General features: G+C 39.5%; 151 protein-coding genes, 6 tRNA genes and 1 other annotated feature. Of the genes, 79 read left to right on the top strand and 78 right to left on the bottom strand.

The genetic code is table 11. The features are described 5' to 3' along the window. Window positions 1–473: 473 nt before the first annotated feature. Window positions 474–1,124: a hypothetical protein gene (locus tag BUA02_RS15960; protein WP_072704342.1), complete on the bottom strand. Its 651-nt coding sequence runs from the start codon at window positions 1,122–1,124 to the stop codon at window positions 474–476. Between the two features lie 52 nt (window positions 1,125–1,176). Next, window positions 1,177–2,085 carry a hypothetical protein gene (locus BUA02_RS11745; protein WP_072704339.1) on the bottom strand — a complete coding sequence of 303 codons (909 nt, stop codon included), beginning with the start codon at window positions 2,083–2,085 and terminating at the stop codon, window positions 1,177–1,179. A gap of 136 nt (window positions 2,086–2,221) precedes the next feature. On the opposite strand from BUA02_RS11745, the gene BUA02_RS11740 reads away from it, so the two are divergent. The 7 genes from BUA02_RS11740 (at window position 2,222) to BUA02_RS11710 (ending at window position 7,544) form a co-directional block, all read left to right on the top strand. Beyond that, window positions 2,222–2,812, top strand: coding sequence for a hypothetical protein (locus BUA02_RS11740; protein WP_072704336.1), 591 nt, complete (start codon window positions 2,222–2,224; stop codon window positions 2,810–2,812). Further along, window positions 2,809–3,612 (top strand): P-loop NTPase family protein, encoded by an 804-nt coding sequence (locus tag BUA02_RS11735; protein WP_143147423.1) that lies wholly within the window; start codon window positions 2,809–2,811, stop codon window positions 3,610–3,612. The genes BUA02_RS11740 and BUA02_RS11735 overlap by 4 nt, the downstream gene beginning before the upstream one ends. Window positions 3,613–3,985: 373 nt before the next feature. Continuing rightward, window positions 3,986–4,345, top strand: a complete 360-nt coding sequence (locus BUA02_RS11730) for a hypothetical protein (RefSeq protein WP_072704330.1) — start codon at window positions 3,986–3,988, stop codon at window positions 4,343–4,345. A gap of 76 nt (window positions 4,346–4,421) precedes the next feature. Beyond that, window positions 4,422–5,570, top strand: a complete 1,149-nt coding sequence (locus BUA02_RS11725; RefSeq protein ID WP_072704327.1) for a hypothetical protein — start codon at window positions 4,422–4,424, stop codon at window positions 5,568–5,570. Further along, window positions 5,557–5,805, top strand: coding sequence for a hypothetical protein (locus BUA02_RS11720; protein WP_072704324.1), 249 nt, complete (start codon window positions 5,557–5,559; stop codon window positions 5,803–5,805). Before BUA02_RS11725 ends, BUA02_RS11720 begins: the two co-directional genes overlap by 14 nt. A 13-nt stretch (window positions 5,806–5,818) precedes the next feature. Beyond that, window positions 5,819–6,181: a hypothetical protein gene (locus BUA02_RS11715; protein ID WP_072704321.1), complete on the top strand. Its 363-nt coding sequence runs from the start codon at window positions 5,819–5,821 to the stop codon at window positions 6,179–6,181. A gap of 85 nt (window positions 6,182–6,266) precedes the next feature. Beyond that, window positions 6,267–7,544: a tyrosine-type recombinase/integrase gene (locus BUA02_RS11710; RefSeq protein ID WP_072704318.1), complete on the top strand. Its 1,278-nt coding sequence runs from the start codon at window positions 6,267–6,269 to the stop codon at window positions 7,542–7,544. Window positions 7,545–7,622: 78 nt separating this feature from the next. Here BUA02_RS11710 and BUA02_RS11705 read toward each other — a convergent pair. The 24 genes from BUA02_RS11705 to BUA02_RS11590 all read right to left on the bottom strand — a co-directional run bounded on the left by BUA02_RS11705 (window position 7,623) and on the right by BUA02_RS11590 (window position 32,641). After that, window positions 7,623–7,710, bottom strand: a tRNA-Ser gene (locus tag BUA02_RS11705). Window positions 7,711–7,817: 107 nt separating this feature from the next. Next, a complete protein-coding gene (locus tag BUA02_RS11700; protein WP_072704315.1) occupies window positions 7,818–8,375 on the bottom strand; it encodes a Fe-S-containing hydro-lyase in 558 nt (185 codons plus the stop codon). Window positions 8,376–8,386: 11 nt separating this feature from the next. Then, complete coding sequence (locus BUA02_RS11695; protein ID WP_071174927.1) at window positions 8,387–9,229, bottom strand: fumarate hydratase; 843 nt, start codon at window positions 9,227–9,229, stop codon at window positions 8,387–8,389. Between the two features lie 10 nt (window positions 9,230–9,239). Further along, complete coding sequence (locus BUA02_RS11690) at window positions 9,240–9,650, bottom strand: HIT family protein (RefSeq protein ID WP_071174926.1); 411 nt, start codon at window positions 9,648–9,650, stop codon at window positions 9,240–9,242. Then, a complete protein-coding gene (locus BUA02_RS11685) occupies window positions 9,650–10,312 on the bottom strand; it encodes a rhomboid family intramembrane serine protease (protein WP_072704312.1) in 663 nt (220 codons plus the stop codon). The genes BUA02_RS11690 and BUA02_RS11685 overlap by 1 nt, the downstream gene beginning before the upstream one ends. 12 nt (window positions 10,313–10,324) lie before the next feature. Then, window positions 10,325–11,335, bottom strand: a complete 1,011-nt coding sequence (locus BUA02_RS11680; RefSeq protein ID WP_071174924.1) for an SCP2 sterol-binding domain-containing protein — start codon at window positions 11,333–11,335, stop codon at window positions 10,325–10,327. 38 nt (window positions 11,336–11,373) lie between these two features. Next, a complete protein-coding gene (locus BUA02_RS11675) occupies window positions 11,374–12,684 on the bottom strand; it encodes a DUF6382 domain-containing protein (protein ID WP_072704309.1) in 1,311 nt (436 codons plus the stop codon). Continuing rightward, the gene (locus BUA02_RS11670; RefSeq protein WP_143147422.1) at window positions 12,684–13,139 is read right to left on the bottom strand and encodes a hypothetical protein; all 456 of its coding nucleotides are present in this window, start codon (window positions 13,137–13,139) and stop codon (window positions 12,684–12,686) included. Before BUA02_RS11670 ends, BUA02_RS11675 begins: the two co-directional genes overlap by 1 nt. Next, window positions 13,126–13,557 (bottom strand): prepilin peptidase, encoded by a 432-nt coding sequence (locus BUA02_RS11665; RefSeq protein ID WP_072704303.1) that lies wholly within the window; start codon window positions 13,555–13,557, stop codon window positions 13,126–13,128. The genes BUA02_RS11670 and BUA02_RS11665 overlap by 14 nt, the downstream gene beginning before the upstream one ends. A gap of 13 nt (window positions 13,558–13,570) precedes the next feature. After that, window positions 13,571–14,464, bottom strand: coding sequence for a hypothetical protein (locus BUA02_RS11660; protein ID WP_072704300.1), 894 nt, complete (start codon window positions 14,462–14,464; stop codon window positions 13,571–13,573). Further along, window positions 14,461–15,789, bottom strand: a complete 1,329-nt coding sequence (locus BUA02_RS11655; protein ID WP_143147421.1) for a DUF5702 domain-containing protein — start codon at window positions 15,787–15,789, stop codon at window positions 14,461–14,463. Before BUA02_RS11655 ends, BUA02_RS11660 begins: the two co-directional genes overlap by 4 nt. Before the next feature lie 94 nt (window positions 15,790–15,883). Then, window positions 15,884–16,102 (bottom strand): Flp1 family type IVb pilin, encoded by a 219-nt coding sequence (locus BUA02_RS11650; protein ID WP_236845941.1) that lies wholly within the window; start codon window positions 16,100–16,102, stop codon window positions 15,884–15,886. Between the two features lie 57 nt (window positions 16,103–16,159). Next, on the bottom strand, window positions 16,160–17,617 hold the full coding sequence (locus BUA02_RS11645) for a type II secretion system F family protein (RefSeq protein WP_072704294.1): 1,458 nt from the start codon (window positions 17,615–17,617) through the stop codon (window positions 16,160–16,162). Window positions 17,618–17,631: 14 nt separating this feature from the next. Beyond that, window positions 17,632–18,396: a type II secretion system F family protein gene (locus tag BUA02_RS11640; protein ID WP_083385598.1), complete on the bottom strand. Its 765-nt coding sequence runs from the start codon at window positions 18,394–18,396 to the stop codon at window positions 17,632–17,634. Continuing rightward, a complete protein-coding gene (locus BUA02_RS11635) occupies window positions 18,335–19,579 on the bottom strand; it encodes a TadA family conjugal transfer-associated ATPase (RefSeq protein ID WP_071174917.1) in 1,245 nt (414 codons plus the stop codon). The genes BUA02_RS11640 and BUA02_RS11635 overlap by 62 nt, the downstream gene beginning before the upstream one ends. After that, a complete protein-coding gene (locus BUA02_RS11630) occupies window positions 19,563–20,570 on the bottom strand; it encodes a P-loop NTPase family protein (protein ID WP_072704291.1) in 1,008 nt (335 codons plus the stop codon). Before BUA02_RS11630 ends, BUA02_RS11635 begins: the two co-directional genes overlap by 17 nt. Further along, a complete protein-coding gene (locus BUA02_RS11625; protein WP_071174915.1) occupies window positions 20,567–20,986 on the bottom strand; it encodes an A24 family peptidase in 420 nt (139 codons plus the stop codon). The genes BUA02_RS11630 and BUA02_RS11625 overlap by 4 nt, the downstream gene beginning before the upstream one ends. Before the next feature lie 103 nt (window positions 20,987–21,089). Beyond that, window positions 21,090–21,566: a flagellar protein FliS gene (locus tag BUA02_RS11620; RefSeq protein WP_071174914.1), complete on the bottom strand. Its 477-nt coding sequence runs from the start codon at window positions 21,564–21,566 to the stop codon at window positions 21,090–21,092. A gap of 18 nt (window positions 21,567–21,584) precedes the next feature. After that, on the bottom strand, window positions 21,585–22,748 hold the full coding sequence (locus BUA02_RS11615; protein ID WP_072704288.1) for a flagellin N-terminal helical domain-containing protein: 1,164 nt from the start codon (window positions 22,746–22,748) through the stop codon (window positions 21,585–21,587). Window positions 22,749–22,780: 32 nt separating this feature from the next. Beyond that, window positions 22,781–25,903, bottom strand: a complete 3,123-nt coding sequence (locus BUA02_RS11610; protein ID WP_072704285.1) for a DUF6240 domain-containing protein — start codon at window positions 25,901–25,903, stop codon at window positions 22,781–22,783. 90 nt (window positions 25,904–25,993) lie between these two features. Then, entirely contained in the window at window positions 25,994–27,997 is a 2,004-nt protein-coding gene (glgB, locus tag BUA02_RS11605) for a 1,4-alpha-glucan branching protein GlgB (protein WP_083572750.1), read from the bottom strand. A 31-nt stretch (window positions 27,998–28,028) separates the two neighbouring features. Next, on the bottom strand, window positions 28,029–30,944 hold the full coding sequence (locus tag BUA02_RS11600; protein WP_072704282.1) for a tetratricopeptide repeat protein: 2,916 nt from the start codon (window positions 30,942–30,944) through the stop codon (window positions 28,029–28,031). Between the two features lie 59 nt (window positions 30,945–31,003). Beyond that, window positions 31,004–31,864, bottom strand: coding sequence for a 16S rRNA (adenine(1518)-N(6)/adenine(1519)-N(6))-dimethyltransferase RsmA (gene rsmA / locus BUA02_RS11595; RefSeq protein ID WP_072704279.1), 861 nt, complete (start codon window positions 31,862–31,864; stop codon window positions 31,004–31,006). After that, the gene (locus tag BUA02_RS11590) at window positions 31,865–32,641 is read right to left on the bottom strand and encodes a TatD family hydrolase (RefSeq protein ID WP_072704276.1); all 777 of its coding nucleotides are present in this window, start codon (window positions 32,639–32,641) and stop codon (window positions 31,865–31,867) included. 184 nt (window positions 32,642–32,825) lie between these two features. Here BUA02_RS11590 and BUA02_RS11585 point away from each other — a divergent pair. After that, window positions 32,826–32,898, top strand: a tRNA-Lys gene (locus BUA02_RS11585). Window positions 32,899–33,207: 309 nt separating this feature from the next. Here the strand turns inward: BUA02_RS11585 and sufU are convergent. From sufU to sufC, 5 genes are read right to left on the bottom strand one after another with little or no spacing between them, the layout of a single operon-like run. Next, window positions 33,208–33,651 (bottom strand): Fe-S cluster assembly sulfur transfer protein SufU, encoded by a 444-nt coding sequence (gene sufU / locus BUA02_RS11580; protein WP_071174908.1) that lies wholly within the window; start codon window positions 33,649–33,651, stop codon window positions 33,208–33,210. Continuing rightward, window positions 33,641–34,861 carry an aminotransferase class V-fold PLP-dependent enzyme gene (locus BUA02_RS11575; protein ID WP_071174907.1) on the bottom strand — a complete coding sequence of 407 codons (1,221 nt, stop codon included), beginning with the start codon at window positions 34,859–34,861 and terminating at the stop codon, window positions 33,641–33,643. The genes sufU and BUA02_RS11575 overlap by 11 nt, the downstream gene beginning before the upstream one ends. A 19-nt stretch (window positions 34,862–34,880) precedes the next feature. Beyond that, entirely contained in the window at window positions 34,881–36,050 is a 1,170-nt protein-coding gene (locus BUA02_RS11570) for a SufB/SufD family protein (RefSeq protein WP_072704273.1), read from the bottom strand. A 12-nt stretch (window positions 36,051–36,062) separates the two neighbouring features. Then, window positions 36,063–37,481, bottom strand: a complete 1,419-nt coding sequence (sufB, locus tag BUA02_RS11565) for a Fe-S cluster assembly protein SufB (RefSeq protein ID WP_072704270.1) — start codon at window positions 37,479–37,481, stop codon at window positions 36,063–36,065. Window positions 37,482–37,495: 14 nt separating this feature from the next. Further along, the gene (sufC, locus tag BUA02_RS11560; RefSeq protein WP_072704267.1) at window positions 37,496–38,257 is read right to left on the bottom strand and encodes a Fe-S cluster assembly ATPase SufC; all 762 of its coding nucleotides are present in this window, start codon (window positions 38,255–38,257) and stop codon (window positions 37,496–37,498) included. Between the two features lie 155 nt (window positions 38,258–38,412). Here sufC and BUA02_RS11555 point away from each other — a divergent pair. The 3 genes from BUA02_RS11555 (at window position 38,413) to BUA02_RS11545 (ending at window position 39,918) form a co-directional block, all read left to right on the top strand. Then, a tRNA-Gly gene (locus tag BUA02_RS11555) sits at window positions 38,413–38,483 on the top strand. 69 nt (window positions 38,484–38,552) lie between these two features. After that, window positions 38,553–39,449: a putative manganese transporter gene (locus tag BUA02_RS11550; protein WP_178297666.1), complete on the top strand. Its 897-nt coding sequence runs from the start codon at window positions 38,553–38,555 to the stop codon at window positions 39,447–39,449. A 13-nt stretch (window positions 39,450–39,462) separates the two neighbouring features. Beyond that, a complete protein-coding gene (locus tag BUA02_RS11545) occupies window positions 39,463–39,918 on the top strand; it encodes a Fur family transcriptional regulator (protein WP_072704266.1) in 456 nt (151 codons plus the stop codon). Between the two features lie 98 nt (window positions 39,919–40,016). On the opposite strand, the gene BUA02_RS11540 is transcribed toward BUA02_RS11545, so the two are convergent. From BUA02_RS11540 to BUA02_RS11530, 3 genes are all read right to left on the bottom strand, one after another. Beyond that, window positions 40,017–40,310, bottom strand: coding sequence for a hypothetical protein (locus BUA02_RS11540; RefSeq protein WP_072704264.1), 294 nt, complete (start codon window positions 40,308–40,310; stop codon window positions 40,017–40,019). A gap of 195 nt (window positions 40,311–40,505) precedes the next feature. Further along, window positions 40,506–41,264, bottom strand: a complete 759-nt coding sequence (locus BUA02_RS11535) for a hypothetical protein (RefSeq protein WP_072704261.1) — start codon at window positions 41,262–41,264, stop codon at window positions 40,506–40,508. Window positions 41,265–41,294: 30 nt separating this feature from the next. Further along, on the bottom strand, window positions 41,295–42,461 hold the full coding sequence (locus BUA02_RS11530) for a DUF3810 domain-containing protein (RefSeq protein ID WP_072704259.1): 1,167 nt from the start codon (window positions 42,459–42,461) through the stop codon (window positions 41,295–41,297). A 165-nt stretch (window positions 42,462–42,626) separates the two neighbouring features. Here BUA02_RS11530 and BUA02_RS11525 point away from each other — a divergent pair, with 165 nt between their 5' ends. The 3 genes from BUA02_RS11525 (at window position 42,627) to BUA02_RS11515 (ending at window position 45,184) form a co-directional block, all read left to right on the top strand. After that, window positions 42,627–43,304, top strand: a complete 678-nt coding sequence (locus BUA02_RS11525) for a response regulator transcription factor (RefSeq protein ID WP_072704257.1) — start codon at window positions 42,627–42,629, stop codon at window positions 43,302–43,304. Window position 43,305: 1 nt separating this feature from the next. Then, window positions 43,306–44,610 carry a sensor histidine kinase gene (locus BUA02_RS11520; protein ID WP_072704256.1) on the top strand — a complete coding sequence of 435 codons (1,305 nt, stop codon included), beginning with the start codon at window positions 43,306–43,308 and terminating at the stop codon, window positions 44,608–44,610. A gap of 88 nt (window positions 44,611–44,698) precedes the next feature. Continuing rightward, window positions 44,699–45,184: a hypothetical protein gene (locus BUA02_RS11515; RefSeq protein ID WP_072704253.1), complete on the top strand. Its 486-nt coding sequence runs from the start codon at window positions 44,699–44,701 to the stop codon at window positions 45,182–45,184. Here the strand turns inward: BUA02_RS11515 and BUA02_RS11510 are convergent. Then, a complete protein-coding gene (locus BUA02_RS11510) occupies window positions 45,159–46,271 on the bottom strand; it encodes a hypothetical protein (RefSeq protein WP_207647719.1) in 1,113 nt (370 codons plus the stop codon). The two genes, BUA02_RS11515 and BUA02_RS11510, sit on opposite strands and share 26 nt — an antisense overlap. On the opposite strand from BUA02_RS11510, the gene BUA02_RS15715 reads away from it, so the two are divergent. After that, the gene (locus BUA02_RS15715) at window positions 46,231–46,536 is read left to right on the top strand and encodes a hypothetical protein (RefSeq protein ID WP_178297664.1); all 306 of its coding nucleotides are present in this window, start codon (window positions 46,231–46,233) and stop codon (window positions 46,534–46,536) included. The genes BUA02_RS11510 and BUA02_RS15715 overlap by 41 nt on opposite strands. 112 nt (window positions 46,537–46,648) lie before the next feature. Here BUA02_RS15715 and BUA02_RS11505 read toward each other — a convergent pair whose 3' ends face one another. The 4 genes from BUA02_RS11505 to BUA02_RS11490 form a co-directional block, all read right to left on the bottom strand. Then, entirely contained in the window at window positions 46,649–47,338 is a 690-nt protein-coding gene (locus BUA02_RS11505; RefSeq protein ID WP_072704247.1) for an RluA family pseudouridine synthase, read from the bottom strand. Between the two features lie 115 nt (window positions 47,339–47,453). Beyond that, entirely contained in the window at window positions 47,454–48,143 is a 690-nt protein-coding gene (locus BUA02_RS11500; protein WP_071174894.1) for a response regulator transcription factor, read from the bottom strand. 22 nt (window positions 48,144–48,165) lie between these two features. Next, on the bottom strand, window positions 48,166–49,677 hold the full coding sequence (locus tag BUA02_RS11495; protein WP_072704244.1) for a sensor histidine kinase: 1,512 nt from the start codon (window positions 49,675–49,677) through the stop codon (window positions 48,166–48,168). Window positions 49,678–49,765: 88 nt separating this feature from the next. After that, window positions 49,766–50,704 (bottom strand): glycoside hydrolase family 43 protein, encoded by a 939-nt coding sequence (locus BUA02_RS11490; protein ID WP_071174892.1) that lies wholly within the window; start codon window positions 50,702–50,704, stop codon window positions 49,766–49,768. A gap of 164 nt (window positions 50,705–50,868) precedes the next feature. Between BUA02_RS11490 and BUA02_RS11485 the strand changes: the two genes are divergently transcribed. Then, window positions 50,869–52,449, top strand: a complete 1,581-nt coding sequence (locus tag BUA02_RS11485; RefSeq protein WP_072704241.1) for a glucose-6-phosphate isomerase — start codon at window positions 50,869–50,871, stop codon at window positions 52,447–52,449. Window positions 52,450–52,516: 67 nt separating this feature from the next. Here BUA02_RS11485 and BUA02_RS11480 read toward each other — a convergent pair whose 3' ends face one another. From BUA02_RS11480 to BUA02_RS11465, 4 genes are all read right to left on the bottom strand, one after another. Continuing rightward, entirely contained in the window at window positions 52,517–54,769 is a 2,253-nt protein-coding gene (locus BUA02_RS11480; RefSeq protein WP_072704238.1) for a TraX family protein, read from the bottom strand. Continuing rightward, a complete protein-coding gene (locus BUA02_RS11475; protein WP_071174889.1) occupies window positions 54,766–55,461 on the bottom strand; it encodes a 5'-methylthioadenosine/adenosylhomocysteine nucleosidase in 696 nt (231 codons plus the stop codon). The genes BUA02_RS11480 and BUA02_RS11475 overlap by 4 nt, the downstream gene beginning before the upstream one ends. Window positions 55,462–55,596: 135 nt before the next feature. Further along, window positions 55,597–56,136, bottom strand: a complete 540-nt coding sequence (locus BUA02_RS11470) for an NADH peroxidase (protein WP_071174888.1) — start codon at window positions 56,134–56,136, stop codon at window positions 55,597–55,599. 54 nt (window positions 56,137–56,190) lie between these two features. After that, window positions 56,191–56,586 (bottom strand): Fur family transcriptional regulator, encoded by a 396-nt coding sequence (locus BUA02_RS11465; RefSeq protein ID WP_242946505.1) that lies wholly within the window; start codon window positions 56,584–56,586, stop codon window positions 56,191–56,193. 178 nt (window positions 56,587–56,764) lie between these two features. On the opposite strand from BUA02_RS11465, the gene BUA02_RS11460 reads away from it, so the two are divergent. After that, the gene (locus tag BUA02_RS11460) at window positions 56,765–57,631 is read left to right on the top strand and encodes a MurR/RpiR family transcriptional regulator (protein WP_072704234.1); all 867 of its coding nucleotides are present in this window, start codon (window positions 56,765–56,767) and stop codon (window positions 57,629–57,631) included. 8 nt (window positions 57,632–57,639) lie between these two features. Next, window positions 57,640–58,119, top strand: coding sequence for an S-ribosylhomocysteine lyase (locus BUA02_RS11455; protein ID WP_071174886.1), 480 nt, complete (start codon window positions 57,640–57,642; stop codon window positions 58,117–58,119). 62 nt (window positions 58,120–58,181) lie between these two features. Here BUA02_RS11455 and BUA02_RS11450 read toward each other — a convergent pair whose 3' ends face one another. The 11 genes from BUA02_RS11450 to BUA02_RS11400 all read right to left on the bottom strand — a co-directional run bounded on the left by BUA02_RS11450 (window position 58,182) and on the right by BUA02_RS11400 (window position 68,739). Next, on the bottom strand, window positions 58,182–59,264 hold the full coding sequence (locus BUA02_RS11450; RefSeq protein WP_071174885.1) for an undecaprenyldiphospho-muramoylpentapeptide beta-N-acetylglucosaminyltransferase: 1,083 nt from the start codon (window positions 59,262–59,264) through the stop codon (window positions 58,182–58,184). Between the two features lie 24 nt (window positions 59,265–59,288). Next, the gene (locus BUA02_RS11445) at window positions 59,289–59,537 is read right to left on the bottom strand and encodes a TIGR03905 family TSCPD domain-containing protein (RefSeq protein ID WP_071174884.1); all 249 of its coding nucleotides are present in this window, start codon (window positions 59,535–59,537) and stop codon (window positions 59,289–59,291) included. A 65-nt stretch (window positions 59,538–59,602) separates the two neighbouring features. Further along, window positions 59,603–60,697 carry a hypothetical protein gene (locus BUA02_RS11440; RefSeq protein WP_072704231.1) on the bottom strand — a complete coding sequence of 365 codons (1,095 nt, stop codon included), beginning with the start codon at window positions 60,695–60,697 and terminating at the stop codon, window positions 59,603–59,605. 9 nt (window positions 60,698–60,706) lie between these two features. Continuing rightward, window positions 60,707–62,218: an MBOAT family O-acyltransferase gene (locus tag BUA02_RS11435; RefSeq protein WP_072704228.1), complete on the bottom strand. Its 1,512-nt coding sequence runs from the start codon at window positions 62,216–62,218 to the stop codon at window positions 60,707–60,709. Between the two features lie 36 nt (window positions 62,219–62,254). Next, window positions 62,255–62,920 carry a zinc dependent phospholipase C family protein gene (locus BUA02_RS11430; RefSeq protein WP_072704225.1) on the bottom strand — a complete coding sequence of 222 codons (666 nt, stop codon included), beginning with the start codon at window positions 62,918–62,920 and terminating at the stop codon, window positions 62,255–62,257. An 11-nt stretch (window positions 62,921–62,931) separates the two neighbouring features. Then, window positions 62,932–63,537 carry an MBL fold metallo-hydrolase gene (locus BUA02_RS11425; protein WP_072704223.1) on the bottom strand — a complete coding sequence of 202 codons (606 nt, stop codon included), beginning with the start codon at window positions 63,535–63,537 and terminating at the stop codon, window positions 62,932–62,934. A 23-nt stretch (window positions 63,538–63,560) separates the two neighbouring features. Continuing rightward, window positions 63,561–64,028, bottom strand: coding sequence for a GNAT family N-acetyltransferase (locus tag BUA02_RS11420; protein ID WP_072704220.1), 468 nt, complete (start codon window positions 64,026–64,028; stop codon window positions 63,561–63,563). A gap of 256 nt (window positions 64,029–64,284) precedes the next feature. Beyond that, entirely contained in the window at window positions 64,285–65,313 is a 1,029-nt protein-coding gene (locus BUA02_RS11415; protein ID WP_072704218.1) for a helix-turn-helix domain-containing protein, read from the bottom strand. Window positions 65,314–65,481: 168 nt separating this feature from the next. After that, on the bottom strand, window positions 65,482–66,201 hold the full coding sequence (gene surE, locus BUA02_RS11410; protein WP_072704215.1) for a 5'/3'-nucleotidase SurE: 720 nt from the start codon (window positions 66,199–66,201) through the stop codon (window positions 65,482–65,484). A gap of 33 nt (window positions 66,202–66,234) precedes the next feature. Continuing rightward, window positions 66,235–67,353 carry an SLC13 family permease gene (locus BUA02_RS11405; RefSeq protein ID WP_072704212.1) on the bottom strand — a complete coding sequence of 373 codons (1,119 nt, stop codon included), beginning with the start codon at window positions 67,351–67,353 and terminating at the stop codon, window positions 66,235–66,237. Between the two features lie 36 nt (window positions 67,354–67,389). Continuing rightward, the gene (locus BUA02_RS11400) at window positions 67,390–68,739 is read right to left on the bottom strand and encodes an MATE family efflux transporter (RefSeq protein WP_072704209.1); all 1,350 of its coding nucleotides are present in this window, start codon (window positions 68,737–68,739) and stop codon (window positions 67,390–67,392) included. A 351-nt stretch (window positions 68,740–69,090) separates the two neighbouring features. On the opposite strand from BUA02_RS11400, the gene BUA02_RS11395 reads away from it, so the two are divergent. Then, window positions 69,091–69,858 carry a nucleoside phosphorylase gene (locus BUA02_RS11395; RefSeq protein WP_072704206.1) on the top strand — a complete coding sequence of 256 codons (768 nt, stop codon included), beginning with the start codon at window positions 69,091–69,093 and terminating at the stop codon, window positions 69,856–69,858. Between the two features lie 12 nt (window positions 69,859–69,870). Further along, window positions 69,871–70,398 (top strand): GNAT family N-acetyltransferase, encoded by a 528-nt coding sequence (locus BUA02_RS11390; protein ID WP_072704203.1) that lies wholly within the window; start codon window positions 69,871–69,873, stop codon window positions 70,396–70,398. A 50-nt stretch (window positions 70,399–70,448) separates the two neighbouring features. Here BUA02_RS11390 and arfA read toward each other — a convergent pair whose 3' ends face one another. Further along, window positions 70,449–71,963, bottom strand: coding sequence for an arabinosylfuranosidase ArfA (gene arfA, locus BUA02_RS11385; protein WP_072704200.1), 1,515 nt, complete (start codon window positions 71,961–71,963; stop codon window positions 70,449–70,451). Window positions 71,964–72,119: 156 nt separating this feature from the next. Between arfA and BUA02_RS11380 the strand changes: the two genes are divergently transcribed. Next, a complete protein-coding gene (locus BUA02_RS11380) occupies window positions 72,120–73,046 on the top strand; it encodes an alpha/beta hydrolase (protein ID WP_072704197.1) in 927 nt (308 codons plus the stop codon). Window positions 73,047–73,104: 58 nt separating this feature from the next. Here BUA02_RS11380 and BUA02_RS11375 read toward each other — a convergent pair whose 3' ends face one another. From BUA02_RS11375 to dnaA, 8 genes are all read right to left on the bottom strand, one after another. After that, window positions 73,105–73,866 carry an exodeoxyribonuclease III gene (locus BUA02_RS11375; RefSeq protein ID WP_072704195.1) on the bottom strand — a complete coding sequence of 254 codons (762 nt, stop codon included), beginning with the start codon at window positions 73,864–73,866 and terminating at the stop codon, window positions 73,105–73,107. Then, a complete protein-coding gene (locus BUA02_RS11370; protein WP_072704192.1) occupies window positions 73,866–75,299 on the bottom strand; it encodes a GGDEF domain-containing protein in 1,434 nt (477 codons plus the stop codon). The genes BUA02_RS11375 and BUA02_RS11370 overlap by 1 nt, the downstream gene beginning before the upstream one ends. Before the next feature lie 7 nt (window positions 75,300–75,306). After that, the gene (gene gyrA, locus BUA02_RS11365) at window positions 75,307–77,763 is read right to left on the bottom strand and encodes a DNA gyrase subunit A (RefSeq protein WP_242946507.1); all 2,457 of its coding nucleotides are present in this window, start codon (window positions 77,761–77,763) and stop codon (window positions 75,307–75,309) included. Between the two features lie 120 nt (window positions 77,764–77,883). After that, complete coding sequence (gyrB, locus tag BUA02_RS11360) at window positions 77,884–79,821, bottom strand: DNA topoisomerase (ATP-hydrolyzing) subunit B (protein ID WP_071174866.1); 1,938 nt, start codon at window positions 79,819–79,821, stop codon at window positions 77,884–77,886. A gap of 15 nt (window positions 79,822–79,836) precedes the next feature. Next, window positions 79,837–80,940, bottom strand: a complete 1,104-nt coding sequence (gene recF / locus BUA02_RS11355) for a DNA replication/repair protein RecF (protein ID WP_071174865.1) — start codon at window positions 80,938–80,940, stop codon at window positions 79,837–79,839. Further along, window positions 80,937–81,152, bottom strand: coding sequence for an RNA-binding S4 domain-containing protein (locus BUA02_RS11350; protein WP_071174864.1), 216 nt, complete (start codon window positions 81,150–81,152; stop codon window positions 80,937–80,939). The genes recF and BUA02_RS11350 overlap by 4 nt, the downstream gene beginning before the upstream one ends. Window positions 81,153–81,175: 23 nt before the next feature. Further along, the gene (gene dnaN, locus BUA02_RS11345) at window positions 81,176–82,285 is read right to left on the bottom strand and encodes a DNA polymerase III subunit beta (protein ID WP_071174863.1); all 1,110 of its coding nucleotides are present in this window, start codon (window positions 82,283–82,285) and stop codon (window positions 81,176–81,178) included. 291 nt (window positions 82,286–82,576) lie between these two features. Further along, on the bottom strand, window positions 82,577–83,977 hold the full coding sequence (gene dnaA / locus BUA02_RS11340; protein WP_083572747.1) for a chromosomal replication initiator protein DnaA: 1,401 nt from the start codon (window positions 83,975–83,977) through the stop codon (window positions 82,577–82,579). 541 nt (window positions 83,978–84,518) lie between these two features. Here dnaA and rpmH point away from each other — a divergent pair. From rpmH to BUA02_RS11250, 18 genes are all read left to right on the top strand, one after another. Further along, window positions 84,519–84,653, top strand: coding sequence for a 50S ribosomal protein L34 (gene rpmH, locus BUA02_RS11335; protein ID WP_013282343.1), 135 nt, complete (start codon window positions 84,519–84,521; stop codon window positions 84,651–84,653). 56 nt (window positions 84,654–84,709) lie between these two features. Then, window positions 84,710–85,057, top strand: coding sequence for a ribonuclease P protein component (gene rnpA, locus BUA02_RS11330; protein WP_071177367.1), 348 nt, complete (start codon window positions 84,710–84,712; stop codon window positions 85,055–85,057). Next, a complete protein-coding gene (yidD, locus tag BUA02_RS11325; RefSeq protein WP_071177366.1) occupies window positions 85,057–85,266 on the top strand; it encodes a membrane protein insertion efficiency factor YidD in 210 nt (69 codons plus the stop codon). The genes rnpA and yidD overlap by 1 nt, the downstream gene beginning before the upstream one ends. Window positions 85,267–85,286: 20 nt before the next feature. Next, window positions 85,287–86,591 (top strand): YidC/Oxa1 family membrane protein insertase, encoded by a 1,305-nt coding sequence (locus BUA02_RS11320; protein WP_072704186.1) that lies wholly within the window; start codon window positions 85,287–85,289, stop codon window positions 86,589–86,591. A gap of 23 nt (window positions 86,592–86,614) precedes the next feature. Next, window positions 86,615–87,340 carry an RNA-binding cell elongation regulator Jag/EloR gene (gene jag, locus BUA02_RS11315; protein WP_072704183.1) on the top strand — a complete coding sequence of 242 codons (726 nt, stop codon included), beginning with the start codon at window positions 86,615–86,617 and terminating at the stop codon, window positions 87,338–87,340. A gap of 71 nt (window positions 87,341–87,411) precedes the next feature. After that, window positions 87,412–88,833, top strand: a complete 1,422-nt coding sequence (gene mnmE / locus BUA02_RS11310) for a tRNA uridine-5-carboxymethylaminomethyl(34) synthesis GTPase MnmE (RefSeq protein ID WP_072704180.1) — start codon at window positions 87,412–87,414, stop codon at window positions 88,831–88,833. Between the two features lies 1 nt (window position 88,834). Continuing rightward, window positions 88,835–90,751, top strand: a complete 1,917-nt coding sequence (mnmG, locus tag BUA02_RS11305; RefSeq protein ID WP_072704178.1) for a tRNA uridine-5-carboxymethylaminomethyl(34) synthesis enzyme MnmG — start codon at window positions 88,835–88,837, stop codon at window positions 90,749–90,751. Continuing rightward, window positions 90,741–91,478: a 16S rRNA (guanine(527)-N(7))-methyltransferase RsmG gene (rsmG, locus tag BUA02_RS11300; protein WP_072704175.1), complete on the top strand. Its 738-nt coding sequence runs from the start codon at window positions 90,741–90,743 to the stop codon at window positions 91,476–91,478. The genes mnmG and rsmG overlap by 11 nt, the downstream gene beginning before the upstream one ends. A gap of 292 nt (window positions 91,479–91,770) precedes the next feature. Then, window positions 91,771–92,547 (top strand): ParA family protein, encoded by a 777-nt coding sequence (locus BUA02_RS11295; RefSeq protein WP_071177360.1) that lies wholly within the window; start codon window positions 91,771–91,773, stop codon window positions 92,545–92,547. 13 nt (window positions 92,548–92,560) lie between these two features. Continuing rightward, a complete protein-coding gene (locus BUA02_RS11290; protein WP_072704172.1) occupies window positions 92,561–93,463 on the top strand; it encodes a ParB/RepB/Spo0J family partition protein in 903 nt (300 codons plus the stop codon). A gap of 13 nt (window positions 93,464–93,476) precedes the next feature. Next, the gene (locus BUA02_RS11285) at window positions 93,477–93,998 is read left to right on the top strand and encodes a DUF4446 family protein (protein WP_072704169.1); all 522 of its coding nucleotides are present in this window, start codon (window positions 93,477–93,479) and stop codon (window positions 93,996–93,998) included. A 64-nt stretch (window positions 93,999–94,062) separates the two neighbouring features. After that, window positions 94,063–95,349 (top strand): serine--tRNA ligase, encoded by a 1,287-nt coding sequence (gene serS / locus BUA02_RS11280; RefSeq protein WP_071177357.1) that lies wholly within the window; start codon window positions 94,063–94,065, stop codon window positions 95,347–95,349. 37 nt (window positions 95,350–95,386) lie between these two features. Then, window positions 95,387–96,274: a DUF3881 family protein gene (locus BUA02_RS11275; RefSeq protein ID WP_071177356.1), complete on the top strand. Its 888-nt coding sequence runs from the start codon at window positions 95,387–95,389 to the stop codon at window positions 96,272–96,274. A gap of 17 nt (window positions 96,275–96,291) precedes the next feature. Continuing rightward, window positions 96,292–96,999, top strand: a complete 708-nt coding sequence (deoD, locus tag BUA02_RS11270; protein WP_072704166.1) for a purine-nucleoside phosphorylase — start codon at window positions 96,292–96,294, stop codon at window positions 96,997–96,999. A gap of 66 nt (window positions 97,000–97,065) precedes the next feature. Beyond that, window positions 97,066–97,773 carry a response regulator transcription factor gene (locus tag BUA02_RS11265; RefSeq protein WP_072704163.1) on the top strand — a complete coding sequence of 236 codons (708 nt, stop codon included), beginning with the start codon at window positions 97,066–97,068 and terminating at the stop codon, window positions 97,771–97,773. A 29-nt stretch (window positions 97,774–97,802) separates the two neighbouring features. Then, on the top strand, window positions 97,803–98,801 hold the full coding sequence (locus tag BUA02_RS11260; protein ID WP_072704160.1) for a sensor histidine kinase: 999 nt from the start codon (window positions 97,803–97,805) through the stop codon (window positions 98,799–98,801). Between the two features lie 105 nt (window positions 98,802–98,906). After that, a complete protein-coding gene (locus BUA02_RS11255) occupies window positions 98,907–99,599 on the top strand; it encodes an ABC transporter ATP-binding protein (RefSeq protein WP_072704157.1) in 693 nt (230 codons plus the stop codon). Beyond that, window positions 99,599–102,169 (top strand): ABC transporter permease, encoded by a 2,571-nt coding sequence (locus tag BUA02_RS11250; protein WP_072704154.1) that lies wholly within the window; start codon window positions 99,599–99,601, stop codon window positions 102,167–102,169. Before BUA02_RS11255 ends, BUA02_RS11250 begins: the two co-directional genes overlap by 1 nt. A gap of 3 nt (window positions 102,170–102,172) precedes the next feature. Here BUA02_RS11250 and BUA02_RS11245 read toward each other — a convergent pair whose 3' ends face one another. The 5 genes from BUA02_RS11245 to BUA02_RS11225 all read right to left on the bottom strand — a co-directional run bounded on the left by BUA02_RS11245 (window position 102,173) and on the right by BUA02_RS11225 (window position 106,596). Beyond that, window positions 102,173–103,750: a SpoIIE family protein phosphatase gene (locus BUA02_RS11245; protein WP_072704151.1), complete on the bottom strand. Its 1,578-nt coding sequence runs from the start codon at window positions 103,748–103,750 to the stop codon at window positions 102,173–102,175. Between the two features lie 132 nt (window positions 103,751–103,882). Beyond that, the gene (locus tag BUA02_RS11240; protein WP_072704147.1) at window positions 103,883–105,007 is read right to left on the bottom strand and encodes a DUF362 domain-containing protein; all 1,125 of its coding nucleotides are present in this window, start codon (window positions 105,005–105,007) and stop codon (window positions 103,883–103,885) included. Between the two features lie 480 nt (window positions 105,008–105,487). Continuing rightward, on the bottom strand, window positions 105,488–105,754 hold the full coding sequence (locus BUA02_RS11235; RefSeq protein ID WP_072704145.1) for a hypothetical protein: 267 nt from the start codon (window positions 105,752–105,754) through the stop codon (window positions 105,488–105,490). 51 nt (window positions 105,755–105,805) lie between these two features. Next, the gene (locus tag BUA02_RS11230) at window positions 105,806–106,465 is read right to left on the bottom strand and encodes a hypothetical protein (protein ID WP_072704142.1); all 660 of its coding nucleotides are present in this window, start codon (window positions 106,463–106,465) and stop codon (window positions 105,806–105,808) included. A gap of 57 nt (window positions 106,466–106,522) precedes the next feature. Continuing rightward, window positions 106,523–106,596, bottom strand: a tRNA-Arg gene (locus BUA02_RS11225). A gap of 154 nt (window positions 106,597–106,750) precedes the next feature. Between BUA02_RS11225 and BUA02_RS11220 the strand changes: the two genes are divergently transcribed. From BUA02_RS11220 to BUA02_RS11190, 7 genes are all read left to right on the top strand, one after another. After that, window positions 106,751–107,095 carry a phenylpyruvate tautomerase MIF-related protein gene (locus tag BUA02_RS11220; protein WP_072704139.1) on the top strand — a complete coding sequence of 115 codons (345 nt, stop codon included), beginning with the start codon at window positions 106,751–106,753 and terminating at the stop codon, window positions 107,093–107,095. Between the two features lie 38 nt (window positions 107,096–107,133). Then, window positions 107,134–108,141 carry an extracellular solute-binding protein gene (locus BUA02_RS11215; RefSeq protein ID WP_242946503.1) on the top strand — a complete coding sequence of 336 codons (1,008 nt, stop codon included), beginning with the start codon at window positions 107,134–107,136 and terminating at the stop codon, window positions 108,139–108,141. Window positions 108,142–108,143: 2 nt separating this feature from the next. After that, the gene (locus BUA02_RS11210; RefSeq protein ID WP_072704133.1) at window positions 108,144–109,871 is read left to right on the top strand and encodes a sensor histidine kinase; all 1,728 of its coding nucleotides are present in this window, start codon (window positions 108,144–108,146) and stop codon (window positions 109,869–109,871) included. Then, the gene (locus BUA02_RS11205; protein WP_071177344.1) at window positions 109,868–110,632 is read left to right on the top strand and encodes a response regulator transcription factor; all 765 of its coding nucleotides are present in this window, start codon (window positions 109,868–109,870) and stop codon (window positions 110,630–110,632) included. Before BUA02_RS11210 ends, BUA02_RS11205 begins: the two co-directional genes overlap by 4 nt. 151 nt (window positions 110,633–110,783) lie before the next feature. Next, a complete protein-coding gene (locus tag BUA02_RS11200) occupies window positions 110,784–112,199 on the top strand; it encodes a hypothetical protein (RefSeq protein ID WP_072704130.1) in 1,416 nt (471 codons plus the stop codon). Window positions 112,200–112,260: 61 nt separating this feature from the next. Next, window positions 112,261–114,087, top strand: a complete 1,827-nt coding sequence (locus BUA02_RS11195) for an ABC transporter permease (protein WP_072704127.1) — start codon at window positions 112,261–112,263, stop codon at window positions 114,085–114,087. A 2-nt stretch (window positions 114,088–114,089) separates the two neighbouring features. Beyond that, complete coding sequence (locus BUA02_RS11190) at window positions 114,090–115,739, top strand: ABC transporter ATP-binding protein (RefSeq protein WP_072704123.1); 1,650 nt, start codon at window positions 114,090–114,092, stop codon at window positions 115,737–115,739. A gap of 33 nt (window positions 115,740–115,772) precedes the next feature. On the opposite strand, the gene BUA02_RS11185 is transcribed toward BUA02_RS11190, so the two are convergent. Then, a complete protein-coding gene (locus BUA02_RS11185; RefSeq protein ID WP_072704120.1) occupies window positions 115,773–116,645 on the bottom strand; it encodes a sensor domain-containing diguanylate cyclase in 873 nt (290 codons plus the stop codon). Window positions 116,646–116,848: 203 nt separating this feature from the next. Between BUA02_RS11185 and BUA02_RS11180 the strand changes: the two genes are divergently transcribed. Genes BUA02_RS11180 through BUA02_RS15595 form a run of 4 tightly spaced genes read left to right on the top strand, consistent with a single transcriptional unit; the run spans window position 116,849 to window position 122,585 of the window. Continuing rightward, a complete protein-coding gene (locus tag BUA02_RS11180) occupies window positions 116,849–117,976 on the top strand; it encodes an aldo/keto reductase (protein WP_072704117.1) in 1,128 nt (375 codons plus the stop codon). Between the two features lie 19 nt (window positions 117,977–117,995). Next, complete coding sequence (locus BUA02_RS11175; protein ID WP_072704113.1) at window positions 117,996–119,027, top strand: glycoside hydrolase family 43 protein; 1,032 nt, start codon at window positions 117,996–117,998, stop codon at window positions 119,025–119,027. A 7-nt stretch (window positions 119,028–119,034) separates the two neighbouring features. Then, on the top strand, window positions 119,035–120,792 hold the full coding sequence (locus tag BUA02_RS11170; protein WP_072704110.1) for a glycoside hydrolase: 1,758 nt from the start codon (window positions 119,035–119,037) through the stop codon (window positions 120,790–120,792). A 47-nt stretch (window positions 120,793–120,839) separates the two neighbouring features. Continuing rightward, complete coding sequence (locus BUA02_RS15595; protein WP_083572745.1) at window positions 120,840–122,585, top strand: HD-GYP domain-containing protein; 1,746 nt, start codon at window positions 120,840–120,842, stop codon at window positions 122,583–122,585. A gap of 66 nt (window positions 122,586–122,651) precedes the next feature. Here BUA02_RS15595 and BUA02_RS11160 read toward each other — a convergent pair whose 3' ends face one another. After that, window positions 122,652–122,900, bottom strand: a complete 249-nt coding sequence (locus BUA02_RS11160; RefSeq protein WP_242946502.1) for a GlsB/YeaQ/YmgE family stress response membrane protein — start codon at window positions 122,898–122,900, stop codon at window positions 122,652–122,654. 60 nt (window positions 122,901–122,960) lie between these two features. Next, a complete protein-coding gene (locus tag BUA02_RS11155) occupies window positions 122,961–125,402 on the bottom strand; it encodes a clostripain-related cysteine peptidase (protein WP_072704107.1) in 2,442 nt (813 codons plus the stop codon). 130 nt (window positions 125,403–125,532) lie between these two features. Between BUA02_RS11155 and BUA02_RS11150 the strand changes: the two genes are divergently transcribed. Next, the gene (locus BUA02_RS11150) at window positions 125,533–126,048 is read left to right on the top strand and encodes an NUDIX hydrolase (RefSeq protein ID WP_072704104.1); all 516 of its coding nucleotides are present in this window, start codon (window positions 125,533–125,535) and stop codon (window positions 126,046–126,048) included. A 1-nt stretch (window position 126,049) separates the two neighbouring features. Further along, the gene (locus tag BUA02_RS11145) at window positions 126,050–126,859 is read left to right on the top strand and encodes a YlmH/Sll1252 family protein (protein WP_072704101.1); all 810 of its coding nucleotides are present in this window, start codon (window positions 126,050–126,052) and stop codon (window positions 126,857–126,859) included. A gap of 6 nt (window positions 126,860–126,865) precedes the next feature. On the opposite strand, the gene BUA02_RS11140 is transcribed toward BUA02_RS11145, so the two are convergent. Continuing rightward, the gene (locus BUA02_RS11140; protein WP_072704098.1) at window positions 126,866–127,408 is read right to left on the bottom strand and encodes a glutathione peroxidase; all 543 of its coding nucleotides are present in this window, start codon (window positions 127,406–127,408) and stop codon (window positions 126,866–126,868) included. A gap of 155 nt (window positions 127,409–127,563) precedes the next feature. Between BUA02_RS11140 and BUA02_RS11135 the strand changes: the two genes are divergently transcribed. After that, window positions 127,564–128,391 carry an alpha/beta hydrolase gene (locus BUA02_RS11135; protein ID WP_072704096.1) on the top strand — a complete coding sequence of 276 codons (828 nt, stop codon included), beginning with the start codon at window positions 127,564–127,566 and terminating at the stop codon, window positions 128,389–128,391. A gap of 15 nt (window positions 128,392–128,406) precedes the next feature. Further along, entirely contained in the window at window positions 128,407–129,345 is a 939-nt protein-coding gene (locus BUA02_RS11130; RefSeq protein ID WP_072704093.1) for a 3'-5' exonuclease, read from the top strand. A gap of 15 nt (window positions 129,346–129,360) precedes the next feature. Here BUA02_RS11130 and BUA02_RS11125 read toward each other — a convergent pair whose 3' ends face one another. After that, entirely contained in the window at window positions 129,361–130,812 is a 1,452-nt protein-coding gene (locus BUA02_RS11125) for a D-alanyl-D-alanine carboxypeptidase family protein (protein WP_143147418.1), read from the bottom strand. A 92-nt stretch (window positions 130,813–130,904) separates the two neighbouring features. Between BUA02_RS11125 and trmB the strand changes: the two genes are divergently transcribed. Genes trmB through BUA02_RS11110 form a run of 3 tightly spaced genes read left to right on the top strand, consistent with a single transcriptional unit; the run spans window position 130,905 to window position 132,596 of the window. Next, window positions 130,905–131,558: a tRNA (guanosine(46)-N7)-methyltransferase TrmB gene (trmB, locus tag BUA02_RS11120; RefSeq protein ID WP_071177324.1), complete on the top strand. Its 654-nt coding sequence runs from the start codon at window positions 130,905–130,907 to the stop codon at window positions 131,556–131,558. Continuing rightward, window positions 131,558–131,878, top strand: coding sequence for a thioredoxin (trxA, locus tag BUA02_RS11115; RefSeq protein WP_071177323.1), 321 nt, complete (start codon window positions 131,558–131,560; stop codon window positions 131,876–131,878). The genes trmB and trxA overlap by 1 nt, the downstream gene beginning before the upstream one ends. A gap of 43 nt (window positions 131,879–131,921) precedes the next feature. After that, a complete protein-coding gene (locus BUA02_RS11110) occupies window positions 131,922–132,596 on the top strand; it encodes an SH3 domain-containing protein (protein ID WP_072704087.1) in 675 nt (224 codons plus the stop codon). A gap of 1 nt (window position 132,597) precedes the next feature. Here the strand turns inward: BUA02_RS11110 and BUA02_RS11105 are convergent, their stop codons facing one another. After that, window positions 132,598–133,047 carry a hypothetical protein gene (locus BUA02_RS11105; protein WP_143147417.1) on the bottom strand — a complete coding sequence of 150 codons (450 nt, stop codon included), beginning with the start codon at window positions 133,045–133,047 and terminating at the stop codon, window positions 132,598–132,600. A gap of 30 nt (window positions 133,048–133,077) precedes the next feature. Here BUA02_RS11105 and murI point away from each other — a divergent pair, with 30 nt between their 5' ends. From murI to proS, 4 genes are all read left to right on the top strand, one after another. Then, window positions 133,078–133,896 carry a glutamate racemase gene (gene murI / locus BUA02_RS11100; protein ID WP_072704081.1) on the top strand — a complete coding sequence of 273 codons (819 nt, stop codon included), beginning with the start codon at window positions 133,078–133,080 and terminating at the stop codon, window positions 133,894–133,896. Window positions 133,897–134,015: 119 nt separating this feature from the next. Next, window positions 134,016–136,247, top strand: coding sequence for an anaerobic ribonucleoside-triphosphate reductase (gene nrdD, locus BUA02_RS11095; protein ID WP_072704078.1), 2,232 nt, complete (start codon window positions 134,016–134,018; stop codon window positions 136,245–136,247). 88 nt (window positions 136,248–136,335) lie between these two features. Further along, window positions 136,336–136,887 carry an anaerobic ribonucleoside-triphosphate reductase activating protein gene (nrdG, locus tag BUA02_RS11090; protein WP_072704075.1) on the top strand — a complete coding sequence of 184 codons (552 nt, stop codon included), beginning with the start codon at window positions 136,336–136,338 and terminating at the stop codon, window positions 136,885–136,887. A 296-nt stretch (window positions 136,888–137,183) separates the two neighbouring features. Then, window positions 137,184–137,407, top strand: a binding site (T-box leader). Window positions 137,408–137,481: 74 nt separating this feature from the next. Beyond that, window positions 137,482–138,915: a proline--tRNA ligase gene (proS, locus tag BUA02_RS11085; RefSeq protein ID WP_072704072.1), complete on the top strand. Its 1,434-nt coding sequence runs from the start codon at window positions 137,482–137,484 to the stop codon at window positions 138,913–138,915. Here the strand turns inward: proS and BUA02_RS11080 are convergent. Together BUA02_RS11080 and BUA02_RS11075 are read right to left on the bottom strand one after the other, a co-directional pair. Further along, window positions 138,912–140,606, bottom strand: a complete 1,695-nt coding sequence (locus tag BUA02_RS11080; RefSeq protein ID WP_072704069.1) for a GGDEF domain-containing protein — start codon at window positions 140,604–140,606, stop codon at window positions 138,912–138,914. The genes proS and BUA02_RS11080 overlap by 4 nt on opposite strands. Then, the gene (locus BUA02_RS11075) at window positions 140,599–142,317 is read right to left on the bottom strand and encodes a GGDEF domain-containing protein (protein ID WP_083572744.1); all 1,719 of its coding nucleotides are present in this window, start codon (window positions 142,315–142,317) and stop codon (window positions 140,599–140,601) included. Before BUA02_RS11075 ends, BUA02_RS11080 begins: the two co-directional genes overlap by 8 nt. Window positions 142,318–142,395: 78 nt before the next feature. Here BUA02_RS11075 and BUA02_RS11070 point away from each other — a divergent pair, with 78 nt between their 5' ends. The 16 genes from BUA02_RS11070 to BUA02_RS10995 all read left to right on the top strand — a co-directional run bounded on the left by BUA02_RS11070 (window position 142,396) and on the right by BUA02_RS10995 (window position 162,939). Next, window positions 142,396–143,754 carry a CCA tRNA nucleotidyltransferase gene (locus BUA02_RS11070; RefSeq protein ID WP_072704063.1) on the top strand — a complete coding sequence of 453 codons (1,359 nt, stop codon included), beginning with the start codon at window positions 142,396–142,398 and terminating at the stop codon, window positions 143,752–143,754. A gap of 3 nt (window positions 143,755–143,757) precedes the next feature. Continuing rightward, the gene (locus tag BUA02_RS11065; RefSeq protein WP_072704060.1) at window positions 143,758–145,464 is read left to right on the top strand and encodes a PEGA domain-containing protein; all 1,707 of its coding nucleotides are present in this window, start codon (window positions 143,758–143,760) and stop codon (window positions 145,462–145,464) included. Next, complete coding sequence (locus BUA02_RS11060; protein WP_072704056.1) at window positions 145,465–145,704, top strand: RNA-binding S4 domain-containing protein; 240 nt, start codon at window positions 145,465–145,467, stop codon at window positions 145,702–145,704. 68 nt (window positions 145,705–145,772) lie between these two features. Beyond that, a complete protein-coding gene (locus BUA02_RS11055; RefSeq protein WP_072704053.1) occupies window positions 145,773–146,084 on the top strand; it encodes an FtsB family cell division protein in 312 nt (103 codons plus the stop codon). 109 nt (window positions 146,085–146,193) lie between these two features. Then, on the top strand, window positions 146,194–147,558 hold the full coding sequence (tilS, locus tag BUA02_RS11050; RefSeq protein WP_207647717.1) for a tRNA lysidine(34) synthetase TilS: 1,365 nt from the start codon (window positions 146,194–146,196) through the stop codon (window positions 147,556–147,558). A gap of 4 nt (window positions 147,559–147,562) precedes the next feature. Continuing rightward, on the top strand, window positions 147,563–148,087 hold the full coding sequence (hpt, locus tag BUA02_RS11045; protein ID WP_071177309.1) for a hypoxanthine phosphoribosyltransferase: 525 nt from the start codon (window positions 147,563–147,565) through the stop codon (window positions 148,085–148,087). 24 nt (window positions 148,088–148,111) lie between these two features. Beyond that, entirely contained in the window at window positions 148,112–149,971 is a 1,860-nt protein-coding gene (gene ftsH / locus BUA02_RS11040; RefSeq protein WP_072704047.1) for an ATP-dependent zinc metalloprotease FtsH, read from the top strand. Window positions 149,972–150,171: 200 nt separating this feature from the next. Continuing rightward, entirely contained in the window at window positions 150,172–152,265 is a 2,094-nt protein-coding gene (locus tag BUA02_RS11035; RefSeq protein ID WP_072704044.1) for an alpha-glycosidase, read from the top strand. 87 nt (window positions 152,266–152,352) lie between these two features. Further along, window positions 152,353–153,216, top strand: coding sequence for a class II fructose-1,6-bisphosphate aldolase (gene fba, locus BUA02_RS11030; RefSeq protein ID WP_071177306.1), 864 nt, complete (start codon window positions 152,353–152,355; stop codon window positions 153,214–153,216). 72 nt (window positions 153,217–153,288) lie between these two features. Continuing rightward, window positions 153,289–153,792 carry a transcription elongation factor GreA gene (greA, locus tag BUA02_RS11025; RefSeq protein ID WP_071177305.1) on the top strand — a complete coding sequence of 168 codons (504 nt, stop codon included), beginning with the start codon at window positions 153,289–153,291 and terminating at the stop codon, window positions 153,790–153,792. Between the two features lie 10 nt (window positions 153,793–153,802). Continuing rightward, window positions 153,803–154,318 carry a flavin reductase family protein gene (locus tag BUA02_RS11020; protein WP_072704042.1) on the top strand — a complete coding sequence of 172 codons (516 nt, stop codon included), beginning with the start codon at window positions 153,803–153,805 and terminating at the stop codon, window positions 154,316–154,318. A 28-nt stretch (window positions 154,319–154,346) separates the two neighbouring features. After that, window positions 154,347–155,717, top strand: a complete 1,371-nt coding sequence (locus BUA02_RS11015) for an ABC transporter substrate-binding protein (RefSeq protein WP_072704040.1) — start codon at window positions 154,347–154,349, stop codon at window positions 155,715–155,717. 20 nt (window positions 155,718–155,737) lie between these two features. Next, window positions 155,738–158,836, top strand: coding sequence for an ATP-binding protein (locus BUA02_RS11010; RefSeq protein WP_072704039.1), 3,099 nt, complete (start codon window positions 155,738–155,740; stop codon window positions 158,834–158,836). Window positions 158,837–158,855: 19 nt separating this feature from the next. Further along, a complete protein-coding gene (locus tag BUA02_RS11005; RefSeq protein WP_083572743.1) occupies window positions 158,856–160,052 on the top strand; it encodes an FprA family A-type flavoprotein in 1,197 nt (398 codons plus the stop codon). A gap of 59 nt (window positions 160,053–160,111) precedes the next feature. After that, window positions 160,112–161,770 (top strand): DUF5722 domain-containing protein, encoded by a 1,659-nt coding sequence (locus BUA02_RS11000; protein WP_072704035.1) that lies wholly within the window; start codon window positions 160,112–160,114, stop codon window positions 161,768–161,770. Window positions 161,771–161,847: 77 nt separating this feature from the next. Further along, window positions 161,848–162,939, top strand: coding sequence for an AAA family ATPase (locus BUA02_RS10995; protein ID WP_242946501.1), 1,092 nt, complete (start codon window positions 161,848–161,850; stop codon window positions 162,937–162,939). A 5-nt stretch (window positions 162,940–162,944) separates the two neighbouring features. On the opposite strand, the gene BUA02_RS10990 is transcribed toward BUA02_RS10995, so the two are convergent. Then, window positions 162,945–163,018: transfer RNA gene (locus tag BUA02_RS10990), tRNA-Pro, on the bottom strand. An 81-nt stretch (window positions 163,019–163,099) separates the two neighbouring features. On the opposite strand from BUA02_RS10990, the gene BUA02_RS10985 reads away from it, so the two are divergent. After that, window positions 163,100–164,161, top strand: coding sequence for a bifunctional glycosyltransferase family 2/GtrA family protein (locus BUA02_RS10985; RefSeq protein WP_072704033.1), 1,062 nt, complete (start codon window positions 163,100–163,102; stop codon window positions 164,159–164,161). 213 nt (window positions 164,162–164,374) lie between these two features. Further along, window positions 164,375–167,860 carry a sensor domain-containing diguanylate cyclase gene (locus tag BUA02_RS10980; protein WP_072704031.1) on the top strand — a complete coding sequence of 1,162 codons (3,486 nt, stop codon included), beginning with the start codon at window positions 164,375–164,377 and terminating at the stop codon, window positions 167,858–167,860. A 119-nt stretch (window positions 167,861–167,979) separates the two neighbouring features. Here BUA02_RS10980 and BUA02_RS10975 read toward each other — a convergent pair. Further along, window positions 167,980–168,052 (bottom strand) — tRNA-Gly (locus BUA02_RS10975). Window positions 168,053–168,281: the final 229 nt, after the last annotated feature.

Raw genomic sequence — 168,281 nt, 5'->3', positions numbered from 1 at the left:
TTCGCACACGAACATTCCGCACTTAGTGCTCCATGTTCTTACGACCGGCAAATGAATTTGTATGCAAGCATCCATTCGCTTGCCGGTCTTGTGCATCAAAAAAGCATGTCACTTACGACATGCTGGTTCCTGGTGATGTTTCATAGGATATTCGAAGTACTATCCTATTGAATAAAAAAAGATGGCTCATATAAGCCATCTTCTAATGTACTAAACGGAGAAAGCGGGATTTGAACGCGTTTTTTATTTTTCACAACAACATACAAAGAAAGGAGTCTCGAGCATTCTCTATAATTTACTTAACCAAATCTTAACCACTTATTATTTGAAGCAACTCTACATATTAAATACATTAGCAAGTATAGCACCTCCAAAGTTTTATTTCATATACGATAGTGTAACTCTTCGTGCCGTTGGTGCCAATTAAAAAAGTCATGCGGGATTATCACCCACATGACTTTATATTATTAAAATTACTCACCTTGAATTCCACCAGTAGGTGTATTATCTAAATCTTCAGTAGTAGGACTACTACCACCACCAAATCCCCATGCAGCAGCACCAGCAGATGTATCATTTGATGGTGTTTCGTTACTTACATTATTCTGCGATTGTCCAGAATTACCACTTGGTTTCTGAGATGACGAACCACCACCGCTATTTCCTGAACCACCACCTGATTGCTGTTCTTTCTTCTTGGACTCTTCCTGTTTCTTCTTGGTTTCTTCTTCTTTCTTCTTCTGCTCTTCCTCTGCCTTCTTCTTTTCTTCGGACAATTCACCGCATCGTTCGCAGATACCATCAATGTAAGAATGGCCTAATGGGGCTATTGCTTCTGTATAGACGTCACCACAGTTATTACATGTAAATGTATCAACACCTTCCTCTGTACATGTTGGCTCCACAGTTATTTCTTCTTGATAATCATGTCCAATCGCTTCTAATACTTCCTTGGACTCTGTGCCGCACCAGCATCTATAGTTATTATATCCATCTTCAGTACAAGTAGGTTCTTTAGTATCAAAAAGGACATAGTCATGAGGGTGGAATTTGTAAAACATTGCCCCACCTGCAATTAGCAATATAGCTATGCCAAGTAATATCTTTACTTTATTATTTGCCATTAGAATGCTCCTTAATAATAGTGCTTTAATAATACTATATTTTGTCTATTACTTACCAAGCTTTTCCATCAATGTCTTTTTCCTGGTCTAACCCCCATATATAAATATTCTTAATGAGATTTTCAACAAGAACTAATTGTTCACAACTTAATACATCAGCAAAATATAATAAGTATCCTGGTTCAAAAATCATATATCTATCTTTTTCTATTATTAGTTTTTCCGCATTTATTTTCGTGATTTTTGATAATTGGTCTGCCAATAATAAATCGCTAAGAAATATAATCTTACATAGTCGCTCAATAATATTATCGATTTCATCTTCAGAAGAATTTGGTTCATAATAGCCACTAATTTCATCATGTATATTTTTCTTTACTTGCTCATATATATTTTTTTCAGAACCAACATACTTTTTTAATATATTCCAATTTAGCTTGTATTCTTTTCCATATCCTTCAGTAATTACTTCCGGCGAGACAGAAAAGTAATCAGCTAAATCCATCAAATAGGCGTTTTCTATTCGGCTACCATCTTTCGCTATTTTGCCTGAGGTATTTATAGTCTTTTGCTCAAACATTTTCTTAATAGAATTTATTATTTGCTTCCTTTTATTGTGTTTCTGACATTTTTCATCATATGTTAAATCATCTTCATCATCTTCGAAGTAAAGATAGTTTCGAATAATATAAATATCTTCAGCCACTTCTGAAATCATATCATCTATAACTTTTGCACCATCGCTTTCATCGTAGTTGTCATAAATGCCAATTTGCTCTTTTAATAGTTCTCTTTTTTCCATCAGCTTAGTCAAATGAAGACCAACTTCTCCCCTGTTCTTATTTGGGAGAAGGTCAGATATTACATTATATACAATCGGTTTAAGCTTATTAGGTAAAGCATCATATCTATAGCTAATCCTTGCTAATCTTGCATTATCACTTGCTTCTAAGTTTTTCACAAAATTTTTCCTCATCTATTTAGTTTGTATCTTTTTTAGTTCAGTCATAAAGATGCAATATTTAGATAGATTTATATTAATTAGATACCTATTTTATGATAGCACAATTATTTTTCTTAAGAATGGAGGAATTCACATGATTAAATTGTTAGCATTATTGTTTCTGGTTGCGAGCTCTTATTTTATTACAATTGCAGTGGTTAAATATTATAAACATACAAATACTACTACTGCAAAAGCCACGGTAGATACATTTTTAAGGGAATGTGTAACACCTGCCCAAATGCCTGAGATATTTCCTGTATTTATTGGTATTGATTGTAACGGATTAGCACACGCGAATATTATTGAGGAAATATTCAAAGACCTGAAGAAAGTTTTTATCAATGTTATATTTGACCACTACGTCCGTTATCCCAACAGAATTATCTATTACTTTCACGTTGGAGCCCCTTTGGTTGAAATGGAGAATAATCAACTAATCGGGTATGCCACTTCAATCTGTGACAGTATTGTTCATCAGTTCCTGCATCAAGTTAATCCTGCATATGGATATATTCCTTATTTGGTAACGGTTGCTTATAGACCTGGTGAATTAGCTGTTTGTATTTCTACCAACAGGACAGGTCTTAACGAAAATTATCAATACATGTATTATCAGCATTCCAAACAGCAATTTAAACAACTTAATAACGATTTGATGTCCGAAGACTGGGAGGATAAATGATGATATATGGATACTTATATGATTTATGGTATTCTGCCAAAATGAAAGTACCAATAAAACATAACTTATCTTCTCATTGCCATGTATTGTTGACTGGTTCAAGTGGCTCTGGAAAAAGTTATGCACTTCTTTATATTCTTGGCAGACTAATGCAGACTTGTCCGAACATAACTGTATATTTCTGTGATTTTAAAAACAGCGATGATTTCAGCTTTTTAGACGGCTATAAGCATTACTATTCTGGAGATGAATGCTATAACGGAATTATTGCTTATTATAAAAGTTTTACTTCCGCGCGTAAAAATAGATCAAAGCGCAGAGCGCTCCTTATTTTTGATGAGTACCCTGCTTTCATCTCTTATCTAAGCGGGTTAGACAAGACCAATAAGACAAAGCGTGCATCGGAATGTCAGAACGCTGTAGCAGAAATACTAATGCTAGGAAGAGGCATCAATCATGGGATATGGCTTGTGACCCAAAGAGCAGACGCGAGTCTGTTCCAAGGAAGTAGCGGAGGAAGTCGTGATAACTTCATGATTGTTATTGGATTAGGACGAATGTCGCGCGAACAAAAAGGAATGCTGTTTTCGGGTGAGGATTTACCTAACGACAGAATTTACAAACCTGGTGAAGGCATCATTTATGCCGACGGCTCAGCAATTCAAGAAATAAAGATACCAATCATCAATAATCTTGACAGCTGGAAACATCATATTATTTCGATTATGTTCGCATCATTAGATAGCTCACCGTCAATTCAAGAACCCCCGTCTTGTGAGACAAGCATTCGAGAAGCGTAGTCTGCGACCCTAGTCGCCAAGACGAAGCTTTGAGAAATGCTATGCCCCGCCTGCGGGGCCTCTCGGAGTTAATATTACCTCCGAGAGTATGTATGCGTAGCAACATTATATATTATATAGCTTACGTTCTCATACAATACCATGTATGTGTGTATGTATTATTTTCGTTATTATCCCCCAAAATTAAGTATTTATGCGCAGTAACTCAATTTCAATTTTCAGTTACCTTATAAAAAGACATGATTAGTTATAGTAGTATTATCCGAACGGGCTAGGACCCAGCTAATCCGACATAGCTCATTCGAATTATTCAGCTAGCTGATGTAACTATTGATAGCCAATATGGCGTTTCAAATACGATGGAGGAATAGTAATGTCGCTTTCATTAAATGGGTATGAATTCCCATTAGATACTGTACTACAAGGTGCCGAATTAGTACTTAGAGGTGCAGATAAGTTATATGAGTACCGAGATGGAGTTAGAACTGACAACCAATTAGGGATGAAATTCACATTAGTCGAACAGTTTGATTTCGAAAAATTCGTTGTTAAGGTTCCCGGATTATTGGATAGTCCAATTCCACTTGAAAAAATTCAAGATAAAAGCAAAAAGATATATGTTTCGCTAAAAGACGCAAAAATTAAACAATATTACGACGTCGTAACCAAAAGACCCGAGACAACTGTTACAGCTTCAGCCATTCAAGAGGTTAAACAAAGCCCCAGAGCATAGGGCTTAATTACAACTAAATATAGAGGTGGGGGCAATTTCATTAAGCCCCCACAACACTTAATAATCGAGGTGGATTATGGCAATAAAACAAGCACGTAAATTCCTAATAACTCAGAACAATCCTCAGGAATACGGCATAAAATCACTAGAAGATATGATTGATAGAGCAAAAAAGCTAAAAGGATTGCTATATGCTATTGTGTGCTTTGAACTCGGCAAGCAAAACAGTACTCCTCATTTTCATTTATTTGTAATTTTTAAAAATCCGAAATCTTGGCAAACAATGAAAAACATATTTCCATATGCAGATATCGAAGGAGCACTAGGAACCAATATTCAGTGTCGTGACTATGTGCTTAAGCGCGGGAAATGGGAGAATACCGAAAAAGAAGATACTAGAGTTGATGGACAACAACTTGAATACGGTGAAATGCCATCTGATAGAGACTCTGTTGACCCCAAGGCAGAACTTCTTTTAAAACTCATCGAGGACGGACATACAGATTATGAAATTATGACTGATTATCCAGAATTTCTATATGACTTATCACATATACAACGAATTCGTCTTACATTAAGGCAGGCCGAATATCAAGATATTTGGCGCAATGTTCAGGTATTCTATATTTATGGTGCTCCTGGTCTTGGTAAGACTAGAATGATAATGGATGGCTTTGGCTACAAAAATGTATTTCGAGTCACCGATACCAACCATCCATGGGACACCTACCAAGGTGAAGATGTTGTTATTTTCGAAGAATTTGCTTCTACATTTAAAATTCAGGATATGAATAACTACCTTGATAGTTATCCCCTTAAGTTAACGGCGCGCTATTCTGACCGCATAGCCTGCTACACAAAAGTGTTTGTCATTAGCAATCAATCTATAAAAAAACAGTATCCAAATATTCAAAATGATTGGGAACAATCATCCAAAGATACTTATCGAGCTTTTTTAAGAAGATTTACTGGGATAATCAAATTTTTGGATAATCACAATCTTGAATATTATGAAATGGATAAGGAACAACATCCAAAGTACATTGGTTTGTTCTCACATCAAGATTTTTTAAATAAGCTCAAAGCATATCTTACTGAGGGTTCGACAATTGCGATGTCCCCACTATCATCTGAGTCAATAGTCACAGCGGAAGAGTTAATACAAATTCCGCAATTGCCTCAAACAAATAGAAACAAAAATGGAGGTCAAAATGGGAATAATTAGAATACCGTACACAAACGAAGATACATATGAACTGATGTCAAGAATAGATGAGGAATTAAGTATACTAATCACTAATCTATATCACATTCGAGAAAGTCAGGAAATTTCATTTGGACTAAATAATTATATAGCGAAACAGATGGATGACATTTTAATTACATTAAAAGGGATGAATGCTATATTTTTCTTTGCTGAAGAATATAAGACAGGTCCAGATGAATTGCCATTCGATTAAGGAGGTAGCGTCCATGGATAGCATAAAAGATAATCCAATACCTATACCTCCACCTCTTCCTATAAAAGAAGTGGGAGATAATTCATATAAATCCACGGACTATCGGACTAAAGACCTTGCTTTATTAGGCTATTGTCGTCCTGAGCCGTTAAAAGAACGAGTATCTTCTGCACGTGTATTAAAGCTTTGCAAACTTTTATATCGTGATTACGATTTTATAAAACTAGGTGGATACAAAGCTTACAGACGGTATCCGTTCTATGTAGAATATCAAGTCATCGATAAACGCACAGATAAAGTAATAATTCCACGAGCTACGGCAAATACCCTTTTAGAACTTGTTCGTGATGAATACTATGATTATATCAACTATTGAGAGGAGTTAGAGAAAATGACAAACGTCAATAATTAAAAATACCTTAATACAGGATTGATGTATAAATTATTTTCGAAACAAGAAAATGAATGCAATATTGAATAATTCTGCTGCTATTACACCCACTATGGAGGTAAAATCAGCAATAGAGAATGCTCGAAAAGAGTATATGAAAAAAGAAAAAGAAATGATAGTTGGCAAGTACACCTTGCCAACTACCCCTGGCAAAGATGGTTATTATCGCATTTATGTATGCGATAAACAATCCTCAAAAGGAAGGAGGCAGTTAGCTTCAAAAAGTTTAGAAGAGCTTGCAGATAAAATATATCACCATGAACGCTGCATTAATGGCACAGCCAGAAAGACTTTTGCTGAAATATTTACATTGGTTCAAGAAGAACGAATAAAGTATATAAAAGACCCCGATAAGCTTCTTTCAGCAGAAAACACGATAAGTAAGCATCAATTTGATTATAATAGATTTTTTAAAGATACCCTATTAGAGCAAATATATATTGATGAAATCTCAAAGAAGGATATAGAGGATGTTATTTTACTAAATCTTCAACGATATAACCTGAACAAAAAAGCTTTCGACGGAATGCTATATATTATTAGAAATATATTTAAATTGGCTTTTTATGAGTATTGGATTTCAGATAATACATTTGAAAGAGTAAATTTAAAAAAGTACAGTGGTATGCTCGTTGAGACAATGCCATCCTCTGAAAGAGCTTATACAGAAAAAGAACTATGTAAAATTCTGAATTATATCAGAAATTATCAAATCCAAAATCCGAACTACATTCCAGCATATGCTCTTGAATTACAAATTCTTATGGGACTGCGTAGAGGCGAGATACCGCCGTTGATGTGGAACGATATAAAAAATGGCTATATAAGTATAAATAAAGAGCAAATTACTGTTAAGAAAAGCAATAAACATGGGCAATATGACAGAATAGTGCAACATACTAAGACATTTAAGAATAGATTATTTCCTATCAGCCAAGATATTAGTGATTTCTTGAAAAAACTTAAACATATTCATTCAGTCTTTTGCCTAGACAGTATTTATCTATTTCCATTTAACACATCTAATGGCGTAATATCCAACAGTATAGTATATGATTTCTATGAAAGGGTTATTAACTCCCTTAATCTCAAGAAAAAAGACATTATCATGGGGCCTCATTCCTTTAGGCGAAATGCCATCACGGATGTTGTCAATGCCACTAATGGTAATCTCACTCTCGCCTCTCAATTATTTGGCAACAGCCCTCTTGTAGCTGAAAATAACTACTACACTGGCGTTGATATGGATACTGCATTATCTGTATTAAACAAGCGAAAGCTTTCTTAACCAAAAATTAACCAAATTTCTGTGAAATAAAAAAACGGAAGTCTAGTATTTTCCTAGACTTCCATCTTCTTTTCTAAACGGAGAAAGCGGGATTTGAACCCGCGCACCGCGCGAACGGTCTACACCCTTAGCAGGGGCGCCTCTTCAGCCACTTGAGTATTTCTCCATGCCTGAATCCTCCTACCAATATGTGGTTGTGAATTCTTGTATCTCAGCTATTAGCCAAGACGCAAATGTAATTATACAAAGACCTAAGTGCTTTGTCAAATCTTTTTATTTCTTTTCTCTATTATATAGCGTCCCAGCCTCTTCATAGAGGTTGTTTCCCTTTGGATCGATTACTACTATTACAGGGAAGTTCTCTACTTTAAGCTTCCTTATTGCCTCTGTTCCAAGATCATCGTAGGCAACCACCTCTGAATCGACTATTGCCTTAGATAAAAGGGCTCCAGCACCGCCTATTGCAGCAAAGTAAATAGCACCATTTCTTACAATAGCCTCAGATACTTCCTTTGACCTCTTTCCTTTGCCAATCATTCCGCCAAGGCCCAGATCCAGCAAATCCGGGGCATACTTGTCCATTCTACTAGCTGTAGTAGGCCCTGCAGACCCAATAGCTCTTCCTTCCCTAGCAGGAGAAGGTCCCATGTAGTATATGAGATTATCATTAAGATCTATAGGGAGCTTATCCCCTTTAGCCAGTGCCTCTGCCATTCGCTTATGGGCTGCATCCCTGGCAGTATAGATCGTACCAGAAATATAGACCATGTCGCCAATCTTCAGTTCTTTTATCTTGTTCTTATCTATAGGAGCGTTTAACTGAATATCCATTATTCACCTTATTATATAGTAGCTTTAATATGCCTGTTTACGTGACAACATATATTGACTGCCACCGGAAGTCCCGCTATATGAGTCGCGTATGTATTGATATTTACTGCAAGAGCTGTTACTCTTCCTCCAAGACCAGCAGGTCCAATACCAGTATCATTTATACGCTCAAGAATCTCTTCTTCCATATCTTTAACGTATCCAATATCAGAATGCTGACCAACAGGCCTTGTAAGAGCCTCTTTTGCCATTTCCGCACACTTCTCAAAGGTACCGCCAATACCAACGCCCACAACCATAGGTGGGCATGCATTTGGTCCTGCGTCCTTTACAGCTTGAACAACCGCTGCCTTAACACCCTCTTCACCATCTGCAGGCTTAAGCATAAATACTCTACTCATATTCTCGCTGCCAAAGCCCTTTGGCGCACAGGTAATGACCACCTTATCTCCAGGCACTATCTCATAATGGATAACTGCCGGCGTGTTATCTCCTGTATTTTTTCTAATAAGAGGATCTCCAACTACAGATTTTCTAAGATAGCCTTCTGTATAGCCGCGGCGTACTCCTTCATTGATAGCTTCTGTAATATCGCCACCAACAAAGTGCACTTCTTGACCCACTTTAACAAAGAACACTGCCATTCCTGTATCCTGACATATCGGTATCTTATCCGCCTTGGCTATATCAAGATTCTGCTGCAGCTGTTTAAAAATCTGCTTACCCAACTCTGATTCTTCTTTTGAGCATGCTTCATTAAAAGCTTCTTTCATATCCGGAGACAGCTCATGGTTTACGTCAATGCACATATCCCTTACTGTCTGAGTAACTAGTGAAACATCGATGTCTCGCATGTATATCCCCTTAAACTGTTCCTACAATCTTATTCTTGATGTCTACAAGTTCCTCTGCTGAAGGACTGGTTGGATTCCAAAGAATCTTTTGTCCATCGTTCTCATATCTAGGAATAACATGAAGATGGAAATGCATAACTGTCTGTCCTGCAGTCTCTCCATTGTTCTGAACCAAATTGAGTCCATCGCAGTTAAGCTTAGTCTTTATAAGAGAAGCCACCTTCTTAGCAACCTTCATAGCATCCGCTGCTGCCTCTTCAGGCATCTCAAAAAGATCACTATAGTGAGCCTTTGGTAATACAAGGGCATGTCCCTTTGTAGCAGGGCCATTATCAAGGATTACCCTAAAAGCATCATCTTCATATATTGTATTTGAAGGTATCTCTCCATTTGCTATCTTACAAAAAATACATCCGTCCATTATGCTAGTCCCTCCATCATCTTATCATTCTTGAATACTACTATATTTAATAATCCAAGCACAAAGCCTGTTATAAAACCACCTAAATGCGCTACTGTATTGGCCCCTTCTTGAAAGAAACAAGACTGGATGACAAAGATCAGTAGCAATGCTACTCTTATCACTGTTCCCTTGGATCTGAGAAATACGCGTCTGTTCAAGATAAGCCATGAAATAAGAAAACCTACTATCCCCATCACAGCTCCGCTCGCTCCCAGCGAAATCCATTTCAAGCCATTTTTTAGCTCATAAGCCATTGAAAGTATGTTTCCAAAAAAGCCTGAAAAAAAGTATACAATCACATAATAAATGTGTCCCGTGTAATTCTCTACAACAGCACCAACCAAAAACAGTATTATCATGTTGTTAAACAGGTGCTTGATATCCGCATGCAAAAAGATCGCAGTGGCAATACGATAAAACTCGCCATCATTTAAGATTCTTTCTGTAACCAGAACCCCTTCATTGTATACGGTAGGATAAGCCACAAATGTGCTGATCAAAAAGACTACTATATTAATAGTAAGAAGCCCTATTGTTATGAACGCTTTTTTGTAGATCTTTTCCTGTCTATCCCAGAACTGATCTGTTATTTCAGAGGATTCACGCTCTATATTATCCATAAACAACACCTATCATTCTGACATTAGTTCAAAAAGCTGATCCATGCTCCTTAGCAGCTTGAAGTCACCCTTCATCTTGACGCTTCCGCCCATAAATGCTCTCTGAAATGTCATGTGACCATCAAGGATTTCCTCAAATACCTTCTGGTCTGCAGTGATCACCACATCACATCCATCTTCATCCTGACATCTTAGATCGCACTTGCTATTATCAACATCTATCACTATAGGTTTAAGCCTTGAGTTGTCCTGGAACACGATCTTATACTTAGCTCTAACGCCTGCAACAGGTGTGAATTTCTTTTTGAGCACCTTGGCATATTCATCAGAACTGCCTGCAGCAGACTCTTCCTGTCCCATCTTGTCTCTAAATATGCTTGCAAGCTCCTGAAGGTCTTCCTTCTGAGTGCGTACATATTTATCATCAGATGCATACTCAGAAAGCTGCTCTGATTCCTGTGGAGTCAGATCTATGCTATTAGCTACAGCAACCTTATTTATGACAGCCTGATTACTTGCAGGGAATACCGGCATCTTCTGGCTGATAGTTCTATACATGTTCTCAGCCTTTTTATCTATGATCTTGCTATACTCAGAGCTATTCTCAAGCTTCGTTGTATCAGCAATATATCCGCATATTCCTTCGCAAGGAAGTCCTCCAAGCATCTCCCAGGCAGCTGCCAGATTTGTCATACCCTCTCTTTCACCATGAGTAGTAGACATTACAACAGGAGCCATATAAATCTGCTTAATCTTTTCTTTATCGCCATAAAGCCAGCACGCATCAAGAAACTGCATCATATAGCCGCCAACTCCAAACCACTCAACGGTAGATGCCAGAATGATTCCATCTGCATCCTTGAGAGTGTTAGGAAGCGCAGTTATGCCATTCCTCTGCTCGTATAGATTGTACTGCTGAACTTTAACATTCAATTCCTGTAAAACTGCTGTAATTTGCGAGATAACGCTTAAGGTAGGATCATCGATGATCCCTCTTCCTCCATAATAGATGTTTATCTTCATGAATACCCCTCCAACCAGTTACAGATAGTATATCACATTTATCGGATATCAAAGCATATTCTACCTAATTTTACTTCATCTCCTTCTTCTATATAATTCTTTTCCTGAGGAATGAGTTTAAGACCGTTTCTAAAGCTTCCATTGGTTGACCCCAGATCCACAAGAGCTACACCATTCTCGTCACGAAGAAACTTACAATGAATACGTGATACACTGGCATCAGAGAGCACCCTGTCCACGCAGCCCTCCATTTTCCCGATAGTTATCGGCAATTTGTCCAGACTGATCCTTATAGTCTTATCGGTATTTCTGCTGTATAAAGTCATATGCTCTGCCTCTTCAGCGTCCAAAACCACTGTTTCCTCGCACTCACCAAGATCTAACTTCTTAACCTCCTTTGTGGAAGCTGTCACATGAATCGGGATGTCGTATGACACATCATCATCAAAGTCATCATAATTGTCGTATTCTTCTATATCTTCTTCGTAATCATTATTCTTTTTCTCCTGCTTTGGGCCATTCATTGTCTTTATTCCTGACAAAAAAGCTATGACTCCGGTTACGCCAGATACGAGCATGATTGCAATAGATAAGAGGTTCTCTTCTTTTGTAAGAACATAATTGACCCTGATGTACATAAGCCCAATGATAACCGCCACGAATAAAAGTGAAAAGAAAAGCTCTGCCTTGCCTCCAAGGCGCCTCTTTGCCCTTTCCATGCCAGTTTCTTCTGGCTCTTCCATCTCTTCTTCCTCTTCGAAATATACTTCCGGCTCTTTTATCAGCTCTATCTTCTCTTCTACAGGCTCTTTTAACAGATCATCAAGAACATCTATCAAAAGAACATCTGAAAGCTGCGCTTTGTCACATAGTCCATAAATGAGCTCGACCGCCTTCTCATCGTCGTGATCTGTAATACATAAAACAGATTCAAAAAACGCCTCAGCTGATCCACTCTCGCTATAATTGGGATAGTACATGAATTGATATTCACCTGAAGACAAGTTACAGAATACACTCTTGCAATCAAGGACAATACCTTCATTTCCAAGAAGATGCTCAGAAAGGCCTTCAATCATAATCTTCATATCTGAAAAGAGCTGCATAAGCTCGTCATATCCCATCCCTCTGGAAGAGTACCGGTCTTCAAGGCTCATCATGGAGCTAATATCGTAATAAATAAAGTTCTCCTGGTTGATCTTTCGAAGAGAGCACTTCAAAAGCTTCGGTATTCTTCCGCTTTCCATTATCTTTAACTGATAACGGGTATCCTTCTTTTCCATTATGTCTGCGCCACAGCTGCAGACAGCATAACTATGTTTTAGATCTCTATAAAATTTCTGTTCCATTATCCTACGCTCCTTTGCGCAATATCCTTTAGTCGTTTAACTCTTCTCATATGCTTTATCTGATCTAGCTTTTTGGCTTTACCAGCAGCTATATAATCCCATCCTGTCTTTGGTTTTAAGAAATATCTGCCCATAGCCCTGGTTCTGACAGTATTGCTGCCTGTAACTATTATTTCTTTGCCGTTTACTCTCGTATGTACAGTAGGTTTTTCGCTTCCAAAGTACTTATTTCCCAGCACCTGATCCATTTTAGCTGCAACATACCCTTCCGGATCTTCCTTGAATTCTGCCGTTTTATTTATACTGGCTCTAAAGGCCAAAATATAGCTATCTTGAGAAAGTACGCATCTTCCATATAAGTAATATGTAAAGAAGATCAATACCGCAAATACACAGATCACCATAGGAACGATCAGGGATGCTTCCAATGTCATATATCCCTTAAATTTTCGCAAAACAACTCACCACCATTCCAATTGTCATAAAAGGCACAAAGGGAAAACTGTACCTCTTTCCTACCTTTTTAAAGATCATCAATATAATAGAAAGAACTCCGCCTGCAAAAAAAGCTATTACAAGCCCCATCACAATTCCCCTTAGGCCAATCACCGGCCCCATTGCAATAAGTAGTAGTCCGTCTCCATAGCCAATCCCCTCTCTGGTGATCCATGCCAGCAGTATCACAACTGCTCCTGGCAAAAGAGACATCGCTACGTCAGAAAAAGTACTTTGCCCTCTATAGACTGAAAGCACACTGCATACCAAGGACACTCCCGCTAAGCCAAGCAGCACCGTTCCTGATATTTCTCTTTTCCTGATATCCTCAATTGAGGCAATCACAAGTAAAACTAAAACCAAAACAACCTGAATCATAAATCCTCCTAAATTAGTCACATCCACTACAAGGCCTTCTGTCACCAACTTCAGATATAGGTATCGTATAGATCTTCCTTTTTAGACCAGCGCAGTTAACACTGCTGTGATATCTGATACCGTAATCAGTAATAAACACGTTCCCTCCACTGATACCATCTCCACAGTATTCACAGGGGTAGTACTTAGAACCATCCATACTTCTTTCCTCACCGATCTGATCCAAACTTACGCTGCGGATACTGAGCTTAAGATGATTACAGTTAATGTCTCTGTGATAAACTTCGCCATGCTCTGTCACATAGACCATCTCCTCTTCATTTTCATCTGCTGCCGCACCCTCGCTTATATCGTAGCCAGTCCAGGCATGCCCGTAATATCTGGCTTCCACAGGAAAATCTTCAAACCCTATAAGAGAAATGAGCGGATGAACTTTATAATCGATCACGATATCGATGATGTCATTTCCAAGCATTATCCTGGATGGCAAGTAGCTAAGGCCCGCCTTTCCATCAGTTACACAACTATTCTCAAGTTCTTGGCCAAGATAACTTTCTACTTTTCCCTTTACGTAAAAAATCGAAAGTGCCCCTGCGACTGTACTAACGCCATCTTCTTCAATGCCAAGAACACCCTCCGCGCATCTTTCGTCAAAAGCTAAAAGCGCAAGTTCATTTCCAGTCTGATGCAGCGCAGCTTCCATATCGCACTGCATTTTGATGATATTAAAAGCCATCATTATGTTTGTAAAAAAGAAAATAAAAAGAGGTAAGACTATAGATGCTTCTACTGTTATAGAAGCAGATAAAGACACTCCTTTTTGAGCCACCTGGAGAAGTGTTCTTTTTATATTTTTATATTCTTTATAAGAAGTGCCTTTAACTACTTCTATTTGTCCGCACTTCATTCCTCGTACCCATATACCCTTTCAATTTTTACGTCATAACCAAACATTGATGCCACCTCTATCTCTCCACAAAATGTATCTAGACAATGATCGATCTTAAACTGCGCATTACCACTTGTTCTCCTGATATCCATCTCCATTATGTCCATGAGCCTTAAGGTCTTTTTCTCAAGATCAGTCATTAAAAGGCGCATTCTAAGATAATCTTCATAAAGAAGCCCTTCACCTTCTCCTCCATCACCTAAGTGGTCTCTAAAAGAAAACATGTTGGTAAGGCTAAGCTTCCAGGTACTATCGCTCTTAAATAGAGGTACCCTTCCGCCAGAAAAAAGCGCATGCAGATCGGCGATACTTTCCGCAAAAGTCCATGCAAAGAGAATAGAATACTTCACAAGATCTTTTAACTCTGGAACAAGCATTATTGCAGTCAGCGCTAAAGCTATAAGCTCCGCTTCTTCAACCTTTGCACTACAGTTAAATAGATAGAGCATATTTGAAGCCTCTCTCCAAAACAGTAGCGTCTCTGCCATCTTTTCAAGATTCCCATAATCGCTGCTTTGTCCAAATGCCAGATACTCAAGCTGGTATTTCAAAAGAGCTTTGTCCATCTCCTCGCCATATCTACTGCATTTTTCGTAATAATACTGCTCAAGAAGGAGCTTTTCAGAAGCTGATATTTCCTCATAATCTCTAAGCCCCGTGCCCTTATTAAGTTCTCGATGTGAAGCATACTGAGAAAGATCAACTGCGGCTTTTGAAATAACAGACTTATCTTTGATGGCAAGGTTTAGCGCGCCTATGCCCTTTTGAGAATTAACGATATCTGCGGGATTTCCAAGAGTTATCTGCTCTTCTTCACCCTTGTCGTTAATAATTGTTGGAAGCTCTATAGCATCTATCTGCGCCTGATTTTCACTTGCCATTGCTTCAACATCTGTCGTATCAAATCCAGCATCCTGAAGTGTCTGTGTATTACTTACCACATCTGTCATAAGGGCCCCTACAGGTTCTCCCGCCATGTATGCTAATATCTGCCTGTTTAATACCGTTCCCTTGTTGTCTGCTGCAAAAGATGTTCCGGTTATCTTTGCTTCTTTGCAGTATGCACCAAGCATCGTTGTCTTTCCCGTAAGCTTACCAACTGTGCTTCTTTCAAAGTTCTTTTGAACATATCTTCTTAAGTGCTCTTCAGTATTTGTAATACTATGCTTTCCTGTCCCGTAAGATGTGTCGACCATAAATAGACCGTACTGCTCGTACAGCTCCCTGTTATACTCGGCCAATATTGAATTCATGGAGATGTCTGCCACGCATTCAGTCTTCATCTTTATTGCTCCAATCCTGGCTCCCTGATAGAGAGCCAAGATCAGAGACATGATTATCATTATTGATAGGGATAAAAAGACAGTTAGATAACCCTTAGTTTGTGATCGCACGGGTATCTGCCCTTATTGTTTTAAAGACATCTTCAACGATTCCAGAAATTTCTTTTTTAAAGACGATTACTAATCCAATCAAAACAACGATGATGAGAATTACTTCTACTGTACCCATTCCAGACTCATCATTCCAGAAATCCATTACTCCTTTCCTGATCTTTCCTCCGATTTTTTTCATGTTTTGTGTTACTAAATTCATTTTTCCTCCTTTTGGCTTTTCGCCTAATATATGTAAAAGCAGCATTGCTGCGATTACTCAAAACGCCATATATGCCGGAATCATTATGATAACCATAACTATCACAAGCATAAGTATCATTGGTAAAAGAAGCTTTGTTCCCGCTTCTTCTCCAAGCTTTCTTGCCGTATCCATTCTCTCATTAAAGGCTTTCGTTGCTTCCTCATTCAAAACATTCAAAAGGCTACTGTTTCCTTTTCTAAGATTCTGAGAAAGAAGAGTTGATAACCTGGTATATTGCTGACTTACGCAGCGCATTCCAAAGCGCTCATATACATCTGCTTCTGACGCTCCACTTGATAATTCTCTGGTGGCTCTTACAAGCTCCTCATAAACAAAGTGCTTTTGGCCGCCCTGTTCTAGCTTTTTTAAATAGGTTCGTCCAAGCTTTTCAAAAACATTTCTCACAGTCATGCCTGCACCAAGATACAAAACAAGCTTTGAAACCAGCTGCGGATAATCACTTAGCATCTGCTCTGTTCTTTCTTCCATGGTTCTTTTTAGCTCTTTATCTTTAAAAATGTAGGCTGCCGCTCCGCCTATGACCGTAAGGATCAGTATGAGAAGACTGTTATCCTCATTCTTAACCTTCCAGACAATAGGCTGTCCCTCATATGTTTGAGGCAAATTTATCTGCTCATCATAGATAGATTCTTCGTCAGCGCTTTTGATAAGCTTTTGTATACCAGCTATCATTCTTTCCTTAGGACTCAAGCTTTTTTGAATGAGGTTAACAGGAATGACCTGCTGCCAGCTCAGATCCCCATACTTGTAAGTCGCAGTCAAAGTAACCACCGCTCCTGTGCTGGGGATTTTGTCTGTCTCAAGGCTTCCGTCATAATGCATAAGCTCGTAGTCATCAATCTTCCAATACACAGAAAACGGATAACCAGGAACGCTCTCTACAAGATCAAGGTCGGTCCTGACCTCATCAAGCTCCTCGTTTTCAGCAAGAATGAGCCTTTCCATCTCAGTACTGGCTTCTTCAAAAAGCTTGTCAGCCTCCTCCTTGGTGTAGCTTCGCTCATTTACAAGGACATCAAATTCTCCGATCTCCTCACCATCTTCCTTTGAAGCAACAAGCTCAGTTTCAAAAGAGCCTTCTCCATAGCTTTTTCTGCTTACCGCGCCTCCATCTACAATATGGGCTCCTCGCATTCCAGAAAGCGCCATCATAAGCGCAAGTAAACTTCCTGCCAAAGTCATCACCAAGAAGATACAGATCTTTCTAATGAAATACTCAGTCTCCATTTGTTCAATATCTTTTCTATTGCTCAAAACCGTCAGATACCCTCTGACTGACTCAAGTTTTACTGGATTTCTTTTTCTAAATAGCTTGTTATAGATGAAAAGAGATACTTTCAAAAGTTCCCTTCCTATTCCATCCTCCGTGATCCCTGGCGGTAACTCCAGGTTACGAGCCATGATCCATATAACAAATACTGCAATTAAGATGATCAAATACAAAAAAACCATTTTTAACCCTCTGGCTAAACTGAAATATTGACTATCTTTTCAGATAGAAGATAGGCTGCCACATAGACAACCATGCAGATCGTCATTAAGACTATTCCGAAAACATTGTGATATAGAGGCTCAAAGAAACCTCTGCTAGTTAATTCGATGTAGAAGATGATGAAAAATGGCACAAAATTCATTATTCTGGCTTCCATTCTTTTAGCACTGATCAAAACCTCGATCTCTTTTTCAACTTCTATCTTCTGAGAAATGACCCCTATGGTCCTTCCTATAATGTCTGTCATATTGCCGCCGCTTCTTTTAGCTACAGCAAATACCCCTGCAAACTCCTGAATATCAGGGTTTTCACTTTCATTTCCAAATGTAAAAAGGAGCTTCTCTAGCGGAATATTATTTTTAAGTCCTTTGCATATCTTATTCAAGTGACCGCCGATCAGACTCTTCTTGCCATACAGTAGTTCCATGTCTTTCCTGGCTTCTCTAAAGGCATTCTCTATGGAATAGCCTGCTTTCAGATTCGTAAGAACCGACGCAATAGCATCCTTAAACTGTATCCCCACTATCCTGCAATCACGCTGCCTTGCAAGTTTCCTCTGATGTATCATCCACGGAATCATTATTGGTAAAAGAACTACTACCGCAATCCACGAGTCATAGAATATCCTTCCAAAAAGAACTGCTATGCCTGCCCCTTGAAGAAGAAGCGGAATATCTTTAACCTTCGGCGGGTAATCGCAAACCTGCCGATAAAAGTTTTTCAGTATTTTTAAGTTCACCAACTCTCCTCCATTCGCCTATTATCTTGCCCTTTGCGTCTGTACCGGTCTCTTCAAATCTAAATAGCGGATTGGTATTTATCTTTCCTGTGGTTCCATCCAGACTCTTCTCTAGTTCACAGATTTCAAGAAGTTTTCTTGATCTATCCCTTAATCTTCCAAGGTGGATCACTATATCTATTCCTGAAGCTATCTGTCCCCTTACCGCAGACAAAGGGATCTCAACACCCATGAGCACCATGGTCTCTAATCTTGAAAGCATGTCTTTGGCACTATTCGAATGGCCCGTAGACATAGCCATATGACCTGTATTCATCGCTTGTAACATATCAACGCATTCACCACCTCGGACCTCACCAACAATAAGCCAGTCAGGCCTCATTCGAAGAGATGACTTTATAAGATCTCTTATGGTTATCTCTACGCACCCTTCCACGTTGGCATTTCTGGCTTCAAGCTTAACCAGATTTGGAACCTCCAGTATCTGAAGCTCTGCATTATCTTCGATGGTGATAACTCTTGAATCTTTGGGAATATAATTGGACAATGCATTTAAGAATGTTGTTTTACCGGAGCCCGTACCTCCTGAAATAAAGATGTTATAGCCAGACCTGACTAAAACTGACAGATAATCTTTGAGATACTCTGAAAGAGCTCCTAGCTGTATTAAGTTTTCCATAGTAAAAGGCTTTTCTGGAAATCGCCTTATGGTAACAATAGGCCCATTTAGTGCAATAGGCGGCAAGACCACATTTACTCTTGATCCGTTATCAAGTCTTGCATCAACTATGGGAGATGCTTCATTTACTACTCTGTTACATGAAGCAACGATCTGCTGGACCACATCCTCAAGTTTTTCTTTGGACTCAAAGCTTGTCTTACTCTTTATGATGGAGCCAGCTCTTTCAATGAAGATATTGTCCGTTCCGTTTATCATCACCTCCGTGATTGTCGGGTCATCTACAAGCTCCTGAAGAACATCCAGTTTTCTTAAGGAATGAAAGACATTTGTCTTTATCTTTCTTCTGACCTCTATCGGAACAGCCATTTTCTTGATCTCCTCTGATAGAACTGCATCGATGATCTCCATGAGTTCGTCATCAGAAGTATCTTTTGAAAGATCAAGGTTGCTTACAACCTTTGCCCTGACTCGCCGCCTGATATCCTCAAATCTCCCGCTCATTTATAAGCTCCCTGACAATTCTTGTTAGACCAGATGTATCCTTAACATCTGTCATGTTGACCTTTCTTGTCATCGCGATCACATCTTCATAGCCATTCTCTCTAAGAGTATCTTCATATATCTCAACTCTGTAAGCATCCGTACTTCCTGCTTTAGTGACTGTATAGACCACATCGCACAATCTCAAGATATCAAAGAAACCATCCGGATAATCAGTAAGATCAAGGATCACATACTCATACCCACTGGTCATTAGTAAATCCAAAAGATGTTTAAGATTATTACTGTTGATCTCTTTAAGCTGCATTGCTGTTCTGACCGGAGATATCACATCCAAAGAACCTTTCTCATTCTTGACCTTTTCTAGATACAGGCAAAACTTATTGCTATCCCCCTCTGCATAATACAAGAGGTCTGAAATATCTCCATCTTCTTTTAGGCCAAGGACTCTGGTAAGAGAGGAGTATCTTTCAAAGCTCAAAAATATTGTCTTTCCCTTTTCAGAAAGCTCCTCTCCCATCTTAAGGGCAAGGTTTGTCTGTCCACATTTTGAGATTGGTGAATAAAATCCAAGGACTTTTCCACAAGAGCTTACATTTTTTACGTTGATACCCACAAAATCCTCTGACTTTTTTACACAAAAATCTATTATGTTACCCACAACATCTCCTGCTGCCTGATATTTACTGGTGTGCTCAATGTTACTAAAGCCGTAGCTCTCCTCATCTTCGCACACGCCCGGCATATCCTCATCAAGAACTAGGATGTTACTGATGCTGCCATCAGGAGCTTTTTCCTTAAGTTCGGCATATGCATTTTCAGATATCACCAGAAGTGAGATCTGAGTATGTTTCATAAATTCTCTGAATATCTCAAGTGCCGTAAAAGAGACAATGTCAAAAGATAGTTTTAAGTTTTCCCTTAAATACTCATCCAGCCTGCTTATATAAATCTCATCTGTGTCACACAGCGCAAGCAAAGGCCTATTCATAGTGCACCTCCTATTACAAACAATGCACTTATAAGTACTGGTACTGCAAAGTGGATTGTCTTTTTCTTATTACGTTTTACGATCATTATTACTAGTGAAATAAGTCCCGCTATCAAGAAAGATAGTAGGATGCAGGAAAAGGTGTCCTGCAATGACATGAATGCCGCTGTAGCCATGAATAGCTTAACATCACCTGCGGCAATTCCTTTTAAAAGATAAACCGGAAGTAAAATTATAAATGTAATACCTACTGCTGAAATGGATGCTGTGAATGATTGAAAGCCTCCGAAGGCGGCAGATATGATACCAATTAGTAGTCCCGGTATCACCCAGAAATTGTAGATCTTGTCTTTATATAGGTCAGTAAAAACTGCGCCCGACAAGAAGGTAAATAGAACCGCTTGAATAAAGCTCACTCCTTCCTTAGAAATTATTCGAGCTCGCGATTAAAGAATTTACCAAAATATTTTTTGGTTGTAAAGTCCCCAAAAAATAAAATAGCATAATGCACAAAGTGCATTATGCCATTAATCCTCGATTCATTGAAATCGACGAAATGTCTTCATTTAAGCTGTGTCTACCGTATGTGAGTCCAGCGTAGACTTTCTGCGTGTTTCCCATGATGGGGAGACTGTTATCTGCCTTCTCAAGCTCCTTGTAAGCCTCATGTAATAGCTTAAAGTTCTTCTTTACTCGCCAAATGCGGTGAAGGCTATGTGTAACACCAGCTGCCATCAGCTCTTTCTTGGAGAAGATATATATCTGATGCAGTGTTCTTCCTAGTTCAACGCTAAGATTAATAGAAGTGATGAGCTGATCTATGCAGTTCTGTGCATATAAAAGGTTCTTTTCAGCCTCTTCTTTCTTGCCAACACTGAGCTGATCCATTGCTTCATCAAGATAATCGATAACGATCTCATATGTGATTGTAGTCAGCTGTGTCTGATTTGCCTGAGAAATCTTAAGAGTATATTCCTGTTTCTTTTCCTGAGTCATAGCATGCCTCTCTTTCAATTACTGTAATAACTGCAGTATCTGTGAAGGTCTCTGATTGGCCTGTGCCATCATTGATGTTCCAGCCTGTGATAGAACCTGCTGTGTTGAATATGTTGTCATCTCTTCCGCCATATCAACATCCATGATTCTTGAGTAAGCTGCTGTCATGTTTTCTACAGTAATATCAAGTCCGCTGACTGTATGCTCAAGTCTGTTCTGATAAGCACCTAGTCTGCTTCGGATAGAGCTTATTGTTGTGATAGCATTCTTGGTGCTCTCGATTGCTTCCTGTGCACCCTGAAGATTTGCCATGTCAAGGTTATAAAGAGAAAGTGTTCTAAGTGACACTTCTGGAATTCTGACGTCAAGTGTCTGGCCTTCGTTGGCACCAACCTGCATGGTCATTGCTCCCTGAGCAGTAAGCTCAACATACATGTCGCCCTTATAGGCCTGATCGATCTGAATGCTAATTGACTTACCTGTGCTGTCTTTAAGTGTCAGTACATCCTCTTCTACAGTTGCTGTCATGTGGTTTGTCATGTACTGTTCGCCATTTTCTTTGTAGATCTTGATATTTGCTGCAACAGCATCATCAATGAAAATAGCTTTTTTATCTACACCTGTTGAACCAATAAGATTTGCAAATTCAACATCGATTCCTTCAATCTTATATTTTCCAGCTTCTACTGAGTCTGAATAGCTACAGAGCTTGACGTTAGGGTTGGTCTGACCATACTTATCTGTTACATAGCCCTTAAGATCAAAGGATCCGTCAAGGATACTCTGTCCATTGAACTGTGTAGTATTAGCCATTCTCTCGATCTCTTCTTTGAGAAGTGTTACCTCTTCCTGAATGATCTCTCTGTCTGAATCTGTAAGAGTACCGTTACTAGCCTGAATAGCAAGCTGTCCCATTCTCTGTAAGACCGAATGAATCTCAGACAGGGTGCCGTCTGCAACCTGTACGATAGAAATTGCATCGTTTGATGAGTTGTTAGCAACTCCAAGTCCTTCGATCTGAGAATTCATACGACGTGACATTGCAAGGCCTGAAGGATTATCCTTGGCATTTGCAATCTTTAGACCACTTGATAATCTCTCAAGTGATTCAGATAGTCTTTTATCAGTCTTCTGTAATGCATTGTTAGCGATCATTGCTGATACATTATAATTAACTTTCATTTCAACCTCGTTTCTGCACGTATCTGCCACCCTTAAAGGGCTTCGATAAATGCTTTTGCCATTTTTAGCAAAGTAGTTGTATCTGTATTGTTGTTCTGTCCGCCATCCATGGCTCTGGCAATTCCCGTGCCTACTCCTGTAGGTTTACTCTGTGCGTGATAGAGGATACTGATCATATTCTGGTCTACACCTATATCCTTTATCATATTCGCAAGATTATCACACATTTTCTGCCTGATTCCTTCAAGATATTCAGATTCTTCGGCGTTTTCTGCACTTGTTGTAGTGAGCATTCCGTTTATCACGCCTCCCTTTTCGTAAAGACTTGCTGTAATAAGTCCATACTCATAGGTCTGAATACTTGCGTCCATCCTTGTGATATTGCTGTTGTCGCTTCGCAAAGTGACATGCATTGAAACCTTGGTTCCTTCTACTTCTACTGGAATCTCAAAGCTTCCTCTTTCAGCATTTCCGCTCATTACGGATAACTGCTTCTGCATGAGTTTTATTGCCCTTACATCAATGAAGCTGTTTTCCGGATTAAGTATTTCTTCGGAAAGCTGATCTCTCAGAGAAAGTACCTGTTTCTGATACTCTTCTTCATAGCCTTCTTCTCCAAGAAGTGAAGTGAGTTTATCCTGGATCTCGTCAGCCTTTTCATGGTAACTAGCTGTCTTTTCCCAGATACTGCCGCTCTTTCTGTCTCGCCTGTTAGCGATCATGGCTTCAAGATTGTTGTAGGTGAGCTCCATATCAAGTGCATCCATCTCATCAAGAGTACTTTCTGTAAGCCTGGATGCTACTGTCTCTCTGATATCTTTTAGCTGCTCATCGCTATACTTTCTTTCAAGCTCTTTATCAATCTCAGCCTGACTGAGCGCATTTGCAAGGTCTGGTAAAAGAGTCTCATTCTTTGGTGCTGCCTTGGCTAACTTTTCAGGTTCAAGGTTCTCATATACTATATCGGCTTGTGCACTATAAAACCTGAAGGCTGAATTTATCTGTTCATCAATTTTTATTCCAGATCGTCCTGCTGATAAACCACCGAAATCGTCATCAACAGTGAAGTCCAAGCCTCTTTTTGAAGTCTTCTGAGTTCTTGTTGCCTTCAAAAGATTTTCCAAAGTCATATCCTGATCTGTCTTAAGAAGTGATCCAATAGCCTGATAATCTGTTGCTTTGATGGTATGAAAAAGTCTGTATATGCCGATAAATGACTGCTTTTCTGCCTCTGTTATATTACCTTTTTTCTCAAGCTTATAAAGGAACTTTGCATACTTCTCATCAGATTTATTATTTCCACCAGAAGAATCCTTGTTCCCTCCCATGAGATTCTCATCAAGACTTTTTCCAAGTTCTTCTATAGTCATTCCAAGAGGATTCTTGCCATCTCTTATAAGATCAAGAACTGCTCCCGGTTTTAGTCTCTCTATTGTGGACTTAAGCTTCTGATCCCAGGATCTTACCTTTTCAAAGTTCTCTTCGTTTATTTCCATGATGTTATATCCAAGGATCCTGACTGCTCTTCTGTTCTCATCATTTAACTCTTTGCCCAGATCCTGCAATATATCATCAACATTTCTAAAGGCTTTTTTGATGCTGTCTCCAAGGTCGGCTCGTGGGGCTGTCATAAGCTCTTCATATCCTTGGCTTGCTGCCTTGAACTTCATTGTGAGCTTTGCTGCTTCTTCACTTATCTTTCCAAGTGTTGCAGTCTCAAAATCAGAAGACATCTTACCAACCAGATCTGCTGGAGCTGTTCTGATTATAGAAATTCTAGAAAGAGACATCTCAAAGATAGCTTTTGAGCTGGTTGCTGAAACATGAGTATGCTCATCAACTGCCTGTCCTGCTGCTTCATCAGCCTGCTGCCCAAGAAGGCTTTTTAGTCTTTCAATGAGCTGCTCCATAGGCGCTGTGTCTATAGAAAAGCCGCTGTCTAAGAGCTGCTTATTTGCTTCTACTGTCATCTTAAGCCTTACTTCTTCAAGTTGGAGCCTTGCTGTCTGGGATGCAGCACTATCATAGTACGCTGCATTTACAGAAACTGAAGAATACTCAGCTTCAAATAAATTCTTAAGATTAACTTCTTTTCCCTGTGAAAGAACCTTGTCTACTGACGTATCTGAAAGCTTTGCTGTTTTATCTGCAATCTCAATAGCTCTGCTCATATTACTTGTAGGATCTATGATATTGCCTTCTACAGCGCTCTTTCCATCTGCAATTGCGGATGTGATAACGTTTGCAAGTTTTTCATCTTTTATAGGAAAAGAAATATCTTTAAGCTCGATCACACGATCTAAATTCTCAGCTGTAAGTGGAATGCCCTGCATTACTGTCCACTTAGCCATATCAATAACATGGTCATCCTCTGCTGAAAGCCCAGCTTCCTGCGCTACCTTTTCAAGCTGAGGGCGAAGCTGCTCCCAATCATAGCTATCAGACTTCTGAGCATAGTATCCGCCCATATCCTGAGCATAGAAGCCTCTTCCAGATGCGTTCTGTCCATTTGTACTATGCTGAGCCAGATATACATTGCCAATTGTGGCTGACTTATTATTCAGCACCAGGTATTTGACAGCACTATCATCAAGGCTCTCCATCTGAGAGACTTCCTCATAGGCAACCTTGGCATCTGTTATGTTTTCTTCTGTTAATGGAATGTCATTTTCAGAAAAACTGCTTTTGAGCGCAGAAGCAAAACCTTTGTTTCCAAAGATCTTGGTAAGCTTATCAAGACTCATGTCATCATTGTAGCCCACAACCTCAACGCCAGCCTGCAGGAGGGCGCTCTTGATCCTGTCTACTATGGTGACTGTCTCTGCACTATTTAGATTTTTAAGATCAAATCCATCCTCAAGGGCCTTTGCATAGTCCTCCCCTGACATGGTATTTGATAAAAGAGCCATAAAATTATGTCTATTCAAAACATCCGTGTTTTCTGCCATGTTGCTGATGTCATCAATGCTCTTTGCATTTTTTGCATATGCGTCGTCACTAAAAAGACTTGAATCTAACTGTACTGCATATGCGCTTCCACCAGTCTTTTCTGTTCTTCCAGCACTTAAACCTGTTCTATTTTCTGCTTCCATGCCGTTTATGAACGGTTTCTTTTCAGCGCGCTGGTCTGTAATGTTTTGAAAAGTTATATTCATCTGCGCCTCGCTAAAGAAATCTACACGAAAAAAGGTGACGGTTTATTCCGTCACCTTCTATTTCGGCACATGGTCATAAATTCTTAAGACTTATTTTTTCTTAGTTGTCTTTGCAGCTTTTGTGATAGTCTTTGTCGTAGTTTTCCTTACTACTTTCTTGGCTGGTGCCTTTTTTACAGGCTCCAGTTCTGGATTTTGGAATACAAACACCTCTGCTCCATAAGGAGGAAGATCAAGAGTTATGCTGTAATCCTTGTAATCGCAAAGGCCAGGTACTGCTTCTATCTTGGTCTCCACATTACTGCCGACTCCGCCGTATTTCTTTTCAGCGCTATCAAGAATCTTGGTATATGTTCCGGCAAAAGGAACACCCACCATAAAGCCCTTTCTTTCAACAGGAGTCATATTGAGCACAAAAAGAATGTTGTCTCTGCCATCAATAGCTCTTCGATAGAAGCTATAGGTACTTCGCTCCTTGTCATCAGCGTTTATCCACTCAAATCCACCCCAGTCGTCATCCACTTCATAAAGGGCAGGATATTTTCTGTAGATCTTAAGGAGCTCTCCTACGTAGTCCTTCATTCCTCTGTTTAGTTCATTTTCCAGAAGGAACCAGTCAAGCTCTCTCTTCTCGCTCCATTCTCTCTCCTGGCCAAAGTCCTGTCCCATGAACAAGAGCTTTTTTCCTGAATGACCAAACATGTATGTATAACCAACTCTTAGGTTTGCGTACTTATCAACCTTATAACCTGGCATTTTCTCAACCATTGAGCATTTAAGATGAACTACTTCATCATGAGACAGCGGCAGAATATACTTTTCTGAGCTGTTATAGCTCATAGCAAAGGTCATCATGTAGTGCGCGCCCTGTCTAAAATATGGATCCAGCTTCATGTACTCGCAAAAATCATGCATCCAGCCCATATTCCACTTGTAGGCAAAGCCAAGTCCTCCTTCTTCTGGAGGAGCTGTAACCTTTGGCCACGCTGTAGACTCTTCGGCAATAGTCAGAACTTCCGGATATGTTCCTCTGACTACTGAATTTAAATGTTTAAAGAACTCGATAGCTTCAAGGTTCTTATTCTCACCATACTTATTTGGTATCCACTGGCCGTCCTTCTTGCCATAATCAAGGTAGAGCATCGATGCCACAGCATCTACTCTAAGTCCGTCCACATGGAACTTTCTGATCCAGAAAAGAGCATTTGCAATTAGGAAGTTCTTGACCTCTGGCTTTTCCAAATTGAAGATCTTGGTTCCCCAGTCAGGATGCTCTCCCTTCCTTGGGTCTGGATGCTCGTATATGCACTGGCCATCAAAACATGCAAGGCCAAATTCATCTGTAGCAAAGTGGGCTGGTACCCAGTCAAGGATAACACCAATATTGTTCTTGTGAAGCTTGTTCACAAGATACATAAAATCAGAAGGCTCTCCATATCTTGCAGTTGGAGCATAGTACCCTGTAACCTGATAGCCCCATGAACCATCAAAAGGATGCTCTGCAATTCCTATAAGCTCAACATGGGTGTACTTCATTTCTTTGAGGTACTCGACTATCCTGTCAGCAAACTGCCTGTAGGTATAGAATCCGTCCTCTGTTCCATCCGGATGTTTCATCCAGGAACCAATATGACATTCGTAGATAGCAAGTGGCTGACGAGTAATCTCTTTTCCCTTGATGCTCTCATACCACTTGGAGTCAGTCCACTTAAAGCCTGAAAGGTCAGTTGTTCTTGACGCATTTCCAGGTCGAAGTTCTGCAAAGTTTGCATAAGGGTCAGCTTTGTAAAGCTTTTTACCCTCTGGTGTAGTAATGAGATATTTATATAGCTGCCCTATTCCAACTCCAGGAACAAAGCCAGTCCATATATTTCCCGTCTTAGTTCTTTTGAGCTGGTGAGCAGTCTCATCCCAGTTGTTAAAAGAGCCAATAACATGGACATCAGCAGCATTTGGCGCCCATACCGCAAAGAAATAGCCTTTTTTGCCGTTCTCTTCAGAAGGGTGTGCTCCTAATTTTTCGTAGATCTCGTAATGTGTTCCTTGTCCGAATAGGTACTCATCTGCTTCAGATATAAATACTTTTTGCCCCATACTACAAAGCCCCCTCGCTTATAATTTGTAATCAGTGCATAAAATCTTTTTCTCTGAGGATAACCATATCGTTCTCGTCGTATCTCTTGTTAACGATAACATCAATAAAATGAGCTACTGTGCGCTTCTCTGCATAATAGATCGCATCGTCTATGATATCCTTGACCTCTGAAACAGTCACTTCATGATCTAGTGTCTGTCTTTCTGAAATTCTGGTATGCAATGCCAAGATACCTAAGTTATCTATAGCATATTCTTTTTCTAATGCGTACTGCTTGGCGTAAGCAACAAGTGAATCATCATCAAGAGCCTCAATATCTACTCTTACATTAAAGCTCTGCTTAAGAGATGGATTCTTATCAAGGAATCTGTTCATATCTTCCTTGGTATCTTCCATAACGATGATAAGTCCCTTATTCTCCTCCTGAAGGATCTTAAGGAGTTCTCCAACTGTTTCTGGAGTAAGATCTGCTGCCCTCTGAATGATAAGAGCGCCATTTGCAAGCTTCTCAAAAATTGTAGATGTGCTCTTCTTGTTAAGAGTATTGGCTGTGATCTTAGCTACTTTACCGCTGAAGTTCGAATCAGATGCCTGAACAGCCTTGATAAGGCCTTTAGCAAGGTTTACTGTTCCAGCGCCTTCCTCTCCAGTTACGATAGCGTTTCCACTAAATGCGTCCATACTAAGATTATCAATTGCGTTGATGATCTGCCTTCTGGACTTTTTGTGGTGGATGTATGGTCCAAAGAGCTGCTTCTCCTCTGGAGTCATAGTTCTTACGCGCTCTTCGATCTCTCTGTTTCCAATATGTCTCTTGCCCTTGTCATGCTTCTTCTCAGGCTTTTTATCTGCTTTTTTGCCTGTCTTCTTGTCGTAAGCTTCTTTCTTTTCAGGCTCTTTCTTTTCCTCAGCCTTAGAAGAACCTTCTTTAGCCTTGTCTTCTGAAACTTCTTCATCAGACTCGTCGGCTTCCTCTGAGTCTTCATCTTCATCAGACTCTACTGTAGTTTCTTCTTTTTCTTCAGCTGTCTCTTCTGATTCTTTTCCTTCCTCAGAAGACTCTTCAGCCTCTTCGCTAGAAGCTTCTGCTACTTCCTCAGTTGAAGCCACAGCTTCCTTAGTCTCTTCAACATCGGTTTCTTCTGGCTCTTCCTCTGAAGTTTCTGGAACTACTGTTGTATCTATATCTTCATTCTTGATGACTCCGTCAACTGCTTCATCAATAACATCTTCGTTATTCTTGGACCAGTCACCTCTTCCTGAAGCTTTGTCGTGTCTTTCCTTCTTGAGGGCCTCTGAGATTGCTTTCTCAAGCTTCTCCTGAAGACCAGCCTTAGTCTTTTCATCATAATCAGCAAAAAGATCTCCAGTCTCCTCAGCAACCAGCATCTTCACGCGCTGAAGCTGTTTCTCCTGCTGGTTCTTTTTGAAGTCTTCCCAGTTCTGCATGTACTCTGAAATGCTGATCTGACCAGTTATCTGTTTCTCAACTTCTGGCTCAGGCTCCACAGCCATACTGATCTGTCCGTCGTATTCCTGAGAAAGATAATTATCAAAATGGCTAGGCATCTGATATGCAGCATTTGGATGAATGACTGCTCCAGGAACCTCATCCTCTAATGGCTTTTCTTCATAAACCGGCTGATGGAGGGATGTCTTTTCCTCACCAAGAATAGGGCCGTTGCCACCATACTTGATATCTATTCCAAGCTCCGGCTCAGCTTCCTCTTCTTCATCTTCTGGAAGATCATCTATGACTTCTTCTACGGCCTCTTTCTTATCTACATCATCTGTCTTTTCCTGATCTGCTGATACATTCGTCTGTGTGTCAAAGAACAGCTCCTCCATTCCAGTTGATGTCTGCTCAAAGTCATCCTGATCTGCCTCTGCAGGAATATCCTGATCATCCTCAAATATCTCCGCAGTAATAGGCTGTACAGGGCTTGATGGACTTGTCTCCTGTCCTGTAACAGGCTCATATGATCTAAGATCACCTTCTGTATCGTCGCCTATTACAGCTTTTAAGTTCTCTGCAAGGGCTTTCTGAAGGTTCATTGTGTTGTAATCACTTACGTCTACTGATGGCTCTTTTATCTCGCTAATATGTGGATAAACGATCCTGTCCATTTCGCGGGTAGGCTGATCCGTAGGAAGTGTATCATAAGCAGGCTCCTGCTCTGGCTGATATGTGCCATTATTGTACTCCTGGATCACCTCATCAGTTACAGGAGGCATCTCCTTGGTAGGCTGCTTGATCTCTACTGTTCTAGGCTCATCGGTTCCAACTTCATCCTTGTCTACGATGATGCTCTTATCTATGAATCCGCCATGGTTCTGCTTGTATCTGATATATCTGTCCTGCTGCTCAGGAGAAAGAGGTTCGTGAAGAGCCTTGAGTTCAAGAGCCTTCATAACATAATTGCCGTCACCAAGCCACAAGAAAAGCTCATCGCAAGTTTCAATACACTCAGTAGTGAGACCTACGCGATGATACAAGTAAGCTAGTTCATATACCCATTTTTCTTTGTAATCATGCTTTTTGAACTCCTCCAGAACTGCTATACGCTCTTCAAGACTAACTTCCTGAGCCTCATACAGTTTGTACTGAAGGATATATCTTGCTGTGTCGCGTGGCGCAATCCTTACAAACTCTTTGTAATACTCAACTGCCTGAACGAACTCCCCCATTTTGATAGCAAGTTCACACAGTGAATAGACAATCTTCCTTCCTGTAGGGAATCTGTCATATGCCATAAGGAGAATGTCTCTACTCTCCTCGTAACGTCTGTTGATCTTGTATAAGTCACTTATCATACAGAGCATCTGCACGCTCTTAACACGTTTCCAATCAATTGTATCAGCGATCTTGACCGCTTCGGCAAAACTGCCTTCCCCCACCAGAGCTTTTATCTCGTCCGCTCTGATCTTGTACTCAACTTTATCCAAAATATCTACCTCTTTGATACTAAAACTACAATATCTAGTGTTAGTATAACACTAGGCTATTATCTTTGTAAAATATCGGAAAGCTCTGCAAACTGTGAAAGTGCAAGCACTTCTCCTCTTGCTTTCTCATCAATCCCCATCTTAACTAGTGCTTCTTGAACCTGCTCCCTTGAAACCTTCAAATTTGGATTATTTGAAAGTGAATTCGATAAAGTTTTGCGTCTCTGATTAAACGCTGTCCTGATGATCTCAAAAAGATACTTTTCATCCTTTACCTGTACAGGCTTGTTCTCATACTTTTTAAGATGAACAACAGCTGATCCAACTCCTGGCTGCGGTATGAAGCTGCTAGGTGGAACATCCATAACGTTCTCAGCAGAAGCATAGAATCCTACTGCAAGAGAAAGAGCTCCATAATCCTTGTTACCTGGTCCCATGACCATTCTGTCCGCAACTTCCTTCTGAACCATTACTGTAACACTCTCAATAGGAGCTCCGCTTTCAAAAAGCTTCATGATGATAGGTGTAGTAATGTAGTAAGGAAGGTTGGCAACTACCTTAATTGGCTTGTTGTCATTGTATTCCTTGATGATAGATTCTATATCTACCTTCAAAACGTCTTCGTTTATTACTGTAACATTGTCATATTCTGAAAGTGTATCTGCAAGGACCGGCATAAGTGTCTTGTCGATCTCAACTGCAATAACTCTTTTTGCTGACTCAGCAAGATACTGTGTAAGAGTTCCAATACCTGGTCCAATCTCAAGTACGCAGGTATCCTTGGTCACTCCTGAAGCTTCTACTATTCCTTCTAAAACGCCATTATCTATCAAAAAGTTCTGTCCGAACTTCTTCTTGGCACTCATATTGTATTTAGCAAGCACTTCCTTAGTACGTGCACTATTTCCAAGATATGCCATTTAACCCTCCATCAAAAGACCATACATACGCTTTGCATTATCTTCTGTAATCTTGATCACCTCTTCTGCGCTAATGCCCTTAATAGCCGCTATAGCATCTACCACCAGTGGAAGATTAAGAGATGAATTACGTCTTCCTCTATTTGGTTCCGGCGAGAGGTAAGGAGAATCCGTCTCCAAAAGAATACGCTCCATAGGAGTCTGCTCCACAACTTCCTTCATCTTCTTGCCGTTCTTAAAAGTAACTACGCCGCCGATACCAATATAAAATCCCATGTCGACGCAGATCTTAGCAATCTCTTTTGAATATGAGAAACAGTGAACTACTCCTCCGATCTCTTCTGCATGATTTTCTTTCATAACTTCGAGAGTATCTGATGCAGCATCTCTAGAATGAATGATCACAGGAAGCCTCTGCTGCCTTGCTAACTGAAGCTGTCTTGCAAACCATTTCTTTTGAAGCTCTGGAGAAGGCTCTGGCCAATGATAATCAAGGCCGATCTCTCCTATGGCTACACATCTGCCATCCTGACTCCATTCTCTAAGAAGTTCAAATTTATCTTCATCCAGTTCTGCTACTTCGCTTGGATGAACGCCAACTGCAGCATGGATAAAATCATATTTATGTGCGAGTTCCAAAGTCTTTCTTGTAGTCTCTAAACTTGCTCCAACATTTACTATATTTGTAATTCCAGCGCCCTCCATAGACGCAAGAAGTTCTTCTCTATCTTCATCAAACTGCTCATCATCATAATGAGCATGTGTATCAAAAATCATTTTTTTCTCCTAATTACTGTATTACCTATCTAATTTACCATAAAAAAAGAGCCGTGAAAACCGCACAAATACAGAAGATTTTAATTTTTTTAAAAAAAATTAAAAAAAGTGCTTGCATTTCTGTTTTAGCCGTAGTAATATATCACTTGTCGTTAAGACACGGAGACAACCGAACAACACAAATGCGCTGCTAGCTCAGTTGGTAGAGCACCTGACTCTTAATCAGGTTGTCCAGGGTTCGAGACCCTGGCAGCGCACGCCGAGTACTGTTTTCGAAGGTATATCCTTTGGGGATGGTACTTTTTCTTTGCGCGTAAAGTGAACCATGCAAAAAAATAGACATATTGTTCGTGGGTGTTTACACACATAAGAACAATTATGTCTATTTTTTTATACGGCGAACGCCGCGACAATGAGGAACAAGCGAAGCGGTTCCGAATCTGTCGGCATGGTTCACCTTTTTACCTGCGAACGCCGCGTAAACGAGGAATCTGCCCTGCAAATTTCGAATCTTGCATGACCACAGCGTATCTTACTTGTCATTTCGAGTAGCGCAACTCATTTTCTCATCCCTGTGCTTTTTCAGGGTGTTCTAACATTTCCTGCATTGTATGCCATCCAAGGACCGCACATTTAACTCTCGCCGGCATATGAGCCACATCCTGGAGTGCCACAGCCTCATCAAGAGCCTCTAAGCTCTCCTCATCTGTTACTTCTCCCTTGATCATACCCATAAATGTTCCAGCAAGCTTAATTGCATCCTCTTTGGACTTACCAACGATCTGATCTACCATCATATCAACAGAAGCCTGTGAAATAGCACATCCGCTTCCATCATATAGCCCTTCTACAATAACTCCATCTTTAATCTTAAGCTGAAGTGTAATATCATCACCGCAACTTGGATTAACGCCCCTTAAAACAAGATCTGGATTCTCCATCTTGCCCTTGTGAACTGGATGAAGGTTATGTTCATTAACAATCTCTCTATATAACTGTTTAAGCTCCATATCCCATGACCTCTCTTACCTTTGAAAGCTTGTCTAAAAATCTTTCAACTTCACTCTCTGTATTATAAAAGTATACACTAGCCCTTGCTGTTGAACCAGCCCCTATAAATTGCATAAGTGGCTGAGCGCAGTGATGTCCTGCTCTAACACAGATGTGATCGTCATTAAGGATTGAAGCCATATCATGAGGATGAACACCATCCATTGTAAATGTAACTATTCCGCAGTGCTTTTTTGGATCTTTTGATCCATATACTTTAATATATGGAAGCTTAGCCAGTCCTTCCATTAACATTGTTGTAAGTTTCTGTTCCTGAGCCTCTATAGCATCAAATCCAACGTTTTGGATATATTTGATAGCTTCTGCAAGACCAACAGCGTCACCAGCATTTACTGTACCAGCTTCAAATTTGTGAGGAATTTCAGCGTATGTAGCATCTTCTCTTGTTACATACTCGATCATCTCACCGCCTCTTAAAAATGGCTGCATTTGCTCCAAAAGCTCATATCTGCCATACAGGGCACCTATTCCCATAGGAGCAAGCATCTTGTGTCCAGAAAGGGCAAAAAAGTCTGCTCCAAGGTCCTTAACATCAACTTTCATATGAGGTGCTGACTGGGCACCATCTACTACAACAATCGCGCCCTTTGAGTGAGCGTACTCAGCAATCTCTTTTACCGGATTAGTAACACCCATTACATTAGATACATGACCTATAGCCACAATCTTAGTCTTGTCTGTTATCTTGGACTTATACTCCTGCTCTGTGATAGTGCCATCTTCCAAAGGCTCCATAAACACAAGCTTTGCATTGTTCTTTTTGGCAACCATCTGCCATGGAAGCATATTGCTGTGATGTTCCATAACCGAGATAACGATCTCATCTCCCTCATGAACATTTTCAAGGCCATAGCTATATGCCACAAGATTTAATGACTCTGTAGTATTTCTTGTAAAGATTATCTCTTCAGCTCTGGATGCTCCGATAAAATCAGCCACCACTGCTCTTGAATTCTCATATGCGTCTGTAGCTGCCATACTCCAGTCATACAAGCCTCTTAATGGATTTGCATTAGCTGTCTTGTAAAAATTGCTTACCGCCTCTAAAACCTGCCTAGGTCTCTGTGAAGTTGCCGCATTATCAAAATATACATAGTCGCCAGAATTTAATTGATCAAAATCCTTGCGGAAATCTCCTAAATTACTCATTTGCCACCTCAATGTAAGATCATACTATATTCTGAATATAATACTGAACTTTCTGCATGATTTCTGGGTTAGGTATCATCCTAGCCACGCTCTCAAGTCTAGCCTTTATCATGATCTTCTTTGCCTCTTCTTCATCTATACCTCTAGCCTGCATATAGAATAGAAGCTCTTCGCCAAGCTGACCGATAGTAGCACCATGTCTACCATCAACGTCTTCCTCCTGGCACAAAATAACAGGCATTGTCTTGTTCACAACGCCAGGGCTAAGAAGGAGTGTATCTTCCTGCTCATCTCCAGCAGAACCTGCACTTCCGTTCTTAAAATCTATAGTTCCTCTAAAGGTCTTTTGAGCTGTATCCATCAAAACACCCTTAAACTGCATATCTGCGTTTGTCTTCTTGCCTCTGTGATCAGAAACATAGTTGATATCAAGGTTATGATCTTGCCTGCAAAGATATCCCATATTGCTGTTAAATACAGCTTCACCTTCAACAAGGTTGATATAGCATCCAGCCCAGGATTTCTTGGCGCCAAGCTCTAATGAGACAACATCGATCTGGCCCTTTGCAAAACATGCGCCACCAATATCATCAAGATGCATGAAGCCATCTCCAAGAAGCTGTACCTTTACTACGTTGATTTTGGCTCCTTCTTCAGCAAGAAGCCTTGTGCTGACACCGTGGAAACCAGAAGCTTCTTTATCAGAAATGTAAGTCATGATAACCGTGACTTCAGAATTCCTTCCAGCATGCACTACCTGACCAGAAAGACTTCCCTGGCCGTCCTTCATTTCATATCTAAGAACGATAGGTTCAGCTACTTTGGTTCCTTCTGCAACAGTGTATACGTCTACTGTAGCCCCTGTGCTGATCATAAGCTGATCTACATCGATACCCATACCAGTTCTGATGGCCTGGTCCTTATCTCTGTATGACATATCTGCATTTGGCGCACCCGGAACACCAGTAGTAACCAATATTCTATCTTTGTTGGCTCTAAAGATGTCTCCTGCCTTGTCAAAAGATACTGCTCTATCTAATGATACTCCAGCTGGAACTGTTCCTACCTCAGGGCACTCCAAAGAATCAATTGTTATATCTGAGCCTGTGATCCTGCTGTCATTGACATGCAAAAAGTTGTAAGTCAGGACAGGGAGCACATTTACTCTCATGTCTAAATCTTTTTTCATTGTAGACCTCTCTTACGCATTTGAATGTCCACTCATCTCAAGCTTGATGAGGTTATTCATCTCTACAGCATATTCTAATGGAAGTTCCTTAGAAACAGGATTCGCAAATCCGCTTACTATCATTGTCTTGGCATCTTCTTCACTAATGCCACGAGACATAAGATAAAATACCGCTTCATCACTGATTCTTCCAATCTTTGCTTCGTGTCCTACATCTGCATCATCTGTTCTGATGTCCATTCCAGGAATTGTATCTGCTCTTGAAATGCTATCAAGCATAAGTGAATCGCAAGAAACAGATGCCTTTGCCTTCTTGGCTGTGTTCTGGATAACTACGCTACTTCTGTAGGTTCCGATTCCGCCGTCCTTGGAAATAGACTTTGTTGAAATAGAAGATGATGTGTATTTGCCCTGATGAACAATCTTGGCACCTGTATCAAGGTTCTGTCCCTGACCAGCAAAAGTGATACCAGTAAACTCTGTCTTGGAGTGGTCACCCTTAAGGATTGTCATAGGATAAAGGTATGATGTGTGTGAACCAAAAGAACCTGATACCCATTCCATGATACCGTTCTCCTCAACAAGCGCTCTTTTTGTGTTGAGGTTGTACATGTTTTTGGACCAGTTCTCAATAGTTGAGTAACGAAGTCTTGCTCCCTTGCCAACGTAAAGCTCTACGCAACCAGCGTGAAGATTCGCTACATTATATTTAGGTGCAGAACATCCTTCTATGAAATGAAGATCTGCTCCTTCGTCTACTATAATAAGTGTGTGCTCAAACTGTCCTGCTCCGGCAGCATTCAATCTAAAGTATGACTGAAGTGGGATATCTACCTTAACTCCCTTTGGAACGTACACAAATGAACCACCTGACCATACTGCTCCATGAAGAGCCGCAAACTTGTGGTCTGTAGGTGGAACCAGTTTCATAAAATGATCTTTGATCATATCAGCATATTCGCCGCGAAGAGCTGACTCTAAGTCTGTATAGATTACGCCCTGAGCTGCAACTTCATCTTTGACGTTGTGATATACAAGCTCTGAATCATACTGTGCACCAACACCCGCCAGAGATTCTCTCTCCGCCTGTGGGATTCCGAGTTTTTCGAAAGTATTCTTGATATCTTCAGGAACATCTTCCCACTTGCCCTTCATATCTGACTTGTGTCTTACATAAGAAGAGATCTTGTCCATATCAAGGCCATCTATATCTGGCCCCCAGTCAGGGAACTTGATCTCGTTATAAAGCTTTAGACATTTTAATCTAAATTCTCTCATCCAGTCAGGATCGTTCTTTTCCTCAGAAACCTTTAATACTGTTTCCTCAGTTAGTCCCTCTTCCAGACGATAGAAATCTTTTTCATTTTCTACATCTTTAAAGTCGTATATGCTGCGGTTGATATCCGCAACAACCTGCTTGTTATCGCTCATATCTATCCTCTTAATCAGTTACCTAATTCTGAAACAAATCTCTCAAATCCGTGTTCATTGATCTCATCAACAAGAGTTCCATCACCTGTATGAACAATATTTCCCTTAACTAATACATGGGTATAGTCTACATGAAGTGATTCTAAGATCTTTGTGCTATGAGTGATGATGAGAAGTGCTCCATCCTTCTTTTTCTGGTACTCTTCAATACCCTTTGATACGGTACGAACAGCATCTACATCAAGACCAGAGTCTGTCTCATCAAGGATTGCGAGCTTAGGGTTAAGCATAAGAAGCTGAAGAATCTCCGCCTTCTTTTTCTCACCACCAGAAAATCCTACATTAAGGTCTCTGTCTGCATATGACTCATCCATAGAAAGAAGCTCCATAGCAGCCTTAAGTGACTTCTGGAAAGCTAAAAGCTTAACTGGTGCGCCTGTCTGAGCATGGTATGCATTTCTAATAAAGCTTCCAAGTGAAATTCCCGGAACCTCTAATGGGTTCTGGAATGAAAGGAACATTCCTGCCTTAGCTCTTTTATCAGCTGAAGCATGAGTTATGTCCTCTCCTTCAAATAATATACTTCCATCTGTAACCTGATAATGTGGGTTACCCATAAGTGTATAACCGAGTGTTGACTTACCAGCACCGTTAGGTCCCATAAGTACATGAGTCTCCCCTGGCTTAATATCCAAGTTAATTTTATGTAATATAGGAAGCTCATTATCTATTGATACTGATAAATCCTTTACTTGTAATAAAGACTGATCTGACATAATGATATATTTCCTTTCTAATTCCTACTAACTTAGTAGGATTCATCTTAACACTCCAAAAATGCCCTGTCAAATGACAAACAAAGTAAAGTTTATCACAAAACCACTTGACATACCATACAAACTTAAGTACAATACATCCTTGTCAGCACCATGCGGGTGTAGTTCAATGGTAGAACACTAGCCTTCCAAGCTAGATACGTGGGTTCGATTCCCATCACCCGCTTACTGATATTTTTTTTGTCCATTTTTCAAATGCTAATGATTTGCATTTGCATTTCTGAAAGGAGTTTTTATGAACATGATAATTGATATAGTAGCGGACGCTCTTTTGGACTCCGTTAAGATACTTCCATTTCTTTTCTTTACTTATTTAGTTATGGAATATCTCGAACACAAGACTGAGGAATACACTTCTAATATAGTACAAAAGACTGAGCACTTTGGTCCTCTTTGGGGCGGACTCATCGGTGCGTTCCCACAGTGCGGATTCTCTGCTGCAGCTTCTAACCTCTACGCAGGAAGAGTCATTACATTAGGTACACTTATTGCAATCTATCTTTCCACTTCAGATGAGATGATACCTCTTTTCATCTCAAATCAGGTTCCAGTAGGACTTATGGTCAAGATTCTCGTACTCAAGGCTGTGATCGGTATTGTGTATGGATTTATCATTGATGCAATAGTTCACTGGCATCACAGAACTCACGGAAAGAGCCTTAACGATCCTGTAAAGATCGAAGAACTCTGCGAAAAAGAGCGTTGCCACTGCGAGGAAGAAGAAAACACAGGTTTTATCGGAATAGTAAAATCAGCACTTGTTCACACCATCCACATTTTTGTATTTGTACTGATACTTACTCTTGTTCTTAACTTTGTTATCGAGATCGTTGGTAAAGATAACCTTTCAATGCTCCTTAAGACAAGCCCAGTTATAAGCCACATCCTTGCCGGAATTGTAGGACTTATCCCTAACTGTGCTCCATCTGTTATCATCACAGAGCTTTATCTGGATCAGATGATCACTCTTGGAACTATGATGTCAGGTCTTTTAGTTGGCGCTGGTATCGGTCTTCTTGTTCTTTTTAGAGTTAACTCTGATAAGAAGGAAAATATTAACGTAGCTTTTATCTTATTTATTATTGGAACTGTAACTGGTCTTTTGATCGATATGCTTGGTATAAGCCTTTAATTGGAGATAAAAAATGAGTTGTAAGATCCATGCAGAAAATAGTGATTCTATTATAGAAAGATGCTGGCCTTCCGGCGTCAAGAAAACACATCAGAGAATAGATATATTTCTGATCTTGTACCATTCAGATGAGCCGCTGTCTGCCGCTGATATATTTGATAAGCTAAATCAGACAGCTCCCAAGGAAAAATACGCATTCTCTACTGTATATAGAAATCTGTTAGCTTTTGAAAAAGTAGGTATTGTTACAAAGACAACATTATCTACAGAAGACAACGCAGTATATGAGCTAAAAAAGAGTTCTCACAAGCATTATGCTGTATGCACCAAATGTCACAGAAAGATACCTATTAAGACCTGTCCCCTTCATGACATATCAGCTGCTGTTAAAGATTCTCTTCCCGGTTTCGAGATAACCGGTCATCAGCTTGAAATACTTGGCATATGCAATGAATGTAAGAATAAATGAAAAAAGGACCTTCATATCACCAGGATATGAAGGTCTTTTTTTATGTACTGACTAAAGCAATTGATTAACTATATATAACTTATACTAATCTAATTGAATTAGTTGTTTGATGAAGCTTCTGAAGCAGCCTCAACAGCCTCTTCTGATGAAGCGTCTGCTGCAGCGTCCTCTGATGATGCGTCAGCTGCTGCATCCTCTGATGAAGCGTCTGCTGCTGCGTCCTCTGATGATGCCTCTGAAGCAGCCTCAACAGCCTCTACAGTTGCCTCTACAGTTGCCTCTACTGATGTCTCTTCTACAGCTGTCTCCTCTGTAGCTGCCTCACCGCAACCTGCAAGAACTGCTGCTGAAAGTGTTAAAACTGAAAGTAATGTAACGATATTCTTCTTCATAATATATATTCTCCTCTTCTGTACTAATAATGTATTTTTGCATTTGCCATTGGCGAAATGCTATCTAGCAATTGCTTCAGTACAAAGTAAGATTATATACTGTGAATTTCAGAATGTCACCGACATATGTGAGAATAAAATCTTAAGATTTCCTTAATATTTTGTGCATAATTAACAAAAAACAGCACATTTTCCTCAATTTGACACTTCGCTTGAGGCATTTGTTGCATCATCGCCATTTTCCGCTGTTTCTGGCTCTTTTAACACTGTATAACTACCAAGGCTTGCAGAGCCTGTCTTGTCACTATCACTGTATTTCAAGGTAATTGATATTCCTGCTTCATCAGCACCAGCTAAGCTATCACATGCCAAAGTATAGGATGTATTGTTGTCATTTTTAACAATGAACTCCCAATCTGCGCTGCTCTTGTTAATATCAAGAACAACTCCCATCAGGGTATATCCTGCTTCAAGCACTACTCCATCTCCAAGAAGATTATCTGTATAGGTATCTTCTGACAGATCATGGAGAACAACTTCTGTCAAGTTCATACCTGTTTTGTTGACAAGGTATGCTCCAACGTTGCTATACTTGTCCTTCTCAGCTTTTTTCTTGGTCTCAGCGGCTAAGGTTTCGTCAAACTCAGAATTGAGACTCTGATACTCTTGTGTTAACTCCGTGATCTTTGGTAGAACGCCGTCGATCTTTTTGTCACTCATCTTGGTAAAATCCAGAGCTTCGATCTCGGCAACTTCCTTGGACAATTCTTCCAGTTCACTCTTTTTAGAAGAATCTGTTATATCAAGATATGTTGCTTCTGCGCTTTCTTTTGCTTCTAATAAAACTCCTCTTGCTGTCTCAGCTTCGTTTAGTTTCTCATCTGAAGGCTTACAAGCACACAGAGCAAGCATCATTGAAAGTACTAGTGTGAATACGGTTATTTTCTTTTTCATAGTTAATATCTCCCTTTAAAGGCTATTGTATCACACACCTTCCGGGAAATTGTAGTAATAATCCATAATAAGTGCGACAACATGTGTATAGCTGCATTTACCTGAGCTAACGCCATTAACCTTAAGATTTGTGTCTATGAATGTTTCAGCAGCTTTCTTAACTGTTTCAGTCTTAACTACTGCCTTTTCTTCTACCTTTACCCATGCTTCATCAGTCATGAACTTGTTGTCATACTTGACTCTGGCCGAGATCTTGACGTGGGAGTTGTACTCTTCCTTGCTGACAGCTCTGTAATAGTCATTATTAATATAGTTAAGAACTCCAAGATATCCGCTGTACTGGAACACTACATCTTCAGAATTGATGCAGGCAAGGAAGCCAAAGAAATTCGCTTCATCCTCAAAGATATATCCATGAGTGTGAGCAAGCTCATGACACATAGTAAATGGCTTATTCATGATAGACATCGTATCGTTATAATTTGCTTCCATAGAAAATGGGAAGTAATAACCCTGCATATACTGCTGGCTCATGAAATCAGAAAAATACAGCGCCTTTGGAGTTACATAATATCCACCAAGTCTTGGATAGCGATCTTCAAGACTCTTCATAGCCTCGATAGCTGTCTTTCGCATGTCACCTTCATAAATAACATTACCATTTTCATCATGAGGGACCTTAGTCGAAAGCTCGTTGCATTTTTTTACCACATAATCTCTAAGCTCAGCCAGCTGAGCGATATCACACTCAGATCCTGTGTTCTCACCATAAAGGCCTATCTTAGATGTGTGATAAAGGGCAAAACAGTTAAGAGACATTACTGTGCAGATGATCGCCATAAGAACTGGGGAAACTCTGTAAAGAGCATTAGAGATCTTATTAAAGATCTTTTCAGCCCTGAAATATCTTGCTCCAAGTGCATTAGCTCTTTTGCCATATATCATGAAACATGTGTGAGCAATAATGAAAAAAACTGATAAAGCCACAAACAGCACTATGAACACAAGCATCACTTCACCAATAGAAAATGGCACGAGGCTTGTGAGTCTTCCATATGCGCTTGAAATGACTGGGAAAATGTTTGCTGCATAGAAGTCAGAAAAAGCCGCACTATTCCATGCGACCAGATTAAAAATCATGCATACGGCGATTACTGAAAAAAAGACCAGGTAATGAGAATCACGCTTTTTCTTCATTAATTGCTCCCCCGAAAGTTTATAAGAGTATTCTACAAGACAAATATGTACTCAAAATGACTAAACGCAGGTTTTATGTTCATATTTTGTACACATATTTCTTCTTTCGTAATCTTTCATTATGTTAAAATTAAGGTAGTAGTTATTTAATATAGGAGAAAACATATGCGACTTCTATTAGCTGATGACGAAAAAGAGCTTTCAAATGCTCTTGTTGCAATCCTAAAACACAACAATTACACAGTAGACGCTGTTTATAACGGCACAGATGCCTTGGACTATGCTCTGACCGGAGATTATGACGGCATTATCCTGGACATCATGATGCCAGGACTTGATGGAATGGATGTACTTAAAAAGCTAAGAGATAAAGGCCTTTCTACACCAGTTCTTTTCCTGACCGCCAAATCCGAGATCGATGACAGAATAAAAGGCCTTGACCTTGGAGCAGATGACTATCTTCCAAAACCTTTTGATATGGGTGAGCTCCTGGCAAGGGTAAGAGCAATGCTCCGCAGAAAAGCAGACTTTTCACCAACTAATCTAAGCTGCGGAAATCTAACTCTTGATCGTTCCGATTATGATCTGAGCACTCCTGATCACGACAAGATCCATCTTGCCAGCAGAGAATTCCAGATGATGGAACTACTTATGACTTCTCCGGGAAGGATCATCTCCGTTGACACCTTTATGGACAGGATCTGGCCTGACGGCGAAGCTGACGTTAACATTGTGTGGGTATATATCTCTAACCTTCGTAAAAAACTGTCTTCACTGGAAGCAAACTGTGAGATCAAGGCTTCAAGAGGCGTAGGATATTCAATTATAGTAAACGAGGCTTAATATGGTTAATAAGCTTAGAAAAAAATTTGTCGTTACTGCAATGCTCTCACTCCTGACTATTCTTCTTGTAATGATAGGTGTGATCAATGCAATCAATATCAGCCGGACCATCAGGCAAGCTGACAATCTTTTGTTTATGCTTGCCGACAACAACGGCTATTTCCCCGGGATGTTAGATGATCCAAATGGGCCTGTCCCTGGAAACATCAATCCTCCAGACCGTCCACGCAATCCCAGCATTCCTTTCCAATTCGAAATGCTAAATAATAACAGAGATGCTGAAGTTCCTTATCAGGCAAGATATTTCTGGGTTAAATTCTCTTCTGACAAAAGCATCACTGAAGTCAACATCCAGCACACTGCTACAGTCACAGAGGATGTTGCCAAGGATTACGCAACCAGTGCTCTGTCTAGCGCAAGCCAAAAAGGCTTTTATCACACCTACAGATATAGCGTAGTTCAAAAGGAAGATGGTTCCTACCTTGTTCTGTTTTTAAATATCAGTTCAGAAGTTTTAAATGCTCTTACACTGCTCTTGCAATCTGTTTTAGTTGGAGTCTGCGCCCTTCTTGCCATGTTCATACTGGTATTTCTTTTCTCAGGGAAGGCTGTCGCTCCAGTTGTGGAATCTTTAGAGAAGCAAAAGAGATTTATCACCGACGCAGGTCACGAACTCAAGACACCTCTTGCTGTGATTTCTGCAAACATCGACGTTTTGGAGATAGAATCCGGCAAAAGTGAATGGACAGAAAGCATCAGAAATCAGGTTAAAAGAATGACTGAGCTCGTTAAAAATCTCCTGACGCTTTCAAGAATGGATGAAGAAAAACCCAACATTGCGTTTAATAATATCAACCTTAGTCAGATCGTAAAAGATGTCTCGAGTAGCTTCGAGCCTGTGGCTTCCTCAAATAGCAAGACCTATAGAGTAAACATTGAAGATGATATCCATATCTTAGGAGATAAAAACACCTTAACCCAACTGACATCTCTTCTTTTGGACAATGCCATTAAGTACTCCTCTGATAATGGCAGTATTAGTGTCAACCTGACCAAAGAAAAGGCCATAACTCTTAAGGTTTCTAACACCTGTGACACCATTCCTTCCGGCAATCTGGACAGACTCTTTGACAGATTCTACAGAGCTGATTCTTCAAGGGCCCGCGAGACTGGAGGATATGGCATTGGCCTCTCTGTCGCAAGAGCAATTGCAGCTTCTCACAAGGGCACAATAGAGGCTGTTAGAGAGGGAAATGACACTATTTGCTTTGTTGTTAACTTTCCTGTACAATCGGTCAAAAAATAAAAAATCGTCAAAGATTATATGATATAATATATGTATGTACCACCATATTGCATCTATAGTTGATTCTCAATGATTTGGGGAGGTGTCTATGTACAAAAAGGGTGATAAAGTTATAATGCTTGATTACAACGGAAAACCCCTGATACCAAAGTTAGTTGCTGAGATCGAAGAGGTTTATGGGGAAGACAGAGTACGCCTGCATTTACCAGATAATGCATGTTGTCTCGAATTTGTCGATCATTTTGAGAAGATCGATGACAAGACTTATAACGAAGTCCTAAACGCAGTTCTCGAAAGAGAAAAAGAACTGCCTGTTGATCTTCAGCTGGATATCAGGAAGTTTGCTTCCAAGCATCCTCGCAGAAGAAAAGATGAGATTCTCAAGATGTTTGACCAGGATAAGCGCTATGTATCTGTACTAAACGCTTATCGCGGAAGAGTTAATATGTATGGCAAAGAGAACATCAATGAACATTTCCTCTTTGAATACAATGAAGCTCTTTACGGAATCATAGAAACCAGAACATTCTTCCATGAGCTGGATGATTCTATTCCCGTTCCTGTGCTCGACTGACAAAAAGAGCTATGCCAAGCAGGATAAATAAGTAAGGCGTAGATGTAACAGTCGAAAAGGACACACTACAATTGAATAAGTAAGAAGTTATAGGGAGTGCGCAGATCATCGCTGCGTGCTCCTTTTTTGATGAATCACTAGTGTCAAAAGTTTTGATAAGGCCATGAATGACCGATATTATCAGCACTCCGTAGGTCAAAATACCTATCATACCTCTTTCTATCAAGATAGTAAGAAGCTCGCAGTGCGCATTTGTAAGCCTGTTGCCATTTAATACATTAAGAAGAGATTCCGCCCACACCGAATGATTGTAGGCATAAACATAAAAGCAGTCCTGCCCAACTCCAAAGAGCTTCTGCCAGGAAGATAGTCCCTTAAATATGTCCACTGATATCTGCCAGATGATACCTCTTCCATTTCCAAAATATCCATCTGCCATTATGACTATTATTATAGAAGAAACTGCTGCAACTATTCCCAGTACTACCAGCGCTCTTCTGTAGAATTTACCTATAAAAGAAACATTTATCTCTTCAAATAACCTTGATACTCTGTAAACAAAAAATGCTGCCGCCATAACAATAAGACCAATGTGCATGTCGCACACCATAAGAATGATCCCTTCTTCATAATTATAGCTTCTTCCAAACAACTCCATGAGTATCTTGGTTAGTTCCATAGAAAAACCAAGTAATGCCGCCTGTGCCATAAACCTTTGAAAACTTTTTCTTTTGCCAAAGGACATATAGAGCATGATTCCATAGGTTCCAATGACTACGAGAGCTGCACTATCTGACCCCTGCAGGAAAAGAGCCACCAGCCCTGTGACTACATACAGGTTAGTCAATGATCCTTTTAGCGAAAAGAACTTTTTTCCATAGGAAAGACCTATTCCAAGCGGCACAAAGATACCCAAAAATCCCACGTACCAGTTGATATTACCAAGGGTCGCCAAAAAGCTTGGGTTGGCGCCATACACATAAAAAGGATAAATTCCAAATCTATTTAATATGCCTAAAACAAATGTAGAAAAAGGAATGATCAGAATGAGTGAAAGAACAAGAGCATTAAGCTTTACGCCCTGCATGAACAACACACAAAAAGATATCATTAAAAAGACCGATAAAAATCCGCATCTCCATCCCTCCTGCCCCAGGAATGCAGTCCTTTTATCACATGAAAAAAACAATGTAATTGCATTTGAAAAAACAAATGCACCTATGATCATGGCTTTTTGTGGATCACAAAAAAGCTTTTTAGGTTCTTCAAGGATTTTTAATATAAAAAGAAGTGCAAAAAAGAAGGCAGAAACGCCAAGATATAATACCCCCTTTGCCTCTCCCAGCATATAGTACCCTTGCTTCATATAAAGCGGGAGGGCGCTACACATGATGATCAGATATATTATCTTAACTATTTCCGTTATTTTCGCACTTTTGTTTTTCATCTTAGTTTCAGTTCCAATTATTCATCAAAAGATTTTAAGAATTCCGGTTCAACTTCATAGGATACTTTCTTTTTGGTCACCGGATGTTTAAATCCAAATTTGTAGCAGCAAAGGCATACATTTGATAGGCCTAATTCCTTGGATACGCCCATAGATTCTGCATTTCCGTACTTTTGGTCTCCAACTATAGGAAATCCCATATGCGCCATCTGAACTCTTATCTGGTGAAAACGCCCTGTTAAAAGCTTGATCCTAAGAAGTGTACATCCTTTTTTACGCCATAGGACTTCGTAGTCAAGCTCTGCCTTCTTGGCATCGGCAGTATTCTCAGTTACTTCAGCAAGGCCAGTATCTAAGTTTCTGATCAGATAGTCTGATAAATGGCCCTTTTCTTCAGGAACAGCCCCATAGCAAACAGCATAGTAATACTTATCTGTTTTGTGTTCCTTTATCTGCCTTGCTAGATCTGAAGCTGCTTGTTTTGTCTTGCATACTACCACAACGCCTTCTACGGGCTGATCAAGCCGGTAAACCGTACCTACATAGGGCGGCTTTGAGCTCTTTGATCCATCTTTCCTTGCAAGATAATTTCTCACACTGCTGACAAGGTCCATCTGTCCTGCTCTTGCACCTTCTGTGGCCATTCCAGCAGGCTTGTGGCAAACTATTATATCCTTGTCTTCAAAAATGTATTCCAAACGCTTCAAATCAATACTCCTATAAATTCCACATTAGAAAAAATTACGGCAGGAATAATTACGCCTGACAAAAGCCAGCCATAATGCCTCCTGCCGATAATAATAAAATTAAAATGTTAAATAATCAAACCTTAAATCTGTAGCCAACGCCCCAGATTGTCTCAATGTACTGTGGGTTTGATGTATCATATTCGATCTTTTCACGGATCTTTTTGATATGTACTGTTACAGTAGCGATATCGCCGATTGAATCCATGTTCCAGATCTTGCGGAAGAGCTCTTCCTTTGTAAATACATGATTAGGATTCTCAGCAAGGAATGTAAGAAGATCGAATTCCTTTGTTGTGAAGCTCTTTTCATCTCCGTCTACGTATACTCTTCTAGCAGTCTTGTCAATCTTGAGTCCTCTGATTTCTACGAAATCATTAGATTCATGTCCTGATCCAACAAGTCTTGAGTATCTTGCCATGTGTGCCTTAACACGGGCAACAAGCTCAGATGGGCTAAATGGCTTGGTGATATAATCATCTGCTCCAAGTCCAAGACCTCTTATCTTGTCGATGTCATCCTTCTTGGCTGAAACCATGAGAATTGGCACATCTTTCTTTTCTCTGATGTGCTTACAAACCTCAAATCCGTCCATTCCTGGAAGCATGAGATCCAAGATGATAAGGTCAAAATCCTCTGCAAGTGCTGTCTGAAGACCTGCATCACCTGTGTTTTCTATTGAGACCTCAAAGTCACTCAGTTCAAGATAGTCCTTCTCAAGGTCTGCAATAGCCTCTTCATCCTCAACAATAAGTATTCTGCTCATACACTTTTCGCCTTTCTTTGTGTTATAGGTTTTCATTGTCAACAGTAACGGTTTCAGCACCAGATGAGAATTCAATGTACTTTCTCAACACAAAGTGCATGCATGTTCCTTCACCTTCATGGCTGGTAGCCCAGATATAACCGCCATGATCTTCAATGATCTTTTTAACAATGGATAATCCGATTCCGCTTCCTCCCTGCTTGGAATTCCTTGAAGCATCTGTGCGATAGAACCTGTCGAATATGTTCGGGATGTCTTTTTGGGCGATTCCTTTACCATTATCCTCAAGTTCGATCCTTATGGAATCTACTTCATCCAAAATCCTGATGTCAATCTGGCCGCTGCCATCGTCTCTATCAAGATATTTAACACTATTATTCACAACATTATTTATAACTCGTTTAATCTGTTCTGGATCAGCAACGATCTGCGTATCCGGCGTAGTTAGATTAGAATAATTAAGCTTGACTGATTTGCTCTCTAGATCCGCTCCTATCTCTTCGATGCAGTCGCCAAAGTACTCTGCGACGTTGATCTTAACAAAATTGTATGGAATGCGGTTGTTATCAATACTGGAGTACAATGTAAGTTCATTTATAAGGTTGTTCATGTCGTTGGCCTTATTGTTAATGATCTTGATGTACTTCATCTGTTTCTCAGGGCTATCTGCAACTCCTTCCAAAAGGCCTTGTGAATAGCCTTTTATAGCAGTGATAGGAGTTTTCAGATCGTGAGAGATATTACTGATAAGCTCTTTGTTTTGCCTCTCTCTGTCTATCTTTTCATCTGCTGACTCTTTTAGCCTCAGCCTCATGTCCTCATAGTTACGATACATGGCCCCTATCTCGCCCTTTTCCTTGACGTCCGTGGGAAGCATATAATCAAAATTTCCATCTTTGATATGCTGCATGGCTATGTTCAGTTCATCTATAGGTCTAAAGAAACTTCGTCCTATCCAGGTAGTTAAAAGAATACTTGTAACCAGAAGGATCAGAATTATGGCAATTGCCATATATACCACCAGCGATGTTGTAAGTCCTGTCCTGATACCAGATATGATATAAAGACTTCCTTCATCACCATCTGAGAAATAAAAATCCATCTGTCTTACGAGATGCTTGGACGACGTAAAATACACACCTTTGATATCTGTTCCGAAGCCTGGAAGCTCGTATATAACTTCCTGGGCCATTTCCGGATTAGCTACATAATAGATCGAGTAGCCTTTCTTTACGATAATATATGCATATTTTGATGCTATCTTTTGGTCTATCTCACTAAGATACTCTTCGTTTTCTAAAACGAAAGGATCAACCAGCATGGTTACTAGAATCTCTTTTACCAATTGATCTGTCATCTCAGAGAAAGTTCCACCCGGATCGGATACCATTCCGTAATCCACAACCCTGCCATTATCGATATTCTGTTCATGCACCAAATATCGTCCAACAGCGAGATAAGCACCAAGTGCTAGAATCATCGGTATAATCACTATTGCAAGTGAGGTTATTAAGAGTTTAGTACGAAAACGCATAAGTCCCCCTATACACTTTTTAGTATACCATAATTCTAAATTCTAAAAAATATATATATCAAAGATAAACGACTACTTTCTAAATTTTTTAACGGTTTGGATAGTGCTTTTTGATCCTGTCGTACTCTTCGTCTGTGATCTCCATGACTGTTCCGTGCTTAAATCCATAAGGGAAGCTAAATTCCTTATCTGAACGTACAAAGCGGCCTGTAGAAATATCCTTGGCAACAAATGGTACATAACCCTGTTTTTCCTTCTCACAACCGTAGAAATCAAGCATTACACACCAGCTGCCATCAGGAAGCTTATAGCAAGTTGGAGCTTCGTACTGTCCCTGCTCTAATTTGTCCATCTCTTCATCAAATGCAGGCATTCTCTCGTACTTTCCTGTAAGAGATGTTCCTCTCTCAAGGATAATGTGCTCTGGATTGAAATCACTCTTTAAGAATCTGTAGTAGTAACCATTTTCATAAACAATGTTAGAATCAATGATTCCTGTATCACATTTATTACAAAGCTGCTTTGGCTCTGTGTATGTCTTGAAATCCTTGGTCTTAGCATAATAGATAGCCATAAAGTTATCAGAATCCCCAGGATATCTTGAAGACCAATGAACCATATAATCTCCGGCCTCTTCATCAAAAATGATGTCTGGAGCCCAGGCACAGCCGTAGTTATCGTCAACTACTTTGACCAGTTCCTGCTCAGACCAGTTTACAAGGTCCTTTGACTCCCATTTTGAAAGATATTTACTACCTTCTCTATTTACCTTGTTCCAGTTATTTTCGTATTTATCTTTGAAGTTACGTGCTATAGCAAGGTCTGTAGCGAGAATTACAAATGTGTTATCCTTTTTTCTTGTAATTGTGAAGTCTCTTACGCCCTGCTCTCCAAGGTGACTTTCAAGGATAGGATCTCCATTATTTACCTTCTCCCAGTTAAATCCGTCCTTAGAAACGCCAAAGTATAATTGTTCTCCATCTGGTGTTGTTTTTTCTTTGAAGTGTGCAAACAAATACGCTCCCATACTGCCCTCCGCTTGGTTTATTAGTTTTATCTAAAATATTATACCTATCACAAAACATTATCAATATTTTATAGTCTTCTTCTTGATATGAACCTGGTTCTTTGCTAAACTTTAACTTGGTAAAGGAATACGTTTTCCTTGTTACCTGATAGGAGGATTATATAATGGTTGATTGGAAAAATCTTGACACACTTAAAGCTTACGACGATCTTAAAAATGTTAAGCATGTAGATCTCGTATCTGCTATGACAGGTGAAAGCGGCGCCAAAAGAGTAAAGAACTACTCAGTAAAAATGGCGGCTGGTCTTTCTTACAATTACGCTGCAAAGGAAGTTGATGATAACGTTCTTTCTGCTCTCAAGGCTCTTGCTGATGAGGCTCAGCTTTCTGACAAATATGCAGCTCTTTACAATGGAGAAGTTATCAATACTGGTGAGAAGAGAATGGTTCTTCACCAGCTTACCAGAGGCCAGCTTGGTGACAACGTTATGGCTGATGGAGTAAATAAAAGAGACTTTTACTTAAATGAACAGAAGCGAATCGCAGAGTTCGCAAACAAAGTTCACTCAGGTGAGATCACAAATGCCAAGGGTGAGAAGTTTACAACAGTTGTTCAGATCGGTATCGGTGGTTCAGACCTCGGTCCAAGAGCTATGTACCTTGCTCTTGAGAACTGGGCACACAGAACTGGCAACTTCAAGATGGAAGCCAAGTTCATCAGTAATGTAGATCCTGATGATGCTTCAGCAGTTCTTAATTCTATCGATGTAGCTCATTCAATCTTTATCCTTGTTTCAAAATCAGGAACAACACTTGAGACATTAACAAATGAGTCTTTCGTAATAGATGCACTCAAGAAGGCAGGCCTTGATTCATCCAAGCACATGATCGCTGTTACTTCTGAGACATCACCCCTTGCCAAGAGTGATAATTACCTTGAAGCATTCTTCATGGATGACTATATTGGTGGACGTTATTCATCAACATCAGGCGTTGGCGGAGCAGTTCTTTCACTTGCATTTGGTCCTGACGTATTTGCTCAGTTCCTCGATGGTGCTGCAGAAGAGGACAAACTTGCAGCTAATCCTAATATGCTTGAGAACCCAGCAATGCTCGATGCTATGATCGGTGTTTACGAGAGAAATATCTTAGGATATGGTAGCACAGCTGTACTTCCTTATTCACAGGGACTTAGCCGTTTCCCTGCTCACTTACAGCAGCTTGACATGGAGTCAAATGGTAAGAGCGTTAACCGTTTTGGCGAGCCAATCAACTATGTAACTGGTCCTATCATCTTTGGTGAACCTGGTACAAATGGACAGCATTCATTCTATCAGCTCCTTCATCAGGGAACAGATATTATTCCTCTTCAGTTCATTGGATTCAAGAACAGCCAGCTCCAGAATGACGTTAACATTCAGGACAGCACAAGCCAGCAGAAGCTCTGCGCAAACGTAGCAGCTCAGATCGTTGCATTTGCTTGTGGTAAAAAAGATGAGAACCTCAACAAGAACTTCAAGGGTGGACGTCCTTCAAGCATCATCATTGGTGAAGAGCTTAATCCTAAGTCTCTTGGTGCTCTCCTTGCTCACTTTGAGAATAAGGTTATGTTCCAGGGATTTGTATGGAATATCAACAGCTTCGACCAGGAAGGTGTTCAGCTTGGTAAGGTTCTTGCCAAGAAGGTACTTGCTCACGAGACAGATGGAGCTCTTGCAGAATACAGCAAGCTCTTAAACATCTGAATTTAGAATATAAATAATAAAGGCGTGAAAAGAATGATTCTTTTCACGCCTCTTTTTTGCTAATGATTTAAATATCTAAAAATTCGTAAGTCTTTTTTCCGTGCTCTTTAGCCAGATACAATGCCTTATCTGCGCTAGTATACAGCTTTTCATAATTCAGTTCCTTATCCTTGTAACTATCACCGGTCACCTGAACGATTCCAAGAGATATTGATGTAATACCTTTGTAGCTCATCTTAACAAGTTCTTCATCATAGGAACTGATCTGTTTTTTTGCAAAGTCCTGAAGCCATTTCCTGTCTGTACTGCCCTCTATGAACATACAGAACTCATCTCCACCTATTCGTCCTGAATAAATCCTGTATCTCATAGTGCTCTTCTCTGCAGCCTTCATGACTGAAGCAAGAGCTACTAAAGCCGCGTCACCTGTCTTGTGACCATATTTATCATTTACATTCTTGAAATTATCAAGATCTAACATGATAAATGCGCCCTGTCTCTTTTCTGAAAGGATACGATCAACGTTTTCTTCAAACCATCCTCTGTTATAAATTCCTGTAAGTGAATCCTTGCTGGCACTTTCTTCCACCATATTCAGGTAATTGTAGTGCTCTGTAAGATCAAGTATCCACAGGATCTGGCCTGTGACATGGGACTGTTCAATAAGTGGCTCAATACGTGTCTCATAGGTATGACCACCTATCTCAATAGACTTTTTCTTTTCTAAAAATATGTCTTTTAACATAGGAACGGCGTAGGCGTCATCATATTTATAAAACTCTCCAAAAATTGTATTCACCCACTTGTTGTGGTAAAGGATCCTGTGAGAGGAATCTACTACAATAACACCCTCTTTTCCCTTATTAAGAGCATTGCCAAAATCAAGGCTTATAGAATCGAGGTAACTATACTTGCCGAGAGATATTGAGACAAATATTGCTGCAAAAGGAATTCCAAGAGCCGGAATCTCATAACCATTGGTAAGATTCAATACCTTGATCAGATATGGCAGCCACATAACGATCATAGCGTACAAAAGAAATCTAAGTCTCTTTTTATGAAGGCTATTAGCATGTTTCGCGCTCTTAACACCTATTATTACGCACATAAGGCAAACTGCAAAACTATATACCACAAAGATCTTGAATGCAATTCCATATCCTACAACCTGCATTCTAGGAAAGCTTCCTGCTTCGTAATTGATTGTGATAGCCTTGTACATAAGGCCGTTATCTTCATATGTAAACAGACTATACATTACAAAGAATGAAACAACGATTTCTAAAGAATAGATGAAACCTGATATTCGTGTATGACATAGTTCCTGCATGCAGTACGTCAGGGAGATAAAGAGCATACATTCAGCAAAAAACTGTAATTTAGTTCCGGTATAAACACCCGCTACTTCTCTTGTAGTGATCTCTTGCAAAAATCCGAAGATATACATTATTGCGAAGATCATAAAGCAGGTAACTGCATTTTGCGCTCTAGACGGGTTAATTGTAAGAACATATCCCAGCATTATCAATGCGATAACAAGGGCAATTATGTGCGCCATTATATATATATCCTGATCAACCACATTTCCAACTAAATATTTGATTGCCGATAATATAAGAAAATGGCCGGGATAGAAGCAATAAAAGAAATATTTATTAAATAAATTTTTCTTTTCCCCAAGCTGTCCATTATAAAAATACAATGGTATAAGTCCAAACACAAAACCTAAAAGATACAGTCTCTCAGCTACATTCCAGTCATATTTTGAAAAATGATACTTCTGATTAAGCAATATCATTGCTATCAGCGATATTTCCATTACAACAGTAGCAAAAACAAACCACTTAGCCTTAGTTTTAAAGTCTTTTCCATAATAAAAGATAAGCACATAAATGATAGGCATTATCACCCATCCGCCAATGTTCCAGGAAATAACAAACAGCACTCCTATGAGAACTGCTTTGGTTCCCTTTGGCAATATCTTATTATCCGCAATTGTCAGGGCTAAAAGAGCCAAAAGCAGATCAAAGATTATATTTTGTCTGTAATCATACTCTTCATGGAAAAAAATATAGAAAGGAAATATCGAAAAAACAGCAAAAGTTGCCATCCTGTTAATGTAACTCTTTAAATCACTGGTATGGCGATAGCCCTCTGCAACGAAAAAGCACATGATCGGAATAGTAAGCCTTCCGAAAATGTGCATAATCTGACCAAGCGGCGACATGAAATCAACAAATCCCCACGCTGTATGGTCAACGACCATTGCTATGATAGCTAAGATCTTTAATTCTCTTCTACTAAGTCCCTTGGTATTCATAAGCTCCTTAACAGTTCAAGTGTTGCTGCTGCGCAATCCTTAGCTGCTTTTGCCTCAAAAACAGGATAATCAACAATATCACTTCCATCAGCCTTGTCAGAAATGGCTCTGATGATAAGGAATGGAATATTGTTAAGATAGGCAGCCTGTGCAATAGCAGCGCCTTCCATCTCTGTGCACTTTCCGTTAAATTCAGCCTTGATAGCATCCTTAACTTCATTGCTGCTGATAAACTGATCGCCGCTGCATACTCTTCCTTCGAAGATTCCAAGATCAGGTGCAGCCTTCTTGATAGCGTCTTTTGCTTTGTTACGAAGAGTCTCATCCGCAGTAAAAGATGCTACGCCAAGCTGAGGAACTTCTCCCTTTTTATATCCAAAAATTGTGGCATCAACATCGTGGTAGCATACATCTGTAGAAAGAACTATATCCCCGATATTGATCTGGGCATCAAGGGAACCTGCTGCTCCTGTGTTGATAACGTGAGTAACGCCAAAAACATCTACAAGGATCTGAACACAGATACCAGCGTTAACCTTGCAGATACCACTGCGAACTACAACTACGTCAACTCCGCCAAGTGTTCCCTCAAAGAACTCCATAGAAGCCTTTTTGATGGTATTCTTAAGCTCCATCTTCTCTTTTAGAGTTTCGACCTCTACTTCCATCGCTCCAATGATTCCAATTTTCATATATTTATATCTCCTATTAAATAAAATTCCTCTAATACTATAATATAATATCGTCCTGTTTTCTAATATAAAATTAGTATAAAAAGAGCCGGTGGATTATTGCATTCCACCGGCCCTAAAACTTTATTATCCTTATTATCCAAAGTATCTCTTTAAGAGACCTTCAAATGCCTTGCCATGTCTAGCCTCGTCACGGCCAATCTCATGAACAGCATCATGAATTGCATCAAGATTGAGCTCTTTTGCCTTCTTAGCAAGATCTGCTCTTCCCTGTGTTGCACCGTACTCTGCATCAGCACGAAGCTCAAGGTTCTTCTTGGTTGAGTTTGTAAGAACTTCACCAAGCATCTCTGCAAAATGAGCTGCATGCTCAGCCTCTTCCCAAGCAGCCTTCTCATAGAACGCACCAATCTCAGGATATCCTTCTCTAATAGCAACTCTGGACATCGCAAGATACATTCCAACTTCTGAACACTCACCGTTAAACATCTCACGAAGACCATTCTTTATCTCTTCAGGAGCTTCACTTGCAACACCAAGAACATGCTCACATGCCCAAACCTTCTCACCTTCCTGCTTCTGGAACTTAGAAGCTGGAGCCTTACATACTGGACAAGCCTCTGGTGGCTGATCTCCCTCATGTACATATCCACAAACCTGACATACCCATTTCATAGTTCTAGTCTCCTTTCCTGCGCTTTGCGCAAAGTGCATCTACTGCACAACAATTTAATCATCACTATTTTCTTTTAGACAATCCTCGCAGATGCCATAAAAATAGATCTTGTGCCCATCTATTTTCCCAGGAAAATTCCTGGCTGCTACCTTATCTATAGAACCGATATCATCCATCTCCAGATCAATGACTCTTCCGCACTTGCTACAGACAAAATGATTATGCTCACTTGTATCTGCATCGAAGTGCTCGTATCCATCTCCAACTCGCAATCTGGCTATTTCTCCTATATCAGATAAAAGAACCAGATTCCTGTAGACGGTACCAAGACTTATCTTTGGATAAATCTCCCTGATGTTGTTATATACGACCTCAGCCGTTGGATGATCCTTTCTTCCTTGCAGGAAATCCTTGATCATAGCTCTTTGCTTACTATACTTAAGCGCCACGTCTTCCTCCTGAAAGTTTTTAAAAATAGTAATCATTACTAATTTTAAGTATAACATAGACAAGACCTGTTTCAAGTACTTTTATAAAACTTTTATATATTAATTTTCAATTGCTTTGAAAATTAATTTCTATTTGGGGGTCAAAATACGATATACTTATTCTATGGAGGTTTAGTATATGAATATTGTTAGCGAAAGAATAAAAAGCTGTTACAATTCACTTCCTGCATCCGAACGACTAGTAGCGGATTATGTCTTAGAAAACAGTGACGATCTTTTCCAGTACCCTATCAAAGATCTTGCTGCAAAATCAGGCACTACCCAGGCCGCTTGGACAAGGTTTGCCCAAGCTATTGGTTACGAAGGGTTAAAAGACCTTAAGGGAGCCTATTATACAGAGGCAAACAATTCCTTAAGACAAAATGACAGTAGTCCTAAGGTTGCCTTCAAGGATGTTAATGAATATACATCACTCCAGTCAATTGCTGATAATATCTGTGCCACCAGTGTTCAGGCCATTCAGACCACTTATAGATTATTTGATGCCGGAACCTTCAAGGATGTTGTTACCAAAATAGTTTCAGCCAAGCAGATTCAGATCTTTGGCATCGGTGCTGCCGGCATCGCTGCTTATGATCTATATTGTAAATTGCTAAGAATTCATTATAATGTTATATTTAATCAGGACTATCACATGAACCTAATGAGCTTGTCTCAGATCAAGCCTTATGACGTAGCTATCTTCTTTTGTGATAATCCAAAGGATAAGGAAGTAATGCAGCTTTATAACCTTGCCAAGAGCAAAGGCGCAACAACTGTTGCAATTACCAAGCTGGGCAATAATCCACTTACTACAAGCTGCGATTATATCTTGTTTGCCACATCTCCAGAAATAGACAAAAAGAGCGGCGTGACAAGTTCAAGATTTGCTCACCTGTTCCTTGTAGACACATTATATACAGCGATCGCTAACCGCGATTACGAAAATATCAGAGAATACCTGAAGGATTCCTTCGAAGTATTCAACGAAGTACAAAAGGACTAAGAATAAAAATGGAAAAAATTGCTAGCTTTACAGTTAATCACCTGGATCTTGAGCCAGGTATCTACGTATCAAGAAAGGATAAGGTTGGACAGGAGACTATTACAACTTTCGACCTTAGAATGACAGCTCCAAACAAAGAGCCTGTTATGAACACTGCAGAAGTTCACACAATGGAGCACCTTGGAGCAACATTTTTAAGAAATGATGCTGAATACAAGGACAAGACAATCTACTTTGGACCAATGGGATGCAGAACAGGATTTTATGTAGTTCTTGCTGGAGACCTTGATTCAAAGACAATCGTTCCACTTATCACTAGAATGTTCGAGTTCATGCGCGACTTTGAGGGAGAAGTTCCTGGAGCAAGCGCAAGAGACTGCGGCAACTACCTTGATATGAACCTTGGAATGGCTAAATTCCTTGCAAAGAGATACTTAGACAACACTCTTTACAACATCACAGACAAACACCTTGTTTATCCAGAATAATTTATAAACTAAAAGATCTGCCCTTAGATATCTAAAGGCAGATCTTATTTTTTGTTCAAATATTATTTCTGGATCTCTTCTTCAATAAGTTTAACTATTGTATTAGTTGCGCTGTGAAGATTACTCTTACTCATGTTATCAATAAATATATCTCTTCTCTCAAAGAGATCTTCGATAGTCTCTACCAAGATATCTTCATCAAGATCATCATTGTCGATAACAAGTGAAAATCCCTGTTGCTCAAAAGATCTTGCATTGAGCATCTGATCTCCTCTACTTGACTTGGTAGAAAGAGGGATCAGGATATTTGGCTTTTTGAGTGCAAGAAGCTCACAGATTGAGTTTGCTCCCGCTCTTGAAACTACTATATCAGCCATAGCAAAGATGTCCTTAAGCTCAGCCTTAACGTACTCAAACTGCTTGTAGCCTGGTACTGTGAGTTTTAAGTTGTCCATCTTCTCTTTGCCGCAGATGTGAACTATGTTGAAATTAGGAAGGAGTCTTGGAAGTGCGTATCTAACAGTCTCATTAACTGACTGTGCACCAAGGCTTCCGCCAATTACCATGAGAACAGGCTTGTCATCTGTAAATCCGCAAAGCTTCTTACCTTCCTCCGCTGATCCCATACCAAGCTCTTCTCTTATTGGTGTACCTGTAAGAATAGCTTTTTCAGCTGGTAAAAGACGCATTGTCTCAGGGAAGTTACAGCAGATCTTCTTGGCACCACTCATGCTAAGCTTATTGGCAAGACCTGGTGTCATATCTGACTCATGTACGATATAAGGAATCTTAAGAATTCCTGCAGCTCTGACAACAGGAACACTTACAAATCCGCCCTTAGAAAACACGATATCTGGCTTGATCTTCTTTAGAAGCTTAACTGCCTCAGTAAATCCCTTTAAAACTCTGAAGGGATCTGAGAAATTCTTTGGATCAAAATATCTACGAAGCTTACCAGTAGCAATTCCAAAATATGGAATGTTGTAGTCCTCAATAAGCTTTTTCTCAATTCCTGTATATGAACCGATGTAGTAGATCTCGTATCCAGCTTTCTTAAGTGCTGGAATAAGCGCTATATTTGGAGTAACATGACCTGCACTTCCTCCACCTGTTAATACTATTTTCTTAGTAGCATTCTCGCTCACTTCTTTGTCCTTCTTCCAATATTATTACTGTGCCTGCTTCATAGCCTCTTCAATAGCGTATGAAAGCTGATCCGGGCAAGATGTATTCTTGGCGCCGCACTTGATACCACGAAGCTTAGCGATAGCATCTTCGCACTTCATACCTTCTACAAGTCTTGATACACCCTGAAGGTTACCATTACATCCATTTGTAAAGCTAACTGCCTTTATTATTCCGCCCTCAACTTCTATATCTATCTGAGTTGAGCATGTACCCTTTGTTTTGTAAATCATAATAATCTCCTATTTACTCAAATATCTGAATTTTTAGCCACTTTATTATATCACACAATGCAAATTTATCTTATCTCATATGTTAACTTATCCTGCTCTTCGTAAGAAATTATAAGCTCATTAACAACTGAATCCGAAAACTCTTTTACCCCATCAAGGATCTCTTCGTAGTTATCAAGAGTCATCTCGTACTCGCCAGCTATCATCTGATCAAGCATGAGTCTGTTGATCTCAGGACTAAAGTGAATTGAATCCATGTAGTTCTCAAGGTTTGTTGTCACATCCGGCTCGTTCTGGAAGCAGAAGATTCTGACATTGTCATATTGCAAAAGAGCCTTTGTCATCTCTTTTTCACAGTAAATATAGGCATCTCGCTGACCAGTTCTGTATACTCCATCCCACCACAGCATAGAGTATGCTGGATAGAAGAACATAAACTGTGTCTCAGGATGGGCCTCGACCTCTTTTGTTAAAAGAGCTATGTTATCCGCAAGAACATCGTCATAAACGTGCTCATCCATCATATCCACAACATCGATAGGCCTGTAGTAAAGGCCAAGAGCCATTTCGCTACTAAAGGTCTTCCACTTAGCCCAGTTGTAGGAAAGACCTTCGTTGTAATCGCCAAGATAAGAGTTTGCGATCTGATAAGGGATCTTCTCAAGCAAAACATCCTTGTTAAAGAGATACTGCACTTCATTGAGTGGATTGTGATCGTAGAGATACATAGGGCAGCCCGTAGATTCATAGGTTGTGACTGCATCTGCGTTTAGCGCCGATGGATCAATATTGTAAAAGACGTACTTAATGTCATGATTCTTGTAGGCTTCGTCCATTAGATAGCAAAGGTCTGCTGTAGCGCCGTAGGAACGGATAGCCTTTATTGACTTAACGCCGTAGGCTTCGTCGTACCAGGCGTTGTCGTTATTTTCCATAACAGAAGAACCAACAAGGAGCGTATCGTAATCAAAGTGCCTAAGGGTTCCAATACACTGATATTCCTTGTCATTAAGGATTGCCTTAAGGCCAAGCCAAGGCCCATGATAGTGATAAAATGGGTCAAAAACAAAGACCACGCCCCCAACAAATACCACAAGAGCAAGGACTGTTATAAGCAGCCTTTTTATGAAGTTTTTTGATGTCATGTTTTCTTTTTTCATTTGCTTTTCTCAAAACTGGAAGTAGATAAAGGTGCTGACATTTGATAAAGAAATGAAGGACCATACGAATAATACTGCAAGTCCCAGCACTGTCTTTTTGTTAAACTCAGCTTTTTTAACTATTTCCTGCGTGTTTTTCCTGGTCATTACAAAGGCTGAAATAGCTATGTAAATGATGATTGTAATAAGGTATATCTGGTTATCAAGCTGCATTCCAAGCTGTGAAAAGAGCTGTCTAAATACGTAGTTCTCTGCAATCTCAAGGTTTGCTGCTGTTCTATAGAGGAACCCTGGATAGGTCCAGAAAAAGAGCCTTCTAAACATGCCCATTGCATAAGCAAGGTCCTGGGATCTAAAGAATACGAGGGATACCACAAACATAAAGAATGTAAGCGCATTTCCAAGGGCTCTTGGAATGGTGATAAGTGGCTTTTCTCTTAGAAGATATTTCTTTTTCTTGCCATCATCATCGCTTCTAACTGCTACGATTCCAATATCATCCCATACTACAAGGAGACCCTGCATAAGTCCCCAGCAAATATAGGTCCAGCCTGCGCCGTGCCATAGTCCACTAAGTACAAAGACAATGAGAACATTGATCACTGTTCTGAGCTTGCCTTTTCTGCTACCTCCAAGAGGAATGTAAACGTACTTTATAAAGAAACGGGAAAGAGTCATGTGCCATCTCTGCCACAGCTCTTTGGCTGAAGAAGCCTTGTATGGTGAGTTGAAGTTCACAGGAAGCTCGTAGCCAAGCATCATACTGACGCCGTTTGCCATGTCGCAGTAGCCTGAAAAATCAAGGTAGATCTGGAATGTATAAGCCAGCATCACCACAATAACAGTTAATGTGTCGAGGTAGTAAGTATACTTAAAGCCGTAGTTAACTGCTCCTGCCAAGGTATCTGCAAGGATCACCTTCTTGGAAAGGCCGATGATAAAGGACATGAGGCCCTTGGCAAACCTGTCTGAATCATATTTGCGAAGAGATGCGTCGTTAAACTGATCGATCATTTCCTTGTGGAATGCGATAGGTCCCTGAATGAGCTTAGGGAAATACACTGTGTACATGACGTATTTAAGGAACGGATAGTGAGGAGCCTCACCATTTGCCCTGTCTACAATAAAAGATATCTGACCAAAGGTAAAAAAGCTGATTCCTATAGGCATCAGTATTTCTTTTGCTGTAAGAGCTGCACCAGTTAAGGCGTTTACGTTGTCGATGAAAAATCCAAGATACTTAAAATAGAATAGAAGCGCTAGGTTAAAGAGAACGCCAACTATCTTGATAAGCTTTGGCTGATGCCAATGTTCAAGTAACATACTAAGACCATAATTCACGGCAATGCTTACCAGCAAGATCACAAGAAACATGGCGCCAAAAGAGTAATAGAAATACAGTGACATCAATATTAAAAATATGTCTGCCACTGTATGTTTTTCGAATCTATTTAGTGCATACCAGCCAAGAAGTAATATTGGCAGGAACACCAGTATAAATGTAAATGAATTAAATCCCATTCATGCTCTCCATTTGTTTATATCATGAAGAGTATATCATAAATACTTTTGGGTTAAAATCTTTTGAACAGTTCTATCTACGAAGTCCGCCGACTGCTCTGGAGTCAGATAAGTATACTTTCTATGAAGGTCACCGTGGTTGTCACTTCTATAGAAGCCGCAAATGTACTGCCTGCGGTTCTCAAAGGCGTCCTTACTGAAGATATCCATAAATTCATTATCGTAATCTACAGCGCTTTCGTAAATGTGAAATGCCCTGAAATCAGGATGCTCTTCTAAGTACAAAAAGTCTATGTCGTACCAATCACCCTTGGCAGTCCAAACAAGCTTATTCTTGTCCTGTGCTGCTTCCTTTGGATATGCCTTTAAAAGGCCGCAATACACATCATTTGTCCAGTCAATATCAGTTAAAAGATGTACGTAATAGCCCAGGAAAAATGAGTATTCCTTCTTGCTATAACTCCCAATTAGCTCTTCGTTAAAATATTTGTCGCAGAACTCTTCCACGTCAAAAAATGTTTCATCATCTGCCTTAGTCTTAAAATGAGAAACCACCTTTGGAGGATGAAACTCTGTCCAGTTCTCGTTTGGAACGCCACTATCCGGCGCAATGTTTCCCATAACGAATGCTGTCTCATCCAGGTCTTTGATCCTATCAAGGAGCTTGTCTGCAATTCTTAAGTGTACCATCCATGATGCCATGTGCTATTCTCCTATCTTTTGTTTATTGGAACTAGTATCTCAGAGCTATTCTTATCTCTGTTGCCATAGATATCATATAGCTCGTTTAAAACATCTATCTTATCCCTTACTAATCTTGGATAATGGCTTACTAAAAGATATGGAGATTTGAGATGCTCTATAACCTCTATCTCTGCTTTTACTAGCTGCGAATTATATATATAGTATCCATCTTTCACTTTACTATATAGCGCATCACCTAGAAAAGCATACATATTATCAACTTCTAACCCTAGGCATCCTTTAGCATGACTTGATGGAATTGGGAAAATATGCATATTTCCTATATATGTATCTGACTCGATAATAGTTCCTCTTCCAACGTGTTTATACGTTTCTTTTGAAACATACAGCTCATCGCAATTCACATTATCTATATTCCCAATATGATCAGCATGAAAATGAGAAAGGACTACGTTACACTTACAATCAGGAATACTAGACAAACTCTGCTCTCCATTTCCAACATCATAAAGCCAGGTTTTTTCTCCATCCTTAATAACCCCAATGTCCGCAGATAAGGGATTATCTGATGCTTCTATGTAACTGATTTTGTCATTTATCCTGCTAATACTCATTGATTCGTTATTCTTTCTGGCTCTTAATTGATTAAATCCTTTTTCAATACAACCTTGTCTTCTGTTCTATATTCTTCATAAAAACCATGTTTTATAAAAAGCGTAATTGCTGTATTATCAATCGCTATATCATCATACAGGGCAGCTATCCCGTTTTCTCTTGCCGCTTGGCAAAGTAATTCTAGTCCCTGAGCTCCATATCCTTTTCCTCTATCTTTTGAGAACACTATAACATTCGCAACATAGCCATCATACTCAGAGTCATAATGATAAGCTATTTCTCCTACAAATCCAGTTTCATCTTTCAGATATCTATAGTATCTTTTGTTCTCATGATTACTTACCCATTTGTCATACCATCCATCCCATTTCTCTTTTGGAAATTGGATAGTCCCGCCCCACGCGTGATTGTACGACATTGTTTCTTTATCAGCCAAAAGTTTTTCTCTGAACCACATATCTTCAAGTGATGGCGTAACTAATTTGAGCATTATTCTAAATCCCCCCATATTAATAATTCTATAAATATGATCCGTTTATCCAAAATATTTATGAATAAAAATATCCGTTTTACCAAAATTTTTCTTTGAAATACTATCCGTTACTGCTTAAGCGAAAGATATAGTGCTCACTGTCTTATCTTCTGATATTACCATATTCTCTTGTAATATTATTGTCTATTTCTGACATTTTTCTTGTCCAAAGCGGACAAAATGTGCTCCTTACCCGCTTTGGACACATTGATGTTTATAAATCCCTTGATAATTCCTCAATCTGCTCATCTATCTCATCAAGCGCATAACCATATCTTGCGCCCCAATCGTCTTTGATGAGCTGCTTTTTCTTTTTGTAATACCCAATAGCTGAAGCTTTATCGCCAAGTCTAATGTAGCACTGCGCTATTGCATCATACATGTCGGTGTAGCGAGGCTTTTCCATTGCTTCAAAGCTCATAAGCCAGTATTCGATTGCTTCCTCATAGTGCTCGTTTTGAGCAAACTGGTTTGCAACATGGAAAAGAACTCTCCAATCCTTAGGATATTTATCTGCTAATGCTTTGTACTTATCAATCACTGATGCAAAGCCATGCTCAATCTCTTCTATCTGAACTTCATATGTGTCATAAAGTGTATCTTTTGATACAGTCCTAGCTTCAGCTAATATCTCTTTTGCTTCAGATAATCGGCCTGCGTCCATGAGATCGTCTAAGAGATAGAGATATGCGCTTACGTTCTTTGGCTCTGCCTTTAAGATCTTTTTCCAGAAATCGATGGAGTCCTTATGACTTCCTATGTTCCAGTCATGATTCTTTCCGTGAAGAGCGTGGAATATAAGTGTCATATTGTCTTTTGAATTTGGCTTTAGTTCAAGAGCTCTTTTAGCATAGTCAAAGCTTTTTTTCTCAAGGATTTCAACCCAAACGCTATACATATCAGCAAGGAGATTTATTGGCTTGTAGTTATCAGGCTTTAAATCTATCTCTGACTTTAAGAAGCTTTCCATATCGAGAAATTCCTTAGCAGTTATGTCTCTGTTGAATTCTAGTGTGTTTGAGATCTTTTCGTATTTCTTTTCTTTAGAGTACTCAAAGAGATCATCTATTGCTACTCCAAAGCACGCTGCGATATTTGGAAGTGTCTGAATATCTGGTTGTGAGATATCCTTTTCCCATTTGCTGATTGCCTGACTTGTAACTCCTAGTTTTTCCGCTAGTTCACTCTGTGACATTCCTTTGTCGCGCCTTAATTTCTTTATCTTTTCACCTATTGTTGTCATATTTTCTTCCTCGTTTTGATTAGTCTTAGTGTTCTCTATATCAATATCCGGATTTGATAATATGATTGTAGTATTAGCGAAATCAACTGTAAATCGAATATATAGCTATTTTTTACAACTGTTGGTTTAAAAAAGGCAATCCTCACATCTGTAAGGATTGCCTTTCAATTAACACAAATTCTCTACAAGTCCTATAGACACGTAATTATCTAATATCGCACCTATGTCTGTTCCTTCTTCAGAGACGGGAGCGAAGGTTCCATCAACCATGTAGCTGATGCCGCCATTGTCTAACTTCTTAACTTCTTTATAACTATCTATGTAGAAGGCTCTCCTAGAAACTGTTCTGTCTCTTAGGATTCCCTTGCACTTTTCTAATTTGCAGCCGGGGAAATTTACGTTGTAGATAAATCCTGGCTTGTACTCTTTTTCTACAAGTTCCGTCATTATTTCTTTTAAATACTTATCAGTTGTTTCGTGGATTCCGTTAAGGCCTTCTGAGAAGGCTATTGAGTGATATCCTTGGAATTCGCCTTCTAGAGCTGCTCCAACAGTTGCTGAATACTGAATATCTGATGCTACGTTGTAGCCAAAGTTAATGCCTGTCATCACGATGTCTGGTTTTTCTGGCATTACGCTTAGACTTCCAACTCTTATGCAGTCTGCAGGTGTTCCTGAACATGAATATGCATGAACTCCGCTTACCGGGAAGTCATATGGATACACATCTATTGGATTTCTAAGGGAGATGCTGTGTGACGCTGCGCTTCTTTGACCATCTGGCGCTACTACCCAGACTTCTCCGAAGTCTTTTGCTTCCTGCACAAGCCTTATGAGTCCGTCTGCGTCGATTCCATCATCATTTGTTATCAGAATTCTTTTTGTCATCCGAAAGTTCTCCACATTTCTAGATTAAAAATCTTAAATTATCCACCATAACAAAAGTAATCCACAAAGAAATGCAAGGTTAAATATTGTGAATACACCTATATATTTAGCGCTATTTTCCTGATATTCCTTGGTGTAAGCTTTGTAAGAAATAAGACTCGCCATTGATGCGATGAGAGTTCCAAGTCCGCCTACATTTACGCCTACCAGCAGTTCTTTATAATTGGTGGTAAATCCTGAAAGAAGGAGCGTAGCTGGAACGTTACTGATAACCTGACTTGCAAGAACAGATATTAGTAGCTCTTTGCCCTCCATGATACCTCTTAGGAAATCGCTGATAAATCCTATTTTACCCATGTTTCCTGTGAAGATGAAAAATCCAATGAATGTCAAAAGCAGGATATAGTCTGCCCTAAAGAGGATCTTGTAATCCATTCCGCCTACTATAATGAGGACAACACCTGCAAACACGTACCATGGCAGTACTCTCATTACTGTCAAAAGAGCTACTGCAAAGAGCACTATGTATATGATGATCTGAACTTTACTGCCAAATTTACTTGTTATGAGGCTATCTTTATTTGTATCTAAAGAACTATTTTTTCCTGGAACAATCAAAAGGCAAAGCGCTAAAAACACTGCAGATACGAGGCTATATGGTAGCATTGTCATTATAAATTCTACAAGGCTCATTCCTGTTAAGCCGTACATATAGAGGTTCTGAGGATTTCCTATTGGAGTCAGCATACTTCCAAGGTTTGCTGCTATGGTCTGAAGAACGATCACAGGGATCATCATTTCTTCTTTATGGCAGCTGTGAAGGATCATGATTGCAAAGGGTACGAAAGTTATGAGTGCTACGTCATTTGTGATGAGCATGCTTCCTACAAAGCACATGAATACTAATACTGCAGCCAGCTGCCAGCCTTTTTTTACCTTGGATAAAAGAGCTCCAGCAATCTTCTCAAATACTGAGTTTTCCTTAAATCCTTGGATGATGACCATGAGTCCCCATAAGATGCCAAGGGACCTAAAGTCGATATATCCGATGTACTCTTTGTCTGGATGAACAAAGAATGCGGATATTATCGCCAGAATCCATGCTATTGTCAGAACTACATCTAATTTCTTTAACTTTTTTAATGCATTCATTTCTAAGTTACTGCCTTGAGGCTTCTCCTTCTTTACTCATCTCGTAAGGTCTTTTACCCATTTATATTTCCTGAATCTGTACATAACCCACGGAATCTTGCCAACTTCATCAAGACAGGTACAGGCATACACTGCAAGCGGCGACCAGTGAAATACAAAGGCTCCGGCAAGAGCCAGCGGAATTGCTATCATCCACATGCAGACGATGAGGCTATACATGTCAAAGAGTGTATCTCCGCCGCCATCAAGGACGCCATTTATGGTAACTGTATTGACACATCTTCCGATCATATAAATTGACATTATGATCATCATACCAATGAGGTATTTTCTTGCGGAGTCTGTAAGGATTACTCCGTGGACTACTGCTGGTGTAACTGCAAGCACGATTGCTGTTGAGATAAATCCGATCACGTAAGAAATATTCTTTAGCTTGATACCATATTTTTTTCCAAGTTCCAGATTACCTGCTCCGAGCTCGTTACCTACCATGATTCCTGCGGCGCTTCCTATGCCGTTACATGCGCAGCACACGAGATCACGCACGACAGCAGCTATTGAGTTTGCTGCGGCTGCGTCAACTCCCATGTGTCCCATAATCGCCGTGTATGATGTAAATCCAATTCCCCAACAAAGTGATCCTCCCATAAGTGGAAGGCACTGCTTGGCAAAGTCGCCGATGAGGACTTTTGGTACTGACAAGAATCTTGATAATGCTGGTCTGATATAGTCTTTGCCTGTTGACAGGATAATGCAAAGGGCAAGTTCTATGATTCTTGCTATTGTTGTTGCAAGGGCTGCGCCGTTTGCTTCCATTCTAGGCGCTCCAAATAATCCAAAAATGAATATTGAATTGAATATGATATTCGTGATAACAGCCATACTACTGATAAATGCACCGGCTTTAACCTGCTCTGTGACTTTCATGATTGCAAGATAGCACTGAGATACACCTGTTATGAGGTATGACCAGCCTGCAATCCTCAGATAGCTACTTCCAATGTCATTTAGCTGAGCTTCATTTGTGAATATCCCCATCAGAACCTGAGGGCACAGCTCACACGCTGCAAAGAACAGGATTGATACTATACCGCAGAACCAGAGCATGAGATTAAAGATGTTTTCAAGTGTCTTTTTATCTCCCTTGCCCCAATACTGGGCTCCAAGGATTGCTCCTGCGCTGGTTGCTGAGAATATGAACATGTTCTGGACAAATTGAATCTGCGTAGCAAGAGACACTGCTGTCATCTGCTCCTGTGCTACACGTCCAAGCATCAATGCATCTGCCGCAGCCACCATGGCCAGCATCAGACTCTGAAGTGCTATAGGAAGTGATATTCTTGTTAAGTTCCTGTAAAAGAGCTTGTTATCTATAGTTGTTTCCATTTATTTTAATGCCTTTCTATCATCCATCTCTCATTAAACCATCAATAAATACTTTTGCATAGAGATATTTTTAAGTATAAATTTTTGCTTGACGTATCTTTTTTATTAGAGTATTGTATTAACAATTATTCAGAAAGGGAGCTATTTTATGATATTTATATCTGCCAAGAATTTTAATACAGATAATTATCCTATGGTTAAAGATAATAATAATCTTAATCATGGTTTATTTGTGTATTTGAATCCAGGCGGAGATGAATAAGTGTAGCTATATATAAATCTATTTTGGAATTTAGCACTTATCACTCACATGGTAAGTGCTTTTTTATTATCATTTTTAGGAGGAGTTTTATGTTACTTGAAGAATTTGATTTTTGTAAGAAGGCTATTATTAACCCGGATATGATCCACGACAAGATTGGTGGCTTTCCTGAGACTGTAATTGGAATCTTTTCTCATCATCTTTTTGACAGGATTGTGAAGTTTCTTGGTGGTGAAAAGATTGCTGAATACAGCGACGTTGATGGTATCTTCAATATTTACAAGGTCTCATATAAAGGAAGAGAGTTTGGTCTTGTAAAGGCTCGTCTTGGCGGTCCTTCATGCGTTGGCGCTTTTGAAGATATTATCGCTATGGGCGGTAAGAGAATCATACTCCTTGGTAACTGCGGCGTTCTAGATAAGTCTATCGATGATTGCGGTATAATTATCCCAACAAAGGCTATTCGTGATGAGGGCACAAGTTATCATTATGCTCCACCTTCTGATTACATTGATGTAAATAAAAAATATATTTCTGATTTTAAGGCTGTCTGTGATGAGCTTGGATACCCTTATGTTGAAGGCATCACCTGGACTACAGATGCTTTCTATAGAGAGACTCCTGACAGGATTGCCAAAAGAAAAGAGATGGGCGCTATCTGCGTTGAAATGGAATGTGCTCCAATGCAGGCTCTATGCGACTTTAGAGGAATTGAATATTTCCAGTTCCTTTATGCCGGTGACAACCTTGATCATTCAAACTGGGATCCAAGGAGCCTTTCTGGAACAGATAGGTTAGATGACAAAGAAAAGATTGCACTTCTGGCATTTGAACTTGCCTTGAAGATAGAAAAGTAATAGGAGGATGTTATGGAAGAATTGTATTTAATGGAACCAACAGAAGAATATCTTGAGCAGATTACTGAGTACCGCGATGAGTTTTTAAAGGCTGACAGCTCAATGGACGGAACAAGTGCTCTTAGACTTTTTGAGGACGCAAAAGAATGGCTTGATCACTTAAAAGAATATAGTGATGAAAAGACTATTCCTGAAGGAAAGGTTCCTTCTACATTATTTCTTTTCATGAGAAGATCAGATAATAGAATCCTTGGTATGATTGATATCCGCCACAGACTTAATGATTATCTTCTCAACTATGGAGGAAACATCGGTTATTCAATTCGTCCTAGCGAGCGACAGAAGGGATACGCTAAGGAGATGCTTCGTCAGGCTTTACCTTTCTGTAAGTCTCTTGGTCTCGACAAAGTTCTGATTACTTGTAACGACTACAACGAAGGTAGTCGCAGAACTATCCTAGCTAATGGTGGTGTTTTTGAGAATACGAGCTACGAACCTGATGAAAAAATGACCCTTGAAAGATATTGGATAAAACTCTGATAATAGAAATCACCCTCTTTACTGAATAACAATAAAGAGGGTGATAATTTTTACTTTGCAAGTCTGATTACGTTCCAGCTCTTTGCAGGAAGTGTACTTGTGAGAATACCTTTTTCTACCTTTGATGCTTTTGTGAAATCTACTGGCTTAACGTTATCAGGTTTTTTCTCTGTATTTACTGCCTTGAGGTCTTTGTGTGTGAGCATGCTATGCTCTACAACCTTGTACCCAGCAAACTGTCTGAGGTCGCAGGTAAGTTCATAATCACCTTCTAAGTCTTTGTTTACAGCAAAGATTGTGAGTGTCTCATTTTCCTCATCGCAAAGAACTACGCTGTCTACGTATGGAGCATCACCGTGCTTGGATTCATAGGTAGGAACCTTAACAACAGTGTTGAGAACTTCTCCTCTTCCGTATACACTTGCCTGCATGTATGGATAGAAGATTGTCTGTCTCCATGCTCCTGTATCTGATGTCATGATAGGTGCAATAACATTTACAAGCTGAGCAAGACATGCAATCTTAACTCTGTCTGCATGTCTAAGGAGTGTGATGAGCATTGAACCAACAAGAAGTGCATCTTCAAAGTTGTAGATATCCTCAAGCTGATGAGGGTGCTCGCTCCATTTCTCAACCTTCTGATCATTTGAATGATACCAAACATTCCATTCATCAAATGAGAGATTTATTGTCTTCTTGGAACGCTTAACTGCCTTAACATAATCGCAGATGCTGATAACCTGACCAATGAACTGGTCCATAGCTACGCTGCTTGCAAGGAAATTAGGAGTATCGTCCTCAGCATTGCCATAATATGTATGAAGTGAGAGATAATCTGTTGTATCGTAGCTGTTCTCAAGTACAATTCTCTCCCAGTTTCCAAATGTATCCATGTAAAGAGATGATGATCCGCAAGCTACTGTCTCGATTGTTGGATCAACGAGCTTCATTATATGACCTGCTCTTCCAGCCTTTAAGCCGTACTCCTCAGCAGTTAAATGTCCCATCTGCCATGGTCCATCCATCTCATTTCCAAGACACCACAGCTTAATGTTGTAAGGATCTTTGGCACCGTTCTTAATTCTCATATCACTGTACTTGGTACCGCTTTTGATATTGCAATATTCTACTACGTTTCTAGCGTCATCTATTCCTCTTGTGCCGAGATTGATAGCGTACATTGGCTTTGTACCAACCTTTTTACACCAGTCCATGAACTCGTCAAGGCCAAACTGATTAGTCTCTACTACGCCCCAAGCAAGCTCTAATCTTCTTGGTCTGTCTTTCTTTGGTCCTACGCTGTCTTCCCAGTTAAAGGCTGATACGAAGTTTCCGCCTGGATATCTTACGATAGGGACGCCTATCTCTTTGATGAGCTTCATGACGTCCTTACGATAGCCATTTTTGTCTGCAAATTTATTGCCTGGCTGATAGATTCCTTCATAGACAGCTCTTCCAAGATGCTCGATAAAAGAGCCATAGATACGCTCGTCTACTTTACTGATAGTAAAGTCACGATCAATACATAACTGAACTTTGTTTACTTTTTTACTGTTTTTCGCCATTTTTATTTACCCCTAAAATACTTTATTATACTATGAACTATGATAAAACATAATGATAAAAAAGAATACCGTTTTCTTGCTTATTTTAACAAAAAAAATGCTATTATATATATAGCTTTATATATACCGGTGTGTTTCCGGTGGATTGGAGACTTAATGAGTAAGAAAAACGCTTTTGTAAAGCTAGGCATCTTTTCAGCCTTATTTGGAGGCGCTTTTGCTTTTAGCAATTACATCTACAAGATTTCTACAGTTCCTCATCAGCACACAGATGATGACAAGGACTTTGATGAACAGATCACTGAGGGACGTCACTTTGTAAGAAATCATCCAGACAGACAGGATATGTTTATCGATAGTATCGACCAGCTTAAGCTTCATGCTTCATATATTCCTGCTTCTACAAACTCTCACAAATATGCCATTATTATCCATGGCATTTGGGACAATCACGAGAGTAATGGAATTTATGCAAAGCATTATCTTGAAAAAGGTATTAACTGCTTACTTCCAGACCTTAGAGGTTTTGGTAAGAGTGAAGGCAAGTACATTGGATATGGTCTTGATGACAGGCTTGATATCTTGGAGTGGATCTACTGGATCATCAAGAGAGACCCTGAAGCTAAGATTCTTTTACATGGTATGTCCATGGGAGCTGCTACAACTCTTATGACTACAGGTGAGCATCTTCCAGAAAATGTTAAGGCTGCTATTGCAGACAGCGCATACGCAACTCTTCGCGAGCAGTTTGCTGCAACCTACAAGAGTTTCAAGGGCTCCTTTATACCAACGCCTATTGCCCTTGCTCTTTCTAGAATTATCATCTACTTGAGAGCTGGCTATGACATAAATGATGCGAGCCCTATCAAGGCTGTTGCTAAGTCTGAAACTCCTACATTATTCATTCACGGAGATGATGATTCATTTATCGATCCTCACATGTGCTCAAGACTCTATGAAGCAGCTAGCTGTCCAAAGCAGTACTGCATGATCCTTGGTGCTGGACACATTGAGGGAGTTGTAAAAGACCCTGATAATTACTGGGGTAAGATTGCAAGCTTCCTTGCAAAGACAGATTTTTGATCTAGTTTATGAGATTAAGAAAGCTCTGATTCGTATGAATCAGAGCTTTTATTGTGCTTTATTTTAATATAAGTCCTACTGGACAATGGTCTGAACCAAGGGCTTCGCTATAGATCTTGGCATCTTCTACCTTTGGCATGAGGCTTTCTGAAACTACAAAGTAGTCAATACGCCAGCCTGCGTTCTTGGCTCTTGAGTTAAATCTATAGGACCACCAAGAATATGCTCCTTCAAGGTCAGGATAGAAATGTCTGAAGGTATCTACAAGTCCTGAATTTACTACGTTATCAAACTTAGCTCTTTCTTCATCAGTAAATCCGGCGTGTCCTCTGTTTGGCTTAGGATTTTTGAGGTCTATCTCTTTGTGAGCTACGTTTAAGTCACCGCAGTAGATCACTGGCTTTTTCTCTTCAAGCTTTTTGATGTATGCAAGAAAATCATCTTCCCAAACCTGTCTATATTCAAGTCTTGATAAATCTTCTTTTGCATTTGGAACATATACTGTTACAAGATAGTAATCTTCATATTCTGCTGTTATCACACGTCCTTCGTGGTCATGCTCTTCAATTCCAAGGCCATAGGTTACAGATATTGGTTCTTCTTTTGTGAAGATTGCAGTTCCTGAATAGCCTTTCTTCTCGGCATAATTCCAATACTCTTTGTACCCAGGAAGATCCATCTCTATCTGACCTTCTTGAAGCTTGGTCTCCTGAAGGCAGATCACATCAGGATTTTCTTTTTCCATGAATTCCTGAAAGCAGCCTTTTGACACACAGGCTCTGAGTCCGTTTACATTCCATGATACTAACTTAAGTCCCATTATGATATATTTCCTTTTATTCTCTGTAAGTTTTCGTCTGTCTCTTTTAACATCTCACGAAGTGAGAGATTGTCGTCATAGCTAAATTCGCAGATAGCATACTGAAGATGGTTGATATATCTTGGCGAATCGGCAAGGAGTTTTCCATTTTGCATAGACATCTCCTGGATGATTGCCTCTGATTTGCCCTCTTCATCAGTGATTTCAATCACAGCAAATTCGTCGCCGCGGATTCTACCGCATAGGCTATCTCCAAATACATCCTGAAGTACCTTGGCTACTTTCTTGACGGCTCTGTCACCTTCGTCATGTCCGTAAATATCGTTGATTCCTTTGAGTGATTCCATGTGAATGTAGGAAACTACTGCAAATTTTCCTGGTTTAAATTCTTCTTTTAAGAGGTCATAAGCCTTTGCAAAGAATCCTCTTCTATTGAGTCCGCCGGTGAGATAGTCCTGATCTCCGATGTGATCAAGAACTGAATCGTCTCTTGCGAGCTCTTCCTGAACTTCATAGAGCTCTTCTGTGGTTTTAAGGAGTTCTTTTTCCAAATATGAAAGTCTGGAAATTGCTGTTACAAATCCCTGGAAGCTCTCAAAGTAATGGTCTATGAGCATTCTTGGATTATACTCTGTAATCAGGATTCCCAGCTGGTAATCTCCTACAAATATTGCACCGGTTAAAAGAACTGTTGTCTTTTTTTGTGTATAACTAGAGAAGATTTTGTCTGTCTCTGTGGATAACTTTCCATCTGAAAAAGTAGCACAGCTTCCATCAACTACTGTACTTTTAACAGAAATTGTCTCTGGAATATTCCATGGATACTTTGTGGTATTCTTTACCTTCTTGTCATACAGATAGATACCAAAATTATTGATACCTATATTTACTGCCGCTTTTGCAAGTATCTCGTGCGCTTTTTCTGTTTCATATTTTTTGTGGAACAGGTTAAATCCTAGTTCAGAAATAATAGATAGAGCATCGGAATCTGGCTGTTCTACGAATGTGAAATTCTTTGCAGTTTCTGCTGGAGGAATAACTCCATTTTTTGCAAAGAATATTGCATCGCAAACAGCCTCATATCCTAACTGCTCAAATTGATCATGATCTGTTTCAACTGCGTTTACTGCTTGGAATCCTTCTGTCTCAGTAAGTGTTAAAACAGGTACTTTGTCGAATTTTTTAAGAAAAGCTTCTTTCCTAAGAATCGATGTTTCTTTTCCTATCCTCTCGATGTCTACAATAATGGCGTCGAAATCGGACGTGTTGGCATAGTCAAACAGAGCACTATACTGATGTTTGTCTGAATCAATATATTTACCAGGCATAATGACAAGGGATACACCCTTGTCATTTGCAGCCTGGCTTGCTCCTACACAAATTCTTTTTACTTCTTTGTCTTCTAACTCAGATATTAACAGTCCGATGTTCATAGGCCCCTCATTCCTCAGGAATATCTTCTGTAACGTCTTCTATGTTGTCGATTTCTTTATCTCCGTCAGATATTTTTTCTCTGACTTTAGCAATCTTGGCTACTGTAACACCCTTATCAAGATTGATCATCTTAACGCCTGATGTTACTCTTCCATGAACTGTTATTTCATCCATTCTCAGCTGAATGATGATACCTGCATTTGTGATCATCATGATCTCGTTATCATCATTAACAGCTTTAACACCGACTACATTTCCTGTCTTTTCAGTGATCTTGTAGCACTTAACACCTTTACCACCTCTGAACTGACTGTGGAATTCGTCGAGTGTTGTTCTCTTACCAAATCCTTTTTCTGAAACGATGAGAAGTGAATCGCCCTGTGTATTGAGCTGCATACCAACGATCTCATCAGTATCATCAAGCATCATACCTCTAACACCCATTGATGACCTTCCAGTAAATCTTACGTCTGATTCATCAAAGTGGATGCACATACCATTCTTGGTTACGAGGAAAATCTCAGCATTCTTCTTAACAGTCTTAACTTCGATAAGCTCATCGTCATCTCTTAAGTTGATTGCTGCAAGTCCAGTCTTTCTAACATTTGAGAAGTCTGTGATTGGTGTCTTCTTTACTGTACCTTTCTTGGTAACCATGAAGAGACTCTTGTCTTCATCCTCAAATCCGCTAACTGGGATCATAGCTGAAATCTTCTCACCAGGAGCGAGCTGCAGAAGGTTAACTATTGCCATTCCTCTTGAAGTTCTTGATGCTTCTGGAATCTGATATGCTTTGAGCCTGTAAACTCTACCTGTATTGGTAAAGAACATTACGTAGTTATGTGTTGTTGTCATAAGGATATCTTCAACGAAATCATTGTCGATTGTTGTAATACCCTTGATTCCTTTACCACCACGGTTCTGTGACTTGAAGTTATCGATTGACATTCTCTTGATATAACCAAGGTTTGTCATTGCAATAACTGTATTCACATTTGGAATAAGGTCTTCCATGTCGATATCTGAATCGTCATGTCCGATCTGTGATTTTCTGTCATCTCCGAATTTATCAGATATCTCCTGAATCTCAGTCTTGATTACTCCAAGAAGTACCTTTCTATCAGCAAGGATTGCCTTTAATTCTTCAATTCTCTTTAAGAGTTCTGCGTGCTCCTGCTCAAGCTTGTCTCTTTCCAAACCTGTGAGAGTACGAAGTCTCATATCAACAATTGCCTGAGCCTGAGCATCTGAAAGTCCGAAGCGGGACATCAACTGCTCTTTTGCAATAGCAACTGTCTCACTGCCTCTGATGATCTTGATTACTTCATCAATGTTATCAAGGGCAATCAGTAATCCTTCTAAGATGTGATTTCTTTCTTCTGCCTTGTTGAGGTCGAACTCTGTTCTACGTCTAACAACATCTTCCTGATGCTTGATGTAGTGTGTGAGCATCTCTGTAAGGCTCATGATCTTTGGCTGGTTGTTAACCAATGCCAGCATGATGATACCAAAAGAATCCTGCATCTGTGTATGCTTGTAGAGCTTGTTGAGCATGATGTTAGGATTAACATCGCTTCTAAGCTCGATAACTACACGCATACCTTCTCTATCAGACTCATCTCTAAGAGCTGTGATTCCATCAAGCTTTTTGAGCTTAACAAGTTCAGCAATCTTTGAAATCATGTTTGCTTTATTTACAAGATATGGAAGCTCTGTTACAACGATTCTGTTCTTACCATTCTGCATTGGCTCGATATTTGTAACGGCTCTTACGATAACTTTACCGCGTCCTGTTCTATAAGCTTCCTCTGCTCCTCTTGTTCCAAGAATAATACCACCAGTTGGGAAGTCAGGAGCTTTTACGATATCGAGAAGTTCCTCAATCTCTGTCTCTCTATCCTCAAGAATTCTGTTATCGATCATCTTGGTAACAGCATTTATTACTTCTCTTAAATTGTGAGGAGGTATGTTTGTTGCCATACCTACAGCGATACCTGTTGTACCATTTACGAGAAGGTTAGGATATCTACTTGGGAGTACTGTAGGCTCTTTTTCTGTCTCATCAAAGTTTGGAATGAAATCAACTGTGTTCTTGTTGATATCAGCTGTCATCTCCATTGAGATCTTAGTAAGTCTAGCCTCTGTGTATCGCATAGCAGCAGCGCCATCGCCGTCCACAGAACCGAAGTTACCATGTCCATCTACAAGACAATATCTCATAGACCACGGCTGAGCCATGTTTACCAATGCTCCGTAAATAGAACTATCACCGTGTGGGTGATATTTACCCATTGTATCACCGACGATACGCGCACACTTACGGTGTGGCTTGTCGGGACCATTATTGAGTTCTATCATAGAATAAAGAATTCTTCTCTGAACTGGCTTAAGACCATCTCTTACGTCTGGAAGTGCTCTAGAAGCAATAACGCTCATGGCATAATCGATATAGTCTGCTTCCATTGTCTTCTGAAGGTCGACTTCTTTTATTCTATCAGTAGTGACTTTCTCAAATACGTCATCTGATAAGTCATTGTTATTATTATTGTTAATATTATCAGCCATTTTTTATACTCTTCCTCTTTAAATATCAAGGTTTTTAACGAACTTAGCGTTTTTCTCGATGAATTCTCTTCTAGGTTCAACCTTATCACCCATGAGAGTTGTGAATGTTACGTCAATATCTGACTCAGATTCTTCGTCCATATTAACTCGTAAAAGAACTCTTCTCTCAGGATCCATTGTTGTTTCCCAGAGCTGCTCAGGATCCATCTCACCAAGTCCCTTGTAACGCTGGATCTTGTTGTTCTGGTCTCTTCCAACATCAGTCAGAATCTGATTGAGCTCTTCATCGCTGTATGCATACCAAACCTTTTTATTCTTTTCAAGCTTGTAAAGAGGTGGCTGTGCAAGATAAACGTGACCTTCTTTGATAAGTTCAGGCATGAATCTATAAAGGAAAGTCAGCATAAGTGTTGCAATATGCGCACCATCTACATCGGCATCGGTCATGATAATGATCTTATTGTATCTGAGTTTGCTGATATCAAAATCATCATGAATACCAGTACCGAATGCTGTGATCATTGCCTTGATCTCTGCATTTCCATAAATTCTATCAACTCTGGCTTTTTCTACATTAAGAATCTTACCTCTAAGTGGAAGAATAGCCTGAGTAGCACGGCTTCTAGCTGTCTTAGCTGATCCACCCGCAGAATCTCCCTCTACGATGAAGATTTCGCAGTTCTTTGGATCTTTATCTGAACAGTCAGCAAGTTTACCAGGAAGTCCAAGTCCATCAAGAGCTGACTTACGTCTTGTAAGATCTCTTGCCTTTCTTGCTGCATCTCTTGCTCTCTGTGCAAGGATAGCTTTTTCAAGAATCTGCTTTGCAACGTTTGGATTCTGCTCAAGGAAATATGTAAGCTGCTCACCAACGATACTTGCAACAGCACCTCTAGCCTCTGAGTTACCGAGCTTTTGCTTAGTCTGACCTTCGAACTGAGGATCTTCGATCTTTACACTGATGATAGCTGTAAGACCTTCTCTGATATCTTCACCAGTAAGATTTTCCTCACTGTCTTTTAACATCTTATTAGCTCTAGCGTAGTCATTGAATGTCTTGGTAAGAGCTGCCTTAAATCCTTCAAGGTGTGTACCACCTTCTGGAGTATTGATGTTGTTAACGAATGTATAAATGCTCTCTGTGAAGGAATCATTGTGCTGAAGTGAAACTTCAACCTGAACGTTGTTCTTGTTTCCTTCGAAATACATGATTTCTTCGTAAAGAGATGTCTTGCTCTTGTTGAGGTACGCTACGAATTCCTTGATACCACCTTCATAATGGAAAGTCTGTACCTGTGGCTCTTCACCTTCCTCAACTCTCTTATCAGTAAGTGAAATTCTAAGTCCCTTTGTAAGGAAGGCCATCTCACGAAGTCTCTGTTTTAAAATGTTGTAATCGTAAACAGTTGTCTCTTTGAAAATAAGAGCATCTGGCTTGAAATATACTCTTGTTCCTGTAATTCCTTCTGGAGCTTCACCAACAACCTTAAGAGGATAGCAAACTTTTCCTCTCTCGTAGCGCTGCTGATAAATCTTGCCATCTCTTGTAACCTGAACCTCTAACCATTCTGAAAGAGCGTTAACTACAGATGCACCAACGCCATGAAGTCCACCAGATACCTTGTACCCTCCACCGCCGAACTTTCCGCCTGCGTGAAGAATGGTAAATACTACTTCTACACCGGTAAGTCCTGACTTATGGTTAACATCTACAGGAATACCTCTACCATTATCTTTGACAATGATGGTGTTATCTTCGTTTATTGTTACTTCGATATGATCACAAAAACCAGCAAGTGCCTCATCTACTGAGTTATCAACAATCTCATAAACGAGGTGGTGAAGACCTCTGCTTGCTGTTGTTCCGATATACATACCTGGTCTTTTTCTAACCGCTTCAAGTCCTTCTAGAATTTGAATTTGGTCAGCGCCATACTGTACTTCTTCGTTACTCATTCTTTGCTCCATTTCTTAGTTTTCACTACTTACTGTTCCATCTGTTACCTTGAACAGTTTATCTATTTCAAATCTGTTATTAACAAATTCATCAAGACCAGTACATGTGATGATAGTCTGTATATTTCCGATAGTATTGAGCAGGTAATTCTGTCTGTTACTATCAAGCTCCGACAATACATCATCCAAAAGAAGTACTGGATTTTCTTTCTTAGCTTTTTTTACAATCTCAATCTCAGAAAGCTTCAGAGAAAGCGATGCAGTTCTCTGCTGTCCTTGAGATCCGTATTTTCTGATGTCTATTCCATCTTCAGATTCATTTTTCTGAATGATAAAAGAAAAATCATCTTTATGAGGTCCAACTGTTGTCTGCTTAGCATATATATCTTTTTGCCTTGAAGCTCTTAATTTCTTCTCGAGATCTTCTGCTGAAACATTTGGCTCATAGTAAACTGACAGGATTTCTTTTTCTCCCGTCAATTTCTTGTGTATAGGTCTTATTATTTCATTGAGCTCTGCGATGAATTTTTCTCTAGTTTTGATTATGACGGATCCATACTCGCATAACTGCTTATCTTGAACATCCAAAAGTACTGAATTTTCAGGGTGTTCAAAAAGATCCTTTAGAACTTTATTTCTTTCGACAACTAACTTGTTGTATTTAGATAGACTATTTAAATATATCTGATCTAGCTGACACAGCTCCATATCCATGAATCTGCGTCTCTCTGAAGGACCATTTTTAATAATACTAAGATCTTCTGGTGAGAAAAAAACTACATTTAACCTTCCAATCAGATCAGAAGCCTTTTTAATCTTCTGACCATCTATGGCAATACCTTTTGTCTTGCTTTTCCTAAGGTGCATATCAACGCGATATTCTGCGTTGTCTTTTTCAAGAATAGTTCTGATATGAGCTTCTTCTTTACCAAAGCTTATGATTTCTTTGTCTTTGCTCCCCTTATGGGATTTAGTAGTAGCAGAAACAAATATTGCTTCAAGAATGTTAGTCTTTCCCTGAGCATTATCACCATAGAGTATATTTGTTCCGCTACTGAAATCAATTTTTAAGTTTTCGTAATTTCTAAAATCAGATAATTCCAGTGATTTTATTATCATTTTTCTATTTTTACCTGTGTGTTGTTGTACTCAAAGATGTCTCCATCATAGAGCTTTCGGCCACGTCTTTCTTCAACTTCGCCATTAACTTTTACAAGACCTGCCTGAATGTCCATCTTGGCATCAACACCAGAACCTTCAAGACCAGCTTTTTTGAGGGCCTGACCTAATTTTATAAAATCATCCTGTGGTCTTAACTTAACTATTTCCATGATAAATCCTTTGTTAACAATGATTAGTCAACAGTTGTAAAGTTGACTGGAAGAACAAGATAGATATAAGCGCCATCTTTATCTCTGATAAAGCAAGGAGCCTTAGGATTAACTAAGTAAATATCTACTGTCTCATCCTCAATTACTCTAAGAGCATCAATGAGGAACTTGGGATTGAATCCAATCATCAGATCCTTACCCTGTTTCTCAATGTCGATTTCTTCATCCATGCTACCAATTGCAGAATTGATCTTAAGTTCCATCTTTCCATCTGTAACAGAGATGATGACTGGCTTTTTATCACCTTCTTTAACAAGAAGAGTTGCTCTGTCGATACACTCAAGGAACTCTTTTCTGTTAATTGTCATCTTAGTCTCATAGTCACTTGAGAGCATTTGATCAATGCTGAAATATTCACCTTCAATAAGTCTTGATACTACGATTGTCTTATCAAACTCAAATAGAACATGCTTGTCAGTAAAGTAGATATTGACCATCTTCTCAGTGCTGTCACCAAGAATTTTACTGATTTCACCAAGTGTCTTACCTGGAACTATAACCTTTTTGTTTGAATAAGTTCCGCCAAGCTTTACTTTTCTGATAGAAATTCTGTGTCCATCAAGAGAAACTAACTTAAGGTTTTCTCCTTCAACCTCAAAAAGTTCTCCGCTCATCATCTTATTAGCATCTGTCTCTGAAATTGAGAAGATAGTCTGCTGAATTACATTACGAAGTGTAAACTGAGAAACTGTTATTCCATCAATTTTTTCAATAGATGGGAGATAAGTGAAGTCATCACCTTTTCTTCCTATAAGGTTAAACTTTGCTTTCTCGCAGCTGATAGTTACTTTATTAGTTGAATCAGATTCAATAGTTACATCATTATCTGGAAGCTTTCTGACTATGTCTACAAAAATCTTAGCATCAAGAGCTATAAATCCTCTCTCAACTATATCTCCATCTACTATAGTCTGAATTCCAAGTTCCATATCGTTAGCAATGAATTTAATTACTCCTTCTGTTGCATCTACTAAGATACATTCCAGAATTGACATTGTTGTTTTAGAAGGAACTGCTTTAGAAACAATCTGTAAACTACTTACAAGATTAGATTTAGAGCATACAAATTTCATTTAAGTCCTTACTCCCTTCGCGTACGTATATAAAATAATTATTAATAAATCATAAAAGAATTAATAATAGCTGTTGATAAGTGTAAAACCTATTCTATTATACAATTTATGCGGCTTTTTTACAAATTTTTGATTGTTGAAAACAAAAAAAATGGTGTTGAAAATTTAATAGTTATAAACAAGCCAAATTTTAACAAATGAGGCCTAATTTTTTTATCCACCCCTAAATAACAGATTATCCTCTTTTAAATCACAAGTTATCAGGATAGTTATCCACAATTAATTAACAAGTTATAAAGAAGGGTTGAGTTTCTTCATTATAATATCGATGTTTTTGTTGAGTTCTTCATCAAAAGCCATCTTTTGTTTGATTTTGTTGATACCGCTCATAACTGTTGTGTGATCTTTTTTACCAAGAGTTCTACCGATTTCTTCTAATGAAGCATCTGTATGTTCTCTGCAGAGATACATAATGATCTGTCTTGGAAGTACTATCTCAGAATTTCTCTTCTTGGAGATAATGTCGTCCTTCTTGGTTCCATACTGTTCACAGACTGTATCAATGATAAGCTGAGGAGTAATGACCTTTGACTTATCTGGATAGATGATGTCTTTGAGAGCTTCCATAGCATTTTCAAGAGTAACATCTACATTATTAAGTCGTGAATAAGCGATAATCTTGTTATAAGCACCTTCAAGTTCTCTGATGTTTGATTTGATATTAGTAGCAATGTAATCAATGACTTCATCATCAATGTTCTTGCCGTAGTTTTCTGCGTTCTTACGAAGAATTGCCATTCTTGTTTCGTAGTCAGGAGACTGAATATCTGCAATAAGTCCCATTTCGAAACGTGATCTGAATCTTTCTTCAAGTGTTTCCATTTCTTTTGGTGGTTTATCAGAGGAAAGAATGATCTGCTTTCCAGCCTGATGGAGTTCATTGAATGTGTGGAAAAATTCTTCCTGTGTTGATTCTTTACCTATAATAAACTGAACGTCATCGACCATCAGTACATCAACTCTTCGATATTTCTCACGAAGCTTAGACATGCTCTCAGTCTTACCACTTCTGATGGATTCAATAACTTCATTAGTGAACTGCTCTGATGTTACATATAAAACCTTTGCTTTGTGATCATGTTCCATAATGAAGTGACCAATCGAATGCATAAGGTGAGTCTTTCCAAGTCCTGGTCCTCCATATAGGAAAAGAGGGTTATAGGAAATTCCTGGAGATTCAGCAACAGCAAGGGATGCTGAATGAGCAAACTTGTTGTTACTTCCTACTACGAAAGTATCGAATCTATATTTTGGATTAAGATTTGACTGCTCATAGTTGATTGTGCCTTTGTAGCTGCCTTCGCGTGACTCTTCAAAATTATCTTCTTGAGTTTCTTCATTATTAATAGTGTCTTTTTTCAAAATAAAAGTAACGTCTACCATTGTTTCTAAAAACTCTGAAATGGTAACCTTAATAAAATCCATGTAGTGATTAATAATGTACTGAAGTGCCATGGAATTATCTGATGGTATAAGGATCTTTACATTATTGTCCTGTACGCTATATACAGTAAGAGGGTCTATCCAGGTACGATAAGAAATCTCTGTAATACCAGATTCTATCTTGATAGTGTGCTTGATAGACTCCCAATTATTTTTTAATTTCTCTGTGATTTCTGATGATGATTGCATGAAAAAACTCCCCAAAAATGCATATTTTTAGACTTTTACTATTTTATATTAAAAGAAAACAAATATCAAACGACAGTAATTTGTGGATAACTTTTTAAAAATATGGAAAATAAAATGAAAAAAAAATTGTTTGTGGAAAAAGCTCATTTTTTCCACGTTTGTTAATCTACCATTATAAAAGGCATAATCTTCGGTGTTTAATTAATTTTTCCTCAGATTATGTACAATGTTTTCCACAAAAATGGAAAACATTGTGGATAAAAGTGGGTATAAATGATTAATCAACAGGTTATCCACAAAATCAACATTTTGTTGTGGATAACTTTTTTTAGTACAAAATGTTGTTACTATTTTTTTGAAAAAAATTTTAATGTTTTATTATAAGAATTAATGCCTATTAATGGCTTGACTGCTAGATTTTTATTTATTATAATTATAAAGATTTTTTCCACACAGGATAATTATGACTTGATTTATTTCTGATCAAAGTCATTTAACAGACCTTTATGGTTAGTTTGGTTAAGAAGGAGGTGTTTCCAATATGAAGATGACATTCCAGCCTCATAAGCTTCAGAGAGCCAGAGTACACGGCTTCAGAGCAAGAATGGCTACTAAGGGCGGTAGAAAAGTACTCGCTGCTAGAAGAGCAAAAGGAAGAAAGAGATTATCTGCATGATATTAAAGGCCGCAATTAATGTGGCCTTTTTTCTTCTTATATAAAAAGGACAGAATATGCTTTTTTCGGAATCAATGAAAAAGACAACTGATTTTCGAAGATGTTATGAGAACGGTAAGAGCTATGCAAATAAATATATAGTTCTTTATGTGTGGGAAAATGGTAGTTCGATTAACAGACTTGGAATCTCATGTAGTAAAAAAATTGGGAACAGTATTGTAAGGCACAGATTTGCAAGACTTGTTCGAGAATCATACCGACTACACGAAGATATGTTCAATAGTGGTTTGGACATAGTAGTCGTAGCCAGAGCCTGTGCAAGAGATGCTAGATACATTAATATAGAAGAATCTCTATTAAGCCTGGCAGGGAAGGCCCGCATAAAGAAAAATGGCGGTAATTGATGAAAAGAATACTTATTTTTTTGATCAAATTTTATAGGAAGTATTTGTCTCCATTAAAAAGAACAAAGTGCCCATATATTCCAACTTGTTCGGAGTATGGGTTAGAAGCAATAGAAAAATACGGGGCTCTTAAAGGGGGACTTTTGGCTGCATGGAGAATTCTTAGGTGTAATCCTTTCTCCAGCGGTGGATATGATCCAGTTCCGTAAGTTTTCAGAGGAGGTACATTTTGACGGGAGTTATTTTAACCCCTTATCAGGGTAAGATTGTTGGACCAGTAGCGTGGCTTCTTGGTCATATCATGAACGGAATCTTCAATGTTCTTAATGCTATTGGAATTCCTAATATCGGTCTTGCAATCATTATTTTCACAATTGTAATTTATCTTTTACTTTTACCACTTACATACAAGCAGCAGAAATTCTCTAAGCTTCAGGCTAAGATGAGCCCAGAACTTAAGGCTATTCAGGCTAAGTACAAGGGCAAAAAAGACAACGATTCTATGCTTGCTATGCAGCAGGAAACTAAAGAGCTTTACGCTAAGTATGGCGTATCACAGACAGGTAGCTGCTTACAGCTTGTTATTCAGATGCCTATTCTTTTTGCTCTTTATCGTGTTATCTATTCAATTCCAGCTTATGTAACAATAGTTAGAAATGCTTTTTATCCTTTAGTTGAGCAGCTTCGCACTACTGATGGTGCTTTGGCTTTCATCCAGGAGAATCTTTCATGTGCTAAGTCTTTCTCTGGTCAGTTCAAGAACGAACTTTTTACAGCAGGAGATGCTTCTTATGTAGAGAACACTCTTATCGATGTTCTTAATAAGGCTTCATCAGCTGATTGGGATTCACTTACATCTAACTTTGGAAATTTAGCTAGTTCAATTGATAGCACACATGCTTTATTAAACAAGTTCAATTTCTTCTTAGGACTTAACATTGGTGATAGTCCTAGATATATGGTACAGACTGCATTTGCTAACAAGAACTTCATCCTTCTTATTGGAGGTATCATAGTTCCTGTTCTTGCAGCATTTACTCAGTGGATCAACACAAAGCTTATGCCTCAGCAGGTAGACAGCAATGCTAAGCCAGATCCAGATGATCCAGCAGCTCAGATGCAGCAGTCTATGAAGACTATGAACATTATGATGCCACTTATGTCAGCATTCTTCTGCTTCAGTCTTCCTGCAGGTATGGGTCTTTACTGGATTGCAGGTGCTGTTATCAGATCAATCCAGCAGATCGTTATCAACAAGCACATTGATAAGATCGATATCGACGCTGAGATTGCCAAGAATACTGAGAAGTACAAGGCAAAGATGGAGAAGATGAAGGCAACTCCTCAGATGAATAGATATGCTAATATGTCTACTCGTAACATTCAGTCAACACCTTCTAAGGTTGTTAATACTGACAATGAGGCAGAACTTCAGAATGTTAGAACTAAGCTTAACGGCAAAGAAATCCGTAAAGATTCACTTTTAGCTAAGGCTAATATGGTTAAAGAATTCAACGAAAAAAATAATAAATAATTGCCTTATATGGGGAGGTCACAATGGAATATAAAGAGTTCACAGCAAAGAATGTTGATGAAGCAATCACAGAAGCTTGTGAAAGTCTACTTGTTACTAGTGATAAACTTGATTACGAAGTTGTTTCTGCTGGATCTGCTGGTCTTTTAGGAATCGGTGCTAAGCCAGCTGTTATCAAAGCAAGAATTAAAGAAGAAAAAGAAGAGACAGTTGAGACAAAAGTAGAAGTTAAAGAAGAGAAGAAGCCAGAAGTTAAAGCTGAAAAGAAAGCCGCTTCTTCTGATATAAATGGCGATGAGCTTTGCAAGAAAGCAAATGATTTCCTTAAGGAAGTATTCGGAGCCATGAATATGGAAGTTACTGTTGATACTAAGTTTAATTCAAATGATAGCATTTTAGATGTTGAACTTAGTGGAGCAGAGATGGGTGTTCTCATTGGTAAGAGAGGACAGACACTTGATTCTCTTCAGTATCTTATTTCTTTAGTAGTAAACAGAGATATTTCAGAGTATGTTCACGTTAAAGTTGATACAGAAAACTACCGTGAGAGAAGAAAAGCTACTCTTGAAAATCTTGCAAAGAATATTTCTTATAAGGTTAGAAAGTCAAGACAGTCAGTTGCTCTTGAGCCAATGAATCCTTATGAGAGAAGAATCATTCATTCAGCACTTCAGAATGATAGATATGTTACAACACACAGTGAAGGTGAGGAACCATTTAGAAGAGTTGTTGTTACATTAAAGAAATAATGTTAACCAAATACCCCTAGGTTTTCTTCCTAGGGGTATTATTTAAGTAGAATATTAGTGAGGTTTCATATATGTCTACTGTTTTGAATAATCTAAACAACGATACAATCTGTGCAATCGCAACTGCTATGTCTGATGCTGGAATCGGAATCATCAGAGTTAGTGGTAAAGATGCTGTTTCTATTTGTAATGAAATCTATATTTCTGGTTCTCATAAACATGACCTATTTGATCATGAAGCGAATACCATTAAATATGGATTTATTTGTGACGGCGAAAATATCGTTGATGAAGTTATGATCTCATATATGAAAGCCCCTCATAGTTACACCAAGGAAGATGTTATTGAGATTAATTCTCATGGCGGAATGCTGATCATGAATCAGATATTACAGCTTTTACTCGATCATGGCTGTAGACTTGCTGAACCAGGTGAATTTACAAAAAGAGCTTTTTTAAATGGTAGGATAGACCTTACAAAAGCAGAAGCTATCATGGATATCATCAGTGCTCAGAATAATTTTGCACTTGAGAGTTCCAGAAGACAGCTTCAAGGAAAGATTTCTACTAAGATAAAAGAGATAAGAGAAAAGATTCTTTATCAGATGGCATTTATTGAATCTGCTCTTGATGATCCTGAAAATTATGACCTTGATGGTTTTCCTGATAGATTAAAAGAAATAATAAAACCTATTATTTCAGATATTGATAGATTAGTTAGTACAGCGGATGAAGGTAAGATCAGAAAAGATGGAATCAAAACCGTTATTGTTGGTAAGCCTAATGCTGGTAAATCATCTCTTTTAAATGCACTTACTGGAGATGAGAGGGCGATAGTTACTGATATTGCTGGTACTACAAGAGATATTATTGAAGAGACTGTTAGACTGGGAGATATTGTTCTTCATGTTATTGATACTGCTGGTATTCGCAACACAGATGATGTGATTGAGAAGATCGGAGTTGATAAAGCCAAAAGCAAAGTTGAAGAAGCAGATCTTGTTTTATATATTATGGATTCTACTTCTGATACAGATGATGAAGATAAAGAAATCATTAACCTTTGTAAGGATAAGAAGACCATTGTTCTTCTTAATAAGAATGATCTTTCTGATGATATAAAAATAACAGAAGATATTGTTCGTATGCTTTTTTCATGTTCATCAGATGAGTATTTACCTGTTATTAGTACTTCAATGCTTAAAGGACAGGGAATCGATGAACTAAAAGATGCTGTGTCTAAACTTTTCCTTAATGGTGATATTGTTCCAAAGCAGGAAATATATATTACTAATTTAAGACACAAAGATCTTTTAAGACAAGCCTATGATAGTTTAAATCTAGTGATTGATAGTATTGATAAAAATCTTTCAGAAGATTTTTTTACTGTCGATCTCATAAATGCTTATGCTTCTTTAGGTGAAATAATTGGTGAAGAAGTTGGAGATGATCTTGTAGAAGAAATCTTCTCTAAGTTCTGTATGGGTAAATAAGATGATAGATATTAAAGAAAAATTTGATGTAATAGTTGTTGGTGCTGGTCATGCTGGATGTGAAGCTGCTCTTGCTTGTAGCAGACTTGGACTTGAAACTATTATTTTTACAATGAGTGCTGATAATATAGCATTCATGCCTTGTAATCCTCATATTGGTGGATCTTCTAAGGGACATCTTGTTAGAGAAATTGATGCCCTTGGTGGAGAAATGGGTAAAAATATAGATAAGACTTTTTTACAGTCTAAGATGCTCAATACTTCTAAGGGTCCTGCTGTTCATTCTCTTAGATGTCAGGCTGATAAGATGGAATACTCTAAAGAAATGAAAAAAGTTTTAGAGCATCAGGATCATCTTACTATTAAACAGGCAGAAGTTTCTGAGATTCTTTTTGATGATACTACTGAAGATGGATATATTCATAAGATCACAGGTGTAAAGATTTTTTCAGGAATCACTTATGAGGCAAAGGCTGTAATTCTTTGTACTGGAACATATCTTAAAAGTAGATGTCTTACAGGTGAAGCTATTACTTACAGTGGTCCTAATGGACTTCAGCCTTCAAATCTTTTATCTGACTCACTTATGAAAGCAGGCATTGAACTCAGAAGATTTAAGACTGGTACACCTGCTCGAATGGATGGTAATACAATTGATTATTCCAAGATGTCTGAGCAGTTTGGTGATACTCCTGTTGTTCCATTTTCTTTTGATACAGATCCAGATAGTGTTCAGAGACCGCAGGTTTCTTGCTGGTTGACATACACCAACGAAAAGACACATGAAATAATACGAAATAACATTGATAGATCGCCTATCTATGCTGGTATCATCGAAGGTGTTGGCCCTAGATATTGCCCTTCTATTGAAGATAAGGTTGTTAAGTTTCCTGATCATGAGAGACATCAGGTTTTTGTAGAACCTGAAGGAACTTTTACTAATGAGATGTATATAGATGGAATGTCTTCTTCTTTACCTGAAGATGTTCAGATTGCAATGTATAGAACTGTTCCTGGTTTAGAGAATTGTCGTATTGTAAAAAATGCTTATGCTATCGAGTATGATTGTCTTTGTCCTGGACAGCTCCATCCTACACTTGAGATAAAAAATATTAAGGGCTTATTCAGTGCTGGACAGTTTAATGGAAGTAGTGGATATGAAGAAGCTGCAGCTCAAGGACTTTATGCTGGAATTAATGCAGCAATGCAAATTCTTGGAAAACCATATATTTCTATTGATAGATCAGAAGGATATATCGGTGTTTTAGTTGATGATCTGGTAACTAAAGAAAACTTAGAACCATATAGAATGATGACTTCAAGAGCTGAGTATAGACTTTTACTTAGACAGGATAATGCTGATATCAGACTTCGTAAACTTGGTTATGAAGTTGGCCTTATTGATGAAGAAAGATATCAAAAACTTCTTACTAAGATTGATCTTATTGAAAAGGAAGTTGCTCGTTTAAAGAAAACTGTTGTTGGAGCAAATGCTAAGATTCAGGACTTTATGGAGAGACATAATAGTTCTACTCTTAAGACAGCAACATCATTAGCTGAACTTATCTGTAGACCAGAATTTGATTATGAATCTTTAAGTGAGATTGATAGTGAGAGAGTAGAACTTCCAGCTGATGTTATTGAACAGGTTGAGATTACTATCAGATACGAAGGTTATATTGATAGACAGCAGAGACAGGTGGAACAGTTCAAGAAACTTGAAAAGAAATTAATACCGGCTGATATTGATTATGATGATGTTAGTAGTCTTAGACTTGAAGCGAGACAGAAGCTTAAAAAGTTCAGACCAGTTAATATAGGACAGGCATCTAGAATTGGCGGTGTTAATCCTGCAGATGTAAGTGTACTTTTAATTTACCTTGATTCTCTATATAGAGGAAATGCTGATGAGAAATAAATACGAACTAATGCTAAAAGATTTTTCTGATCTTGGAATCGAACTATCTGATAAGCAGCTTGATCAATTTAATAAATACTATGAACTTCTCATTAAGTGGAATGAAGTAATGAATCTTACAGCTATCACAGAGTTTCAAGATGTATGTAAGCTTCACTTTGTTGATAGTGTTTCATCATGTAAGTATTTTGATTTTAACAAATCCGATTTTAGTCTTATTGATGTTGGTACCGGAGCAGGATTTCCTAGTGTACCACTTAAGATTGTTTTTCCTCATTTGAATATGACATTACTTGATTCATTAAATAAGAGACTTAATTTTTTGAATGAAGTAATTGATGAACTTGGTCTTAATTCAGAGGGAAGTATCAAGACACTTCATGGAAGAGCAGAAGATTATTCCTCTGCTAAGTCAGATTCTCTCCGCGAAACATTTGACATCTCAGTTTCCAGGGCAGTAGCCAATATGTCTACTTTATCTGAGTATTGTTTACCTTATGTAAAAGTAGGTGGAACATTTATTGCATATAAGAGTGAAAAAGCAGCCGATGAACTAAATGCAGCTAAGGGTGCAATTCATCTTTTAGGAGGCAAACTTCTTTCAGCAAATGAGTTCATGCTTCCTAATTCAGATATTAGTAGGACTATCTGTTTGGTTGAAAAGAAAGAAAACACATCAAAGAAGTATCCTCGTAAAGCAGGAGTTCCTTCTAAACAACCACTTTAATATATCTAGTGTTCAGATGTTGCAGTTAATCTGAATGTTTCACGTGAAACATTCAAATTTAATAAAATTCATAATACAAATAATTGTTTCACGTGAAACATTAATGCCCAAGATATTGTAAAAATAATCGTGAAACATTAATAATACGCAGAAATTGTATTGTGAAACCGAACAATTTAGGTATACAAGATATTGTAATAAAGAAAAAGTCTTTGAAAATACACTCAGGTATGAGTCTATATAAGAATAATTATGATATAATCACATTAGTGTGTTAGATTTAGGAGGAATGATGGGAAGAGTTATTGCTATTGCAAACCAGAAGGGCGGAGTTGGTAAGACTACAACGTCCATCAACTTATCAGCTGCTCTTGCTGAAAAAGGGAAAAAGGTATTGGTCATCGATACAGATCCACAGGGTAATACAACTAGCGGATTTGGATTAGACAAGAATGAATTAGAGAACACAATCTACGAACTCATGATAGGCGAGTGTTCAACAGAAGAAGCTATTAAAGAAAATGTAGTTGAGGGATTAGATGGAGTAGATATCATTCCATCTAATGTAAATCTTGCAGCTGTAGAAATCGAATTGATTGATGCAGATCAGAAAGAATATATTCTTAGAGAAGCAATCAGTAATGTGAAAGATAACTATGATTTTATAATTATTGATTGTCCACCATCACTTAGTATGTTAACAGTTAATGCTATGACAACTGCTAACACAGTATTAGTTCCAATTCAGTGTGAGTATTACGCACTTGAAGGACTTAGTCAGTTAGTACATACAGTTAACCTTGTAAAAGACAGACTTAATCCTGAACTCGAGATGGAAGGTGTAGTATTTACAATGTTTGATTCAAGAACAAACCTTTCACTTCAGGTAGTAGAGAATGTAAAAGAGCACATTCAGGAAAATGTTTATAAGACAATTATTCCTAGAAATATTAGGCTAGCAGAAGCTCCAAGTTATGGACTTCCTATTAATGTGTATGAACCAAAATCTGCTGGTGCTGAAGCGTACAGATTATTAGCAGATGAAGTAATAGATAGAATATTTGAGTAAGTTGGAGGGGAAAATGGCAGTACCAAAGAACGCAAAGAGGGGACTCGGTAAAGGACTCGATTCAATAATTCCAGCAAAGGTTGCTACTACAGCAAAAAAGCCAGAAGCTGTAACACCACCTGTTGATGGACAGGTAGTTAAACTTAACATTACAAAGATTGAGCCAAACAGAAGTCAGCCAAGAAAGACTTTTGATGAGGATACATTGATTGAACTTGCAGATTCAATCAAACAGTTCGGAATCATCAATCCTCTTATTGTTACAGATAAGAAAGACCACTATGAAATAGTTGGTGGTGAGAGAAGATGGAGAGCCGCAAAGAAAGCCGGCCTCAAAGAAGTACCAGTAATAATCAAAGACCTTACTGAGCAGGAAATTGCAGAGATTGGTCTAATTGATAATATTCAGAGAGAAGACATCAATCCAATTGAAGAAGCTCTTGCTTATAAAAAGCTCATAGATGACTTCGGATATACACAGGACGTTGTAGCTGATAAGGTATCAAAGAGTAGAGTAACTATTACAAATTCTCTCAGATTATTAAAGCTCTGTGATCATGTTAGACAGATGGTCATCGAGGGCAAGATATCAACAGGACACGCAAGAGCACTTATTTCAATTGAAAATGAAGAAGAGCAGATCACACTTGCACAAAAAGTTTTTGATGAGAAGCTAAGTGTCCGCGAAACAGAAAAATTAGTTAAAAATCTTGGAAAGACATCAAAGCCAAAGAAGACAGTTGCTAACAAGGCAAGCCTCGATGCAGTTTATTCTAGTCTTTCAGAAAAATGCAAACAGGCAATTGGTACCAAGGTAGAAATTATCTCCAAAGGTGATGGAACAGGAAAGATCGAAATAGAATTCTATAGTAATGACGATCTTGAAAAAATCACTGATAGACTTTGCAAAGGATGAATGGAGATAAAAAATGAACAGCGAATTATTTAACTTACTTGGAATTGGAAATCTTGACCCAGCTTATTTATTTATCGCAGCATTTGTACTTATTCTGGTATTACTTGTTTTTCTTATTGTAACAAGAGTGAAGTTCAAAAAGCTTGAAAGAAAATATAATAAGTTCATGCAGGGTAAAGAAGCTCAGTCACTTGAAGATGAGATTGTTGGACTTTTCCATGATAACAGACTGATCAGAAGTGAAAATGAGAAAAACAGAAAAGACATCATCGATATCAATAAGCGAATGGCTAGAACATTCCAGAAGATAGGTCTTGAGAAATACGACGCTTTCAATCAGAGCGGAGGAAAACTAAGTTTTGCACTTTGTCTTTTAGATGAAAATGATAACGGATTCCTTCTTAACTCAGTTCATGGAACAGACGGAATTAACTATTCATATTCAAAAGAGGTCAATGCCGGGATGGCAGATGTCGAATTAAGCGGCGAGGAGAAAAAAGCTCTTGACCTGGCACTCGACAGCACAAACAGATAAGCTATAAATAGCAATAAATTAAATTGCTTAAAATATATTAATATATAACTTGGAGGAGATCGAAATGATCGACATTAAATTTTTACGTGAAAATCCAGATGTGGTAAGAGAAAACATCAAGAAAAAATTCCAGGATGAGAAGCTTCCTCTCGTAGATGAAGTAATCAAGTTGGATGAAGAAAGAAGAACAAACCAGCAGAAAGCAGACGAAATCCGTGCTCACAGAAACAAGATTTCTAAGGAAATCGGTGGACTTATGGCTCAGGGCAAAAAAGATGAGGCCATGGCCCTTAAGGATGAAGTAGCTAAAGAAGCTGCAGAGCTTGAAAATCTTGAAGCTAAGCAGAAAGAACTTGATGAGCAGGTTACAAATAAGATGATGATCATTCCACAGATCATCGATGATACAGTACCTATCGGAAAAGACGATTCTCAGAACGTTGAGATCCAGAAGTATGGTGATCCAGTAGTTCCTGATTTTGAGATTCCATATCACACAGATATCATGGAGAGATTCGATGGTATTGATCTTGACGCAGCTAGAAGAGTAGCAGGTAATGGATTCTATTATCTCATGGGTGACATCGCAAGACTTCACTCAGCAGTTATCTCATATGCAAGAGATTTCATGATTGACAGAGGATTTACATACTGCGTACCACCTTTCATGATTCATGGAAACGTAGTAGCAGGTGTTATGAGCTTCCCAGAAATGGAAGCAATGATGTATAAGATCGAAGGCGAAGACCTTTACCTTATTGGAACAAGTGAGCATTCAATGATCGGTAAGTTCATCGACCAGATCATTCCAGAAGAAGATGTACCAAAGGCACTTACAAGTTATTCTCCATGCTTTAGAAAAGAGAAGGGTGCTCACGGTATTGAAGAGAGAGGTGTTTACAGAATTCATCAGTTCGAAAAGCAGGAGATGGTAGTAATCTGTAAGCCAGAAGAATCAAAGGAATGGTATGACAAGCTTTGGAAGAATACAGTAGATCTTTTCAGATCTATGGATATTCCTGTTCGTACACTTGAGTGCTGCTCAGGAGACCTTGCAGATCTTAAGTGCAAGTCTTGTGACGTAGAAGCTTGGTCACCAAGACAGAAGAAGTACTTCGAAGTAGGTAGCTGCTCAAATCTTGGAGATGCTCAGGCTAGAAGACTTAAAATCAGAATTAAGGGCAAGGATGGAAACTATCTTGCTCACACACTTAATAATACTGTTGTTGCTCCACCAAGAATGCTCATCGCATTCCTTGAGAACAACCTTCAGGCAGATGGAAGCGTTAGAATTCCTGAAGTACTTCGTCCATATATGGGTGGAAAAGAAGTGCTTGTTCCAACAAAGTAATTAAGTAATACGGTACTAGAAAAGAGGTGAAATCTCATTGCACAAATTCTTGCGAGCAGTTGGATTTTCCAATCTTAAGGATAGAAAAGAATTAACAAAACTTATAACAGACACAATCCAGGAAGCAAGAAAGCGTTCATATGTCACAAAAGATGAGAATATGATATTAGCTGAGTTTGCAAGAGATTACGCTGATGGAATAGGACTAGCAGTCTGCGGTGAATTTGATGAGGAAGATAAATTCGTTTACGAATATTATTATCCTTATCTTGTTCCAACAGGCATCAGTACTGAAGAAGACATCAATGTCGAAAGGCACGCAGCACAGTATTCTTATGCTGGAGTGTGTAATGAACCAAGACTAGGTGTGACTCTTATTTTCTATCTTCAGAACATGATCCCATACGTTAAGTATGAGAATGAGGATCATTTCCCAATAAGAGGAACGACTCTTAGCTTGTCATCACTATCAACTAAAGGTCAGATAATGATGCCAATAGCTAAGACTGAAGAAGAAAAAGAAGTAGCAAAAAAGAAAACTAATTATAGAAATAAACTCATTAACAATGCGCGAAGAGGAGATGAGACAGCAATCGAGTCTCTGACTCTTGATGATATGGACCTTTATACAACTCTTTCTAAAAAAATCAGAAAGCAGGATGTATATAGTCTTGTTGATACGTACTTTATGCCATATGGTGTTGAGTGCGATCAGTATTCAGTACTTGGTGAGATTGTAGAGGCAAGAAAAGTAGAAAACTTCCTCACCAAAGAGACTGTTCATATCATGAAAGTAAATTGTAATGATCTTGAGTTTGATGTCTGCATCAATGAAAAGGATCTCTTAGGAGAGCCTGCGGTAGGCAGAAGATTCAAAGGTAATATCTGGATGCAAGGATATATTAACTTCCCAGATACCAACTAAAGAAAAGGAGAAAACAAATGGCAACACCACACAATAGCGCTGAAAAAGGTGATATCGCAAAAACAGTCTTAATGCCTGGTGACCCACTTAGAGCTAAATTTATTGCAGAGACATTCCTTACAGATGTAAAGTGTTTCAATGAAGTTAGAGGAATGCTCGGTTTCACAGGTAAGTACGAAGGAAAAGAAGTTTCTGTAATGGGACACGGAATGGGAATTCCATCAATCGGAATTTATTCTTATGAGCTTTTCAATTTCTATGATGTAGACAACATCATCAGAGTTGGAAGTGCCGGTGGTTTACAGGACGATGTAAATGTAATGGACATTGTATTTGCAATGGGAGCTCACACAGATTCAAATTACGGATTCCAGTTCGGACTTCCTGGAACATTTGCACCAACAGCATCTTACACTATCTTAGAGAAGGCTGTTGCTCTTGCAAAAGAAAAAGGAGTTAAGTATCACGTTGGTGATGTTCTTTCATCTGATGCTTTTTACAAGAAGTGCAACGAAAGTGAACTTTACAGAAACGTAGGAGCGCTTGCAGTTGAGATGGAGACACCAGCTCTTTACATGAACGCAGCAGAGGCACACAAGAATGCCCTCACGATCCTTACAATTTCTGATCACCTCTTCAAGAGCGGAGAGCTTTCTGCAGAAGAGAGACAGACAAGCTTCACAGACATGATGGAGATCGCACTTAAGACAGCAATTCAGCTTTGATTTAAAATGTGTATAAAGTGGAACTTTGAGTTATTTCAAGGTTCCACTTTTTTAAAAGGAGAAGCCATGAATATTTTTTTACTAGAAGATGATGACGCAATCGGCATGGGGCTGAAATATTCATTAGAAAAAGAAGGCTATAACGTAACCCTTACCAAATCTGTAGCGCAGGCTAAAGAATTATTTGAAGAAAAGAAAAATGATCTTTGCATTTTGGATATTAATCTACCAGATGGTAATGGCTACGAAGTTTGTAAATACATAAAAGAAAAAGAAGATGTACCAGTAATCTTCTTAACTGCCAGCGACGCAGAAGTAAATGTCGTCATGGGACTTGAGATGGGAGCAGATGACTATGTGTGCAAACCATTCAGAGTAGGCGAACTCATGGCAAGGATTAAGACGGTTCTCAGAAGAGCTGGAAAAAATCAGTCAGTTCAAGAGGCAAACGATAACATCATTAAAATTAACAACGTAAATATCTACACGAACGAAGCAAAGGTAACAATAACAAAGGAAACTGCAGGCGAAGAGGAGCAAGTAGAACTCACCGCCTTAGAATATAGATTACTCCTGACATTTTGTAACAACAGAGGAACAGTTCTTTCAAGAAATAAGCTATTAGAAGATATGTGGGATGTGAGCGGAGACTTTGTAAATGACAATACACTTACGGTTTATATCAAAAGACTTCGTGACAAGATAGAAAAAGATCCTGCAAAACCAGAGATAATAAAGACTGTGCGTGGACTTGGTTATATTGTGGATAAGTAAGAGGCAATAGGCCAAACTTGGGGATAACTATGGGAAATAATAAAGACTTCAAAGTAATGACAGAGGTAGAAATTGCATTAACTCTCATTCTAAGTGTAATGGGAGTTATTTTTGTAGGGATAAAAGCAGGAATAATAATAATGATCACAGGAGTACTTATCCTTGTAATAAATTATAATTTTACAAAACGAAGATATTCTGAAATAGAGAAATTAAACTCTTATCTGGAAAAAGTTCTGTCTGGAGATTACGCACCTGAGATCCTGGATCAGAAGGAAGGCGAACTTTCTATACTAAAATCAAATATCTATAAAGCTACTACGACTCTTAAATATCAAAAAGAGTTATTAACAGAAGATAAGGTAAGGCTTGCAAATGCCATAGCAGATATCAGTCATCAGCTAAAGACCCCTCTTACATCTATGATGGTCATGAATGATCTACTACAAACGGAAGATGATCAGAACAAAAGAAATGAATTTCTAAAGACCCAGTCAGATCAGCTAGATAGGATGAACTGGCTTATTCAGACGCTTCTTAAACTATCCAAGATCGATGCTGGAACAATCACAATGAAAAAAGAAGAAGTGACTGCAACGTCAATTGTAAAAGAAATAGTGAAGCCATTTGAAATTCAAATGGAATTAAAAGGCATAAACTATAGCTCTTTTGACAGTGATATGATATTAAGCTGCGATAAAAACTGGACTATCGAGGCAATCCAAAATATTGTAAAAAACTGCATTGAACATATGGGAGAAAATGATGAGCTAAAGATAGAGGCAGAAGAGACCAATATTTACAAGCAGATAATTGTGTCAGATACAGGATGCGGAATTGCAAAGCAGGATTTTCCGCATATTTTTGAAAGATTTTATAAAGGAAAAAACGCAGGAAAAGATAGCGTTGGAATAGGACTTGCCCTTGCTAAGACGATTATTAGCAGTCAGAGGGGAGATATATTAGTTGAAAGTACAGAAGGCGTAGGCACAACATTTTATATAAGATTTTTTAAAACAATAATCTAAAAAGGAAATGTGACAAAACTGTAATAAAAAAGTCACGGGATAGTAAGAAAAAAAAGATAACCTATTCTCAACAAAGGAAATAAACAGCTTGAGAAGGGAGTACAAATGAAAATTCTTGAAATTAATCACTTATGCAAAGTTTATGGCAAAGGGGAGACAAGAGTAGATGCGCTTAAAGACGTATCTTTTGACGTAGAAAAGGGAGAGTTTGTCGCAATCGTAGGCCCCTCCGGATCAGGAAAGTCCACTTTGCTTCATATTCTTGGAGGAGTTGATACTCCAACATCTGGAGAGGTCAACATCGCAGGAACAGACATTGGTAAGCTTGATGAAACCAAGCTTGCAATATTTCGTAGAAGGCATATTGGTCTCATTTACCAGTTCTATAACCTGATTCCAATTCTAACAGTAGAAGAAAACCTCACACTTCCAGTATTACTTGATGGAAAAAAGCCAGATAAAAAGCTTTTAGAGGAACTGGTAGAAAAACTTGGAATTGGAAAGAGACTTAAACATCTTCCAAATCAGTTATCTGGTGGACAGCAGCAGAGAGTATCAATAGGAAGAGCACTAATGAATCATCCAGCTATCCTTCTTGCAGATGAGCCAACAGGAAATCTTGATACTGAGAATAGTAAGGAAATAATATCTTTACTTAGAAAATTCAATAGAGAATACAATCAGACAGTTATTATCATCACTCACGATGATAGAATAGCTCTTTCTGCAGACAGAGTCATAACAATTGAAGATGGCATGATCACTAAGGATTCAGGGAGAGTGGAGGTGACTGCGTAATGAACATCGTATCAACTCTCACTCTGAGGCATTTGCAGGAAAACAAGAAAAGGACCATCGTGACAATTCTTGGAATTGCAGCGGCTACAGCCCTTATTACTACTATGCTTGCTGGTGTTACATCTTTTTTTGCCTTCTTTGGAGATATGGCTATTCATGAAATGGGTTACTGGGAAGGCGAGTTCAAAAATCTTACCACAGAGCAGGTTAATGAGCTTAAAGAAGATGCAAGGATAAAGAATGTTTCCGTGGCAGACGCCAATGTAGATATTTCCGGAATCAGAGTACAATCAGATGCATCCGAGAGAATGCGTGTTGGAAATATCATTCATCTAGATAGTCAGTTCATGGAAAACAAAATTCTGTCCGAATATGAAGGAACTCTTCCAGCAGCAGAGGATGAAGTTGCAGTAGAAGAAAAATACATTACTGACAATAATCTCAATATCGGAGTTGGAGATACTATCACTGTAGAGCTTGGAAACAGATATTATTATGATCCCGATGGACAAAAAGTAGTTATCGGCGGAAACTACAATACAAATGAAGATTTTGAGACCTTAGAACTTAAATCATACAAGGTTACTGCCATTTTACATGGAAACCGTCCAACAGGAAGCTATGATCTGGTGCATTATATTTCTGATGACTATGTTCCGCAGACAAACTATGTAGATATCAGGATTAATAAAATAGGCTTTATGTCTTATGAAATTTTAAAGAAAATAGCAAGTGATCATGATCTTCATTATGATTCTTTAAATACAGAGTATCTTATTAGTTGCTTTGCTTTTAATAAGGACAGCCGCGGAGTAGCAAGCATTGTTCCGGTAGGAATAATAGCTCTTTTAATCGTTATTGGAACAGCGGTGATCCTCATTTATAATGCCTTTGGAATGTCACTTGCTGAGAGAATGCGTTATCTTGGCATGCTAGCCAGTGTAGGCGCAACCAAAAAGCAAAAAAGAGCATCGATCTATTTTGAGGCCTTTGCTCTTGGAATTATCGGAATTCCTTTAGGAATGCTTCTGGGCTATATAGGAGCATATTTTACATTATCCTTCCTTGGCGGAAAGATGATATCTAGTGGAACATTAGTTGGTGCCAAAGAGTTTGCCACAACAGTTCCAGTAAGGTTGCCGTTTGAGGTAGCAGTATTCATAGTTATAATTTCCTGTCTAACAATTTTTATTTCGGCATTAATACCCGCCATTAAGGCTTCAAAGGTAATGCCAATAGATGCCCTTAGACAGACAAATGTGATCAAAGTGAAGGCAAGGAGCCTTAAGATTAATCCTCTTATCAAAAAAATCTTTGGATATGAAGGAGAAATTGCTTACAAGAATATCAAAAGAAATGGCGTTAAGGGTGCAGTTATCACTGTATCAATAGCAGTATCAGTGACAATGTTCCTTACAGTCATGCAGTTTAGTGGTCAGGTCGAGGCCGTTAATAACTACGATTGGGAGATTCCATATCAGGTTTCAGTATCAGTGGCAGAAAGTGATTCTGAGAGATTTGAGGAAGTTCTTAGTTCATTACACGAAGTAAAAGACTTTTACAGGAATCAGTTTATTCAGTTTGATTTCAGTGAAAAACCGGAAGACCCAAATTTTATCCCTCCAAATAGAGATATCTTAAATACTGATTATCTGAATCCAAAGTACAAAAAAGCCTTTGATTCCAAGGTGATCTCAGTTTGCACGATACCGGATGAAGATTTTAATGATCTGCTTCTAAAAAATGGCATTGATCCAGAACCATATTTTAGTGGTGAACTCAAAGGTGTTATTTTAAATGATTACAACAGATCTGGAAGAAAAGAAAATGTCTTTAATGAAGGTATAATAGGTCAGAAGCTCTTTTACGAAAAGCAGGAAGGTAATCCTCCAGCAATCACAATAAGCGAGATGGTGGATTATGAAAAGGATAACTATATATTTGACCTTGTGCCTAAAAAGTGTGTTGTGGTGTATGTTCCAGATTCCAGGTACATGGAAAAAGCTGAAGAAGTATTAGGGGATTACGCAACAGCAAGCTATTCTATAGAGACAAGTGATTCAGAAACCTTGTGCAATGAATTGTATGAGCTCATGGATACAGAAGAGTTCCATTCCTATTCAATAGGTGATATTGAAGAATCTATGGCAACAATGAAAGTTGTAATGCTCCTGTTAAAAACAGTAATGTACGGATTTACTGCACTTATCACCCTCATTGTTCTTGCAAACATGATCAATACAATATATACGGGAGTTATCATGAGACGAAAAGAGTTTGCCATGTATCGATCAGTTGGCATGACTGAAAAAGGATTCAAAAAAATGATCTCATTAGAGACCATTCTTTATGCTCTTAGAGCATTAGTAGTAGCGCTTCCACTTTCAGTTTATGTTTATTATCTCATGTGCAAAAAGAGCCACAACATAGAACAGTTCCAATTGAATCTGGGGCTTTATCTCATAGTTATCGTGGTGGTTTTTGCGATAGTCGGAATCAGCATGCTCATGAGTATATCAAAGGTCAAGAATGATGAGATCATAGAAGTGCTCAAAGAAGATATCTGCTAAGAATTACTTTCCGAGATATCTAAAGCAAAGCATGGTAATATCATCAAATTGAGGTGCGTTTCCAACAAAGGCGTCGATGTCTTCTTTTACGAGCCCCAAAAGGGCGGTGGCATCGGCGTCTTTTGCCTTGTTAAGAGAAGCTATAAGCCTGTCTGTTCCAAACAAATCATTTTTAGAATCAGTAGCTTCTGTTACGCCATCAGTATAAACAAAAAGAGTATCGCCAGGATCTAGCTTAAATTCATGCTCTTCGAATTTAACATCAGGCATAGCAGCTACAGCAATGGAATGGCGATAAGTTTTAAGCGTATAATCTTGTCCAGAAACTTTAACAGCAGGATGTTCATGGCCGGCATTTGTTATTCTGCAATTTCCTGTAGAAAGCTGAATGATGCATAGCCACACAGTCACAAACATTTCGGCGTCATTTCCTTCGCACAGCATATTATTAACATCGTGGATTATTTCTGATGTAGAGAGATTATTATTCGTCATTGTCCTATTTTTGATAAGGGTCTTTGCATTAACCATGAAAAGAGCTGCTGGTACGCCCTTACCAGAAACATCAGCCATAACAAGAGCGATATGATCATTGTCAATCAGGAAAAAGTCGTAGAAATCACCACCAACTTCCTTGGCAGGAACCATAGTTGCATAGATATCAAAATCCTTTCTTTCTGGGAAAGGTGGAAATACTCTGGGCAGCATGTCTGCCTGAATCTGGGTCGCGACACTAAGTTCAGCGCTGATTCGCTCCTTTTCAGCAGTGATAGTCTTAATGTTGTCGATGTATTTCACCAAATCTTTTTCCATGTCATGTACCGAAATGGCCAGGTCCTCAATTTCATCACCAGTTTGAATAGAAGAAAGAGAATCATCGACAGTTGCGTTACTTTCGGCAAAGCTGTCCAGATTTTTTTTGATAAACATAATAGGTTTGATAAAGTTTTTGTTCAGGACCATCCAGTTCAGGATGCAGAATACAAGCATGAGAACAAGGGAAATCACGACCATGTAAAAAATAAATCTGCCAAGTGTAGACAGAATTTCTTCCATGTGAGTATCAACAAATAAAAGAGCTACAATATTCCCAGAGCTGTCTGCGATAGGGAGGCAACTTGAGGTCAAATAGCCATATTTCTTGGATTTTCTGACAAGGTAACTTGTGGGACGAATACCCTTGGTATAGGCATTCCAGATTTCTTCAAAAGAGGCAGAGATAGGATCAGAGTCTCCGATGAAAGTATCAGAGTCATAGACATATCGCATAGTGTGATCTTCATAGGGAACAGCAATATAAATGTAAGCAGCACCGGAGTACTCTTCTACATGATGAAGATAATCTTCCATTTTATGGTAATAATCATCGGCTTCCCAGGTCTTTGTATATTCAGAAATCTTGTCGTGGTCGATGTCATGGGAGATAATATTTGCTACGACATAGCCCTTATCGTTATAGAGCTTTTCAATGACATGATCAAAAATGAGGAATCCGGCCAGGCAAGTAAAGACAGCAAAAAATAGAGTAAATGCAATGATACCGGCTAAAGCTTTTTCATTTACACTCATTCTTTTCTTCATATCGGCTAGGATCCTTTCAAATTTTTGTATAAAAATATTATACCAAATAACATATATATATTTCTGAAATAAAAATAAAGCCTTTACCTCAGAAGAGAGAAATCTGAGATAAAGGCTTATTAGTAATCTGATTTATTTCATAACAATAAGCTCGTAGTCACGTGTTCCAACGCCAATCTTTTGAGCATGCTCAAGTGTTTCTGCCCATGAAACGTTAGGATTACTGTTATGCCATACATCACCGTGGTCATGGAAATGTTCCTTAGCCATGTTGTCTCCAAGCTGACTGTTTCTGATAGGTTCTGCCTTCTGACAAAGATCAACGCAGGCCTGGTCAAGAGCTACAGGATCAAATGAAGCAAGCATTCCGATATCTGGAAGGATAGGAGCATCATTTTCACCGTGACAATCGCAGTTAGGAGAAACATCTGTAATAAGAGAGATGTGGAAGCTAGGTCTTCCGCTTATGACAGCTGAAGTGTACTCAGCCATTTTTCTTCCAAGCATCTGTGGTGCATCCCAGTTATCGTTTTCTATAGCGTCAAAGGCGCAGGCACCAATACAACGGCCACAACCCTTGCATTTCTCAGGGTCGATCCAGGCTTTATTACTTTCATAGCTTATAGCATCTGAGCCACATTCTTTGGCGCATCTTTTACATCCTCTGCAAAGGTCTGTGGTTACATGTGGATGACCGCTGTTGTGCTGTTGCATCTTACCGGCGCGGCTACCACAACCCATTCCAAGATTTTTGATAGCACCGCCAAAACCAGCCTGCTCATGCCCCTTAAAGTGATTAAGTGAGATTACGATGTCAGCGTCCATAACAGCTCGGCCGATATATGCTTCTTTGCAATATTCACCATTTGGAACAGGTACTGCAATATCATCTGTTCCCCTAAGTCCATCAGCGATAATTATCTGGCATCCGGTAGTTACAGTATTAAAACCGTTTATATTAGCGCAGTCCAGATGCTCTAAAGCGTGCTTACGACTTCCTGGATATAAAGTGTTACAATCCGTTAAAAAGGGCAGACCTCCAAGTTCTTTTACTACATCTGCGACTGCCTTAGCGTAATTAGGCCTAAGATAGGCGAGATTGCCAAGCTCACCAAAATGCATCTTGATCGCCACGAATTTTCCATCCATATCTATGGATTCGATTCCAGCTTTTTTAATAAGCTTCTGTAGTTTTGCTGGAAGGCTTACACCCAGAACTGTTCTAAAATCTGTGAAATAAACTTTTGACTTTTCCAATTTGAAACCTCCATTAATATGCCAACGATACCTTACATTAATCATATATTGAGAAAAGAGATAATGAAAATAGTTTTTTCTAAGTTATGACAGATTTTTGTTCTAGTATATTAGTAATTAGGATACTTATATGGATTTGTTGCCCATCCGGCATCGTATCTGACAGTTACATAGAGTTCAGTGTCTGAACCCTTGAGGTGAACGTAACAGCATATACGTTATTCTTGTACCTATCCATCAGCTCCTGTACAGGTATTCTCATTTTGTACTCCTTTTTTAAGGCCTTATACTAATATTACAATTGAATCAGAAAAAAGGTTACAAAAAAGGAGCCTCATTGTACCGACCTCCAATCGTTAGATTTTATGGTCTAACTTTTTGGGGACGGTACAAAATTCAGACTCCTTTTATAATATCTAATTATGCACTTTTATACGTTTTGTATAAATCGTTGTCTTTTGAATAGTATATTTTAAAAACTTATCCATAAACAGCTACGTCCTCATCTTCATAAAATTTAGGCTGGTAAATTACGCTGGATTTACCGTATGCTTTCCGTATTTCGGCAACTTTTTTTGAATCTATATTTGTCTCATTACAAAAATAGAGAATGTCAAAGCCATCTTCTGAAACGGTATTAGGATTAACATATAACCACACGCCATATAGATTGGATACCTGCTCAGGTTTTACATGCATTCCAATTTTAAGATCTTCATATCTTAATTTTTCCAAGGTATTTCCCATGATAATAACTCCTTCCTTAGAAAATGAACCAATTCTCTTGGGTTCATTATATCATTGATATAAACTTCCCACTCTTTTCCATGCATAAGTCATCATATCTATACCTGGCTCATTGTTACGAAGTTTTTTCACTTCATCTATGCAGAAGCGTATTGTTTCTTCTATGTATTCGTCGGCCATTTCTTTTGTAAAAAAGAAGATGGGTTCTTCTTCAACAGGTTGGAAAAATGAGAGCATATCCTGCATAAGTCTATCTGTATCAAAAGAACTTACTTGATTTAGGGCTTCGTCCTTAAAGCCATTAGGCACAGTAAGATCGTTTGCTAGATGATATTTATTAATAACATACTGATTAATAATCTGATAATCTTTATGTAGACGTTCTACATTACCTGGAATGGTTGAATTCCAATGATACCTATCATATACAAAATGTCTATATAATGCATCTTGAACTAAATGCAGATAATATCCCATATAAAGGTCATCCTGTAGCATCTTTTCAGTAAACATTTCACGGTATCTGTCAAAGTCGTAAGTTTTCATTTTTCCATCTAGTATGTTTATTTTCATATGGGCAGTACCATATGTGTTCCCGCCAATGCCAGCGTCAACTACAACAGAACCAAACTTAAGTCTATTTACATCGGTAAAAAGTATTCTCTTTGACACTTCATTTGTTATCGCAAGATGCATAATACTAGAAGCCATTTTCTGCCCTCCGAGATTACAAAAAAGGAGCCTGAATTCCAGACTCCTCAAAATCAATGTTCCCGATGCGATTCGAACGCACGACCTTCCGCTTAGGAGGCGGACGCTCTATCCTGCTGAGCTACGGAAACATGCAATCAGTATATTAGCATAAAGTATGAGGTAAATCAAGAAAGTTTAAGTCATACGGGCATTTTCATGTAATGAATTTACCATGGGCAGACCTCTGTGATACACTATATTAAATACTTTAAAAAATGAAATAGTAGTGATGGGAGGAGCATTATGCCATTTATTAATTCAAAGATAAGCGTAAAGATCACAGAAGATCAGGAGAGACAGCTCAAGGAAAAGCTTGGAAAAGCAATTGAAATAATTCCTGGAAAGAGCGAAAGCTGGCTCATGACTGGATTTGAAGATGGATATCATCTGTATTTTAGAGGGGATAATTCTCAGCCAACAGCTTTTGTAGAAGTTATGGTATTTGGCTCAGCTAATCCAAGTGCGTTTGATAAGCTCACAGGAGAGATAACAAAGATCTTTGGTGAAGTGTTAGGAATAGCAGGAGACCACATCTATGTAAAGTACACTCCAGCAGATAATTGGGGCTGGAATGGAAGTAATTTCTGATCATGGCAGGGGTTATAAAAAAACTAGGATCGATCTTTTTGGCAGGAGCATTAATGCTCCTGCTTTCGTCATGCCAAAATAGTCCAAGACAGGAAGAAATAGAGAATATATCTCAGAAATATGCAGTACCACAGGAAAACCAGCTCATAGTCTACACATCTCACAAGGAGGAAGTGTATCTTCCTATCATCAGAGAGTTTGAGAACAGGACTGGAATCTGGGTTGACGTTCATGCAGGCGGAACTGCAGAGATGATGCAGAAAGCAAAAGAGGCATCAGAAAACAGTCAGTGCGACATAATGTTTGGGGGCGGAATAGAAAGCTATGAAGCCCATAGTGACATGTTTCTTAGATATGTTTCTAGTGAAAAAGAGTTTCTTGATGAGAACTATAGTTCACAAGAAGGTTCATGGACTGCGTTTACAGAGCTTCCAATAGTTTTTATCTATAACAAAAAGCTTGTATCTTCATCAGAAGTTCCAAGAACCTGGAAAAGTCTTTTTGACAACAAATGGAAAGGCGAAATTGCTTTTGCAGATTTGAGTAATTCAGGCACCAGTTATACGATTGTAGCCACAATGGAGCAGCTTTTAGGGGAATCTTACAAGAATCTTTTACCGAAGTTCTATGACCAGCTTGACGGAGAAATATTAGACTCGTCGGGAGAAGTTATTCCTGCAGTATCAGATGGCACATATCTCATAGGAATTACCCTTGAAGAGACAGCCAAGAAGTACATTGAAAAAGGCTATAACATATCCCTTATATATCCGAATGACGGTACCAGCGCAGTTCCAGATGGCATAGCCATGTTAAAAAATGCGCCACATTCCTACAATGCTGGTAAATTCATAGATTTTGTGGTGGGCTATGATACCCAGAAATACGCAATGGAAAATTTCTATAGAAGGCCAGTAAGGACTGATGTAGACTTATCACCAACATATGGAAGCACCAAACTCATTGATTTTGATGTAAAAAAATCTGCCAGAGAAGAGGAAGATATCTTTAATCTCTGGGACGAGCTAAGGAAGACGGAGGACTAACTATGGGAATCATCAGACAGTCCTTCAAAAGGCAGCTATTTGCAATCTTTCTAACAGTAACACTGATCCTTGTCATCATAGGCGGTGTCTTTACCATTCAGGGATTCCAGGCAAGACTCAAATACGACTATGAGAAAAAAGATATCGAGCAGAACACCGCTATCAATTCTCTTTTGCAACGTGATATAGAGCTATCTGAAGAGACGCTGGACCTCATATCAAAAAGCGATATCATAAAAAATGCTCTTACACAGAGTAAGAATAGCTCGCTTACTATTTATTCTGAGCTTTACAATGTATCAAGAAGAATAAGAGACTTTGCAACAGTAGATATCTATCAGGGTGACAGATGTGTGTTCAGTACCAGCGCCAGATCTTTGTCCAATAAGCTTCCTCTCTATTATTCAGTTCTAGAGGAAGCCAAGAACAGTAAGGGCGAAGTCATCTACGCTCTAGATCCTACAGAATCCACCAAGACAGGAGCAGATCTTTTGATAGCAAAGCAGATAGTAGAGGGAAATGTTCCAGCCTTTGCTATCGTCAGGATAGAGCAAACTGAAATAGAAAATAGACTTCGAAGCAACATAAATGCCAAAGATGGATTCATGTTAACAGACCAGTTCCTTAGGCCATTCTGCCTCATTGGAACTGCTGAAAATGGTAGCGAACTTAAGAGCATCCGTAGAAATCTCTTTGACGGACAAGCTTATAATTACAATATAGAAAACAATGTGTACATGAATGAGATTGGAAAAACTGGGCTTTTGAGCATATACGTTACGCCGCCAGCCCTGGGAGAATCTGCGGTAAAGGTTGGTTATCAGATCCTTACACTTGAAGCACTCTTTAGTGTCATTGTCTGTCTTCTTGTAGCTTCAAGGCTCAGCGCATATTTTTCAAAGCCAATTAATATCATGGCCAGCGGAATGAAACGCTTTAGAAAAGGTGACTTTGATGCCAAGATAGAGCTCTCAAGAGAAGATGAGTTCGAGCAACTGGCAGTAGGCTTTAACAAGATGACAAGCCAGCTCAAGCAGACCATGGAAGAGCGAGTTGAGGCAGAGCGAACCATCAACGAGACAAGAATAGAAATGATGCAGGCCCAGCTCAATCCACACTTCCTGTACAACACACTAGATACCATTAAGTGGGTAGCTAAGGCCAATCACGTGCCAGAAGTTGCCACCATGTCAGCGTCCCTTGCAGGGATCCTTAGGACTAGTATTTCCGAGAGGCAGTTTTGCCCTTTGTCAAAAGAGCTAGAGCTTGTCCAGAACTACTGCGAGATCCAGAAGATCAGATTTGATGACAAGTTCGACCTTACAATAGATGTGCCAACTGAAGTAATGGACGCAGTTATTCCAAAGCTCATACTTCAGCCAATAGTCGAAAACGCCATTATTCACGGAATGGATGAAACTGAAAATGGCCATATCTATGTAGCTGCATGCAGAGATAATTCCGGAGAAAAAGACCTATTAAAGATATCCGTTCAGGATGACGGTAAAGGCATAAGCGATGAAATGATGTTGGCTTTAAACAATGATGACGTTGAGACCTTAAAGGGACACTTGGGCCTTAACAACGTCAACACCATCATCAGACTCTATTATGGAAAAGAGTATGGAGTCATGGCATTTAGACCATCTCAGGGAGGAACAGTCATGATCATTACACTTCCATATTCAGAAAAAGAGCCAAAAAAGAAAGAAGAACGAGGGGAACAATGACTACTGTAATGATAGTAGACGATGAAAAATATGTACGACTAGGTATTAAGGGAGAGACCGACTGGTCTCTTATAGGATGCGAAGTCGTGGGGGAGGCTTCAAATGGAGAAGAGGCTTTGGAGCTTGCAGATAAAGTAAGACCAGACCTTGTGATCTCCGACATCAGGATGCCCAAAATGGACGGAATAGAGCTTGCAGAGCAGCTTCGAGACAAGTACCCAAATACAAAAGTCATATTCCTTACTGCCTACAACGAATTTGAATATGCCAGAAAAGCCATAAGACTTGGGGTTTCAGATTATATCCTAAAGCCCTTCCAGGATGGAGAGCTAGAAGGCGTAATCCAAAGGCTTTTGCACCTTCATCCCAATGGAACTGCCCAGGAAGCAGAGCTTGAAAATGAGCTTATATCTCTTAAGAAAAAAGAGGAAGTATCAAACCGCTACGTTCAGGCAGCAATTGAATATATTGAAAATCACTACTCAGATGTAGACTTCAGCGTAGGAAATCTTGCAGAGGCTCTGAGCGTAAGTGAAGGGCATATCAGCAGACTCTTTAAATCTGAAACCGACACCAGTATCAACAATTACCTTACAAAGTACAGGATCAAAAAAGCTCTGGACTATCTCAAGGATATGAATGTGAAAGTGTATGAAGTAGCAGATAAAGTAGGCTATCAGGACATTGCCTATTTCTCAAATACTTTCAAAAAGCTTGTGGGAAGAACGCCATCAGAATATCAAAATAAAGGACTTGAGTAATAAATTGTCAAAAAATTACAAATAATATCAGATTTGTCTTCTCAAAAAAATTATAAAAGAAATCTAAAATGAAACCATAAAGCAAAGAACTGCTTGTGGTTTCTTTTTTTATGGGTAAAGGACACAAGCTAATGTAAAAGGAGGATAAAAGGTGAAAAAGAAAGTATTATCAACAATCTTAACATTCACAATGGTTGTATCCGCTCTTGCAGGTTGCGGAAGCGCAGCTTCTAACCAGGGTGCAGGCACAGATGCGCAGCCAGCTGGCACAGATACTGCAGCACAGACAACAGAGCAAACTGAAACCGCAGAGGCTGCTCCAGCAGCTGAACTCACAGGAATCGATGCTATCATTGCTGAAGCAGAGACAATGTCAATGGAAGAGCTTGCTAAGAAGGCTATCGAAGAGTCAAACGGCAAGACATTCTACGGCGTAGGTAACAGTAGCCGTGGTAAGTCAGCACTTCCATTATTCATCGAGTACTTACAGACAATCGATCCATCTTACACAATGGAATTTGAGTGGCAGCAGCCAAAGAACAACAAGATCTTTGAGCAGCTCACATCAGATTCACTTAAGAGCGAAGGCACATTTGCTATGACTCTTATTCAGGATGGTAACCAGATCCAGACAAAGATGGTAGATACAGACATCTTAAAGACATTCGTTCCTAAGGAATGGGCAGAAGCAAACGGAACAACACCTGATGCTTACGCAGGATTCCTTCCACTCCAGACACTTAATAAAGTTTTCATGTACAACAACACAGGAAGTGCTCAGTTTAACAACTGCTGGGATTTCGTATATGAAGGATCACATCCTCTTTTCATGGGTGTTGACTCTGAGATTGTAGGAAAGAACTTCCTCATGATGCTCACAGAAGATAAGTATGCTACATGGCTCAAGGAAGCTTATGACAAGCTTGATGATACCAAGAAAGCATATTTTGAGCCTGTGATCAAAGAGATGCAGACAGATGCAAACGACCTTGGTCTTGGCGCAAACGGTGCTTACGCACTTGCATGGATCAAGCTTTGGGTTAACAACTACAACGAGCAGACAGACGATGGTCCTATCTGCAACACACTTGTAGATGCATCTGCAACAGATCAGTCAGGTCTTTTAGTATACAGTAAGCTTCGTTCAGTAGAAGAGTCAGCTTCTGTATCAGTTAACAACATCAACGTAGCAGCATATCAGGACGGCTACACTGGAATCGGCGGATATGGATATTGCCATTACCTCTTCCTTACCAAGAATAGCCCACTTCCTTGGACAGCATGCGCATTCATCGCTTATATGACATGCACAGAGCAGGGATTTGAAGCTTGGGGTAAAGACATGGGTGGCTACTCAGCAAATCCTAACGTTGCAAAAGAGATTGAGGACACATTCCATCACTCACAGGGCGGCGGAGATGAGTTCCCAGCAAAGAACGACAGAGGATATGACTGGTGGACAACAGATGGTGAGCTCGTACTTGAAGATCCTGCATACTGCTCAGAAGTATCATTCACAGTTGGTAGCTGGATCGACGTTCTTGATCACTATGCTCCAGGAGAATAATTAACAACACTTCGGATGCCGCCTGCGGGCGGCATCCTTTAAAAAAGGGGACGAAACTAAAATGAATGCAATCGCAAAACCAGACAAAAGTGCGATTTTCAAAAATAAGGTAAAGACATGGTTTTCCCAACCTCAGAATATAATACTTTTGCTGTTTGGGATTGTTTTAACCTTTAGTACAGTCGCACCTATCGTAGCTATAGTAAAAGATACATTTGCTATACATCCAGGTACTATCGACCAGCATTTAACTGGAAGAGTAAATGGTTATTCAGTAGTAAACTACACAGATCTTTTCACAAGTAAGTTAGCAAAGACCAATCTTTGGACACCGCTTCTTAATACTGTGATCTTATCTGTGCTTACATGCTTTATATCAATTCTTTTCGGCGGTCTGTTCGCATTTCTAGTAACTAGAACAGACATGAAGTTTAAGAAGTATTTAAGTTCTATCTTCATTTTTCCTTATATCATGCCACAGTGGACATTAGCCGTTGTTTGGCAGCATATGTTTTATTCAAATAAAGTGACAGGAACTTCAGATGGACTTCTTGCAGCAATATTTAACATCTATTTTCCTCACTGGTGGTGCCAGGGAGTATTCCCAAGTGCAGTAGTTTTAGGACTTCACTATGCACCATTTGCTTACATCTTGATCGGAGGAATCTTCAAGAATATGGATGCCAACCTGGAAGAGGCAGCCACAATTCTTGATACCCCAAAGTGGAAGATAATGTTCAAGGTAACACTTCCTATGATCAAGCCAGCAATCCTTTCAACAATTCTTTTGGTATTTGGATCAGCTATGGGAAGTTACCCAGTACCACATTATCTGAACCTCACAACTCTTTCTACCAAGTACATTTCAATGAACAGTAAATACACTGGTGAAGCTAGTATTTTGGCCATCATCATGATGGTATTTGGCGTACTGATCCTTGGAATGAACCAGATGAGTTTAAAGAGCCGTAAGAACTATACAACGGTTACTGGTAAATCAGGACAGCTTACAAAACTCTCAATTGGTAAGGTTGGTAAATATCTTGTAGGAATCATCTTCATGATCATCACATTCTTTACAAGTATTTGGCCAATTCTCCTCTTTGCGCTGGAGACATTCCTTCCAAACCCAGGAGATTACAGCTTCCTTTATTCAGGAAATCTTGCTCACCTCACAACAAAATGGTGGGTTACAAACGAAAACATTACAGAAAACGGAATGTATGGACAGGCCGGAATCCTGTACAACAAGACCATTTGGCATGCCTTCTTTGGAACATTGTTCCTGGCAGTTGTCTGTGCACTGATAGCTGGAACCATTGGTACACTTATCGGATACGCAGTTGCTAAAAAGAGAAGGAATAAGTGGGCAAACTATGTAAACAACGTAGCATTCCTTCCTTACCTCATGCCATCAATCGCAGTTGGAGCAGCATTCTTTATCCTCTTCTCCAACGAGCATATCAATCTGTTTAATACATACACACTTCTGATAATCGCAGGTGTAGTAAAATACATACCTTTCGCTTCAAGAAGTTCACTAAATTCAATGCTTCAGATCAGTAACGAGCTTGAAGAAGCAGCAATTATCATGAATACATCATGGGTAAAGAGAATGACAAGGATCATTATTCCAATCCAGAAGTCATCAATCATAAGTGGATATCTTCTTCCATTTATGACCTGCCTTAGAGAATTATCATTGTTCCTTCTTCTCTGTACACAGGGCTTTATCCTTTCAACAACACTAGACTATTTCGATGAAATGGGACTATATGCATTCTCAAGTGCTATCAACCTCATCCTCATCGTAACAATTCTTGTATTTAATACTTTGGTAAACAAGCTCACAGGCGCAAGCCTTGACAGCGGCATAGGAGGAAAGTAATCATGCCTGAAATTATTTTAGAGAACATAACTAAACGTTGGGGAAAGTTTTTTGGTGTAGATAATGTTAGCCTTAACATCCCAAATAACTCATTTATTACACTTCTTGGACCTTCAGGCTGTGGTAAGACAACAATCCTTAGAATGATCGCAGGCCTTGAGACTCCAACAGAAGGAAAGATCACAATCGGTGACAAAGTAGTATTTGATTCAAATGCAGGAATCAACGTTCCGGCCAACAAGCGTAAGGTTGGCTTCCTTTTCCAGAACTACGCACTTTGGCCAAACATGACAGTTTATGAGAACATCTCTTTTGGTCTTAAAAATATCCACGAAGAGATGCCAGTACTTGATCCAGAGGCAAAGCAGACAGGAGATATCGTAAGAGCTCTTGCTAATGGAACCAAGATAAAAGAGATAGTAGAAGAGTGCCGTGACAAGAATGGAAAGCTCGATGAGAATAAGGCTCACATCAAACTCATCGACAACTATAATCTTTCAATCTATTCAGCAAAAGAGCTGTTTAACTTAGGTATTCATTCTTCTTCTGATCCAGACAAGGTTGCAAAGGCAAAGCTTGCTGAGTACGAAGAAAAGCTTGCAGGAATCAAGGAAAAGTACGCTAGAGAAGGAAAAGAACTTAGCAGCAAGTACCATGTACTTAAAAATGGTAACGAAATTCTTGAAACAAGAAAGCTCACAAAGGAAGAGATTGATTCAAGAGTCAGAGCATGTTCAAGAATAGTTAAGATCGGAATGTTCATGGATAGGTATCCAGCAGAGCTTTCTGGTGGACAGCAGCAGAGAGTAGCTATTGCCAGAACTCTTGCTCCAGAGCCACAGGTTCTTTTCATGGACGAACCATTATCAAACCTTGATGCCAAGCTCAGACTTGAGATGAGATACGAGCTTCAGAGACTCCACGTTGAGACTGGAAGCACATTCGTATATGTAACACATGATCAGATGGAAGCTATGACTCTGGCTACAAGAATCTGTCTTGTAAACAATGGCGTTCTTCAGCAGTACGCAGCTCCACTTGATGTTTATTCAAGACCAGCAAACCTTTTCGTTGCTGACTTTGTAGGTAATCCATCTATGAACTTTGTGGATGCAAAGGGAGCACAGGCAGCAGACGGCAGTGTTGAGCTTAATATCCTTGATGGCGTAAAGGCAAAGTTTGTGCCAAACGAGCCACTTAAGATCTCAGAGTGGAGAGCAGAAAGAGACAAGGAAGAAGCTGACAAGAAAGAATTTGAGCGTCAGAGACTTATGAAGAAAGGCGCAGTAGAAAAGAGTAACAAGGACGAAGTATTTAAGTACCATGTTCAGAAGGTTGAGGAACAGGATGAAAGTCTTATGGATGAGCCTGTTATCACTGATGAAGATTTCGTACTTGGCATCAGACCAGAAGCTATCGATATCGAGCCAAATGGTAAGATCAACACTAAAATCTACGGTGCAATGCCTACTGGTATGGAGTCAACACTCAAACTTAAGGTTGGAGATTTCCTCCTTACCAGCGTAATCTTTGGTAATTCAATCTACCTTATTGGTCAGGATGCCAATATTGATATCAAAGGAAAAGATATTCTACTCTTTGATAGACGTTCTGGTAAGCTGATCTCAGGTGGTACATTGGAGATCATGTAAAAATATGGGTTGCACGTTATGTGCAACCCTTTATTATTTGTTGTGATCTTTGTGGCTGTTTTTCATTTCATACATTCGTTTATCGGCTAGTTCGATAAGCAGCGTAACTGAAGTAGTCTCTGAATATTGTGCATGTCCTATGGAGCCATGGATAGTAACCTTGGCTCCTTCTATATTTCTAGGAGATTCTAAAGCTCTGATGAGTCTTTTTTCTATGAGCTGAACTTCCTTTTCATCCTGAAGCTGATGGAGGATAACAAATTCATCGCCGCCGTAGCGGAAGAGAACGCAGTTGTCTGCCGATGCAAAAACCAGGCTCTTGGTTACAGATTTAAGGACGAGGTTACCATACTCGTGTCCATATTCATCATTAACAGCTTTGAATCCATCAAGGTCTATCATATATAAAACAAAATCTGTGTGATTTTGTTTGTACTGTTCTTCGTATTGAATGATGATGTCAGAATAGGCCCTTCTGTTGAAGATGCCTGTAAGCTCGTCAGTTCTTGAAAGACTTGCAAGCCAGTCCTTCTCTGCAAGCTCATCTGTGACATCCATAAAATAGCCTATAAGGCCGACAATCTTGCCGCCTGAATATAAAGGCTTTTTGGAAGCCCTGATATTACGGACCATACCCTTAACAATGCACTGTCCAGGAACATTACTAATGGTTTCGCCATTGTTGATCACTTTAAGCTCGATATTTTTAAATGGTGCTGGATCGATGTGCCATCCTATGTCTTCATCAGTTTTTCCGATGATCTCATTAACTGATGAAAGACCGTAGTAATCAAGAAACATCTGATTGGCGCCAAGAAAACGCCGGTCTTTGTCTTTCCAGAAGATTCCAGCGGGAATGAGGGTTAATAGATTGTCAAAAAGATCTGAATTAGAAATTTTTGCCATAATAAATCCTGTCATGAATTGATAAAATTTAGTATATATATATTCTATCATTCATAAAACTCTAGTGCCATAGATTGAGGACAAGAGATGACAAAAAAGTGGCTTTTTATGACAAGAATTGAGCTATATTCAGGCTTTTGAATATGCTAGAATCAAGGTGTATATGTAGGAGTATGCGTATTTTTGTGTTCGGAGGGCAAGCGATGGACAATTCTTTTTCACAGATCAAAACATTTTTTGGTTTTGGATGTATGAGACTTCCAATGATCGGAAGCGAAGTTGATATAGAGCAGTTCAAGGAAATGACGGACTACTTTATAGAGAACGGATTTAACTATTTTGATACAGCTCACGGCTATATAGATGGCAAGTCAGAGCTGGCAATAAAAGAGGCATTGACTAAGAGATACTCAAGAGATAAATATCTTTTAACAGATAAGCTTACAGAGTCTTTCTTTAACAGCGAAGAGGACATCAGGCCATTCTTCCAGAGTCAGCTTGATGCCTGCGGTGTTGAGTATTTTGATTTTTATCTCATGCATGCACAGAACGCAGTTAACTTTGAAAAATTCAAAAAGTGCAATGCGTATGAGACTGCATTTAAGTTAAAAGAAGAAGGTAAGATCAAGCATGTAGGTCTTTCATTCCATGATAAGGCAGAGGTTTTAGATAATATCCTTACTACATATCCACAGATTGAGATTGTTCAGATTCAGTTCAACTATGTTGATTATGATGATGCATCTGTTCAGAGCAAGAAGGTTTATGATGTCTGCAGAAAACATAATAAGCCAATAATCGTAATGGAGCCAGTTAAGGGTGGAAGCCTTGTTAATCTTCCGGATAAGGCTCAGCAGATCTTTGATGAGTTGAAGGCAGGTCTTTCTAATGCAAGCTATGCAATTCGTTTTGCAGCAAGCCAGGAAGGAATCAGACTTGTTCTTTCTGGTATGAGCGATATGGCTCAGATGAAGGATAATGTTTCATACATGAAGGATTTCAAGCCTCTTTCAGAGACTGAGATGGGAGCAGTAGCAAGAGTAACAGCTATTTTCAAGGGACTTGATATGATCCCATGTACAGCTTGTCACTACTGCGTAGAAGAAAATCACTGTCCAATGGCCATCAAGATTCCTGAGATCTTTGCCTGCTACAACAGAAAGAAGATCTTTAATGATTGGAATCAAGATATGTACTATGGCAGGATCACATCTGAAGGAGCTGGAAAGGCCAGCGAATGTATTGAGTGCGGAGGCTGTGAGAATGTATGTCCTCAGCATCTTGAGATCAGAAATCTTCTTAAGACAGTAGCTGCTGAGTTTGAAAAATAAGACAGGATGATATTTACTTATGGCATTTATAGTTAATGAAGGTTCTAAAGAATATCCATATAGCATAAGGGATGTGCATATAAGTGATCCCTTCATTTTGGCAGATGACAAAACTGGTCTGTATTACACATACGTCCAGTTTGTTGATGTCAATCTTTTCCCAGAACTAAAGCAGGATGAAGCATGTTTTTATGTGCTTAAGTCAAAGGATCTGATCAACTGGTCCGTTCCAAAGGTATGTTTTGAGAAAAAGACCTTTTGGGCAGATAAAGACTATTGGGCTCCGGAGGTTCATAAATGGAAGGGCAGATACTATCTGATCTCTTCTTTTAGGGCAGAGGGTAAGTTGAGAGGCTGCCAGGCCCTTGTTTCCGATTCACCGGAAGGCCCCTTTACTCCAGTAGGGGATAAGCCAATTACACCTGAAGGATGGCAATGCCTGGATGGAACTTTATTTGTTGATGATGAAGGTCAGCCATGGCTTGTATTCTGCCATGAGTGGATGCAGGTTTATGATGGTCAGGTATGCGCGATCAAGCTAAGTGACGATCTAAGTAAAATGATCTCAGAGCCGGAGATCTTGTTCAGGGCTTCAGATGCACCTTGGAGAGGAAATGCAACAGCAGATGGCGGCCTGGTAACAGACGGGCCATTTCTTTACAGACTTCCAGGTGGGACGCTTATCATGCTGTGGTCAAGCTTTTCAGAAAGAGGCGGTTACACAGTAGGATACTGCCGCTCAGCAAGTGGTACTATCCATGGTCCATGGATTCAGGAAGAGATACCTCTTTTTGCTCTTGATGGCGGACATGCCATGCTCTTTAGGAGCTTTGGAGGGGAACTTATGATGTCACTTCATTGTCCAAATATCCATGAGAAAAAAAGGATCTTATTATTTGAAATGGATGATTCAGATAATAAGCTTTCTATAAAAAACGAAATAACCGGTAACTGGTATAATGGGGCAGGTGGGAGTGCTCAGAATTGGAGATACAATGTTACTTACGGAGATGAACATGTCTTTTCCAAAAATCCAGTAAAGAAAGAGTGAGACAGGTATGAAGAAAAAAGCAGGTAAGATCATATCAGTGGGCGTAGCAGCGGCTATGCTCACTTCTATTGTTTCGGGTTGTGGAAATAGCACCGGGGCAAATAATGCTGGTACTGAAAGTACAAGCGAGATAAGTGAAGATAATAATGTAACGGGGAGTTATGAAAACATGGAAATTTCTAAAACAGTAAAGCTGTCATTGTCTGACGCGCAAAAGTTTAATGACACAAATGGTGATGGCTACGGAGAGTTTCAGGGATGGGGAACATCTCTTTGCTGGTGGGCCAACCGAGTAGGCTACAGTGAAGAACTTACAGCTCAGACAGCAGAAGCCTTTTTCAATCTGGAAAAAGGTCTTGGTATGAACATTGGCCGCTATAACGTTGGCGGTGGAGATAACGTAACAGATGAGAATGCACCTTTTTATCACGAGCCACATATTAAGAGATCAGATTCTGTAGTTCCTGGCTACTGCGTAGATGTAACAAAGGTCGATCTTAGTAACAATTCTAAGGATTACTATGTGGATAACTACGCCAGAGTAGACTTCGATTGTGGATATGCATGGAACTATGACTGGGATGCAGATGCCAATCAGATGAACGTCTTAAAGGCAGCAGCTGACGCAGCAAAAGATGAGTTTATTGCTGAGGCATTTTCCAATTCACCACCATACTTCATGACTGTAAGTGGATGTAGCTCAGGAGGAGAGGATCCTTCTGTTGATAACTTAAGAGAGGATTCATACACAGCTTTTGCCTGCTACATGGCGGATGTGATCGAGCACTGGATGCAGGAAGGTGTTATCACATTCCAGAGTGTTGATCCAATGAATGAGCCTGCAACCAGCTACTGGGGAGCTCACAGTGAGAAGCAGGAAGGCTGCCATTTCTCACAGGGTGAGTCTCAGAGTAGGATCCTTACAGCACTTAATGCAGAGCTTCAGAACAAGGGAATCGATATGATCATCTGCGGAACTGATGAGACCAGCATTGAAGCTGCTATCATGTCTTATAAGTCTCTTTCTGAGGAGGCAAAAGAGGTTGTTGATAGAATCGACACTCACGCCTACGAGGGAACTCAGCGCGACATGCTCAAGAAGATTGCAGAAGAATCCGGTAAGAACCTTTGGATGAGCGAAGTTGATGGAACATATTCTATCGGTAAAAAAGATACAGGAATGCAGGCTGCTCTTGGCTATTCAGAGCAGATCATAAAGGACCTAAACGGCCTCATGCCTACAGCCTGGATCATGTGGGACGCAGTAGATGTTCATGTAGATTCAAAAAATGAGTTTGATACCTGCACAAGGCAGCAGGCTGATGAGATAGTATCTACAGGAACACCTTTCTGGGGAATTGCTATTGCAGATCATGATGCAAAAGAACTGCTTCTTACCAAGAAGTACTATGCCTTTGGACAGTTTACAAAGTTTATCAGACCAGGCTACACTTTGGTTGGAGTTGATGATAAGGCCAATACAGTGGTAGCTGCTTACGATCCAGAAAACGAGAAGGTTATAATTGTAGCAATGAACACTAACGTAGATGATGTTAAGTGGGAATTTGACCTTTCAGACTTCTATGAAGCAGGCGAAGATATTGGCATCGTAGCAACAAGAACTAGCGGAACTATGGCTGACGGCGAGAACTGGGCAGATGTAACAGATAAAGTTGCGATGGAATTTGGTGAAGATAAAGCATCATTTTCTGCTGTTCTTAAGGGAAGTTCTATCACTACATTTGAAATTGATAAGTGGTATTAAATCGAAATAAAAAAGACATTATAACAAAAAGATGTTAATATAAAAGCATGAAAACAAGAAGAGAGTCAATTCGCTCAAGCCTAGAGCAGATCGCTTGCATTTTTGTTTTTGTGCTTTTTGTATTTTTAGCAATTGCGACAGGCGATCATGAAAAACATAGGGATGCCAATGTGATTGGTAATATCAATGAAGGTTGGACTGATGAAAATGGTCAGGCGGTTGATCTTTATGATATTACCCTAGGTTCACATGCGGTTACATTGGATATAAGTCAGATGCAGGTTGATGGAATGGCTATATGCTTCAAGTCCATCGACACCAATTTTAAAGTATATGCATCTGATGATTTGATCTATGATTATACCCCTGAGCTATCAAGATTCTTGGGTGTTTCTTATGGTATGCAATATCATACCGTCGCAATTCCTGCGGGCAGCACAAATTTAAGGCTGAACCTTGAACCAGTATTTCCAAATGTGCCGGCAGGTATAAGAGAGATAGCTATTAGTGATGCTGGACAGTACATGACAAACGTCTTTAAAAGAAATCTTTTTTCATTTTGCCAATGTATGACAACTATGCTAATTGGGTTCCTTTTTGTTATAGCAGGTGTAACGGGAAAAATTGTTATGAAGTCAACAGGAATTGACTTCATATCCTTTGGTATAACCTGCTTATTGGTCGGATTTATAGGACTTAATGATACGCTTCTACTTCAGGTGCTGACAGGTCACCCTGAAATTATCAGAGTTGCGGAGTATGCATGCCTGATATTTGTACCTTTCCAACTGCTTTCATTTTTTTCCAGTACAACAGGAGAATCACATTCAAAGCTTTTGTTTGGAATGTTAATAGTATGTTTTTTGAATTTCTTCATTCAAGTTGGACTAACACAAAGCAGATTATCAGACTATTACCATCTTGTTTATGTTTCTCAATTCATTATAGTAGTTGCCTTTATGATAGCTGCAGTGATCGTCTTTAGAGCTATACGTCAGAAAATGATCAAGCCTACACTTCTGCGTACTATGATGTGGGGCCTTTGTGTCAGTACTTTAGGCGCAGGAATAGATCTGACACGTTATTACTTTTTCCAGAGCTACGGAAGTCTGACATTTACACGTATTGGAGTAGTGCTGTTTACTGCATTTATGGGAATCTATCTGTATCAGGACCATATCGATTCTCTTAAAAAGAAGCAGAAGGAAAGTGCTGCGCTTGCATCCGAGATATCGGAAGCTTTTGCGAAAGTAATAGATATGAAGGATAAGTATACCAACGGCCATTCGGAGAGAGTTGCCAAATATACAGCAATGATTGCCAAAGAGATGGGGTATGATGATGAAACTGTAGAAAAGTATTATCGAATTGGCCTATTGCATGATGTTGGTAAGGTTGGTATTCCTGAAGCTGTGCTTAATAAACCGGGTAAACTTACAGATGAAGAGTATGACGTGATCAAATCCCATACCGTAAAGGGAAATGAGGTTCTTAAGAACATAAGTGTTGTACCAGAACTAGCAATAGGTGCGAGAGCCCATCATGAAAGGTATGACGGAAAAGGCTATCCTAACGGACTTGCAGGTGATGAAATCCCACAGGTAGCACGAATTATCGCAGTTGCAGACAGCTTTGATGCAATGTATTCTGACAGACCATATCGCAAGCGAATGGATTTTGATGATGTGCTGGCTACAATCCGTGAAGTCTCCGGAACCCAGCTTAATCCTGAGGTTGTGGATGCGTTCTTTAGACTTGTTGATAAGGGAGAGATAAAACCCATAGATAAATGACAAAAAATTTAGGGAACTTTTTGATATGTTTTTACTCAAAAAGTTCCCTAATTATTTTGAATCATTTTATTTAAGTAATTTCTTACCACCAAAGATTACGATGCAGGATCCGATAACGCCTACTACGATGTTGCCGAGGATACCGCTTCCGTGGATACCTACAAGACCAAGTACAAGGTTACCTACGAAACCACCTACAATACCAAGGATGATGTTTCTAAGAAGGCTTCCTTCGCTGTTCATAAGCTTGCCTGCAAGCCATCCTGCGATAGCACCTACAATGAGACCTGTGATAAGACCCATTCCATTAATCATGTTGTAAATCCCCTTTCATGCTTTTTCCATGGGACTAGTATAGCATATATTAAACGAAAATTAGTACTTAATTGTTGGTGTCCAGTAGTTCTGTGCAAACTGGTCTGTAAAGCGATAAGTTACGAGAACGTCACCATCACCTACAGGAAGGTTGTTGATGACCATTTCTGACATTGGATGTGAAACTGTCATCTGCTCACCCAGGTAGTAGCTATCCTGGAACTGTTTGTCATAACCATAGTAATCACAAAGGAAATCGATGGTGTCGCCTTCATTTATTTCTGTGAGGTTCTTGGCTACAGTATCTGTTTCACCTTCCACGTAATCGTAGTTGGCTCCGGCAACGTATCCATCTTCATTTTCAGAATCAAATACAAGGATCAGATTAGTTCTTTCGCCGTTTAAGAGGCAAGGAACGCGACCTGTGATAGCGTAGCTATTCTCATCACCTTGAACGTCGATCACATAGTAAGCAACAATCTGACCGTCGATTGCAAGCCATGTCTTATCTGATGGGGCAATGAGGTTTCCGTCTGGATCAAACTCAAGTGTATTATCAAGTCCAAGGTCAATGTAGCCTTCTCCGTCATCATAGAACATGTTAAGAGAAAGGTCTTTTACCTGGGACCACTGATCCTCTGAGAGGCTTATTACATCCTGACCATCGGCATTTTGAGTCCAGATGAGGTTTGAAGTATCAAACTGGTTAGCTGCAATGTAATTTGCAGCCTTTTCTACATCAAGAGACTTACCAAGGAAAGAAGTATTGGAGGATGAAAGTCCAGAAATACTGCTAAAGTCGCTTGAAAGGAAGGTTGTAAGGAGCTGGGATATCATCTCAGCTGTAGCATCACCGCTGCCACTTCCTTGAGAAAGTTCTCCAAAAAGAGATGGCATAGGAGTTGAAGTTCCACCTGAAGCAACCTGTCCGGCAACGCCCATGGTAGCAAAACTCTGAATGCACTTAGCGTAATCTTCATCCATACCGATGTTTTCATAGGTGTTGACCATAGAATCTACTTTGCTGCTCTGCTTGTAAGGGAAGTAGATTGAAAGGCCGTAAGCATTGGTCATGTTTGAACTTGTTCTATTGTATTTGATAGAGCTCTTAAGGGCATTTGCAAGCTCTTTTGCCTCAGTAGTTCCCATTCTGTTGGCGAAATCCACAAGGTCAATCTGATCGATCCTTGAGGATGAAGCAAACTCACGGCTACTGCTACGAGCTGTAGATACTGCTGAATATTCGTCGCTGTTGATCATGTTTGCAGTATCTTTGGAGAAGTTTGCAAGCTCCTGAGGAACTGTCTGTGAGAGTTCAGCTAGGTCAATAAGAGAAAGAGTTGTCTTCTGACCAGGACAAGTCTGAGCACAGGCATTTGTGAAGGAGTCGATGATGTTCTTACCAATCTCCAGGGTGTCCATGGAAGTGTTCTTACCAAAGGCTGTGAGCCAGTCTGTGTAATACCAGCCAATACCAGGCTCTGTCTCTTCAGATGCAACCAGGTAATCGGCGTAGTTTGAAACTACAAGGGCGTTTTCTACAGTTGCCATGAGGCATGTGTCAAAGCCAACAAAATCAAAGGTTACTCCGCCATCCTTGAGGGCTGTATTGATACCTGCAAGGGACATGGAGCCAGCTGATGCGAACTTCTCGTCATAGCCGTATCCACCTGTTGATCCGCCGCCGTGGTTCCAAAAGATGAGCTCAAATCTGTCAGCAGGGTAGTTAGTAGCCGCCCATTTGATATAGCTGGAAAGTGTATCTGGCTTGGTCATTGGAAGGTTTCCAACGTTATCGACAAGGAGATTGAGTTTTCCGTTCTTTATCTGATAGATCTGATTTGTAGTGCTTGAAACTACGTTGTTCTGCCACTGCCTAGCACCACCTGTATAGATGAGGAGATTTATGTTATTTCCAAGGTCAGCCTTTAGCATCTCCTGAATATCTTTGGAAGCCATGCCGCTTCTAGATTCAAGATCAGCGCCGCACATGTAGACCATGATAGTAACTGTGTCTTCACCGTTACCTTTTATGACAGTTCTTTTGGCGCGGGCGTTTGAAGCTACAGAAGTGTCCAGTTTGCCTGTGTTAGGAGTTTCGCTCCAGGCTGCCGATGCTGAGCTTCCGCCTGAATATGAACCATATCCGCCAAAGAGCTGACTAAGAGTTGAGAGTGATGAAGTGCCGCTTCCAGTTGAAGTCTGGCTACTTGTATTTGAATACTGCTGCGTGGTTGATGAGTCTGAATAGCCTGAGCCGCCTCCTTCTAGGAGTGAAGTGAGGCCTCCGCCACCGCCAAGGATCAGTATTGCCAGAACGATGATCATGAAAAGAGGGCTTCTGCCACCAGATCTCTTAGGACCGCCGCCAAATGAGGATGGTCCGGATGAGTATCCTGAACTATTTCCAACAGGGCCGGTTCCAAGGCCTTCGCCACGTTTGTGGACGCCGGAGCCGCCTGTTCCTACGTTTTTCTTTCTACCAACAGGTCTATTTTCCATAAATGCCTCCTAAATGAAACGTAATAAAGCAAATTGTCTAGCAATAATTATATAATAATTAAGAAAAACTGTGCAATTATCCGGAAATGTATATTATGATGTAAAGACAGTAGATTATTGGAGGGTTATCATGGCAAAAAGAGAAGGACTTACAACTCTTTGTTACATAGAAAGAGATGATGAATACTTGATGCTTCATAGAATTTCCAAGAAGAATGATCTTAGTAAGGATAAGTGGCTTGGTGTGGGCGGACATTTTGAGGATAATGAGAGTCCGGAAGAATGCATCAAAAGGGAGATATTTGAAGAGTCAGGATATGACATTCCGCTAGATGAGATTGATTACCGTGCGATCATCACATTTATTTCTGACAGAGGTGACTATGAGCTTATGTCTCTTTTCACAGCCAAATGTCCAGGTGGGGAGCCAAAAGAGTGTGATGAGGGCAAACTTGAGTGGGTAAAAAAGAAGGATGTATACGGTCTTAATCTGTGGGAGGGAGACAAGATCTTCTTTAAACTTATGGAGGAAAGCGACAAGTTCTTTTCTCTTAAGATGGCCTATGATGTTAATGACAAGCTAAGAGAAGCGGTTCTTAACGGAAAACAACTGGACTACAAAAAGATGCTTGAAGAGATTGGATAAAATGGAAGAAAAATCAAAGGATTTTCTGGCTGGTAGGGTAAAAGATCTTGCTACCAGAGCATATATGAACAACTTTATAACTCACACAGACTTTTTGTCTGTTTCAGAAATCGCTATGTTTCATCAGATCCTTGCTAGCGAAGGAGTATCTTCAAACGTGCATGAATACTGCGGCGCAAGGTATGTGATCTATGGCGGATTTGATGACGCTGAAAGAGCTATGGTCTGTTTTTTACCAGATTATATGGATGAAGAGACATTTCTTTTATCAGAAAAAAGTCAGCAGACAGTTCTAAGCTGTGTCAGCATTAAGCCGGTAAACAGTAAGTTTTCAGATGATCTAAATCACAGAGATTATCTTGGAAGCCTTATGAATCTTGGGATAGAAAGAGATCAGATAGGAGATATCTTATCTGGAGACAAGCAGGCCTACGTGTTTGCAACACCTGAGATTGCGCAGATGATATGCAAAGAACTCATAAGGATCAGGCACACTTCTGTTAAGTGCGAAGTTGTAAACGCCAGTGAATGTGACATCAGACCTGAGTTTGAGGAGATACAAGGAAGTGTTGCTTCTGAGAGAATAGATGCGATCCTGGCATTTGTGTACCATTTATCAAGGTCGGAAGCTCAAAAGCTTATTGAGTCTGAATCAGTTTTTATTGATGGAAGGACAGCCTACAGCGGCGGCTATGATCTAAAAGAAGGCGCCCGGGTGTCAGTTCGTGGCCATGGCAAATTTATCTACCAAGGACAACAAAATGTAACACGCAAAGGACGCCTTTTTGTATCAGTTAAGAAGTTTATTTAAGAAATATCAGATGAGGGATGCTACGCAAGCAGCAACTTTTTCCATTTTCTCAGTTGGCTCGAAGCGGGCAACAACATTGCCTTCGCGGTCAACTACGAACTTTGTGAAGTTCCACTTGATGTCAGGATTTTTCTTGTAATCCTTGTCGATCTTCTTGAGCATAACATTCATTGCAAGGGCAGCAGGACCGATTCCAAAGCCTTCAAAGCCCTTCTGCTCTTTAAGGAACTTAAATACAGGAAGCTGATTCTCACCGTTTACATCAGCTTTTTTCATCTGAGGGAATTTGGTGTTGTAATGAAGCTGGCAGAACTCGTGAATCTCTTCATCAGTACCAGGAGTCTGGCCTGCAAACTGATTACAAGGAATATCAAGAACTTCAAAGCCATGCTCATGGAACTGTTCATACATTTCCTCAATGTCTTTGTAATGAGGAGTGAATCCGCAACCAGTGGCAGTATTAACAACAAGAACAACTTTACCCTTGTAGTTCTCAAGAGAGAATTCGTTTCCCTGAGCATCAGTTACTGAATAATCATAGAAACCCATTATTTTTACCTCCATTTTTATAAAAGTAAGCGCAACCAATCATTTAATTTAATGTAATTATATTGTACACAATATAAAATGTCAATATATATTGCAATTATTTTTTTGTCATTTTATAGTTTATAGGACAGACTAGATATTACGGGGGTTACAAGATGATCTACAAAGAATTTTCTATAACAGAAGAGGGCTCATTAGACTATGCAAAGCTCACAGTATATATTCAGCAGCCTTCAGATTCATTAAAGATTACAAAGAGGCCGCTGGTTCTTTTGTGCCCAGGCGGTGGTTATGAATACACATCAGATAGAGAAGCTGAGCCAATGGCACTTAGCTTTATGGCAAAGGGCTTTAATGCGGCAGTACTTAGATATTCATGTGCTCCAGCAGTTTTTCCAACAGCTCTTTTGGAGCTTGGAAGATCTATTCTCATCATCAGAGAACATGCTGATGAATGGGAAGTCGACAAAGATGCTATAATTGTAGAAGGATGTTCTGCAGGCGGACATCTTGCAGCAAACTATGCTTGCATGTGGAAGAGAGATTTTGTTTCTAAGGCTCTTTTGGGAGAAACATCAGATGAGATAAAAGAGAAGCTTCGTCCCAATGGACTTCTTTTATGTTATCCTGTTATCACTTCAGGAGAGTTTGCTCATCAGGGTTCATTTGAACATCTCCTAGGCGATAAATACGAAGAAAAGAAAGAAGAGCTTTCTTTAGAAAAATGCGTAAACAAGGACGTTCCCAAGACTTTCATCTGGCATACATTCACTGATGGATGCGTTCCTGTTGAGAATTCTCTTTTATTTGCTACTGCTCTTAAAAGAGAGAATATAAATACTGAGCTTCACATTTTCCCAGAGGGTGAGCATGGCCTTTCGCTTGCAAATGATCTTACCCTTAGTAACTGGGGAAATGAAGTGGTTCCAGAAGTAGAAGTGTGGATAGACCTTGCTACTAACTGGTTAAAAAAGTTCTTTTAAAGAAAGAATCGTTATATGAGTAATTTTATTGTTTTTGACCTTGAGTGGAATCAGGGCGAGACGCCAGCAACACTTGACGGTAAGACTCTTACCTTCGAGATTGTCGAGATTGGTGCAGTAAAACTTAATGAGAATAGGGAAAAGATCGGCGAGTTTTCAAGGCTTATCAAACCTCAGGTTTTCAAGGAAATGCACAAGATAACGGGTAAGCTCATCCATCTTTCCATGGAAGACCTTGAAAATGGTGGAAGCTTTCAGGATGTTGCCAGAGATTTCCTGGAGTGGTGTGGTCCAGAGCCTAAGTTTTGCAGTTGGGGGCCGCTTGATCTAAGAGAGTTTCAGAGTAACCTGGATTTCTTTGGACTTCCTCTATTAGCTGACAGACCAATAGCATTTTATGATGTTCAGAAGTTATATAGCCTTGCTTATGATGATGGCCGTACCAGAAAGGCTCTTTCTACAGCAGTTGAAGAGCTTAAACTAGATAGTGATATACCATTTCATAGAGCCCTTGCCGATGCTGCATACACTGCAGAAATCTTTAAGACCTTTGATGAGAGGGTATTAAAGCGAATCTCCTTTGATACTTATGTTACTCCAAAGTCCAAAAAACAGGAGATCAGGATCGTATTTGATAACTACGAGAAATACATTTCCCGTGAGTTTGATACTAAGGAAGATATCTTAGAGAACATGGAGATAATGAGCACAAAGTGCTATATCTGCCACAAGAATCTAAGACGCAAGATAAAGTGGTTTTCTCCAAATGGTAAGCATTATTATGCTGTAGCTTTTTGTGACAAGCATGGATTTATGAAGGCTAAGGTCAGAATCAAAAAAGCCGAGAATGGAAGATTATTTGTAGTTAAGACCTGTAAGTTTATCTCTCCAGAAGATATGGAGGATATGAAGAATAAGCAACGGAAAGTAAAAAAGAGGCAGAATCCTCAGTGATTCTACCTCTTTTTTTTATTTGAACCTGTTCTTGAATCGGCCGCGTTTGAATTCTCTTTTTCTACGTCTGTATCGTATCTTGTCACTTCTGCTGCTAAATGTTCGATGATGGAAGGCTCTGGATCCTACGGAACCAAAGATGGTAAGGAGTATGATTATTGCTACAGCAATTATAAGCAGGATCCTGACATCTATGTAGATTGTGTGCATGCCGCCAAGGGTGGCATCGCTTGGTGCCTTTGACAATGAGTAGCACAGCATTGCGTAGCCGACAGGCACTTTATTGTACGTATAGCTTATTTTGGCAAGAGCTGTAGGATATGCCTCTTTTTCCTGAACAGTAAGGTCATAGGACACAGCGTAACTTGTATCGTTAATAGATGAGGTCTTTGGCAAAATGATGGAGCTGGTATCGTCAAGACTAAGGATGTTACCTGACTTACCAAAAACGTCATTTTCTGATTCAAAGAACAATGAATCATTTGGCATATATCGTGACTCATTGTCTGCAACGTTCACTAGATGGAAATTGTTAAAGGCGTAGTCGAAAAGCGTAACAGTATCAGTGAACTGTGTAGGTGACTCTTCCATGAATACTATGCACACAAGCTTCATGCCATCGCGCTCAGCACAGGTAACAAGTGTTTCTCTTGCAAGGTCTGTGTAACCAGTCTTACCTCCAACTATTCCGTCGTATTTGATCTCGCCGGTTATGAGCTTGTGCTTGTTATTTAGATAGAACTCATCTGGCTGTGTGGCTGTCGGTTCAAAATGGTACCTGGGAGTGTTGGCCACATTACAAAGCAGTTCATTACTAAAAAACTCCGAAGAGATAAGAGCAAGGTCGTAAACACTTGTGTAGTGGTTATCTTCCTGAAGACCATTTGTGTTAGCAAAATGTGTGTTGGTGCAACCAAGGGACTTTGCCTTGTCATTCATGAGCTTGATGAAATTGTCTATACTGCCGCTTACATGTTCTGCAACAGCATTTGCAACTTCATTGGCACTTCCAACCATGATTCCGTAGAGGGCTTGCTCAAGGGTTATGGATTCGCCTACGTCCATGCCAATGCTGGAACCATCATGAGGAACACTAAATACTGCATCATGTGAAAAGGTCACCATATCACTAAGGGCCGCATTTTCAGCTGCTAAAAGGCAAGTCATGATCTTGGTAGTGCTGGCAGGATAGAGCTCTTCATGGATGTTCTTGGCATAAAGGATCGTGCCGGTGTTAACCTCCATGACAATAGCTGATTCAGCAGATACTTCCGGACCTTCGGGCCAGTTAGGAGTGCCGTTGCTTTGGATAGGAAGGGTCTTCCTTTGGGCAGCAGCTTCTTCGTAATTGGGCGTATCAGCATGAACATCAAGCGTAAAGGCACATGCGCAGATCGTAAACGTCAGAAGAGCTGAGATTATCTTAAATATGCAGTTCTTTTTGTTAGTAAATAAAGATAAAATCATAACATGTAAATCATACAATATTTGAACAGAACTTTTCAACTTGGAGCAAATGTTGTAAAATTCTTTTATAAGAATTACAGGTAGGAAATGGAATGCGTTTACGAAATATCGCGGGATCCAGAGAGGTAATCGCTGATAGCGAGTTTACTATCAAGGATCCAGAGAAGAAAAAAGGACTTTGGAAAAAAGAAGTCTTTGGAAATGACAACGAAATACATATCGAGATTGGTATGGGAAAGGGAAGATTCCTGATGGATATGGCAGCTCTCAATCCTGATATCAATTACGTAGGAATTGAAAAGTATTCCAGTGTACTTCTCAGAGCGATCCAGAAGCAGGAACAGCTTCTTTTACCTAATGTGAAATTTATCAGAATGGAAGCAGAGAATATCACTGATGTTTTTGCTCCATCTGAAGTTGGTAAGATTTATCTTAACTTCTCAGATCCTTGGCCAAAGGACAGACATGCTAAGAGAAGACTTCCTTCAAGGGAGTTCCTTGGAAGATATGACAAGATCCTTAAAAAGGACGGAGTTGTAGAGTTCAAGACTGATAACAAGGATCTTTTCCAGTTCGCGCTTGATGAGGTTGAGCCGGCAGGTTGGAACTTAGATGCTGTTACATACGATCTTCATCACGATGAGACCATGAATGAGGGTAACGTGATGACGGAGTATGAAGAGAAGTTCTCATCAATTGGCAACCCAATATATAAATATATTGTAAGCAGAAAGGGGACAACGTAATGGATTACACATTAAACAGCCAGAATTTCGAAGAAGAAGTTTTAAAGAGCAAATTGCCAGTATTGGTTGATTTTTCAGCTGATTGGTGCGGCCCTTGCAAGATGATGGCCCCAATGATCGATGAATTTGCTGAAGAGTATGAGGGGGAACTTAAGGTCGGTAAGATAAATGTTGACCAGTCACCTGATGTGGCCCAGAAGTACAATGTAATGTCTATTCCAATGTTTGCTTTCTTCAAGAATGGCGAAGTTGTTGAGACAGCAGTTGGAGCACTTAATAAATCAAAATTACAAGGAATTATAGACAAGGTGCTGGCCTAATAGGTCAGCACTTTAGTTTAATCAGAACTGATAGGAGTAAGTTTTGGCTGATAAGATTGCTAATTTTTCAGATTACAAGAAAAGAGAGTCTGAAAAAAACGAAGAAGTGAAAAAAGATCTTTCAGAAACTACAGAGATCAATAATATCGAGATCGTGGATCCGTATAATTTCTTTAACGCTGAGGAAAGAGAAGAGTACTTCAAAGAGAGACAAAAGGAGTCTTTGGAAGAGCCTCGCAGAGAAGAACGTCATGAAGATTCTGAAGACGAGTACGACGAAGAGGATTATGAGGAAGAGTACGACGAAGAGGACTATGAGGACGCTGAAGAGGATGAAGAAGATGAGGAGCGCGGCGGAATTACGCCTGAACTCCTTGTAAGGATCGCATCCATTATTACTGGTGTTTTCATTTTGGTTATGATCGCTTTTGCTGTTAAGGTGAAAGTGTTTGATAAATATCTCAATGATCCAGACGAGCAGCAGACTGAAGTAACTGCGCTTCCAACTGGTTTTGTAGAAAAGAATGATACGGTAACTGTGACAGGTGCATCATCTCTTAACCTGCGTTCTGGCCCAAGTACAGACAGTGCAAAGGTTGGAACTGTTGACGAGGGAACACAGCTTAAGAGAATAGCTGTAGCAGAGGATGGTTCCTGGGCTCTTGTGGAATATGAGGGCCAGCAGGTTTACGCATCCATGAAATACCTTAAAGAATAAATTATCTACTTCTGGAATGAAGCCAGGAATAAAACCTGTCCTGTGCTTCTAAAAGAGTATTACTAGAACGTGAGAAGGTATCGGCGTGGGAAAGAACTTCTTCCACACTGGTATCCTTGGCGTGATCAGCAATTTTTTGAGCACAAGTTTTTTCTAATGACTGGTAATCCATGTTTACCAGAAGAGTTCCGTGCAGTGACTTTATAGATGTGTATAGTGTAGGATATTTCTTTTGCACCAGAGAGAATTCGTCAAGAATCTGCTCTCTTGACTGCAGACAGAATAGAATGTAGATAGATTCCACTATTTCAGGAGGCTCAATCTCATCCTGATATGAATTTTCCTCATAACCATCTTTAGTTGCATAGTACTCACAGATCTCCTGTACAAGAGATCCTATTTTTGTGTTGTCATATAATTTTTGTAATTCGTCAAATTTTTTCTCGCTCATATCATTAGTATAGCAAAAGAGGAAACAATTATGAAGATTGGCATTTTCGATTCTGGTATAGGCGGAATGTCTGTTTTGCATGAAGCTTATCACAGATTGCCAAATGAAAAATACATATTTTACGCAGATACAGAGCATGTGCCTTATGGTCTTAAGACTCCTGAGCAGATAACAGGCTACGCAATTAATATTGCAGAATTCCTGATCGATCAGGGAGCAGAGGCAATTGTTGTGGCTTGCAATACAGCTACCAGCGTGGCAATCAAGGAGCTTCGAAGGAGATTTGACATACCGATTCTTGGTATGGAACCTGCCGTAAAACCGGCTGTTGAAGTGACAGATAAAAAGCGTATAATGGTCATTGCGACTCCGGTCACAATAAGAGAAGATAAGCTCAAAGATCTTCTTCACAGAGTTGATGAAGAGCACAGAGTAGACCTTCTTGCCATGCCTAGACTAGTAGAGTTTGCTGAGCGTGAGGAGTTTGATTCGGAGGACGTTCACAAATATATCGAGGAGCAATTTTCTGCCTTCGATAAAGATAAATACTGCGCACTGGTTCTTGGGTGCACACATTTCAACTATTTCAAGCCAGAGTACAGGAGATACTTTGGGGATGATACGCTTCTGATTGATGGAAATTATGGAACTATCCACCATTTAGCAGACGTTCTTGGACTTAATATGTCATCAGATCAAGATAAAGTGATTTATTTTGAAGACTACCACAATATGTTGTGCCAGTGTAATACAGATTTTTATTTCTCAGGAAAAAAAGTTGAGGACCCGAAAACGCTAGAACACATATGCAGACTGCACAATAGACTGGAATTGGTAAGAAAAAATTAATAATTTACTTACTTGAATTAAACAATATAATGTACTATCATTAAATTGTGACCACAAGATATAGTGATTTAAAATCTTGAATCGTAATTTTAGTTTATATTTTTTATTAGGGGGCTTTTATGAAGATCATTAAGAGAAGCGGTAAAGAAGTTACATTTGACGGAAATAAGATTCTTGCTGCTATCGAAAAAGCTAACAATGAGGTGACTGACGAGAAGAAGTTAACATCAGGTCAGATCAGCGACATTGAGAGAAGCGTTGAGAGTAAGTGTGCGTCTCTTACTCGTGCTGCCAGCGTGGAGGAAATCCAGGATATGGTCGAGGATGACCTTATGAAGTCTGGTAAGTTTGAAGTTGCAAGAAAGTACATAACATACCGCTACAAGCATGCTCTTGTGAGAAAGTCTAATACAACTGACGAGCAGATCATGTCTCTTATTGAGTGTAACAATGAGGAAGTTAAGCAGGAGAATTCTAACAAGAATCCTACTGTTAACAGCGTTCAGAGAGATTACATGGCGGGAGAAGTTTCTAAGGACATCACTAAGAGATTTCTTTTACCAGAAGATGTAGTTAAAGCTCATGAAGAAGGTCTTATCCACTTCCATGATTCAGACTACTTCGCACAGCATATGCACAACTGCTGTCTTGTAAACCTCGAGGATATGCTCCAGAATGGTACAGTTATTTCTGAGACCATGATCGAGCGTCCAAAGAGCTTTTCAACAGCTTGTAATATTGCAACACAAGCAATTGCTCAGATCGCCAGCTCACAGTACGGCGGACAGAGTATTACATTGTCTCACCTGGTTCCATTTGTTGATGTCAGCAGACAGAAGTTCCGTAAGGAAGTTGCTCTCGAGTTTGAGACAGCAGGAATGAAGATCAACAAGAAGCAGGTAAATGAAATCGCAGAGATGCGTGTTAGAAAAGAAATCGAGAGAGGATGTCAGGTTATCCAGTATCAGGTCATCACTCTTATGACTACAAATGGTCAGGCTCCTTTCATTACAGTATATATGTATCTTGATGAGGTACCAGAAGGACAGACTAGAGAAGACCTTGCAATGGTGATCGAGGAGATGCTCAAGCAGCGTATCCTTGGTGTTAAGAATGAAAAGGGACAGCTTATTACACCAGCATTCCCTAAGCTCATCTATGTACTTGATGAAGACAATATCCATGAGGATTCTAAGTACTGGTACTTAACAGAACTTGCAGCTAAATGTACAGCTAAGCGTCTTGTTCCTGATTATATCTCTGCTAAGAAGATGAAAGAGCTCAAAGGCGGCGATGTATATCCTTGTATGGGATGTAGATCTTTCCTTACACCTGATAATGAGAATGTTCCTGAAGGTTTCTGTAACGCAGGCAACAAAGCTCATGCTAAGAACTACAAAGAGGGAGATCATAAGTACTACGGACGTTTCAATCAGGGTGTTGTAACTCTTAACCTTGTTGATGTTGCTTGTTCTTCAAACAGAGATGAAGAGAAGTTCTGGCAGCTCATGGAAGAGAGAACAGAGCTCTGTAAGAGAGCACTTATGTGCAGACACAACAGACTCCTTGGAACTCCTTCAGATGTTGCTCCTATTCTTTGGCAGAACGGAGCACTTGCAAGACTTGCTAAAGGCGAAGTTATTGATCCATTGTTATTTGGTAACTACTCAACTATTTCTCTTGGTTATGCAGGTCTTTGTGAATGTACAAAATACATGAAGGGTGTTTCTCATACAGATCCTAAGGGTAAAGATTTTGCTCTTAAGGTTATGCAGTTCCTTAATGATAAGTGTGCTAAGTGGAGAGCTGAGACAAACGTATCATTTAGCTTGTATGGAACTCCACTTGAGTCTACAACATATAAGTTTGCAAAGTCACTTCAGAAGAGATTTGGCATTATCCCTGAAGTAACAGACAAGAACTACATTACAAACAGCTATCATGTTCATGTAACTGAGCAGATCGATGCGTTTACAAAGCTTAAGTTTGAATCTGAGTTCCAGGCTCTTTCACCAGGAGGAGCTATCAGCTATGTTGAGGTTCCTGATATGAACAGCAACATTGAGGCAGTTCTTTCAGTAATGAAGTACATTTATGACAACATTATGTACGCTGAGCTTAATACTAAGTCAGACTACTGTCAGTGCTGTGGCTACGATGGAGAGATCAAGATCGTTACAGACACAGACGGCAAGCTTATCTGGGAATGTCCTAACTGTGGTAACCGCAATCAGGACAAGATGAATGTAGCAAGACGTACATGTGGTTATATCGGAACACAGTTCTGGAATCAGGGAAGAACACAGGAGATCAAAGAGAGAGTTCTTCATATGTCTAATTCCAAAAATTAAATTATGAGGGTATGAAAAAGTATAAATAGATTAGTTTAAGCCAGGATTATTTCCTGGCTTAAACTTTCCTGTAAATAGAGAGGTCACTATGAATTACGGAGAGATTCTTTATACAGATGTAGCAAATGGAATAGGTTGCAGGACTTCGCTTTTTGTTTCTGGCTGTACGCACCATTGTAAGGGTTGTTTTAACGAAATGACCTGGGATTTTAACTATGGTAAGCCTTTTACAAAAGAGGTTGAGGATGAGATCATTGAGACTTTGAAGCCTGATTACATTGATGGTTTGACGATCCTTGGCGGCGAACCGATGGAAGTAGTAAATCAGAAGGTATTAAGGCCTTTTATCGAGCGCATCAAAAAAGAGGTTCCTAAAGCTACTATCTGGATATATTCAGGCTATACTTGGGAAGAACTTACAGATGCAAACAATAAGCGCTGTCACAGTGATGATACAGACAAGATTCTCTCAATGATCGATGTTCTTGTAGATGGCGAGTTTATGCTGGATAAGAAGGATCTGATGCTTAGATTTAGAGGATCTTCTAATCAGAGAGTAATAAATGTTCCAGAAACTCTGGCACAGGGAAAAGTTGTACTGTCCAAATATAATGACAGAGATACTTCAAGATCTGTATAAAGAAAAAGAAGACTGTTGGGGACAGTCTTCTTTTTGGGTAGGAACCGGAAATTCCCACCAAATTGTTAGAGGTTTTATAAAGGAAATACGTTATGGCGAACGTAAATCGACTATATAAATTGTCAGATCCGCATCTGATATATTGATTGTAACCCATCAATATAGGCTCTGAAAGTGCTTACATGGTACAAAATGTTGAAAATATTGACTGTTACTGTTCACAGTTCATGGTAACGAATGACTTGGGCAGGCTTGACAATAAAAGATAATGTGAATAAAATCTTTTTTAAATAAAAAAATAGACGTTGAAGAGGAATAGTAGCTTAGAATAAACGTCCCAGAGAGAGAGCAGTTGGTGTGAAGCTCTTACGATAAAAAAGCGAACCAGCCTTGGAGTCCTGTATGAAAGCGTTTGCATAAGTACAGCGTGTCCCGCGTTAAGGGTGATAATGAAGTGAAATCTGTTTTGAATGTAAACAGATTTAAATAGGGTGGTACCGCCGAGTCTTCGGTCCCTGTTATTAGGGATGCGAAGGCTCTTTTTATTTTCTATAAGCCTCGTATCCACTTCATAAGAGAAAGAGGAGAAAAGAAATGGCAGACAACAAGAAACTTGTAGCCGAGATCACATCTATGGATGAGGATTTCACACAATGGTACACAGACGTTTGTATTAAAGCTGATCTTGTCAGCTACTCAAACATCAAAGGGTGCATGGTTATCAAACCTGCAGGATATGCAATCTGGGAGCTTATTCAGAAGCACCTTGATGCTAGATTTAAAGAAACTGGCGTACAGAACGCATACCTTCCAATGTTTATTCCTGAGTCACTTCTTCAGAAGGAGAAGGATCATGTAGAGGGCTTTGCTCCAGAAGTAGCATGGGTAACACATGGCGGACTTGAGCCACTTACAGAGAGATATTGCGTAAGACCTACATCAGAGACTCTTTTCTGTGATTATTACAAGGGAGAGATCCACTCATACAAAGATCTTCCACAGGTTCTTAACCAGTGGTGCAGCGTAGTTCGTTGGGAAAAAGAGACTAGACCATTCCTTAGAAGCCGTGAATTCCTCTGGCAGGAAGGCCACACAGCTCATGCAACTATGGAAGAGGCTGAAGCTCGTACACAGCAGATGCTCAATGTATATGCTGATTTCCTTGAGAACGATATGGCTATACCAGTAATCAAGGGACAGAAGACAGATAAAGAAAAGTTCGCTGGAGCAGAGGCTACATATACAGTAGAAGCTCTTATGCATGATGGCAGAGCGCTTCAGAGTGCTACCAGCCACAACTTTGGCGATGGATTTGCTAAGGCATTTGGCATTCAGTATGCAGGTAAGGACAATCAGCTTCACTATGTATATCAGACATCATGGGGACTTACAACACGTACAATCGGTGCTATGATCATGGTTCACGGTGACAATTCAGGACTTGTTGTACCTCCTAAGATCGCTCCAATTCAGGTTGTTGTTATTCCTATTCAGCAGAAGAAGGAAGGCGTTCTTGATGCAGCTTATGATATTGCTAAGAGTCTTTCTGATTTCAGAGTTAAGACTGATGATACAGACAGAACTCCAGGATTTAAGTTCTCTGAGCAGGAGATGAGAGGTATTCCAGTTCGTGTCGAGATTGGACCAAAAGATCTTGAAGCTGGAAAGTGCGTTCTTGTAAGACGTGATACCAGAGAGAAGATTGAATGTGCAATCAGCGATGTTCATACAAAGGTTGGAGAACTTCTTGATCAGATCCAGAAGGATATGTATGACAGAGCAAAGAAGCATCTCGAAGCACACACATTTGCAGCTCACAACAAGGATGAGTTTGCAGAGAGCTTCAAGGAGACAAAGGGCTTTGTAAAGGCTATGTGGTGTGGATGCCGCGAGTGTGAAGACAAGATCAAAGAGGAGTTCAACGTAACAAGCCGTTGTATCCCATTTGAACAGGAAAATCTTTCCGATACATGTGTAGTATGCGGAAAGCCTGCTAAGAAGATGGTTTATTGGGGCAGAGCTTATTAATTAAGCTCATGCCTTTCAGAAATAGCTGCATAGTGCTTGCGCTTATAGTCGTACATTCTCTTGTCGGCTAGCATGAGCACTGTGTGGCTATTTTTTTCTTCTGTTTCTGTATTATTGGCGTAACCAAAGGAGACACTGTGATTGATCTCGGGATCAGTGTCATCTAGCTCAGCTAATTTATTTGTAAGAATCTTTAGAAGTTCATCTAATCTGTTTTTGTCAGTAAAATCTGTAGTGACGATAAATTCATCTCCGCCGATACGGAAGCATTCTCCAGTATCTTTGAAGGTAGAAGAAAGAGCATCGGCAAAGTCTTTAAGAAGTCTGTCGCCTGCCGGATGACCGGAGTTATCGTTGACATCTTTTAATCCGTTAAGGTCCAAGCTGATTATGCTGTAATCCTTGTTGGAATTACTAAGTTCCATGAGCTTTTTATCGCTGCTGGCTCTGTTGGGAAGGCCAGTTAAGTTATCCACATAAGCAATCTGAGCGAGAGAAGCATACTCTTTTCTCTGTGCATAAGATCTGGTCATGAAGATGAAGTAGTTAAGGAGCTGCGTAAAGACAAAAAATAGAGATCCAAAAGGTATGAGTATCTTTGAAATATGAAGCTGCCTATAGTCTACCACTTTATTAGAGATGTCTATGATCGGATAGATCACGAGAGAAGCGCATAAAACGGTCAATCCAAACATAGTCAGTTTTATAGAATAATTCTTGGTCTTGCTCCTAAAATCAAAGAAGTCGTAACACAGAATAACTATAATGCTGATAAGAGCAAAAATGTAATAAGCATGTGCAAAATGAATAAGATGAACAAAGCCTAAAGCGTGCAGCAAGAGGAAGAAAACGCTAAAGGCAAAAGTTGAAGCTCCTAGCAGCAGGATTGGAAAGCTGTCTAATCGTTTATGCAGCTGCTGAACAAGAAGATACATTGAAGGAACAATAAGATACATTGCTGTATATTCAACTGTTGTGCTTATTGTCTTGCTCATGAAAAAGATTGATACGTCAAAAGCAGTGATCATCCACAGTCCTAGTAAAATGCATATGATGGAACTGATAAGCTGCGGAAATACACCTGATGTTCGGAGATAGAACAAAAGGGAGATAGCCAAAAATACGATTCCAAATACGATAAGAAAAATGCTGGTCAAAAAAGGAAACATTACTGAGTGAGCCAGATATCTTACAAGTTCGTCGAAATTTCCAAGCTTAGGGCTTACAAGATCACTTCTTGTTCCGTTTTCAGTAACATAGAGTTTTATTGACAGCTTTTTTCCAACATAATCAGAGCCAAGAGGTACTAAGTTATAGCCTATTCCAACAAAAGAGTTGTCGGTTCTGGCATTAGTATCAGCTGAAGCGATAAGCTCGCCATCAAGAAAAACTTCGTAGGCGCAGTGCTGGGTCTTGAACATGAGATATGGGAAAGGCTCATTTATCTGCTCTATTGGTCTGTTGTAATTGAGGGTTACTACATCACCTTTTGTGAAGGTGGAGCCTACCTGTGAGCTTAAGGTCTCGAGATTAGTATTTAAATATTTTTCATTGCGATAAGTTACTATCCAGCCGCGATCTAGTGTCATAAAGGCAAATTGCGGATTGAAAAAAAGAATGTGTACTAGAGACATAAAAAATACTGTTATCAGGACTAAAGCGAGGCTGAGGAATGAAGTGAATTTACGCATGTCTGCTATCCTCCTTTTCGTCGCCGTGGTGTTCTCTCTTCATTTCATACATTCTGGAATCTGCAAGCATATAAACTTCTTTGGCTGAACCGCTAGGAACTTCATAACTGTAGGCATAACCATAAGAAGCACTATAGGTAAATGCCTGTTCCTTACGATTCCATTCTTCAAGGATGGAATAAAGCTCGTGGATTCGCTTAGTGCAGTTAAGAGAGTGTTCCTCGATCAGGATTACTATAAATTCGTCTCCGCCCATTCTGCCAATGAGATTTGCGTCCCAGAAGCATTCAGAAAGGATAGTTGAAAAACCAGTCAGAAGACGGTCGCCTTCGTGGTGACCGAGGGTATCATTTATATGTTTTAATCTGTTAAGGTCAAAACTGATCAGGGTATAGATGTTTTTTTCTTCTGAAAGCATGTTCATAACCTGCTCGCAGCGGGCTCTGTTGGCAAGACCTGTGAGAGCATCGGTATATGCAAGGCTTTTGATGTGGCTCTGCATAGATGCAAAGTTATTGCTGTATACATTGTAATAAAGATAACTTACTAAAAGACAGCAAACAAAAACAAATGAACCAATTGTAAATCCAATCAGATCTGTGTTTGCTTCGCCTTCCGATCTGAAGTATTTATTGAAATTAAATAAAAAGATATCGGATATAGCAAGTACGATGAATATGACAAGTCCAATAAGGAAGATGGAATCTGACGGAGAAACTCGTCTTTCCTTTGAATGTCTGTGGCTAAGCTGCTCATGGATTATAAGTGCAAAAGTAATAATGGCTTCTGCATTGGCTACAACATGTAGGATTATAGAAAACATAGAGAATGGCAGCAGGCCTGAAAAGTGAAGTATGATCGATGAAAAGAACAAAATGACATCAAGAATAAACAGGCTCAAGAATACCTTTTTCTTTTTGCCTGAAAAAAGTGAAGCAAAATATCCAAGGATAGCTGTTGGAATATTGTATAATGCGGCATATTCTGCGATGGAATTGATATATGAATCATCGACAATAAGACCTAAAATGCCATAATAAGCAAGGATATATGTTCCAAGGAGCAAGGAGATAAGACCGCTGAAGAAGAGTCTTAAGTCATTGTCGTGGTATATGATCAGATAAGGAGAAAGGATCATCAAAAGAAAACCAAGGAAAGAGAAGAATGCTCCTGCCAGGAAGTAGATTCCCATGGTGTATAGGTTATAGAAAAAAATATCCTTGCGTTCTCCGATATAAACATTTGAAAGCCCAGAAGAAGGAAGCTCTTTGCTTCCAGAAATTGTGATAGTAAGCTTTTTGCCTGCATATGAGCGGCTTAATGGGGCATTATTATAATATTTAGGAATGGAAAAGTTACTGTTTTCTGTGTCCTCATCGCGAGTTGTGTAGATGAGGTCGTCGTCAATGTAGATCTCTGTAATTGCATGAACAGAGCGGAAGTATATGGAAGGTTCAATATACTTTAACTCTGGTACTGTGGTAGTAAGCACGATAACATCAGAGTCGTCTATGATACCGGTATTGGCATCCTTCAGGCTCCGTACAGGAAGAATATTTCCGTTTAATGAAATTTCCCAATCATTTAAGTTGATGATGGGGGCGCTTGGGGTAGGTGCTATGTGTAAAAATGTTGTTAAAAAGATCACCCCGGCCGCAAGTAGCAGAGAGATCAGTGCCACTACGATTTTACGATTGATTTTATACTCCATGCTACTAGTATATATCGAAAAAAAGAAAAATCCCAGCGAATTGTTCACAATAATAAGTGTTTAGGATATGATGATGATATGAAGATTATTTTACCAGAGAATGTAAAAACTATACTGGATACCATGCATGGTGCTGGTTTTGAGGCATATGTTGTCGGCGGATGCGTTAGAGATGGCGTTCTGGGAAGAGAACCTCAGGACTGGGATATTACAACAAATGCGCTTCCGGAAGAGACCAAAAAGCTCTTTAGAAGAACGATAGATACCGGAATAGAGCATGGTACAGTTACTATAATGATAGGCAAAGAAGGATATGAAGTAACAACCTATCGAATTGATGGCAAGTATGAGGATAGTAGGCATCCAAGCGAGGTTACATTTACCAAAAACCTCACAGAAGATATGAAGCGTAGGGACTTTACAATAAATGCCATGGCCTACAATGAAGAGGAAGGCTTAATAGACAGATTTGGCGGTCTTGATGACATTAAGGATAAAGTTATCAGATGCGTCGGAGATCCAAAGGAAAGGTTTTCAGAGGATGCCCTTAGGATCATGAGAGCAGTCAGATTCTCAGCGCAGCTTGATTATGAAATAGAAGAAAAAACCAAAGAAGCGGTAAAAGAGCTGGCGCAGAACCTTAGCAAGATAAGTGCTGAAAGAATACAGACAGAGCTCGTTAAGCTGGTTACTTCTGATCATCCTGAAAAGCTAAAAACAGCCTATGAGCTTGGCGTGACAAAAGTGATACTTCCTGAATTCGATAAATGCATGGAAACAGCTCAGAACAACCCACATCACATGTACAATGTGGGTGATCATATTATTTGCTCTATGGAGAATATCAGGGCAGATAAGGTTTTGAGACTTACGATGCTGATGCATGATATCGCAAAACCTGCTACAATTACTGTAGATGATGAAGGTGTGTGTCATTTTACAGGTCATAGCGAGCTTGGCGTTCAGATGGCTCATTCTATATTCAGAAGACTTAAATTTGACAGAGACACCATGGACAGAGCGTGCAATCTGATCAGATATCATGATGATCGCTTTCCTGCAACTCCAAAGGCTGTTCGCAGAGCAATGAACAGAGTGGGTGTCGATGAGTTTCCATATCTTTTGGAAGTCAGATACGCTGATACTATGGCACAGAGTATGTACTATCGCCAGGAGAAACTACAGCTGATAGAGGATACTAAAAAGGTATATGAAGAGATCCTTGCAAAAAAGGATTGTGTAACATTAAAGGATCTTGCTGTTAATGGCAAAGATCTCATCAGCCTTGGTGTGACACCAGGTAAAAAGATAGGTGAGATATTAAGTGCCATGCTTGATGATGTTCTGGATAATCCTGAACACAACAGCAAGGAATATTTGTTAGAGCCGGAGCGCCTAAAGAAGACATTCTTGATGGATCAGATAAATGAGGGGTGAATCATGAGAAGCTTTGGTAAATGCTTGAAAAAATCTATATCTGTAATTGTGGCAGCAGCTATGGTGATGGCTACCGCCAGCACTACAGTTTATGCAAGTAGTGACAGTGATAAGATATCAATATCGATGATCGATAAATATGATTCGGCGGACACAGCTGCAATCAGAGCTATCGATACAGAGCAAAAACTGATACGTTTTAGAAATCATGCGACAGGTAAGACATATACACTAAGCTATGACAATACCAGCATGATGTACGATGTGAGAGGAACAGTTCTTTCTCCTAGCTTATTAGAAGTAGGTCAGATAGTAGATGTTAAGTTCCTAAAGAGTACCAAACATATCACATCACTTAATGTTTCAGCACAGGCCTGGACAATAGACAGTACCAGAGATCATGACCTAGTTCGAGGAGATGGAACAGCAAGAGTTAAGGGTGAATCTTACAAGATGGATGCCAGAACTCTTATCATGGCTGATGGAGAGCCAGCACTTGCTGACAATATCCTTGCGACAGACAAGATCAAAGTCTGCGGTATAGATAAAGAGATATACAGCGTTGTTGTTACAAGTGGACACGGCTATGTAAGTCTTTCTTCTGATATAGTAGAAGATCAGAGTCTTGTAGGTGCATGGATAGAACTTGATAATGAAGTAATCTACAAGATATCACCAAACATGCTGCTTAGCGCTCCAGAAGGAGATTATAACCTTCAGATCCTTGGAAATGGTGCAAATTACAAATCAGAAGTCAGCATTTCAAGAAATCAGGAAACTGTTGTAGATACAAGTGAGATCACGATCAACAAGCCAAAAGAGGGCCTTGTTACATTTCAGATCATACCTGAATCTGCAGAAGTTTTTGTGGATGGAGAAAAGGTTCTTACAGGAATTCCTCAGTCTGTTAAGTATGGTTATCATAACCTCAAGATCATGGCTGATGGTTACATTACTCAGAACAGGTATTTAAAGGTTGGAACAGCAAAGTCTGTAGTAAATATAGAACTGGAAAAAGAGGATGATGGAAGCGAAGCGTCGACAAATTCTCTTTCTACAAGTTCAGGTTCAGTAGACAATAGCACCAGCAAGACCAGCATGGGAACAAGCCATGGTGATGTTGCCAACAGCAAAAAAAGTGCAGCTTCTGTTGCATCAACAGTTAGTAGCAACAGTTCCGCTTCCTCAAGTGTTAATCAAGTAATAAAGGGATATTACATATATTTTGATGAGCCATACGGTGCAGAAGTGTACTTTGATGGAAGTTACATAGGAGTAGTTCCTACCAGCGTTCCAAAGATCTCAGGTAACCACGAGATTATCCTCAAACAGGACGGTTACCAGACCAAGAGCTACAGGGTCAAGATCGACAAAGAAGAAGATAACGTTAAGTATGAGTTCCCAGATCTTGTTAAGATTGAAGAGCAGTCCAGCTCTTCTGGAAACACATCTTCTTCCGGATCAAACGGATCAACCTCTAGTGGAAATGCTAGTACAGAGGCCTCCTCTGAAGCTTCAACCGGAGCTTCAAAAGAGTCACCGACAGAAGCTTCATCAGAAAGTTCTACGGCAGAAGCTTCTGATAAAGCCAGCAGCAAGGAACATGGTGCTGGAACAGAAGGCAGTACTACTGCGGCGGGAACAGGAAAAACAACTAAAGAATCAGAAAAGGCAGGAGATGCTGCAAGTACGGCATCAGGAGAAGATTAAATGAGACTGGATAAATATTTAAAAGTAACAAGACTTATCAAGCGTCGCACAGTGGCAAATGAAGCCTGTGATGCTGGAAGAGTTCAGATCAATGGCAAGCCAGCCAAGGCATCTACAGATGTTAAGGTGGGTGACAAGATTACAATAGGCTTCGGTAACAAGGATGTGAGTGTTGAAGTGCTGGATGTTCAGGAAACAGTTCACAAAGAAGATGTAACGAACCTGTATCGCTATATTTGACAGCTTTTTATTGCATGTATTAAAATGTAATTAAATAAGACATTCTATGAAAATGAGTGGGGTAAAAAATGGCAACAAGAGCACGCTATAAAAGGCGTCGTTCTCAGAACAGAGCAGGCGTAATCTGGGCAAGCTTTGTAGTACTCATTCTTGTGACAGTTGTTTCTATCAAGAGTGTGGGACTTATGAAGAAAGCCAAGGATTATGAGGCTAAAGAGGCAGCTCTTCAGCAGCAGATCGAGCAGGAGATGGCCAGATCAGAAGAAATCGCTGAGTTCGAGAGATACACACAGACGCGTAAGTATATAGAGGATACAGCAAGAGAGAAACTTGGACTTGTTTATCCGGGAGAAATTATCTTTAAAAACGAGGATAAGTAATTAATAGCGCAGACATCAAGATTGAGTCTGCGCTTTAATTTATTTTTGATGGAATACGTACATGAACGCATTTGAGAGCAAAGTTTTAAACTTCATAAGGGATAACCACATGGTAAAAGAGGGAGAGTCTGTTCTTGTGGGATTATCGGGTGGAGCAGATTCCATGGCTCTTATGACTGTGTTATATGAGCTGAAAGAGGTTCTTGGGATCAGTCTTTTTGCGGCGCATGTAAATCATATGATCAGGCCGGAAGCTGGGGAAGATGCAGCTTTTTCCAGACAGTATTGTGAAAAAAAAGGTATTCCATTTTATCTTTTTGAAGAAGATGTTCCTGAATATAGCAAAAAGATGCATCTTACTGAGGAAGAGGCTGGAAGAGTAGTAAGATACAATGTCTTTTCAGAACTTATTAAGGATAAAAAAATAGATAAGATCGCAGTTGCGCATCATCAGAATGATGCGGCGGAGACATTTCTTTTAAATCTATTCAGAGGAACGGGTATCAGGGGCGGAAGCGGTATAAGACCTGTCAGAGATAACATCGTCAGACCTCTTTTGTGCGTATCAAGAGCAGAGATAGAGGCATATCTTGGAGAAAAGGGTATTGGCTACTGCACGGATTCAACCAATCAGGAAAATGATCACACCAGAAACAAGCTTAGAAACGTGGTTCTTCCTTTTGTTCAGGGAGAGGTAAACAGCGCGGCGGTAGATCATATAGTCAGAGCCAGCAGGGAGATTGGCCAGGCCTATGACTATATCAGAGGGCAGGCAGACAGAGTGTTTGATAAGTGCTGCGTGGATACCGCAAAAGAAATCAGGATCGATCTGGATATATTGAGTAAAGAGCCAGAGATCATCAGGCGTTATGTGATCCTTAAGTGTTTTGAACTTATTGTTCCAGGAAGAAAAGATATTACTTCAACCCATGTAGATATGATCATAAATCTCATGGAGAGCACTGATGGCAGCGCTAGTCTCAATCTTCCTTACGGAATCAGGATCGAAAGGGCCTATGAAAAGCTCTTTTTCAAAAAAGAAGGAGAAGCAGAGCCTTCAAAAAAGCAAGGCATCTATAAGATCAGCAATCTCGAACCAGGCAGTGAATATGTATATGATCTTGGTGAGCTTGGCGTAGCAAATGTAAAAGTGATTTCTTATAATGAAAAGATGCTTATTCCAAGTGATACATATACTAAATGGTTTGATTGTGATAGAATACAAGAAGTCATTTTTAGATATAGACAGCCGGAAGACTATATCTATATCGAACAGGGCGAATCAAGTCACAAGAAAAAACTGTCCAAATTCATGACAGATGAGAAGATTCCTGCATCTCGCAGGGATAATATCTATGTTCTTGCAGAGGGAAACCACGTATTATGGATTCCTGGATATAGAATGAGCAGTTCTTTTAAAATTTGCAAAAAAACCCAAAAAATATTGGCTATATCAATTAGTAAAGGAGATTAAGAAATTGGCTGAATCAGTTCGTGTACTTCTCACAGAAGAAGAGGTTGACAAGCGTATTAAGGAGCTTGGAGAAGCTATTAGTAGAGATTATCAGGGAGAGACAGTTCACCTGGTATGTGTATTAAAGGGTGGAGTATTCTTTATGTGCGAGCTCGCAAAGAGAATCACTATCCCTGTAACAATGGATTTCATGTCTGCTTCTAGTTATGGAAGCTCAACTAAATCAAGCGGCGTAGTTAAGATCGTTAAGGACCTTGATGAGCCTCTTAAGGACAGACACGTTATCGTAGTTGAGGATATCGTAGATTCAGGAAGAACACTTTCATATCTTCTTAAGATGCTTGGCGACAGGGGACCAGCAAGCATTAAGCTCTGCACACTTCTTGATAAGCCTGAGCGCAGAGTAACAGATGTTAAGGTTGATTACACAGGATTCGAGATCCCAGATGAATTCGTAGTTGGATATGGTCTCGATTATGATCAGAGATACCGTAATCTTCCATATATCGGAGTTGTTGAGTTTAATTAACTACTTATAAAGGGGGAAAACCAATTGAATCGTTCAAAAGGCTATAACTCGATTTTCGCATTTGTAGTAGTTTTACTTCTCATAGTAGTATTTATCGAATATGGTAAGGGATTTATTTCTAATAATTCAGGAGCCTATTCTACAACTTCTTTGGCAGAAGATATAAAGGCTGGCAAAGTTGCATATGCAACTATAATGCCTAACGCCGAGACTCCAACTGGTGCAGTAAAAGTCAATTTTAATGACGGAACAGAAGAAGTAACCTTCTATACAACTGATGTTACAGTCATTGAGAAGCTTTTGACAGACAATGGAATAAAACATGAAGTAGAGGATGTTCCATCAGACAATATTCTCATCACAGGCATTATTCCTGTAATCGTAGGCCTTGTGGTAATGGTATTCATTTTCACTATGTTTACCAATATGCAGGCTTCCGGTTCAGGCAATAATCGTATGATGAATTTTGGTAAGAGTAGAGCAAGAATGTCTTCAAGTGAAGACAACAAGATCAGACTCGATGATGTGGCAGGACTTAAGGAAGAAAAAGAGCAGCTTTCAGAGATCATTGAGTTTTTGAAAGATCCAGAGAAATTCACCAGAGTTGGCGCAAGGATTCCTAAGGGCGTTCTCTTAGAGGGTGCACCTGGTACAGGTAAGACACTTCTTGCAAGAGCAGTTGCCGGTGAGGCTGGAGTTCCATTCTTTATCATTTCAGGCTCAGATTTTGTGGAGATGTTCGTAGGTGTTGGTGCATCAAGAGTAAGAGACCTCTTTGCAGAAGCCAAAAAGAACGCACCCTGTATCATATTTATTGATGAGATCGATGCAGTAGCAAGACGCCGCGGAACAGGTATGGGCGGTGGACACGATGAAAGAGAGCAGACTCTTAACCAGATGCTCGTAGAGATGGATGGTTTTGGTGTAAACGAAGGCATCATCGTTATGGCAGCTACTAACAGGGTAGATATTCTTGATCCAGCTATCCTGCGTCCAGGACGTTTCGACAGAAAGATAACTGTTACCAGACCTGATATTGGTGAGAGAGAAGCAATTCTTAAAGTTCATGCTCGTAACAAGCCTCTTGCAGATGATGTTGATCTCAAGACGGTTGCTCAGACTACAGCAGGATTTACGGGTGCAGATCTTGAGAATCTGTTAAATGAATCTGCAATCCTTGCAGCTACTAGTGATAGAAAATTTATTACGCAGAGTGATATCAACAGTTCTTTTACCAAGATCGGTATCGGTACAGAGAAGCATAGTAAGATCGTTTCTGATAAGGAAAAGAAGATAACAGCTTACCATGAGACTGGACATGCGATCCTTATGCATGTGCTTCCAGATGTGGGACCTGTTCACACTATTTCTGTTATTCCTACAGGACTTGGGGCAGCGGGCTACACTATGCCACTTCCTGACAAGGATGATATGTTCCTTTCAAGAAATCGTATGCTTGAGGATATCATGGTATCTCTTGGCGGTAGAATAGCTGAGGAGATCATCTTTGGTGATATCACAACAGGAGCATCAAGTGATATCAGAAAAGCTACTCAGGAAGCCAGAAGCATGGTTACAAAGTATGGTATGTCTTCAAATATCGGAGTTATCAACTATGATGACAATGAAGAGGACGTATTTATCGGATACGATATTTCTCACAAGAAGAATCACAGTGAGCTCATAGCAGGCGAGATCGATAAGGAAGTTAAGGCTATCATCGACAAGTGCTATGCTAAGGCAAAAGAGATCATTCTTCAGTATGAAGACGTTCTCCACAGTAGCGCAAAGCTCTTAGTAGAAAAAGAAAAGATTGGCAGAAAAGAATTCGAAGAATTATTCGAAGGAAAAGCTATTTCTGAAGAATTTGAATTAGAAATATAATTGTGCAATGTGCACAAAAATGAGAAGCTGTTTTTGACATATTTGTGAAGTATTAGTCTTTACGCGGGTTTGGGTGGATGTTAGTATAATATGCGTAACCCCCCAATACATTATATAGTTTTTTGCTATACCCCATAAGAAAGAAATACCTTCTCTAAAAAAGACAGCTTCCGCTGTCTTTTTTGCATTATAGGGGATTTATGGACACAAGATATCTTTTCCATGATATGACCATGGATTATTTAAGGCCAACAGAGCCTGATAAAAACAGAATCACAGACTTTCGTTTTAGATGTAAAAGCGGGGATGCAAGTGAAGTGACACTTGTTTTTGGCGGCGAAAGACATTCAATGAATCTTTCTGAGCAGGAAGGTTTGTTTGATTATTATGATGCTTCCTTTAGTGTTGGCGCTGTACCACAGAGCTACTATTTTGAAATAAAAGGAACTGATGGTTCTGTGTATTTCTATGATAAAAGAGGTGCTGTCAAAGATATAAGTGACAGCATGTGCTTTAAGATCTTTCCGGGATTTTCTACTCCTAACTGGGCTAAAGGTGCTGTTATGTATCAGATCTTTGTTGAGAGATTCAATAACGGAGATACCAGCAATGATGTCCTTTCAGGGGAATATTTCTATAATGGAAGCTTAGCTAAGCAGATAACTGAGTGGAGTCAGTATCCTGATCCAAAGAGGGATTTCAATGAATTCTACGGTGGTGATCTGCAAGGAGTTATTGATAAGCTGGATTATCTCAAGGATTTAGGAATAGAAGTTATTTACTTTAATCCTATCTTTGTTTCTCCTTCATGCCACAAATATGATACTCAGGACTATGACCACATAGATCCACATTTTGGTGTCATCATTGAAGATGGTGGAAATCTTCTCAAAAATGGAGACAGTGACAATACCCATGCTACAAGGCATATCAAAAGAGTTACCAGTGCAAAGAACTTAGAAGCTAGTGATAAGCTCTTTGCAAAGCTTGTAAGCGAAGCTCATAAACGCGGTATTAAGATCATTCTTGATGGCGTTTTTAATCACTGTGGATCATTTAATAAGTGGCTTGATAAAGAAAGAATATATGAAAACAGCAAGGACTTTAAAAAAGGAGCTTACATAGCGCAGGATAGTCCTTATCACGATTATTTCTCATTTAAGGATAGCTCATGGCCATATAACAATAGTTATGATGGATGGTGGGGCTATGATACACTTCCTAAGCTAAATTACGAAGGATCCAAGGAACTGGAAGAATATATTCTCGGAGTTGCCAAAAAATGGGTTTCTGAGCCATATAATGCCGATGGATGGCGCCTTGATGTGGCTGCAGATATTGGCCATTCTCCAGAGTATAACCACAAATTCTTTAAGAGATTCAGAGAAGAGGTCAAGAAAGCTAATCCTAATGCAATAATCATAGCTGAGCACTATGGACCAGCCAAGGAATGGCTTCAGGGCGATGAATGGGATACAGTCATGAACTATGACGCATTCATGGAGCCTGTAACCTGGTTCCTTACTGGTATGGAGAAGCACAGCGATGAGTTTAAGCCTATAAGAGTAGGCAACGCCAGAGAGTTTTTTGACACCATGTTATATGCAGGTGGAGAGAACTTCAGCATGCCATCTCTTTATACAGCAATGAATGAGCTCTCTAATCACGATCATTCCAGATTCCTCACGAGGACAAGCCAGAAGGTCGGACGATGCGATACACTTATGCCAGCGTCTGCAGAAACAGGTATTAAGAAGCCTGTAATGAGAGAGGCAGTCATGATACAGATGACATGGCCAGGCGCTCCAACAATCTACTATGGCGACGAAGCAGGTGTTTGTGGATTTACAGATCCTGATAACAGACGTACATATCCTTGGGGCAACGAGGATAAAGAAATGCTCGCCTACCACAAAGAGCTCATAAAGATACACAAAAAATACAGAGAGCTCAAGACAGGTTCAATCAGAGAGCTTGCTGGAGATAATAACTTTATTGCTTACGGAAGATTCAATAGAACAGCGGCATCTGTAGTAGTTATCAACAACAATGAGTTTGAGATAACAAAAGAGATAGATGTTTCACTGATTGGAATTCCTAAGGATGCAGTGTTAAAAGAGGTTGTTCTAACCGATGGAAAGGGCTACACTACTGAGCTTTCAAATAGCAGAGTTAAAGATGGCATATTGACCGTGACTCTTTCAAGGCTGTCGGGAATGATTTTCAGATATGATAGTCATGCTCCGATAACATCAGAAGAATTCTGGTCTGACAACTTCCTAAACTTTGGCTGATTGTTAACACTTTAACTTTATTTTTTTGAGCAACAAGTATATAATGTTCTTAACTGTTAATAAAACATAAACAAGGGAGATAAACAAATGTTAGTATCCGCAAAAGACATGCTTGTAAAAGCAAAAGAAGGCCACTATGCAGTAGGCCAGTTCAACATCAACAACCTGGAGTGGACAAAATCAGTTCTTTTAACAGCAGAAGAGCTTAAGTCTCCTGTTATTCTCGGTGTTTCTGAGGGTGCTGGTAAATACATGACAGGTTTCACAACTGTTGCAGCTATGGTTAAGGCTATGGACGAGAGCCTTGGAATCACAGTTCCTGTTGCTCTTCACCTTGATCATGGTACATACGAAGGATGCTATAAGTGCATCAAGGCTGGATTCACATCAATCATGTTTGATGGATCACACTACGATATCGAAGAGAACGTTGCTAAGACTCAGGAGCTTGTACACGTTGCTCACCAGCTTGGTCTTTCAATCGAGGCAGAAGTTGGTTCAATCGGTGGTGAAGAAGACGGCGTAGTAGGAATGGGTGAGTGCGCTGATCCAGATGAGTGCAAGAGAATCGCTGATCTTGGCGTAGATATGCTTGCAGCTGGTATCGGTAACATCCACGGTAAGTATCCAGAAGGATGGCCAGGACTTAGATTCGACGTTCTTGATGCTATCCAGCAGAAGACAGGTGTTATGCCTCTCGTTCTTCACGGCGGTACAGGTATCCCAGCAGATATGATCAAGAAGGCTATCACACTTGGCGTTTCTAAGATCAATGTTAATACAGAGTGCCAGCTTTCATTTGCTGATGCAACACGTAAGTATGTTGAGGCTGGTAAGGATCTCGAAGGTAAGGGATTTGATCCTCGTAAACTTCTTGCTCCTGGTGCTGAAGCTATCAAGGCTACAGTTAAGGAAAAGATGGAACTCTTCGGATCAGTTGGAAAGGCTTGATAAGAGCAATTCTGAAAGGCGAAGCCAACAGGCTTCGCCTTTTTTCTATTATTTAGGTAGGGGGCTAGTTTTATGCATAACGAGTTAACAAGAAAAGATATTCAGGACATGGAGGCAGAGATAGAGCACCGCAAGGTGGTTGTCAGAAAAGAGCTTCTTGAACATGTCAAAGAAGCAAGGGCTCAGGGTGACCTATCGGAAAACTTCGAGTATTACGCTGCCAAGAAGGCCAAGAACCAGAACGAGAGCAGGATCAGGTTTTTGGAGAGGATGATAAAAACAGCTACAGTTATTGATGACGATACCAAAGAAGATCAGGTTGGCATGAATAAAACAGTAGTAGTAAAATTAGATGAGGACAATAGCGAAGAAACGTATAAAATCGTTACAACAATGCGTCAGAATTCTTTGAAAGGACTCATCAGTATTGAGTCTCCGCTTGGAAAACAATTACTTGGACATAAAGTGGGAGACCATGTTACTATTAAAGTGAGCGACGATTTTAGTTACGGCGTAACGATAATTAATATCGAAAATACTGGATTAACAGACGAGGACAAAATACGCGACTTTTAAGGAGGTCCATATGAGTGAATTGCATGTTTTTCAACCAGTAAACCCAGAAGATATCGAAACTGGCCCATACAAGTTTGTCGGGGAAACAATACTTGTTACGGTAGCTGATGGCTCAAAGGTCAACATGATGGCTGCTAGATGGGGCGGTGTAGGATATATCTGGAACAAGAGAGTTGTTTTTATATTTGCCAGAAAGAGCAGATATACAAGAGAACTCATCGATGCGTCGGGGGAATTTTCAGTAAGCTTCATGGATCAGGAAAAGTATCGTGGTGCCATGAAGTATATACATTCAGTATCTGGAAGAGACGAGGACAAGATTGCCGCTGCCAGATTGAATGTTAATTATTACGAGGGAATACCTTTTGTAGACGAAGCTAGAGAGATAATAACATGCAAGGTAGTTTACTCAAGAGAGTTCGATGAAGCGGGTATTGTTGACGAATCAATCAAACAAGACTTCTATGATGCAGGAGACTATCACGTACTTTACATCGGAGAAGTAAAGACGATCTTGCTTAGATAACGCAAACAAGTAGTATTACGAGGGAATTATGAAGAGCTACAAGCTGAAGAAAACCTTTGTAAGTATTATTTTGCAATTTGCATTTATCATTTGCATGCTGGCTGGCTGCGGATCAGTGTGTCCGAAGCCTACTAGTATTGCGTCTTTAGGAGCTGCGCCAAGAACAGGTGAAAAGGAAGTGACGTTTGAAGCTCCATCGGGCGATTCTAATCCAATGAAGGTAGAAGAAAACGGTAAGATAACAATTCGTATCGCTACCTGGTATCAGGAAGAGTATTTAGGAAATCTAAAATCATATCTAACCAGAACATTTCCAGATGTCACATTTGAATTTGTTTATATAGACAAAAATCATTATGAATCAATAATCGATTCGCAATTATCCTACAGAGAAGCACCAGACATATTATATGTTGATCAAGGTATGGCCAGAAAGCATGCTCTGACCAGATATATCACACCGCTTACAGATATAACGCAAGAGTTTAACAGGTATAGCAGAGAAGCTTTTACCTATGGAAATGAGATTTATGCCGTACCCAATACCAGCGGTTACAGATGCTTGTATTATAACAAGGGTCTTTTTGAAAAATACGGGTTAAAGGTACCTCAAAGTTATGAAGAGTTTCTGGAAAATGCAGTATATATAAGAGAAACTCTTGGAATGAAGGTGTGTTCTGCGGCGCTTAAGGATTACGCCAATATCTCAGAAAGTGCTCAGGCTTTTTTACAGGCATCTTATTTTGATACAGAAGAAGGAAGCCATTTTGGTGAAAGGTTAGGGTACGGAAGAGCATCATTCTATAACAATCTGTATCCTTATTTGTCAGATTGGGAAAAACTCATCACATATGAGGTCTTTAGACCTGAAATGTACACCATGGACCAGAAGGCTGCCATACAGGAATTTGCAAATGAAGAAACATTTATTTTAGCGGGAGGGCCTGAAGATTATAACAGGATAAAGGTTGCAAATCCCGATATTTCGCTAGGAACAATGCCATTTTGTGGAACAGCAGATGGAACGCCAATCCTGATAGGGGGATGTGACTGCGGATTTGCAGTAAACACTTACGGTGATCACAGACAATTATCAAAAGAAATAGTGACAAGCCTTGCTTGTGCCGAAGGACAGAGAGAATTATGGAATGACCGAGTTGGAAGCATGAGCTATTTAAAGGGACTAACTATAGCAAATCCGGACACATTTGATGGAATAGAACAGGCCCTTAAACATAAAGGCTTGTTTATGCCTTATTACAGCTGGGGAGAAGACTGCGACAATATCAACATGATCCTTGGAAAAGAGCTGCAAAAGGTGTTACTTGGAAAAGAGACAACAAACATGGCGCTTATGCAGGTTGATATAAAGGTAAAAAAATTACTGAAGGAAAAATAACTTTGTGGTGAGGGTAATAAATGGGAAATCAGAAGCTTGCAAGGTTAGAAAATATTAAGATCAAAACACAGCTTAGGATGGTATTTCTGTTTCTTATAGTAATACCTATAGTCATCCTGGGCCTTTACTCATATATCTTAGCCAGAAATAACCTTAATGCTCAGACTAAGGTGTCAATCCAGGGCGGTGTCAACGTTATTTCCAATGGTCTTGATAATAATGCTAAAAGAGAAAGCGATGTACTTAAGTTCTTTTCCTATGAAGAAGCACTTAGATACAAGATCGAACATGCAAAAGAGGATCCATTCTCTATCACTGAGGAAATGACAGATAACATAGAGCCGCTTATCTGGTACTTCATTGGTAGTGATTCCAATATTGAGAATATTAAACTTTACTCAGAGTTCTTGGAACAAAGCCATATTGGTGAGTTTATCAGTAAGCCGACAGATGAGACTATCAAGAAATGGTATGAAAAATGCCATGATGAATACGACACAATGTGGATGGTTGATGATGATGGAGAAATCTATATAGTCAAAGCCCTTTTGGATGTAAATACATCATCCAAGGTTATTGGAATGGCAACCCTCAAACTCAAGAAGGATAATTTCTTTAGTATCATCAATCAGTCCAGCTATCTAAATAACGGAATACTGCTGATCGATGAAGAGGGGAATATTGTTGGCCAGAAAAAGCTAAATGATGAAGCTTTAGATGATGCAGTCATTCAGGACATCAGAGATGAAAAATTGGAAAAAGATAGCGAAGGTTTTGTTGTCAGTGACAAATATTTCCTTTTGGAATCAAACGAGATCTCAAACGGTTGGAAACTTTACTACTATGTTGACAGAAATGAGATGGTTGCTGACGTATTCTCACTTCTTAGTTCAGATATTGTTATAGCGGGAGTTATCTTTATAATTGCTTATGTCATAGCGACACTGTTCTCAAGAAGACTGAGCTACAGGATCATAAGACTCAATGACGCAGCCAATGAGATCAAAAGAGGAAATCTCAATGTCAGGATCAACGACGAAGGCAAGGATGAGATTGGTGAACTTTCTGATTCCATGCAGGCCATGGCTATCAAGTTAAATGACATGGTTGAGGAGATCAATCGCAGAAATAAGGCAGATCTTTTGGCTAAGGAAAGTGATATACATTATAGAGAATGGCTCTTTGATTTCGTAGTAGAAAGAAATAACGATATACTTGCAGTAGTAAACGTAGAGAATTATACATGTAATTTCATTACATCCAATGCTGAAACAGTACTCGGAATTTCGCTTGATACGTTGAAGGAAGATGTAAGAAGCATAGCTACTGCCCATAAAGCTGAAGGAGCAGACAGACTTGATAATATCATCATGAGTAGCATCAAGTCAGGCGAAGCCATCATCCTCGAAGAGATCAAATTTGAGAACGTAAAAACAGGAGAGCAGCTCTTTTACCGAGGCGTCGTAATATGTACCTATGACGATGGCGGAAAACGAATGGCCATAGCTCTTTATGACAGAACCCAGGAAATAAAGAGAAATCACCAGCTTCAGGAAGCGCTTAATGCCGCAGAGACAGCTAATAAGGCAAAGACAAGCTTCCTTGCAAATATGTCCCATGACTTTAGGACGCCTATGAATGCTATTACTGGCTTTAATCTGCTGATAGAAAAGCATGCTGACGATCCGGATAAGGTAAAAGAGTATACACACAAGATAAGTCTTGCTTCGCATAACCTTCTTGGATTATTGAATGATGTACTTGATATGAGTAAGATTGAGAGTGGAAAAACTACTCTTGATATTAAAGAGATGGCAATAGGTCTTTTGCTTGAGGAGATCAACTCGGTCATCAGCTTCCAGGCAAAAGCAAAAGATCAGGAATACATCGTAAATATAGAAGAGATGGAACATGACATGTTCATGGGCGACAAGCAGAGGATTAACGAGATACTCATGAATATTCTTGGAAATGCCATCAAATACACTCCAGAGGGCGGAAGGATCGAATTCCGCATAAAAGAAACACCTTCATCTTCAGAAGGCTTCCAAAATGTGGAGTTTACTGTCAAAGATAATGGTATAGGAATGAAGGCTGAATATATCGACAAGATCTTTGATGCCTTCTCAAGAGAGGAGACAGGAGCCACAAAGAGCATTCAGGGAACAGGACTTGGAATGGCTATCACCAAGAGCCTTGTAGAGCTCATGGGAGGAACTATCAGGGTAGAGAGTGAAGAAGGAAAGGGAAGTACCTTCATTGTTAACCTTAGACTTAAAGCTGTAGATGAGAACGATGTAGATTTCTGGAAAGGCCATGGAATCAGCACTGTAATGTTTGTAACAGAGAATCGTACGCAGACAGAGCAGCTGCGAGCAGCATTTGAGGCTGACAAGATAGAGATCCTTGATACTAAGAACGGATTTGAAGCGATCCATGCGATAGAAAATTGTAATAGTGCAGGTAAACTCGTGGATCTGATACTCATAAATGATATATTGAGCGATATGACAGCAGCAGAGCTCATCAGAGAGATCAGGTCAAAAGACCGAAGAAACAACAGTCTGATATTTGTGATGGCAGAGAACTTTGCAGCAATAGAAGATGATGCAAAGGCAGCAGGCGCCAATGAAATAGTTCAAAAGCCGCTGTTTGTCTCCAATCTTAAGCAGATATTTGAAGACATTACCAGCAGAGCCGCTGGTACAGATAACAAAGAAGAAGTTGTTAATCCGCTTCAGGGAATGAAGTTCCTTGCAGCAGAAGATAATGACATCAATGCAGATATTCTTATAGAACTCATGAATATGGAAGGCGCAACAGTTACGCGAGGCTGCAACGGTCAGGAAGTTGTAGATATGTTCAAAGAGGCAAAAGAAGGCGATTATGATATGATCCTTATGGATATTCAAATGCCTGTAATGAACGGATATGAAGCTGCGGCAGCAATCAGAAGCCTCGAAACCGAGTGGGCTCAAAGAATACCTATTATTGCAATGACTGCCAATGCCTATGCTGATGACGTGCAACATGCTTTTGATGCAGGAATGAATGCACATGTGACCAAGCCAATTGATATCAAGGTGGTTGAAAAGACGATCCTTGAATTCAAACAATAAAAAGACGGAGGGAAAGAAAGTGAACAATATTAAGAAAGTGACAGAAGATATTTACTGGATTGGAGGAAGTGACAGAAGGCTAGAGAGATTTGAAAACATCTTTCCTATTCCTGAGGGCGTATCCTACAATAGCTACTTTATCGATGATGAGAAAAAAGCGGTGTTTGACACTGCAGATATTACTGTATCTGACCAGTATCTTGAGAATTTAAAAGAAGCGCTTGCAGGAGGGAAGCTTGATTACCTTGTGGTTCTTCATATGGAGCCAGATCATTGCTCGCTTATCAGTACAGTGGTAAGTCTTTTCCCGGAAGTAATGGTGGTTGGCAGTGCCAAGACCTTTACTATCATGGAGCAGTTCTTCCCAGAAGCAGCTTCTTTTAACAAGTTAGAGGTGAAAGAGGGAGATACATTATCTACAGGTAAGCATACCTTTAGTTTCATCGCAGCACCTATGGTCCACTGGCCAGAAGTCTTGATGGCTTATGACGACGTTTCGAAGGGGCTTTTTGCTGCGGATGCATTTGGAACCTTTGGAGCTTTAGATGGCGGAATCTTTGCAGATGAATACGACTATGAAAAAGATTTTCTGGAGTCCGCAAGAAGATACTATGCAAACATCGTTGGAAAATACGGAATGCAGGTTCAGGCTGTTCTTAAAAAGGCAGCAGGCCTTGATATCCAGATGATCATGTCACTTCATGGACCTGTTTGGAGAAAAAATATTAAGTGGCTCCTTGATAAATATGAGAAGTGGAGCACATATCAGCCAGAAGAAGATTCAATATTCTTGGTCTATGGAAGTCTTTATGGACACACAAAGAGTGCGGCAGAGGTAGTGGCTTCCAAGCTAAGAGAAAAGACAAATAAGAATATCAAGGTCTATGACGTATCTGGTACAGATGTATCCTATCTGATCAGCGAAGTGTGGCGCTGCAGCAAGGTAGTAATCATGTGCCCTACTTATAACAATGGCATTTATCCTCCGATGGAGAGTTTTTTAAATGATATGATCGCCCTTGGCGTCCAGAACAGGACTTTTGCCCTTGCGCAGAATGGAACCTGGGCACCAGTTACTGGAAAACTTATGACAGAAAAATTACAAAACCTTAAAAATGTGACAATACTCGAAAACGTGTTGACAATAAAGAGTGCGCTTCATTCCAGCGATGAAGATGCAGTGGAAGCATTTGCAGAGGCAATAGTCAAAGCTTGATAAAATGCGCTTAATTGGGTATATTATTGAGAGTAAGTCATATTTTATGGAGGGATGTTGTGAAAAGAAATATTAGACTTAAAAAGATTTTTATGGCGGCTTTGACAGCAGTTACAGTATTAACTGCAACAGGCAGCTATAGTATAGTAAATCATGGAGCAGGGGAAGTTGCTGAGGCGGCAGGCAGAGTTGTTAAGATCAATTCATGTACTATCTCAGGCGACAACGTAGTAGTTAACGTATCTGCCAGCTCACTTCCATCATCAGACGATGGAAAGTATTACCTCTATGCTGATGAAGTATATCAGGACGGAACAGTAGGAAAAGTAGTTGCAACAACAGAGAGAGCTTCTAATGCAACATTTACATTCCCACTTAATCATTACACAGCTGAGTCAAACCTCAGTAAGAAGTTCCTTGTAGCAGTTAAGAGCGGCGGTTCAATGATTCAGGTAAGTGATGAACATTACATCACAAACCCAGAAGCAATCGCGACCAAGACAGTAGCTCGTAACGATCACGGTATGAAGGGTATCCTTCCTAACACTGCTGATGCAGCTACATTCAAAGATCTTGGTGTTGCACAGATGGTTTATAACCTTTACATGGGCGATATCGTAGGACCATCATCAGATCCAGCACAGCCAACAACAGAATTCACATATAATGGTGCAACATATCAGTTCAACACAGCAGCACTTGCACAGTATGACGGATTTGTTCGCTGGTGCTCACTCAATAACTTCCAGCTTACAATGACTGTTCTCAATAACAAGACAGCAGCTGGTGCAGACCTTATCCATCCTCTTTCAAGAGATGCTCATGTTTGCCCAGGTTACGCTATGAACACAGACGAGGATGGCGGTACACAGCATATCAAGGCTATCGCAGCATTCCTTGCTCAGAGATATTCAGGCGGAGCATACGGAACAGTTGATAACTGGGTAGTTGGTAACGAAGTAAATGCCAGAACAGAATGGTACTACATGAACTCAACAAACATCGAGCTCAACGTTAGTGAGTATGTTAAGGCATTCCGTATTTTCTACAACGAGATCAAGGCAGTTAATGCTAATGCCAGAATTTATACATCATTCGACCAGGAATGGAACAGAAAGTCTAATCCAGGATGCTTCCTTTCAAAAGAGTATCTTGATAGATTCAGCTACTACATGAACCGTGAAGGTAACGTAGACTGGTCACTTTCAGTTCATCCTTACAACGCACCACTTTTTGATCCATATGCTTGGAAGCAGCAGGCACAGTATGTAAATACAACACTTGCAACTCCTTATATCACAATGGAGAACATTTACATACTTACAGATTATATGTGCAGACCAGAGATGCTCGGACCAAATGGTAATGTAAGAAACATCGCGCTTTCAGAGATCGGCTTCACATCAAGCTTTGGCGAGGATGCACAGGCAGCTTCAATCACATATGCTTACACAATGGCAGAGAACAATCCATACATCACAAGCTTCATCCTTTTTAGAGAGACGGATGATGCTCACGAGATGGAGAGCCATATCGCTCAGGGGCTTAAGAACCTCGATGGATCCAAGAAGATGTCTTATGATTTCTACAAGTACCTTGGAACTGCACAGGCTGCTACATATAAGGCTAAGGCGTCAGAAATAATCGGACATGACGTAAATGCACTTGTAACAAACAGAACATTCCTCTCAAGAGGTGGATGGTTCCTTAACGACTAATAAGGAAAGTATTACAAGGCGGTATTACCTTTATGGTTAAATGCCGCCTTTTATCATATTTACAAATTGGGGGTAATATGGATAGAGATTTTTTGGGGAGCATGTACAACGATTTTTTTGCTAGCACTCCCAAGACCATAGATGTGACCAAAAAAGAAAAGACAGATGATGCGGTAAAGAACGCTCAGGATGCCCTTGCAGAGGCAAAAGAGATTTTGAAATCAAGCCCGGTTCCTGACAATGCCGTTAATGAAGAGCCCGAGAAGGAAAAAGAGCCGGAGACAGACCCTATGGAGGATCTTGAGGGTCTCATCGGTCTTTCTACTATCAAGGCTGATGTAAAAGAACTTGCATCATTCGTAAAGGTTCAAAAGGCAAGAAAAGAGCAGGGACTTAAATCGGTACCTGTATCACTTCACCTTGTATTTACAGGTAATCCTGGAACAGGTAAGACAACAGTTGCCAGGATTATAGCAAGAATCTATAAACAGATAGGAGTTCTTTCTAAGGGACAGCTTGTAGAAGTTGACAGATCAGGGCTTGTAGCTGGCTATGTTGGACAGACAGCAATCAAGACTCAGGAGCAGATAAAAAAAGCTATGGGCGGAGTCCTTTTTATCGATGAAGCCTATTCACTTGCTCAGAAGGATGATGCCTTTGGCCAGGAGGCTATTGATACTATCCTTAAGGCAATGGAAGATAACAGAGATGACTTTGTTGTTATCGTAGCAGGATACACAGGGCCTATGAAGAAATTCATAGACAGTAACCCAGGCCTTAAGTCCAGATTCAACAAGTACATTGAGTTTCCTGACTATGAACTTGATGACCTTGAAAAGATCTTTTACATGAATTGCGACAAGTATGACTATAAGGTTGATGAGGAGATCAAGCACCAAATCAGAGCTCTTATTACAGCTAAAAAGCTCGAGAATATCGACAATTTTGCAAATGCAAGAGAAGTTCGAAATCTCTTTGAGACAATCATTACCAATCAGGCTAGAAGAGTTGCAACTCTTAAGAACCCAACTAATGATGATATGATGACAATTCTGCTTGAGGATTTAACGGAGAAAGATCCGGAAGAGGATAAGGCTGAAGAAAAGACTGAGGAAAATACTGAAGAAACAGCTACAGAAGAAGTAAAATCAGAAGAAAAAGAACAATAAAAAAGTCGGGGCAACAGGATTCGAACCTGCGACCTCTGCGTCCCGAACGCAGCGCTCTACCAAGCTGAGCCATGCCCCGAATAATGCATAAATGCACTATTTATTATAAGTTACAGTTATGAAAAGTCAAGATAAGTAGTGTGTTAGTGGAAGGATATGTATGACAAAAAGACCGACAGATGCGGCTATTTTAATTCCAAGTCTTAATCCGGATAACAAGATAATAGAGCTAGTAAAAAAGCTTAAAGAAGCTGGATTTCGCACTATAGTATGTGTAGATGATGGATCATCAGAAGAGCATAGACATTTCTTTGATGAGCTCAAAAATGTGTACGGATGTGATGTACTTAGACATTGTGTGAACATGGGAAAGGGAAGAGGAATAAAGACAGGCCTTAATCATATTCGCAACAATTATCCGGAGGTTCCGGGCGTTATCACAGTAGATAGCGATGGACAGCACTCTACAGAAGATACATTTAAGTGCGCAGAGGAGATGATAGCACATCCTGACTCTGTTATATTTGGATGTAGAAGATTCAAAGAAGAGGGAGTTCCGCTTAGGAGTTTTCTTGGAAATACCATAACAAGATGGGTCATGAGACTGTTGTGTGGCATTAAGCTAAGCGATACACAGACAGGACTTCGTGCTATTCCGCAGGACCTTATAACTACCTTTGTAAATGCAGAAGGTGAAAGATATGAGTATGAGATGCAGCAGATCCTTATGTGTAAAGAGCTGGGAATTCCTATCATTGAGGTTCCAATAAGGACCATATACATTGATGAAAATAAGAGCTCACACTTCAATCCTCTTAGGGACTCTATCAAGATTTATGCTCAGTTTGGAAAATTTATCTTTTCTTCACTGTCATCAGCATTTATCGATATAGCTCTTTTCACACTTATGGTCAAACTCATTAAGGGAAGTTTTGGTGGAAGTGATATCTACATTTCAATTGCGACTGTAACAGCAAGGGTAATATCAGCTATATGGAACTTTGGGATGAACAAAAGAGTCGTATTTAAGTCCAAAGCAGAGCTTCATAGGAGTGGATTTAAGTATGCGGCACTTGCCGTGTGCCAGGTACTCATGAGTGCTTTCCTTGTTACACTGTTCCATAGATTAACAGGTGGAAATGATACAGTGATCAAGATAATAGTAGATACGATGCTGTTTTTCATAAGTTATCAAATACAAAGAGAGATAGTTTTTAAGTAATATTATAATCAAGATAAGAAATCGGATGCTCAAATAGGGCATCCGATTTGTTTTTTAAAGAATCCATTGTCTCAAAAGGCTCAGAAAAGACACAAAAGATATTAGAAATATTTAATAATTTCAAAATTGAATGGCTTACGGTAATACGATAACATTTTATTGCAAAGTAGTGCGGGTTGGATTGGATTTTTATTTCTTTTGTTTGAGGTGTCTATGACTCGATATCAGTATAGCGATGTAGAGAGAAAACTAATAGAGAATAGCCTGATTCCATTTGGTGTTTTTCAGCGAGTGGGTGATCGAACAGTGGCGATAGCGATTACCAAAGGACTGTGCGAACTTTTTGGCTTTACTGACATGCAAGAGGCTTATGCGGTATTTGACAAGGACGTGCATACCGGATGTCATCCTGATGATCTGGAGAGGATGACAGATATGTACAGGCGTGTGATGATAGAAAAAGAAGTCAAGACCATGTACAGGAAGAATGTAGGTGGAAGGTATATGGTATTCAGATTTCATGCAGCCCTGATCCACAAAGAAGAGGGTGTGGATCTGATAAATGCGTGGTTTGCTAATGAAGGGCCATATATTGAAAGTGACAGCAGTGACACATATACAGACGTTATTTCCAAAGCAGTTCATGAGGGATCGCAGCGGTATTATTTTAACCATGACTATCTTACAGGACTCCCCAACATGAGCTATTTCTTCGAACTGGCTGCCCATGGTAGTAAGGAAATGCGAAGAGAGGGAGATCAGCCATGTATGTTGTATTTTGATCTCTGCGGAATGAAAGGCTTTAATCAGAAATATAGCTTTGCCGAAGGTGACAAGCTCCTGACAGAATGTGGAAGAATGCTTGCAAAGAATTTTGGGCGTCATAATTGTGGTAGGTTTGCAGGGGATCATTTTTGTGCGTATACCAGCGTAACGGGACTGGAAAAGAAATTAGAGAATCTCCTGAATGATGTAAAAGAACTGAATGAAGGCAGGAGCATTCCTATGAGGATAGGAGTATATAGACCTTTCAAAGATAGAGTTATTCCAAGTATAGCCTGCGATAGAGCAAAAATGGCCTGTGATGCGGTTAGGAACAATTATTATTCCTGTATCAGTTATTTTGATGAAAAGATGCTTAAAGCATCAGAAGAAAAAGAATATATCGTTACAAATCTTGATAAAGCATTAGAAAAAGGCTGGATAAAGGTTTTTTACCAGCCTATGATCCGTGCTGCTAATGGAAAAGTAAGCGATGAAGAAGCCCTCGCAAGGTGGGATGACCCAAAACATGGCATGATCTTGCCATCAGTTTTTGTTCCGATCCTTGAGGACGCCAGACTGATCAATAAACTTGATCTATATGTAGCCAAAAAGGTAATTGAAAAGGTTAAGATCCAGTCGGAGCAAGGAATCTTTATTGGGCAGCAGTCGATCAATATTTCAAGGACGGATTTTTACATATGCGATATAGTAGATGAACTGACGAAGCTGGTAAATGAAGCAAAAATTCCAAGAGAGATTCTGACAATAGAGATAACTGAAAGTGCTGTAGGAATCGATATTGACTATATGAAGACGCAGATAGAGCGTTTTCATGAACTTGGTTACAAAGTGTGGATGGACGATTATGGAAGCGGCTATTCTTCACCAGAACTGCTTCAGGAGATACACTTTGATACTATCAAGCTTGATATGCAATTCATGAAAAGATTTAACGACAGCGACGCCAGTAAGATCATCATGACGGAGCTGATCAAGATGGCCTGTGCCCTGGGAATTGAAACAGTGGCAGAAGGCGTAGAGACAGTAGAGCAGGTGGAATTCTTAAAAGAAGTGGGATGTACTAAACTTCAGGGCTATCATTACAGTGAACCGCTGTCCTTAGAAAGGGGTTTTGAGCGATTTGCCAAAGGAATGAAGATTGGATTTGAGAATCCAAAGGAATCAGATTATTACACAACAATTGGAAAGATAAGTCTATATGACTTACACATGTCTGCAGAAGGAGATGAGGAATTACTAACTAACTATTTTGACACCTTGCCAATGGCTATCGTTGAGATTAATGAAAATAGCTTTTGGATCGTAAGGTCAAACAAGCCATATAAACAATATTTTGAAAAAACATTTGGGGGATATGATATAGGTGGCGTTGCAGATATAGAGATAATGCGTAAGAGAAGAGGAGCAGCCTTCTGTAATGCGCTAGTGCAGTGTGCAAAAGACGGAAAAAGGATCATCATAGATGAAAGATCAGCTTCTGGTGCCGTCATGCATATTTTGATCAGAAGGGTCGCAATTAATCCTGTTACGGGAGTAAAGGCTTTAATAGTGGCCATTTTGGGAATCAGCGAAGATACAGGTGTAGAGGCGCTTACTTATTCTTATGTAGCCCAGGCTCTTTCATCTGACTATATCAATCTGTTTTATGTAGATTTGGACACAGAGAAATACATTGAATATGGTTCCGGAGATGTTTACGACGATCTTGCTATAGAACGGCACGGAAATGGCTTTTTTGAGAATGCTAGGGAAATGGCTGGGCTAGAGATTTACGAAGAAGACAGGGATTATTTTATCGAAGCATTTACCAAGGAGAATATCGAAAAAGCGTTGAACACCGAAGGCGCCTTCACAATGTCATATCGCATAAATAAGGGAGGGAGACCTGTTTATGTACATATGAAGATCGTAAAGATAAAAATGAAGGGTAACAGCATCATAATTGGTATTAGCAATATCAATGCTCAGATGAAAGAGAGACAGAAGATTGAAAGGATAGAAGAGGAAAACCGTTCATATTCAAGACTGGTGGCCTTATCTGAAAACTATATCACAATCTTTGTTGTGGATCTGGAAAATGATCACTACATAAAAGTTAATGGAAAAAAGGCAGATAACAAAACAAATGAAGAAGTACCAGAAGGAGAGGATTTCTTTAATTATTTTATCTCTTCCAGAAGAGGATATGTAACACTGGGAGATATGGAGTATGTTAATAGTCAATTCAATAAAGATAATATTGTAAAAAGGATTGTGAAAGATGGCGCATTTACTCTAAAATATAGGTTTGTTTATGAAGGGGAAATAAAGTATGCACTTCTCAAGGCTGTGTTTGTGGAAGAGAAAGGCGAAAAGAAGCTGATAGTAGGCATTAGTGATGATACAGATGCAACAATACAAAGACAACAAACAGAGCAGATGATACTTAAAGCCCGTAATGAAGCCAATGTAGATGCACTTACCGGAGTAAAGAACAGAAATGCGTATTTGAATACAGAGAAACAGATAAATGCCATGATCAAAGACAACAGGGCTCCGGAATTTGCTCTGATCGTGCTTGATATAAACGGTCTAAAAAAAGTTAATGATAATCTCGGACATCAGAAAGGTGATAAGTACATAAAAAGAGGCTGTGATATTATATGTAAGGTATTCAGGAATTGCCCGGTATATAGAGTGGGTGGAGATGAGTTCATCGTTATTTCGCAAGGAAGAAGTTACCATAACATTGAAAAGATAATGCAGGTATGGGAAAGAACAAATGGAGAAAACAGACAGAAAGATGATGTGGTAATAGCTGCAGGAATGGCTCGGTACAATGGCGAAAAGGATGTAGCAAGGGTTTTCGAAAAAGCAGATGCGCTTATGTACGAAAACAAGAAGAAGCTGAAAGAAAAAGAAAAGTGCTCGTGATGGGGGCGTAAATGGACCAAGGGGACGGGGTTAGTGGGTCATTTGAAAAATGACCCACTAACCCCGTCCCCTTGGTCCACACACGAAAAAAGGACATCCAACCGGATGTCCTTTTTTAGAGCGATAGACGGGGCTCGAACCCGCGGTCTCGACCTTGGCAAGGTCGCGCGTTACCAACTACGCCACTATCGCATATATGTAAAGTCGCTTGCGCGACAGCAATAGTTATATTATACCAATCAAAAAAATATGTCAACATAAAAATTAAATTTTTTATACTGTTGACATAAGACTGTTATGGGTGTATATATAACACATAAACAGTTGCAACAATACATAAGGGGAAAAGAGATGAAGATATCACAGAATTCAGGAATTCCTATATATCAGCAGATTGCTGACAGCTTCAGAACAGACATCC

This window comes from Butyrivibrio hungatei DSM 14810 (genome assembly GCF_900143205.1).
GTDB lineage: Bacteria > Bacillota > Clostridia > Lachnospirales > Lachnospiraceae > Butyrivibrio > Butyrivibrio hungatei.
The sequence above is the reverse complement of the archived record's forward strand: the minus strand, read 5'-3'. Positions and strand labels throughout refer to the sequence as shown.

What these genes read in the sequence shown, in the direction of transcription:
- BUA02_RS15960 (WP_072704342.1), bottom strand. Translation starts at nt 1,124, where the DNA reads ATGGCAAATAATAAAGTAAAGATATTACTTGGCATAGCTATATTGCTA.
- BUA02_RS11740 (WP_072704336.1), top strand. Translation starts at nt 2,222, where the DNA reads ATGATTAAATTGTTAGCATTATTGTTTCTGGTTGCGAGCTCTTATTTT.
- BUA02_RS11735 (WP_143147423.1), top strand. Translation starts at nt 2,809, where the DNA reads ATGATGATATATGGATACTTATATGATTTATGGTATTCTGCCAAAATG.
- BUA02_RS11730 (WP_072704330.1), top strand. Translation starts at nt 3,986, where the DNA reads ATGTCGCTTTCATTAAATGGGTATGAATTCCCATTAGATACTGTACTA.
- BUA02_RS11725 (WP_072704327.1), top strand. Translation starts at nt 4,422, where the DNA reads ATGGCAATAAAACAAGCACGTAAATTCCTAATAACTCAGAACAATCCT.
- BUA02_RS11720 (WP_072704324.1), top strand. Translation starts at nt 5,557, where the DNA reads ATGGGAATAATTAGAATACCGTACACAAACGAAGATACATATGAACTG.
- BUA02_RS11715 (WP_072704321.1), top strand. Translation starts at nt 5,819, where the DNA reads ATGGATAGCATAAAAGATAATCCAATACCTATACCTCCACCTCTTCCT.
- BUA02_RS11710 (WP_072704318.1), top strand. Translation starts at nt 6,267, where the DNA reads ATGAATGCAATATTGAATAATTCTGCTGCTATTACACCCACTATGGAG.
- BUA02_RS11700 (WP_072704315.1), bottom strand. Translation starts at nt 8,375, where the DNA reads ATGGATATTCAGTTAAACGCTCCTATAGATAAGAACAAGATAAAAGAA.
- BUA02_RS11695 (WP_071174927.1), bottom strand. Translation starts at nt 9,229, where the DNA reads ATGCGAGACATCGATGTTTCACTAGTTACTCAGACAGTAAGGGATATG.
- BUA02_RS11690 (WP_071174926.1), bottom strand. Translation starts at nt 9,650, where the DNA reads ATGGACGGATGTATTTTTTGTAAGATAGCAAATGGAGAGATACCTTCA.
- BUA02_RS11685 (WP_072704312.1), bottom strand. Translation starts at nt 10,312, where the DNA reads ATGGATAATATAGAGCGTGAATCCTCTGAAATAACAGATCAGTTCTGG.
- BUA02_RS11680 (WP_071174924.1), bottom strand. Translation starts at nt 11,335, where the DNA reads ATGAAGATAAACATCTATTATGGAGGAAGAGGGATCATCGATGATCCT.
- BUA02_RS11675 (WP_072704309.1), bottom strand. Translation starts at nt 12,684, where the DNA reads ATGGAACAGAAATTTTATAGAGATCTAAAACATAGTTATGCTGTCTGC.
- BUA02_RS11665 (WP_072704303.1), bottom strand. Translation starts at nt 13,557, where the DNA reads ATGATTCAGGTTGTTTTGGTTTTAGTTTTACTTGTGATTGCCTCAATT.
- BUA02_RS11660 (WP_072704300.1), bottom strand. Translation starts at nt 14,464, where the DNA reads ATGAAGTGCGGACAAATAGAAGTAGTTAAAGGCACTTCTTATAAAGAA.
- BUA02_RS11655 (WP_143147421.1), bottom strand. Translation starts at nt 15,789, where the DNA reads ATGAAGACTGAATGCGTGGCAGACATCTCCATGAATTCAATATTGGCC.
- BUA02_RS11650 (WP_236845941.1), bottom strand. Translation starts at nt 16,102, where the DNA reads ATGAATTTAGTAACACAAAACATGAAAAAAATCGGAGGAAAGATCAGG.
- BUA02_RS11645 (WP_072704294.1), bottom strand. Translation starts at nt 17,617, where the DNA reads ATGGTTTTTTTGTATTTGATCATCTTAATTGCAGTATTTGTTATATGG.
- BUA02_RS11635 (WP_071174917.1), bottom strand. Translation starts at nt 19,579, where the DNA reads ATGAGCGGGAGATTTGAGGATATCAGGCGGCGAGTCAGGGCAAAGGTT.
- BUA02_RS11630 (WP_072704291.1), bottom strand. Translation starts at nt 20,570, where the DNA reads ATGAATAGGCCTTTGCTTGCGCTGTGTGACACAGATGAGATTTATATA.
- BUA02_RS11620 (WP_071174914.1), bottom strand. Translation starts at nt 21,566, where the DNA reads ATGACTCAGGAAAAGAAACAGGAATATACTCTTAAGATTTCTCAGGCA.
- BUA02_RS11615 (WP_072704288.1), bottom strand. Translation starts at nt 22,748, where the DNA reads ATGAAAGTTAATTATAATGTATCAGCAATGATCGCTAACAATGCATTA.
- BUA02_RS11610 (WP_072704285.1), bottom strand. Translation starts at nt 25,903, where the DNA reads ATGAATATAACTTTTCAAAACATTACAGACCAGCGCGCTGAAAAGAAA.
- glgB (WP_083572750.1), bottom strand. Translation starts at nt 27,997, where the DNA reads ATGGGGCAAAAAGTATTTATATCTGAAGCAGATGAGTACCTATTCGGA.
- rsmA (WP_072704279.1), bottom strand. Translation starts at nt 31,864, where the DNA reads ATGGCATATCTTGGAAATAGTGCACGTACTAAGGAAGTGCTTGCTAAA.
- BUA02_RS11590 (WP_072704276.1), bottom strand. Translation starts at nt 32,641, where the DNA reads ATGATTTTTGATACACATGCTCATTATGATGATGAGCAGTTTGATGAA.
- sufU (WP_071174908.1), bottom strand. Translation starts at nt 33,651, where the DNA reads ATGGAGCTTAAACAGTTATATAGAGAGATTGTTAATGAACATAACCTT.
- BUA02_RS11575 (WP_071174907.1), bottom strand. Translation starts at nt 34,861, where the DNA reads ATGAGTAATTTAGGAGATTTCCGCAAGGATTTTGATCAATTAAATTCT.
- BUA02_RS11570 (WP_072704273.1), bottom strand. Translation starts at nt 36,050, where the DNA reads ATGAAAAAAGATTTAGACATGAGAGTAAATGTGCTCCCTGTCCTGACT.
- sufB (WP_072704270.1), bottom strand. Translation starts at nt 37,481, where the DNA reads ATGAGCGATAACAAGCAGGTTGTTGCGGATATCAACCGCAGCATATAC.
- sufC (WP_072704267.1), bottom strand. Translation starts at nt 38,257, where the DNA reads ATGTCAGATCAGTCTTTATTACAAGTAAAGGATTTATCAGTATCAATA.
- BUA02_RS11550 (WP_178297666.1), top strand. Translation starts at nt 38,553, where the DNA reads ATGAACATGATAATTGATATAGTAGCGGACGCTCTTTTGGACTCCGTT.
- BUA02_RS11545 (WP_072704266.1), top strand. Translation starts at nt 39,463, where the DNA reads ATGAGTTGTAAGATCCATGCAGAAAATAGTGATTCTATTATAGAAAGA.
- BUA02_RS11540 (WP_072704264.1), bottom strand. Translation starts at nt 40,310, where the DNA reads ATGAAGAAGAATATCGTTACATTACTTTCAGTTTTAACACTTTCAGCA.
- BUA02_RS11535 (WP_072704261.1), bottom strand. Translation starts at nt 41,264, where the DNA reads ATGAAAAAGAAAATAACCGTATTCACACTAGTACTTTCAATGATGCTT.
- BUA02_RS11530 (WP_072704259.1), bottom strand. Translation starts at nt 42,461, where the DNA reads ATGAAGAAAAAGCGTGATTCTCATTACCTGGTCTTTTTTTCAGTAATC.
- BUA02_RS11525 (WP_072704257.1), top strand. Translation starts at nt 42,627, where the DNA reads ATGCGACTTCTATTAGCTGATGACGAAAAAGAGCTTTCAAATGCTCTT.
- BUA02_RS11520 (WP_072704256.1), top strand. Translation starts at nt 43,306, where the DNA reads ATGGTTAATAAGCTTAGAAAAAAATTTGTCGTTACTGCAATGCTCTCA.
- BUA02_RS11515 (WP_072704253.1), top strand. Translation starts at nt 44,699, where the DNA reads ATGTACAAAAAGGGTGATAAAGTTATAATGCTTGATTACAACGGAAAA.
- BUA02_RS15715 (WP_178297664.1), top strand. Translation starts at nt 46,231, where the DNA reads ATGAGTGAAAGAACAAGAGCATTAAGCTTTACGCCCTGCATGAACAAC.
- BUA02_RS11510 (WP_207647719.1), bottom strand. Translation starts at nt 46,271, where the DNA reads ATGCAGGGCGTAAAGCTTAATGCTCTTGTTCTTTCACTCATTCTGATC.
- BUA02_RS11500 (WP_071174894.1), bottom strand. Translation starts at nt 48,143, where the DNA reads ATGAGCAGAATACTTATTGTTGAGGATGAAGAGGCTATTGCAGACCTT.
- BUA02_RS11495 (WP_072704244.1), bottom strand. Translation starts at nt 49,677, where the DNA reads ATGCGTTTTCGTACTAAACTCTTAATAACCTCACTTGCAATAGTGATT.
- BUA02_RS11490 (WP_071174892.1), bottom strand. Translation starts at nt 50,704, where the DNA reads ATGGGAGCGTATTTGTTTGCACACTTCAAAGAAAAAACAACACCAGAT.
- BUA02_RS11485 (WP_072704241.1), top strand. Translation starts at nt 50,869, where the DNA reads ATGGTTGATTGGAAAAATCTTGACACACTTAAAGCTTACGACGATCTT.
- BUA02_RS11480 (WP_072704238.1), bottom strand. Translation starts at nt 54,769, where the DNA reads ATGAATACCAAGGGACTTAGTAGAAGAGAATTAAAGATCTTAGCTATC.
- BUA02_RS11475 (WP_071174889.1), bottom strand. Translation starts at nt 55,461, where the DNA reads ATGAAAATTGGAATCATTGGAGCGATGGAAGTAGAGGTCGAAACTCTA.
- BUA02_RS11470 (WP_071174888.1), bottom strand. Translation starts at nt 56,136, where the DNA reads ATGAAATGGGTATGTCAGGTTTGTGGATATGTACATGAGGGAGATCAG.
- BUA02_RS11460 (WP_072704234.1), top strand. Translation starts at nt 56,765, where the DNA reads ATGAATATTGTTAGCGAAAGAATAAAAAGCTGTTACAATTCACTTCCT.
- BUA02_RS11455 (WP_071174886.1), top strand. Translation starts at nt 57,640, where the DNA reads ATGGAAAAAATTGCTAGCTTTACAGTTAATCACCTGGATCTTGAGCCA.
- BUA02_RS11445 (WP_071174884.1), bottom strand. Translation starts at nt 59,537, where the DNA reads ATGATTTACAAAACAAAGGGTACATGCTCAACTCAGATAGATATAGAA.
- BUA02_RS11440 (WP_072704231.1), bottom strand. Translation starts at nt 60,697, where the DNA reads ATGAAAAAAGAAAACATGACATCAAAAAACTTCATAAAAAGGCTGCTT.
- BUA02_RS11435 (WP_072704228.1), bottom strand. Translation starts at nt 62,218, where the DNA reads ATGGGATTTAATTCATTTACATTTATACTGGTGTTCCTGCCAATATTA.
- BUA02_RS11430 (WP_072704225.1), bottom strand. Translation starts at nt 62,920, where the DNA reads ATGGCATCATGGATGGTACACTTAAGAATTGCAGACAAGCTCCTTGAT.
- BUA02_RS11425 (WP_072704223.1), bottom strand. Translation starts at nt 63,537, where the DNA reads ATGAGTATTAGCAGGATAAATGACAAAATCAGTTACATAGAAGCATCA.
- BUA02_RS11420 (WP_072704220.1), bottom strand. Translation starts at nt 64,028, where the DNA reads ATGCTCAAATTAGTTACGCCATCACTTGAAGATATGTGGTTCAGAGAA.
- BUA02_RS11415 (WP_072704218.1), bottom strand. Translation starts at nt 65,313, where the DNA reads ATGACAACAATAGGTGAAAAGATAAAGAAATTAAGGCGCGACAAAGGA.
- surE (WP_072704215.1), bottom strand. Translation starts at nt 66,201, where the DNA reads ATGACAAAAAGAATTCTGATAACAAATGATGATGGAATCGACGCAGAC.
- BUA02_RS11405 (WP_072704212.1), bottom strand. Translation starts at nt 67,353, where the DNA reads ATGAATGCATTAAAAAAGTTAAAGAAATTAGATGTAGTTCTGACAATA.
- BUA02_RS11400 (WP_072704209.1), bottom strand. Translation starts at nt 68,739, where the DNA reads ATGGAAACAACTATAGATAACAAGCTCTTTTACAGGAACTTAACAAGA.
- BUA02_RS11395 (WP_072704206.1), top strand. Translation starts at nt 69,091, where the DNA reads ATGTTACTTGAAGAATTTGATTTTTGTAAGAAGGCTATTATTAACCCG.
- BUA02_RS11390 (WP_072704203.1), top strand. Translation starts at nt 69,871, where the DNA reads ATGGAAGAATTGTATTTAATGGAACCAACAGAAGAATATCTTGAGCAG.
- arfA (WP_072704200.1), bottom strand. Translation starts at nt 71,963, where the DNA reads ATGGCGAAAAACAGTAAAAAAGTAAACAAAGTTCAGTTATGTATTGAT.
- BUA02_RS11380 (WP_072704197.1), top strand. Translation starts at nt 72,120, where the DNA reads ATGAGTAAGAAAAACGCTTTTGTAAAGCTAGGCATCTTTTCAGCCTTA.
- BUA02_RS11375 (WP_072704195.1), bottom strand. Translation starts at nt 73,866, where the DNA reads ATGGGACTTAAGTTAGTATCATGGAATGTAAACGGACTCAGAGCCTGT.
- BUA02_RS11370 (WP_072704192.1), bottom strand. Translation starts at nt 75,299, where the DNA reads ATGAACATCGGACTGTTAATATCTGAGTTAGAAGACAAAGAAGTAAAA.
- gyrA (WP_242946507.1), bottom strand. Translation starts at nt 77,763, where the DNA reads ATGGAAGCAGACTATATCGATTATGCCATGAGCGTTATTGCTTCTAGA.
- gyrB (WP_071174866.1), bottom strand. Translation starts at nt 79,821, where the DNA reads ATGAGTAACGAAGAAGTACAGTATGGCGCTGACCAAATTCAAATTCTA.
- recF (WP_071174865.1), bottom strand. Translation starts at nt 80,940, where the DNA reads ATGATAATAAAATCACTGGAATTATCTGATTTTAGAAATTACGAAAAC.
- BUA02_RS11350 (WP_071174864.1), bottom strand. Translation starts at nt 81,152, where the DNA reads ATGGAAATAGTTAAGTTAAGACCACAGGATGATTTTATAAAATTAGGT.
- dnaN (WP_071174863.1), bottom strand. Translation starts at nt 82,285, where the DNA reads ATGAAATTTGTATGCTCTAAATCTAATCTTGTAAGTAGTTTACAGATT.
- dnaA (WP_083572747.1), bottom strand. Translation starts at nt 83,977, where the DNA reads ATGCAATCATCATCAGAAATCACAGAGAAATTAAAAAATAATTGGGAG.
- rpmH (WP_013282343.1), top strand. Translation starts at nt 84,519, where the DNA reads ATGAAGATGACATTCCAGCCTCATAAGCTTCAGAGAGCCAGAGTACAC.
- rnpA (WP_071177367.1), top strand. Translation starts at nt 84,710, where the DNA reads ATGCTTTTTTCGGAATCAATGAAAAAGACAACTGATTTTCGAAGATGT.
- yidD (WP_071177366.1), top strand. Translation starts at nt 85,057, where the DNA reads ATGAAAAGAATACTTATTTTTTTGATCAAATTTTATAGGAAGTATTTG.
- jag (WP_072704183.1), top strand. Translation starts at nt 86,615, where the DNA reads ATGGAATATAAAGAGTTCACAGCAAAGAATGTTGATGAAGCAATCACA.
- mnmE (WP_072704180.1), top strand. Translation starts at nt 87,412, where the DNA reads ATGTCTACTGTTTTGAATAATCTAAACAACGATACAATCTGTGCAATC.
- mnmG (WP_072704178.1), top strand. Translation starts at nt 88,835, where the DNA reads ATGATAGATATTAAAGAAAAATTTGATGTAATAGTTGTTGGTGCTGGT.
- rsmG (WP_072704175.1), top strand. Translation starts at nt 90,741, where the DNA reads ATGAGAAATAAATACGAACTAATGCTAAAAGATTTTTCTGATCTTGGA.
- BUA02_RS11295 (WP_071177360.1), top strand. Translation starts at nt 91,771, where the DNA reads ATGGGAAGAGTTATTGCTATTGCAAACCAGAAGGGCGGAGTTGGTAAG.
- BUA02_RS11290 (WP_072704172.1), top strand. Translation starts at nt 92,561, where the DNA reads ATGGCAGTACCAAAGAACGCAAAGAGGGGACTCGGTAAAGGACTCGAT.
- BUA02_RS11285 (WP_072704169.1), top strand. Translation starts at nt 93,477, where the DNA reads ATGAACAGCGAATTATTTAACTTACTTGGAATTGGAAATCTTGACCCA.
- serS (WP_071177357.1), top strand. Translation starts at nt 94,063, where the DNA reads ATGATCGACATTAAATTTTTACGTGAAAATCCAGATGTGGTAAGAGAA.
- deoD (WP_072704166.1), top strand. Translation starts at nt 96,292, where the DNA reads ATGGCAACACCACACAATAGCGCTGAAAAAGGTGATATCGCAAAAACA.
- BUA02_RS11265 (WP_072704163.1), top strand. Translation starts at nt 97,066, where the DNA reads ATGAATATTTTTTTACTAGAAGATGATGACGCAATCGGCATGGGGCTG.
- BUA02_RS11260 (WP_072704160.1), top strand. Translation starts at nt 97,803, where the DNA reads ATGGGAAATAATAAAGACTTCAAAGTAATGACAGAGGTAGAAATTGCA.
- BUA02_RS11255 (WP_072704157.1), top strand. Translation starts at nt 98,907, where the DNA reads ATGAAAATTCTTGAAATTAATCACTTATGCAAAGTTTATGGCAAAGGG.
- BUA02_RS11250 (WP_072704154.1), top strand. Translation starts at nt 99,599, where the DNA reads ATGAACATCGTATCAACTCTCACTCTGAGGCATTTGCAGGAAAACAAG.
- BUA02_RS11245 (WP_072704151.1), bottom strand. Translation starts at nt 103,750, where the DNA reads ATGAAGAAAAGAATGAGTGTAAATGAAAAAGCTTTAGCCGGTATCATT.
- BUA02_RS11235 (WP_072704145.1), bottom strand. Translation starts at nt 105,754, where the DNA reads ATGGGAAATACCTTGGAAAAATTAAGATATGAAGATCTTAAAATTGGA.
- BUA02_RS11230 (WP_072704142.1), bottom strand. Translation starts at nt 106,465, where the DNA reads ATGGCTTCTAGTATTATGCATCTTGCGATAACAAATGAAGTGTCAAAG.
- BUA02_RS11220 (WP_072704139.1), top strand. Translation starts at nt 106,751, where the DNA reads ATGCCATTTATTAATTCAAAGATAAGCGTAAAGATCACAGAAGATCAG.
- BUA02_RS11210 (WP_072704133.1), top strand. Translation starts at nt 108,144, where the DNA reads ATGGGAATCATCAGACAGTCCTTCAAAAGGCAGCTATTTGCAATCTTT.
- BUA02_RS11205 (WP_071177344.1), top strand. Translation starts at nt 109,868, where the DNA reads ATGACTACTGTAATGATAGTAGACGATGAAAAATATGTACGACTAGGT.
- BUA02_RS11195 (WP_072704127.1), top strand. Translation starts at nt 112,261, where the DNA reads ATGAATGCAATCGCAAAACCAGACAAAAGTGCGATTTTCAAAAATAAG.
- BUA02_RS11190 (WP_072704123.1), top strand. Translation starts at nt 114,090, where the DNA reads ATGCCTGAAATTATTTTAGAGAACATAACTAAACGTTGGGGAAAGTTT.
- BUA02_RS11185 (WP_072704120.1), bottom strand. Translation starts at nt 116,645, where the DNA reads ATGGCAAAAATTTCTAATTCAGATCTTTTTGACAATCTATTAACCCTC.
- BUA02_RS11180 (WP_072704117.1), top strand. Translation starts at nt 116,849, where the DNA reads ATGGACAATTCTTTTTCACAGATCAAAACATTTTTTGGTTTTGGATGT.
- BUA02_RS11175 (WP_072704113.1), top strand. Translation starts at nt 117,996, where the DNA reads ATGGCATTTATAGTTAATGAAGGTTCTAAAGAATATCCATATAGCATA.
- BUA02_RS11170 (WP_072704110.1), top strand. Translation starts at nt 119,035, where the DNA reads ATGAAGAAAAAAGCAGGTAAGATCATATCAGTGGGCGTAGCAGCGGCT.
- BUA02_RS15595 (WP_083572745.1), top strand. Translation starts at nt 120,840, where the DNA reads ATGAAAACAAGAAGAGAGTCAATTCGCTCAAGCCTAGAGCAGATCGCT.
- BUA02_RS11160 (WP_242946502.1), bottom strand. Translation starts at nt 122,900, where the DNA reads ATGATTAATGGAATGGGTCTTATCACAGGTCTCATTGTAGGTGCTATC.
- BUA02_RS11155 (WP_072704107.1), bottom strand. Translation starts at nt 125,402, where the DNA reads ATGGAAAATAGACCTGTTGGTAGAAAGAAAAACGTAGGAACAGGCGGC.
- BUA02_RS11150 (WP_072704104.1), top strand. Translation starts at nt 125,533, where the DNA reads ATGGCAAAAAGAGAAGGACTTACAACTCTTTGTTACATAGAAAGAGAT.
- BUA02_RS11145 (WP_072704101.1), top strand. Translation starts at nt 126,050, where the DNA reads ATGGAAGAAAAATCAAAGGATTTTCTGGCTGGTAGGGTAAAAGATCTT.
- BUA02_RS11140 (WP_072704098.1), bottom strand. Translation starts at nt 127,408, where the DNA reads ATGGGTTTCTATGATTATTCAGTAACTGATGCTCAGGGAAACGAATTC.
- BUA02_RS11135 (WP_072704096.1), top strand. Translation starts at nt 127,564, where the DNA reads ATGATCTACAAAGAATTTTCTATAACAGAAGAGGGCTCATTAGACTAT.
- BUA02_RS11130 (WP_072704093.1), top strand. Translation starts at nt 128,407, where the DNA reads ATGAGTAATTTTATTGTTTTTGACCTTGAGTGGAATCAGGGCGAGACG.
- BUA02_RS11125 (WP_143147418.1), bottom strand. Translation starts at nt 130,812, where the DNA reads ATGATTTTATCTTTATTTACTAACAAAAAGAACTGCATATTTAAGATA.
- trmB (WP_071177324.1), top strand. Translation starts at nt 130,905, where the DNA reads ATGCGTTTACGAAATATCGCGGGATCCAGAGAGGTAATCGCTGATAGC.
- trxA (WP_071177323.1), top strand. Translation starts at nt 131,558, where the DNA reads ATGGATTACACATTAAACAGCCAGAATTTCGAAGAAGAAGTTTTAAAG.
- BUA02_RS11105 (WP_143147417.1), bottom strand. Translation starts at nt 133,047, where the DNA reads ATGAGCGAGAAAAAATTTGACGAATTACAAAAATTATATGACAACACA.
- murI (WP_072704081.1), top strand. Translation starts at nt 133,078, where the DNA reads ATGAAGATTGGCATTTTCGATTCTGGTATAGGCGGAATGTCTGTTTTG.
- nrdD (WP_072704078.1), top strand. Translation starts at nt 134,016, where the DNA reads ATGAAGATCATTAAGAGAAGCGGTAAAGAAGTTACATTTGACGGAAAT.
- nrdG (WP_072704075.1), top strand. Translation starts at nt 136,336, where the DNA reads ATGAATTACGGAGAGATTCTTTATACAGATGTAGCAAATGGAATAGGT.
- proS (WP_072704072.1), top strand. Translation starts at nt 137,482, where the DNA reads ATGGCAGACAACAAGAAACTTGTAGCCGAGATCACATCTATGGATGAG.
- BUA02_RS11080 (WP_072704069.1), bottom strand. Translation starts at nt 140,606, where the DNA reads ATGCGTAAATTCACTTCATTCCTCAGCCTCGCTTTAGTCCTGATAACA.
- BUA02_RS11075 (WP_083572744.1), bottom strand. Translation starts at nt 142,317, where the DNA reads ATGGAGTATAAAATCAATCGTAAAATCGTAGTGGCACTGATCTCTCTG.
- BUA02_RS11070 (WP_072704063.1), top strand. Translation starts at nt 142,396, where the DNA reads ATGAAGATTATTTTACCAGAGAATGTAAAAACTATACTGGATACCATG.
- BUA02_RS11065 (WP_072704060.1), top strand. Translation starts at nt 143,758, where the DNA reads ATGAGAAGCTTTGGTAAATGCTTGAAAAAATCTATATCTGTAATTGTG.
- BUA02_RS11060 (WP_072704056.1), top strand. Translation starts at nt 145,465, where the DNA reads ATGAGACTGGATAAATATTTAAAAGTAACAAGACTTATCAAGCGTCGC.
- BUA02_RS11055 (WP_072704053.1), top strand. Translation starts at nt 145,773, where the DNA reads ATGGCAACAAGAGCACGCTATAAAAGGCGTCGTTCTCAGAACAGAGCA.
- tilS (WP_207647717.1), top strand. Translation starts at nt 146,194, where the DNA reads ATGGTAAAAGAGGGAGAGTCTGTTCTTGTGGGATTATCGGGTGGAGCA.
- BUA02_RS11035 (WP_072704044.1), top strand. Translation starts at nt 150,172, where the DNA reads ATGGACACAAGATATCTTTTCCATGATATGACCATGGATTATTTAAGG.
- fba (WP_071177306.1), top strand. Translation starts at nt 152,353, where the DNA reads ATGTTAGTATCCGCAAAAGACATGCTTGTAAAAGCAAAAGAAGGCCAC.
- greA (WP_071177305.1), top strand. Translation starts at nt 153,289, where the DNA reads ATGCATAACGAGTTAACAAGAAAAGATATTCAGGACATGGAGGCAGAG.
- BUA02_RS11020 (WP_072704042.1), top strand. Translation starts at nt 153,803, where the DNA reads ATGAGTGAATTGCATGTTTTTCAACCAGTAAACCCAGAAGATATCGAA.
- BUA02_RS11015 (WP_072704040.1), top strand. Translation starts at nt 154,347, where the DNA reads ATGAAGAGCTACAAGCTGAAGAAAACCTTTGTAAGTATTATTTTGCAA.
- BUA02_RS11010 (WP_072704039.1), top strand. Translation starts at nt 155,738, where the DNA reads ATGGGAAATCAGAAGCTTGCAAGGTTAGAAAATATTAAGATCAAAACA.
- BUA02_RS10995 (WP_242946501.1), top strand. Translation starts at nt 161,848, where the DNA reads ATGGATAGAGATTTTTTGGGGAGCATGTACAACGATTTTTTTGCTAGC.
- BUA02_RS10985 (WP_072704033.1), top strand. Translation starts at nt 163,100, where the DNA reads ATGACAAAAAGACCGACAGATGCGGCTATTTTAATTCCAAGTCTTAAT.
- BUA02_RS10980 (WP_072704031.1), top strand. Translation starts at nt 164,375, where the DNA reads ATGACTCGATATCAGTATAGCGATGTAGAGAGAAAACTAATAGAGAAT.